The sequence below is a fragment of the Cystobacter fuscus genome, from assembly GCF_044360685.1.
Lineage (GTDB): Bacteria > Myxococcota > Myxococcia > Myxococcales > Myxococcaceae > Cystobacter > Cystobacter fuscus_C.
This window is the reverse complement of record NZ_CP043491.1, coordinates 5,463,161-5,692,555: the sequence shown is the minus strand read 5'-3', so window position 1 is coordinate 5,692,555 and position 229,395 is coordinate 5,463,161. Positions and strand designations below refer to the sequence as shown.

Below are 229,395 nucleotides of genomic sequence, written 5' to 3'. Positions count from 1 at the left end.
TCTGCGTGGGGAAGCCGCCGCTTCCATAGACATAGACGCCATTCTGACCATCCACCCCGGACGCCAGCGCGCTGAGGGGGCCATTCGTCGTGCCCTGCCCGGCGAAGTAGCCGCCCGTCGCGGAGTAACGGCCGCGCGGAGCGAGGTAGGAGGCGACATAGGTGGTATGGGCCGCGATGCTCACGGGCGAGGCGAAGCGCACTGTCTGCCACCCGGTCGCGGTCTCCTGGGTGAACGTCGCGGAGGCGAGCCGCTGCCCGGCGCGGTTCCAGAGGCTCCCGACATGCGTGCCCGCGTTGGCCGCGCTACCCTTGTAGAAGCGGATGCCGGTGACGGCGCCGGGGACGCTGGAGCGGAACTTCACGCCCAGCTCGACGGAAGCCGTGTCCGAATCCTCGAGCGTGCCAGGCGACGCGCTCGTGCCGAAAATACTGATTTCGCTCGCGAGGCCACTCGGGGTGGACCTGGGTTCGTGGACAGCGGGCGTGCCCTGGGTGCAGCCCACGAGGAGGCCTAGCGACAGGAACAGACACAAACGCGACGCGGAATGGTGAAACCGGCTCATCTCTCTTCCTCTGCAACTCGGTTGTGATGTGGGGTCTCCGGAGGGCACACGGAAAAGGCGTGTCATCCGGAGGGTGAAGGCCCTCTTCACGGCATGTGCTAACCATGACACAAGCCGCTCACAATGGAAAACCAGATTATCTCATCAAAACAGAAAAAGCCGTGAGGAGCGCGTCTCGTGCGCCGGTCGCTGAGCCTGCCCTGCGGCGCCGCCTCATAACTCCGCGGGGATTGCCGCACGCGGACGGCGATTGGCGTGGTGAGCTACCTGACGGCATGTTAACTTCTGGAGCGTATCCGAACGCACTCCAAGTGAGAGATCATGAAGAACCCAGGGGTGATCAGCCGCTGGAATGACGACAAGGGTTTCGGCTTCATCCAGCCCACGGCGGGTGGAGACGAAGTCTTCCTGCACATCTCCGCGTTTCGCGGCGACCGGCGTCCGCGGACCGGAGATCAGGTGAGCTTCATCGTGGGCAAGGACACTCAGGGCCGCTTGCGTGCCGAGCAGGCTCACCTGGACAGCCTGACCATCGACGAGCCGAGCGTCCGCCACGAGCCGCGGAGGGAAGGCCAGGCCGTGCGGAATCCGAGGGTGAAGTTCGCGATCTTCCTGGCTCTCTGCACGCTACCGATCCTCGGCAGCCTCCGACTGTGGGTCGCCGGGCTCTCTGTCTGGCCATTGTTGATCTACCCCGTGGCGAGCCTGCTGACCTTCGCTCTCTATTGGGACGACAAACGGAGCGCCACGCGTGGCTCCTGGCGGACGTCGGAGTCGATGCTGCACTTGTTTGAGCTGCTGGGCGGTTGGCCGGGAGCCCTGATCGCCCAACAGAAGTTCCGTCACAAGACCCGGAAGGTCTCGTTTCAGGTGCCGTTCTGGCTCATCGTGCTGGCGCATCAGGCGTTCTGGGTGCTGGTGGCCATCTCGCTGTGGGGTGGCAGGTAGCGAAGCCCTGGAGGCAGCAGCACCCGTGGTGCCGCCTGCTGGAGACGACGACGAGCGTGGAATCCATCGCCAGCCAGGTCGGCTCCTCGGGCGTCACCTCGTGAATGTGGCCCTGGCGCGAATCGGGCTCCTCGCGCATAACTACCCCCCCCAAACCGCCCCGAGCAGGGGCCACGGACAGGTGGGTTCCACATGGTGGAGGCAGTGCGCGTCAACCTTCAGCGCGAGTTCGAGTCCCCGGAGGCGCGGGCCAATCCCATCCCCGTCTACGCGAAGCTGCGCAAGCTGGGGCTGGTCCTCCGCTCGCCTGCCCTCTACGGCGAGAGCTTCGTCCTCCCCCGGTACGAGGAGGTCGTCAGCGTCCTCAAGGATCCACGCTTCGCCAACGATCGTCGCAACGTCCCCGGCGGCACGTCCCTGGACCGTTGGTGGGTGCCGGCCATCCTGCGGATGCTCGTCTCCAGCATGGTGCTCAAGGATCCGCCGGATCACCGCCGCCTGCGCAACCTCGTCCAGAAGGCGTTCACCCCCCTGATGGTCGACAAGATGAACGGGCGGGTGGAGCAGATCACCGAGGAGCTGCTGGACGCCGCCGCCCGGAAGCCGGTCGTGGACCTCATGGAGGAGTTCGCGCTGCCCCTGCCGCTGACCGTCATCTCGGAGATGCTCGGCGTCCCCGAACCCGACCGCCTCAGCTTCCGCAAGCTGATCACCAAGGTCCTGGATCCCGCGGCGATGAGCCCCCTGGCGTTCATCCGCAACTACCCCTACATGCTCCAGCTCAACCGGTTCCTGCGCAGGCTGGTGAAGCTGCGCCGCGACCAGCCGGGGGATGATCTGGTGACGGCGCTGGTGCAGGCCGAGGAGGGCGGGGACCGGCTCGGCGAGGACGAGCTCATCTCCATGGTCTTCCTCCTGCTCTTCGCCGGGCACGAGACGACGGTGAATCTCATCGGCAACGGGATGCTGGCGCTGGTGCAGAACCCCGGCCAGCTCCAGAAGCTGCGCGAGCAGCCCGACCTCATCGACAGCACGATCGAGGAGCTGCTGCGCTTCACCAACCCGGTGGGGCAGGTGGCGCCGCGCTTCGCCAAGGAGGATGTGGAGATCGCGGGCGTGCGGATTCCCCAGAGCAGCACGGTCACCCTGCTCATCGCCTCGGCGAACCTGGACGAGGCGGCGTTCCCGAACGCGGACACGCTGGACATCACCCGCACCCCGAACCGCCACGTGTCCTTCGGGTACGGGATCCACTACTGCCTGGGCGCTCCGCTGGCCCGGCTGGAGGCCCGGGTCGCCATCCCCGCGCTGCTGCGGCGCTTCCCGCGCCTCGACCTGGCGGTGCCGGCGGAGAAGCTGCGCTGGCGTCCCAACATCGGCCTGCGCGGCCTGGAGGCACTGCCCCTCTCCGTATCGCCGGCCGGCTCGGCGGCGGAACGGTCCGCCGCGTAGAAACGGATCAGGCCCAGCGCGCGCCGAGCAGCGTCGCGCTGGGTGGTGGTGCCGTCGCCGAGCCGTCGCGGCCCTACTTCGCGACCTTCCAGACCTGGCTGGAGTTGCGCCAGTAGACGCCCTCTCCATCCACCGCGATGACTTCGGGAATGCTCGCCGGGGGGGACGAAACGGTGGCCAGCACCTGGGAGCCGCCGCCGTTCTTGCACGTCGCCGTCAGGGCCGTGCCATTGAACCAGTAGTAGCGCTCCGCATCGACGGTGATGGACAGATGGGTCGCGGTGCTCGCGAGCTTGGTGACGGCACCACTGCTCTTGGACGCCTTGTAGATGCCACCCTTGCGGTCGGCGAAGTAGAGGTCCGTGTCGTCCAGGGTGAGCGACACGATGCTGCCCGGCAGGGTGATGAACCGCGCGGGCGTCGCCTGGCCCTGCTTCGGGGCCTTCCACACGATGGACTCGTCCTTCGCCACATCGTCGGCCACGATGTACAGGTGGGTGTTGTCCGCGCGCACGCTCCGGCCCGCCGTGTTCGGGATCGGCGCGGTGGCCTGGGTCCAGGTTCCTCCCGTGAGCGGCGTCGACCAGACGGTGTCGTCAAAGAGATTCAACGCGTAGAGATTCGTCGCGTCCACGGCGGCGATGGTGAGGGAGCGGGAGCCGTCGATGCCCGGCACCGGGGTGATGCTTCCGTCGGGCTTGAGCTCATTCAGGTGGCCGAGCCCCGAGTTGTCCGGGTATCTGACGACGGCGTAGGCCGAGCTTCCGTTCGACAGGAACGTGGGCGGGCGCAGGAGATTCTGGGCGAGCAGGACGCGCGAGCCGCCCTGCTTGGAGACCCGGCCGAAGTAGCTGTAGCTGGCCTCGTACGTGATCGCTCCGGCGAAGTACACGTCCTTGCCCACGGGAAGGATGGGCTTGTCGAGACCGCTGGCTTGCGCGAGTTGCACCGGCGTGCAGCTTCCACCGCACAGCGGCGTGCAGCTCGAAGCGGAGTTCGTCGCCAGCTCCAGCCGGTCCTCGCCGCGCGCCGTCGTCGGAATGTCCGAGGTCTCCCCTCCCTCGCTCCCCGCTCCGCATCCGAGCAGACCGGCCGCGAGGAAAAGCGCCGAGACAGAATGAGACAGCCCGCGCGCCGCGAGGGCCTTCGTGCGGAAGCTCCTGAATCCATCCTCATACTTCTTCGTGGCCATGTTTGCGGTCATATCATCTCCTGTTATTACTTGATTTACGGCTATAACCTATTATCTGGCTCCAAGGCTGTCAAGACGATGTTTTGAGGAAAATCAATGACGCAATGTTATTCAGATTGCCTTTCAACGCAGCCAACTTCCCGGTGATCCATGATCCTCATTCGCTCCCCCCTTCTCTCCTGCCTCGTCGTGCTCGGCCTCGTAGCGGCTTGCGGCGATCATTCCACGCCCGTGACGTGCAACGGCGTGGGCATCGAACTGTGCGGCGACTCCTGTGTGAGTACCGTGAGCGACCCGAAGCACTGCGGTGGTTGTGACAAGGCGTGTGCGACCGGCGAGGCTTGTGAGAGCGGCATTTGTGTCGCGACCTGTCAGATCGACGGCAAGCAGGTCACCGCCGGGGAGGTGAATGCGACGAATCCGTGCGAACAGTGCTCGCCGACAATGTCCGCGACCGCGTGGACGCAACGCGCTGACGGGACGTCGTGCAACGCGGGACAGGTCTGCTCGGCCGGCATGTGCACCCCGAAGTGCTTCATCGACGGCGTGTTCTACCCCTCGGGTGCGCCAAACCCGGGGAACGCCTGCGAGACGTGCGTGCCGGAGACGTCGACCACGCGGTGGACGGCTCGGGCGAGCGTTCCGCTACTGGTTGGCGGCAACGACATCGCGGCGCAAGGCTGGACGACAATCTCGCTGACGCAGAACACGCTCACGTACGGCACGGACTACGTTCGCCTCGCGACGTCGACGAGCAGCGGTGCGCGAACGAGCGAGCAGCTGCTCATCATGCGGGCGAACGCGCTCGACAGCACGAAGCCGTTCACCCTCCGCGTGACGATGCAGGTCGAGTCGGTGAACACCCACAACCAGCTCGACAGCGGCGCGGCCATCCTGGGGAGCTTCACGCCCCAGGTCGGACAAGCCGTGGATCGCGCGCAGATGATCTACCTCGACAGCGCGGCGATCGGCTGGGCGGACGACACGCAGTCCGCGGCGTTCCCGGTGACTGACGGCGCGTATCATGTCTACGAACTCTCGGTGGACGCGGCGAAGGTGGCAACGGTGAGCGTCGACGGCGTCGCGAAGCTCAAGCGGAACAACTTCGCGGCGAACGGCACCATCGCCCTCGGCGACCAGACGAACGACCCGAATGTCGACGGAGCCATGCGGATCAAGTCTGTCGAGCGGCTCTGCCCCTAGCTCGAGGTCGTCAACCCACACCGCTCCCGTGCATGGGGCCGACAGTCCCTGGCGGCCCCCTCCACACGCTTTACGGTGCGGAAAGAATGCCGAGGCGGAAGGGGCGCGGGAGGAAGGCCTTCCCGGAACGACGCGACGCGGCATCCCGCAGCTGAACCCACCGTTGCGCTTCACTGGACAAGTCCGGAAGTCATTTAAATAACTGCCTTCATGTAGATTCATGGGAAATCGTGTAAATGGGCACATCCCTGGAGACAGCTGAAATCCCCCTGTCGACTCCGTGGGAAGACACCCATGACCCAACCCTCTCGACGCACACGTCTTGGCGGCACGGCGCTGCGACTGCTGCCCCTGCTTTGTGGCTTGTTCTCGTCCCAGTGGGCCCAGGCCGCCTGGACGCCCAAGACACCACCGCTGACGACGCAGTGGACCTCGCAGGCGACTCCCAGCAACGCCCTGCCGGAATATCCCCGGCCACAGATGGTGCGCGCCGATTGGCAGAACCTCAATGGCGAGTGGCAGTTCGGCAATGCCACCGCGGGCCAGACGCCTCCCTTCGGTCAGAACCTGTCCGAGAGCATTCTCGTTCCCTTCCCCATCGAATCGGCCATCTCCGGCATCAAGCGGCACCAGGACCGGATGTGGTACCGGCGCACCTTCACCGTGCCCTCCACCTGGAGCGGCCGGCGCGTCCAGCTCCACTTCGGCGCCGTGGACTGGGAGGCCACCGTCTACGTCAACCGCCAGCTCGTGGGCTCGCACCAGGGCGGCTTCGACGGCTTCAGCTTCGACATCACCAACTACCTCAACGGGGGCACCAACGAGCTCATCGTTGGTGTCTATGATCCCACCGACGCGGGCGGACAGCCCGTGGGCAAGCAGCGCAACAACCCCAGTGGCATCTTCTACACGGCCGCCTCGGGCATCTGGCAGACGGTGTGGCTCGAGCCCACGCCGTCCGCGAGCATCACCCGCCTGGACATGACGCCGGACGTGGCGGGCTCGGCCCTGCGCCTGACGGTGCGCGGCGCGGGAATCGCCGGCCAGACGATCGAAGCCGTGGCCTTCGATGGCACCACGCAGGTGGGCAGCGCCACCGGCGCCGTGGGCTCGGAGCTCCGCATCCCCGTGCCCAACCCCAAGCTGTGGTCCCCCGACAGCCCCTTCCTCTATGACCTGCGCGTGTCGCTCAAGAGCGGCACCACCGTCGTGGACCAGGTGACGAGCTACTTCGGCATGCGCTCCGTCGGGCTCAAGCTCGTGGGGGGCGTGCTGCGTCCGGTGCTCAACGGCCAGTTCGTCTTCCAGCTCGGCACGTTGGATCAGGGCTACTGGCCGGATGGCATCTACACCGCGCCCACGGACGCGGCGCTCAAGTTCGACATCCAGAAGCACAAGGACCTGGGCTTCAACCTCATCCGCAAGCACATCAAGGTCGAGCCCCAGCGCTGGTTCTACTGGACCGACAAGCTCGGCCTGCTCGTCTGGCAGGACATGCCGCTCATGGCCCTGACCGGACCGTCCACGGCGGCCAAGGCCCAGTTCGAGCGCGAGCTGCGCGAGATGGTGGACGAGCACCGCAGCTCCCCGTCCCTCATCACCTGGGTGGTGCAGAACGAGGGCTGGGGTCAGTACGATCAGGCCCGGCTGGCGGACCTGGTGAAGAGCTGGGATCCCTCGCGGCTCGTGGACAACATGAGCGGCATCAACTGCTGTGGTGCCGTGGACGGTGGCAACGGAGACCTGGCGGACTGGCACGTCTACCAGGGCCCGGGCTCCCCGGTTCCGTCCGCCACGCGCGCGGCGGTGCTGGGTGAGTTCGGCGGCCTGGGCATGCGCATCTCCGGCCACGAGTGGAGCCCCGGCAACGGCTTCGGGTACGGCGAGCTGTACACCACGAGCGCGTCGCTCACCGCGCGCTACCTGGAGCTCATGGCGGGCCAGCGGGCACTGCTCGACAACCCCGGTCTGAGCGCATCCGTCTACACGGAGATCACCGACGTGGAGAACGAGGTGAACGGCCTGTACACCTACGATCGGGCCGTGTTCAAGATGGACTTCAACCAGGTTCGCGCGGCCCATCTGGATCTGATCGCCGCCTCGAAGCTGCTCAACAACAAGGGGCCGCTGCCCGTGGGACAGTTCCGTGCCCTGCAGGTGACGACGCCGGGTTACACCAACCGCTTCGTGCGGCACATCGAGAGCCTGGGCACCACCGAGGTGGTGACCAACACCAGCACCCCCACGCTCAAGCAGGACGCGACCTTCAAGATCGTCGCCGGCCTGGCCGATGCCGCCTGCTACTCGTTCGAGTCGCGCAACTATCCGGGCAGCTACCTGCGCCACTCCAACAGCCGCATCCGCCGGGACGGGCGTGACGGCTCGGCGCTCTTCGATCAGGACGCCACCTTCTGCGCGCGCAACGCGCTGGATGGCTCGGGGAACGTGTCGCTGGAGTCCAAGAACAAGCCCGGCGCCTACATGCGTCACCGCGGGGGCGAGGTCTGGGTGGACGCCCTGGAGAACACCACGGGCTTCCGACAGGACGCGACCTGGGCCATCGCGACGCCGTGGTGGAAGAGCGGCGCGAACGTCCCCACGAACACGTTCCAGTCCTTCCAGGTGACGACGTCGGGCTACACCAACCGCTATCTGCGTCACATCGACAGCCTGGCCAGGACCGAGGTGGTGGACGGAGCCAGCAGCTCGGTGCTCAAGCAGGACGCGACCTTCAAGCTCGTGCCGGGCCTGGCCGAGTCGAGCTGCTACTCGTTCGAGTCACGCAACTTCCCGGGTGAGTACCTGCGGCACATGGGCAGCCGCGTGCGGAGGGATCGCCGCGATGGCTCGGCGATCTTCGACCAGGACGCCACCTTCTGCGCCCAGCCGGGTCTGTCCGGCTCGGGGGTGTCGTTCGAGTCCTTCAACTACCCCGGCCGCTACATCCGCCACTACGCCGCCGAGGTGTGGACGGCCTCGGGCTACGGGAGCACCTGGGATTCGGCCGGCGGCTTCAACGCCGACTCGACCTGGAGCATCGTGGCCCCCTGGGCCCCCTGAGTGACGTTCTCCCGGGGGAGCCCGCGCCTCTCCGCGGGGGCTCCCTCGAGCGGGGTCGAAGCCGGGGCCGGAGGAGAGTCTGCTGGAGTTGAATCACATCTGCGCCGGCCCGGCGTGCGGCTCATGAGGTTCCCATCAGCGCTCCTCACGTCCCGCTCTGCTACCGCATCCTCCCCCAACAGGGCTCCTGGCCTTCCTTTACGTAGGCGATGGGCTTGTCGCATGGAGAAACCACAGGTGCGCAACTGTGCGCAGCAGCGCTTGGTTTCTGGCTCCGGACTCGCAGCTTGGCCAGAAAATGGATCCAACGACGTCGCCGCATCACCCTGTGCGTGGCCCATACAGGGCTGAAACTGGATGGAGCCCAATGCCCACCTGCATTTACTGCAAGGAAAACAAACCTAGCGCAGCCTTCAAAAAGACGGAGCACGTTTTCCCACAGTCATTTGGCAGGTTTCGCGACAACCTGACGCTAAATGACGTTGTCTGCGACGGCTGCAACAAACACTTCGGGGACACCATCGAATTGTACCTCGGCCGCGACACTATCGACGGACTGAACCGGTTCCGGTTCGGATTCCGCGATCCGCAGGATTACAGAACGCTCGGATCGAGAAGCACCCTTACCCATACGATCACATCGGGATTCTTCGCTGGCGCTCGCATCCGCATCACGGGAGTGGATGGCGAACTCTTGCAGCAGCCACTACCCCAAATCGGATTGGCCCAACAGGAGGAGGGTCCCTACAAATGGTATCTGCGCGAGAGCCTGCCCAGCAAAGATGAACTCCGCGCACTCGTCGACGAAGGGTATCGACACATACGCTTCGCAGAAATCAAGGACCCAGAGTCTGTCGTCGCTGACTTAAAGGCGCTCGGAGGCCAGGTTGTAGAGCTGCACGAGTCGAGGCCGGCCGGCTATCGCGGTATCGAGCGTTTCGAGACGCGGACGCGGATGGACACCACATTTCACCGCTGCATCGCCAAGATCGGCTTCAACTATCTCGCCTCTCAGTACGGAGCGGAGACCGCTCGGATGCCGCAGTTCGATGTGGTCCGTCGCTTTATTCGCTACGGAGAGGCGCCACCCAGCCGCAATTGGACTGTCGACGCTCAGCCCATTGTTATCAACAACCCAGGCCATGTCGTGGGCCACACCGTAGCGGTTGCGTGGCACGCCGCGACCGAGACCGTCCTTGCCCAGGTCTCCTTCCATGACCAAGCACGCTACCTGGTGACGCTTTCCGTTGGCGGATTCATCCTCCACCCATTCAAGGGGAGGGGGCACTTCTTCAACTTGTCTTCACTTGAACTCGAACTCCTGACCCCCACTTGGTGAACATGCCGATGCACCCGGCCGTAACATTTCCCCAGCGTTTAGTGCGACGGGGAAGGCCCCCGGTGGGTCCGGGACTGGGGCGCGCACCCAGGTGCTGCCCAACGCCATGGCCGGAGCCTGACGGGCAACATCGCCGCCTCCAGGTCGTGCCAGCCGATCCGCCCCTCACGTTCGCTGTCCCTTGGTTGACTTGGCCGCCCAGCCTCCCTGTAATCCCGCGTGGGGCTCCTCGCGAGCGGAGCCCATACCAGGGAGGCGCTGGGTGCCAAGAGGGGTAGCGCTGCTGACATGTATGTTGCTCGTGGGGTGTAGTAGCGCCTCCCGGAGCGTTCTCCCTGCCACTGGAAAGACAAGGTACTGCGTCTACGTCCCGAGCAGCGACTTTGAGCCGGCAGAACACGGTGGAGCATCTGCCGCCGTGCCTGCGCCGGGTGCGAGTTCGCCGACGGCTCCACTTCCCCCTTCCCCACCACCGCTGAGAGGGCTTCCTGGCGGTGGCGCTGGAGATGGGGTCCCCCGCAGTATGCTCCGCCCGGTGCCGCAAGGCGGCACGACCGCGGCAGGAGCAGGCACTGGCGCTGCGGCAGGAGAAGCTCTGGTCACGGGCGGCGCGGTCGTCGTGGCCGCGGGCAGTGTTCTGCTGCTTTGCTTCACCGTCAAAGCGGTTGTGGACGGGGAGCAGACCCCCATCGACATCGCGGACAGGTTCTACGGCACACACTTCGGTGATGTTTCTGGATGGATTCAAGGCCGGTATCCCCCAAAGGGCGCTGCGCATCCGGCCACCATCGAGATGGAGCTCCTCATTCACCAGTCGCCTGATGGCACGGTGTCAGTAGAGACAAACGCGCCCACGCCCCGACCTGAGTCAGTGTCTTCTCCCCGCGCACCTCCCAGTGGACGGCCAGATGCGGAATCCGCCAGGGAAAGCAAAAAGAAACGCGGCCGTCTCTATGCGACCTACAGGAAGCTCAATGGGGCAACCAACCTCTACTACTCTGGGCGGACCAGCATGGTCGTTGACCTCAGCCTGCCTCTCAGACTCCAGGCACGGTGGGCCATTCAGCTCCGCGACATGAATCATCATGTTGACGAGAACAAAGATCCGAGCGGTGTTTCATTCGATGATGCGCGACTTGATGTATTCGACCTTGGGGCTGCCATCGACTACGGACAGAGGCATGATGACCCAGCCTATTGGCGGATTCGAGGAAGAGAGCAGCAATTGATAGACGTCAGTGGAGGCGCCCAGTCCGACACTGGCAAACCCTATCGAACCGAGAACGTCGTGCGCGCCGTGGCAAAAGACAACCCACGGGGCAAACGTTTTCACGACGCCACCACGATTCGCTGGGGCGAACTTCACCATTACACAGGAGACTAGGGCATGCGGCCAACGCGCAAACCAGGTTCATTCTTGAGAATTCCCCTTCCAGATGGCTCCTTCGGTTATGGAAGAGTTCTTGAATTGCTGTTCGATGCCTTCTACAATTACAGGACCACCGAGCCGGACGCGGACCTGGACAGGATCGCATCCAAGCCCATCCTTTTCAGGATTGCTGTCCGCCAGCCACATCCGAAGTCATGGGAACCCATCGGATGGAGAGAGATTGAAGAGCACCTGACTCAACCCGTTATCCAATTCAGCATGGAAGTGGGACCGCTCCGCCGCTGTACGATTTTCGATAACCTTGGCAATGAGAGAGAGGCTTCCCCAAAAGAATGCATTGGGCTCGAGCCAGACACTGTTTGGGAATCGCACGGTGTCGAAAGACGTCTGCTTGATGCCTTCATGGGACGTCCCAACAGAGTACTAGAGCGCATCAAGAGGGAGTTGGAGCAGTAGAGTGTGCACGAGAAATCCCCCGCCCTTGCGAGACTGAGTGTCGGCGTCCGCGGGCGTGGACCGTGGACACGTTCTCTTGGTACGCGCTAGTAACCCCGCCAACATGACCCTCAAGAAACGGCGGGAGTGGGCCCGAGCCTTCATCGGCGCCAGGCACCACGGGTTCAGCAGGTTGAAGCTCATCCTCTTTTCCATCGCGTGCGCGTGGAAGACAGGGAGCACGGCGCCCTTCGTTGTGGTCTTGCGAGTGGTGCTACGGGTCGAGTCCACTCGAGAGCGGAAGGCGTGGTCGGTGTGGCACATGCCCGCCACGTGGCCTCCGCGTGCGCTGGGGGCTCTCGCCGTGAGCATCGTTCTGTGGGGAGTGCTCGCGCTGCACCCCGAGCCCATCCTCATCGCTCCCCCTCCGGAGTGGCCCATACCCGAGCACACCACCACCGATTGGCTGACGCGTGACGGCGGCGCCATCGCCGTGCCCATGCCCCCGAAGCGCCTGGAGCGGCAGCAGGCCCCTCCGTGCTTGCCACCTCCGGGCGGACAGGTGGAGATCAACGGCGGGTGCTGGTTTGAGATGGTGGGTAGGCCTCCGTGTGGCCAGCTCTACGAGCATGCCGGGAAGTGCTACGTCCCCGTGCGCGAGATACCCAAGCCGCCAACGTCGGTTGACCCATAACTTCCGGGGCTCAATGCCATGGGGAGCAGGGGCCGACGTCTCCTGGAGGGTGAGGACCACGGCGGAGGGCTACACCAACCGCTACCTGCATCATATCGACAGTGTGGACGGCCTCGGGCTACGGGAGCACTTGGGATTCGGCCGGCGGCTTCAACGCCCGACTCGACCTGGAACGTCGTCGCCCCCTGGGCCCCCTGAAGAACCTCTCCCCGAGGGAGCCCTCACCACACCGAGAGGGCTTCCTCAAGCGGGGTCGAAGCCGAGGCCGGAGGAGAGTCTGCTGGAGTTGAATCGCATCTGCACCGGCCAGGCGTGCGGCTCATGAGGTTCCCGTCAGCGCTCCTCACGTCCCGCTCTGCTACCGCATCCTCCCCCCAACAGGGCTCCTGCCCTTCCTATACGTAGGCGATGGGCTTGTCGCATGGGGAAACCACAGGTGCGCAACTGTGCGCAGCAGCGCTTGGTTTCTGGCTCCGGACTCGCCGCTTGGCCAGAATCGACTACGATCAGAGGTATGATGACCCAGCATATTGTCGGATTCGCGGAAGAGAGCAGCAACTGATAGACTTCAGTGGAGGCGCCCGGTCCGACACTGGCAAACCCCATCGAACCGAGAACGTCGTGCGCGCCGTGGCAAAAGACAACCCGCGGGGCAGACGTTTTCACGATGCCGCCACGATTCGCTGGGGCGAACTTCACCGTTACACAGGATACTAGGACATGCGGCCAACGCATAAACCAGGTTCATTCTTGAGGATTCCCCTTCCAGACGGCTCATTCGGCTATGGAAGGGTTCTCGAATTGCATTTCGAAGCCTTCTACAATTACAGGACCACCGAACCGGACGCGGACCTGGATAGGATCGCATCCAAGCCCATCCTTTTCAGGGTTATGGTCCGCTCTCCATACTCGAAGTCATGGGAACTCATCGGATGGAGAGAGATTGAAGAGCACCTGACTCAACCCATTACTCAATTCAGAATGGAAGTGGGACCGCTCCGCCGCTGTACGATTTTCGATAGCATCGGCAATTCGAGAGAGGCGACCCCAAAAGAATGCATTGGGCTCGAGCCAGCCACTGTTTGGGAATCGCACGGTGTCGAAAGACGTCTGCTTGATGCCTTCATGGGACGTCCCAACAGAGTACTAGAGCGCATCAAGAGGGAGCTGGAGCCGTAGAGTGTGCCCTCCGCATACTGAGTGTCGGCGTCACGAGCATGCCGGGAAGTGCTACGTCCCCGTGCGCGAGATACCCAGGCCGCCAACGTCGGTTGACCCGTAACTTCCGGGGCTCACGGGGGCGGAATACTCGTCCGTTCCCGGCTCGCCGGTAACGGAACTCGAAGCTAGACGGCCCTCTCGCTCCCGCGCAGCTTGAACACCTGGTAGCTCGACCCCAACAGGAAGAGGAGCAGCAAGCCGAGCAGGCTCCTCTGCACGAGCGGTGACTCCGGACCCGAGGCCAGGGGTTGGCCGACGGGCAGGCGGGTCAGGGTCTCGTTGACTCCAGGCACCAGCAGAAGCAGGAAGCTCGCGGAGAACGTGAGCGTGCGCACATAGGGGAGGGCTCGCCCGAGTCCTCGAATCTTCCCCGCCACGGCTCCCGCCAGCATCAATCCCAGGGCCAGCAGGCCCAGCGCGTGCCCCGGATTGAAACCGCCCCGGCTCGACAAGCCGAAGGACGTCACGATGGAGGCCACCATGGTGGCCGTGTACAGCTTGCCAATCCGGTTGCGCGGATCGATCTGCCCGTCACGCGCGAACGCGAGCACTCCGAGGACGAGGGGAACGACGCTGATCACGGTATGCACGAGGCCAAGGGTCGACATGGAGGAGCTCATTGCGCTTTCCTTCGAGGACAACGGGGATGAATGGACTTCTACCGACTAGTTGATAGACAGACGGGACAAACGAAAGGAGCAGGCGAGGCGCTGCCCGGAGACTCAGGTCCTGGTTTGGAGGAGGCGAAGCGCCTCGGTCGTCACCGAGCTGAAGACCATCCACTCTCCCGAGGCTCGCGCGGCCAGCATGGCGCCATGGATCGTGGCCATGAAGAGTTCGGCTTCCAGTGCGGCCGTGCGCCCGAAAGCGAGACTGCCCCGGCGCCGGCCTTCCTCCAGGGTCTTGGCCAACCACCCCGCGAGTTCTCGGAAATGGTCCCGGACCTCGGCCCCCACCTCCTCGGGGAGCGTCGGCATCTCGGCGGCGAGCAATGCGCACACACAAAAGGGCGTCGTCTTCTCCCGGATGCAGGTCTCCCAATAGGAGACATACGCCTTCAACTGCCCGAGCGGGTCGGGCACCATCTGGCCAAGGTGGGTGAACGACAGGCGGATGTTCTCGCGGTACCTCACCACCACGTCCCTCGCCAACATCGCCTTGCTCGGAAAATGGTGGTGGATGGTGGGCTTGCTGATCTTCACGACCTCCGCGATGTCCGCGTAGCTGAAGCCGCTGTACCCGCGCTCCATCATGATCGCCTGGGCTGCGTCGAGGATGCGGTCCGCTGTCGTGGCGTTCATGCCGACTATCTACCAACTAGTCGAACGAGGCGCAAGCCGAGACATCCACCCACATGACCGTGAGGAAGGCACCGTCCGAACCCCACTCCGTCGAGCCTTGACGTCCGAGGTCGCTCCCCGGCATCGCCCAGACAAGTCCTCCGCTCACGACGGACGGGGCGGCTACGCTTGCCACCTCACGTGGGGAGGACATCGTGGCGGACATCGCGGACGGCGAGCAGGTCGAGGTGAAGGGGTCGGGGAAGAAGCCGTACATCTTGAAGAACACCGGCGGCGTGTACTCGTGCACCTGCCCGGCCTGGCGCAACCAGTCGGTGGGCATCGAGCGCCGTACCTGCAAACACCTGCGCAAGGTGCGCGGCGATGAGGCCGAGAACACCCGGCTGGGCACCCTCGCCGAGTCGGCCCCCCTTCCCTCCCGGGAAGGCGATTCGGATGCTCCCGGTGTCACCGCCCCTCCCCTGCTGCTCGCGCACCCGTGGGAGAACGACGTCGAGCTGACGGGCTGGTGGATGAGCGAGAAGCTCGATGGGGTGCGCGCGTACTGGGACGGCAAGCAATTCCTGTCACGCCAGGGCAATCCCTTCCTCGCGCCCGAGTGGTTCACCGCGCGGCTGCCCGACTTCCCGCTCGACGGCGAGCTGTTCGGCGGGCAGCGCAAGTTCCAGCACACGGTGAGCGTCGTGCGGCGGCAGGACCGCAGCGACGCGTGGAAGACCCTGGCCTTCGTCATCTTCGACGCGCCGGGCGTGGATGCGCCCTTCGAGGAGCGGCTCGCGCGCTGCCAGCGCTACGTGGAAGACATGGCCCCCCCGTATGCCAGGTGGTTGCCGCACGAGCCGTGCCGGGACGTGGCGCACCTGCGCGCGGAGCTGGCCCGGGTGGAGGCGCTCGGGGGCGAGGGCTTGATGCTCCGCCAGCCGGGCTCGCGCTACGAAGCGGGGCGCTCGCCCACGCTGCTCAAGGTGAAGAGCTTCAAGGACGACGAAGCGCTCGTCGTGGGCCATGTGGCCGGAGCCGGCCGGCACAAGGGCCGGATGGGCGCGCTGGAGGTGGAGCTGCGCGACGGCACCCGGTTCTCCGTCGGCACGGGCTTCTCGGACCAGGAGCGCCGGGAGCCACCGGCGGTGGGAACCCTCATCACCTTCCGCTATCAGGAGCTCACCGACGGCGGCGTGCCCCGCTTCCCCTCGTACGTGGGCGTGCGCGTCGACGCCGAGCCCTTCCCGCCCGCGGCCCGGCGCTGAGTCTCGGGGCGGCTGACAGCCTCGCCTCGGGGGGAGGCGCGCCGGGACTCCGTAGAACGAGCCAGACACTTCGGGTGGCACGATAAAACAGCAAAACCAGCCTATTCATTTTAAACAGGAAAACTGATAGGAGGCACCCAGGAGGAGTTCCCCATGCTCGAAATCCTGTCGTCGGCCGTCCTCGGTCTGCTCCTCTCCCTGGGAGTCATGCCCTCCACTCCCCCGAAGCGCGTGGAGGCGCTCGCGGTCACGACGACCACCATCGCGACCCACAACACCCTGCACGGGAGCGCGAACCTCAAGCCGCTCGCGGACGTCATCGGCTGGCAGGAGGTGGACACCGACGAAGGCCATTCCAAGCTCGGCGCGCTCGAGTACTACGACCACTACCGTCCTGGCGCGAATCGGCTCGACGCCCGCAACTCGATCGCCATCTCGTGGCGCAAGAACAAGTACGAGAAGACGGGAGATGGCTCCCGGCTCACGCACGGCGGGGATGAAGGGGTGACGCCCGCGCGATTCGTGAACTGGGTGGTGCTCAAGAACAAGGACACCGGTGCGAAGCTGGCGTTCATCAACACCCATTACATCTCCGGCGCCTGGAACGGTGAGCACCCCGAGCGCCAGGAGCGCTGGCGGACGCACAACGCCGTGGTGCGCGAGGTCGTCGCGGAACTGCTCTCGCGGGGGCTGCCCGTCGTCCTGGTGGGCGACTTCAACCGCCAGCTCTCGCAGGACATCCCAGGGATGAACCACCTGCGGACGGCGGGGGTCGACGGCGTGCCCATCGACCAGATCTACGTCCGCCAGGGCATCGGCACCGGTCCCGCCGAGCGCCTGGAGAAGTATGGCTCCGACCACTTCGCCTACACCACGACCGTGCAGTACTGACCCGCGGCGCGCCCGCGGCCCGGCGCTGAGGCTCAGGGCCTGTCCGTGGACAGCGCCCCCGCGAGCAGCGATTGCGAGTCCCACGCGGTGCGCTGGGGCGAGGCCGCCCGGGCCCAGGCCTCCTTGTAGCCCGGCGCCACGAACGCCTGGAAATCCGTCGTCGCCACGCGGTAGGTGCGCTCGGGCCGCACGGGCTCGAAGCCCGACCCGGGCGTCGCGGGGTTCACCAGCACCCGCAGATCCTCCACCCGGCCCTGGCGCACCGTGTAGCGCACCCCACTGGACTGACTGTAGGAATCCGAGCCTCGCTTGGACTCGCTCAGCTCCACCCACTCCCGGATCTGGGCCCCCGTCATCCGCGCCGTCACCAGCGTGTTGCGGTACGGGAAGGCCGCGAAGAAGGTCTCCGCCACCACCGGTCCCGAGGGCAGCCCCGCCCGGAAGGTCGAGGCCGTCGCGAAGAAAGCATGCGCCCCCACCGTCCGGCGCCACACCTCGGTGGCCCAGGTGCCCACCTCGGAGGGGCCCGTGGTGACGCCATCGTCTCGCAGCGGCGTCCCCCTTCGGCCCATCTCCACGAAGAGCTCCGGGCGCTCCGCCACGAGCGCCGCTTGCAACCGCGCCACCTCCGCCGCCGTCCGCGGATCCTCCGGCTTCGAGGCATCCATCTTCACCAGGCCCCCCTCCACCCCCACGAGCCGCCCGGCCTGGAAGCGCAGCCGCACCTCGGACAGGTAGGTGAGGTACTGGTAGGGCGACACGAGGTACGTCTCCGTTCCCGGCAACCGCCGCAGCCCTTCCTTCTCGTGCGAGTGCGAGCCGAGGATGAGATCGATTCCCGGCACGGCCCGGGCCAGGGCCATGTCGGCCTCGCGCTGCTGGTGGCCGATGAGGACCACGGCGGCCACGCGCTCCCGGTTGCGCAAGGCGTCCACCACGCCGCGCGCCGTGGCCGTCGCATCCGTCCACCGCGTTCCCACGGGCAGGTGCTCGGGCTTCACCAGATGCTGCATGTCCGGCCCCGCCACGGCGAAGAGCCCCACGCGCACACCCCCCACCTCACGCACCACGTAGGGACGACCGTCCACCTGGAAATAGGGCAGGCCGTTCGCGCCGAGCAGGTTGGCGCTGAGCACCGGGTAGGTGATGGAGGCCCGGCAGCGCGCGAAGGCCTCGGCGCCGTAGTCCAGGTCGTGGTTGCCGAGCGCCATCACATCCACCACCCCGTTGAACCACGGCCACTCCACGCACCCGTACACGTCGCTCCACGTGGGCACGCCCCGGTTCACCATGTCGCCCCCGGAGACCACCAGCGTGTCCGGCCTGGCCCTGGCCGCGCGCAGGTAGGCCATCGCCCGCGCCACCCCGCCCTGCCCCGGCTCGCCTTCCGAGAACATGGGCAGCGCGTGCGAGTGGTAGTCCGCCATCCCCACCAGCGTCACCGTGCGCGTCGTCTGACAGGCGCTCAGCCACAACAGGCTCGTGAGGACGAGGAGGCGCTTCGAGATGGGATGGGTCATGGGATTCATCTTGTTTTTCATGTTTTACTTTATTTGCACACATAGCTTATAACGAGTGGCCCGCCTCGGTGAGCGACTGCTTCCCCCCTCCCTCGCTTTCCCCCGCCCCCACATGAATCCCAAGAAACTATTGGTCTGCCTCGCGGCACTGGCCCTCCTGCCCGAGGCTTCCCATGCCCAGCGTAGGATGGAAAAACTGGACAGGGGCGTCGTCGCCCTCCGTAACAACGCCACCGCCACCTGGGTGAGCTGGCGCGTCCTCGGCCTCGACGCGGCATCCACCACCTACAATCTCTACCGCTCCACCAATGGCGGCGCGGCGGTGAAGGTGAATGCGACGCCGCTGACGGTCAGCAACTACACGGACACCTCGGCACCCTCGGCCAGCGCCTACACCTATTACGTCCGGCCCGTCGTCGGCGGCGTCGAGCAGGCCCCGAGCATCCCCTACACCCTCCCCGCCAACGGCTCGTTTGAGATGGCCTATCGCATCCCCATCCGCGGCCTGCCCAACCACAGCGTCGGCTTTGTCTGGGTCGGAGACCTCGACGGTGATGGCGAGTATGATTTCGTCCTCGACCGGCGGCCCAGCCTCGCCACCGACACCCAGAAGCTCGAGGCCTACACCCGCACCGGCACCCCGCTCTGGGTTATCGATCTCGGCCCCGGCAGCCTCGACCGTGACAACATCGAGCCGGGTCCTTCCGTGGTCGACGTCGGCCATTGGGACGGCGTGACGGTCTACGACCTCGACGGCGACGGCCGCGCCGAGGTCATCCTCCGCTCCGCCGACGGCGTCGTCTTTGGCAACGGCACCACCCTCTCCGGCCTCGGCACCAACGCACAGGCCATCTCCGTCATCAACGGCCTCACCGGCGCCGAGCGCGCCCGCGCCGTCATCCCGAAGGACTACATCGCCGACGGCCCCATGGCCGCCCACCTCGGCATCGGCTACCTCAACGGCACCACACCGAGCATCGTCGCCAAGCTCAAGAACCGCGTCGGTTCCGGCGGCTTCAACCTCATGGTGCTCGCCTACGACTTCGCCGCCAACAACAGCCTGACCCAGAAGTGGAAGTGGCTGCGCACGGGCGCGCTCGCCGACTTCCACCAGTTCCGCATCTTCGACGTGGATCGCAACGGCACCGACGAGGTCTGCGATGGCGGCTACGTGCTCAACGGCGACGGCACCTTGCGCTACAAGGTCGGCCTCGACAACCCCAACGTCGTCCACGGCGACCGATTCCATATCGGGGATCTCAACCCCTCGCGCCCGGGCCTCGAAGGCTTCGCGATCCAGCAGGACAACCCGAACAAGCTGCTCTACCTGGTCTATGACGCCGCCACCGGCGCCACGATCCGCCCCCACTACGGCGAGAATGTCGAGGACACCGCCCGCGGTGTCGTCGCCGACATCGACCCCTCCACTCCCGGCATGGAGTACTGGTCCTTCCACGGCTACCACCGCATCGACACCGGCGCGGTCGTGAACTCCACCACGCCCTACCCGAACTTCCGCATCTGGTGGGACGGCGACGTGCTGAGCGAGACGCTCAACGACGGAAAAGTGGAGAAATGGGATGCCGTGAGCAGTGGGACCAGCCGCCTCTTCACCGTCGGCAGCAGCACCAGTAGCGGCGTCGCTGGCCGCACCGGCGACCGCGGCGCGCCCTTCTTCTACGGCGATATCATCGGCGACTGGCGCGAGGAGATCATCTCCACCAACGCCGACGGCACGCAGCTCATCATCTGCCACACCAAGAGCCCCACCTCCACCCGCCTCTACACCCTGGCGCACAATCCCGCCTACCGCATGGCGATGACGGTCAAGGGCTACATGCAATCCCATCAGCCCGACTACTTCCTGGGCAATGGCATGAGCACGCCCCCCACACCGAACATCAGCTACGTGCCCCTCGTACTCCAAGCCGAGCTCAACACCACCGTCGGCGGTGGCGCCTCCATCACCAACGACCGGGCCGGCTACACGGGCAGCGGGTTCGCCGATTTCAATACCACTGGCGGCTATGTGGAGTGGACCCGTGTCAACGGCGCTGGTGGCGGCGCCACCCCACTCACCCTGAGGTTCCGCTTCGCCAACGGCAGCGGCACCAATCGCACGGGCCAGCTCACCGTCAACGGCGTCAGCCAGTCGATTACCTTCCCCTCCACGGGCGGGTGGACCAACTGGAGCACGCTCGACGTGAACGTTGGCCTCAACGCCGGCGCCACCAACACCGTGCGTCTCCAGTCAAACGGCCAGGGCCTCGCCAACATCGACTCCCTCTCCGTCCCCTGAGCCCGGCAACTCCGGCCCGACGCCATGCGCACCTCCCCGCCACTCCGAGCCCTGCTCGTGCTCGCCGCTCTGGCGATCCCCTTGGCAGGCGGCCTATCGCTCCGGCGTCCAGCCTTGGCTTCCCGGCAGGCCGCTCCGTTTTCGCCGGAGCGGCCTGTTGCGCCCGCTCCGCTTTCGCCGGAGCGGCCTGTTCCGCCACCTGACCACGCCCTTTCCCTGTCGGCGCCCCCACAGCGCCCATCTCAGCCCATCCCTGACTTCGCCACTGTCCTCGCCACCGGTGAACGCGGTGACTACGCCGCCGCCATCCGCCTCGCGGCCACGCTGCCCGAGGATCAACGCGGCCCCGCCCTCGCCACCCTCTTTGGCCGCTGGGCGAGCCAAGACCGAAGCGGCGCGGCCAACGCGGCACTCGCCCTCGCCGACACCCTGGCACGCGACATCGCCTGGAGCGCCGTCGTCCAGCAATGGGCTCCCGCCGACCCCGCATCCCTCGCCGCCTATGCGAGCGACCTGCCTCCGGGAGCGGTGCGCAACATCGCCTTGGAGTCATCTCTCGGCCACTGGCTCGAACGCGACCTCCCCGCCGCGATCGCCTGGGTCGAGGCCCTTCCCTCTTCCCCCGAAGACGATGTCATCGTCGCGCGCATCGCTCAGCATCCCGGCCTCATCGGCCCGCAGCCCGAGCTCGCCATCGCGTGGGCCGAGGCCATCCGAGATCCCATCCTCCGCTCCCGCACCCTCGGCACCGTCGTCCGAGAATGGCGCGACATCGATCCCGCCGCCGCCGAGCACTACGCCCGTACCAGCCCCGAGCTCACGCCTGGCGAACGCGAAGACATCCTCGTCGGCGAACGCTTCACCCCTCACCCCTGAACCACTCCCCCATGCTCCGCCGCCTCGCCCTGGTTCTCTTCGCCTGCACCTGCCTCTCCTCCACCGCGCACGCCCACGATCCTTTTCTCGCCGAGATCGAAACCGAGTCCACCGCCGACACCCTCGTGCTCCGCGTGCTGCTCGCGCGCTCCGTCGCCGCTCATCTCGCCGGCCTCACCCCCAACCCCCGCGTCTATTTCGCGCCCGCTGATTTCGCCGCCCGCCAGGCGAACTTCGACCGCATCGCCAAAGGCCTCTGCCACATCCGCGTCAACGATCGGCCCCTCGAACCCAAGAAGACCGAGGCCGTGCTCTCCCAGGACAAGGAAGAGGTTGTCTTCACCCTCACCTACCCGCGTCCCACCGCGACGAAAGTGCGGCTCGAGTGCGGCTGGCTCTCCCGTCTGCCCCAAGGCTACGCCGCCTCGGCTCCCCTTCGCGCCGGCTCGGAAGCGACCGCCACCGACTCACTCCGATTGACCGCCGCAACCCCCTCTGGCGACCTGCACCTCGGCCCCGCGCCGGCCCCCGCATCCTCCGCTCCATGAAACCTCGCGCTGCCCCCCGGGCACCGGGAGTGCAGCAGGTACCCAGGGGCCCCCCAGAGCGCGGGGCGTTGGGCCAAGGCAGTGGCTGCTGTGGCTGCTACCTGGCTGTCTTCACGAGATGTGTGCACCCTCCTGACCTTCCAGGCCGCTTTCCCTTTTATTTCCGGTAAAAATGGTTTAGTTGGACTTAACCTCCAGATTAGGAGGTCCCGACAACCGAAGGAGGAAGCCTACATGAACTCGCGGCTCTTGAATGGCCTGGTCGCGGCCGTGGTCGTGGCGTCCGCACCCAGTGCACTCGCGCTCAGCCCGACGGAGAAGAACCTGGCGTTCGACTCCTACAACAACGCCTTCTATGTGGCGAACGGCGGCAACGGCTACTACGTGGTCGACACGAACCGGGGCGCGCCGAGCCGGTTCGACTTCTGGCGGGTCTGCGAGCAGATCGAGGCGGCCGAGGATGCCTATGAGCGCACGCGCAACCCGGTCCACCGCGACCTCGTCTTCTCCCTGCTCAACGGGCTGAACAACGTGGTCAGCCGCACCACGGACTTCGCGTCGTGGAACGAGTACAACGACGACGTCATGTGGGCGGTCATCGCCCTGACGCGCGGCTATGAGATCACCGGCCACCGTCCGTTCCTGGATCAGGCGCAATGGCAGTTCAACAAGATCTGGGACCGTGCTTGGGACAGCCAGCTGGGCGGAGGCCTGTGGTGGCGCACGGACAAGAAGACCAAGAACGCGTGCGTGAATGGCCCGGCCGCCATCGCCGCGATGCTGCTCGCGCGCAACACGGTGAACACGGGCTATCGGGCGCAGGCGGATCAGATCTTCAACTGGCTGCGCGCCACGCTGGTCAACCCCTCGACCGGCCAGGTGGCCGATCACATCGAGGCCAACGGCAACAAGGTCTGGTGGGCCTTCACCTACAACCAGGGCACCTTCGCGGGCGCGTCGACGCTGCTCTACCAGGCCACGGGCAACACGAGCTACCGCGATGTGGCCGGGCTGGCGGTGAACTGGACCCGCCGCAACCTCACGGGCCAGCACATCGCCGACATCCTCAATGACGAGTACGACGCCAACGGGGGCCACGGTGACACCGCCGGCTTCAAGGGCATCTTCGTGCGGTGGGCGGGCAAGTGGGCCGGCGCGGCCAATGACGCGTCCATCAAGAGCTGGCTGGTCAACAACTCCAACACGGCCTGGGCGTACCGGAACTCGTCCGGCGTGATGTGGGGCCAGTGGTGGCGGCGCACCCCGGACAACTACGTCACGTCCTGGGAGTCGAGCCCCGGTCTCGCGGTCACGCAGATTCCGTACTGAGGCGCAGCGTGCCCATTGGCTGGTGTATAGAGACGCGCACCGCGAGTGGGATGGCGGTGCGCGGACATGGAGGCATTGAATGGGCTCGAAGCGATTCGGACGAAGGACGATCCTCGGCGCGGGTGTGGGTGCATTGCTGGTGCCGACGATCGTCGAGAAGGCCGTGGCCGCGCCATCGGCTGGCAAGGGAGCGGGAACGACGATGGACGACGGAATCTGGTTGAACGAACCGAAGGTATGGAAGCGGGCCGATGGCGTCCTCGAGGTGACGACGGACAAGTCGACCGACTTCTGGCGTGAGACGCACTATGGCTTCACGCGCGACTCCGGCCATTTCCTGGGTGTTCGCACGGGCGCCAGCTTCACGGCGCAGCTTCGCGTCGAGGCGGCCTATGAGCAGTTGTATGACCAGGCCGGCATCATGGTGCGCGTCGACAACCGGCGCTGGGTCAAGGCGGGCATCGAGATGTCCGATGGCCAGGCGATGCTGAGCAGCGTGCTGACGAATGGCAAGTCGGATTGGGCGACGGGGCCCTATGCACACGACTCCCGCTCGTTCTGGATGCGCGCGACGGTGGCCAAGGGGGTGCTGCGGTTGCAGGTGTCGGCCGATGGCAAGACGTGGCCGTTGGTCCGGCTCGCGCCGTTCCCGGAGGCAGCGTCCTACCAGGTGGGACCGATGTGCTGTACGCCGGAGCGGGCGGGGCTGAGCGTGCGTTTCTCGGAGTTCCGCCTCACGCCTCCGCTCGGCAAGGATCTGCACGACCTGACCTGACGGCCCGGCTCGTGGCCGTCCACGAAGAAAGAAAACCCCGGTCGCCAGAGGGCGCCCGGGGCTTCGAGGCTGTTCCACCCAGGTGATGCATCATCCCCGTACGCGGGGAGGAGGCCTCACTTGCAGCCGAGGAAATCGAGGTGGCCCATGGAGATGGTCTCGATGCCGGTGCGGGTGTCGTTGTCGTCGGTGATGTTCACGCGGTACTTGCTGTAGCTGCCAGGCGTGGTGACCGTGTACTCGCGCCGCTCGAAACCCGGCCAATTGGCCTGCGCGGTGCGGGTATCGACCACGACCCACGCGCCGCCATTCCACCCCTCGAGCGTCCAGTCCCTGGGGGCCCGCGTGGTGATGGAACCATTGGCGTACGTGATGGCGTAGCGGGTGATGGTCCGGGGCGCATCCAGCCACTCGTAGCCAATCCACGCCGGGGTCTGCCCCACCTGGGAAATCCACATGGACGAGCTGTTGCCGTCGAACGCCTGCCACGCCTCGTACGACGAGCTATAGGCCCCCGAACGCGTCACACTGCCGCCAGACGTGGTCGCGCCGCTCAGGACCGGCACCTGGCTGGTGGGCGTCACGCACTCCCCACAATAGAAGAGCTCGAGCCGGCCGATGGAGATGGTCTCGATGCCGGTGCGGGTGTCGTTGTCGTCGGTGATGTTCACGCGGTACTTGCTGTAGCTGCCAGGCGTGGTGACCGTGTACTCGCGCCGCTCGAAACCCAGCCAGTTGGCCTGCGCGGTGCGGGTATCGACCACGACCCACGCGCTGCCATTCCACCCCTCGAGCGTCCAGTCCCTGGGGGCCCGCGTGGTGATGGAACCATTGGCGTACGTGATGGCGTAGCGGGTGATGGTCCGGGGCGCATCCAGCCACTCGTAGCCAATCCACGCCGGGGTCTGCCCCACCTGGGAAATCCACATGGACGAGCTGTTGCCGTCGAACGCCTGCCACGCCTCGTACGACGAGCTATAGGCCCCCGAACGCGTCACACTGCCGCCAGACGTGGTCGCGCCGCTCAGGACCGGCACCTGGCTGGCGCCGCAGTCGAGTTGCTGAGTGCTGGCCTGGAACTCCGCCTCGCCCCCAACGCCATCGCTCTCATTTCCCTGACACCCCAGCGTGGTGAACAGAAGAAGGGCGCTCATCAGACGGATGCTGCGTTCAGACTTCAGAAACTGCATACGGATCACCCTACACGGCGTGTGTGCGCGAAATACACGGTTGATGTTTGATACGGGCCTTCCGTGGAAGACCCACTCTTCGCGGGACGCTGTATAGATTGAAAGCCAAGCCACGCTCCAGTGTGGTCCTTGCACATGGACGCCAAACAGTTGCTCATGTGCGCCACGCGCCAGGAGCAACGGCTCGTCCACCTCAAGTGCGAGTGGGATGTGACTGGCTGTATCCGGCTCACTGCAACCGAAGGGACCCGCAGATGAAGTAGGACAACGCCACCCAGCAGTGGGCGCCTCGTCAGTGCACGGGCTCCAGCACGAGTTCCACGCCCTCGGGCTTTTCGCGGACCACGAAGCCGTTGGCCCGGGCCCGCTGCAATGTGAGCGCATAAAGCGCCGCGCTCTTCGGGTCCTTCTCCGCCTTGTCCTTGAGCTGGGTGAGCCGCTTCCGCCACCACTCCTGTGTATGACCTGCTCGCAATTCGGCCACGTCGGACGGGGCCGTCACCCGTGACGAGGCCAGCGTGGCATCTCCCATGAAAACGGCGGACACGCCCGCCGTCTCTTCGTCCGCGCTCAGTCCGCCCTCGCTCCACTGCTTCACCACCCTCCCCTCCGCGTTCCGCCTCACCCACCACCCCGAGGGCCTCCCCTGGTTGAACGCGCCCTCCACCTCCACCAGCCCCGACTCGAACCACCTCGCGTGCCGGCCGTGCACCACGCCCTTCTGGTACGTCCTCCGGTACCTCGGGTTTCCGTTCGTGTAGTACGTGGTGTTCTCCCCCTCGAGCGTGCCTTTCACGTACCCCATCTCCAGCGCGCGCTGCCCGTCCGGCCAGTACAGCTTCCACTTCCCGTCCGGCAGCCCCTCCGCGTAGGACAGTTCCTCCAGCAACACGCCCTGCTCATTCCACGTGCGGAAGATGCCGTGCCGCTTTCCCTCCCGGTACTCGCCGCGCTCCAGCAGCCGTCCGTTCGGAGCGCGCACGTGCTCCGCCCCCTGCTTGCGTCCATCCGGCGACACGCACGCGCTCACCCGCCGCGCCTCGAAGCTCTCCGTGTGGCTCAGCTCCGTTCCCGGCGCGCAGGTCCTCGCCTCCCTCCGCGAGAACCACACGCCCGAGATCGCCACCACCGTGGCCCCTAGCGCCCCCGCCCACGCCGCCGTGACGAGCGGTCTCCTCGCCCCGCCCATGCGCGCCGCCGAGCCCCATCCCCGTCCCTTTCCACCCGACGCCCCGAGCGCCTCACTGGCGCGCATCAGCACCAGGAGTGCCCGTCCCATGCCGAACAGCACCACGGCGAAGGCCGCCACCGACAGCGCCCGCACCGCCAGCGCCGCCAGGAGGAGGAACTCCCCGGAATCACGCGCCGCTCGAATCCCGAGCACCACCGCGAGCACATGGAGCACCACGGCCACCACCGTCTTCACCCTCAAGTGGAGACGGAGCCCTGACGCCTGGGACTCGGCGGTCAGCTCCAGTTCGCCCAGCACGAGCGGCCCGCCCACCAGGTTCAATCCCGGCAAGAGCGCGAGTGCCACCCACTGCACCGCGTCCTGCTCGAACGGCACGCGGGCACGCCGTGCCAGCTGGTACCCCATGGACAAGGCCAGCGCGAACAGACCCCAGGGCAGCACTGCCAGCACCCACGCGGAGGCCGGAAAGAAGTCCGAGGGTGCCCCGGTGAGCGCGTGCACCCACACGGTCATCGCCAGCAACGAGGGGAAGCGCTCCGGCAGCGCGGCCTGGGCGATCAGCACGACCCCCATCCCCACCAGCCCCAGCACGCCCAGGGCGAACAGTCCCCGGGGCGCGACCCGATGCACCACCGGCTCCTCGTCCTCGACCAGCGCCGCCGGCTTCGCGACAGGAACCGCGGGGGCGGTGGTCTTCCTCACCTCGAGCTTGGGAGGAGGTGGCGGGACGGATGGGTCCTTCCATCCCCCGTCCAGATCCAGCTCCAACCCGGAGCTCCCTTCGTCCTCCACAGCCAGGAGGACACCACAGCGGGAACATCGCCCCTCATAGAGGGAAAGCGGACGATGACAGGAGGGACAGGAAGAAGACGCGGTACTCATGGCAATCCGTGCAGGAGGGGGCGGCTCGGCCCACGGGCCACACAGGACGTCATCCCCCATTCACTGGTAGCCTGCCTGGACCTTCCTTCCATTTCCAGCCTCACGGCTTCATGCGCTTCACACGCCTCTCGCTCCCGGTCTCCGCCATGGTGGCGCTCCTGTTGCTGGCACCCGCGGTGCTCGCCGCGCCTTTCGAGGTGGAGCGCTTCCAGCCCTCGCCCAAACACCCGCTGCTGCTGCTCGCCCCGCGCGAGGCGAACCGCTCCACGCTCACCATCGTCTTCAACGTGGGCGCCGTGGATGACAAGCACGTGAACGGGCTCACGCGCGTCTCCCTGCATGCGCTGCTGCATGCCAACTCGCGCGGCACCTACGAGTCCCTGGTGACCGCCATGTACGGCGCCGCCGCCACGCTCGAGATGCGCACCGGGCTGCACGAGAGCCGCTTCACCCTCACGGCCCCACCCCAGGACTTCGACGCGCTCGCCCGCACACTGCTCACCTCCATTCTCTCCCCCAAGCTCGACCCCCGGCGCTTCGAAGCCACGCTCGAGCGGGCCACGAACGACCCGCAGCCGCTCGACCCGGAGGTGTGGTTGGAGTTGCTGCTCGCGCGCACCCTCATCGAGGACTCCCGCTACAAGGATCCCAACATCGGCTCTCTCTACAACGCCCGGGGCATCCCCCTGGACGCGGTGCGCGAGCACGTGTCCAGGATGCTGGCCCCGTGCAACGCCACCGTCATCGCCACCGGGCGCTTCAACGAGAAGGCACTGCGCAAGCTCGTGTCCGGCTTGCGCGGCGGTGCCGTCCACGAGCACCCACGTCCCAAGCTCAAGCTGCCCTACCAACGCCGCGCGCTCGCCTCGCGCGAGGTGCAGGTCCTCGCCTACCCCATCCACCTCCAGACGCCCCGCGAGGCGGCGGCGGCACGCGTCCTCGCGTCGTTGCTGGAGGAGCGGCTCTTCCAGCAGCTCCGCAACTCCGCGGTGGGCTACAGCTTCTCCTCCACGCCCCTGCTCACCACCCGGCTCGATGTGCTCGCGCTCGTCCTTCCGGCCGCGGAGGGTTCGGGCATCGATCTGAGCCCCTTCCTGCGTGAAGAGATGCAAGCGGTGCTCCAGGGCCAGCTCGAGCCCGGTACCTTCGAACGCCACCAGCAATCCACCCTCGTCCGGCTGCGGCTGGCCGACCGCGACCCGCGCCGGGTGGCCGAGGAGCTCCGGACCGCCCGCCAGCGTCCGGCCTGGTACGGCCCCGAGCTGCCCACGCACATCCAATCCCTCACCCCCGAGGCCCTGCGCGAGGTGGCTTCCGCCTGGCTGAGCGAGGAGTCCTCCATCCAGCTCCACTTCGTCACGGACCTGGAGGGCCGGAAGTGAGCACGAACCCCCTGCGAACCCACGGGGCCTGGGTCCTGCTGGCCCTGGTGCTCGTCTCCTCCGTGGCCCTGGCCCGTGGCCGCAAGGCGGCGGTGGGGGCCCCGTTGCGTCCCACGGTGGAGAAGCTCGCCGATGGGAGCGAGCTGGTGCTCGCGCCGCGGCCCCAGGCAGCCTGGGCCTCGTTGCACTACGTGGTGCGCGCCGGCGCACAGAAGGATCCCGAGGGAAAGGACGGGCTGGCGCACCTGCTCGAGCACGTCATCTTCCACGGCACCTACGACGTGCGGGGCGAGAACTTCCAGCTGGCGGTGAAGGCCGCTGGCGGTGAGCTCAACGGCTTCACCAGTGCCCACTCCACCACCTATGTGCTTCAGGCCCCGGCGGAGTCCTTCCTGCCGCTGGCGGACCAGCTCGTGCGCATCGTCACCAGCCCCAAGCTCGACCCGCGGCAGATGCAGCGCGAGGTGGAGATCATCCGCACCGAGAGCCAGGACTTCGGCCAGGGTCCGGGCTTCCACGAGAACCTCGAGGACTCACTCTTCGCGGGGACGGGCTCGCGCTCCATCCTCGGCACCCAGCAGACGCTCAACGGCATCTCCCGGAAGGACCTGGCGGACTTCTACACGCGGCACTACACCCCGGCCAACACCAGCATCGTCATCACGGGGGGCGTGAAGCGCGAGGAGGTACTCGGGATGCTCGAGCGGGCCGTGCGGCTGCCCCCCTCCCTGCCCGGAGAGTCCCCCCTCACGCCGGTGACACCGCCCCTGCTGCCCATCGAGCAGAGCACGCGCGCCGTCTTCAGCCTCATCGCGTATGGCTACCATGTGGCTCCGAAGGACAAGGGGGCCTGTGCTCGTGTGGCGGCCCTGCTGGAGCTGCGGCTGACGCGCTCGCTGCACGTCGAGGAGCCGGTGACGATGGGCATGCAGGTGCGGTGCATGTCCCTGCGGGGCAACACCTTCCTGATGGCGCTGGCCGCCAGCGAGTCGCTCAACGCCAGCACGCTGCCGGAGCGGATGCAGCTCGCCTTCGAGCGGCTGGGCAGCGAGCCTCCAACGGCCGCGGAGGAGAAGCTGATGGACCGGCACGTGCAGCGGGCATTCGCCCAGCAGGCGGATGATGATCTGCAACGGGGAAGCGAGCTGGCGCGAGAGGTGGCCCAACCCCGCTCGGGCCCTCTCAACCCGGCGCTGCTGCTGTCCCTCCCCAAGCGCCTGCCTCGTAAGGCCGTGCAGGACTTCGCGCGCCGCACCTTCCTCCCCGAGCGCCAGGTGGTGGTGAACTTCTCGCCCTTCTCCGGCTGAGGCCGGACCCCGGCGTCCAAGCCCGCCTCACCGGCAACGCGGCGGCGGCAACGCCCCCCACGTCGCCGTCTCCTCGCTCATCGCTCGCTGTCGAGCCGCGGATGGTCAACCAGTTCGGTCCGATGCTGGCGGCATGTCTCGCGGGGCAAGGCATCGCACAGGTGCTCGAGTTCCACGCGCACGCGTGAGGCGGAGGTGTGAGCGGGGCCACGACGGCACGTGGTCTCGCTCCTTGGTTCCGCCCGAAGTGCCTAACGGTTTTGTCGGGGCGATGTTATGAGCCCCGCATGGATGAGCGCAGTTCAACGCCCGTGGTGACACTGGAGGACGTTGCCCGTCGTGCGGGGGTCTCGCCGAGTACGGTGTCGCGCATTCTCAACGGGACCGCCCGCGTGCGCGAGAGCAAGCGCCGGGCCGTGGAGCGGGCCATCGCGGAGCTCCAATATCAACCCAATGTGATCGCCCGGGGACTGGCTCGCGGCCACACCATGTCGGTGGGGGTGATCACGCCAAACATCGCGAGCCCCTTCTATAACGAGACACTCAAGGGGATCGAGGACAGCCTGGCCAAGGCAGGCTACTCGCCGCTGTTCGTGAGTGGCCATGAGAACGTGGCCAAGGAGGTGGAGCGCATGGCGTTGCTGGCCGCGCGCCGTGTCGAGGGCATCATCTTGCTCAACTCCATGATGGACGACGCGTCCCTGCTCAACGCCTCGCAACGCTTGCCGCTCGTCACCACCGGGCGCCACCTGCAAGGCCCCCGGGTGACCAGCATCCAGCTGAACAACGAGCAGGCCGCCTTCGAGGCCACCTGGTACCTCATCGAACTGGGTCATACCCGTATCGCGCACATCGCCGGGCCGGCGCACAACATCGATGCCCGGGAGCGCCTGGCGGGCTACCGCCGTGCGCTGCTCCAGGCGGGCCTGCCCGTGGACGAGCGGCTCATCGCCTTCGGCCAGTTCCACGAAGCCAGTGGCCTGATGGCGCTCAACCAGTTGCTGGAGACGCGCCAGAGCTTCACCGCCCTGTTCATCGCCAATGATCAGATGGCCTACGGCGCCCGCCTGGCGCTCTACAGCAAGTCCATCCGCGTCCCCGAGGACGTGTCTCTGATTGGCTTCGATGACCTGCCAAGCTCGCTCTACACCACCCCGCCGCTCACCACCGTGCGCCAGCCGGCGTACGACGTGGGCCATGCCGCGGGCGAGGCGATGCTGCGGATGATCAACGGCCAACAGGTCTCCCTGCCGGACCTCCCGCTGAACCTCATCGTGCGCGAGTCCACCACGCGCAGGCGTGGCTGACACACCTCCCCAACCATGACGCAGCATGTCACCGCGGGGCCCACGGCCCCACCCGCCCCTTGAAAGCGCTTGTCACCCGTGGGCGGGCCGCCCGCCGACGAGTGCCAGATGCATGGCTTTACGCGGGGCGTCATCACTGCCTGGCTGGGTCGGAGCCGACTTCACGCGCCTCCCCTGACGCTCTCTGTTCAAACATTCCAGCCAACATGTCCGGAAAAGTTGAAAGCGCTTTCAATAGCGGCCTTTACTTCCTGGATAATTAAGTTTTAATACTCTCTCAGAGAATGCGAGCCCGTCTCGACGTGTGCCGCGTGGGTTTGACACAGCGCGACATCCGAGCCGGAGCCACGGTTCTCCTGGAGGCATCGAAATGATGAAGAACGTAGCGTCTATGGTTTCCACCTGGGCTGCCGTGGCGGGCCTTTGCGCGCTCCTGCCAGGCAGTGCCCATGCCGGGCCGGTCTCCGCGGCGAACACCACCCTCTTCGGCCCGAATGTCTACGTCTTCGACACGAGCATGCCGGCCGCAGACATCCAGGCCAAGGCCACTTCCATCTTCACGCAGATGGAGTCCAACCAGTTCGGCACCGAGCGCTACGCGCTGCTCTTCAAGCCGGGAACGTACAACGTCCTCTTCGACGTGGGCTTCTATACCCACGTGGCGGGCCTCGGGCAGAACCCCGACGACGTGCTCATCAACGGTGGCGTGAACGTTCCGGCCTACTGGATGCCGAACATGAACGCGACCTGCAACTTCTGGCGCGCCTACGAGAACTTCTCGATCAACGCCTCGGCCGCCACCAACAACACGACCACGATCGCCGTGTCCCAGGCCGCCCCCCTGCGCCGCATGCACATCAAGAGCGCGGGCGGACTGTGGCTCTTCCAGGTGGATCCCAGCACGGGCGCCGGGGGTTGGGCCAGCGGCGGCTTCCTGGCCGACTCCGTGGTGGATGGCCAGGTGCTCCCCGGCTCGCAGCAGCAGTGGCTCGCGCGCAACAGCAAGTGGGGCAGCTGGGGCAACGCCGTGTGGAACATGGTCTTCGTGGGCGACGTCAACGCGCCCAGCCAGGCCAACTTCCCGACGGATGCCTACACGACGGTGGACCGCACGCCCATCATCCGTGAGAAGCCCTACCTCTACGTCACCAGCTCCGGCCAGTACGCCGTCTTCGTTCCCGCCCTGCAGACCAATACCCAGGGTCCCAGCTGGGCCGCCGGCTCCACGCCGGGCACGTCCATCTCCATCGATCAGTTCTACATCGCGCAGCCGTCCACGGCGAGCGCCGCCAGCCTCAACTCGGCGCTGAGCGCCGGCAAGCACATCCTCTTCACGCCCGGCATCTACCAGCTCAACGACACGCTGCGGGTCACCAAACCCGACACCATCATCCTCGGCCTGGGTGTCCCCTCCCTCATCCCCACCAGCGGTCAGCCGGCCATCTCCGTGGCCGATGTGGACGGCGTGAAGATCGCGGGGCTCATCATCGATGCCGGCGCCATCAACTCGCCCTCCCTGCTGGAGGTCGGTCCCACGGGCAGCTCGGCCAACCACTCGGCCAACCCCACCTTCCTCTATGACCTGACGGTGCGCACCGCGGGCCCGACGGCGGGCAAGAACGACGTGGGCATCAAGATCAACAGCCACAACGTGGTGGGAGACCAACTGTGGCTGTGGCGCGCGGACCACGGCGAGGGCGCCGCCTGGAACATCAACCCCACCAAGAACGGCCTCGTCGTGAACGGCAACAACGTCACGATGTACGGCCTGTTCAACGAGCACCACAACGAGTACCAGACGCTGTGGAACGGCAACGGTGGCCGGGTCTACTTCTACCAGTCCGAGATTCCCTATGACGTGCCCAACCAGGGCTCGTGGATGAGCAAGAACGGCACGGTGAACGGCTACGCGTCGTACAAGGTCGCCGACACGGTGACGAGCCACGAGGCGTGGGGCGTGGGCGTGTACTCCTACTTCCGCGACGCGGCCGTGAAGTCGGAGAACGCGATCGAGGTGCCCAACGTCACGGGCGTCAAGATCCACCACATGACCACCATCTGGCTCAACGGCATGGCCGGCAGTGAAATCACCCACGTCATCAACGGCCAGGGGGGCCGGGTCTACAGCAACGCCCCCGCGGAGGCGATGCGTCAGACCATCAACGAGTTCGCGGGCACCGGGACGCCGGTGATCGACACCCAGGCGCCCACCGTGCCCGGGAGCCTGACGGCCACCGCCGCCTCGAGCAGCCAGATCAACCTGAGCTGGAGCGCCTCGACGGACAACGTGGGCGTGACCGCCTACGACATCTACCGCAACGGCACGCTCGTGGGCTCCTCGGGCACCACGTCGTACAGCAGCACGGGCCTGGCGGCCTCCACGACCTACTCCTTCACGGTCCGGGCGCGTGATGCGGCGGGCAATACCTCGGCCGCCAGCACCTCCGTCAGCGCCACCACGAAGGCGGCCACGGGAGACACCCAGGCGCCCACCGCGCCCTCGAACCTGGCGGCCACCGCCACCTCGAGCAGCCAGATCAACCTGACCTGGAGTGGCTCGACGGACAACGTGGGGGTGACGGGCTACATCATCTACCGCGGCGGCACTCAGGTGGGCACCACGACCGCCACGTCGTACAGCGACACGGGCCTGACGGCCTCGACGGCCTACAGCTACACCGTCAAGGCGAGGGACGCGGCGGGCAATGTCTCGGCCTCCAGCAACACGGCGAGCGCCACCACGCAGGCGGCGGGCGGCACGGGCGGCACGGGCACCGAGTGGACGTACGGGTGGGACAACAACAGCACCACCCAGGCGACCACGTGGTTCAAGCCCACGGGCTTCACGGCGTCCTATGTCATCGTGCACTACGCCTATACGGGCATCTCGCAGCAGAACGTCACCCTGACGTTCAACAACACCACGGGCCGCTGGGAGCTGCCCGTGACCGGCCTGAGCTCGGGCAAGGTGATCTCCTACTCGTACACCTACAACAAGAACGGCGCGCAGTACGACACGCCGACCTACACCTGGACCAAGCCCTGACGGTCTGAAGCGCTCCTGACACGGACGGCCCACTTCCCCGCGAAATCGCGGTGGGGGTGGGCCGCTTCGTTTCGTAGTATGGCGCAATCCGCTCCCCTTCTTTCCAACCTCCATCCAGGAGTCAGTCATGCACCGTACCGCGATCCTCGCCTTCACCCTCCTCGCGTCCGCCTGCGCCTCGAATCCCACCCGCCCCACCCTCGAGTTCATCCCGGATGCGCCGCCGCTCGGGCCCTTCTCCCGGGCGGTACGCGCGGGCGACCTCCTCTTCCTCTCCGGTCAGATCGGCATCGATTCCTCCGGGCAGCTCGTCTCCGGCGGGATTGAAGCGGAGACGCGGCAGTGCCTGGAGAACATCCGCGCCATCCTCGCCCGCAGTGGGCTCGGCATGGACCGCATTGCCAAGTGCACCGTCTTCCTCACCGACATGAGCGAGTGGAAGGCGATGAACGAGGTCTACGTCACCTTCTTCCCCGGGCCAAAGCCGGCTCGCAGCGCCCTGGGCACGGGCACGAACGGGCTTGCGCTCAACGCGCGCGTGGAGATTGAGTGCATCGCGGCTGCGAAGTGACGCCGAACGTCCTCTCGGTGAGCCCACAGGACGCTCGTCCAGACGCCCAGGCACGCCCCACGACTGAACGTCGCGGCAACACGGCTCGTCAGGAAGCCGGCGGAAGGTGCTTCCGGGCGAACCTCAAGGCGTCCGTGTCCGGATACCGGTGAACGACGTACTGGTAGATGCTCCGGGCGCGCTCGGGCTCCTTCATCCGCTCGGCGTAGACGCGGGCCAGCAGCACCAGCGCGCGGGAGGCCTCGGAGCCGTCTGGCGCGACGTCCGCCGCGGTCTCCAGCGCCTTCACGGCCAGCGCGTACTGCCCCTGGGTCACCGCCGTCTGTCCCACGAACAGGTGGTGGGCGAGCTCGAGCTGCTTGAGGACGCGCGGCTCTTCGAGCCCGGCATAGAGGCTCAGCGCCTTGGCTCCATCCTGGCCCGCCACCGCCTGGAGCAGCGCGGCCAGCGTCTCGGCGGAGGCCGGGGGGAGGCAGATGAATCCACTGTCGTGGGCCCCGCCGCGCTCATCCGCCCCGTGCGCAAGGCAGGGTGGACGAGGATCGGCAGGGTCTGCCCTGACACAGCCCCCAGGAGAGGTACTCCGTGGACAGCGAGCGGCGCACCGTAACGCAATCCCTCGCTTCTGCGTCGGCCCGGCGGGCGGCTCATGGGGTACTCGTCAGCACACCTCTCCTCCTGCTCTGCTCCCGCCCACTACCCTCAACAGGGCTCCTGTCCTTCCTATACGTGCACGGGAGCCTACGTCTCATGAACTCTGGTGGATCCGAGTCAGTTCGCGCATAAAAATGTGAAGCTCACCTGCAGCGCGATCAATCTCTTTATTCAACTTGGAGATGAGATCTTTGAGATCTTCATATCTTCGCCTGTCTTCAAATCCTTCGGGCGAATACGGGTCTTCCATAAACTTGGCATCGAGCGCTGCGAGGTCCTGAAGCAACATATCCCTCTCCTCCCGCATACGCTCTTTCCTCAGCGAGAGTTCTCTGAAGCGCATATAGAGGGCATCGCGAGGCACTTGCCCGTGCAACAGTGGATATCGCCTTACTGGCGCCTTCTGCTCTTGTTTATTCAGTGATTGCGAAGCGGTTGGCCGTCGCATCACGCGTTCCTTCTGTTCTTGCTCGTGCTCCTTAACTTCCTTGACCACCTCCGCCGGAACGGGCTGGCCGAGGTATCTGCCGACGAGTTCAAGGAAGCTCGACAACGTGTACATGTAGAAGCGTTGCTGGGCCTCGCGCCACATCTCCTGCCCGAGTTCGGGGCGAGGGCCGTGTATGCGGCCCTGGAAGGACAGCCACCAGTCTTCCTTCTGGTCTTCGGTGACCAGGATGATGGGGCACTGCTTTTCCTTCGCGCGCTCCAACAGCTTGAACCAGATGAGCGCGTCGCCTCCAGCGAGGTCCTCATCCTTCTTGCTGTCGAAATCCTTGAAGCCAGGAGGAATCTTTTTCTCGGCGCGGGCTTTCGCATCCTTGAGCTTGTTGGTTCGCGCATCCCCGGAGTACGGCTCGCCAATCCGTCCACGAAGGAGGGATGCGAGCTCGATGCTCTCTTCATCATCGAGAGAGACACTCCGGCTGCTGCCCTGGGCCTTCGTGACTTGCTCAGAAAGCTGGTCGAGCCCCTTCGCCAGAGCCTCAGCGTCGAGAAACGGGTGCTCGCGCAGGTCGCGCGACTTCAACTGCTCCTTGAGTTTCGTCAGCCCCTCGAGGAGCGGGGTGCAGCTGTCCACGGGACTGTGTGCCACCTTGAGCTTGTTCCGCTGGTACTCGGCGGCAATCTCATAGGGAAGCCAGAGCCGATCACCTAGCTTCTTGAACGTGTCGAGCATGGCCCTCCTCGTCTTCTTGTTCCGCCGGTGCACGTGGAGCAGGACGCTCGAGTCGAAGACGAACGTGGCCTTCTTCCAGAGGTCGTCGAACTCTTCCTGGGTCGGACGATAGTAGCCGGGAAACAGATCCTTCATGGCTCCACAGTAGGCGGTGTGGAGCGGGTACGTCCACTTGGCAGGTGTGAGCTTGGCGCCGGCGCAAGAGTCAACCCAGGCCGAGTGGTGTTGAGGCTGACGCCACCACGGAGCCAACAGGCCCACTCCTCTAGCGCGCCCCCCATGGAACAGGGTGTGTCCGGCGCTGAGCGCCCCCGCGCATGGGGCATGGCCCTCGTCCCCGGGCCCATGGCTCACTGCCCCGTCATGCGCTCCATTCTCGCTCTCTCGCTGTCGCTCGCGCTCCCATGGCTCGGGGGCTGTACCGCGTCCACCTCGCCCGCCCGGGGGCTTCGTCCGCCCCCGCCCCCGAGCAATGGAAGAGTCCCCTGTACTGGGACCATCCGCTCGTGGGGCGGATCTGAGACGCCCGGGCGGGCCAGTGGCTCACGCCAGAGGCGCTCGACGCGGCACTCGGCGGGGCGCGCTTCGTCCTGCTCGGGGAGAAGCACGACAACGTGGACCACCACCACCTCCAGGCCGAGCGCGTGCGCGCCCTCACCGCCTCCGGCCGCCAGCCCGCGCTCGCCTTCGAGATGCTGGATGCCGGGCAGCAGCCACTCATCGACGAGACGCGCCAGCGCTCGCCGGGAGACCCCGACGCCCTCGCGCGCGCGGTGGACTTGGAGCACAGTGGCTGGCCGGATTGGGCTCTCTACCGACCGCTCTTCGCCGTGGGCCTGGAGCGCGACTTGCCGCGCGTGGGCGCCAACCTGCCGCGTCCCGAGGTGCGGCGGCTGGTGAAGGAAGGTCCCGGAGCCCTGGCGCCGGAGACCCGCGCCCGGCTCGGCCTGGACGCGCCCGTGCCCGAGGCGCAGGAGCGGGAAACGCGCGAGGAGATGCGCGAGTCACACTGTGGCCAGCTGCCCGAGTCCCTGCTCGGACCCATGGCGTTCGCCCAGCGGGCGCGGGACGCACAGATGGCGGATCTGCTGCTGGGCAGCGCCACGGCGGCGGGGGGCATCCTCATCACAGGGGCGGGCCATGTGCGCACGGACCGGGGCGTACCCGCGTACATCCTGCGGCGCGAGCCCGGCACCCACGTGGCGAGTCTCGCCTTCGTGGAAGTGGACCCCGAGGCCCACGAGCCCCACGACTACCCCCTTCCCTACGACTATGTCTGGTTCACCCCGGCGGTGGAGCGCGAGGACCCCTGCGCCCCCCTGAGAGCATCGCCGCAGAAGGCTCTCGGAGGGCTTCTCCTGGGTTCTCAATCCACCCACGTGTGGGCGTCGATCTGAATCGCTGGAAAAGCAGCACTTCATATATTACATCGATAATTCATGAAATACGAAAAAATGACGGATAGACTGGCTCGCAGCACCTGGGGACCACGGCTGCTGTCGTGGTCCTGGCTCGCGTGCCTCGTGTGCCTCACCCTTCTGCCCGGGCGGGCCGGGGCCGTGAGCACGGTCATGACGGCCTGGTCGGGCTCCGACGGCGTCTTCAACACCATCAGCCTGGATGGGAAGACCGTCTACCAGGGCCAGAATCTCGGCGGCGGCAACTACACGGGATTGATGTACTTCAAGCGGCCCGCGGGCGTGAACTTCACCCGCGGCGCCACGCTGTACATGGAAGTCGACTTCAAGGACATCGGCGGCTCGGGCAACTTCGGCACCCAGTACAACGCCGTGGGCAATGACTTCCAATTCGCCGGCTTCGCCGTCGGCAACAGCGTGCTCGGCTCCGGCGCCTACAAGACGGCCGTCTTCCGTCTGGACAACGCGGATCTGCACTACGCCGAGAACGGCGGCACGGACCTGCGCCTCACCCAGCCCGGCCCCGTGCAATTGCATATCGTCCAGGTGCGCGTGAGTGATCAGCCCACCCCGCTCTATCAACAACTGACGGCCTTCCTCGGGCCCTACACCGGGCCCACGTATGCCGGAGGGACGCCGGTGGATGCCACCACGCTCAAGGGCAAGCTCCTGTGCGGCTACCAGGGCTGGTTCCGCACCCCGGGCGACGACGACAACACGGGCTGGCAGCACTACATCCCCGACTGGGGCGGCGTCATGAGCCCCTCGAAGATCGCCGTGGACTACTGGCCCGACATGACCGAGTACACCCCGGCCGAACGCCACGCCGCCACCGGCTTCACCAACCCCGATGGCACTGCCGCCACCCTGTTCAGCGCCAACAACGCCCGCACGGTGCTGCGGCACTTCCAGTGGATGGAGGCCCACGGCATCGACGGCGTGGCCGTGCAGCGCTTCCTCCCCGGCGCGAGCCCGGACCTGCCCACCCTGCGGGTGCTCAGCCACGTGCGCGCCGCCGCCAACCTCACCGGGCGCACCTTCTTCGTCGAGTACGACATGACCGGCACGCCCGAGTCCGAGCTCGTCTCCACCATCACCCGCGACTGGCACTACCTGGTGGACACCCTGAAGCTCACGTCGGACTCGCGCTACCTGCACCACAACGGCCTGCCCGTGGTGGGCATCTTCGGCTTCTTCCGCGACCGCTTCAGCCCCGCCACCGCCCACGCCATCCTCGACATCTTCAAGGGCCCCGGCCCCTACCAGGCCTTCGTGGAAGGCGCCGGCGCCTGGTACTGGAACATCGAGCCCTATCCCGAGGAGTGGAAACAGGTCATCTACCGCATGGGCGCCTGGCAGCCGTGGAACACCGGCAACAGCGGCAGCAATCCAGGAGACGTCCCCAACTCCTCCTACTGGGCCGCGGATCAGGCCGCGCTGGCCGCTCGCGGCGTCATGTACGTGCCGCAGCTCTACCCAGGTAGCAGCGACTTCAACCGCTCGGGCAAGGTCTGGGACCCCAGCGCCGACAACCGGCAATCCGGCGCCTTCCTGTGGAGCCAGGTCGCGCGCGCCGCCTCCATCGGTGCCTCCTCGGTGTTCCTCGGCATGTTCGATGAAATCGACGAGGGCACGCAGATCTTCAAGGTGTCCTCGACGCCTCCCACCCAGGCGCATTTCCGCGACAACCAGGGCCTGCCCTCGGATGCCTACCTGTGCTTCACCGGTCAGGCCACCAAGATGATCCGCGGTGAGATTCCCTATCGCACCACCCCGCCCAACTGCGCCGCCATGACCCAGCCCACCATCCCGGACGCGGTGGCGCCCCTGAACGGCGCCACCCCCGCCGGCTCCCAGGTGACGTACCAGTGGACCCCCGCCCTCGCGCTCGCCCAGGGCGGCTCCCTCGCGCGCTACGAGCTGTGGCTGGATGGGGTCATCACGTCAGTGGGCAGCTCCACCCAGGTGACGCGAAGCACCACCTCCGGCCGCCACGTCTGGCGCGTCCGCGCGGTCAACTCCCTGGGCAACGCGGGCGGCTGGAGCGTGGCACAAACCTTCACCGTGCCCTGACGCGCCCGCGCGGGACGCCGGTCCGGCGTGTGCTCCCGGACCGGCCCACCGCGACGCCCCGCTCACGGCGTGTCAGGAGGGAAGGGCCTTCGTGGTAGAGGCCGTCGCCATGCGTTTTCGAGCGTGCATCGCACTTCTGCTCCATGTCTCCGCCTGCGCGACGTCAGCGCCGAGCCCAAGAGCGCCAGCGGCCCGAGCCCCGGAGCTCGCCAACCTCCAACGAGCGGCGACGCTGCCCTGGACGGACGGGGGGCGGTGCGCCGTTCAGGAGGCTACCGAGCCCTGGCCCGTGTTGGTGGAGAGGTGCTTTCAGGCCCTGGACCATGACCGGCTCGAGTTTCACGACCCCACGGGACGATGCTCGATTGCCTCCGCGGGTGCCGCTGCCGTGGGGCTCGGGGTCTGCGTCCTGGCGGCACCGGAACTCGTCGTGGGAGCGGTGATTGTGACGGGCGTTGTGGTGGTGGGCTTCGCCATCCAAGAAGCGTTGGAGACCTACGCGGAGAAGAAGGGTCGTCCCCAGGTAAGGCCCGCGCCTGAAGCGCGCCCTGTGTCTGAAACGAAGCCCCCTCCGCAAGAACCCTCGCCAAAACAAAGGCCCAAGCCAGAACCAGGGAGCAGCGAGGACTGGCCGCCCCCGTTACCGCCCGAGCTCTCGGAGCGAGAGCGCCGCCCGGAGTGCAAGCCCCTACGGGTGCCGCCCAAGGGTGGAAACAGGCTGCACAACAAGTGTGCTGATGGGATTCCGTTCAACGCCTACCGTGGTGCCAACGCACTTGTCAACGGCAAGGCCTTCGACGCGCTGCAAGTTGTCGCGGGCATGCTTTGGGAGGTGAAGACCGACAATTTCGATACATACCCGATCGAACTTCAAGACATTGTGATTAGAAAGAATGTGCGCGACTTCCTGATCGAGCGCGAGCTTGCGAGGGCGTGCGGATTTGACTTCCGGGTCGGCGTGCGAAGCGCCACTCACAAGACCATGCTGGAAACCGACGAACCGCGACTCATGGGCGTTATCGTCCTCATGGATTGGTGCTGAAATGCCTGCCACGCAAAGAAATCAGATCGGCTTGATCGTCTACGCGCCCGCGCTCTCAGGGGATGATGGCCGCCCTTTGGCTGTTGTTCATGGAATGGAACGCGCGGTCCCTGGCTTGCGCATCGGGTTGATGATTTCCGACGAAGGGCAGCTCATCCCGTTGCCAGATCGCGACGCATTCGTCGCCCGAGAGAGCAGTCGCGGGGAAATGCCGCCGCTGCGCAGCACCGATAACGACTTCCGAGTGAGCGTCACGGGATGGGGAATCCCGGCGGGGCTTTGTCCTGGGGGTCGGGCTCAGTTTGAATTCCATGTGGCGTTGCCTCTGTCCGCGGACGGCATCGCGGCCGCGGCGGCTTTGCTGGAAGCCGTAGCGGAGAATGCACGCGCGTTCTGGGGGCACGCGACGCCGGTCAGCGCGGGGGTGGACATCGCGCGCCAGACGAAGAATCGGCCCGACGACCAGGAGCCGCCTCCGCGTGGGCTCCCGATGATCAAGTCCCCGAGTGCCCTGCGCTCGCCGGAGATTCCGCATCGTCTCGGGTGGCTGAACTACTGGTCGGCTGCTGCCGCACACGCCATCGGCTTCCCGGACCCGGCCCGCGACGCGGAGCTGCTGTCACGTGCACGGCGTACCGAGACGGGAGGGTGGGTGGTGCAGCTCACGGACGCGCCGCTTGACCTGGACAACCCCGCGCACCTGGACACGCTCAAACGGGCCTACGAGCACTTCCCGGAGATCGGTGGGCGCTCCAGCGTGGCACAAACCTTCACCGTGCCCTGACGCGCCCGCGCGGGACGCCGGTCCGGAGCGCGCTCCCGGACCGGCCCGCCCCCTTATAAAGTTCGATGCGCATCGAACGAGCATGGGCCGCAAGGATTTCTGCTGTGCGCCTCACGGCTTCATGCCACGCTTCCTGTCATTCGAGATGCATTGATAACAGGGCAGGATGCGCGCGATGAGACGTGCCTCCTCGCCGATAGGGGGAATGCTGGAGCGTGGCGCAGACCTTCACCGTGCCCTGCGTCGCGCGGGACGCCGGTCCGGAGCGCCCTCCCGGACCGGCCCCACCGCGACGCCCCGCTCACGTACCGCGAGCGTGCAGGCCATGGGCGCGGCCAGCAAACCCCACGAGCCGTACCGACCTCAAGGGGCTGCGCGCCCGCCGATCTCCGGGAAGTGCTCGTAGGTCCGCTTGAGCGCGTCCAGGTGGGCGGGGTTGTCCAGGTCGAGCGGTGCGTCCGTGAGCTGCACCACCCATCCACCCGTCTTGGTACGCCGAGAGAGAGAGAGCAGGTCCGCGTCGCGGGCGGAGTCCGGAAACCCGATGACTCGTGCGGCAGCAGCCGACCAGTAGTTGAGCCAACCCAGACGATGCGGAATCTCAGGCGAGCGCAGGGCACTCGGGGACCTGATCATCGGGAGCCCACGGGGAGGCGGCTCCCGGTCGTCGGGCCGATTCTTCGTCTGGCGTGCGATGTCCACCCCCGCGTTGAACGGTGTCGCGAGCCCCCAGAACGCGTGTGATTCCTCCGCCACGGCCTCTAGCAAAGCCGCCGCGGCCGCGATGCCGTCCACGGACAGAGGCACTGACACATGGAATTCAAACTGTGCCCGACCGCCAGGGGAGATCTCCGCCGGTTTCCCCCACCCCATGACTCTCACTCGGAAGTTGTCATCGATGCTGCGCAGAGTCGGAAATTCCCCGCGTTTGCTCTCACGGGCAACGAGTGCATCGCGATCCTGTAACGGGATGAGTTGCCCCTCGTCAGAAATCATGAGCCCGATGCGCAAGCCAGGGACCGCGCGTTCCATTCCATGAACAACAGCCAATGGACGGCCATCATCGACCGTAAGCGCAGGCGCGTAGACGATCATGAATATCTGATCTTTTTGTGTGGCGGACATTTCAACACCAATCCATGAGGACGATAACGCCCTGGAGTTGCGATTCCTCGAGTTCCAGCATGGCCTTGTGCGTTGCGCTTCGCACACCGACCCGGAAGTCAAATCCGCACGCCCTCGCGAGCGCGCGCTCGATCAAGAAGTCGCGCACGTTCTTTCTAATCACAATGTCTCGAAGTTCGAGCGGGTATGTATCAAAGAGGGTTCCTGCGGAAGGGGCTTCGTTTCAGCCACAGGGCGCGCTTCAGGCACAGGGCGCGCTTCAGGCACAGGGCGCGCTTCAGGCGCGGGCCTTACCTGGGGACGACCCTTCTTCTCCGCATAGGTATCCAACGCTTCTTGGATGGCGAAGCCCACCACCACGACGCCCGTCACAATCACCGCTCCCACGACGAGTTCCGGTGCCGCCAGGACGCAGACCCCGAGCCCCACGGCAGCGGCACCCGCTGAGGCAATCGAGCATCGTCCCGTGGGGTCGTGAAACTCGAGCCGGTCATGGTCCAGGGCCTGAAAGCACCTCTCCACCAGCACAGACCAGGGTTCGGAAGCCTCGCGGACGGCGCACTGCCCCCCATCCGTCCAGGGCAGCGTCGCCGCTCGTTGGAGGTTGGCGAGCCTCAGGTTCCGGGCCGCGGGCGCTCTTGGGCTCGGCGTCGACGTCACGCAGGCGGAGAGAAAGAGCACAAGTGCGAAGCAAGCGCGCAGACGCATGGGCACGTCCTTATCAAGCAAGTACTCGCTACGTGAGCGTGGCACAAACCTTCACCGTGCCCTGACGCGCCCGCGCGGGACGCCGGTCCAGCGTGTGCTCCCGGACCGGCCCACCACGACGCCCCACTCACGGCGTGTAGAGCATCCCCAGCGCCCAGCCCTCGGCGTAGCCGCCTACCACCAGCACCTGCCCCGAGGGCAGCAGCGTCGCCGTGTGGTACGCGCGCTGAGAGCCGATGTCCTCCGAGGCGCTCCACACATTGGTGGCCGGGTCGTACAGGTTGCTCCGCCGCCCGCCCTGCCCGTCATCCCCGCCCACCAGCAGCACCTTGCCCGAGCGCAACAGCGTCGCCGTGGCGCCAGAGCGCGGCGGCAGGGGCAGCCTGCCCGCCGCGCTCCACGTGTCCGTCGCCGGATCATAGAGCCGCGCCGTGTCGACGGGAGAGCCTCCGGCCACCAGCACCTTGCCCGAGGGCAACAACGTCGCCGTGTGCCGCGAGCGCTCCTCGCCCGGAGCCGCCGCCGTGGACCACGTGCCCGTCGCCGGATCGTACAGCTCCGCCGTGGCGGACGGCGCGCCGCCCACCACCAGCACCTGGCCCGAGGGCAGCAGCGTCGCCGTGGGCGTCTGGTGATCCGAGCGCAGGCCTCCCGTCGGCGCCCAGGTGTTCGCCTCCGGGTCGTACAGCGCCGCCAGCACCCCCGCCACCAGCAGCACCTTGCCCGAGGGCAACAGCACCGCCGCAGGAGTCAGGGGCACGGAAATGCCCGTCTCCAGGTCCGCCGCCGCGGACCACGTGCCCGTCACCGGATCGTACAGCTCCGCCGGGCGCAGGGGCTCGCCCGTGGCCGCGCCCCCTACCACCAGCACCTTGCCCGAGCGCAACAGCGTCGCCGTGTGCTCGCGGCGGGGCACGCGCATGCCGCCCGTGACGGACCAGGCGTTCGTCGCCGGATCGTACAGCTCCGCCGTCTCCACCGCGCCCCCCGGAGTGCCGCCGCCCGCGACCAGCACCTTGCCCGAGCGCAACAGCGTCGCCGTGTGCTGGGTGCGGTTCAGGGTCTTGGAGGCCGGCGAGCGCCAGGTGTTCGTCGCCGGATCGTACAGCTCCGCGATGGCCTGATCATTGTCGCCACCCAGCACCAGCACCTCCCCCGAGGGCAGCAACGTCATCGCGGGCCGATAGCGGGTCCGCACCATGGGGCCGGTGGGTGCCCAGGCCCCCGTCGCCGGATCGTACAGCTCCGCTCCCCGCCCCTCGATCAGCACCAACACCTTTCCCGACGGCAGCACCACCGCCGCGATGCCGTCGCGGTGCTCCCCCGCCGCGGACCACGCGCCCGTCGCCGGATCGTAGACCTCCGAAGCCGCCTCGAAAGAAGCCTCCCTCAGGCCCCCCGTCACCCACACCTTGCCCGAGGGCAGCGGCACCGCCACGTGGTTCATCCGGGCCTCCTGCATGGACCCGGCGGAGGACCATGTGTCCGCCGCCGGATCGTACAGCTCCGCCGAGGCGGTATCCCCTCCCACCACCAGCACCTGGCCCGAGGGCAGCAGCGTCGCCGTATGGCTCCCGTGGCTCTTGAGCGGAGGACGCACCGGTCTCCACATGCCCGTCGCCGGCTCATACAGCTCCGCCGTCGCGAGGGCGGAGCCGTTCCAGCCTCCCACCACCAGCACCTGGCCCGAGGGCAACCGCGTCGCCGTGTGCGAGGAGCGCGGCCCGGACATGGCGCCCGTCGGGGTGCTCGTGCCCGTCGTTGGATCGTACAGCTCGGCCGAGGCGGTGCCGCCTCCCGCCACCAGCACCTTGCCCGAGGGCAGCACGGTGGCGGTGTGCCGGACCCGCCACTCGCTCAATGCGCCCGTCAGCCGGGAGACCCCCAGCGACGGCTCGTACACCTCCGTCATCCGCGCATGGGTCGGCGTCGCCACGCCGCCGATCACCAGCACCCCTCCCGAGGGCAGCAGCGTCGCCGAGAAGGACTCCCGGCCCCAGCTCAACCCCGTGATGGCGCTCCACGAGCCGGGCTCGAGCCGCGAGCACTCCGGCAGCCCGGCGAAGGAGAAGGCGCGGGACGTGGACAGCCCCAGCGCGTTGCTCACCGTGGCGGTGATGGACGGCGTCTGCCCGGCGGACACGCACGGGGGCGCCGTCCAGGAGATCTCGCTCGCCGAGGCGCCGTTGACCGGTGTGCCCAGCGTCCCCAGACTCGCCGACCACGAGAAGCCGAGCGCACTGCCCTGGGGATCCCTCGCCTCCACGCGCAGCGTGAGGGTGCCCGCCGGGGTCGCCCGGTCGGCGGAGTTCGTGGCCGACACCACCTCGGGAGGCCGGGGAGGCGGAGGTCCCAGCAGCGGCCGCAGGGTGATGTCCACCCGCGCCGTCTGTCCCGCCACGATCGTGACGTCCGGAGTCTGACCCACGAAGAGCTTCGCGCCCCCCGCGCCAAAGGCCTCCGCATGGAAGGCGCGAGCGTCCCCCGCGGGGATGTCCTCCATCGTCCCGCCCCACCCGCCCTCCACCCGCGCCAGCTCCACGGTGCGTGGCTCCAGGCCTTCCGCCGAGAGCGTGACGGAGACCCGCTCCACTTCCGCCGGGGCCGGCTCCTGCTCGAGATGGGCCACCAACCGGGCCGCGCCCGCCGTGACGGGCGTGTTGGGCACCTCCGGACGGCAACCCGAGACCATCCACACCAGCCCCACTGTCAGCCATGACAACAGGGTCGAACCTTGACGTCGCACGAGACTCCCCCAGGTGAAGACAAGACCGCGCGCCCTCAGGCACGCGGCCGTGCGCACGCTACCCGAGCCGTCACACGCCCGCTCGGAGAACCGGGCGCGCCCTCGAGGCCATCGTCCCCAGGGCCAAGATTCCCGCGAACGAGGAGTGGATCGCCTACGCCCGGTTGCCTGCCCCCCCCGGTGGACGCGGGTGCTGGGCATTCCTAGGTTGACTGAGACGCCGGGCTCCCGAGGGGAACGAATCCACATGGCACGCAAGCCGGTCATGCATCGAGACATCGTGGTCGTCGGGGCCTCGGCGGGAGGGGTCGAGGCGCTCACGAATCTGGTCGCTCAGTTGCCCAAGGACTTCCCCGGGGCCGTGCTCGTGGTGCTGCACCTGTCCGCGGGCTACCGCAGCCTGCTGCCGGAGATCCTCTCGCGCGCGGGCCCCCTGCCCGCCCTGCACCCCAAGCCCGAGGCACCGCTGGAGCCGGGCCGCATCTACGTGGCCCCCACGGATCGCCACCTCCTGGTGGAGCCGGGCCGCGTCCTGGTGAACTCCGGGCCCCGGGAGAACGGCCACCGGCCCGCGGTGGATCCTCTCTTCCGCTCGGCGGCCCGGGCCTACGGGCCGCGAGTCATCGGCGTGGTGCTCACGGGCGCCCTGGACTGTGGCACCTCGGGCCTGATGTCCATCAAGGCGCAAGGCGGTCTGGCGGTCGTCCAGGATCCCGAGGACGCCTATTGCCCGGACATGCCGCGCAACGCATTGGAGTACGTGAAGGTCGATCACAAGGTGAAGCTCGCGGAACTGGGGGCTCTGCTGGTCCGGCTGGTCTCCGCTCCGCTCCCCCCACACGAGGTCCCCAAACCCTCACTCCGCCTGGAAGAGGAGGTCACGGCCATGCGAGAGGTACGTGGTATTCATACGAATCCCCGGGACACGGGAAGTCCCTCGCTCTTCTCCTGTCCGGATTGTGGCGGGGTGCTCTTCGAGATGGATGAGGAGGGGCTGTTGCGCTACCGCTGCCGCGTGGGCCACGGCTTCACCGCCAAGGCCCTGTCGGTAACCCAGCAGACGGCGATGGATGGCGCGCTGTGGGCCGCGCTGCGTGCCCTGGAGGAGAGCGCCGCGTTGTCCCGCCGCATGGCGGCACGCGCACATGAGCGCAACCATAGCCACTCCGCCCGGCGCTACGAGGAGCGCGCGCGGGCCACCGAGGAACAGGCCGAGCTGGTGCGCCAGATGGTGATGCACAACACCGCCCGGCCCCCTCCCGAGGAGCTGCCCGACGAGGAGGAACCCAAGCTGATGGACGTGTGAGCCCCTCAGCGGCGCCGGGACGGCCGCCGCGCTGGCGCGCGCTTCTTGCCGGGGGCGCGGCGCCGCGGGGCTTCGGCTTTCTCCGGGTCGAGGCGGGGAAACGTGAGGGTGAAGACGGCCCCTCCCCCTGGGCGGTTGTCCGCGGTGATGGTGCCGCCCGCCCGGGAGACGACGCCGTAGGCCATGGACAGACCCAGGCCGGTGCCCTTGCTGCCCTTGGTGGTGAAGAAGGGCCGGAAGATGGCGCGCAGGTGCTCCGGAGGGATGCCCGTGCCCTCGTCCGCCACGGTGAGCACCACGTGAGCGGAGCATGCCTGGCCGTGCACGCGGATGGTGCCTCCCCGAGGCATGGCATCCCGCGCGTTGAGCAGCAGGTTGATGATCACGTAGCGCAGGTCCGAGGCCGAGCCATTCACGAGCGGCAGCGACGGCACCTCCACCTCCAGGCGCAGGGACAAGCCCTCCCGGGCCGCGCGGTGCTCGATGTCGCTGCGGGCGATCTCCACCGCCTCGTGCACCACGCGCGCCAGTTGCACCTGCTCGCTCGGCCGCGGCTCCGGGGTCTGCCGCGCGAAGCCCTGGAGGTGCTGCAGGCGCGTGGCGGCATCGCTGACGATGCGCACCAGGGCATCCAGGTTGCCCCGCTGGCGCTCGGCGAACTCCGCGTCGCGCTGGATGAGCTCCAGGCGCAGCCTCATGGCGTTGAGGGTGTTGTTGAGATCATGCACGATCCCCGCGGCCAGCTCCCCGAGCCCCCGCAGGTGCTCCTGCTCGGCGAGCGCCGCGCGGGCCTGGGCCAGCTCCTGCTCGGAGCGTACCTGCTCGGTGATGTCGAGCGCCTGGATGAGCACCCGCACCTGCGCCCCATGGGGAGCCGCGGTGATGAGATCCGTGCGCAGCTCCAGGAACCGCTCACCGTCTTCCAACCGGTAGCGGGAGACATGCGGGCCCGTCTCGCCAAGTGTGAGCCGGGCCTCCGCCAGGGCCACGTCGCGCAGGACGTGCGGAGGCCCCTCGCCCTCCTCGCCGAGCCTGCACCAGCGCCCGGGCGTCTGGGCCAGGGCGAGCCAGCGGCGGTTGGACACATGGAACACGCCCCCGCGCACCAGCGCCAGCCCGCTGGCCGACGTCTCCAGGGCCCAGGTGGAGAGCTTCCAGGTGGAGATGTGATCGGCGTTGCGCGCCTCCAGCCGGTGCACCAGATCCTCGTGCTTGCGCAGCAGGTTCCGGTACTTCTCGAGGAGGGCCTCGGCGGACCGCTCGGGCTGGCGGAGGGGACTCATTTGCGCAGCCGCTCCTTGAGTTCGCGGTTCTCCTGGGCGAGCGCGGCGGCGCGGGTGGTGTCCTCGAAGAGCAGGACGGCGCCGAGCGCGTGGGACTCGTTGTTGAGCGGGGTGACGATCACCGTGGCGGCGCCGCGGCCCCCATGGGGCAACTGGTAGATGACGTCCTCCAGGCGCAGCGAGCGGTTCTCGGCCACGTGGCGGCGGATGCGCTGCAGCAGCGAGCGCTTGAGGGCGGGGACGTGCAGGGTCCAGAGCACCTGCCCCACCGCCTCGCGCTCGGTGAGCCCCAAGAGCCGCTCGGCCGCGAGGTTCCAGGTGGTGATCTTCCCCTGGGGATCGAGCACCAGCACGCCCACGGCGAGGGTGCGGATGATGGTGCGCTGGCAGAAGCCGAGCGCGTCCAGCTCCTCGGTGCGGTGGGCCAGCTCGCGGTTGATGGCATCCATCTCCGCGTTGGCGCTCTGCAGCTCCTCGTTCGTCGTCTCCAGCTCCTCGTTGGTGCTCTGCAGCTCCTCGTTCGTCGTCTGCAGCTCCTCGTTGGCGCTCTGCAGCTCCTCGTTCGTCGTCTCCAACTCCTCGTTGGAGGCGCGCAGCTCCTCGTTGAAGGTCGACAGGCGCAGGTTGACGGTGTTCAGGTCCTCGTTGGCGTGCTTGAGGCTCAGCTCCAGGCCGCGCAGGGAGGAGACGTCGTGTGAGCTGTACACCAGGCCCTGGGCCTCCCCCCGGGCCCCCCGGAAGGGAACCACCACGGTGCGCAGCGCCACCGGCTCCTGGCCGGGAAGCTCCATCGTCCCATCCACCGTCTCGCTCTCGGAGCGGCCCGAGCGCACCCGGATGGCCGGCTCGGCGAACAGCTCCTGCGTCAGGCCGGGCAGGTTCAGGGCGGCCAGCTTGCGGTCGAGCACTTCGGTGTCGTGCCGGTTCCACAGCCGCGCGGCCGCGTGGTTCCAGAGGGTGACGGTGCCGTCCAGGTCCGTGACGATGAGGGGGCAGGGCTGGGAGTTGAGCACCTCGCGCAGATGGCGCTGGATGTCCTTGTCCTGGGGAGCGGGATCCTCGGAGGGCGGCGACGCCTCCTGGGCCATGTCCACCGGGACGGGACGCCGCAGGAGCGCGGGAGGATCCTGCCGGAGATCCTTGCGGTAGATGCGCCGGCTCAAGTCGATGGGCTCGAAGAGCCGGGCGGCGAAGGGGATGAGCTCCGAGCGGCCCAGCACCAGCGCGCCCTGCTGCCGCAGCGCGAAGTGGAAGCGCGACAGCACCCGCTTCTGCAGCTCCGAGTCGAGGTAGATGAAGACGTTGCGGCACAGGATGAGATCGATGCGCGAGACGGGCGCGTCGGACACGAGGTTGTTGACCCCGAAGACGACCGAGCGGCGGATCTCCTTGCGCACGGTGAAGCCCTCGCCGGTGCGCACGAACCAGCGGGCGAGCCGCTCCTTGGAGACGCCTTCCACCTGCTGCGGGGTGTAGATGCCGCGGCGGCCATAGGCGATGGCGGCCTCGTCCACGTCCGTGCCGAACACCTTGAGCTCCGCGCCCGCGGCGCCCGGACCGAGCGCCTCGGCGACGAGGATGGCGATGGAGTACGCCTCCTCGCCGGTGGCGCAGCCGGCGCTCCAGATGCGCAGCTCCTGGTCCGGCCGCCGCCGCTGGAGCAGCTCCTTGAGCACCTTGTCGAGCGCCACCCACACCTCCTTGTCCCGGAAGAAGGTGGTGAGCTTGATGAGCATGGAGGAGACGAGGGTGTTGACCTCGTTGGGGTCTCGCTCGAGCAGCGCCAGGTAGGCGGCGCGGTTGCGGCACCCGGTGGCGGCCACCCGCCGGTCCACGCGCCGTTGCAGTGTGGCGCGCTTGTAGTTGCGGAAGTCGAAGTTGCGTACGTGCCGGACCCTCTCGAGGATCGCTTCGAGTTCACTGTCCCGGGAAGACCTGGAATTCGCCATGATCGAGATGCTGTAGCGTAGTTACTTACAGCCTCTTAAGTACGATGGCATCGGACTGGAAACCAGGGCGAAGGAGAAACATCTCTCGGAGTACAGCCTTCCTGGATGACTCCTGAAGTACTGAACATGGACCCTGTCCTCTGGATCAGGGGCCCTCAGGCGAGGAAGCGCTTCCACCACTGGAGCAGCACGGGTTCGTCACCCGCCTGCGCCGAGCAGGAGAGGAAGCCCGGGTCGAAAGGCTCGAGCCAGGGTTCGAGCACCCGAGCAAGCTCGCGGTACGCGGGGAGCACCTCGTCCTGGAGCAGGTCCCCCGCTTCGGGCCACGGGCCCAGCGTCACGACGGCGCGCCCCTCGCCCCACTCCTGAACGGAGGTGGTGGGGGACGAAAGCCGGGCACGAAGGCCGGCAACCCCACCCAGCTCGCCGAGCATCGGCTGTCCGAAGAAGTTCAGCCAGTGCACTCCATCCACCTGAGAGCCCATGAAGTCATGAATGGTGGCATTGCGCAGATCGAAGCCGGGATGGCGAGCCATCAGCGCACGCAAGTCCGGGGGGCATTCAATACACACGGGCGAGACATCCAGTACGAGTCCGGCATGGCCCGAGGAGAAGGGGAGTCGGGAGGCCATGTCGAGGACCCATTCACGCATGAAACCGGGACCCTGCTCTTCCAGGTACTCCGTTGGCAACGTGACGCGGAGGACACTGACGAAGTTGGGAGGTGTTTCGCGGAAGGGAATGCGAGCACGGTAGTCGAAGCAGTAGCCGCTCTCTCGTGCGCCGTGGAGGATGAAGAAAGGATCTGCCCCATCCTTCTCCGCGGAACGGGCCTTGTGCGAGGGGTAGTCCTCGAAGAACGTGCGCGCCTTCGGTTTCAAGGTGTCCCGAATGAGCGCCCATCCCCTTTCCCCTAGCGGGAAGGCCTGCCACCAGCAGCAGTTGTATTCGGCGAGCGCGCCAGGACAGCCCTGCACCGCGTGCAAGTAGGTGTCGAGCGCGTGGGACACCCCCGGCGTGAGGTCGAAATGATCGTGGGGAAGGAAGAAGACGATGCGAAAGACATCTCTCACGAGGAGACGGTGCTCGACGGTCTCGACCGTTCCCCCTTCGGGAGTCCACGACGACCGGGTGATGGGCCCGGAGATTCTGACTCTGGGGAAAGGCGCACGCATCGGCTCACCGGTTGTACTGCAAACCCCGTTGGGGACTGACGAGCACGGGGGGACACTGACCGTCGAGCCCTTGATAGTGCTTCATTTGCACGTCGACGTATGACGTCCAGGGATTGGCGACCTCGTAGCCACACGGAAACTTGAACTCGTAGATGCACTGAATACGGGTGACATTACGAGTGAAGTGAATGACGAGGTCGGGCTTCAGTGAGCCTTTGCGCCAGTCGGTCAGCATCACCTCCTTGGTGAAGGGATCTTTCCGAAGGCGTGGCTCGACGGAGAAGTTATCGGGGAATCTTTCCGCGAGCCGGGTCTGGATACAGTCGAACGCGGCTGCGTGTTTGCGCTCCCCCAGGTACTGGGCCCAAGAGGTTCCCGGCTTCTCTTTGACGACGGCCTCCTTGTCACATTCGGAGTCCGGCAAGGAGCGGTTCTTGCCAAAGAGCTCCTCGTCCACCTTTGTGTTGGCTTCCTTGACGCACTCCAAGAGTATTTTCTCGACGGCCGCTTTCTCCGCCGCGTCCAGAAACCTGGAGACGGTGATGAAGCCTTGGAGTACCTCCTTGGCTTGATTGACTCTCTCCACCCCCATGCCCAACCTGACCGTCGTCGGCGCGAGCAACTCTCCGGTGCTCGAGTTGACTGGAGCGGCGCATCCAGCGCCACAGGACTGGTTGAATCGAGAGCGCGCGCCGGTCAGATGTGCGGAGGAACAGGAAAGGCAGAAGGGCGCGGCGGACAGAACGGCGAGCAGATGCCAGGCGGGCATACGCGCCCGAGCCCAGGACGAGCCGGGTCGTGGCGAGGACACGGTGTCAGGGCCCGCGGGCCAGGCGCTCGATGTACTCGGCGGGCAGGCCCGCGCTCTTCGCGCCGCGCACCAGCGCCTCGATGAAGCGCGGGCTCACCGGCCCCTCCGTGGACGCGCGCCGGGGCGACGTCACGAACGCCGTGGCCTTCACCTCCTGGCCCTCCACGCGCACGCGCACCTCGCGCTCCACGCACATCCCCGTCACCGCCCCCTCCTTGTGCTGGATGATGGGCCAGTCCTTGCCCCCAATCTCGAACAGCCGCCCGAACACGCTCCGCCCCGCCGCGTCCGTCAGCCCCGCCACCCGCCCTCCCCACCACCGCGAGGGGAAGTCGTAGACCAGGTCCACGTCCAGCGCCTCGGCCAGCCGGCCCTCGGGCAGCTCGAAGAAGCCGTAGCTGTGCTGATCCCTCCACTCCAGGAACGCGGCCCGGTCCAGGATGGTGGAGTAGGCAAAGTACAGCCGGGTGGCCCCGGTGTCCGCCGCGTTGCGCGCCTTCATCACCTGATCGTAATGCGAGTCCATGGGGTACCCCTTCTCCCGACTGGCTACCGGTTCGACTCCTCGCGCAGCGCGCCGAGGATTCCGCCCACGTCCAGCCGCGCCGTCTTGATGAACAGGCGCAGCGCGCGCTCCACGCGCTCGGCCAGCGTGGCCATCTTCTCCAGCCGCGCCAGCCGCTCCGCGGGCACCAGGCCCTGCGCGTCGGCGAGCCGGCGCGCCTCGACGAGGTCCGCGCGGATGCGGGCGATGAAGGACGCCTCGCGCTCCTCCACCACGTGCGACACCATGCGGATGAGATCCGTCTCGGCCGCGTAGCGCCAGGCGCTGTCCTGGGGCGAGCGCACCCGCCGCACCACGCCCCAGCGCTCCAGATCGCGCAGCAGCATGGACACCCCGCCCTTGGACAGCTCCAGCTCGCGCTCCAGCTCGCCCGCGGTGAGGGGCTCGCCGCGCAGGTAGAGCAGCGCCCACACCCGGCCCTGGTTGCGCTTGAAGCCCCAGAACTCGATGACGTTGCCCACCGCGTCCGTGGCGACGGCCTCCCAGGGAGCCAGGTGCCCGGAGACGGGCGGCCCACCGCGGCCCGTCTCGCCACCCGTCCACAGGTAGCCCTTCATGCCGCCCGGCTCCGGGCCTCGGCCTGGGCGGTGATGCCCTCGGAGAGCTGGCGCGCCCAGCGCACCAGCTCCGTGCCCATGCCCTGGTGCGCGTAGGGCCCGAGCGCCTCCAGCGCGGAGGCGATCTCCGCGTTCATCCGCTCGACGGCCAGCGGCACCGCGTCGGTGCGCTCGATGGCGTCGCCGAGGGCGCGCGTGCGCTCGGCGTTGATGGTGGTGAAGGCCCAGGCGTCCTTGAGCTTGCCGCGCAGGGAGCCATCGCGCGCCACGGCCAGGAGGATGGGCAGAGAAGGCGTGCCGGAGAGCATGTCCGCGTAGCGCGGCTTGCCGGGGTCGGTGCCGAGCACGTCGCGGATGTCGTCGGCGATCTGGAAGGCCACGCCGAGCCGGCGGCCGAAGGCGTCGAAGCGCTGGGCGGCCTCGGGCTGGCCGGCGAGCGTGGCGGCGGCATGGCCGCACCAGCCGAAGAGCGAGCCCGTCTTGCCCTCGGCCACGTAGCGCAGCCGCTCGAGCGACAGCTCCAGGTTGCCGCGCGACTCCACCTCGGCGATGGCCGCGCGCGACATCTCCATCACCACCGCGAGCGCGCTCTGGGTGAGGCGCGGGTCCAGGTGGCTCAGGCGGAAGAGCGCGGTGGAGAGGATGAGGTCGCCGCTCATCACCGCGACGATGTTGCCCCAACGCGCGTTCACCGTGGGCCGGGAGCGGCGGAACATGCCGGCGTCCACCACGTCGTCGTGCAGGAGGCTGGAGGAGTGGATCATCTCCGCGGCCACGGCCACGTCGAGCAGCTTCTCGGGGGGAACGCCGAACACGCCGCCGAAGAGGCGCACCAGCAGGGGCCGGGCCCGCTTGCCGCCGGCGCCCAGGCACAGGTGGCGCGCGGCCTCCATCAACGTGTCTCCCTGGGTGTCCGGTCCCGCGTCCCCGTCGTCCAGCATGGTGCCCAGCCGCTGCTCCACGCTCCCCAGAAAGTCCGCCAGCTCACGCGCCAGTTCCATGTACCCCTCTCCTCCGGGGCGTTCATATAGTTCAAGACCGCATGAACCGCACCAGCTTCCTGTGGTCACGGGCGGGTCGGGGGGCCGGTGTGGGGGTGGGAGGAGCACACTCGGCCCTGGAGCAGGCGGGCCCGGGGGGGCTGGTTGGAGTGGGTGGGAGGGGTCGGGTAGAGACAGGCGCGTGCCTCTCGCCGTCCTGCACCGTCACGTCCTGCGCAGTCTGGCCGCCCTCGCCTCCGTGGTGCCGTTCGCCCGGCCCGGCTCCGCACCCCTCGCGAGCGCCCCCTCCACGAGCACCACGGCCCACGTGCCCGCGAGCCTCAAGGGGCGCCGCCGCCTGCGCCGCTCGCTCCGGGCCTCGGTGGCCGAGGGCATCATGGCGGAGGTGGTGACGGCGGGCGCGGGCTCCACGGCGCTCACCGCGTGGGCGCTGGCGCTGGGGCTCGGGCCCTTCCAGGTGGGGATGATGACCGCCCTGCCCTTCTTCGCCCAGTTCGTGCAGTTCCCGGCGGCGTGGTTGACGTCCACCTTCGGCCACCGGCGCATGGCGCTCTCGGTGGTGCTCTTCTCCCGGCTGATGATGCTGGCGCTGTGCGCGCTGCCGTGGCTGCCCCTGTCGCTGGTGGGCCAGCAGCGGCTGCTGCTCTCGGTGGCGGGGCTGTGGGCGGTGCTGGGCGTCATCGGCAACAACGCCTGGGTGGCGTGGATGGGCGAGCTGGTGCCCGAGTCCATCCGCGGGCGCTTCTTCGGCCGGCGCACGGCGCTGTGCACGTTGAGCAACCTCATCGCCTCGCTGGTGGCGGGCGTGGTGATGGACCGGCTGCGGCCGGCGGCGGGCGTGGGTCCGGCGCTGCCCCTCTTGGCGGCGGTGTCGTGCGCGGCGGGCATCGTGTGCACGGTGCTGATGGCGCGGCAGCATGATCCGGCGCCCCCCGGCACCCGGGAGAAGCCGAAGCTGGACTTGCGCGTGGCGCTGGTGCCGCTGCGCGACGAGCGGGCGCGCCGGGTGCTCGTGTACCAGACGTTCTGGAACGCGGCGGTGGGCCTGTCCGCGCCCTTCTACTCCTTCTTCAGTTTGCAGAACCTGAAGATGAGCTTCCTGCTCATGTCCGTGCATCTCGCGGCGGTGGCCGCCGTGCGCATGCTGGCGGCGCCCATGTGGGGCAAGCTGATCGACAGACTGGGGGCGCAGCCCGTGGTGGTGATGTGCTCGCTGACCCTGGGCCTGTTGCCGCTCGTGTGGCTGTTCCCCACGGCCACGTTCCTCTGGCCGCTCATCCTCGACGCGCTGATGGCGGGCGTGCTGTGGGGAGGACACAACCTGGCCATCTTCGCGCTGCCGCTCGCGGTGGCCCCGCGCCAGGGCCGGCCCTTCTACCTGGCGGCGTTCGCCACGGCGGCGGGACTGGCCTACGCGCTGGCCTCGTCCGTGGGGGGAGCGCTGGCGAGCGCGCTGCCCACGGAGTTCACCCTGGGCGGCCACGTGTGGGCCAACCTCCAGGTGCTCTTCGCCCTGTCCGCGGTGGCGCGGCTGTGCGCGGCGCTGCTCGCCCTGCGCATCATCGAGCCGGGGGTGAGGAGCGTGGACTCGCTCGGGGCGCTCTGGGCCCTGGTGCGCCCGGCCCGGCGGCGGGCCCCGGTGGTGGAGCCCCGGGAGGACTCGTCCCTGGCCCCGCTCGGCGAGCCCGTGCGCGTGGAGAGCTGACGCCGTGCTCACCCAGCGAACACGCGGAGGGTGACACTCCGCCTCCCGGCAGGCATTTAATCAGGGGGAATGCGTTCAAGCTGGAGGGCTCTCCTGCTCAAACCGTATGATTCGCCATCTGCATGTAGACCATGTAGCAGGCCGACAGGATCAGGAGACCGCCCATCGTCACGTTGAAGGCACGGATGTGGGACTGCTTCTTGAGCAGCGTCGTCATGCGATCGCCCAGCACGGCCCACGCGGCCAGGGACAGGTAGCAGATCACGAAGTAGATGACGATGAAGGTCACCAGCGTGAGGTGGGTGGTCGGGCTCGAGAACAGCGCGGCGCCCGAGGCACACGCGATCCACGCCTTCGGGTTGAGCCACTGGAGCAGGAACCCCTGCATGAACGTGGGGACGGCCCGCTTCTCGATCGAAATCTCGGGTTCCGAGGTGGCGATCTTGTATCCCACGTAGATGATGAACGCCGAGCCCGCGAGCTCGAGGTACATGAAGAACGTCGGGTAGGCGTTGATCATCTGCTGGAACCAGAACCCAACGAAGATGAGCAGCAGCGTGAAGCCAATCGTGGCGCCCGACACAAAGGGCATCGTATGCCGGACGCCGTTGTTGGCACCCGATGAGACGATGACCATATTGACCGGTCCAGGTGAAATGGACATGGTCAGTGAGAACGCGCCCATCGCGATCATCAAGGCGATCATTCAGTTCTTCCTCTGTTCGCGTGTCCCCCCCGGAGCCGTGCGGCACGAGCGTCGGGTACACGGCGGTTGTTGCGGCATTGGCTCGAAATCTGGTCATGGCGAGGATGACGGACCCGCCGATGGAGCGCTTCTTACCAGATGCGGTGCCGCCCTGGATACGGCGTCACGCCACGTCCTTGGTGAGAACCGGCTCCGCCAGGAAGCACGCCGCGCTGCGATCCTCGAGCACCTTCAGGAGGGGCCGCTGCTCCGCGCACTGCGGCACCGCGTGCGCGCAACGGGGCAGGAAGTTGCAACCCTTGCGGATGCCGGCTGGCTTGTCGAGCTCGTCTCCACTGAGGACCCGGGCCTTCCGGCGGCCGGGCATGCTGCTCTCCACCAGCGTGCGCGTGTAGGGATGGCGCGGAGCACCGATGATCGCATCCACGGTGCCGTACTCCACCAACTGCCCCGCGTACATGACGGCGACGTCGTCGGCGAAGTGCCGCACCACCGCCAGGTCGTGCGTGATGAATAGATAGGTCAGCATCAGCCGCTGCTGCAGCTCGAGCAGCAGGTTGAGGATCTGCGCCTGGATCGACACGTCGAGCGCCGACAGCGGCTCGTCCAGCACCAGAATCTCCGGCTGCGCCACGATGGCGCGTGCGATGCAGACGCGCTGCCGCTGGCCTCCGCTGAGGGCGTGAGGAAACGCCTTCAGGTAATGGCCGTCCAGGCCCACGGCCTGGAGCTGCCGCTCGGCGATCTGCATCATCTCGTCGCGGCTGCAATCGCGCAGGTTGGACAGCGCCGTCGTGACGGTCTGCCAGATGCGCTTGCGCGGATTCATCGACGAGTACGGATCCTGGAACACCATCTGCACGCGGCGGTAGTAGTCCTTCGGCGAGATGCCACCGATGTCCACGAAACCGCCCTCGTGCTGCATCCGGATGCTGCCGTGGGTCGGCTGATCGAGCCGCATCAGCAGCCGGGCCAGGGTGCTCTTGCCACTTCCCGACTCACCCACCACCGCGAGCGTGCGCCCGCGCAGCAGGGGCAGGGACACGTCGTCGAGCGCTTGAATCCGCTCCTGGGTGGAGAACGATTTGCGAACGGTGAAGGATTTCGACACGTGGTCGATCTCGATGATTCGGGGCAACATTCGCACACCCTTAGAAATGGCAGCGGAACGCCGCGCTCGGGAAGTCCTCACGGGGCGTGAGCATCGGCGGTGATTGGCACAGGTCTCGCGCCTGGGAACAGCGCGGCGCGAATCGGCAGCCGCTCATGCTCTGTCCGATCGGCGGGACCACACCCGGAATGGTGACGAGGGGCATCTTGGGCACGGCGCCCTGACGGGCGGGCAACGAATGCAGGAGCCCCCGGGTATAGGGATGGCGGCTGCCACCGCTCAGCACCTCCGTCGGTCCGGTCTCGACGATCTGGCCGGAGTACATCACCTGGATGCGGTCCGCGTACTCCTCGATGACACCGATGTCATGGGAGACGAGGATGACCGCCATGTCGTTGTCGTCGCGGATCTTCAGCAGCAGCTCGAGGATCTGCGCCTGCACGGTCACGTCGAGGCCCGTGGTGGGCTCGTCCGCGATCAACAACGAGGGCCCGCAGGCAATCGCCATCGCGATCATCACGCGCTGGGCCATGCCACCGGAGAGCTCGTGCGGATAGGCGCGGAGCCGCAGCCGGGGAGAGGAGATGCCCACCTGATTGAGCAACTCGACGGAGCGCTCCATCACCCGCTGCGGTCTGCTGTCGGGCTCCGCCTTGCGAACGGCCTCGGCCAGCTGTGTCCCGACACTGAGCGACGGATTGAGCGCGCTCATTGGGTTCTGGAAGATCATCGCCGCCTTGCTGCCCCGGATGACTGGCCACTCCCGCTTCTTCACCTTCAGCAGGTCATGGCCACACAGCTCGAACCGGTCGGCCGTCACGGACGAGCCCGGCGGCAACAGCCCCATGATGGCCAGGTTGGTGATGCTCTTGCCGCAACCCGACTCCCCCACCACGCCGAGGATCTCTCCCCGGTCGAGCTCGAAGGAGATGCCCCGGATCACGGGCGTGACGACGCCAGCGATGGGCAGGCCGATGTTCAGATTCTGGACCGAGAGGATCATCGTCCCGCCCTCGCCTTCGGATCGAGCCGCTGCTGCAACGCATCACCCAGCAGGTTGAATCCCAGCACCGCGGTGAGCAGACAGAAGCCCGGAAGGATGATGAGGTGGGGGTCCGACTCGATGAAGGGCCGCGCGTCGGCCAGCATCACGCCCCACTCGGCGACGGGCGGCTTCGCGCCCAGACCCAGGAAGCCGAGCGCGGCGATCTGGAGGATGGCGTCGCTGAAGCCCAGCGTGGCCTGCGCGATGATCGGCCCCCAGCAATTGGGCAGGACCTCCGACCACAAGATCTTGAGCTGGGAGGCGCCGCCCGTCCGGGCCGCCTGCACGTATTGCTTCTTCATCTCGAGCGCCGCCACCGAACGAACGATGCGGACGAAGCCGGGCACCGACACCACCGTCACCGCGAGCATGGCGGTCAGCAGCCCCGTGCCAAGGACCGCGACCACCACGATGGCGAGCAGGATGCTGGGCAGCGTCATGAGCACGTCATTGACTCGCATGATGACCGCCTCCACCCAACCGCCGTAGACCCCCGCCAGCAACCCGAGCAGGGTACCGATGAGCATCGACACGACGACCACGGCGAGACCGATGCCGACCGAGCTGCGTGCCCCATACACGAGGCGGGAGAGCACATCACGGCCGAGATCGTCCGTGCCCAGCAGCGGTCCGTCTCCTCCGAGCAACCCGGGCGCGGCGCGCAGGTTGTCCGTGAGGCCGTAGGGATCCAGATCGAAGGCCAGCGGGCTCAGATAGCCGACGACCAGGAGCAGGAACACGCACACCAGGCCGAACTGGCCAGACAGGCCGCCGATCTGGAATGGGAGGCGGCGGGAAGACAGCGCGATCATGGTCAGGTACGCATCCTCGGGTTGGCGACGCGATAGAGCAGGTCCACCACCCCATTGGTCAGAATCACCAGGACACCAATCACCAGGATGCTGCCCTGGATGACCGGGTAATCACGCGCATAGACGCTGCTGACGATGTAGCTGCCGATGCCGGGCCAGCCGAAGATGGTCTCGGTCAGGATGGCGCCGGCGATCGCGACGCTCAGGAAGAACAGGCCGATGACGGTGATGATCGGCATGAGCGCGTTGCGCAGCGCATGCAGGCAGATGACCCGGGTCGTCGACAGTCCCTTGGCGTACGCGGTCTGGATGTAGTCCTCGGACAGCACTTCGATCATGCTCGCCCGGGTCATCCGGGCGAACACCGCGACGGGGATCGCGCAGATCGTGAGCGTCGGCAGCAGGAGGTGATGCAGCGCATCGATGAACGCCCGCAGACCGTACTCGGCTCGCGCCGCGGGCAGCAGCGTGTCGATGAGCATGAATCCGGTCACTGGCGAGACATCGAACGCGACGTCCAGCCGGCCCGATACCGGCGCGACATTCAAGCCGACGGAGAAGATCAAGATCATCAGCAGCCCGAGCCAGAAGCTCGGCATCGAGCTGCCAACGAGGGAGCCCGCCGTCAACAGGCGATCGATGAGGCTGCCGCGGTGGATGGCCGCGGTCACCCCCGCTGGGACGCCGATCAGCAGCGCCACCAGGAGCGCCGCCAGGCCCAGCTCGATCGTCGCCGGCCATCGATCCAGCAGCTCGGAGGCCACCTCCCGGCCCGAGACGACCGATGTCCCGAAATCGCCCTGTACCGCGCGAGAGACGAAGACGAGGTACTGCTCGATCAGGGGCTTGTCGAATCCCAGTCGGCTGACCGCCTCCTGGTATTGTTGAGGATCGGCGCCACGCTCGCCGATCATCATCATCACGGGATCACCGGGGGCCACCCGGATCACGAAGAACGCGATCACGGTGATCCCCAGCAAGGTGCTGACAAGTGCCCAGAGTCTGGCCATACCGCGGCGCTCAGCGATCTTTGAGGGTGAGGGTCGAGAAGTAGTCGAGATCGAACGGATTCATCTCGTAGCCCGTCACGCGGCTGCTCAGCGCGCGGTACACCTTCGAGTGAGCGATCGGAATCACCGGCACGTCTTCGCTGAACGTCGCGAGCGCCTTGCCGTAGAGCTGGGTCCGCTCCGCCGTGTCATACGTGGCGCGCGCCTTGGAGATGAGCCCGTTGAAGGGCTCCTTGCAATAGCGCGAGTTGTTCGAGCCGCGCGTCACCGAGTCGCAGCTGAAGAGCGTGTAGAGGAAGTTGTCCGGATCCCCGTTGTCACCCGACCACCCGAGCTGCACCATCTGGTGCTCGCCGCGCTTGACCTTGGCGAGGTAGGTCGCCCAGTCGTAGGTGGCGAGCTCGACCTTGATGCCCACCTTCGCCAGATCCGCCTGCATCATCTCCCCCATCTTGCGTCCGTTGGGATTGTACGGACGGCTGACGGGGAGTGTCCACAGGGTGGTGCTGAAACCCTTGTCGTAACCCGCCTGGGCCAGCAGCGCCTTGGCCTGGGCCGGATCATACGGGTATTTGCGCACCTCCTCCGTGTACGACCACATGGTGGAGGGATACGGGTTGATGGCCGCCTTGGCGTTGCCCAGGTAGATGGCGTCGATGTAGGCCTGCTTGTTGAGCGCGTGGGCGACCGCGCGGCGCACGAGCACGTTGTCGAACGGGGGCTTCTCCACGTTCATCGCCAGGTAGCCGATGTTCAAACCATCCGCCTCGGCCAGCACGAGCTGCTTGTTCTGCTTGATGGCCGGCAGGTCCGCGGGCGTCGGCGACACGGCGATCTGGCACTCCCCCTTCTTGAGCTTCTGCAACCGCACGCTCGCATCCGGCGTGATCGAGAACACCAGGTTGTCGATCTTCGGCTTGCCATTCCAGTACTGGGCGTTGGCGGTGTAACGGATGGTGCTGTCCTTCAGATAGCTCTTGAAGGCGTAGGGGCCGGTGCCGATGGGCTGGATGTCCAGGTTCGCCGGTGTCTTGGCCGCCAGGACCTGCGCGCCATACTCTGCGGACAGGATCGACATGAACGGCATCGCCATGTTCGCCAGGAACGGAGCCTCGGGCCGGGTGAGCACGATGCGCAGCTTGTAGTCATCCACGCGGCTCACCGACGCGATGAGCTTGTCCATGCCCATTCCCTGGAAGTACTGGTACAGCCCCCCTCCCACCCGGTGGAAGGGGTGGTTGGCATCCAGCTGCCGGTTGAACGAGAAGACGGCGTCATCCGCGTTGAAATCGCGTGTGGGCTTGAAGAACGACGTGGTGTGGAACTTCACCCCCCGCCGCAGCGTGAACTCGTAGGTCTTGCGATCGTCGGACACGGTCCAACTCTCGGCCAGCGCGGGCACCACCCGGGTCGTGCCTGGCGCGAAGTCCACCAACCGATCGTAGATGGTCGTCGTGGTCGCGTTGCGGGCCGTCCCGGAGAGCATCTGCTGGGGGTTCAGCGACTCGGGACTGCCCTCGGAGCAATAGACCAACGTGCTGTTATCGGCCAGCGCCTCACGCGCGTAGAACGGGTGGGCCACCATGCACGTCAGCACAACCAGGCGATGAATCTTCAGGTTCACGTCTTGCCTTCCACGAGAAGGGTTGTCTCACTTCGAGGAGGGTGTCGGGAAAGAAGCCAGCACGCGGGCCTCCCTTGGGAGGATGCCTCGCGTGGCACCCCTCTTGCCTTGACCCGACCCCCTACCTGATGCAACGCCCGCCGGAATATCCACCGGTGCGGGCCGCCGCGATCAGGACCACAGACCCAGGCTACCATCCTTCTTCTGGCCGATGAAGGAAGTCTGGGAGATTCGAAACCCGTCGTCGCTGCCCATGATCTCGTGGAAGTTCTGGGTGTTGAAGATGATCAGGTCGCCCACCTGGGGCTTGACCGTGATGCGATCCTCGCGCTCCAGCACCTCGTAGGGGAAGTAGTAATCCCCCGGCTTCTTCATGACCTCGTTCTGCGGGGTATGAATGGTGTCGTGGATGATCAGCTCGCCGCCAGTATTGGACATGCTGTAGTAGATGTTCCACGTCATCTGGCGTGCGATCTCGGTGACCGCCCAGGGCTTGTGGATGTGGCTGGGGGCGTGATCGATGTGGAGCCGCCCGTGACCGCGGAACTGCCGGAACGCGCCCGCGAAGTACGGACCGAAGCCAGGCTCCTCGAAGATGCCGACGTGACGCTTGGCCTTGGTGGCGATCGCCTCGATCACCATCTGCACCGGATTGATGCCCAGGTCCTTGTAGATGCCGTCGATGACCTCCTGCGCCTGAGCCTTCTTGGCGAAGTAGACCGACTTCTCGTCGTTCGCCCACTGGTTGTGGCACAGGCCGATGTGATGGACCGGAATCTCCTTCAGATGGCTGTAGTTCGCATAGTCCTGCTGACGCAGGCGCTCGCTGACCACCGAGCAGACCTCGGGCGAGATGAAACCCTTGACGAGGATCCCGGGGATCTTGAAATCCATGAGGAGGTTGAGGTTCTCCTCGTTCAGCTCGCACAACTCCTGCCGAATCCAATTGCCCATTGATCAATACCTCACCGAGTCTAGAGGGTCTACGATTCCAGCGAATCCCACCGCCTACTCGGAGTAGGCGGCGACCGCGGGCTTGTAACTGATGACGGCGAGCCCGACGATTGAAAGGTACATCATCATGAAAAGCCCGATCAGCAGAGTGTAGTCGTTGCCGAAGCGGTCGAGCAACGCGCCGACCAGGGCGGCCAGCACGCTGGCGAAGAAGCAGCCCAGCGCGAACGAAATGCCGAACACCGAGCCCAGCTGCCCCTTGGGCGCGAAGGCGACGATGCCGCTGTAGCCCAGCATCCAGGTGAATTCGAAGAAGATCACCATCAGCGTGAACAGCGCGGCGCACACCAGGGGATTCATGGAGGCGACGGCACCGACGTACAGCCCCGCCGTCAGCAGCGACAGCAGACCGGCCATCAACTGGATGCGTGTGAAGGGTTGCTCGAACAGGCGGTACTTCTTGAGGGCGAGCGAGAAGGAGGACGAGCCGACGACGACCGCCACGCTGGCCATCACGTAGGAGGCCGACACGGCGGAGGGTCCGAGGCCGAGCTTCTGGATGGGGAAGATCGGCTGCAACGCGCTGTAGGTGCCCTGGAAGAACGTGGCCGTGAGCGGCGGGAGGATCGCGCACAGCAGCAACCGCCGATCACTGTTGAGCGCGTCGCGGTACTCGGCGACGCGGACCTTGAGCGACCTGCGCGGCACGCTGGCGGCCTGGGCCACCTCCTCGACGGTCCGGGTGAGGGAGATCAGCGCTGCGGCGATGACGAAGGAAGCCCCGTCCAGGATGACGACGAGCCGGAGGTCGAGGCGGTTGGCCACGAAGATTCCGAGCACCGCCGCGAGCCCGATGCCCACGTGGTAGCTCGACTGGAGGAACGAGGCGTAGTGCGTGGCCTTGGGCTTCGGGAACAGCACGCGCGCCGCCACGGTCTTGTTGATGCGGTTGACCTGATCGAACAACCCCCGCACGAGCAGCAACAGCGCCACCCCCAGGTAGTTGGTGTCCGTGATGAAGAAGTAGATGGGCACGGTGAGCGCGGCCGAGACGAACTCGAGCAGGAGCCACCGGGCCCGCGGATTCATCCCGTGGTCCCAATCGCTGCGGTAGAGCACCACCAGCAGCGTGGGAAGCCATTGCAGCGAGACGAACAGGGACGTCATCAACCCCGAACCTGTCTTCGCGTAGACAGTCACCGCCAGCACGATGTGCAACAACACCGAGCCGGCGGACGAAATGGTGAAGGCAGCGCTGCTGAGCAGCAGGTTGATTCTGCCCCTGTTGATCTGGATCACGATGCTTCCTCTATGCAATGACCGTCTGGGCTTCGACGAACTCGATGGCACGCGCCGCGTTGCTCTTGGCCTCGTGGCTGTCCTTCCCCGTGCACATCACCTGGAGGATCCAGCTGAAGTTGGAGTCCACGCCCTTGATCTCGTCTCCGGGCTCGTGGTGGAACCAGACCTCCTTGACCCCAGCCCTGCTCTTGATGTCCTCGAACGAAGGCATGCTCCTGATCGTCCCGGTCTTCGGGCTCACGAAGCACTTCCAGGCGGCGCCCTGCTCGAAGCCGTAGAGCGGATCCTTCTTCTCCAGCGTCCCCAGGCAGAGTTCGACGCAATCGCCCACGATGGAGCGTCCGGTGGACAGGTCCAGCATGACCGAGTGACCACTGCCCCCCACGCGGGTGTTCACCTCCACCAGATGGGGACCGTCGCGGGTCACCATCATCTCGACGTGGCTGGCGCCGAAGTCATAGCCGATCGCATCCAGCGCCCGGCACGCCTTGGCCACCACGGCGTCGCGGTGCGCGTTGACGAGCGGGAACGAGGAACCCGTCTCGATGCTGTCCTTGATCACGTCCCGGTCGGCCACGCCGACAACCTGGTGCTTGCCGGGTCCCGTGGTCAGGATCTCGACGCTGACGAGATCTCCGTCCAGGTAGTCCTCGACCACGAAGGCGCGGGAGATCCAGTCCTCGCTGATCTGGCTCAGCGAGGCCGTCACCCGGCTGAACTCCGAGGCGTCGCGGCAGAGCACCGAGCCGATGCTGGAGTGGCCCCGCAGCGGCTTGATGAAGCACGGGTACTTCAGCTGGTCCTTCAGGGCCGCCAGTTGCTCGACAGAGTCGACCCGGGTGCTCTTCACCGTATCGGCTTCCCGCTCCAGCAGGACCTGCCGGAAGCGATGCTTGTCCTGCGCCAGCTCGACGGCCGCCGGATTGCACCCGGAGAGGCCGAGCTCCCGGCAGAGCCGGGCCACGGCATGCGTCCGGATCTCGGCGAACGTGAGCATGGCGTCGATGGTGCCGACCTGCTTTTTCAACGCAGTCCGGACCTCATCGATGTCGTTGGAGTTCTTGACCGTGACGACCTGAGCGGCCAGGTCCAACTTGTAGAGGACAGACGAGGGGAACCACCTGCGGAAGCGGTCGAAGCTGTCGGTGACCAGCACCGCCCGGTATCCCTTTTCCTTGCAATACCGGATGGCATCGAGGCCACTGAAGTTCGTCTCGATGAATACGACCGTCTTCATGTCGTTAGCCCTTCATCGCGGAGAGCCCGTCGGCGCCGCGCAGCTCGGCCACGGCGGAGGGGTGCAGGCTGATCTTGTTTCCCTCGGCCAGGCGGGGGCTCTTGCTGGTCGCCACGTTGATCAAGCGCGCGCACTGATCCCAGAAGCGATTCCAGAAGTAGAGGCCGTCGTCGAAGGACTTGCGGAACTCCTCGCGCTGCGCGTCGGTCTTGCAGAACCGCAGGAAGTTGGCGATCGAGTGGCGGATGTGCTCCGTCTCGTCGGCGCGGTGGATCTTGAAGAAGGGCGTGGCCGAGAGGATGTCTCGCGCGGCCTCGTTGTAGCACAGGCTCTCGTACACGGTCTCGATGTTCTCCTGGGCGATGATCTCGAAGCTCAGGAGCAGGCCGACGATCCCGTACTGGCTCTTGGTGTCGACGAGGATGCGGTCGAGCGCGCCCAGGACATCCTTGACCGAACCGGCGGAGGAGCGGCCCGTCACGTTGATGCCGATCCCGGAGATGGCCTCCAGGAACAGCTTCGAGTGGATCAACGTCTTGTCACGGCCGCCGAGCTCGTCGTAGGCGATCTGGATGAGGTGGTGCTGCCGCTCCGGGTCATCCGTCTGCGCGACGGCCTTGGTGATGAAGACCGGCACGTAGCAGCTGAAGTCGTACCAGGCGTTGGCCATCGTCTCCGCGGCGACGCGCGAGCGCTTGCTCTCCAACGTGGCCTTGATGTTGGCGAACACGTTGAGCTTCTGCGCCTCGTTCATGAAATAGTGGGTCCAGAAGATGACCTCTGGATGGCCATAGTCATACTCATCCTCGGGGATGAGGTAGCGAGGACCGTCCACGATGTTATTCTGCGCGATGGCTGCTTCCTGACTCACGTTTTGCCTCCCAGGAAAACGAACGACGAAATACTGCTGCCAAGGTTTCTGGTCAACGACCGACGCACCTCAACGCAACGGCATGTGACCGTCGGGTGCTGGGCACGATGGTTCACTCGTCCCATGACGCCAGCCCAGAGCACTACTGGAATCACTCTTCCGGGCTGTCTTCTCACATGCTCCACAACTCGTTGCTCGCAATGATGGTCCGTCTATCTTCAGTGAAACGTGCAAGGGCCGACGCGCCCCTGGCAACAACATCCCCATCGCAAGCCATGACCCTGGAGGTCGGTCGGGTAGCACCGACGGCCTTGGTCCTACGAGTGGAGAAAAAACCGTGGCGCCCCCTACCCGCAGTGAAACCCCCGCGACGAGGCGCCGTTATGACGCGGTGCACTGTGACTATTAGTGGCTTCTTAACACTCTGGTGTTTCAAGTGTCAAGCGGGGATCCCGATTTGCGGAAATTGCGGGGCGAGCGGTGATGCCGGGAATCGAAAGCCTCAATACGGCAAGGTAGCCCCCAAGGTCCACCCCCACCCGACACCTTCTTCGGCTCCGCCCTCGCGGCGGCTTCAGACGGAGTCGAGCGCCATCTGGCGCAGCCGCTCGTTGTAGACGGCCGTGGCCTGGGAGAAGTCGCGCACGAGGGAGAGGAAGCTCGTGCGCCGCGCCTCCAGTCCCGGCTCGGGGGGAAGCTGGGGCGCGCCCCGGTCGAACCACAGCAGGCTGCGCAATCCCCCGATCAACTGGTGCGGGGGAAACAAGCGCACCGCGTCCATCCCGAGGATGCGCCGCGCGTTCACCGGGGTGAAGGTGCTCTCGTAGCCGTCCGGGCCCCCGTAGCTCCAGACGCCCACCTCCTCGACGTACGCCAGCGTCTCATCGGGTAGCAGGAACAGGGAGCGGCGCAGGTGCACGCCGCTCGGAGGGCCACAGCGCGGTTGTCCCGAGACCGACAGGCCGGAATCCACCCCGAGCGGGTAGCCCGGCGAGTCCAACCACGCCTCGCGCAGCACCTTGTCCGGATGGGTGCCCATCCGGGCTTCCAGGGCGCGCCGCCGCGCCTCCAGCGCGCCCGTGGGGAGGTTGAGGCGCTCGCGCAGGGGGCCGAGCTGGAAGTGCTTCATGGCCGGGGCGGCCAGGCAGATGAGCCGCTCGAGCAGCAGCGCCTGGCGCACCTCGATCTCCTGGAACAGCTCCATCTCGGACAGGCACTCGTCCGGGGACGGAGCCTCGGAAGCGGACGCCCTGTGGGGATCGACGGTGGGGAGATCCTTGAGGGTGGGCCGCCGGTCGGACAGGTAGATGACGGAAGGCGGTTCGCTGGAGTCCTTCATGGCCATGGCGGGACGAGGTTAGCGCTGGAGCCGACCGCTCGTCAGAGGGGCCCGCTCGGAGTCCGCCCCCTCGCCCGCTGACCTGGACTCCCAGTGCGTCCGCCCGCCCAACCCGCCGCTCGGGAAAGGTTTCCCATGCACCCACGTCTCGCGTTCCTCGCCCGTCCTGGGCCTCGGCACTGCCTCCCTGGCCGCCGAGCCCCCTGCCCTCCAGGCCCTGACCCGGCGGCTCGGGGCTGTCGCCCAGGAGCGACAGCCGCACGGCGAAGCTGCCCACGCCGAGCGCCGCCACACGCGCGGCGCTCCCTCCAACGGAGTGCGTCAGCTCGTGGGCAGATCGAGCTTGTAGCCCGCGCGCTCGAGCATCTGCTTGAACTCGCCCTTGGCCACGGCCTTGATGTAGGCGTCATTCGGCTCGCACAGCTTGCGCTTGACGAGGTCGAACAGCGAGTCGTTGAGCGTGGACATGCCGATGCCGCGCGAGGTCTGCATGATGGACGGAATCTGGAACGTCTTGCCCTCGCGGATGAGGTTGGCCACGGAGCTGGTGCACAGGAGCACCTCCTGCGCGGGCACGCGGCCTCCGCCAATCTTCTTCACGAGCATCTGCGAGATGACGCCCTTGAGGGACTCGGAGAGCATCATGCGGATCTGCTCCTGACGGTCCGCGGGGAACTGGTCGATGATGCGGTCCACCGTCGAGGGCGCCGTGTTGGTGTGCAGGGTGCCGAAGACGAGGTGGCCCGTTTCGGCCGTTTCGATCGCGATGGCGATCGTCTCCAGGTCTCGCATTTCGCCCACGAGCACGATGTCCGGGTCCTCGCGCAGCGCGGCGCGAAGCGCGTTCTTGAAGCCGTGCGTGTGGACGTGGACCTCGCGCTGGTTGACCAGGCACTTCTTGTTCGGGTGGACGAACTCGATCGGGTCCTCGATCGTGATGATGTGATCCTCGCGGTTGCGATTGATGTAGTCGATCATCGCCGCGAGCGTGGTGGACTTGCCCGAGCCGGTGGGGCCGGTGACGAGCACCAGCCCCTTGCTCAGGAAGCACAGATCGAGGATGTGCTTGGACAGGCCCATGTCCTCGGCCGTCATGATCTTCGTGGGGATCTGCCGCATCACCGAGCCGATGCCCTTGCGATCCTCGAAGACGTTGACGCGGAAGCGCGCCCGGTCCGTCTCGTAGGCGAAGTCCGTGTCGCGCGTCTCCTCCCACTGCTTCTTGTTCTTCTCCGGCGCGATGCTCCAGAGCATCGCCTTGAGCCGGTCATGCGACAGCTCGCGGTAGTCCTCCTGGGGCACCATGTCGCCGTCGATGCGCAGCATGGGCACCACCTGGCTGGACATGTGAAGGTCCGAGGCCTTCTTGTCGAGCATGCGGTTGAGCAGGCCGAGCAGCGTCTTGTGCGCGTCCGGATCCGCCTCCACGGGCAGGACCTTGATGTTGGACGGCTCGGGGGCGGCCGGGGCCGGGGCCGGCGTCGGCGCGGGAGCCTTGGCGGCGGGGGCCTTGGCGGCGGCGGCGGGCGGGGGCGAGGTGAAGGCGCCACCAGAGCCCCGGGCGGCCAGGTCCATCATGTCCGCGGGCGAGGCCAGCTCCAGCTTCTCCTCACCGGAGGACGGGGGCAGATCCAGGGCGGCCGGGGCCGAGGGCGCCGCCACGACGGTGTTGGCCGCCGGGGCCGGGGCCTTGTAGGGCACCAGCGCCACCTTCAGGTGGCCCGAGACATTCTGCACCTTCACCTGCACGGCGCCCGCGGGAGCCGAGTACGGGAAGGAGGACACCCCCTCGGGGGGGAAGTTGGCGCGCAGATCCGCGGGGACGATCTCCGAGAGCGCGCCGATGATCTGCTGCGAGTTGAGTCCCGCCTTGACCATGGGCACGTTGCCCGAGGCGGTGCGCAGGGTGATGCCACTGCCGGTCTCCAGCATGATGGCGACAGCGGATTCCTTGTAGAGCTTGTCGATGAAGGCGTCGAACCGGGCCATGGCTACTCAGCGGCGAAGGGTTTCCACATATGCGACGTGTTTCTTGTTGACGAGAACGACCTGCCCCGCCTCTTCGAGGATGGGGAAGAACGGGGGGGCGCTGTTGAGGTAGTCCGTCAGCCGCGAATGGGCCTCGGGCAGCACGTAGGTGATGAGCCCGCGCAGCCGCTGCCCGTCCATCAGCCGCACCTCCACCTCGTGCTCGGTGGGGATGTTGAACGGATCCACGACGTTGGGCTCGTGCTCGGCGGCCACGCGCGCCATGGCGAGGTTCTCGCAGTGCACGAACGTCATGGTCTCCGTCTCCGCGTCGAGCGCGGGGATGAACTGGGAGCCACTGTCGTTGAGGAGATCCGAGAGCCGCTCGCCGCCGGCGCGCGCGGGAGTGGCTTCGGCGAGGAACACGGCGACCTGGCGCGAGGAGCCACCCGGCAGGATGAACTGGGCCGCCACGCGTCGTTTCGGTACGGAGAGGGAATCCAGCATAGGGAGCAGGGGGAATAGACGTGTGTTTTCTAGCACACTCCCGCCCGCGCCCAGCATCCCCGCCCCTCTGCTTGCCCTCTTCACCTCCCCGTCACCCGGCAACCCCCCGCGAGGGGCTCCCCTGCCTCCCCGCCTGGGAGGCAGATTCAGGTTGCCCCCTGGCGCTCCGTCCAATATGACAATGCGAATCATTATCAAGATTCAGGAGAACGACTGATGGAGCCAACCGAACGCGCCGGCCGGCGAGGACCCCTGCCCGTGAAGCTGCGACTGCTCGAGGTACGGCGGGTGACGCAGCTCAACCCCCACATGCGGCGGATCACGCTGGGAGGCCCGGAGCTGGAGGGCTTCCAGAGCCCCGGGGCGGATGACCATGTGAAGCTGTTCTTCGCGGAGCCGGGGCAGCGCATGCCGTCCATGCCAGTGCTGGGCCCCCAGGGGCTGACGATGCCGGAGGGCAAGCCCAAGCCCGCCTCGCGCGACTACACGCCCCGCCGGTATGACGCGGCCCGGGGCGAGCTGGACATCGACTTCGTGCTGCATGGCGCCGGGCCCGCCTCGTCGTGGGCCGCCCAGGCCAGGCCGGGTGACTTCCTCGGCGTGGGAGGCCCCCGCGGCACGTACTTCGTCGCCAACGACTTCGACTGGTACCTGCTCGCCGGAGACTTGAGCGCCCTGCCCGCCATCGGCCGCCGGCTCGAGGAGCTGCCCGCCGGGGCGCGCGCCCTCGTCTTCATCGAGGTGGCCGACGCCTCCGAGGAGCAGCGCTTCGACACGAAGGCCCAGGCGACCATCACCTGGCTGCACCGCAACGGGGCCGAGCCCGGGACGACCAACCTCCTGGAGAAGGCGCTGCGCGAGGTGCAACTGCCCCCGGGAGACGGCTTCACCTGGGTGGCGGGCGAGGCCAACACGCTCAAGCCCATCCGCGAGCACCTGACCCAGGAGCGCGGCCTGCGCAAGGAGTGGGTGAAGGTGACCGGCTACTGGAAGCGTGGAGTAGGCGACCATCACGACTCCAAGGGGTAGGCGCGACAACTCGCCGCAGGGGGAGAGGCGGGCGGCTGGTCCTACAGTGCGAGCGTCATGTGGAAGATCCGACCCGCCCTCGCCGCCCTGGCCTCCCTCCTGCTCCTCCTGCCCCGGGATGGGCTCGCCTGCGCCACCTGTGCCTGTGGCGACCCCACCCTGACGTCCATGGGCACCGAACAGCCCTTCGCCGGGCGCCTGCGTCTGGCCACCCAGGTGCGCGCCTGGAGCCTCGCATCGGGCCAGCCCCGCGTGGACGGCATTGATCTGCGCGAGCTGCGCATGGATCTGTCGGTGGCCTATGCCCCCCTGCCCTGGCTCTTCCTGTCGGTCATGGCGCCCCTGCAGGCCCGGACCGTCCAGGACGTCAGCCTCGCGCGCGAGGGGGGCTGGGGCCTCGGCGACATGGAGGTCGGCGCCCGCTTCTTCCTCTTCCGGGACCGGGACTTCTCCGCCAACCACCTCGTGAGCGTGCTCGCCGGCAGCCGGCTGCCCACCTCCGTCACCCAGACGGCCCGGGGCCTGCCGCTGTCGCTGGATGCCCAGCTCGGCACGGGCTCGTGGGATCCCTTCCTCGGGCTGTCCTACACGGCCTACGCGGGGGACTGGTCCTTCATCGCCAGCGCCACGGGCTATCTCCCCACGCGTGGGCGCGAGGGCTTCCGCGCGGGCGCCTCGGTGCTCTCCACCCTGGCCGCGCAGTTCCAGCCGAGCCCGGCCTGGGCGCTGCGGCTCGCCGTGGATGGCCGCGTCGAGGGCGAGAGCAACCAGGCCGGTGTCCGGGACGAGGTGGGCAGCGGCGCCATCGCGTACGTGTCGCCCGACGTGCTCTTCAGCCCCGTCACGGACGTGGTGGTGCAGCTCGGGGTGCGCGTGCCCGTCTTCAACCAGTTGCGCGGCAACGTCCGGCCCACCCCCATCCTCCAGGCCGCGCTCGTCCACGATCTATGAAAACCTCCTCCCCTCTCCTCCTCGCCCTGCTGGCCCTGTGCGCGTGTGGTTATCGCGAGGAGGGCACCCGGCTGCACCTCGGTCTCGACTTCCGCCCGGCGGGAGACGTGCACGCGCAAGGCACCACGCGCGAGTTCCTCAACGACCGCGGAGACCGCATCCTCCTGAGCCGCGCCCACGTCACGCTCAGCGGCGTGGAGATCTTCCCCTGCCAGCGGAGCACGGCCTGGAAGTGGCTGCGTGCACTCTCCCCCATCGGTACGGCCGAGGCGCACTCGGAAGGCAGCCCCCGGAAGCTGGGCACGCCGTACGTGGTGGGCCTGACGCTCGCGGATGGCGAGGCGCTGGCGCTGGACACCCTACGGCCTCCGCCGGACAGCTACTGCCGCGTCCACCTCGTCTTCGCCCCGGCGGACGCGGATGCCGAGGGCCTGGGCGAGCAGCCCGACATGGAGGGGAAGACATTGGTGCTGGAGGGCACGCGGATTCCCGCCGACGGAGGCCCCGCCGTGCCCTTCCACCTGGAGACGAGCGACGTCATCAACGCCGAGGTGTCGCTGGAGGGGCTCACCCTGTCGCCCGAGTCCCTGGAGGCGAGCCGCACCCTGCACCTGGCCTATGACCGGTGGCTGGATGGGGTGGGTTCCACAGCGGTGGGAAACTCGGCCACGAACCAGATCCTGCGCAACCTGGCCCGCTCCGTCACCGTCCAGCCTTGAGCCCGTCACCACCTCGTGACGAAGCCGAGGGGGACGCCGAGTCACTGGCATCAGTAGACGGGCTCTGGGGTGGAGCCGGGGGGAGTTGCAGGCCGAGCGGGGTCGTTCTACACCCCGGCTCCGCCGGGTGAGGACCTGTTCCCCCACCGTCCCACCCGCAGGTGACCCATGAGTCGCGATCCACAGCTCGCCGTCGTCTACGAGCATCCCGAGTGGTTCAAGCCGTTGTTCGCGGTGCTCGATCGGCGGGGCGTGCCCTACGTGCCGCTCCGCATCGATCAGCATTACTTCGACTTGAGCGAGCGCAAGCCGCCGGCGCCGGTCATCTTGAGCCGCCTGGCGATGAGCTCCTTCCTGCGCCAGGGCGAGCACGCCATCTTCTATACCCAGTCGCTCTACTCGCACTGGGAGCAGGCCGGCGCGCGGATCATCAACGGCAACCCGGCGCTGGCGGTGGACACGTCCAAGGCGCGCCAGCTCTCGCTGATCAACTCCCTGGGCTACGCGACGCCGGCGACGCGCGTGGTGCACCGCCGGGCGGACCTGGTGCGCGCCGCCGAGGGCCTGCGCTTTCCCATCGTGGTCAAGGTCAACATCGGCGGCTCGGGGGCGGGCGTCGTGCGCTACGAGAGTGCCGAGGAGCTGGCCCAGGCCGTCGAGGAGCGCTCCACGCCCGACAGCATCGACAGCGTGCTGCTCGTGCAGGAGTACGTGCCCACGAAGGAGCGCCACATCGTCCGGGCGGAGACGCTCAACGGCCGCTTCCTCTACGCCATCACCGTGACGACCACGGGCGGCACCTTCGACTTGTGCCCCGCGGATGCGTGCATGGTCGGCAAGCCCCAGGTGACGCTCAAGCAGACGACGCTGGATGCCGACACCATCCGCGCGGTGGAGATCATCTCGCGCGCGGCGAACATGGACGTGTGCGGCATCGAGTTCATGATCGACGAGCGCGACGGGGTGCGCCGCTTCTACGACATCAACGGACTGTCCAACTTCGTGGCCAAACCGCTCGAGGTGCTGGGGTGGGATCCGCACGAGCAGTTGGTGGACTATCTCGAGGGTGTCGTCGCCACGGCGCGGCGCGGGGAGGCGGCATGAAATACGGATTCTGGGCTCCCGTCTTCGGCGGCTGGCTGCGCAACGTCCGGGACGAGGGGATGCAGGCGAGCTGGGAGTACATGAGCCGGCTGTGCAGGCGCGCCGAGGAGATCGGCTATGACCTGACGCTCATCGCCGAACTCAACCTCAACGACATCAAGGGCGTGACCGAGCCGGCCATGGACGCCTGGTCCACCGCGGCGGCGCTCGCGGCGGTCACCCGCCGGCTGGAGCTGATGGTGGCGGTGCGGCCGAACTTCCACCACCCGGCGTTGTTCGCCAAGCAGGCGGCCAACATCGATCGCATCTCCGGGGGCCGGCTGGCGCTCAACGTGGTGTCGTCGTGGTGGGCGGACGAGGCGCGGCAGTACGGCCTGCAGTTCGATCAGCACGATGACCGGTACGCCCGCACCACCGAGTGGTTGCAGGTGGTGGACGGGCTGTGGTCGCGCACGCCCTTCAGCTTCGAGGGCCAGCGCTACCAGCTCAAGGACGCCATCTGCGAGCCCAAGCCCCTGTCCAGGCCGCGTCCGTTCTTCTACGCGGGAGGCGAGTCCGAGGCAGCCAAGCAGATGATCGCGCGGCAGTGCGACGCCTACGTCATGCACGGGGACGAGCCGGAGGTGATCGCCGGGAAGATCCAGGACATGCGGGCGCGGCGCGAGCGCGAGGGCCTGCCCCCGATGCGCTTCGGCATGGCGGCCTACGCCATCGTGCGCGACAGCCAGGCGGAGGCGGAGGCCGAGGTGGAGCGCATCACCACGTTGGATCCCCAGGCCGCGGGCTTCGCGAACTTCGAGCAGTGGCTGTCCGGCACGCAGCTCGAGCGGGAGCTGAAGATCAAGGAGTACTCGGTCTCCAACCGCGGGCTGCGGCCGGGCCTGGTGGGCACGCCCCAGCGCGTGCGCGCGCGGATCGCCGAGTTCGAGAAGGCCGGGGTGGATCTGCTGCTGTTGCAGATGAGCCCGCAGCTCGAGGAGATGGAGCGCTTCTCCTCGGCCGTCATCGCGCCGGAGCGCAAGGCGGCGTGAGCGCCACTCGCCTCCTGGGGCCCGCGGGGAGACCGGCGGGGCCCCGGGGGGTCCGTGAACCGGGATGGGGGCCCTGCGCGGGCCGTGCCAGCCGCCGGGGAGTCGGATGAGGTTGGCCCTCGGCGCGTGGGGCGGGTAGAACCCTGCCACTTCATGACTTCCACCCCCTCGGAATCCCCCGCGCCCGTGGCGCCCGATGAGGGCCCAGGGGGCGTGCGTGTGCGGCTCTCGGGCCTGCGGCGTACCTTCCCGGGCGGAGTGCCCGTGATCACGGGCATGGATCTGGACATCGCCGCGGGCGCCTTCGTGGCGCTGGTGGGGCCCTCGGGCTGTGGCAAGTCCACCCTGCTCAAGCTGGTGGCGGGACTGGACCGGCCCGACGCGGGCACCCTCACCTTCTCCCCTCCGCTCGAGCACACGCGGGGCGCGCGCAACCCCATCGCCTACGTCTTCCAGGACGCGCACCTGCTGCCCTGGCGCTCGGTGCTGGACAACGTGGCGCTGCCGCTCGAGTTGACGGGGATGCCAGCCCCCGAGCGCCACGCGGCGGCGCGGGCCCTGCTCACCGAGGTGGGCCTGGGGGACGCCACGGCGCGCTACCCGGCGGAGCTCTCGGGCGGCATGCGCATGCGCGTGTCACTCGCCCGGGCGCTCGTCACCCGCCCCCGGCTGCTGCTGCTCGACGAGCCCTTCGCCGCCCTGGACGAGCTGACGCGCAACCGGCTGGATGATCAGCTCCTCGCGCTGTGGAAGGAGCTGGGGATGACCGTGCTCTTCGTCACCCACTCGCTCTCGGAGGCGGCCTACCTGGCCCAGCGCGCCGTGGTGCTGTCGCGGCGGCCCGCGCGGGTGATGCTGGACCGGCAACTCGATCTGCCCGCGGAGCGCCGCGCCTCCCTGCGCTCCGAGCCCGGCTTCGCCCGGGAGCTGGGCCTGCTCCAGGAAGCCCTCGAGCGAGGAGACTTGGCATGAACGGCGCCTTCACACGGCAGGTGGTGCCGCCCCTGGTGGCGCTCGCGGTGCTGCTGGCGCTGTGGGAGGGGGTGACGCGGGTGTTCGGCATCGCCCCCTGGCTCTTGCCGCCCCCGTCCGCCATCGCCCTCGCGGGGGCGCACGAGGCGTCGGCCCTGTGGAACGCGGCGCTCACCACCGGCCGCGCCGCGCTGATCGGCTTCGGCTTGAGCGCCGGAGTGGGCGTGCTCATCGCCATCCTCCTGGCCTCCTCGCGGCTGTTGGAGCGGGCGCTCTACCCCTACACGCTCTTCCTTCAGACGGTGCCCATCGTGGCCATCGCCCCGCTGCTGGTGCTGTGGTTCGGCCCGGGCACGCGCGCCGTGGCCATCTCCTCCTTCATCGTCTCGCTCTTTCCCGTCATCACCAACACGCTCACCGGGCTGCGCTCGGTGGAGCCGGCGCTGCGCGACCTGTTCCGCCTGTACGGGGCCAGGCGGCTCGCCACGCTGTGGAAGCTGGAGCTGCCGGCGGCGCTGCCGCAACTCTTCACCGGACTGCGCGTCGCCTCGGGGCTGGCCGTCATCGGCGCCATCGTGGGCGAGTTCGTCGCGGGCTTCTCCGAGGAGGGCGCGGGCCTGGGCATCCTGGTGCTGACGGCCTACCGGCAGCTGCGCACGGATCTGCTCTTCGCCTCCGTGCTGGCGGCGGCGGTGTTGGGACTGGCGCTGTTTGGCGCGGTGAACCTGACGGGCTTCCGGCTGCTCAAACGCTGGCATCCCTCGGCCTCGTCGGGGCCGTGAGAAACCCTTGCATTGGAGAGGAAGGCACACGTGAAAGGACGTCTGGCTGGAGTCGTGGGTGGACTGGTGCTGCTCGTGGTGGCCGGAGCGTGCTCGCGCTCGAAGGAGAACGCGCCCCAGGCGGCGGGAGGGGACGCGGGGAGCGCCGCCCCCCAGGTGGCACAGGTGAAGCTGGCCCTCAACTGGGTGGCCGAGCCCGAGTTCGGTGGCTTCTACGCCGCGAGGGACCTGGGGCACTTCAAGCGCCGCGGAATGGACGTGAGCATCCAGGGCGGCGGCGCCGGGGTGCCGGTGATGCAGATGGTGGCGTCGGGCCAGGTGGACTTCGGCATCGCCGGGGCGGATGAAATCCTCACCGCCCGGGCGCGGGGCGTGGATGTGATTCCGCTGTTCGCCGTGTACCAGACGGCGCCGCAAGGCCTCATGACCCATGCGTCGCGCGGGGCCAAGGGCATCAAGGATCTGCTCTCCTCGGGCACGGTGGCGCTGGAGCCGGGCCTGCCCTACGCCGCGTATCTGAAGAAGAAGTATGGCTTCGACAAGGTGAAGGTGGTGCCCTACGACGGCGGCGTGGCGCGCTTCGTGGCGGACAAGGACTTCAGCCAGCAGTGCTTCATCACCTCGGAGCCCATCGCCGCGCGGCGCCAGGGCGCGGAGCCCACCGTGTTCCTGGTGGCCGACGAGGGATTCAATCCCTACATCGCCGTGGTCATCACCCGCCGGGCGCTCTGGAAGGAGCAGCCGGCCCGGGTGAAGGACTTCGTGGAGGCGGTGCGCGAGGGCTGGCGGGCCTACCTGGATGATCCCGCGGCCACCAACGCCGTCATGGGCAAGCTCAACACCTCCATGGACGCGGAGACGTTCGCCGAGGCGTCGCGCGCCCAGAAGCCCCTCATCGAGAACGAGCAGACGCGCGCCAAGGGCCTGGGCACCATGAGCCGCGAGCGGTGGGACACCCTGGCACGGCAGCTCGTGGACCTGGGCCTCATCGACCAGGTGCCCGCCCTGGACGACTTCCTGCTGCCGGAATTCGTCGACATGGGGACGCCCGCCTCCGCCACGCCGTAGCAAAGACAGATGCAATTGATATTTACTGACAATCATTGCCAATAAATATCGACAATAAATATGTCTGTGTTTTCCCAAAACAAAACACAGACATATTTAAATGCAATCACCAGGCCACCAAAAACAAAACAATATATTATATTTTATGTCTGTCTATTCAGGCATAGCCTTACGTCCATTCACATAGTCCGTCTATGTGGGCTAGACCTCCAACGACTTCCCGCCCTGCCCCCGAGGCCCCGTGCGCGTGCTCTTCATTGGCAACAGCTACACCTACAACAACGATCTTCCGGCGATGCTGGGGGGCCTCGTGCGGGCGCTGTCTCCGGGGACGCGGTGGGAGACGGGCGCGGTGCTTCTGGGAGGCGCGACGCTCGAGTCGCACTGGAAGCGGGGCGAGGCGCGGGAGTTGCTGAGCGGGGAAGCCTGGAGCCACGTCGTGCTGCAGGAGCAGAGCCTGCTGGGCCACCTGCGCATCGACGGAGCGCTGCGGATGAACGAGCCCGAGGTGAGTTTCTACCCCTACGCCCGCCTCTTCGCGCGGGAGAGCCTGGCGGTGGGCGCGAGCCCGGTCTTCTACATGACGTGGTCGCGCAAGGCGGACCTGCCCGCCCAGGAGGAGCTCACGCGCGCCTATGCTCACATCGCGCGCGAGGAAGGAGGCGTGCTGGCGCCGGTGGGGGTGGCGTGGGCGCGGGTGCGGCTTGAGCGGCCCGAGCTGGAGCTATACGGGGAGGACGGCCACCACCCGGGACCCGCGGGCACCTACCTGGCGGCCTGCGTGCTCTACGCCTCGCTGTTCCACCAGCCCTGCCTGGGCGCGCCGAGCACCCTGGACGGAGCACCCTGGACGGGCTCGGCCTTCGACACCTCGCGCACCGAGACGTTGGTGGAGCTGCCGGAGGACACCGCGCGCTACCTCCAGCAGGTGGGCTCCGAGGTGGGACTCGCCCCCGCGCTTCCCGAAGGCCCCACCCCCACCGCGTCCCGCCTCGCCTTCCCCCAGCTACCGCGCGGTGCTCCGCTGGACGCCTCGAGGGTGACGGGGACGTGGCGGGGAACGCTCTCGCTCTACCCCACGGAACTGGAGATGGCGCCCGTGCCCCTGTGGCTCTCGGTGGAGTCCCGGGGGACGCGGCTCACCGGGCAGGTGCGCATCCTGTTTCCACGAGACGCCCCCCTCGAGGAAGACGTGACGCTCCAGGTGGAGGGCGAGGAGCTGGCGTTCTCCCTCCACGACGCGAGGATCCTCGGCGCCACGCTGCACTTCCGCGCGGTGGGCACGGAGGGCGGACTGCGCGGGGTGGCCCACGCCCAGGATGCCCAGGGCGGACGCTGGTTCGGCTCCTGGTCCGCGAGCCCCTCCTCCCCGGCCTGAGCCACGAAGGACGCGGCGCTACTTCGGCGGGCGCATGCGCACGAGCCCCTCTTGCGCCACGGAGGCCACCAGGCGGCCATCCCTCGTGAAGATATGCCCATACGACAGGCCGCGCGCGTTGCCGGCCCAGGGACTGACGATGGAGTACAGCAGCCAGTCATTCATCCGCAGGTTGCCGTGGATCCACAGGGCGTGGTCCAGGCTGGCCAGCTGCATCTGGGGTTGCATGTAGCTGGCGCCATGCGGATGGAGCGCGGTGGTGATGAGGTTGAAGTCCGAGGCATAGGCGAGCAGGTAGCGGTGCACCCGCGAGTCGTCGGGTAGCGCGCCGTCGACGCGGAACCACACCTGCTTGGCGGGCTCGAGCACGTGGGGATCGAAGGGATCCAGCTGCGTCACCGGGCGGATCTCGATGGGCTTCTCGCACAGGAGCTTGTCGCGGATCTTCTCGGGGATGAGGTGCGCCTTGCGGCTGAGCAGCTCGCGATCCGTGGGGAAGCCCTCGGGGCCGGGCACGTCGGGCATCTTCGCCTGGTGCTCGAAGCCGGCCTCCTCGCCCTGGAAGGACGCCATCACCGTGAAGATGGGCTCCCCCTTCTGGATGGCCACCACCCGGCGGGTGGTGAAGCTGCCGCCATCGCGCAGCCGATCCACGGTGTAGACCACGGGCATGCTGGCGTCGCCGGGGCGCAGGAAGTAGCCGTGCAGCGAGTGCACGGGGCGGTGCGGGGGCACGGTCTGGCTGGCCGCCGACAACGACTGTCCCAGCACCTGCCCCCCGAACAACTGCCGGAAACCGAGATCCTGGCTCCGTCCTCGAAACAGGTTCTCCTCAATGGGCTCCAGCTTCAGGAGCTCCAGCAGGTCCTCCAGGACGCGACTCATTCCTCTTCCTCACTGCAGGGGCGGAGATGGCGGCGAGGCACCTTGCCGCGCCGCGTAAAGTCCGCACCATGGAGGATGTGGTGCGAGCGCGCCAGAGACATCGCGCGAATCAGGGCTTGGTGAGCGTCGTCTCGACGGGGGCGCACGTCACCGGCCGGGCGGTCATGACGTCGAACGCGCGCGCCGTGTCGGGCCGCTTGTCGGTGACGTCCATGAGCGGGCCGGGGAACGCGATGCGGTAGCGCCCGGGCTGGCTCAGGTCATAGGCCAGGGCCAGATCGAGCCGTCCTTCCACCGTGGCCCCCGGCGCCACCTCCAGGTACTGGTCCGGCGAGGGCGAGGCGCGCTTCTTCATCGGCCCCTGGTAGGCCACCTCGGCGCCGTCGCGGGTGATGTCGAAGTCACGTCCCCCCACGCGCTCGAGCGGCGAGCGCCAGGAGAGCACGTACAGCGGCGCCGCGGTGCGGTTGGTGAGCTGGAAGAGCAGCTCCACCGGCTGGCCCACGGTCGCGCTCGGCGGCACGCTCAACTTGCACTCCAGGGCCGTGGCCATGGCGGGAGTCTCCTTCTGCTCGGGGGCCTGCGTCTCGGGGGGCGTCTGCGCCGAGGGCTGTGCTGGGGCCGAGGGCTGCGCGGGCGCCGCCGGCTCCGGGGGCTTGCCTTCCGCGGACTCGCGGCGAGACGAACAGCCACCACCACTCAGCGCCAGACAGCACAGCGCGACCCAACCCACATGTCCACGCGTCATAAACAGGGTGTTCTCCTCTGGGAGGGGAGCCCGGAATGGGCCCTCCCCTGGCAAAAAAAAACGGGAGCGTCGCCGCTCCCGTCCCTTCCTTCAACTTCTCTCTGCCCGTCCGCCTCAGTTCTGGGCGGGGTTGTTCTCGGCGATGTACTCGTGGCTGTCCGCGTTGTCCAAGGCCTGGGTGGGGCTGGACTTGGCCAGGCTCTTGGCGGCGCTCTGCCCGTAGGCGTGGTCATCCGTGCCGGCCACCACCGTGAAGTGGCTCATCTCGTGCACCAGCGTGCCCGCCTTGGAGTCCGTGCCCGTGTTCGGCGCGCTCCAGAAGGCGCTGCACACGTAGATCTTGTACGGCTGGGACGGGTACACGTAGGCGTAGGCCGAGTCCGTGCAGCCGCAGTCCACCGTGACCGCCGCGGAGGCGAAGGCGCTGGCGATCTTCGTGAAGTGCGAGCGGGCCGTGCCCACGTTGGTGGACGAGTAGGTGCCGAACCACGTGGTGTAGCGCGCGGTGCCCGAGGAGATGCCGTTGAGGTAGCTCGACGTGCTGCTCGCGTACGTCTTGGCGGAGGCGAACGCCGTGGAGATCTGCGAGGCGCGGGTGCTCGAGCAGTTGCTGGCGGTGGTCAGTCCCTGGGCCGTCACGGCCTGGGCCTGCAGCTCCGGCTCGCGCTCCGCACGGCCCTCGATCCACAGGCTCACGAGGTTGGAGTCGAGGTTCGCGGCGCGGGTGAGCCCCACGTTGTGCTGATTCGTGGACTGGGCGGCGAAGCGCACCGAGTACGTGCCGCTCTCGCTCAGGTCATACATGCCCGACAGGGACGCGGTGCCCGACCGGCTCTCGCCGGGGGCCAGGGTGACGAAGTCCTCGGCCTGGGGAGCGCGACGCTTGATGTGGGGGCCGATGTACGCCACCTCCTCGCCGTTGCGGGAGACCTCGAACAGGCCGGCCTTGATGCCCTCGGTGCCGGGCACGAACCAGCGCAAGAGTTGCACCGGCTGGGAGGACACGTTGGTGAAGGTCACCGTCACCGCCACGTCCTCACTGGCGCTCAGGCTGCTGCTCGCCACCGACAGGCTCACCGCGACGTCGCCCAGGGCCTGCTCGCTCAGCTCGGACGAGGTGTCTTCCCCCTCCATCGGCGCGCCACACGCGCCCAGCAGGGACATTCCGACCACTCCGCCGACCAGCCACTTGAAACCACGCACGTTCTGGCTCACGCAGCAATTCCTTTCAAAAGGACCGGTAGCTTGGCTATCCCGGTGCGAGCATGATAACACGATAACCTTGGATTCAGTATAGGTACTGAAGGACGTAGAAATAGTTCTTAATGTGAACCTGGAGCTTTGAAGGCAAAACGAGATCAGCCCGGCACGGGCCGCGACATCGAGGTCATGGCCTGTAGCATTCCGCACGGACTGAAGTGGGGCGGGCCGCCGGGCAAAAAAAAACGGGAGCGTCTCCGCTCCCGTTCCTTCCCTGCTTGACTGGCCGGCGCCTCAGTTCTGGGCGGGGGTGTTCTCGGCGAAGTACTCGTGGTTGTCCGCGTTGTCCAAGGCCCGGGTGGGGCTGGACTTGGCCAGGCTCTTGGCCGCGCTCTGCCCGTAGGCGTGGTCATCCGTGCCCGCCACCACGGTGAAGTGGCTCATCTCGTGCACCAGCGTGCCCGCGCGGGAGTCCGTGCCCGTGTTCGGCGCGCTCCAGAAGGAGCCGCACACGTAGATCTTGTAAGGCTTGTTCGCGTACACGTAGGCGTAGCTCGAGTCCGTGCAGCTGCAGTCCACCGTGACCGCCGCGGAGGCGAAGGCGTTGTTGATGGCCGTGAAATGCGAGCGGGCCGTGCCCACGTTGGTGGACGAGTAGGTGCCGAACCACGTGGTGTAGCGCGTGGTGCCCGAGGAGATGCCGTTGAGGTAGCTCACCGCGCTGCTCGCGTACGTCTTGGCGGAGGCGAACGCCGTGGAGATCTGCGAGGCACGGGTGCTCGAGCAGTTGCTGGCGGTGGTCAGTCCCTGGGCCGTCACGGCCTGGGCCTGCAGCTCCGGCTCGCGCTCCGGGCGGCCCTCGATCCACAGGCTCACGAAGTTGGAGTCCAGGGCGGCGGCGCGGGTGAGCCCCACGTTGTGCTGATTCGTGGACTGGGCGGCGAAGCGCACCGAGTACGTGCCGCTCTGGCTCAAGTCATACACACCCGACAGGGGCGCGGTGCCCGACCGGCTCTCACCGGGGGCCAGGGTGATGAAGTCCTCGGCCTGGGGAGCCCGGCGCTTGACGTGGGGGCCGATGTACTCCACCTCCTCGCCATCGCGAGACACCTCGAACAGGCCGGCCTTGATGCTCTCGGTGCCGGGCACGAACCAGCGCAAGAGTTGCACCGGCTGGGAGGACACGTTGGTGAAGGTCACCGTCACCGCCACGTCCTCGCGAGCGCTCAGGCTCCGGCTCGCCACCGACAGGCTCACCGCGATGTCATTCACCGCCTGCTCGTTCAGCTCGGACGAGGTGTCCCCTGCCTCCATCGGCGCGCCACACGCACCCAGCAGGGACATTCCAACCACGCCCCCCACCAGCCACTTGAAACCACGAACATTCTGGCTCACGCAGTGAACTCCTCTCATTGATGACCGGTAGATGGGCCAACCCGGTGAGAGCATTAATACACCGCATGACTGGCTTTAGTCCAGACGCGGACCCGTGAAAGGCTTCATTCTTGTTTTCTGATACAAAGACAGACAAGAGGGGTGAATCGCTCCCGTCTGTCATGGAAATCCGCGAATGAAACCAAAAATACACCGCATGACTGGCTTTAGTCCAGACGCGGACCCGTGAAAGGCTTCATTCTTGTTTTCTGATACAAAGACAGACAAGAGGGGTGAATCGCTCCCGTCTGTCATGGAAATCCGCGAATGAAACCAAAACGCGATTGCTACGCGAGTGCGCGCACGTCGGGCCGGTCGCGGTGCTGATCGGCCCAGCGGGAGAGCTCGGGAGGCAGACGCCAGCCCAGGGAGAGGATCTGGGCGGCCACGGGGGCGGTGGGCACACGCGTGGGCAGTGAAGCGAGCCAATGCTCCGCGGTGAACAACCACATGTCCGGCGCGGACCAACCTCGCCGGGAGAAGGTGGGACGCGAGAGCGCCGCGGCCCGTTGACCCAGGGTGTCCAACGCGCGCTGCACACGCTCCACGGCCTCGGTGCGGATGGTCTCCCAGGCCTCGGAGGTGCGAAGCGGGTGATAGCGCCCCCCGATGTCCACCAGGGTGTTCATCGCCACGTCCGCGAGCGAGGCCACCTCGAAGGCGGCGAGGGCCTCGTCGGGCTCGGTGGGCCACAGCGGAGGCGTCGAGGGATAGGCCCGGTCCAGGTAATGGGAGATGGCCGTCGAGTCTCCGATGACCCGCCCATCCTCCTCGACCAGCACGGGAACCGTCTTGAGGGGGGAGAGCCGCCGGGACTCCTCGAAGAACTCGGGCTGGGCGCGCACGTCGCGCAGCTCGACGGTCACCCCCTTGGCGGCGAGGGCGAGGCGGGTACGTCGGGAATAAGGTGAGTGGACGATGTGAAAGAGGATTCTCATGGCGCGGGAGTATAGGGTGCCGCGCGCCCCGTTCGACCCCTTTGGGCGGTGGACACGTTCAAGCCGTGAGGCACCGGGGGCCACCCCGCCCCCACCCGTTCACGCCGGCAGGAGCCGCTCGAGCGCCGCGCGCAGGCGCTCGGGAATGGCGACGGCCTTGCGGGTGTGCCGGTCCACGAAGACGTGCACGAAGTAGCCGTGGGCGGAGGCCCGCTCCTCGCCCTGCTTGAAGATGCCAATGCCATACGTCACCGAGCGATTGCCCAGCTTGTCCACGCGCAGCCCCGCCCGGAGCGCATCCGGATAGGCGAGCGGCGCGTGGTAGGAGCACTTGGACTCCACCACCAGGCCGATGACGGGGCTCGCGAGGATGTCCAGCCCTCCCTCGTGGATGAGGTAGTGATTGGCCACCGTGTCGAAGTAGCTGTAGTAGGTGACGTTGTTGATGTGGCCGTAGGCGTCGTTGTCCATCCACCGCGTGGTGATGGGCAGGAAGTAACGGTAGTGATGGGTGGTCTCGGCGTCGGACACGGGCGTGGTCTCCGCGGGGTTACCAGTAGCGCAACGCCTGGCGGAACAGTCCGGAGAGCACGGGCTTGCTCATCTCCCGGGGGGCGTTCTGCAACAGGCGCTGTTGGGGAAAGGCACCTTCGGTGAGGGTGTCGACATCCGCCTCGGTGTACCCCACCCCGCTCAGCCCGTTGGGCATGCCCACCGCGCGCATGAGCTGGAGCACCCGACCCGCGAGCACCTCTCCCGCGTCCGCGGGTGTGGCCCCGCGCACGTCCGCGCCCAGCCATTGCGCGGCTTCCAGGTGCCGCTCGGGACTCACCTCCGCGGTGTAGCGGAACACCGCCGGGGCATTGACGATGACGGCCATGCCGTGCGGCACCAGGGGCTCCTCCTGGGGATAGCCCGAGGGCCGGAAGTCGCGCACCGCTCCCGCCACGGCGTAGGCCATGCCATGGGGCGCGTGGACTCCGGCGTTGCCGAACGCGATGCCCGCCAGCGTGGAGGCCCACATCAACTGCTCGCGCGCCTCGGAATCCTCCGCGTCCGCCACCGCGCGCTCCAGGTACTGCCCCATCAGGCGCAGCGCCTCGCGGCAGCCCAGATCGCTCCAGGGGTTGGCCCCCTGACTCATGGGCCGCAGGCTCGGCCGCGCGGGCGCGGGGCGGCGCACGTAGGGCCGCGCCGTATAGGACTCCAGGGCGTGGGAGAGCACGTCCATCCCACTGGCCGCCGTCACCTCGCCGGGCAGGGTCGCGGTGCAGTCCGGATCGATGAGCGCCTCGGTGGGCCGCAGCCGGGGCGAGGCGATGCCCGTCTTCGCCCCCAGCGACAGCAGATCGAAGATGGTGATGCCGGTGACCTCGCTGCCCGTGCCCGAGGTGGTGGGACAGGCGATGTGCGGCTTGAGCGGACCGGGCACCGCGCGCCCCTCGCCCACGGGCGCGTTGACGTAGGCGAGGAAGTCCGCCGGGTGCGTGGCGTAGAGGTTGGCGCCCTTGCAGGTGTCGATGACGGAGCCCCCGCCCAGGGACACGTAGCCATCCGGCCGCGCCTCGGCGGCGAAGCGCGCCGCCTCCAGGAGGGATTGGTCCGTGGGCTCGACGTGCACGTGGGTGTAGATCACCACGTCCAGGCCCGCCGCCTTGAGCGACTGGAGCACCGTCTGGAAGAACGGCAGCCGGGCGAGCCGCTCGTCCGAGAACAACGCCACGCGCGTCATCCCGAGCGCCCGGGCCCGCTCGCCCACCTCCGCCAGGCAGCCCCGGCCGAAGGTAACGCGCGAGGTGTCCACCGTGAAGGCCGAGTCACAGCCCTCCGCGACCGTCTGATAGTGATGACAGCAGCCCATCTCTCGTCCTCCTGGGGAAGCTCGCGGACTGTAGCGCGAACCAGGGGCCGCTGACGCCCGGAGGAAGGAGTCCTCCGGGCGCCGGACTCACTTCGTGAGGACTTCCCGCCAGAGCAGGCGCTCCTCGCGTCCCGGATCGTTCCGCACCTCGGACTGGAGGTTGAAGATCATCGTGGCGCGCCGCTCCGCGTCATAGGCGGGCCACTCGGGGATGCCCGGGTGCTGGGGATTGCCCGAGCGGGCGAAGGCGATCCACGCGGTGCTCATCTGATCGGCGAGCCCCGCGCGCTCGGGGGCGCGGCCGGTGAGGCTCGGCATCAGCTCCAGGTTGTCGAACACGAAGGGAATCTCCAGGGCATGCGTGGCCTTGAGCCGGCCCTCGAGCACGGGCGTCTCCCAGTTGAACTGGTACACGTAGACCGGGGCCTGCTGGGCGGCCTTGCGCTCGGCGACGAGGAGCGAGGGCGCGCGGAACATGTCGCTGCCCGCGGCCATGAGCACCTCCTTGGCCGAGGCCTCGGGCAATTGCTTGCGGTAGTGATCGAAGAGCGGACCGGCCGCCTCCCCGGCGATCCGGCCCATACCCATGCGCGCCATGCCATCGGTCATGAGCGACGTCTGTCCGTAGAGGAAGAGCGTCATCTCGTCCTTGTTGGTGCCGATGAGCAGCGGCACGCTGGCCGAGATGGCGGGGGCCTCGGGATCGAACGGATGGCCGGGCAGGACCTTCCCATCGGCCACGGGGGTGAAGGGCGAGTTGAAGCTGAACGAGCCCCGGTTCTTCTTGAGCAGCGCGGTCTGGGCGTCCAGCACCTTGTCCACGGGAAGCTCCTGCAGCGCGGCGAAGTCGCCGGGCTTGAGGCCGAGCTCGGCGAGCACCTCCCCGGCCTGCGCGACCGCCGGCTCGGGCGCCAGCCCCTTCAGCATGGCCCCGCTCTGGCTGATGGCGCGGTGGAACAGCCCCTGCGCCGTGGGCATGGCGAGCAGGAGCGTCACCTTCATGCCGCCGCCCGACTCGCCGAAAATGGTGACGTTGCCCGGGTCGCCGCCGAACGAGGCGATGTTGTCGCGCACCCACTGCAGCGCCGCGACGATGTCGAGCATGCCCGCGTTGCCCGAGGAGGCCCACGCCTCGCCGGCCGCGGCGCCCGGGTACAGGTAGCCGAGCACACCCAGCCGGTGGTTGAGCGTGACGACCACGGCGTCGCCCCGCTTGGCCAGCGCGTTCCCGTCATACAGGGCGGCCGAGCCGGAGCCCTCGACGAAGCCCCCGCCGTGCAGCCAGACCATGACCGGGCGCTTGCCACCATCCGCCACGTTGGGCGTCCAGATGTTGAGGCGCAGGCAGTCCTCGCTCATCTCCTTCGTGTCGGGAGTGACGAGCGCCGAGACGACCTCGCGGGCCACGTTCGCGCCAATGGCGCTGCGCTGGGCACAACGCGGGCCGAACGCGAGCGCGTCCTTCACGCCGCTCCACGACTCGGGCCGCGTGGGGGGCATGAAGCGGTTCTTGCCCGAGGTGGGGCCTCCGTAGGCAATGCCCTTGAAGACGCGGATGCCGTCGAGGGTGGCGCCACGCACCTGACCTTGAGCCGTGTCCGCGATCACCGGCCCCTGATCCTGGGCCTCCCGAGCCTTGTTCTCGGAGCGAGGGGTGTGGGCACAGCCGCTCGCCAGGACACACGCGAGCAGGCCCACCAGGGCGGATGAAGCAGACACCACGGACGGACGACCAGAACGCATCGATTGTTCCTCCTGGCGGGGCGCCATAGCAGAAGCACGGGCCCTCCCCCGACGGAGAAATCGGCGCGGACGTGGTCGGGTTGTCCTCTGTTTATCGATCGCCGGAGTCAGTAGGCCCAGAAGCCATTCACGAAGCCGTGGGTGATTTTGTGATTGGCCCAGAAGGCGAGGATCGCCAGGCTCCAGCGCAGCCATGCGGGGCGCGCGGCGAGTGCATCGCCCAGGAGGAAGAGCACCGGGAAGAGCACCGCGCCGAAGCGCAGGGCATTGGCGAACTCGCCTTGCGGCAGCATCACGGCGAACGACAGCACCCCATAGAGGCCGAGCGGCCGGTTCACCCGCGCCAGGGCCACCGAGCCCCCGAGCAACAGGAAGGAGAAGAGGGCGCGTGGAATCTCCCAGCGATCCCAGTCCTGGTGGGGGTTGCCCAACCAGAGCGTCCGCAACGCACCCCACACCGAGTCCACATGGGGCCAGCTCGACTGGGAATGGAGGTGCGCCAGCGGATCTCCCGACGCCCGCCACTCGAAGAGGATCATCCCGCCATACGCCGCGAGCGACAGGAACCCGAGCCCGGCGAAGCGGAGGAAGCGCTGGCGGGCACTCCCCGGAACGCGCTCGGCGAGCAGGAGCGCCGTGACGATCGCCACGAACACCCCCTGGTTGCGCGTCCACACGCACAGGCCCGCGAACACCGCCGCCCGCCAGAAGTGCCCGTCCCAAGCGCAAGCGAAGGCACCGAGCGACAGCAAGAGGAACAGCGCCTCGGTGTGGTGCGAGTGCAGGGCGAAGCTGGCCGGACTGAAGAGGAAGAAGAACCAACCCCAGCGTGTCCTGGGCTCGAGGGGCGAGAGCACCTCCCGCCGTGAGGCCCGCCAGTGCACCCAGGCGACGAACGCCATCAGCAGGCCCGTGGACAGCACGCAGCCCAGCACCTGCGGGGGCACCCCACCCCCCAGTGCCCCGGACACGAACTTCACCATCATCGGGTAGAGCGGCAGGAAGGCCCACAGCGGCGTGGCGTAGCCCCGCGTCACGATGGTGCTGTAGTGCTCCGAATCCCAGTGGTCGAGGCCCGCGAGCAGCGGAAAGCCGCGATGCCACGCCGTCCAAGCCCACAGCCCGAAGTGGTGCACCAGCAGGAGGGCGCACAGCCCCCACACGAACCGGGCCGAGGGCCGCGCTCCGGCCGGTACCTCTGGTGCACTCTGTTCCATGCGCGCCGCACGCTAACGGGAGCCCTCGGAACGGACAACGCGGATGTCACCCGAGGCGGTTTTCCACCCTCCGCTCAGATGCGCAGGCCGAGCTGGATGCCGGGCCAGTACTGCATCGAGCCGCCCTCGCCCAGCGGACGCTCGCGCGCCGTGAACCGCGTCATGTCGCGCCGCTCCTCGGGCGAGAAGGCGAAGTAGACGTTGTACGTGGGCGCGGCGAACACCGCGAGCCGCGGGAAGATCTGGAAACCCACCATCGCCCGGGCCTGGGCCAGCAGGTTGCTCCCCTCGAAGGGCTCGCGGAGCAGGTGCACGCTGCTGCCCACCGCGTCCACGTCCACCCAGAAGCGCGTGCCCAAGGGGATGTGCACGCCCAGCCCCACCCCCAGGCTGTAGCGCTGGAGCCGATCCGTCGGATCGAAGCCCGCCACGAACGTGGAGTACACGTGCCGGCCGCCCAGCTTCACTCCCACGTTGGTGAGCTGGATGTCGCTCGACCACAGCTCCAGGTGGAGCTGCCCCTGCTTCACGAAGGAGAGCAGCCCCACGGGCGCGCCATGCACCTCGTCGGCCACGTTGATGAGCCCCACCTGCGCGCCGCGCACCACCTTGCCCACGTTGACGATTCCCACCTGTGCGCCAGACACGTCCCCGCCCACGTTGACGAGTGAGAGCTGCAACCCCGAGACGCTCCGCGCCTGGTTGACGGCCCCGCTCACCTGGAAGCCCGACATCGTCCCGCCCACCGTGTTCAACAGCCCCGCGATCTGGCCTCCCGTCATGCCCCCGCCCACCGTGTTCACTCCCCCCGTGAGCTGCACGCCTCCCTGCTCCTGGCCCGTGACGTTGAGGAGCGAGGACACCTGCACGCCCCGCATGCTCGCCCCCACCGTGTTCACCCCTGCCGTGAGCTGCGCGCCGCGCTGATCCCGGCCCGTGACGTTGAGGAGCGAGGACGCCTGCACGCCCCGCATGCCCCCGCCCACCACGTTCACTCCCGCCGTGGCCAGCACCCCGTCCGCCTCGTCGCCGTAGGCGTTCGACAACACCGACAGAGACGCGCCGCCCTTCAGCGCCGTGGCGTGGTTCATGAAGCCCAGCGCCCATCCGTTCTCCACCTCCGCGCCCCGCGCGAACCAGTCATTGCTGCTCACCCCTGGCACGATGCCGAAATTGAAGGCCAGACGCCGGCGGCCGGGGACGGCCTGCCCCACCTCGTCCACCGGACCGCCCCGCGACACCGTGGCCTCGCCCAGCACCGAGGAGAAGCTCGCGGACACCAGCTGCGTGCTCCGGCCCTCGGAGAGCACGAAGGCCGCCTCGGACAAACCGCCGTCCAGCTCGCGCCGCACCCGGTAGCGTCCGGGCGCCAGGCCCAGCTCCGTGGAGCGCCCCGCCACCTTCATCACCTCCACGACGAGCCGCCCCGCCTCGTCGCGCACGAAGAGCCGCCCCTCCAACGAGTCGGTCAACACCAGCGCCGCGGAGGTCGCGCGCAGATCGGTCATCACCAGGTCTCCCGTGCCCGCCAGCTCGATGTCGTAGGCCGGGTGCTGGGCGCCGCGCTGGGTGCGCTCGGTGCGCGAGAGCGTCTCGTGGAAGGCGAACTGGTAGGCCTCGTTGAGCGTCACCCGTCCATCCCGCGTCATGTCCGCCGCGCCCCGCAGCCCGGAGATGAGGTGGTGGGTGAAGAAGGAGCCCCCCAGCCTGTCCGACTCCTGGGAGGCCTCGTCCTCGCTGGACGAGGTGAGGATGGCCTGCCCCGTCACCCGGCTGCCGGCATCCACGAGGAAGGCGGGCCGCGGCGAGCCGCCCTTGCGGCGCGCGAAGGCCCCCGAGGCACAGGAGTCCAGCACCGCGATGCGCACGTCCGCGGGCACGCCCTCCAGGGCGCGGCGCAGCTCGCCATACGTCAGGCGCTCGCCCTGGAGCAGCAGCCCCGTCTCGTCCGAGTGCCCCGAGTAATAGAGAAGTACCTCCACCCGGCTCGCCCCCGAGGCCTTGGACGACGCGACCAGGCGCTTCATCCGCTCGAAGCCCTCGAGCAACCCGGACCGGCCCGTCTCCAGCAGCAACACCCGATCCGAGGCAGCCACACCGCCCAACTCCCCCAGCACCTGGGAGAAGGACTGGGCATCGGTGGCGGCGTAGCGCAGACGCGTCCGCTCGGGCCCTCCGTCATTGACGCCCACCAGGAGCGCCAGCCGGCGCACCCCCGTGTTGGCGGGCGCCGCATCGGCCACGGTGGAGACCAACAGCAGGGCCGACCACAACAGGACTGAGATCATTCGGCTCATGGGGAACTCTTTTCGAGGGTGAAGGACACCTGCCGGAAGCGCTCGGCGAGCGGGAGGAGCGCGGTGCGCGCCCCGTCCGACGTGGCGAGCACGCGGGCGGGGGCGAGCACCTCCTCCAAGGAGAAGGGATCGTCCGAGGTGACGAAGAAGAAGCGCTCGAAGGCGGGGGCGTCATCCAGCGCATAGGCCTGGGGCAGCGCGTGCGTCCCCGAGGGCTCGAGTGGCATGGCGTCCAAGCCACTCTCGGGGGCATGGAGGGTGACGGTGCCCCGGCCGTCCACGGAGAAGATGACGCCGAAGCGGGCCCCCGCGGCCACGTAGGAGACCTGCACCACGTCCCCTCGTGCGGCCAGGGCCCCCTGGGCGAGCGCCTCCGGGCCCTGGGCCGCCAGGCGGTGCAGACCGAGCTGCGGCGGCAGACCCTTGGTGCGGGTCTCCTCGGCGCGCTCTCCCTCCAGCTCTCCTGGCCTCGTGCCGGGACGCGCCACCACGAGCAGGAGCACGGCCAGCACGGGCACCAGGGCGAGCGCGGGACGCCACCTGAGCCAGGGGCTCGCCTCGAGTGAGCGAGCCTCGGCCCGCCGGGCGCGGCGTTCCACCTCGCGCGCCACGACGGACGGGGGCAGTTGCTCCAACAGGGCGCGGTTGTCCGCCTCGAGCGCGGCCAGACGGGCCTCGCCCTCGGGCTCCTGGGCCAGACGGGCGCGGGCCGCGGCCAGTTCTTCCGGAGGCAGCTCGCCCAGGGCGATGCGCTCCAACAACCAATCCGGGGTGCGGTGGGGGGAAGTCATGCGGCCTCCAATTCCTGGAGCACGGTCGAGAGGGTCCGGAGGCGCTTGCGCACCCCGGAGACGGACAACCCCACCTCGCGGGCGGTCTCCTCCAGCGTCATCCCATCCACCAGGTGGAGGACGGCGATGTCCCGGCTGGAGGCGGGCACCCGGCCGAAGAGCCAGTCCAGCAGGCCCCTGGCCTCGGCGCGTGCCCCGGTGTCCTCGGCGGAGGCGATACGCAGCACCAGCTCGTCGTGGGCGTCCTCGGGGCGGCGCCGGGCGCCGCGCAGCCGGTTGAGGCACACCCGCGTGGCGATCTGATGGAGCAGGCTCGAGGGAGCGCTGTTCCTCAAGTCCTCCCGATGACGCAGGAGCTGAACGAATACGTCGTGCATGGCATCCACCGCCTTCTCTTCATCGCGCAGGAGGAAGCGGCAGCGCCGGAGCACCTGGGGGCCGTAACGGCGGTAATAAGCCTCGACATCGATGGCCAACGGACTGACGCCTCCCTCTTTCGGCGGCATGGAACACCGCGTCCGGAAGGATCCGTCACTCCCCTTCTTCTTTTTTTTTCGCGGGGGACGCCCTCCCCCCGGCGCGAGGCCACTCCAGGCCCGGGCGGAGCGCCCATGGGCCGAGGGCCTTCACGAAGGGGGGACGTGACGAGGGGCCACGCCGCACGAGGGGCATGGCCTGGGGCTCCCCGCTCACCGGCGCGGGGGACCGGAGCCCTTCACTTCACTTCTCGGCGTTCGAGGACTCGGGCGGGCACTCGCCCTGCGACGAGGACTGATCGGCCGACCCATGGCCGTGCTTGAAGTGCCGCTGGTAGGGCAGCTCGTTCGCGCTCGAGCGAGCAGCCTGTTGCTCATCCGAGCAGTTGGCCAGGGTCGTCCCCTGTCCGTGCTTGAAGTGCTGGTGGTAGGGAAGCGCGTTCGCGCTCGAGCGGGAGGCTTGTTGCGAATGCGAGCAGCCGAACAAGCCCAGGGTGGTGACGGCGGTGCACAGGATGAGCGTCTTCATATGGGACCTCCCTTTTCTCAACAGCCTCCTCGACCTAAAAACGTCCTGTTTTCGGGTCAAACCAATCGATCGGTGTGAGATGGAAGGGAGTATCCACTCCGTGTAGAAGAACTAATCTCGTCGGCGCGCCTACTGCTGCCCCGCCGCGGCCTTCGGGTCCATCCACATGACTTCCCAGTGGTGGCCGTCGAGATCGTAGAAGCTCCAGCCGTACATGAAGCCCTGGTCCTGCGGCTCCATCGCAGGCTTGCCGCCCGCGGCGATCGCGGTCTTCACCAGCTGCTCGACCTCGGCCCGGCTGGAACAGGACAGCGCGAACAGGCCCTCGGTCTGGGTGCTCGTGTCGCAGATCTTGTTCTTCGTGAAGGTCTTGAAGAACGGCTCGGCCAGCAGCATCACGAAGGCCTGCTCGCTGATGATCATGCAGGCGGCCTTCTCGTCGGTGAACTGCGGATTGAACTCGAAGCCGAGCCGGCTGAAGAACTCCATCGAGCGCTTCAGGTCGCGGACGGAGAGGTTGACGAAGATCATCCGGGGGGAGCGGTTCGCGGTCATGGGTGCCTCCAACAAATGGGGTTCGCGGGTGTAGACCCCCGGAGGGCGACAAACTCATCGGTCACCTGGAAGAAAATCGACTGACGCGGCGTGCCATGCCTCCCAGGCGGATGTCGATCCATTGCGTCTGACATTATTTGTCTTTCGCAACCATCATGGGTGCCGGGCAGTCCACGGGGCATTTTCCGGCGAAAAAATCTTCCGTGATTACCCCGGAAGTCCTTTGCACAAAAACCAATCGCCCTAGCATGCCCGTCGCAACCGCTCACCGAGTGGAGACGACCACATGCCAGACGCGCAGTCGAATCGATTGAAGCCCGGAACGGAGCCCGCCAGCCACTTCGACGCCGTCATCGTCGGCGCCGGCTTCTCGGGCCTGTACATGCTCCACCGCTTGCGCCGGCTCGGGCTGTCGGTCCGGGTCTACGAGGCGGGCGGCGACCTGGGCGGCACGTGGTACTGGAACCGCTACCCGGGGGCGCGCTGCGACATCGACAGCATGAACTACTCCTACTCGTTCTCGCACGAGCTCGAGCAGGAATGGAAGTGGACCGAGCGCTACGCCACCCAGCCGGAGATCCTGCGCTACCTCAACCACGTCGCGGACCGGTTCGAGCTGCGCCAGGACATCCAGTTCGAGACGCGGGTGACGACGGCCGTCTTCGACGAGGCGGCGCACCGGTGGGCGATCCAGACGGACGGCGGCGCCCAGGTGTCCGCCAGGTTCTTGATCATGGCGACGGGGTGCCTATCCGCCACGAAGGTGCCTGACTTCAAGGGGCTCGACACCTTCCAGGGCTCCTGGCTCCACACGAGCCGCTGGCCGCACGAGGGGGTGGACTTCACCGGCCAGCGCGTCGGCGTCATCGGCACGGGCTCGTCCGGCATCCAGGTCATTCCCATCATCGCCGAGCAGGCCTCCCACCTCTACGTCTTCCAGCGGACCCCGAGTTTCAGCGTGCCCGCGCGCAACGCGCCCCTGGACCCGGCCTACGTGTCGCAAATGAAGGCGACCTATGCCGAGTACCGGCGCAAGGCCCGCGAGACGCGTGCCGGCGTCATCATGGAGGTCAACCCCAAGTCCGCCCTGGAGGTATCACCCGAGGAGCGCGAGCGTGCGTACCAGGCGCGCTGGGAATACGGCGGCACGTCCTTCCTCGCCACGTTCTCGGACGTGATGGCCAACCGGGACGCGAATGAGACCGCCGCCGAGTTCGTCCGCTCCCGCATTCGAGCCACGGTTCGCGACCCGGCCGTCGCCGAGGCCTTGTGTCCCCGGGGCTATCCCCTGGGGACCAAGCGCATCTGCGTGGACACGAACTATTACGACACCTTCAACCGGGACAACGTCACCCTGGTCGACGTCAGGGCCTCGCCCATCGAGGAGATCACCCCCACGGGACTGCGGACACAGGGCGCGGAGTACGCGCTGGACCGCATCGTGTTCGCCACGGGCTTCGATGCCTTCACGGGCGCCTTGTTCAACATCGACATCCGGGGCCGGGCCAACGCGTCACTGAAACGCAAATGGGCCGACGGACCGCGCTCGTACCTGGGCCTGTCCATCGCCGGCTTTCCGAACCTGTTCACCATCACCGGCCCCGGCAGCCCCTCCGTGTTCGGCAACGCCATCGTCTCCATCGAGCAGCACGTGGAGTGGATCACCGACTGCATCACCTACCTGCGGGAGCACCGCCTCGAGTGCATCGAGGCCACCGCCCAGGCGGAGGACGAGTGGGTCGCGCACGTCAGGGAAGTGGCTGGCCGCACGCTCTACCCCCTGGCCAATTCCTGGTACATCGGGGCGAACATTCCCGGCAAGCCACGCGTCCTGCTGCCCTATGCCGGCGGCGTCGGGGCCTACAGGAAGAAGTGCGAGGCCATCGCGGCCCAGGGCTACGAGGGCTTCACCCTGACGCGAGCAGGAGAAGCGTTTCCCACGCCCCCTCCCCTCCCGTCTTCTCGGATTCCCAGTCAGCAACAAAACCCGCAACTCATGAACTCATGACAATTCGCGTCATCATTGAAATAAAATAACTCCTTGACCACCATGTCATTGGTCCTTAAAACAAACATGCGACCAGGAAGCCAGAGAGCCGGTCCGCCCGGTCGTGGAGCACCCGATCGCAGCGGGGTGCGAGCAGTGGAAGTGTGGTCAATCACGCATCATCCACCAGTCCATTCTCGGAGGTTCAAATGAAGCACTTGATTCGCCAGCTCGCCCAGGATCAGCTGTGGAACCAGTGGGTCGAGGCCAACTCGCCCGCGGAGGCGGTGGACGCCGGTTGCATCTCCGGTCCCGCGAAGGCTGGCTGTATCTCTGGACACGCGAAGGCTGGTTGTATTTCCGGCCCCGCGAAGGCTGGCTGCATCTCCTCCAAGGCGGGCTGCATCAGCTGAGAGGCTTGTCCTGGGTCGCGAGCGCGGCGGGCACATGCTCGTCCTCGTGGATTTCCGCCGCGCTCGCGGCCCTTTCAATGGGTGGGTGCAACGCTTCTGGATGGCCCGTTCGACTGTCTTCCCCAGACTCAACCGATGAACGCCCATAAACAGACTTTCGCCGAGATGATCGATCAGGTCCGGGACATCCCCATCTATCGCCCGTCGATCGAGCAGGGGTACTTCCCGATCCTGGAGAAGCCGGAGATCGCCAGGGGCTTCCCAGGCAACTGGATGACCCCGAGGCTCGCCGAGGCCCTGAAGGAAGGCGCGGCGGAGTTCGTGCTCTCGACGGGAACCAACCACGCGCGGATGCAGATCATCCGCCCGCCCTTCTTCCTGTTGAAATCGTATTACCAGCTCTGGAGCGAGCATCCCGACATCTCGGACACCTGGAAACAGGACTGCCAGCGCGTGTCGATCACCACGGTACTGGCGACCGAGCACGTGGCGCGGCTCAACGCGAGGAAGCGCGGCGCCGAGCCCTCCGCCCTTCCGAGCCTCGAGGAGCGGCGGCTCGATCCGCGCACGCTCTATCTCAACCTGCGGCTCGACCCGGCGCTCTGGGAGCGCGGCGAGGTGGAGCGCATGCTTGAAGAGCTGCGCGTCATCCAGCAGGCGCACCCGCGAGGCTGGTATCACCTCGACTGCGACAGCTACCACCTCGCGCAATTGGTGCGGAAGGCGTTGGACTGGGGCCTGTGGCAGCACTTCCCGAAGCCGGCCAGCATCATTCACGCCTACGAGTACACGCCGAGGAACGTCCAGCGCTTCCTGCAGCGGCACTTCGAGTGCCCGATCATCGACCTGTTTGGCAGCACCGAGCTGGGCTATCTGTATTACAATGATCGTCACGGACGGTACTGGCCCTACCTCGACAAGATGCACCTGGAGCTGATCCCCGTCGAGAAGGGCAGCAGGATCTACAGCATCATCGTCTCCAGCCTGCGCAACCCCTACATGCCGCTCATCCGCTATCGCTCGGGCGATTGCGCCGAGACGAGCGATGGCTCCCCCGATCCACTGCGGATCCGCCGGTTCTGCGGGAGGGAGAAGGAACTGCTGCGGCTCGAGCCTGGGAGGGTGATCTCCCAGGCCGATCTCGACGACTGGATCGCCGACGCCACACCTTCCATCTTCGTCTATCAGCTCCACCTGGAGGCGCCCCGGCGGGCGCGCTTGCTGTACACCACCTTCGACGGCGGGCCCATCGAGCCGGCCGCGGCGCAGGCGCTGCGGCGGGGAATCCTGGAGGCCACCGGGCTCGAGTGCGTTCTCGAGCATCGCGAGCACATCGCGATCGGCAAGTCCGGGAAGTATGCGTGGCTGGTACGGGAGGATGAGATGACTGGACGAGGTGAGCCGTGAAGCCCCATGCCGCCAAGGTGACGCCCGCCGCGCTGAAGGCCCTGCTCGGAGAACCCCTCTACTCCGGCGTGGTCCGGCACTTCGTGCGAACCACCGGCGAGGAGCCCGCGTACGTCGAGCGTCAGCTCCTCGAATGCCTGAGGTACCTGTATCTGCTCTCGCGCTACCCCGAGCGGCTGGTCGGGCTGTTCCTGCCGGTGGAGCAGGCCATCGACGAGGTCTGGCACTATCTGATCCTCCAGACCCGGGAGTACCGGGAGCTGTGCGAGGAGCGGCTCCCGGGACGTTTCTTCATCCACCACCGCAGCCTGCCGTACGAGGACTACCAGCAGGGGCAACCCAACCGGGAGCGGATGCTGGAGGAGGCCTTGCGCTGGCTGCCGCTGTACCGCGAGGAGTTCGGTCCCTTCGACGAGGGGGCCCTGCCGCACTGGACCATGGTGCGCTTCCTCCACCAGAGGATGGGCCTCTCCCTGGAGGAGATCGCGGCGCTCGAGGAGGAGGCTCCGTCCTCGGCGCCACCCGACGCGGAGCGCGCGTGTTGAGCCTTCGCGTTCCGTGGGCCGCGTCCGCTCCGTCCCTCAACACGGGCGTCCTTCTGCTGTGTCAGGTGGTGGGGATCGCCAGCGTGGCCGCGATCCAGTTCGTGGGCGGCCTGGTGGGCAAGGGGCTCGCGATGGACATGCGGATGGCGACCCTGCCGGTGGCCGTGCTGGTGCTGTCCGCGTCCCTGGGCACCTGGCCCGCCAGCCAGCTCATGCGCCGATTCGGACGCAAGCCGTGCTTCATCGCCGCGGCGCTGCTGGGAGCCGGCTGCCTGGTGCTCGCCGCGCACGCGGTGCACCAGATGGATTTCTGGCTGTTCTGCGCGGCCGTCCTGGGCGTGGGCCTGCAAGGCGCCTTCGTCCAGCAGTACCGGTTCGCCATCCTCGAGGGGCAGCAGAGCAGCAGGGCCCCGGGCCTGCTGATCCGGATCCAGCTCGCCAGCGCCGCGGGCATCATTCCCGGTATCTCGCTCTTCAGCCTCCTGGAGGGAAGGACAGCCGACTATGTGCCCTGGGCCCTGCTGACCCTGGCGCTGCTCCAGGTGCTGGGCGCGCTCGCGTTGGTGCTGTACCAGCAGCCCCAGGCCACGCCCGTGGCGGCGGCCTCCACCGCCTCCGACGCACGGGCTCGCGAGTTGTATTGGCCGATGGTGGCCATGGGCGCTGGCGCCTTCCTGGTGATGAGCCTGCTCATGGTGCCCACGCCCCTGCAGATGTGCGGCGTGGAGAAGTACATGATCCGGCAGGCGAGCTGGGTCATCCAACTGCACCTGCTGTGCATGTACCTGCCGTCGCTGTCGATCGGCGCCCTGCTCAAGCGGATGTCGATCGCACGGGTGCAGGGATTGGGGCTGCTGTTCCTGCTCGTGGGCTTCCTGGTGAGCTGGGTCCAGGGATTGGGCGGGCACCTGATCGGGCTGGCGCTGGTCGGGGTGGGCTGGTGCTTCGTGTTCGTGACCGCGACGACCCTGGTGGCGCGCAGCCGCTCGGGCGCCGAGTCCTTCCGCGCCCAGGGCATCAATGATCTATGCGTGTTCGCCGCCAGCGGCCTGGCATCGCTGACGTCCGGGGCCCTGCTGTCGGTGCTGGGGTGGAATGGCCTGGTGCGCCTGGGCCTCGTGCTGGTGCTGGGGTTGATGGCCCTGTCCTGGCAGATCCACCGTCCACGGCCTCACGCCGTGGCCTGATCCACCGCGAGACGCTGCCCCTGGCTGGAGCCGGAGGCGATGCCGGCGTTGACTCGGCCATCCGCTCGGGAGAGAGCGGATGGCTCTTCTTCGACATGAGGCGCATTTGCCCGTGCCCTCAATAAGCCTATGACTGTTCACTCGGCCAGATTAGGGTGGATTTTGTTCTTGGAACTTGGTTCTCGGTTCTGGATGATAGGGCGCGAACACCACCCCAACGAGGAGTAACGGCATGAACCGAGTGCTGTTGTCTGGAGTTTTGTTGTCTGTCTCTTTTGCCCTTCCGGTGGAGGCCTCGGGCGGCAGAGGCATGACGTGGCTCAAGCGGAGTCACTCGTCCACATACGGTGTGGATCACGTGGGGTGCGATAATGGAGTGATATGCAACGCCTACTCTGGTGATACGGCCTGTACCACGGCGCTGCCGGTCCTCTGTATCAAGCGGGACGGCTCACCCACCCCCAGTGGTTTGGCGACGGACTACTACAATGGGTGGGTGGGCGGACACATCGCGACGACTCCGCCAGTCCAGGGCATCACACTGACGAGCCCTACCGTCGCTGATCAGATCTGCGCCGCCAACCTCGGGGTCGGCTGGCGGATGGCCGAGTTCCACGACGGCGGCGGTGGGTGGAACTGGTATGCGTACGGCAACGTGCGTGATGACATGCGCTTCTGGGTCCACATCAATAACCAGCCGGCGAACTGCTGGAATCCGTGAGCCTCACGACTCCTGACACCAGAATGGGGGGCGACGGGAATTGAAGCCGCTCCGCCCTCGGAGTCAGGACCAATGCGACCCGGACACCCATTCGCGGCGAAGAGGGAGTCCGTGGCGCCTGTCTTGAAGAAGGAAGATGCCCCGAGCAGGCGCGGGAAGCGCCGCTCGAGGCTTTCAATCCTGGTAGGACCGTGGAGCGCGCTCAGTAGGAGGTCGCGTGCACCCTCAGGCCCGAGAAGGCGAGGTAGCCCTGGACCGAGATGAACCAGGTGCCCGCCTCCGGGTTGGGGATGCTGCAGGTCTCATCGTTGCCATTGGCGTACGGCCGGCAGGTGAAGCTGCGCTCCGTGGGCTGGGCGCCGTGCTGGACGTAGAGATCGGCATCACCGGTGCCACCCGAGATGTGCACGTTGAACACCTTGAGGCCGGACGGAATGCTCACCCGGTAGTGCTTCCAGGCGCCCTCGCCAACCGACTGGTTGGTCGTGTTGAGGCGGATGGTGGGTGACTTCTTCAGGAAGGAGGAGATCCACGGCTGGAAGTGAGAGACGCGTGCGTACAGGCCGGGATAGGCGGGATCCGCGCACCCTTCGCCCCAGCTCACCACGCCCGCGAGCACCTTGCCGCTGCCCTTGCTCACCACGAGCGGGCCGCCGCTGTCTCCCTGGCACGAGTCGATGCCGCCCACGCCGATGATGCCCGCGCCGAGCTGATCCGCGGTGATGTCCTCCGGGTACGCGGCGTCGGTATCCTCGTGGGAGAGGAGGGGCACGTCCACGGCCTGCAAGGTGTCCGGAGAGGAGCCGTTGTAGGAGAGGTCGCCCCAGCCCGTCACGGTGGAGATGACCCCCGGATCCGTCAGACCCGCCGCCTCATCCTCCGCCGTCGCCAGCGCGATGGGCGCCACCTTGCCGTTGAAGGTGAGCGGCTTGGACAGGTGCAGCAGCGCCACGTCCTTGCCCTTCTTCACGCCCGCGAAGCCCGGGAAGGAGATGACGTCGTCGACGAAGCGAATCTGTCCCTCGCGCTCCATCGTGCTGAGCTTGGAGCTGCCCGCGGCGATGCGGACCGTGCTCGGAGAGGTCACCGCGAAGCCCCCCTCATAGACGCAGTGCTGGGCCGTGAGGATCCAGTGCTCGTTCAGGATGGAGCCACCGCACAAGGGGCCACCCCACGCGTACTGGAAGGAGATCTGCCAGGGATGGGTGGAGATGCTCGTGTCACTACCGCCGACGATCTCCTGGCGATCCGAACCCAGGGATTCCTGGGGGGCCACGGCCTCCTCGGGACCGCAGCCGATGAACAGGGCCGTGCTGGCGGTGCCGAGAAGGAACATCTTCCGGACGACGTGATGTGGGAACATGGGGGCTCTCTTCTTTCGGGGGTGAGCAGCATCCGGGTGGTTGGCCCGGTTCGAAAACGTGCCCCTCGCGGAGCACGCACGAAGGATGGGCGAGAGAAACACCGACCCCACCCCGATCCACCAGCCCTCATGCAACTCTTTCTCTCGCGCGGGAATCCAGAACAGGTAAACGTTTTACCTGAAGCCTGTCAAGCGCCCCCCAAGGGATGATTCCTTCTCATCCTCCTTCCTGATGTCTTGGAATCCAGGTTCTTCATTTCAAAGAAAGCGGTTGCAACGGTATGGATTAATCAGGTTGTTCAGGCATTCTGCTCCCGGGAGAGGACTGACGGCGAGGCGGAGTCCGTGCGCCGATCCGGGAGCAGCACCTGGAGCGCCCGGTCGATGAGGGGCACGAAGCCGATGAACAGGAGGACCCCCAGGACGTTGAAGATCACCTGTGCGTTGGCGATCTGCCGGCCCACGCTGGCTCCCCCCGAAACCCATTGGGCCAGGCTCATGAGCTGGGACACACACAGGATGCCGAGAACGGCGGTGATGAGATTGAAGAGGAAGTGGAACACCCCCGTGCGGATGGCCTGACGGCTGCGCCCGATGGTGGCGATGAGCGTGTCCGCGACCGTGCCGATCTCCGCTCCGAGCATGATCGCGACCCCCGTGGGCAGTGAGATGAGCCCTTGGCTGGCCAGCGTCACGATGATGGCCATGGTCGCCGACGAGGACTGGATGATCAGGGTGAACAGCGCCCCCACGGCCGCGCCCATCAGCGGGTTGGCGCCCAGCTCCCGCATCCACCGCAGGAAGGGCGCGTGGTCCTTGAAGGGCTCCATGGTCTGCTCGATGAGCTCCAGCCCGAAGAACAAGAGCCCCATTCCAAACACCATGCGCCCCACGTGCTTCCACCGCTCGCTCCGGCCGAAGGCGAGCAGCAGCGCCCCCAGCGCGAGGCCCACGGGGGCGTACTTGCTGATCTGGAAGGCGACGAGCTGCGCGCCGAACGTGGTTCCGATGTTCGAGCCCAACACCACGCCCAGGGACTGGATGGCGCTCAAGAGGCCCGCGTCCACCAGGGCGATGACCATGATGATGGTCACCGAGGACGAGTCCAGCACCGTGGTGGCCGCGGCTCCGGTGAGGACGCCAGCGAAGCGGTTGCGGGTGAATCTTCCCAACAGGCGCCTGGCCGGCTCCGTCGCGAGCGCCTTCAACGCCAACGCCAGACGCGAGACGCCATACAGGAAGAGGACGAGCCCCGCGGTCAACCCCATGGCGATCTCCAGGGGCTCGGGCCCCGTGGTGCCTCCCTCCGACGCGGCGGCCCACCCGGCAGCCGGCGCCAGCACCACGAGGGGCAGGAGAAGAATCGCTGTCTTGTGGACAGACCAGGGGAAGAGGGCGCGCAAGGGTATTCCTCCAGCGGGTTCTGACCAGAGATAGGTCCGCCCTTCCCCGCGGGTACGGGATGGGATGTGCCATTTGCGTCAACTTCGTGTCTGCTCGCCCGGCAAGCGTTGGAGCGGGACGCGCCGTGAGAACCCCGTGACACAATAGACATTCATGACATGTGAACCGCCATTGGCGGAGATTTGACGCAATTGGAGCGCGAGGAGTCCGGGGATTGAGGCACCTTGCGCCCCGTCGAACCGGCCCCGACCGGGCTCGACGCCTCTCCCCGAAGCCCGCGTTCCCCGTACCGCTTGGCGGAGAGGCATTGCCTTTGTCCAGAATCAAACCCTCGCAACTGGGAGCATCCGTCATGAACAAGATGAAGTGGGCCATGTCGGCCGCCGTGGTGGTGACGATGTCCGTGGTGGGCTGTGGTGGCGAGTCCATGAGCACCGAGCAGCAGCTCGGCGCGGTGGTGCAGAATCTGGGTCCCAACAACGAGTTCTACGGCTCGGACACCCTGAAGGAGGCCCTGGTGGCCGCCAACGTCCAGTCGGGCGCTGGCCTGACCATCGAGGGCAAGGGCTCGAGCGTGGGTGAGGGATGTGTGCGCAACGGCTCTGGCACCTCCTGTATCGGCCGTCAGCAGACGCTCGCGCCCATGTCGCGCGACTTCAAGGCGGGCACCTGCGCGGGGGGCACCGCCTCCAGCGGCGCGTGCTGCCCTGGCGAGTCCAGCAACGTCGTCGCGCTCGACGCGGTGAACGCTTTCGTCAGCACCTCCACCTACAATGCCCTGGCCGGCAACAGCATCTCCACGGCCAACCTGAAGAAGGCTTTCTGCGGTGACGGCAGCGGCAGCGCCGCCACCTGCGTGAGCAACTGGTCCGCGCTGGGCCGCCCCACCGCCGGCACCATCGCCAAGTACCGCCGTGACGACCTGTCCGGCACGACGGACACCTTCAAGTCCCTGCTCGGCTGCACCACGTTCTGCGCCGACGTGGTCGTCATCAAGGACGAGGCCTCCACCAATCCCTCGCCCTGCACCACCTCCGACAGCGCCACCACCTGCATTGGCAAGCTGACGGCCAACAACGCCAACGCCATCGGCTACGCCGGTGACTCGGCCAGGCGCACCGGCAACGCGGCGCTCAAGGTGGACGGCATCGCCCCCACCGCGGCCAACGTCCGCAAGCTGATCGCCAGCAACACCTCGGGCGTCTACCCGCTCTCGCGCAAGCTCTTCCTCAACGAGAACGTGAACTACGCCAAGGCCACCCAGGAGCAGGCCCTGTATGACTGGGTCTACAGCACCAACACCCAGGACTTCGAGAACCTCCTGGTCCAGCAGGGCTTCATCTCCTGCAGCACCGTCAGCCCGCTCGACTGCGGCGGGGACCTCGGCCGCGGCGCCGGCGTGTGCAAGGGCCTGTGAGCTGAAGCCCCCCCCTGAGCCACCCCACGGCCGGAGGAGCCTCCCGCTCCTCCGGCCGTCACTCATTCGTCAAAGACATACAATCGTGACGAACCCGGTGGTCCTGGAAGATTCCAGCCCGGCGCTCGTCACGATATTTTTTCAAACTCCGCTCCACGTTCTCCGATAAGGCTCGCACGCAGCGTAGGAGGAGATTCCGTCTCATGGTGATGACAAGGAATGGGCTCGTCACGGGCCTCGCTCTCGGTGTGTCCATGTTCGTGGTTGCCACGATGGGAGGCTGCCCGTCCCCGGAGCAGTCCGCTGTCGTCCCGGACGCCGGCCCGGCGGACGGGAACGGGCCTGGCGCGGATGACGCGGGCACCCCTCGCATCACCTGCCTCCCGGCACGTTCGAACGAGCGCATTCCCCTGCGCCGCGCGGCGACGCGCGAGGCCGTCACGGAGACCTTCGACAACCTGAGGGCGCGCGTGGATGCGCAGTGTGGCTCGTGCCACAAGGCCCCCGAGATCCGGGGCGGCTTCCAGTACACCTCGGACCTCGCCAGCCTGAGGGCGACGGCCCCCGCCATGGCCCGCATGGCCACGCAGGGCGCCATGCCACCCCTGCCCTCCTCCGAGCAGCTCAAGCAGGCGGTGGCGCTCGGACAGGCGCTCTCCTCCTGGCTCGCGCAGGGCACCCCGGAGGGCTCCTTCGAGGTGCGGGAGGAGGGCTCGAGCGACGGCGGCGTGGACGTGGCGCGAGGCGTGGGCGAGGCGATGACGGACCTGGGCCACTGCATCCCCGAGAGCGTGCCGCTGGGCGGCGATCCGGAGAAGGATGCCTGGTTCGCCCGTGCCACCGCCCTGCCCCGCTTCCTGTCCGAGACGGACACCGACATCGTGACCTTCGACGCGGAGAAGCTGGCCCGGCGCGGCACCGTCGCCTTCGCGCCCACCTATCCCCTCTTCTCGGACCACGCCAAGAAGCTGCGCCAGGTGCACGTCCCGGCGGGCACGTCCATCCGGTACGACTCCAAGACGAAGCACTTCGAGATCCCCCCCAATACCCGCTTCTACAAGACGTTCTTCAAGCCGGTGAAGGATGCCCAGGGACAGGTGGGCTACCGGAAGATCGAGACGCGGCTCATCGTCGTGCGCCAGCCGTGGCAGGACTCGCTCTTCGGCACGTACATCTGGAACGAGGACGAGACGGTGGCGGAGCTGCATGACTTGCGCTACCGCGATGGCTCGAGCTTCTCCGATCGTGTCATCGTCTACCGCACGGACGAGGCCACCGGAGCCACGCGCAACTACGCCATCCCCGGCCGCCACCGCTGTGTGGACTGTCATACCGGCTCCGAGGGACAGAACTTCGTCCTCGGCTTCACCCCGCTGCAACTCAACCGCCGGCCCGGTGGCGAGGGCGGTGTGGACGCCGAGGCGGACGTGCTCGAGGACGAGCTGTCGCAGGTGGACCGGCTGATCAGCTACGGCGTCCTCACGGGCATCCACTCGAGCGCGGAGCTGCCCAGGCTGGAGACGTCCGGAAGCAAGCGCCCGCGCAACACGCAGGAGTTGGAGCTCCAGGGCTATTTCATCGCCAACTGCGCCCAGTGCCACAACCCGAACGGCTTCGCGGTGATCAGCAACCCGGCGATCGCCTCGCTCGACTTCTCCGCGGGCGGCAGCCTGTTCCAGTTCCCCACCACGCTGAAGGAGAGCAACGGGCTGCGCTCCTACGTCAACCTCGGGGTGACGGACTTCTCCGCCGACCTGCGCAGCCCGACCCCCGCCAGCACGCTCTTCCAGCGCGTGGCCCGCGACACCGACGAGCGCATCATCCACATGCCCGCCAACGTCCCCGGCCAGGACTGCCGCGCGCCGCTGCTGGTGGCGCGCTGGCTCGCCTCGCTGGACTGGCCTCGCGACAGCGGGCTGAGCACGGCGCAGAAGGAAGCCAACCGTCAGGAGCGCCTGCGCCAGGCGGAGCTCGCCGTGAAGGAGACCTGCCAGGATCCCCCCGACGTGCGCTGGGTCTCCGAGGACTTCACCGACAAGGTTCCCTACGAGCCGCGCAACACCCACTGGGAGTCCAGCATCGGCGTCCCGCCGTTCGACTACCTGAAGCGCTACCCCATTACTCAGGCGCACGAGGCGCTCGCCCACCAGCGCATCCCCACCAACTTCTGGACGCCGAAGCCGGGCTGCCGCTTCGACGCCAACGCGCCGCCGCCGGAGTCCATCGAACCGTGGATGAAGGACAAGCTGGGCAACCCCAAGCAGCCGTGGGGCGAGCTCTACTCCACCACGCCCGGAGCCGCGGTGTTCCAGGGCATCTGCGCCAACTGCCACGGCCGCGCGGGTGACGGGCAGAGCGGCGCCGCCAAGACGCTGGTCGCGCTCAACGGGGCGCGCGTGGCCAACCTCGCCAAGGGATTGTTCGGCACCTCCACCACCGGCACACCCCATCTGGCGATGTTCGAGCGGGTGCTCGGGGAGCACGGCGGTGCGCGCTACATGACGTGGATGGCCGCGGGCGGCACCACGGTGACCTTCACTCCGGAATTCATGCAGGCGTGGATCAAATACGGCGAGGTGGACATCGACTTCTCGCCTCGGGAGACGGACTGGGGCAAGTGGGGCGCGAACATGCTCGGCGCGGCCCGCGGCGCCTGCGATCTCGTGCGCGTCGGCAAGTTCGGCACCGGCTCGAGCGAGCCGCCCAGCGGCAACCCGAGCGCCATCGGCGGCTCCACCCTGTGGAAGAAGATCTGCACGCTCGACAATCCGCTGACCCCGGAGATCGAGGCAGGGACGGATTCCGCCGCGGTCTCCGAGTGGCTCCAGCACGCGCAGTTCAACGCGGGGGTCATGGCCTACTTCTACCTGCGCGATGAGCTGTCCAAGGGCCGCATCTACCCGCTGCGCGGCGAGTGCGAAAAGCGATGAGCCACGAGCACGGATGTCTGTCTTCTCATTCTTGTGGGAGAGCACGCGTGAAGAGGAACGTTCTGGGTGTCTGGTTGTTGATGACGGTCCTCGCCCTGTCGGCCGGGACCACCACCGGTTGCGACGACGGCGGCCCGCAGAACCCGCCCGGTGACACGGACGCGGGGGTAACTCCGGTGGATGGCGGAGACCCTCTTCCGGACGGTGGGGACGGTGGAGATGGTGGCACGGACGCGGGCACCGTCGCGCCCAAGGCCTATGTCCGCTTCGTCAATGCCTACCTCGGCCTGAAGAACAACCCCAGCGACAAGGCCGACGCACCGTGGGCGCCGTACAAGATTGATCTCTACGCCGGGGACACGAAGCTGTTCCCGGTGCCGCTGGAGCCAGGGGACGAGGCGGTGACGGCCTACCGTGAGCTCGAGGTGACTCCCGGCCAGAGCGTGCAATTCGTCGTGCGCAACGCGGAGTCGGAACTCTCGGAGGCGCCAGTGGCGGCCTCGGAGGCCATCACCCTTGAGGAGGGCGAGCGGCTCACCCTCGTGGGCACCGGGAACATCGTGTACGCCGGGGCGGACCGCATGGAAAAGCCGCGGCTGCTGGTGCTGAAGGAGTCCTTCGAGCCGGCGGAGGCGGGCATGGTGCGGGTGCGCTACGTGACGGCAGACCGGGTCACGGGAAGCAACCGCAATCGCCGGCTCGCCAACGAAACGGGCGCGACGCCCTACACCACCGCGGTGGAGCCGTACTCGGCCGACACGGCCACGGGTGGCGTCTCCCTCCCGGCGGAGCTCCAGCGGCTGGCGATCATCGGCGCACCCAACTTCACGCCCTCGCAGAGCGGCAAGCTGTTCTTCTCTCCCCCGAGCGGGACGCTGGCGACGGCAAGTGCCTGGTTCGTCATCACCACGGGGGATGACCGGCGCACCTTGCAGGACGAGGGCGCTCCCGCGCTGCTGCTGGTCCCCTCGGGGAAGGACGGGGTCATCCGCCTGAAGCGGGATCCCCTCCTCTACTTCTTCCACGCGGTCAATCCGGCCACGGCCGACGCGGATCCCACCCCGCTCCAGGTCCTCGAGGGCTCGCGCATCATCGCCAACAACCTCCGGTATGGGGCCGCACCGGCCATCGGAGATCTGCCGGTCTCCCCGACGGGAGGGACGCTGCGGGTCACGGCCTCCGACGATAGTGCCGCGACGGTGCTGGCCGATGTCTCGACGGGTCCGCTCGAGGCGGGCCGGCGCTACCTGGCCGTGGTGAGCGGCACGGAGGGCGCACAGGCGCGGCTGACCGTCGTGAAGGAGGAGTTCGCGCCGGACGCGGTGCCCACGCCCGTGGTGCGGCTCATCCAGGCCGCGACCCACGCGCCGACGGCGATCGACTTCGGCCACTTCGCGGCGCAGGCGGACGGTGTCACCCGGGGAGCCTTCACGCCCGTCATCACCAGCGCGGGGTATGGCACGGCCGCTGGGCCCGTCGCGGGAGCTGCCTTCCAGCCCCAGGTGATCACCCCCGAGGCCGGCAGCCCCTACGTCTACTACGGCGTCCGGGCCACCGTGGGCGACACAACCATTGAGCGCTCGGTGAATGGCCGGGTCCTCACCACGCCGAACTTCGTCGTGCTGATGGGTGACTGGAGCAGCTCGTTGCAATTCCGGGCACTCAACGTCCGTACCAACACCTGGTCCGCCACTGCCCCGGAGGGCACATTCAGCGAGCCGTGAGCCCCGGCTCCGCCCGCGAGGAACAGTGACCCGCCTCATGGGCGGAGCGCTCTTCAGGAAAGAGAGGATCCTGGAGAGCGCTCCTATGCCATCAGGGAACGTAGGCGATGTCCCACTGGGCGTTGGCTTGACTGTTCGGACTCGTGCTACCGACGGTAACGGTGCTGGTCACGGCGGCGTTCGGCGAGCAGTTCATGCAGTTGTCCGCGTACTTGCTGTTATCGGCCTGGATGCCCCATTTACCGTTGTTGAGCAGCAAGAGTTTGAACTGGGCGAACGACGAGCTCGAATTAGGGGCGTGCACCGTCAGGAAGTCCCTGGTGGAACCAACGATACAACCACCGCAGCGAGCCACGAATTGGCCGCTGTTCGCCTTGAGCGCGATCTTTCCGTTACCAACGTCCACAACCTCGAAGTCGGTAAAGGGACTGCTGAGCGCTCTAGCGTGAGTGGTGATGGTCAGGGGAAAGCCATTGTTCACGGTCGTCTGGCAGCCGCCGCAGGTCGTGAAGTATGTCCCTTGATCGGACTTGAGGGAAATCTTGGTACCCGCGGGAAAGATAGGCCTGATGGTCCACTGGGCGTAGGGCTCATTGTTGGGATCCGTGGCGTGCACGGTGACCGTGTTGGGCGTGGCGGCATCAGGCGAACAATTATTGCAACGCGTCACATACTTTCCGGTGTCCGCCTTGAGCGCGTATTTGCCGTTGGACAACGTCTCGAGCGTGAACTGGGCATAGGAAGGCGGAGTGGCGTCGCTGACGTGCGCCGTCACGGATTCCGACTGGCTGCCATTCACGATGCAGTTGTTGCAGCGGCTCACGAACTTGCCGTTGTCCGCCTTGAGCGCGATCTTTCCGTTGCCAACGAGCACCAGTTGGAACTGGGCGTAGGGCTCGGCAGCCGTCGTGACGTGGGTGGTGATGGTGTCGGGGAGATCACCGTTCGTGGTCTTCTGACAATTGTTGCATCGCGTGAAATATGTCCCCTGATCCGATTGCAGTGAGATCTTCAACGGCGAAGCATGACTTGCTCCCGGCACCAGCACACACAGCGCCATCAAACACAGTACCCACTGCTTCAGCCCGTCAGTCAGGAAATTCAATGAGGCCTCCATGGTATTTGCCTTGTCGAACAGATGACGTCTCCTCTGTTGCGGGCGCTAACGTAAGTGATGCCTCTCGAAGGGAGCTATAAGCCTTTTACTGAGTTGACAGGTGGGACGATTCATGGCTCGCGTCCCCTGCCGCGCCCTCCCTACCTACGCCAGCCCGCCCCTTTGCACCTGGAGGTTGCCGTAGCAATAGAGTCAGGGTGATTGACGCTCCGACATCAAGGCCGGCGAGCGCGTCGTCGTGCACGGCATGAAGATGAGCAACGGCCAGGTGCACGCGCAATGGGTGAAGTTCGGCAAGCCAAATGATGATGCCCGAGGAGATGGGCCAGCAGCCGGACGTGGTGATGCGGGGACAGGGCTTCGGCTCTGGAGACCGTGCGTTCTCCAGCAGCAGGAGCCGGAGAGGTGCGAGCGTTCTCGTCGGCGGCTGTCTATTGCCCGCCGGCGTGGCGGATGAGGTTGTCGCGAAGCCTGGTGACGGCGCGCTGCAGCGCGGCGAATTCCTCCGGCTCGAGACCGGCCGCCTTGACCAGGGTCTTTTGCAGACCCTTCTCGCGCAGCTGGCGACCCGCCTCGGTCAGGCTGACGATCACCTGGCGCTCATCGGCCGGATCACGCCGACGCTTCAGGTAGCCGAGGGTCTCGAGCTTCTTGAGGATCGGCGTGAGCGTGTTGGATTCCAAGAAGAGCCTGGCGCCCAGGCCGCCGACCGTTTGATCGTCCTCCTCCCACAGGGCGACGATGATGATCCACTGGGTGTAACTCACTCCCAGCTCGTCGAGGATGGGCTTGTAGGCCCGCCCGTACGCCAGGTTGGCCGAGTAGATCGCAAAGCACATGAAGTCCGCCAGCTTCGGGGCCTTCGGGTTCTGGGGCTTGGTCATGTGGGCCTTCGTGTGATGGAGACTGACTACATATAGATCGGACCCGATTGAATCGGAAGGTTGACGAACGCCACGGGCCTGGGCTATCAAATCGGTACCGATTAAATCGGTTCCGACCAACAGGAGCATTCCATGTCCCCCATCGAAAACGTTCTCTACACTGGCAAGACGCATACGACCGGCGGCCGCGACGGCACCGCGCGCAGCTCGGACGGCCGGCTCGACATCAAGCTGTCGCCGCCCGGGTCCGCCGGAGCGGGCACCAACCCGGAGCAGCTGTTCGCCGCCGGCTGGTCCGCCTGCTTCATCGGGGCGCTGGGCCTCGCCGCGCGCGGCATGAACGTGACCCTCCCCGCTGGCGCCGCGGTCGACGCCGAGGTGGATCTCGGCACGACGGCGGGCGCCTTCTTCCTGCAGGCGCGCCTGAAGGTGAGCCTGCCGGGCCTGGAGGCGAACCTCGCCCGATCGCTCATCGAGGCGGCCCACCAGACCTGCCCCTACTCCAAGGCCACGCGCGGCAACATCGCCGTGACGCTCGACCTCGCCTGAGCTCGCGTCCAACCGACCAGAGACAAGCCAGGAGACCGTCCATGACCTTCAAACCCGACGACCTCGCCAATCCAGGCCGGCGCCGCCTGCTCATCGCAGGGGCCTTCGCCGTCGGCGCCTGGAACCAGCTCGCCTGTGCGGCACTCGCCGAGCCCACCCTGCCCGCCCCGTCCGCTCCCTGGGCGCCAATCCAACAGATCGACGCTGGCGACCTCTCCATCGGCTACGCCGACTTCGGCCCGCCCGACGGCCCACCGGTGCTCCTGCTGCACGGATGGCCCTACGACATCCACAGCTTCGTGGACGTCGTCCCGCGGCTGACGGCCGCCGGGCGCCGGGTCATCGTGCCCTATCTCCGCGGCTACGGGACGACACGCTTCCGCTCCGGGGAGGCCGTCCGCAACGGACAGCAGGCGGCCCTCGCCGTCGACGTGATCAACCTCATGGACGCGCTGGGTCTCGCCCAGGCGGTGATCGCCGGCTTCGACTGGGGCGCGCGCACCGCCGACATCGTCGCGGCGCTCTGGCCGGAGCGCTGCACGGCGCTGGTCTCGGTGAGCGGCTACCTGATTGGCAGCCAGCAGGCCAACCAGGAGCCCCTGACGCCGGAGGCGGAGCTTTCCTGGTGGTACCAGTTCTACCTCGCCACCGAGCGTGGCCGCATTGGCTACGAACGCAACCTGCGCGACTTCACCCGGCTCATCTGGCGGACCGCCTCGCCGCAATAGCAATTCAGCGAGGCGACCTTCACCCGCTCGGCCCAGGCCTTCGACAATCCCGACCATGTGGCGATCGTCGTCCATAACTACCGCTGGCGCCTGGGCCTGACGGCCGGCGAGGCGCGCTACGACGCCCTCGAGAGCCGCCTCGCGCAGTTCCCCGTGATCGGCGTGCCGACGATCACGATGGAAGGCGACGCCAACGGCGCGCCCCATCCGCAGCCAGCGGCCTACAGGGCGAGGTTTTCCGGGCCCTACGCCCATCGCCTGATCACCGGTGGGATCGGCCACAACCTGCCGCAGGAGGCGCCCAATGCCTTCGCCCAGGCGGTGCTCGATGTGACCGAGTTGCCCTAGGAGCTTGTCGGAGTATCGCCCCGAAACATGTCCCACATACCAACCGTAGCGGTGCGTTCGACTCGCACTACTCGATATGTAGTGGGTCGTGGGGATATTCCGACAGGCACCTAGGAGCCTGTCGGAGTACTGCCGAAAAACGACTCCTACATACCAACCGTAGCGGTGTGTTTGAGTCGCACTACCCCTCATGTAGTGGGTAGCCGAGGTACTCCGACAGGCTCCTAGGCCGCAAGACGGCGGCGGCCCGTCGCCTTTTCTTGACTGTACGTTCCAGAATTCGTATCCAACGACCATGGCCAGACCCAAGGCGTTCGACACGGAGGAAGCGCTGGACGCCGCGATCGGCGTGTTCCGCGAGCATGGCTTCGAGGGGACCTCGGCCGACATGCTGGTCAAGGCCATGGGGATCGGCCGCCAGAGCCTCTACGACACCTTCGGCGACAAACGGGACCTCTATTGTGCCGCCGTACGGCGCTATTCGGCCCTGGCAGGCGACGCCCACGTCGCGGCCTTGCATAGTCGGCCGCGGGCCATCGAAGGCCTTCGAGCCATGGTGGAGCGCCTGGTCGAGGACGCCAGGCAGGCCTGTCTGGGGGTCGGGTCCATCTGCGAGTTCGGCCGCACGTGGGCCGATCTGGCGAAGATCCACGACGCCGCCGATAGGGCGCTGCGCGGCGCGATCGTCGAACGCGTGCGCGCGGCCCAGGCCGACGGCGACGTCGGCGTCGAGCTGAACCCCGAGGAGGCGGCGGGTTTCCTCATCGCGAGCTTCAGCGCCATCCGCATCGCCGCCCGGAGCGGCGCCGACACCGACCAACTCCGCGGCCTGGGCCGTCTGGCGCTGCGCGCCCTGCGGTGAGCTTCTCTTTTTTTTGCCCGATTCTGGAATGAACATTCAAAATGAGGAGAGAACGATGAAAGCTGTCGTGATGACCCGCCAGGGCGGGCCCGAAGTCCTGGCGTCCGTAGAGCGTCCGGAGCCGGTCGCGGGGCCGGGCGAGGCACTCGTCGAGATCGCCGCGGCGGGCGTGAACTTCATGGACACGGGCGTGCGACGGGGAGTCATCTGGAGCGACAAGCCGGAGCCGAAGGTCCTGGGCATCGAGGGCGCCGGGCGGGTCCTGTCGGTCGGCGATGGCGTTGAGCCGACGTGGGTGGGACGCCGGGTCGCCTGGGTCTACGCGCCCGGCAGCTACGCCGAAAGGGTCGCTATTCCGGTCGATGCGCTCGTGCCGCTGCCCGACGCCATCGACGATCGCACGGCGGCGGCGGTGATGGTGCAGGGTCTGACCGCGAGCCACTTCGCCACCGACTTCCACCCCGTGCAGCCCGGCGAGGTCGCGCTCGTCCATGCCGCCGCCGGCGGCCTTGGCCTGCTCCTCACCCAGATCATCAAGCTGAGAGGCGGCAAGGTCATCGGCCGCGTGTCGCACGCGGACAAGGTCGCCGTCGCGCGCGAGGCGGGTGCCGATCATGTGATCGTCGACGACGAGGGCCGGTTCGCCGACGAAGCGATCCGCCTCTCCGGCGGCGACGGCGTGCACGTGGTCTACGACGGCTCGGGTCCGAAGACCTTCCAGGCCTCCCTGGACTCCTTGCGCCGCAGCGGGACCTTCTGCTGGTACGGGCCGGTGCTCGGCGGGCCTGGGCCCATCGACTTGATGAGCCTGCCCAAGAGCATCAAGCTCGGCTACGCGACCGTCTTCGACCATATCGCGACCCGCGAGCTGCTGCGCAGCCGCGCCGCGCGCCTGTTCGACTGGATCGCCGCTGGCTCGCTGAAGGTCAGGATCGGGAGCGTCCATCCGCTGGCCGAAGCCGCGCGGGCCCATGAGGACATGGAAAGCCGCCGCACGACCGGCAAGCTCCTGCTCATTCCGTAGCCACTGGCAGCAGCAGCGTCGCGCGCAGGCCACCGCCGCTACGGTTGGCGAGCACGAGTTCGCCGTCCAGCGTGGCCGCCAACTGATGAGCGATGGCCAGCCCCAGTCCGGTACCGCCGGTATCGCGGTTGCGCGAACTCTCCAGCCGGTAGAACGGTTGCAGCACCGCCTGCATCTCGTGTTCGGGAATGCCCGGGCCACGGTCGCACACGTCCACGGCCACGCGCCCGTCGTCGAGCTGGCGCACGCCGACCTCGGCGCCGCCGCCGTACTTCACCGCGTTGTCGATCAGGTTCTCGACGATGCGCCGCAATGTCGGTGGTCGCGTGCTCAACGAAGCGCGCGCGCATTCACCCAGCGTGACCGGCTTGCCCGCGTCCTGGTAGTCGCACACCACGCTGTCGAGCAATGCGTGCAGATCCAACCGCACCGCCGGGCCGGTGGCGCCGTGGGTGCTGCGCGCGTAGGCGATGCCCTCGCGCACCAATTGCTGCAACTGCTCCAGGTCGCCGATCAGGCGATCGCGGTCGGCGCCCTCCTCCATCGCTTCCAGGCGCAGCTTCATGCGCGTGATCGGGGTCTGCAAGTCGTGCGAGATCGAGGCCAGGATCTGCAACCGCTCCGCGAGATAGTGGCCGATGCGCGCCTGCATCGCATTGAACGCAATAGCGGCCTTGACCACTTCCACCGGTCCTTCCCGCGGCAGCGGCGGATGCGCGCGTGCCGGGTCCAGCCGCTCGACCGCGTCGGCCAGTTGCACCAGCGGCCGCGTCGCCAGCCGCACCGCCAGCCACGCGCACAGCAGCAGCAGCGCCAGTTGCACCGCCAGCACCACCGGCAGCCAGCGCGCGATCGGCATCACCGAGGGGGTGACCTCGATGGTCAACGGCTGGCCATCGGCCAGGGAGAGCTCCACCTCGAAGCGCTCCGGCGAGGTGGACACCGTGCGCGCCCGCAGGCGGTAGCGATGGTTCAGGCTGCGGTCGATCAGGGCGGTGACCTCACGCGCGCGGTCGCTGGTCAGTGGCACGCCGGGATGCGCCGGGCCAAGCAGGTAGCGGTAGGTGCGCCGCTCCAGGCGCGGCGCCCATCGCACGCGCTCGGCCGGGCTCAGACGTTCGAGCAGGGCCACGCTGACGGCCACGTCCTGGTCCATGTTGGTGAGCATCATCGAACGCGCGGCCACGTAGCGCTCGGAGAACAGCAGCGCGAAGGACAGTGCGTGCGCGAGCAGCAAGCCGGTGAACAGGATCAGGATCAGGCGCGCGCCGAGGGTGCGTGGCAGCAGGCGTCGCCAGCCGGTGCGCGGGGGGGCGTTCATGCGTTCTCGCCGAGCAGGACCACGGGCTGGCAGAACACGTAGCCCTCGCTGCGCACGGTCTTGATGTAGGCCTGCTCGCGCGCGTCGTCGCGCAGGCGCTGGCGCAGGCGGCTGACGAGCAGGTCGATGGAGCGGTCGAACAACTCGGCGTCGCGGCCCCGGGAGAGGTTGAGCAGCTGGTCGCGGCTGAGCACGCGCTGCGGGTGGTCGAGGAACACGCGCAGCAGGCGGAACTCCGCGCCGCTGAGCGGATAGGCGGTGCCGTCTTCGTCGAGCAGATGGCGCGCGGTGGTGTCCAGCCGCCACTGGCCGAAGCCGATCAGCCGGCCGGCCTCGGTGACCCGCAGGTTGGGCGGCAGCATGCGCGCGCGCCGGATCACCGCGTTGATGCGCGCCAGCAGCTCGCGCGCGGAGAACGGCTTGACCACGTAGTCGTCCGCACCCATCTCCAGGCCGACGATGCGATCAGTCTCCTCGTCGCGCGCGGTGAGCATCACCACCGGCACGTTGCGGTGCTTGCCGGCGCGCAGGTTGCGGCACAGGGACAGACCGTCCTCGCCGGGCATCATCACGTCGAGCACGATCAGGTCGACGTCGCTGGTGTCCAGCGCCGCGCGCATCTCGCGGCCGTCGGCGGCGAGCGTGGTGCGCAAGCCGTTGCGCTGCAGGTATTCGCCGACCATGCGGCGGATCTCGCGGTCGTCGTCGACGATGAGGATGTGGTCTGTATGGGCCATGGTGTCGTCCGTGGGAAGAATGGCGGCGGCTGTGCCACGGACGCCGCCATGATAGCGCGCCAGCGTCAGCGCGTGGCCAGCAGGGCCCGGATCCGCGCCTCGGTGCGGTCGTAGTCGCCCTCGCCAAAATGGCGGTACACCACCTGGCCCTCGCCGTCGATCAGGTAGAGCGCGGGCCAGTACTGGTTGCCGTAGGCGTTCCAGATCCGGTAGCCGTTGTCCTGCACCACCGGATGGTGGATGCCCAGGCGCTGCACCGCCGCGCGCACGTTGGCGTCCACGCGTTCGTAGCCGTATTCGGGCGTGTGCACGCCGACCACGACCAGGCCCTGGTCGGCGTAGCGCGCGTGCCATTGCGAGACGTAAGGCGCCACGCGCAGGCAGTTGATGCACGAGTAGGTCCAGAACTCGACCAGCACGACCTTGCCGCGCAGCTGCGACATGCTCAGCGGCGGGCTGTTGATCCACTCGCCGCCGCCACTGAAGTCCGGCGCGGTGGTGAGCGAGGCCGGCCGCGCCTCGTCGGCGCGGGAGGAGGACCAGGCCAGCACGGTGGACACGGTGGCGATGGCGGTGATGAGAACGGCACGGAGGAAGGTAGGCATGTTCACAATCCGGTGGAGATGGAGGGGAGCCACGGCAGCAGTCGCGCGGTGAGCGCGGCATCGAGCTGCCACAACTGGAGCAGGGCCATGGCCACGGCACAGACGCCGAAGCCGCGCCGCACCCAGGCGGTGTGGCGTTGCAGCGGGCGCAGCCGGGCACCGGCCCAGCGACCGCCGTAGATCAGGGCCAGCAGCGGCGTGGCCGCGCCGAGCGCGTACACGCCGAGCAGGGCGCTGGCGCGCGTGGTGGCCTGGGCGCTGGCGGCCAGCGCCAGCACCGAGGCCAGCACCGGCCCGGCGCATGGCGTCCAGGCGATGCCAAGCGAGACTCCGACCAGCAGCGCGCCGCCCGCGCCAGCCGCCCGCGGCTGCCAGGCGAACAGACGCGAGCCGGCCAGCCAGCGCTGCTGCAGCCGTTCGAACGGCGCCGGCCACACACAGGCCAGCCCGGCCAGCAGTAGCACCACGAGCGCGGCCACGCGCACGCCCGCCTCGAACTGGCCCGAGGACGCCGCCAGCGCGCCGATGGCGATGCCGCCAGCGGCGAAGGAGGCGACGAAGCCGACGACGATCAGCAGCGGTTCACGGCGGTCGCCGCCGGCCCCGCGTGCCAGCACGATGGGCAGCATCGGCAGCACGCACGGCGAGAGGATGGTGGCCACGCCGGCCAGCGCGGCCAGGACGAAGGCCCACATCTCAGCCACCCACCTTGGCCGGCGACGGATCGACCGACTTCACCCCGGCGGCCTCGAGGATGACGTCGGCGACCTCGCCTGGATGGGACAGCATCGAGACATGGCTGGCCTGGAGCGAATGCAGCCGCGCGCCGATGCGCTGCGCGGTGGCGGACTGCAACTGCGGGGCGAGCATGCGATCCTCGCGGGTGAGCACGTACCAGTTGGGCTTGTGCTTCCACGCCGCCCGCGCGACCGGCTCGGACAGCGCGCTGGCCTTCAGCGGGCCCTGGGTGCTGTAGATCAGGCGCGCGGTGGCTGGATCGAGGTCCTGCGCGAAGTCCTCGGCCACCGCCTCGGCCGGCAGCCACAGGAAGCCGTCGCGATCCTGCAGTCGCTGCAGCCCCGGCGCCGTCGGGAAATGCTCGCCCTGTTGGGCCGAGTTCTCGCCGGCATCGGGCGCGAACGCGGACACGTACACCAGCGCGACCACCTTGTCGTCGTTGCCGGCCTCGGTGATGACCGTGCCGCCCCAGGAGTGGCCGACCAACACCACCTTGCCCGGCGCGGCGGCGATGGCGCGGCGCGTGGCGGCCACGTCGTCTTGCAGCGAGGTCAGCGGATTCTGCACCGCCAAGGCGGGCACCCCCTTGGCCTCCAGTCGTGGGATGATCTTGTTCCAGCTCGAACCGTCGGCGAAGGCGCCATGTACCAGAATCACCGTGGGCGCGGCTGGATCGGTATGCACCGGACCCGAGCATGCGGCGGCCGGAACCAGGGCGATGGCCATCAGCGCGGCCAGCATCGTCTTGCGAATCATTGAGAGCACTCCTGTGGAAGGAGCACTCATTGCAAGCCACGACTGTATCGCCGCTGTTTCCGCGAGGCCGGCTTCTTGTCACACAAGGTGTCGGCGCGGTGTGGGGCTACGTTTCGACACACAACGCCCGCGCCAACTGGTTGCCCACCGCGCCAGCCGCCGGGCACTTCGTATCGAAGTGTATCGACCGCCGTCCGCGACACAGGCGCTGACAAAAATCCGGCCCACCTGACACGGTGCGGATACCTCGCGCCCTTGAAATAGCCACCATCCAATTCAACGCCGCCATGGCGAGGAGCTGTCCATGTCAACGCAACGTCCCGAAGGAAAGCCTACCATGTCCCATTCCGAATCCCGCAATCGCAAACCCCTCGTCGGCGCGATCGGCGTCGCCCTGGCCGGCGGCGTGCTGCTCAGCACGCAGGCGCTGGCGATGCAACCACTAGCCCTCGGCGCGATGGCCGAGGCCAGCGCCAGCGAAGGCGGGTGTGGCGAAGCCGGATGCGGCGCCAGCCCCACCACCGCAAAGACGGGTACCACCACCAAGACGGACACCACCGCCAAGAAGAGCACCACGGCCAAGAAGGGCACCGCCGCCGCGCCAGCCGCCGAGGGCAAGTGTGGCGAAGGCAAGTGTGGTGAAGGCAAGTGCGGCGATGCCGCCTTCGCCCACACCGACAGCAACCACGATGGCAAGGTCTCGCGCGCGGAGTTCCTCGCCGTGGCCGCCAAGCGCGCGGCCGACTTCGACCGCATCGACAGCGACCACGACGGCTACATCAGCGAGAAGGAGGCGCACGACTTCCTGCGCGCGACCTACGAGGCGAACGGCAAGACCCCGCCGAAGGGCCGCTTCGCCAACATCGTCGACTGACCACCCCCGCGCCGCCGCCTCCGGGCGGCGGCGCCCTTGGCGGAGTAACGAGATGAATCCCACCCTGCACACCTCCTCGGCCGGGCTCGGCCTGCGCCGCGGCATGCTCACCGAGCTGCTCGCCCTGACGCCAGACGCGGTCGATTTCCTGGAATGCGCGCCGGACAACTGGATCGGCGTGGGCGGTTGCTTCGGCAAGGTGCTGGACGAACTGTCCACGCGCTTTCCAATCACCTGCCATGGCCTGTCGCTGTCGCTGGGCGGCACCGACCCGCTGGATCGCCGGCTGCTGGTGCGCACGCGCGAATTCATCGACCGCCACGCGGTCACGCTCTACAGCGAGCACCTGAGCTATTGCGCGGCCGACGGCCAGCTCTACGACCTGCTGCCACTGCCGTTCACCGAGGAAGCCGTGCGCCATGTCGCCGCGCGCATCTCGCAGGTGCAAGACATGCTGGGCCGGCGCATCGCGGTGGAGAACATCTCCTATTACGCGGTGCCCACGCCGGCGATGAGCGAGAGCGAATTCATCAACGCGGTGCTGGCCGAGGCCGACTGCGACCTGCTGCTGGACGTGAACAACGTCTTCGTCAACGCCTGCAACCACGGCTACGACGCCTTCGGATTCCTCGACCAGCTGCCGCCCGATCGCGTGGCCTCGTACCACGTCGCCGGCCACCTCGACCAGGCCGACGGCTTCAAGATCGATACCCACGGCGCCACGGTGAAGGGCCTGGTGTGGACCCTGCTCGACCATGCCTACGCACGCTTCGGTGTGCGCCCGACCCTGCTCGAGCGCGACTTCAATTTCCCACCGATCGCCGAGCTGATGGCCGAGGTGGCACGCATCCGCGACGTGCAGGCCACGCACCAGCCACGACCGGAGCTCGTGCCATGACCACCGCGCTGCGCGCGCTGCAACTGGCCTGGGCGGCATATGTGCGCGATCCCTCGCGACCGCCACCGCCGGGCGTAGACCCGGCACGGCTGGCGCTGTACCGCACGCTGTGCGTGAACGGCGTCGAGTCGCTGCTCACCGGCAGCTTCCCGCGCCTGTGCATGATGTTGGGCGAGGCCGGGTGGCGTCGCGCCATCGAGGACTTCTACCGCCGGCATCGCTGCGATACGCCGCTGTTCCCGCGGGTCGCCGGCGAGTTCGCCGCGTGGCTGGCCGAGTCCGACACGGCGCTACCGCCGTGGGCAGCGGAACTGGCCAACTACGAATGGAGCCGGCATGCGCTGCTGTTCGCCGAGGCCACCGCCGCACCCGCCCCCATGGCCGAGCCGGCTCTGGACGTGCCGCTGGCGCTGTCGCCGCTGGCCCACGTGCGCGGCTATCGCTGGCCAGTGCATATGGAGTCGGCACTGCATCCCGACACCGACGAACCGCCGGCCGCGCCCACCCTGCTGTTGCTGCGGCGCGATGCGGACCATGTGCTGCGCACCGACCGCCTCTCGCCGTTCGCCTATCGCCTGTTGCAGGCCATCGACACCAGAGCCGACAGCGCGCGGGCACATCTCTCCGCGCTGGCACACGAGAGCGGCACGGCCGCGGCCGACATGTTGGCGCACGGGCAGGTGCTGCTCGCCGAGCTGTGGTCCGCGCGCATCGTCGTGACGACCAGTGCTCCCGCCGACGCCGACCCCTTCCACCCCGACCGAATGGACTCCTCGCCATGAACCCGACCCCCTCATCCCACCGCTTCGGCGGCTGGAAATTGTTCCTGATGCTGGCCGCGCTGCTGATGGGTGCCGCGGGCGCCGCCTACCTGCTCGGCCCCGACGCCGTGGAAGGCAGCCGCCGAGCCATCCGCGTCACCGCCCGTACCTCCTTCGTTCTATTCCTGGCCGCGTTCACCGCGTCCTCGTTCGCTTCGCTGTTGCCCGGCCCTTTCACCCAGGCGTTGCTGCGCGAGCGTCGCATCGTCGGCCTGTCGTTCGCGTTCTCGCACCTGCTGCACGCGATCGCGATCTACGCCTTCGGCCAGCTCAACCCCGAGTTCTGGCCCGGCCGCTCCACCCTGACCAACCTGCCCGGCACGATCGGCTATGTATTCATCCTGCTGCTGGCGGTGACCTCGCATCGCGGTCTTGCCCGTCGCATGGGCCCGACCGCCTGGCGACGGCTGCACGTCACCGGCATGTGGGTGATCGCGGCGGTGTTCACCTCTTCGTACTTCAAGCGCGTGCCGATGAACTACTGGTACGCCGTGCCTTCGGCGCTGCTGTTCACCGCGGTGGTGGTGCGGCTGATCGCCAAGCGCACCCAGGCCCTCCGGCGCGGCACGCAGTCTCCCCTGGCTCCGACCGCCGCTTGACGTGTTTGTTCAGACGTGCGCCCCGTGGCGCGCGAAGTAGAACAGGACATCACCATGCCTCCTCTGCATTCCCCTCGAAGTATGTTTTCCATTGCTCAATGTGTATTGGCCATTTCGGCATTCTTCCTTCTTACGGGCGCCAAGGGCCTGGACCAGGGTGGCACGGGAGCGACACTGGCCGCGCCATCGTTTACGGGCCCGCCGGCGGCGGGCAGGATCAATCGTCTGCTCGATCCCGTGAGCGAGTTCACGCTCACCCTCACGGAAGGGACCAATATGGCGGCAGCGCCGTCTCCAGACGCGACGCGGATCGCACTGGCGCTGCAGGGAGCACTCTACGTGGTGCCCTTCTCGGGAGGCGAGGCAAGGCGAATTTCCACCTGGAGCATGGAAGTCACGCACCCGGTATGGTCACCTGACGGCTCGCGCATCGCGTTCCAGAACTACGACACCGAAGGCAATTATCACATCTGGACGATCGCTCCCGATGGATCAAATGCCACTCGCGTCACGAGCGGCCCGTTCGATGATCGCGAGCCGAGTTGGAGCGCCGATGGCTCGCGCCTCGTCTTTTCTTCTGACCGCGGCGGCGACATGCAATACAAGATCTGGAGCATCGGCGTTGCCGACGGCCAGTATCAGCAGCTGACCACGGGAGCGGGAGCCGAAAGCCATCCCGCGCTGAGCCCTGATGGCACGAAGCTGCTGCTCGTCGAGAATGGCGGCGTCATCCTGGTGGACCTCGTCACGGGAGCACGCACCTCTCGCGGGGCCGGCAGCGCGCCCGCGTGGACACCCGATGGAAGCGACGTGATCTCGCAGGGTGGCGGCTATTGGAGCGTGAACGGAATCCCCGTGAATGCCGCCAGCGAGGATCTGTTTCCGTTCCCCGCGCGCTTCCTGCCGGACGGCCGCTTCTTGTACACCGGCGACGGCAAGATCAGGATCCGTGCAACCACGGGTGAGAGTGTCAGCGATGTTCCCTTCAGCGCCCATGTCGCGCTGCGCCGGCCTGTTTTCACGCCGAAGGCGCAACACCGCCTCGACGATCTTGACTGGCGTACCGTGAAGGGCATTTCAGCTCCGATCCTGTCTCCGAACGGGGAGAAGGTCGCCTTCGTCGCGCTCAACGACATCTGGGTGCTGAGCATCAACGGCGACGGCCAGCCGGTCCGGCTGACCGACACGAGGGACTACAAAGCCAGTCCTGGATGGTCGCCCGACGGCAGCTTCGTCTACTTCTCCACGGACAGGGAAAGTGGCGGTGTTCTCGCCGTCGACAAAGTGGAGTTGTCCTCTCGCAAGCGCAGCCGGCTTGCCCTCCTCACCGGCATCTCGATGGCGTATCCCTCGCTTTCGCCCAGCGGCCGGCAGCTCGCCTATTGGACCGGGGGTGGCCGGGTGGAGATCCATGATCTCACGGCACGCACGAGCACAGTCCTCGTGAATCCTTCGCTCGGAACGGGTGTCAGCCGCCCTTCGTGGTCACCCGATGAGCGGCTGCTCGCTGTCTGTGACGCCGAGCGGGTGAACAACCGGTTCAGGGAGGGGTACAACAAGCTCAGGATCATCGACATCAACAACAAGACGGCGGTGTTTCATGCGGTCGGGCCAACGCCCGCGAGCATTTCCGAGCGAAATGAAGCGGGCCCCGTGTGGTCGCCCGATGGACGCAAGATGGCGTTCATCATGGATTCGTTGCTGTATGTCATGCCGGTCAATCCCGATGGCTCGCCGAACGGTCCCGCCGCTCAGTTGACCACGTACGCAGCGGACATGCCCTCGTGGGGACCGGATTCCAATACGCTCCTCTTCATGGCGAGCGGTCACCTGCGCACGATCAACCTCTCGAGCAGGGCCACGCACGATGTCGCGCTCGACATGCGGTACAGGCAGGCCACCCCCGACGGCATCACCATCATCCACGCGGGCAGTCTCTGGGACGGCTTGACCGCGACCCTCCAGTACAACAAGGACATCATCATCGACAAGAATCGCATCGTCGCGATCGAGCCGCACGGAACGAGAGCCCCGGACACCGCGAACAGGTACATCGATGCGTCCGGTTTGACCGTCATGCCGGGGCTCTGGGATTCACATGTCCATCCTCTCGACGTCTTCAACAATCAGGCCTACGGACTCGCCTGGGCCGAGATGCTCGCCTGGGGGGTGACGTCGACGCTTTCCATGGGCGGAGATCTGTATCAGAGCGTCGAGGTCCGCGAGGCGCTGGATGCTGGAGTCCTGGTGGGCCCTCGAGCGTTCATCGCACCGCCGCTCTACGATGGCTCGCGAGTTTTCTACCCGTCCGCCAGAGCCGTGCGCAACGAGCAGGTCGCCGAGCTCGAAATGAGCAGGATGAAGCCCTTCGACGTCGATCTGCTCAAGGCATACGTGCGAGCTCCCATTCCAGTGATGGAGATCGTCGCACGTACGGCCCACGAACTCGGCCTGCCGAGCTTCTCGCACTTCCTCTCTCCGGGAATCCAGACCGGACTGCTGGGCACGTCGCACCTGTCCGCGACCGAGCGGCTGGGCTATTCCTGGTCGGTATCCACTCGCTACCAGGACGTCCGCGAGCTTCGCACCCGCGGACTGTTCAATATGGTCGCCACCACGGGCTCCTCGCAGAACGATCCGGTTGTCCGCGGCGGAGGTCTGGTCACGATGGGGACTGATTTCCCGTTGGCGCCCGCGGGCAGCGGACTGCACACGATCCTGCGGGAGGAGGCCACGACGCTGGGTGCTTTCGAGGTGCTGAAGACCGTGACCATCAACGGTGCGCTCAACGCGCGCGTCGGCAACGAGTTGGGAAGCATCGAGCCCGGCAAGCTCGCCGATCTGATCGCCATCCGCGGCAATCCTCTCGAGAACGTGGCGAACGTTGGGAACATCGTGTACGTGGTCAAGAATGGCCTGGCGACCACGCCAGAGGAGATCAGGGCGCGATTCACCACGACCAGGGCCTTGACGCAGCGAGCGAAGGCGCTCGATGCGTTCGCCAAGGCCTGCAGGAAGGATCCGGAGTGGTGCCATCCGTCAGGCATGGCTGGCCATTGAGCGTCATCGCCTGACGGAACCGCGCACCTCCAGCGAGGGGGGCTACTTCCGCCCTTGCCAGCCATGGGGGAGCTGTCATGGAAGTCAGGGGAGCACCCCCGAGAGCCGCTCCAGGGCCTCCCACACGGCGTTGGGCGGATACGCCCCATACCCCAGCACGAGCGCCGGAGGCATTCGCCGGCGCATCGTGAACCGCGAGAGCGGGAAGACGTCCACGTCGACCCGTGCCGCGGCCCGTGCGACCTCCTGGTCATCCCGTCCACGCTCCAACCAACCCAGGACGTGACTCCCCGCATCGGGCACCTCCACCCTGAGGCGCGCTCCAAACAGACGCCCCACCGCGGAGACCAGGTGGTCACGCCGTTCGAGCGTCGAGGCACGAAGCCGTCTCAGGTGACGCGCGAACCGACCACTCTCGAGGAACTCCGCGAAGGCAAGCTGGGTGAGGTACGGCGAGTGACGATCCACGAGGACTCGCACCGCGGCGAAGGCCTCGACGAGCTGCTCGGGCACGATGACGTATCCAAGACGCAAGCCTGGAAGGAAGACCCGGCTGAAGGTGCCGACATAGAGCACCCGGTGTGACTCATCCAACGCGGCGAGCGCGGCCACGGGGCGGCCCTCGAACCGGTACTCGCTCTCATAATCATCTTCCACGATCCAGCGCCGCCTCTCCCGCGCCCACGCCAAGAGCTCGAGACGCCGCGACAGCGAGAGCCGGACGCCCAGGGGAAATTGGTGCGACGGTGAGACGAACGCCACGGCCGCGTCCGGAGCGCGAGCCCGTCCCATCCCCACGCACAGCCCCTCCTCATCCACGGGGACCGGCACCGCGCGGCCTCCACTGGCCAGGAGCGCGCCTCGGATGCCCGGGAAGCCGGGATCCTCGACCCACGCCGTCGCGCCGGGCTCGATAAGCACGCGGGCACAGAGATCGAAGCCCGCCTGGGAGCCCGCGGTCACGAAGACCTGGTCGACATGGGCGTGTACACCCCGCACGGCACAGACATGCTCGAGGATGGCCTCCCGAAGCCCGCGCGCTCCCTGCGGCTCGCCATAGACGAGCTCCCGCCTCGTCGCGCGCCGGGCGGCACGTGCCACCGCCCGAGCCCAATCCTCCAGTGGAAAGAGATCGAGCGGTGGAAGACCCGCCCGGAAGGGACGGGGGCCTCCGTCATACGACAGCAACGCGCCGCGGCCCGTGTGGAGCAGTTGGCGCGCACGGGAGGAGATCCTCGGAGGTTCTCGTTCCACCCGCCGCGCGGGCGCGTGTTCCGCCACGTTCATGCGCGCCTCGGGAGGAACGTCGACGACCCTCGGCGCACGGCGCTCCTCGAGCTCGATGTACCCCTCGTCGGCGAGCGAGTGGTACGCGGTGACGACGGTGATCCTCGCCACGCGCAGCTCGCTCGCGAGCCGTCTCGCGGAGGGCAGCCTGGCGCCACCGGGAAGCTCGCCGCTGAGGATTCGTGCCCGGAGCTCTCCGACGAGCTGCTTCTGCAGCGGTTCATCCCGCCGCAGCGTCACGAGTGGGTGTGAGACCTCGGCTCGACCGTTTCGCATCTGGCCCCATGCTTCGTGCGGTTTCTGGCCCTATGGATGGGTCCAGGCGGGATGCTATCAGGGTGGCATGCAACACCTACCGGTCCGACACCGTGAATTCCTGACCTCCGCACTGAGTACCTGGCGGGCCAACCCCGGAATCCTGGGGGTCCTGGCGGGTGGCTCGTACCTCGGCCGGAACATGGACGAGTTCTCCGACCTGGACCTCGTCCTCGTCGTCTCGGACGAGCTGCGGGCCACCATCGCGCAGGAGCGCATGGCGATTGCCCGCGCCGCGGGTCCCCTCCTCCAGGGATTCACGGGGGAGCACGTGGGCGAGCCCCGCCTGCTGATCTGCCTCTACGGCCCGCCGCTGCTCCATGTCGATCTGAAGTTCATCTCCGTCTCCGAGCTCGACTCCCGCATCGAGGACCCGGAGGTCCTCTTCGAGCGTGCTGGCATCATCACGGAGCGGCTGGGCTCGACGCGGGCGAGTCCTCTGGGGATGCCGTCGGCGCAGTGGATCGAAGATCGCTTCTGGGTGTGGATCCACTACGGCATCGACAAGCTCCGGCGCGGAGAGCTCTTCGAGTGCCTGGACATGCTGGCGTTCCTGCGGGCCCAAGCCCTGGCGCCGCTGATCCAACGCATCGACGGTGGCGTGTGGCGCGGGGTGCGGAGGCTCGAGGCCTCACGCCATGCCTCGGCGCTCTCGCGGGTCTGTGCGCGCCACGACGCGGAGGAGTGTCGTCGCGCGATGGCCGCCGCGGTCGAGCTCTACACCGTGCTGCGGAATCAGCTCCAGGAGTCGGACAGACCGCGCCACTCACCGGCGGAGCCCGTCGTCCGCGCCTATCTGGGAGCATGGGAGAAATGAGGGAGCTGTTGAGGGGGGCTGGTGTAGTGCACGTCGACAACGCCCACGCCGCTGGACCAGTAGTCGATCGAGGCGCCATCCTTGGCCGGGTCGTTCCCCTTGAAGAGCGGCGGTAGGCCGCGGGGCGGGAGAGCATGACCGAGATTGGAAGTGTTGATGAAGTCCCCGTCATCGATGTTCGTGCGCTCGTGGACGCGTCGTCGGGTGCCGCCGCGCGCCGCGCCGTCGCGGAACGGCTCGGTGCCGCCTGTCGGGAGAACGGCTTTTTCTACGTCGTCGGTCACGGTGTCGACGAGGCCCTCCAGACGCGCCTGGAGGCATTGAGCCGCCACTTCTTCGCGCTGCCCGTGGAAGAGAAGATGGCCATCCGCATGGCTCTTGGTGGGCCGGCCTGGCGGGGCTACTTCCCCGTGGGAGGTGAGCTGACCTCGGGCCGTCCCGACCGCAAGGAGGGCCTCTATCTCGGGACCGAGCTTGGCTCCGACCATCCGCTCGTCCGGGCCGGCACGCCCCTCCATGGCCCCAACCTCTTCCCGAGTGAACCGTCCGGTCTGCGCGAGGCCGTGCTCGAGTACCTGGCCGCGCTCACCCGCCTCGGCCACTCGCTCATGGGCGGCATCGCGCTCAGCCTCGGCCTCGCGGAGGAGTACTTCGCCACGGGGACCATGGCCGAGCCGCTCGTGCTCTTCCGCATCTTCAACTACCCGCCTGGACCTGGCACCGCTGGGGACGGACAGCCCGCCTGGGGCGTCGGGGAACACACGGATTATGGCGTGCTCACCATCCTCAAGCAGGACGAGGCCGGTGGTCTCCAGGTGAAGTCCCGCCTGGGCGGCGAGGTGCGCTGGGTGGACGCACCACCCATCCCCGGCTCGTTCGTCTGCAACATCGGTGACATGCTCGACCGCATGACCCGCGGCGTGTACCGCTCCACGCCGCACCGGGTGCTCAACCGCTCCGGGCGCGACCGCTTGTCGCTGCCCTTCTTCTTCGATCCCGGCTGGACCGCCGAGGTCCGTCCCATCGAGGCCCCGGCCCTTCGTGGCGTCGCCACCGCCGAGGACTCCAGCGAGCGCTGGGACGGGCAGAGCGTCCACGCCTTTCGTGGCACCTACGGCGACTACCTGCTCGGCAAGGTGGGCAAGGTCTTCCCAGACCTCCGCTCCGAGGTTCTCTCGAACTCCGAGTCCTAGCGCGTGCTGGCTTCAGGAGCGCGGATGGAGCGCTCCCTGGCCGGGAACGGCCGCGAGCCGAGCCAACCTACCCGCGCCGGCGGACGGGTAGTCTACGGGCCATGCTCAGCCCCACGCCCCCTGTCCGCCGTGCGACCCACGAAGACATACCCCACCTCGTCCGGACGCTGGTGCGCTCGTTCGATCGGGACCCGATCCTCCGCTGGTTCCTGCGCGAGGACGAGCGGCGTGTGCAGGCTCTGGAGATGTACTTCGAGATCACCCTGCGCGAGTTCACCCTGCCTCATGGAGAAGTATTGACCACCGAGGACCGTGCGGGGACCGCGCTCTGGGTTCCTCCGGACCGGTGGAAACTGGGGCTGAGCGAGCAGCTCTCGGCGTCATCCACCATTGTCCGCTGCGTCGGCCTGGGCAAGGTGGTGCGCACCCTGCGCGGGTTGAGACAGATGGAGAAGCACCATCCATCCCGGCCCCACTACTACCTGGCGTTGCTCGGCGTGGATCCCCAGCACCAGAGGCGAGGATATGCCTCCGCGCTGTTGCGGCCCGTGCTCGAGCGCTGTGACCGGGAAGGCGTGGGGGCCTACCTGGAGAGCACCACTCCGGAGAACACGGCCCGCTACCAGCACTTCGGCTTCAAGGTCGTCTCTCACCTGCCACTGGGTCGCGGTGCGCCCCCCTACCCTGGCATGTGGAGAGAACCCACGGGGGCTCGCCTCCATGAGACAGGGGATGGCGGCTAGCCGAGAAAAGACGAAGGGCCCGGAATCGTCGAGGTGTCCCCCCTGGATTCCGAGCCCCTCACCTGGCGAGGAAGACGGGCCTACTCGAGGTGCTCGCTACGAACGACGAGCTCCTGGCCGGTGGTGGTCTTCGCGTAGAAGACGACCCGGTGGTCTCCCCGGGCCTGCTGCCGGGGGGCGCCGGAGTAGGCCACCCGGGCGTTGGCGATATCCGGATTCACGTAGTACGGCGAACCGAAGCTGGCCACCACCTCGCTGCCGATGGAATCGCCGATCTGGACGACCGGAATCGGGGTGGAGAGGTTCAGCTTGAACGCCGAGCCCGCGGACACATCGGCGCGAACGGTCCAGATGCCCTGTTGGGCGCTGAAGCGCCCCTGGTGGTGCGCGGCATTGGGCGTACCCACGATGCTGACGACGAAGCTGTCGTCGGCGAGGCCCGCCGCGCCGAGCTGCTGGTGGGCCACGCCGATCCGGGAACCCGTGATGTATGAAGCGAAGGAGAAGGGGTTGCCCTGCTGGTCGAACCCCAGCTCGCCGCTGCGGCAGGTCTCGCCGACGTCACACGTCCCATCACCGTTGCCCTGGGCCTCCACCTTCACGCCCGACAACCGCACGAGCTTGCGGGTCGGCCCGCCGATGTCGAGGCTGGCGAACACACCCTCCGCGGACTCCGCCTGCGGCTGGATCGCGCAGGCGCCGTTGCTCTCGCCATAGAAGACGATGATGCGGCCATCCGGGCTGATGCCCGCGGCGTCACCGATGCTCGAGAAGCAAGTGGCGTCGGCGATGCGGGTGGCGGAGGACAAGTCGTTGGGTGCGAGCACCAGGATGCGAGGATCCTCGTCCACCCCCGTGTTGTGGACGTAGACGACGTTGCCCGCGTTGTCCATGGCAATGGCATCCACCCAGGCGAACGTCTGCCGCGTGTAGAAGGGCGCATTCGCGGAGGCATTCCGGGTGGCCACAACGGGGGTATGGCTCGCAACGGAGTTCGCGATGAAGGCCGTCTGGCCCGAGTCGTTCAAGGCGACCGACGGTCCGAGGGGATAGAATCCCGACGAGCCATCCCCATAGGTAATGACCGTCGAGGTATCCGGTCCGGTCCAGACACGAAGGCCCATCCACCCGAGAGTCTCCTCGATGGCGGCCACGTGCCCCGCGGTGTTGATCCGAGGGGATTCGTACACGGTATACGGAGAACCCGTCAGGTTCAGGGGCGTGGAGCCATTGTCGCGGAAGATGCTCTCCCCATCATGGAGCTTGGACGCCACGAACGCGACACGCCCCTGATCATTGATGGAAGGCCCATTGCCGATGACGGGATAGGTGGTGGCCGCATGGACCTGGCCGTTGCCGGTCATACCCACGACCTCGAAGTCGTAGAACGTGCCCTGGACGGTCGTGCCCTGGGCCGTCAACGCCTGGCCGAGGCGGGTGTTCGCCTGGGGCTCGTGCGCGAGCGGCGCTTCCTGGCAGGCACTCATCACCAGTCCCACGGAACAAACAAAAAGCTTCTTCGACATGAAAATGAACCTCTCGGGTGAATTGCGAGCTACGTAGTGCCGCATCGGAGTGACCGCAGAGTGACCGACTACGGGAGGCGCGCAGGGATCCCTCGTCACGGATGGCCACACCCTCACGAGCAGGGCCCGGAATCGTCGAGGTGTCCCTCTGGATTCCGAGCCCTTCACCTGGAGAGGAGGACAGGTCTACTCGAGGTGCTCGCTACGAACGACGAGCTCCTGACCGGTGGTGGTCTTCGCGTAGAAGACGACCCGGTGGTCTCCCCGGGCCTGCTGCCGGGGAGTTCCGGAGTAGGCCACCCGGGCGTTGGCGATATCCGGATGCACGTCGTACGACGACGAACCAAAGCCGGCCACCACCTCGCTGCCAATGGAATCGCCGACCTGGACGACCGGAATCGGGGTGGAGAGGTTCAACTTGAACGCCGAGCCCGCGGACACATCGGCGCGAACGGTCCAGATGCCCTGCTGGGCGCTGAAGCGCCCCTGGTGGTGCGCGGCATTGGGCGTGCCCACGATGGTGACGACGAAGCTGTCCTCGGCGAGGCCCGCCACGCCGAGCTGCTGGTGGGCCACGCCAATCCGCGAGCGCGTGTTGAACGACGCGAAGGAGAAGGGGTTGCCCTGCTGGTCGAACCCCAGCTCTCCGCTCCGGCACGTCTCGCCGGCGTCACACGTCCCGTCGCCGTTGCCCTGGGCCTCCACCTTCACGCCCGACAGCCGCACGAGCTTGCGGGTCGTCCCGCCGATGTCGAGGCTGGCGAACACGCCCTCCGCGGACTCCGCCTGCGGCTGGATCGCGCAGGCACCATTGCTCTCGCCGTAGAAGACGATGATGCGCCCATCCGGGCTGATGCCCGCGGCGTGGCCGATGCTCCAGAAACAAGTGGTGTCAGCGATGACCGTGGTGGAGGACAAGTCGTTGGATGCGAGCACCAGGGCCGGCCCGTTCTCCGTCTCGTGGACGTAGACGACCTTGCCCGCGTTGTCCATGGCAACGGTCTCCGCCCGGGCGAGCATCTCCCTCTGGTAGAAGGGAGCACTCGCCGGAGAGGCATTCCGGGTGACCACGACGGGGACATAGTTCGGAAGGGAGTCCGCAATGAAGGCCGTCTGGTCCGAGTCGTTCAGGGCGACCGACTCATCGATGGGATAGAAGCCCGAGGCTCCATACCCATAAACAATCGTCGTCGCGGTGTCCTGCGCGGTCCAGATGCGCACGCCCATGCCCACGCTGGAGTAATCATTCTCCATGGCAGCCACATGGCCCGCGGTGTTGATCCGGGGGGATGCCCCGAATTGGGTATACGGGGAGCCCGTCGTCTTCAGGGGCGTGGAGCCATTGTCGCGGAAGATGCTGTCTCCATCATGGAGCTTGGTCGCCGCGAACGCGACACGCCCCTGATCATTGATGGAAGGCCCATTGCCGATGACGGGATAGGTGGTGGCCGCATGGACCTGGCCGTTGCCAGACATGCCCACCACCTCGAAGTCGTAGAACGCTCCCTGGACCGTCGTTCCCTGGGCCGTCAACGCCTGGCTGAGACGGGTGTTCGCCTGGGATTCGTGCTCGAGCGGCGCTTCCTGGCAGGCACTCATCGCCAATCCCACGGAGCAGACAAGGAACTTCTTCGACTGATAGGAACTCGACATGAAACACAATCCTCGTTTGAATTGAACTACGTCACTCGGCACCGCTCTCACAAGCAGGTACCTTGACTCGCACCAGCGCCCCAATGCCTCACAACGAGCGTATCCGTAGGCCATGGAAAGCCCCACGTCTGGATGACTCGTCTGACATTCTGTTTTTCAGCAGAGACGGCCTGGTTCCTGAATCTGTCCCTCTAGTGCCACATCCCATTCCGAGCCGCTGTGAAGTGGTTCACACCTTATGTCGATTTGCCACGTTGCCTTGATCACGGGGTGTAAACGACTCTCACGGCTGGAATTGGAATGGAGAAGCCTTGCCTGGACTGAACGCCATCCTGGATGACTCGTCTGGCATTCTGGTTTTCAGCAAGGACGGTCTGGTTGCTGAGTCTGTCCCCTAGTGCCACAACTCATTCCGAGTCGCTGTGAAGTGGTTCACACGTCATGTCGATTTGCCACTTCACCGCTCTTTCTTCGGAATCAGGTGGCACGCATGCATGTGGATGAGATGTATGGCTTCGTCGTTGGGATGGGCACACAAGGCCGGGAAGCAAGTCTCGCCGACGGCACACGTCCCATCCGCGTTGCCCTGGGTTGCACCGAGCTCTTCCACCTTCGCGCCGGACAGCCGCACGCGCTTCCGGGCCGGCGCGCCGATGGCTCGCGCGGGCGCCCTGGCTCTCGCCATGGAGGACGAGGAGGCGCCCATCCGGGCTGATGCCCGCGGCATTGCCAGCGTCCGAAAACGAAGCGCGGAGGAATGGGGGGGGAGAGGGAAAAAACAAAGGGCCCGGAAACTTTCGTTTCCGGGCCCTTCATCTTGGCGAGGAGTACGGGACTTGAACCCGTGGCCTCCGGCGTGACAGGCCGGCGTTCTAACCAACTGAACTAACTCCCCACAACGACTGCCTTCCCCGAGGGGAAGATGAAGACCCTGGAGCCTACGATGAGGTCAGACTCCAGGGTCTTCTATGGTCGGGGCGACAGGATTTGAACCTGCGACCACTTGCACCCCAAGCAAGTGCGCTACCAGGCTGCGCTACGCCCCGTTGTGCTGTCTCCCGCGCGGTGCCTTTTGGCGTCGGCGAGATGGGCTGCCTTATGCCTCTGCCCCATCCTCAGGTCAAGAAAGAGATCGGGCAGCCCTCGAAAAAATCACCCGGCTTTCGCCTTCATTCCGCCCGCGAGACCTTCACGGGCTCCAACCCCTCGAACTCCTCGTCCATGTCCTCCGGATCCAACCCGGCGGCCTCGGCGGCGTCGGCGGCGGCGTCCTCGGCGGCGTCCAGCTCGGAGTGGTTCTCCGGAATCTGCTCGCCGTTGAGCGCCGCCTTGAGCACCGCGCTCGGCCGGAAGGTCAGCACCCGGCGCGCCGAGATCTCGATCTCCTTGCCCGTCTGCGGGTTGCGGCCCACGCGCGCCTTCTTCTGACGCACCTGGAAGTTGCCGAAGCCCGAGATCTTGATCTTGTCCCCCCGCTCGAGCGTTTCCTTGAAGGTGTCGAAGACGAGTTCCACGATCTCCGCCGACTCCTTCTTGGAGAAGCCGACCTTCTCGTAGACGCCCTCGATGATGTCCGCCTTGGTCATGCGCGTGCCTTCGCGTCCCTCTTCCGGAGTGAACCCGGCGGACTGTGACAGTCTTCCCCAACGACTGTCAACCCACCGGTTTCACTCAGGTTTTCCCGTTTCGCGTTCTCAGGCGCGCAGGGCTCCGCCCAGGCGCTGATTGACCTCGGAGATGATGCGCTGGTGGGCGGTGCCCACCTCCGCGTCGGTGAGGGTGCGCTCGGGCGAGCGGTAGCGGATGGCGTACGCCAGGTTCTTGCGGCCCTCGGGGATGGGCTTGCCCGTGTAGACGTCGAAGACGAGCGCGTCCTCCACCAGCGGCCCGCCCACCTCGAGGATGACCCGGCGGACCTCGTCGTTGGGCAGCTCCAGGGGAACCACCACGGCCAGGTCCCGGAGCACGGCCGGGAAGCGCGGCAGGCCTCCCCAGGCGGGCACGAGCCGGGCGGCGGCGTAGAGCGGCACCGCGTCCAGCTCGAAGACGAAGACGTCCCGGGGCAGCTCCAGGGCCTTGGTCACGCGCGGGTGCAGCTCGCCCACATGGCCGAGCACCGTGCCGTCGGCCAGCTCCACCCGGGCGCAGGCGCGCGGGTGATAGGCCGGAGCCTCCGCGGGGACGAAGCGCACGCCGTCCACATGGAGCGCGTGCAGCACGCCCTCCACGGCGCCCTTGGCGTCGTAGAAGTCCGCCTTCGCGTCCTTCTGGGTCCAGGAGCGGCCGCCGCGCAGGCCCCAGCACAGACCCGCCAGCCGGGGCACCTCGCGCGTGGCCGGTTGCTGGCCCTGGCCGCCCGCGGGGTCTCGCAGGTAGGCCCGGCCCATCTCGTACACGAACACGGTGTCCACCTGGTGCCGCACGCTGCGTGAGAGGTTCTCCAGCAGGCCGGGCAACAGGCTCGTGCGCATCACCGAGTGCTCGACACTCAGCGGGTTGAGCAGCGCCACCGGCTGCTCCTTGCCCCCGAGCGCCTCCAGCACGCGCGGCATCACGAAGGAGTAGTTCACCACCTCGCTCAACCCCGCGCCCGAGAGCGCCTGGCGGGCACGGCGCTCGGCCTCGGTGGCGGGCGGCTCGGGGGCCAGCTCGGCGAGGCCGCGCGGCAGCTTCGCGGGGATGTTGTCGTAGCCGTGGACGCGGGCGAGCTCCTCGAGGAGATCCTCCTCCCGCTCCACGTCCACGCGGGCACGGGGCACCTCGAAGGTCGTCTGCCCACTCCCCTCCTCCACCGCCCGGAAGCCCAGGGTGCCGAGGATGCGCCGACAGTCCGCCTCGGCGATGGCCACGCCGAGCACCTTCTCCACCCGGCCATAGCGCAGGGACACCCGGCGGGGCGGCTGGGGCTGGGGGTACACGTCCACGCGGCCCGGAGCCAGCGTGCCACCGGACAGCTCGGCGATGAGCGCCGCGGCGCGGTCCGCCGCCGGGATGACGGCGTCCAGGTCCGCCCCGCGCTCGAAGCGGTGCGAGCCCTCGGTGTGCAGGCCGTGGCGCTTGGAGGTGCGGCGGACGCCCGAGGGCTGGAAGTGGGCGGACTCCAGCACCACGCGGGTGGTGCCCGCGCTCACCTCGCTGTCCGCGCCGCCCATCACCCCGGCCAGGGCCTGGGCCCGGTCGCGGTCACAGATGACCAGATCCTCGGCGTTCAGCGCGCGCTGCTTGCCATCCAGCGTGGTCATCTTCTCGCCGGGCCGCGCGGTGCGGACGATGAGCTCCTGACCCGCCAGCTTGTCCAGGTCGAAGGCGTGCAGGGGCTGGCCGTACTCCAGGAGGACGAAGTTCGTCGCGTCCACCACGTTGCTGATGGGACGCACACCGCACGCCTTGAGCCGATCCTGGAGCCACTGGGGCGAGGGGCCGACCTTCACGTTCTCGATGACGCGGGCCGTGTAGCGCGGGCAGCGCACCGGCTCCTCCACGCGCACCTTGACCTTGCTGGAAGCGGGCTCGCCGGACTCCGCGAGCCGGGGCTCGGGAAGCTTCAGGGGCGCGCCCGTGGCCACGGCCACCTCGCGCGCCACGCCCAGGTGGGACAGGGCATCGGGCCGGTTGGGGGTGACGTTCACCTCCAGCACCACGTCATCCACCCCGAGCGCCTCGGCGATGGGCGTGCCGGGCTTGAGCTCGGGCGGGAGGATGAGCAGGCCGGAGGACTCCTCGGACAGACCCAGCTCCTTGGCCGAGCAGAGCATGCCGAAGCTGTCCACGCCGCGCAGCGGGGCCTGCTTGATCTCCACGCCATTGGGCAGCTTCGTGCCGAGCGTGGCCAGGGGCACCTTGTCCCCGACCTTGAAGTTCTTGGCGCCGCACACCACCTGGAGCGTCTCCGGGCCGCCCAGGTCCACCTTCGTGACGGACAGCTTGTCCGCGTTGGGGTGCTGGACGGACTCCTTGATTTGAGCCACCACGACGCCGCGCAGAGCCTCGCCGAGGCGCTCCAGGCCCTCGATCTCCAGACCCACCGCCGTCAGCTTGCGTGCCAGCTCCTCCACCGCCGCGGGCAGCGCCACATAGTCCTTGAGCCACTTGACCGAGATCTTCATCAGAACTGCTCCAGGAAGCGCGCGTCGTTCTCGAACATCATCCGCAGGTCATCGATGCGGTAGCGCAACATGGCGATGCGCTCCACGCCCATGCCGAACGCATAGCCCGACACCTCGGTGGCGTCGTAGCCGCTGTACTTGAAGACGTTGGGGTGCACCACGCCGCTGCCGAGCACCTCCAGCCAGCCGGTCTGCTTGCACACGCGGCAGCCCTTGCCGCCGCACGAGGTGCAGGAGATGTCCACCTCGGCCGAGGGCTCGGTGAAGGGGAAGAAGGAAGGCCGGAAGCGCGTGCGCGTGTCCGAGCCGAAGAAGGCCTTCACGAAGGCGTCCAGGGTGCCCTTGAGCTCGGCGAAGCTCACGTCCTTGTCCACGAGCAGCCCCTCCACCTGGTGGAACATGGGCGTGTGGGTGATGTCCGAGTCGCGCCGGTAGACGCGGCCGGGCATGACGGCGCGGATGGGCGGCTTGCGGTTGAGCATCAAGCGCACCTGCACCGGAGACGTGTGCGTGCGCAGGAGCACCGGGCTGTCCGCCTTCTTCGCGTGGCCGAGCGAGGCCTCGTCCACGTAGAAGGTGTCCTGCATGTCGCGCGCGGGGTGATCCTTCGGGATGTTGAGCGCCTCGAAGTTGAAGTAGTCCAGCTCGATCTCCGGCCCGTGGGACACCTCGAAGCCCAGCCGCTGGAAGGTGCGGACGATGTCCTCCATCGTCCGGGACACCGGGTGGCGGCTGCCGGGGGTGACGCTCCGCCCGGGCAGCGTCACGTCCAGCTTGGGGCCGCGCAGCTCGCTCTCGAGCGCCGCCTCCTCCACGCGCTGGATGGCCTCGCCGAGCAGCTTCTCGATCTCGGCCTTGACCTGATTGGCCACCTCGCCCAGGGCGCGGCGCTCGTCGGGGGGCAACTTGCCCATGCCGCCGAGCACTCCAGACAACTCGCCCTTCTTGCCGAGGTAGCGGATCCGAAGAGCCTCCACCGCGGTGGGTTCCGAGGCGACGGAGATCTCGCGCCGTGCCGCATCCGCGAGCGACTGCAAGCGGTCTTGCATCGGACTTCGCCTTCCTCCCCGGGCTCATGCCGGGGCAAAAAAAAAGGCCGCCCACAGGGGCAGCCCGGTTCACTTCCAGGAGCGGAGGACGGCCCGGGACTCCCCGGACCGCCACCCCACTGCCGCTTCTTCAGGCCGCCTTCGCGATGTTGGCGACGGCGGCAAAACCGGCGGGATCCGCCACGGCCAGGTCGGCGAGGACCTTGCGATCCAGGGCGATCTTCTTCTTGGCCAGACCGGAGATCAGCCGCGAGTACGACAAGCCCGTGAGGCGGGCGGCCGCGTTGATGCGGACGATCCACAGCGAGCGGAAGTTGCGCTTGCGCTGCGCGCGATCACGGCTGGCGTAATCCAGCGCGCGCTCCACGGCCTGGTTGGCCCGCTTGTAGCAATTCTTGCGGCGGCCGCGGTAGCCCTTGGCCAGCTTCAGAATGCGATTACGACGACGACGGGCCTTGAATCCTTTTTTGACGCGCATGACTCACTCCTACCTTCGAGGTGTTTGAAAACCCCCGGTGCTCTCCACACCGTCAGGGCCCTCTTGCTGCCACTGCGACTGCCACTGCGCTTGCCGACTAGTTGGCCCCGTACGGGAACAGCTCCAGACGCACCTTCTTGGCGTCCATGTCCCGGAGGTGACCCGTGCCCCGGTGCTCGCGCTTGAGCTTCTGGCTCTTGGCGTGGGTGAACAGGTGCTTGCCGAAGGCCTTGGCGAACTTCACCTGGCCGGACTTCTTCACGTGGAAGCGCTTCTTCGCGCCGCTCCGGGTCTTCAACTTGGGCATGATGCCGTTTCCTTCCTTCTCGCTCGACGTCCGTCTGGGGGTGGAGGTCAAGAGACCCTCCACCGGATACATCTATTTCGCGCCGCCGGACTGGGCCGCCGGAGCCACCGCGGCCGCCGCCTGCACCACCGGTGCCTCCACCGCCGGGGTGCCTTCTCCCGGAGCGTCGCCAGGCTTCTTGCCACCCGCCGGGCCGCCCGCCGCGGGCTTGCCCGCCGCCTCGGCCTTCTCCGCCGCCGCCGCCTGCTGCCGGGCCAACTCGCGCGCCCGCTGCGCCACCTTCGGGTTGGGCGCGATGATCATGAACATCTGCCGCCCTTCCATGCGCGGCATCTGCTCCACCACCGCCACGTCCTTCAGGTCCTTGATGACGTCGTCGAGGATGGCCGAGCCCAGCTCCTTGTGCGTGATCTCACGGCCACGGAACATGATCGTGACCTTGGCCTTGTTCCCCTCCTCGAGGAAGCGGCGCACGTTGCGGACCTTGAACTCGTAGTCATGCTCCTCCGTCTTCGGGCGGAGCTTGACTTCCTTCAGATGGACGACGACCTGCTTCTTCTTTGCTTCCGAGGCCCGCTTCTTCTCCTCGTACTTGAACTTGCCGTAGTCCATGATCTTGCAGACCGGCGGCTTGGCCATGGGGTTGACCTCGACGAGGTCCATCCCCTCGGACTGAGCACGATCCAGGGCTGCTTCGATCGATAGGACACCGAGCTGCTCTCCTGCCGGTCCTACAACACGGACCTCGCGAGCGCGAATACGGCGGTTCGTTCTTTGGTCGCGAGCGATGTGACAGTCCTCCAGCTAGTGGGAGTAGGTACCCCCCTCGGAAGGGGGGCAAGATACTTGCCAGCATCCGGGAGTCAAGGGCCCTCGAAGACCCCGGACTCCAGGTAGGACAGGTAGGACATCAGGGCCAGGCCGCTTCCTTCTCCAGCAGGGCCTCGAAGAGCTCCAGCTTCATGCTCTTGAGGTCCTCTCCGCCGTAGCGGCGGGGAGACACCGCGCCCGCCTCCACCTCGTTGTCGCCGATCACCAGGGTGAAGGGGATCTTCTGGACCTGACCCTCGCGGATCTTGGCGTTGAGGGTGATGCCCCGCTCGTCCAGCTCCACCCGGTAGCCCTTGGCGCGCAGCCGGTCGCGCACCTGGCGGGCGTAGTCGAGCTGCCGGTCCGCCACGGTGACGAGCGTGACCTGCACGGGCGCGAGCCACGCCGGGAAGGCCCCCGCGAAGTGCTCGATGAGGATGGCGATGAAGCGCTCGAAGGAGCCGTAGATGGCGCGGTGCAGCACGACCGGCCGGTGCTCGGCGTTGTCCTCGCCCACATAGGTGAGATCGAAGCGCTCGGGCGCCAGGTAGTCGAGCTGGATGGTGCCCAGCTGCCACTTGCGGCCGATGCTGTCGGACACGTCGAAGTCGATCTTCGGGCCGTAGAAGGCGCCATCGCCCGGCTTGAGCTCGTACTGAAGGCCCAGGCTCTCCAGCGCGCTCTTCAGGCCGCCCTCGGCGCGGTCCCACAGCGAATCATCTCCGAGCCGCTTCTCCGGCCGCGTGGACAGCTTCACCGAGTAGCTCAGCCCCACGGCCTTGTAGACGCGATCCAGGATGTTGACGAAGTGCTTCACCTCGTCGGGGATCTGATCCTCGCGGCAGTAGATGTGGGCGTCGTCCTGGGCGAACTGGCGCACGCGCGTGAGACCGCCCAGCGAGCCGGCCGCCTCGTTGCGGTGGAGGATGTCCTGGGTGTGCAGGCGCAGGGGCAGGTCGCGGTAGCTGTGCTTCTTGAAGCCGTAGTACAGGTGGTGGCTGGGGCAGTTCATCGGCTTGAGCGAGAAGTCGTGCTCGCCGCTCTCGCTGTCCAGCACGAGGAACATGTTCTCCTTGTACTTGCCCCAGTGGCCGCTCGTCTCCCACAGGCCCTTGTTGTAGAGCAGCGGGGTCTTGATCTCCACGTAGCCGTTGTCGGTCGTCAGCCGGCGCATGAAGGCCGACAGGACGTTGTAGAGGGTGGTGCCCTTGGGGGTCCAGAAGGCGCCGCCGGGCGAGAACTGGTGGAAGTGGAAGAGATCCAGCTCCTTGCCCAGCTTGCGGTGGTCGCGCTTGCGCGCCTCCTCCAGCCGGTTGAGGTACTCCTGGAGCGCCTTCTTGTCGAAGAAGGCCGTGCCGTAGATGCGCTGGAGCATCGGGTTGCGATGATCGCCGCGCCAGTAGGCACCGCTGGTGGACATGAGCTTGATGACGCCGATCTTCCCGGTGCTCGGCGCGTGGGGCCCGAGGCAGAAGTCCACCCAGTCACCGTGGGTGTAGAGCGTGAGCGTCTTGGCGCCCTTGGCCGCGATGTCCTTGACGATCTCGACCTTGAACTTCTCGCCCTTGCCCTCGAAGAGCTGGATGGCCTCCTCCATGGAGACCTCGCTGCGCACGAAGGGCTGGTTCTGGGCGATCTCCTTGTTGGCCTCCGCCTCGATCTTCTCCAGGTCCTCGGGCGTGAAGGGCCGCTCCCGGAAGAAGTCGTAGTAGAACCCCTCCTCCGTGGACGGGCCGATCGTCACCTGGGTGCCGGGATAGAGCCGCTGCACCACCGCCGCCACCACGTGCGCGGCATCGTGCCGGATGAGATCCAACCCCTCGGGACTCTTGGAGGTGAAGATCTGCAGCTTCGCGTCCGACTCGAGCCGGCGCGACAAGTCCATGTCCTCGCCGTTCACCCGCGCGAAGAGCGCGGCCTTGGCCAGGCCCGCCCCAATGCCCTCACGCACGAAGTCAGCGATGGTCGTGCCCCGCGCCGCCTGCTTCTGGCTGCCATCGGGGAGCGTCACCGTGATTTGATCCGCCATGCGAGACCTCGGAAAAGAGCACGGGCGGCAAGGCTGATCAGCCTGCCGCCCGCGCGTTGAAACCAGTGATTCTTGTGGGTCGTAGTGGGATCGAACCACTGACCCCTACCGTGTCAAGGTAGTGCTCTACCGCTGAGCTAACGACCCGTTTCGCCTCGGGACTCGTCGTCGCGAGGTGGGCGGGGAATTACAGGGGGCGCCCTCGGCTGTCAAGGAAACACCGACACGCGTGCGCGCTCTTCCCGCGGCGACTCCAACAACACCCGGGCCCGGGCCGTCACCGCGTCGAACATGGCCGGGGTGAGCCGCCCCGTCTGGGTGTTCTGCTGGCTGACGTGGTAGCTGCCCAGCAGCACCGGAGCCCCGGGCAGAGCCAGCTCGGCCCCGTGGCCGAAGGCGGGCCGGGGCGAGGGAAGCGCCACCCCCGTGCGCTGCATCCAGGCGAGCGTCACGTTCCAGGCGATGCTCCCCAGCGCCAGGACCACCCGGACGGGCAGCAGGGCCAGCTCCCGGTCGAAGAAGGGCGTGCAGCGCGCCAGTTCCTCCGGCAGGGGCTTGTTGTCCGGGGGCGCGCACCGGCAGGGTGCGGAGATGAAGGCCCCGGTCAGCTCCAGCCCGTCATCGCGGTGGTCGCTCCGAGGCTGATTGGCGAACCCCGCGCGGTGCAGCCCGGCGAACAGGAACTCCCCCGACCGGTCTCCCGTGAAGTACCGGCCCGTCCGGTTGGCGCCATGCGCTGCGGGCGCCAGTCCCACGATGACCATGCCCGCCCGGGGGTCTCCGAACCCCGGCACCGCCCGGCCCCAGTACGTCCAGTCCCGGTAGGCCCGGCGCTTCTCCCGGGCGATCTTCTCCCGCCACTCCACCAGCCGGGGACAGGCCCGGCAGGCGATGATTTCCTCATGAAGGGACCCGAGGCCCGCCAGGTCCCGCTCCACCGCATCGCGCTTCGCCACGACCCTTGCCTAGCTCCCCTCCCCCACGGGCGCCACCACCCCCAGCTCCGTTGCCCGCTCCCGGGCCCGGGACTCAGGGGGTGGGCTTCTCTCCCGTGTAGACGGGCATCTTCTGGTAGCGCTCCACCACCACACTCAGCACCACCTTGAGGATGGCCGTCGTGGGCACCGCGAGCAGGATGCCGGTGAAGCCGAACAGCTCGCCGAACGCCAGGATGGCGATGATGACGGCCATCGAGGACAGGCCCACCTTATCGCCCACCACGCGCGGCGTGATGATGAAGCCCTCGGCCATCTGCCCCACCACGAACGTGCCCACCACGACGGCGAGCTGCCACGCGCCCTGCCACGACAGCATCACCCCCAGCAGCGCCAACACCACGCCCACGCCCGTGCCCAGATACGGCACCATGTTGCCAAAGCCCGCGATGAACCCGATGACGATGGCCATGTCGATGCGCGCGAACCCCAGCCCCACGCTGTAGAGCACCGACAGGATGGCCCCCACCGTCACCTGTCCGCGCACGAAGGCCGACAGCACATCATCCACCTCGCCAAAGCGCTGGCTCACCAGCCGCTCCGCCCGGCGAGGCACCAACCCCCGCACCAGCTCCACCAGGCGGGGGTAGTCCTGCAGGAAGAAGAAGGCCAGCACCGGCACCACCATCAGCCCCAGCAGCGTGGTCACGAAGCGCGCCGTGTTGCCCGCGAAGCTCGCCACCAGCCGCGCCGCGGTGGGCCCCGCGCTCTGCAACAGCTCCGACGCCCGTCCGCCCAGCTCCGTCATGCGCTGCTGGAGCAGGTCCGGCAGGGGATGGCCCAACAAGGACTCCACCTGGGGCACCACCTGGGAGCTCGCCCGCACGAAGAACTCCGGCAGCTTCGCGGCTTCGTCCCGGAAGACGGGCACCAGATAGAGCACCCCTCCGGCCGTCGCCAGCGTGCACGCGGCGAACACCGCGCTCGTCCCCCAGGTCCGATCAATGCCCCGGCGCTCCAGGGCCGCGACGACGGGGTTGAGCACGTAGGCCGTGCCCAGCGCCAACAGCACCGGGACCGCCACGCCTCCGAAGACCGAGAGCAGCGCGAACACCAGCCCCAGCACGCCCACCATCACCGCCGACCAGACGAAGTCCACCCGCCGGGCCTCGGCTTCCGACAACAGGGCCTCGGGCTCGCTCCGCACCACCTGCAGCGCCGGTTCCCTCGGAGCCTCTTCCACCCTGGGTGTCGTCGCGGGCGCCTTCACCGCCTGCGCCTTGCCTCTCTTGTTGCGTCCGATGACCGCACCCCTTCTCTTCATTGTCCCCGCCCTTCCAGGCGAGCCGTGGCCCCGAGGCTACACCGGAAGTGCACCCGGACGGCTCACGGGGACTGCCCACCCCCCGGCGCCTTCTCCCGCAACCGGATGGTCAGCACCGCCCGGGCCCGGCCGGGCTCGTAGTACGTGGTGTAGGGCCAGTGGCCTTCCTTCTTCACGTCGACACGGTGCATGCCCTCGCCCACGTGCAGCCCTCCCTGGGCGTCCCCGAAGTCGGAGCAGAAGCCCTGGGCGACCCCATCCAGATACACGTCCGCGTCCCCGGGCTCGCACCGCAACACCAGGTTGCCTTCACGCGCCCGTCCGCTCCGCAGCATCTCGCGCGCCCGATCCACCGTCGGGGACCGCACCGCCCCGGGACCCGACGCACACCCGAGCCCCAGCCCGCACAACCACACGACCCTCCACCACCCGCCCGCTGCCCGCATTCCGCGCTCCCTCCTATTGAATGAGGATCGCCACCCGGCCCTCGGCCAGCAGCCGCGGCTCGAGCTCCCCCAGCTTCTTCACCGCGTCCGGCCCGAGCTGGAGATCCGAGCCCTCGAGCCGCGCCGCCTCGATGACGAGCGGCTTCGCGCCCACCCTCCCCGTCTTGCGCGCGTCCTCCAGGCGCTGGAAGAACCCCGCCACGCCCGTGCTCTTGCGCGCCTCCGCGTCCAGTGACGCCAGGCCATAGAGCCGCTCGCCCGAGGCCGCGTCGATCAGCCGGGGTGCCAGCATCGGGGTCATCCCCAGCTTGCGCGCATCCACCACCAGCCCCGTGGCCTTGCCCGCCTTGGCCGGGGACTCCTTGCCCCGCTCGGCGGGTTTCGTCTCCGGCTCCGGCGTGACGAGCACCTGGGTGAGCGCCCCCAAGGGCACCTCCACGTCCCACTGCACGCCCCCGTCGGAGTAGTAGCGCTTGCGGACGACCTGCTGGCCACGCAGCACCTCCTCGATCCGGCGGCGCGTCTCCTCCCGGGCCATCTCCTCGCCCACGGTCCGGTCCGAGCGCAGCGGCACACCCTTCGCCAGCTCCAGCAGTTCCGTCAGGGCGTGCTCCTTCGCCGAGCGCTCCGCCCCCAACCTTGCCTGCGCCGGATTGCTGGCCTTCACGTCCGGGGGGCCATTGCCCGTCACCCGGAGCACCTGCCGCTGCCAATCCACGCTCCCACCCGCGGCCAGCACCGTCAACGGCACCCACACCCCGAGCAGGCCCAGGGCCCGCCACCCGCGACTCCACCACGCTGCGCTTCGCATGGCCCGGGATTCAACGGCGTGCTCCCCACCCGGTCAAGGCGGCTCGTCCGGCCGCTCCTCGAAGGAGCATTCGGGGAGCACACGCCGGGCGCGTGGCTCAGTGGCCTCGCGTGCCGCGCGACACGTACTCGTCGATCATCTGCCGGTGCCGCGAGGTGAGCAGCGTGAAACGCACGCCCGAGCGCTCGTGCGGACGCGGGCTGGCCTCCACCCATTCGCGCACCACCTCGCCCTCGGCGTAGATGACTTCCTCGGAGCCGGGGAGCTGGAACTGCAACCCCACCCGCCTGGCGGAATGCTCGGGCTCGATGAGACGTCCCAGACTCACGCCCTCCTGACTGATGTCGCTGGCGTGCACCATGTACGGCACACCCGACATGTACTTGTTCAGGTAGATGTCGAGGGGAACCCGCGCGTTCTTCCGCTTGTCGCTCATCGTCACACCCTTCCGGTGGCACTGCTCCGGGACAACACCGCTACAGGCCGCTTCCTGCCTGCAGCGCACTCCCGCGAGGGTAGGAGCATCCGGACAAGCCGCAAGAAAACGGTCAGCGGGAATACGCGGACGCGCCTATGTTTCACGCCGCTCCTCGAAAGGCGGATTCCCACATGCGATTGGGTGTACTGGCAGCGGCAGTCATCGGTTTCACTGGAATGCAGGCACTGGCGCAGGCTCCGGCTCCGGCCGCGGCTCCGGCCTCCTCGGCTTCGCTCAAGACGGAGGATGACAAGACGGTCTACGCGCTCGGGCTGTCGATCGGCCGGAGCATCAAGATCTTCGACCTGACCCCGGCCGAGATCGAGATCGTCAAGAAGGGCCTGACGGACTCGCTCACCAACGCCAAGCCCGCGGTGGACCTGGAGACGTACGGGCCCAAGCTGCAGGCGCTCGCCAAGGGCCGGCAGGAGAAGGTCGGCCAGAAGTTCCTGGAGGACGCCGCCAAGGAGAAGGGCGCGGTGAAGCTGCCCTCCGGCATCATCTTCAAGGAGCTCAAGGCGGGCTCTGGCGCGAGCCCCAAGGCGACCGACACGGTGAAGGTCAACTACCGCGGCACGCTCACCAACGGCACGGAGTTCGACAGCTCCTACAAGCGCGGCGAGCCGGCCGAGTTCCCCCTCAACGGCGTCATCCCCTGCTGGACCGAGGGCGTGCAGAAGCTGAAGGTGGGCGGTAAGGCGCAGCTCGTGTGCCCCGCCAAGCAGGCCTACGGGGAGCAGGGCTCGCCTCCCACCATCCCGCCCAACGCCACCCTGGTGTTCGAGGTGGAGCTGCTGGGCATCGGCGGTCAGGGCGCCGACGTGCCGCGCGCCACGCCCGAGCCCAAGAAGTAGCCACGGCTCCGCCCTACTTTCGCCAGGCCGACACCGAGGCCCGGGCGAAGTCCACCAAGTCCCTCGGAGGCCGCCCCGTCACCTGCTCGACGGTGGCGGTCGTCCGATCCTCCGCCCCCCGGGCGATGGCGCCATCCATGGACGCCAGCAGCGCGGCGTACTCCCGCGTCAGCCCCAGGCGGCTCCAGCGCTCGGCGAGCGCCTCTTCCGTCAGGTTGACGTGGCGCATGGGCCGGCCCAGCGCGGCACCGATGATGTCCGCCGCTTCCCCGTACGTCAGCGCGCGAGGCCCCGTGATCAGGTGCGCCGTGTTGTGCGCCTTCTCGTCGATGAGCGCCCGGACCCCCACCTCCGCGATGTCGTCGGCGTCGATGAAGGGCACGCGCCCCTCGCCCGTCGCCGAGTACAGCGCCCCTTCATCCCGCAGGGTGGCCTGGTGCTGTCCCTCGGAGAAGTTCTGCATGAACCACGAGGGGCGCAGCACGGTCCACTCCGGCGCGGTCTCGCGCAGCAACCGGTGCACGCCGCCCATGGCCGGTCCGCCCTCCGGCAACGACGAGGCGCTGAGCAACACGAACCGGCGCACCCCCGCCGCGCGTGCCCGCTCGACGAACGCCGACATGCTCGGCAGCGGATCCGTGTCGCCCACCGGCGCGACCAGATAGACGCGCTCCACGCCCTCCAGCGCGCGGGCGTGGCCCTCCGGTTGGTTCCAGTCGAAGCGCACGGCTTCCACTCCCTCGGGCGCGCTTCCCGAGCGGCTGGCCAGACGCACCGGCCAACCCAGCTCCTTCAGCCGCCTCACCACGCGGCCACCCGTCTTGCCCGTACCACCCGTCACGAGAATCCCAGGCTTGCTCATGCTCAGCCCTCCTGGGTGTCCAGGGCGATGGCCATGGCCCGCAGCGCGATCACCGGGTTCCAGTAGTCCCGGTACTTCACGATCCGTCCATCCCGGAACTCGACCACCGAGATGTACTGCTGGTTGTACGGCCTGCCGGTGGCCACGGCGCGCCCCTCGCAGGAGAACTCCGCGACGAGCACCCGCGGATCCTGGGACTGATGGAAGACCGGCTCGCTGAAGCGGTCGAAGTGCAGCATCTCGGGGAACTTCCGCAGGTGCTCGCGGATGGCCGCCTTGCCCTCGAGCCGCTGGGGGAACCCCGGGGGGGCATAGGGGAACTCGATCGAGCCGTCCTCGGCCCACATGTCCACGAAGCCCTCGGCATTCCCGTCGAGCAGGGCCCGGTAGCCCGACACGAACAGCCGGATGTTGGGGTTCTGGAGCGCCTCTTCCTGGTGACTCATCAACATGGTTCTCTCCCCTTCGCGACTTCACGTTGGAACGGCTGCGTTCCGACGTATAAATAGGGCAATGAACGATGGAACGCAAGCGTATCGTCGTAACGTGAAGAACATGAAGGAGAAGCCCATGCGAAGAACGCAGAGGAAGGTCGCCGGAGCGGCGGTGCTCCAGGCCGACGTCACCAGCGCCATCACCCGCGCGCTGTTCCGCGAGCTGGCGAAGACGGGGTATGCCGCGCTGAGCATCGAGGCCGTGGCGAAGCGCGCCGGGGTGGGCAAGGCGGCCATCTACCGGCGCTGGCCCTCGAAGCTGGAGATGGTGTCGGAGCTGCTCGCCGAGGTCGGCACCGATCTGGTCGACATACCGGACACGGGGTCGCTGCGCGGCGACGTCGCGGCCCTCCTCGCGCAGACCCGGGCCCTGCTGCGCCGGCCCTTGATCACGCGCATCCTGCCGGACATGCACGCGGAGATGCGACGCACACCGGCGCTCTCCTCGGCGGTGCGCACGGGAATCCAGCAGGGACGGCGTGCCCGGGCCCAGGAGCTGTTGCGCCGGGCGATGGACCGGGGCGAGCTGTCACCCGACCTCGATGTCGAGCTCGCCCTGGATCTGCTCGGCGCCCCGCTCTACTGGCGCGCCATCGTGACGGGGCAAGGCACCCCGCCGGACTACCTCGAGCGGCTCACCGCCATGACCCTCGGCGGCCTGCACGCGCTCTCCGAGCAGGCCGCCAGCAAGCGCTAGCGGCTCACCCCCCCAAGCGCCTTCTCCGTGGCGTGCAGCAGCGGCTCGGCGCTCACCGGCGCGCCCGTGGCCTTCGTCATCCACACATCGGGAGTCAGGGCGCCCTGACTCGCCATCCGCTCGAACTCCGCGCCCAGCTTGCCGGACTTGCGCAGGTGCTCCTCGATCTGGAAGGCGATGAGGTGCCCCAGCGGATAGTCGGCCAGGTACAGCGGGTAGGAGATCATGTGGCTGTAGATGCCCAGGAGCGGCGTGCCCTGCCCGCCCAGCACGGGCGCGTAGTAGCGGTCCCACGTCTCCTGGGAGATGCGCACCACCGCCTCGCGCAGGCTTGAGGGCGTGGCGTCCGGGTGCTCGTACATCCAATGCCAGACCGCGATGTCCACCAGCGCCACGCCGGCGATCTCCCACGTCTGCCAGAAGTCGTTGAGCACCCGCTCGCGCTCGCTCGCCGCGTCGGGCTTCGCCTGGCCGAGCAGCTCCATGTCCCGTGCCTGGAAGACGAAGGCGAGCGCCTCGGTGAAGGCGTTGTTGGGCACGCCCGCGAGCAGCGTGTGGTCCACGTTGTAGAGCGAGAACACCTGCTCCACGTTGTGCCCCATCTCGTGCACCGCGATGTTGTAGCCCTTGTAGTCCATGCCGCCCGGGCCCACGCGCGTGCGCAGCCGGGGGAAGTCGCCGCGCCGCGCCGCCTGCATCGCGTGGCCCGCGCCGCGCGCCGGATCCACCCGGATGTGCTCGGCGAGGAAGGTGGCCTTCTCCTTGGAGAACCCCAGCCCCTGGAGAAGACGGGGCATGTCCCGGGCATACGCGTCCGCGGTCGGGTAGCGCTTGCGCGTGAGCGCATCCAGTTCCGCCTCGGGGCGCGTCGCGTTCGCCTTGAAGCCGGCGTACCACAGCTCCTGCGGCTCGAGCGCGCGGCCCAGGCGCTGCTCGATGACCTTCGCTACCTGGGGCACCAGGGGCGAGGTGAGCACCTGCTCCAACAGCGCCTTCACCCGGGCCTCGGGCAGCTCGCGTCCCAGCTCGAAGCTCCGGGCGAGCGCCGTGGGCGCCACCGGCACGTAGGGGTCCACCTTGCGCGCCGCGTGGAAGTGCGCCAGCAGCTTCGCGTAGCGCACGTCGTCCTCGCGCGCTCCATCCACCGCCACCGGGCGCTGGGGCGCGTCCGCCTCCACCTCCTCCGCGGGCGCCGCCTTCACCGTGTTGGTGAAGGGATCCCAATCCACGCGCGGATTGTCGATGACCGCCGCGGGAATCGTCTGCGTGACGATGCGGCTCATCACCTGGATGATCATCCGCTGCTTCGCCACGCCGTCCGGGTCCGCGTAGCGCGACTTCAGCTCGTCGCGCAGGTTCCAGTGGCTGATGAGCCGCATGCCCTTGGGAAAGAGCCGGCGGCCCTGGGCGTCCACCAGGTGGTGCATCCAGAGGTTGTACTCGGCGATGTAGAGGTCCGCGGCCGCGCTCGCGCGCGTCGCCTCCTGCCGCACCTCGGCGGGCACGCGGCTGCTGAAGCGGCCCGTGAGCCGCACTTCCGCCCATTGGCGGCGCGTATAGCCCGGGCCCTGCTCCATCCGCTCGGCGAGCGTGGTGAGCGGAAAGTTGAGCAGCGCCACGAAGCCCACCTTCGCGCGGAACAAGTCCTCGGTGACGTGCGCGCTCGGATCATAGGTGGCGAGCAGCGCATCCACCGGAAGCAGTGGCCCCAGGTCCAGATCCGTGGGGCGCCGCAGCTCCCGGCCCACCTCGTTCAGGTGCCCATCGAGCTGCTCCAGCGCCTGCTCCAGATGGGCCAGGGTGGCGTCGAGCGCCGCCTCGTCGGGGATGAAGTACTCGGTGACGAAGGCCTCCAGATCACCATCCTCCTCGCGCCACAGCGTGGCCACCTGCGCCACGCCGCGCTCGATGCGGGCCCGGTGCGCCTCGCCATGGCGGGCGACGAGCCGGGCCACCAGCTCCGGACGCGAGGGGGAGGACTTCATGGACGGGGCCTCCGGGGAAGACGGACGAGAGGAGACGGCGGATGAACCCGAGGCACAACCCAGGCAGGTGAGCAGGGCGGCCACGGACGCGCGGGGGGCGCGGAACCAGGACTTCGAGCGCGAGGACACGCGGAGACTCCGGAAAGAAGAAAAGGGCCCGATCCCATCGGACCGGACCCTTTTATGGAGAACAGCTGAGGAAGTGCTTCAGCGTTACACCGGGCGAACGTTCTGCGCCTGCAGGCCCTTGGGACCGCGGGTCACCTCGAACTCCACCTGCTGGCCCTCGGCCAGGGTGCGGAACCCATCCACCTGGATGGCGGTGTGGTGGCAGAACACGTCCTCGCCACCGCCGTCCTGCGTGATGAATCCAAAGCCCTTCGCATCGTTGAACCACTTCACGGTACCAGTCGCCATTTGCACTCTTCTTCCGTCGACACCCGCGCGGACCTTCGCCGCCAGGTCCCGGCTGGAGAAAGCCCAGCCAAGCGGCAAGCAATGTAAGCCAGTGCTTCAGGCCTGTCTACCGGGTGGTCTGCCTGGACTTACCAACCGCACTGCTGTCCCTTGTTCTGCTCCTGCAGCCAGCGACGCAGCGGAGTGAAGTATTCCAGCATGGCCGAAGCGTCCATGTCGCGCTGACCGGTAAGCGCCGCGAGCGCCTCGGGCCAGGGCTTGCTCGCGCCCAGCTCCAGCATGGCCTGGAGCCGTTTGCCGGCCTCCTTGTTGCCGTAGATGGAGCACTCGTGCAGCGGGCCCTGGTGGCCGGCGGCCTGGCAGAGCGCGCGGTGGAACTGGAATTGGAGGATGCGCGCCAGGAAGTAGCGCGTGTAGGGCACGTTGGCGGGGACGTGGTACTTGGCGCCCGGGTCGAAGTCCTTCTCCGAGCGCTCCACCGGCGCGCGCACGCCCTGGTACTTCTCGCGCAGCGCCCACCAGGACGCGTTGTAGTCCGCCGGCTTCACCCGCCCGGAGAACACCTCCCAGCGCCACTGGTCCACCAGCAGGCCGAAGGGCAGGAAGGCCACCTTCTCCATCGCGTCCTTCATCTGCAGGTTGATGAGGCCCTTCTCTCCCGTGGGCACTTCCTTCAACAGGCCCATCTGTTTGAGATAGCTCGGGGTGATGGACAGGGTGATGGCATCACCGATGGCCTCGTGAAAGCCATCATTGGCGCCCTGCTGAAAGAGCACCGGCAGCTTGTAGTAATACGTGTAGTAGTAGTCGTGCCCCAGCTCGTGGTGGATGGTGACCAGGTCCTCCTCGGTGGGCTTGATGCACATCTTGATGCGCAAGTCGTTGTCGTAGGTGACGTCCCACGCGCTGGCATGGCACACCACCTCGCGATCCCTCGGCTTGGTGAACTGCGAGCGCTGCCAGAACGTCTCCGGCAGGGGCTTGAGGCCCAGCGAGGTGAAGAACCCCTCGCCCAGCTTCACCATGCGGATGGCGTCGTACTTCTGCTTCTTCAGCTCCGCGTCCACGTCCAGGCTGGGCTGGCCCTTGTAGGGCTCCACGAGGCCGTAGATGTTGTTCCACTCCTGCGCCCACATGTTGCCCAACAGGTGCGCGGGAATGGCCTTGCCCGCGGGCACCTTGTCCTCGCCGTACTGTTTGGCCAGACGGGCGCGCACGTAGCAGTGCAGGTCGTCATAGAGCGGCTTGACCTGCCCCCACAGCCGCTGGGCCTCCTGCTCGAAGGCCTCGGGCGGCATGTCGTAGTTCGAGCGCCACAGCGCCCCCGCGTCCTTGAAGCCGATCTCCTGGGCGCCCGCGTTGGACAGCGTCACCAGACGCTCGTAGAGCGGACGCATGGGCTGGGAGATGGTGTGCCAGCCCACCCACGCCTCCAGCAGCGTGTTGTAGTCGCGGTTGGTGGCCATGATGTCGGACAGCTCGCCCAGGTCCTTGCAGGCCCCCTTGCCATCCTTGCCGCAATACTTGCCCTTGCCGTAGAGGCCCTCGAGCTTCGCGGCGATGGACGCCAGCTCCGCGCGCTGCGTCGGCTCGTTCGGCGCGGGCAGCGTGGAGGACAGCCGCAGCAGCCGCAGCACGCGCGCGGACTCCTCATCCACCCCCTTCACGTCCTTGAAGCGCGCGGCCTGCGGGATGGCCTGACTCAGGTAGGCCATCACCTCTTCGTTGACGCTCGCCGCGTTGCGCTCCGTGTCGTCGGTGATGTAGGTGGACTTGATCCAATCGGCCGTGGCCTGCTTCACCCACAAGCGCTTGAGCTCGTCATTCACGCGGGTGGCGAACTGGCGCGCGTCCTCCGCGGTGAGGGACGCCAGGTCGGCCTGCGTGGTGGAGGACTGGGGAGGGACCGTCGCGGGGGTCGCGCCGGGAGTGGCCTCGGAGGAAGCAGCCGTGGAGCCATGGGCCGAGGACGCGCAGCCAGCCGAGGCGGCGAGCGGCATGGCCAGGAGAGCCGCGCGCAGGAACAAGGAACGGAGCGGGGTGGGAGTCATGGGGGGCGAACGCTAGAGGAACGGGATCCGGATGCAACCCTTCTCGGCGTCCGAGCTTCCCGACTCTCCTCCAGGTGACGCCCCCATCTCCGCGCGGGATGCGGTAAGACCGCCGGGATGTCGTCGCCCCTCCGTCTCGTCCACCTCCTGTGGTGGCTCCCCCTCTTCGCGTGCGGCCCGAGTCTTTCCGAGGACGCGGAGTGTGCACCCTATGACTTTCCGCTCGCCCCCGCCCCCGCGAGCACCCAGCACGTGTCCTGCTCCAGCACCCAGTGCGGGGACGGCCTGAACCCGCCCACCAGCGGGCTGCATTGCGCGAGCACCCTGGGCTGCCGGGTGTATGACACCGAGCCCAACCGGTGCATGTGGGTGCACAACCTGGAGCACGGGCACGCCGTCTTCCTCTACAACTGCCCCGAGGGCTGCCCCGAGATCGTCGCCACGCTGACGGAACTGCAGAAGGAGGCCCGCGTGGGAAGCAACGGCGTGGTGCGTGCCATTGTCGCGCCGGACTCGGGCATCCCCACGCGCGTGGCCGCCCTGCTGTGGCGGCGCTCCTGGAGCGCGGACGCGCCGGACCCCGCGGCCCTGCGCTGCCTGCTGCGCCTGCAGGACCAGGGCGCCCCCGAACCCGAGCTGTCCTGCCTTCCATGAGCCCTCCGCATGCCCTCGAGCGGGTGCGCGCCATCGACTGGCTGCGCGGACTCGCCGTGCTGATGATGATCCAATGCCACGCGTTCGTGCTGCTGCGGCCGGACCTGCGCGCGAGCAAGGCGGCGAGGGAGCTGCTCCGGGCGGACGGTGTGGTGGCCCCGGCCTTCCTCTTCTCCGCGGGCTTCGCGCTCGCGCTGCTGCTGGTGCGCAGCACGGCGAGTGGCAAGCGCGTCGAGCGGCTCGGGCGCAACCTGCGGCGTATCCTCCAGGTGCTCGGCGTGGCCACGCTCGTCAACTGGATGTGGTTTCCCGTGTTCCGTGAGCCGCGGTGGCTCTTGCGCCTGGACATCCTGCACTGCGTGGGACTGTCGCTGTTGCTCCTGCTGGGCGTGGGCGCGGGCCTGGCCTCGCGGCCCCGCGTGCTGCGCGGGGTGACCCTGGCCCTGGCGTTCATCACCTTCTTCCTCTCGCCCCTGGGCGAGGACGTGAGCGGGCCCTGGGCCTTCCTGCTCAACAAGTCCACCGGGGCGGTGTTCCCCTTGTTGCCCTGGCTCGGCTTCGCCTGGCTCGGCGCGTACGCGGGGGCTGTCACCGGAGAACAGGGCCGCCCGGGGCTCGTGAGGGCCCTGCTGCTGCTCATCGGGCTCGGGTTGGCTGGCTCGTACGCCGCGCGGCCCCTCAAGGCCCTCTACGCGGACCACCACTTCTACGTCACCAACCCCTCCAACGCGGCCGAGCGCTGGCTATGGGTGTGCATCCCGCTGCTCGTGCTGGTGGCGCTGGAGGCATGGCGGGGCTCGGAGGGAGTCCCCTCGCGACTGCGCCGCTTCGTGGAGTCCTTCGGCTCCTCGTCCCTGTCCGCGTACGTCATCCACCTGGGGCTGCTCTACTTCCACGTCTTCGGCTTCAGCTTCGAGGTGGTGTGGGGCAACCGCTGCGGGTGGGGCGGGTATGCCCTGCTGACGGGGCTGATCATGCTGCTGACGTACGCGCTGTGCCAGGGCCTGGATCGTTTGCGAGACCTCCCACTGCGACGGCTCCTCTCCCGAGCCGCCCCGGAAAGCCGCGGGGAAGAATTCGCGCGACCCCGGTAGATCGAACGCGAGGCTGGTGCGTTCGCAGGGCCCATGTCCACTTCCAAGCCCAACCCCCTGAGCCGTTGGGGAGGCGCCGCCCTCGCCCTGAGCCTCGTTTCCGGATGCAGCACGTCCTCCAACCCCGCCGCGGTCATCCAGGGCAAGGAGGTCGCGCGGAAGCAAGTCCTCGCCGAAAGCCCTCCTCCTCCCCCCTCGCCCGAGCCCCAGCAGGAGTTCGCGGCGGCGCCCGCCCCCGCCGCCAACAAGGCCGAGCGGCGCGAAGTCCTCGCCACACGCTCCCCTCCCCCCGCCAAGCCCCGGATGGATGTCGAGGCGACACCCGCCGAGGTGGAAGCAGACGCGGCCGACAGCGCGGGGAGGATGAGCGGGGCATCCAGCGGCGCGCTCGGCGGGACGGCCATCGTTCCCCAGGCCTCTGTTGCCGCCAAGATGGAGATGAAGCGCCAGGCGCCAGCGGGGAGGATGAAGGCCATCTCAGGGGACAAGGACCTCGCCCCCGAGCCCGTGTCGCCGGGCAACACCTTCGCCGAGCACACGCCCAACGCCTTCACCGAGACCGCCGCGGACAGGCTCTCCACCTTCGCGGTGGACGTGGACACGGCCTCGTACACGGTGGCCCGCCGCTACCTCACCCAGGGCTCGCTGCCCCCGGGCGCGGCGGTGCGGGTGGAGGAGTTCGTCAACTACTTCAAGTACCGCTACGCCCCTCCCGAGGAGGGCGCCTTCCGCGTGCACCTGGAGGGCGCTCCTTCCCCCTTCTCCCAGGGCCGGCACTTCGTGCGCGTGGGCATCCAGGGTAAGGTCGTCTCGCGCTCGCAGCGCAAGCCCGCGCACCTCGTCTTCCTCGTGGACACCAGTGGCTCCATGAGCCAGCCGGACAAGCTGCCCCTGGCCAAGGAGGCGATGAAGATCGCGGTGAAGAACCTCAACGAGAACGACACGGTGGCGCTCGTCACCTACGCGGGGGGCACCCGGGACGTGCTGCCGCCCACCGCGGCGACGGACCTGGAGCGCATCTACAAGGCCATCGACTCGCTGGAGTCCGGGGGCGGCACCGCCATGGGCTCGGGCATGGAGCTGGCCTACAAGCACGCGGTGAAGAAGGCCTCGGGCCGCGTGGTGTCGCGCGTGGTGGTGCTCACGGATGGCGACGCCAACATCGGCCCCAACCTCTCCGCGGACACCATGCTGCGCGGCATCGAGGGCTACGTGAAGGAAGGCGTCACCCTGTCGACCATCGGCTTCGGCATGGGCAACTACCGGGATGACCTGATGGAGAAGCTCGCCGACAAGGGCAACGGCAACTGCTTCTACATCGACAGCCACAAGGAGGCGCGCAAGGTCTTCGAGCAGCAGCTCACCGGCACCCTGGAAGTCATCGCCAAGGACGTGAAGGTGCAGGTGGAGTTCGACCCCAAGGTGGTGCGCCGCTACCGGCTGGTGGGCTACGAGAACCGGAACATCGCCGACCAGGACTTCCGCGAGGACAAGGTGGACGCGGGCGAGATCGGCGCCGGCCACAGCGTCACCGCGCTCTACGAGGTGGAGCTCACCCAACCCCAGGCGTCGCTCGGCACGGTGCGCATCCGCGCGAAGACCCCCACCGGCACCGAGGCCGCCGAGCAGGCCTTCCCCTTCGAGCCGAAGATGATGCGCCCATCGCTCGACGCGGCCTCCGCCGACTTCCGCTTCGCCCTGGCGGTGGCGGCCACCGCGGACGTGCTCCGGGGCAGCGCGAGCGCGAAGGAGTGGAGCCTCGCCACGGTCCAGAAGCTCGCCGAGGGCGCCGCCGAGGGACAGTCCGACCGGGTGGAATTCACCCGGCTCGTCACCCAGGCGCGTGGATTGCTCGGCGCCACGGCCCACGACGCTCGCTGAGCCGCCAGGCGCCCGGAGCGCTCCCTGGAAGGGCAGCCAGGAAGGCTCTCGCCCCCCCGCCGTGCCGCTGCTTCATGGCGGGGGTGAAGCCAAGGTTGTCGCGGGAGGCTTCACCCATGAAAATCGGTCATACGGTCCGGGCATTGCTGACGGGAGTTCCCCATCTCCTCCTCGGAGGCCGCTCGTCGGTCAGGGCGGGAGCCGAGCGGCTCGCGTCCGCCCGGCTCGGGGTGCGCGGACTGCCGGTGATCATCCCCATGGATTCCGTGGCCTTCAACCCGGGCGGGCCCATTCCCAGCCGGTACACCGCGGATGGGGACAGCCTCACGCCACCCTTGTTGTGGCGGGACGTGCCCGAAGCAACGCGCTCGCTCGTCCTCATCGCCGAGGATCCCGACGCGCCCACGCCCCAGCCCTTCGTGCATTGGATCGCCCTGATGCCTCCGGAGGCCCGCAGCCTGGGCATCCTGTTGAGCAAGGAACAGGCGGCGACGGTCGAGACGGGCCGCACGACGCTGCTGCGCACCGGCTGGGTGGGCTGCGCGCCGCCCCGTGGCGACAGCGCGCACCACTACCACTTCCAGCTCTTCGCCCTGGACCGCGAGCTCCATCTCGGCTCGCACCCGGGACGCTCCGTGCTCCTGCGCCAGATGAAGGGCCACGTGCTGGGCTTTGGTGAACTGGTGGGCACCTATCAGCGCGGCGTGCTCCACTGACACCCGGAGCGAACCCCTCCTGTTTTCCGCGAGTGCCGCCCCCACGACGCTGCTATGTGGGAGGTTCATCCAGGGCGCTCGCGACGGAGTCGTCTATGGCGCCCCTCTCCGGGAGAAGACGAGCGTGGGCGAAGCGGTGTCTCGGGCAGGCCTGAACCGGGTTCGGGTCGAGTGGGTCGCCGCCGCCTTCGGGCTGCTGACCGGTGTCACGATGGTCTACGTGCCCTACGAGTTCGGCACGAGCATCTTCCGTCTCATCTATCCGTACATCCGGCTGATGGGCACCTCGTTCATGGTGGGCTCGGCGGCGATGCTCGTCGCCCTGCTCTACCCCACCTGGCCCGCGTGGATCGGTGGTGTCGGACGCGCGTTGTTCATGGGGACGCTCACCCTGTACTGGTGGAAGGCCACGGTGCTGGGAGGAGTCGTGACGGGGGTGATCGTCTACCCCGTGATGGGGGCGTTCCTCCTCGTCGAGAGCCTGCCCCGCTGGCGCACCCAGGGACTGTTCACCGGCTTCCTCCTGACGACCGCGCTGGCCTTCGGCGCGTTCATCCTCGTGGATCCCTCCTGGCTCGGACCGGGCTTCTATCCCGTCTACCGCCCGGTGGCCCGGCCCATGGGCGTGCTCTTCCTCGTGGGGGGAGCCCTGCTGGGCGTGGGGTGGTGGCGCTCGCACACGAGGCTCGAGCGCGGCGCCGTGGGGATGTTGACCCTGCTCTTCGGCCAGCTGGCCTTCGTCGCGGGCTACCGTGGCACCTGGACGGGGATGCAGCTCTACTTCGTCATGACCCTCGGGGGCGCGCTGATGCTCTTCCTGCGCCGGCCCCCCGAGACGTCCAGCGTGGGCTGGCGGCTGTTCCGCGGGGTGGCGCTCGTGTCGGTGTTGCCCATTCTCGCCGTGGGCGCCCTGGCCTCGGTCTTCGCGCAAAGGGCCATCGAGCGCGAGCTGAGGGACAAGGCGCGGCAGGCCGTGGAGACCGAGATCGCCCGGCTGGAGCAGACCGTGACCATGGCGCGCTTCCTGTTGCTCAGCCAGGCGCGGGATCCCGTGCTGCTGGCCATGCTGCGCGCGCGGGACGCGGAAGCATTGCGGTCACGGCTGCGGCTGCTGGAATTCCAGCCCGGTCCCTTCGACGCGGCCTGGGTGCTCGATGGCGCGGGGCGACCGCTGCCCGCGCCCTCGCTGCCGAGCGACGACACGGGAAACAACTTCGCCTTCCGCGACTACTTCCAGGGGGGACAGACCCCGGGCGAGGTCTACCTGTCACGCCCGTTCCGTGGGGTGAATCAGATGCCCATGGTGGCCTTCTCCACGCCCGTGGTGCTCGGCGAGGGCCAGCTGGATGTCCTGGTGGGGGGCATGGCCCTGCCGCGCATGGGACGGGAGCAGGCGTCCGCCTCGCGCGACTACCGCGTGGAGATCTTCGACCGCCGGGGGGGCGAGCTGCTGCGCGCCACGAACCAGGGCGGCGTCCTCTCCCGCGCGCCCGTGATCTCCATCCTCGACGGCGCCGCGCTCACCGGCACCGAGGGCATCACCGAGGCGGTGGATGCCTCGGGCCGCAGGCTGCTCATCGCCCATGCCCAGGTGCCGGGCACGCCGTGGAGCGTGTCGGTGACCGCGCCCCTGCGCCAGGCCTTCGCGGCCGTGACACGGCTGAGCGCCATCGTGGTGCTCATCGCGCTGGCCGCCGGCGCGGTGGCGCTCCTGCTGTCGCGCTGGGTGGGACGGGACGTGGCGCAACGCCTCACGGCGCTCCGGGATGGCTTCGCGGCGCTCGGCACGTTGCGGCTCGACCAGCCCGTTCCCACCCGGGGAGACGATGAGCTGGCACAGCTCACCGAGGGCTTCAACGAGATGGCGGCCCGCATCGAACGCACCCAGAAGGAGCTGCGCGAGGCCATCGACAGCCGGGACCAGTTCATGTCCATGGCGAGCCACGAGCTGCGCACGCCCCTGACCCCGCTCAAGGCCACCATCGAGCTGCTCCTGCGCCAGTGCCGCTCGGGCCAGGAGCTGTCCCCCGAGCGGCTGCACGGCACGCTCGAGCGGCTGCGGCGCCAGGTGGACCGGCTCACCCGGCTCATCGGGGACATGCTGGACGTGTCCCGGCTGCGGTCCGGGCGCTTCTCGTTGCGCCGGGCCCCCATGGACCTGGGCGCCCTGTCGCGCGAGGTCGTCGACCGCATCGCGCACGCGCGCGGCGAGCTCACCGCGCCCATCTCCCTCGAGCTGCCAGACACCCCCCTGGTGGGCGTCTGGGACGAGCAGCGCCTGGATCAAGTCCTCACCAACCTGGTGGAGAACGCGGTGCGCTACTCGCGCCCCGACAAACCCATCCACGTGCGCGTGCGCCTCCTCGACGGCGGCGTGCTCCTGGAGGTCGAGGATCAGGGCATTGGCGTTCCCGCCGAGAACCTGCCCCACCTCTTCGAGCCCTTCTACCGTGCCCAGAACGCCTCCGCGCACCACGCGGGAGGACTGGGACTGGGACTGGCCATCTGCCGGGAGATCGTCGAGCGCCATGGGGGCCGCATCCACGCGGAGAGCCAGGGCCCCGGCCAAGGCACGCGCTTCTCGGTGTTCATTCCCGGCCAGGACGTGACGGCTCAGGTTGCTGGCACGTGACCGTCACCCGTGGCGGTTCGTGTTCTGCTCGAAGGCTGACGTCCTGACGCCCCGACCGGGAGGTCATTCCCCTCCCTTGGGGGTGACCCCGAGGCGGGGTGGCGAGGAGCCGGGCGGAGCGGCCCCCCTTCCCTCCCCGCCTTTTTTGTTCCCTGGTGACGGACGGCGAGCTTGAGGTAGGGTGCGCGCACCCTGAGGAGCGCTGCAACGGGGAGGACTCCCCGCCAGGCTCAGGTTCCCGTAACGGCGCTCGCTGACTCGTGGCTTCCGAGGCCCGGGTGTGGCGAGCAACCCCCCGCCCCATCCGGCCCCCTGCCGCCACGCAGGAGCAACCGCATGAGGGCTGTCGTCGATTTGAACAAGTTCACGGATTACAAGGTCGCGGACATCAAGCTGGCCGAGTGGGGCCGCAAGGAGATCGCGATCGCCGAGACCGAGATGCCCGGCCTCATGGCGATCCGCGACGAGTACGCCAAGCGCCAGCCGCTCAAGGGCGCGCGCATCGCGGGCTCGCTGCACATGACCATCCAGACCGCGGTGCTCATCCAGACGCTGGAGGCACTCGGGGCGGAGGTGCGCTGGGCCTCGTGCAACATCTTCTCCACGCAGGACCACGCCGCGGCCGCCATCGCCGCGGGCGGCACCCCCGTGTTCGCCTTCAAGGGCGAGACGCTGGAGCAGTACTGGGACTACACGCACCGCATCTTCGAGTGGGCCGATGGCGGCTCGCCCAACATGATCCTCGATGATGGCGGCGACGCCACGCTGCTGCTCCACCTGGGCGCCAACGCGGAGACGGATTCCTCGGTGCTGGCCAAGCCGGGCAGCGAGGAGGAGACGATCCTCTTCGCCGCCATCCGCAAGCGCCTGGAGAAGCAGCCGGGCTGGTACTCCAAGACGCTCAAGAACATCCAGGGCGTCACCGAGGAGACCACCACGGGCGTGCACCGGCTCTATCAGATGGCGAAGGAGGGCCGGCTCAAGTTCCCGGCCATCAACGTCAACGACTCGGTGACCAAGTCCAAGTTCGACAACATCTACGGCTGCCGCGAGTCGCTGGTGGACGCCATCAAGCGCGCCACGGACGTGATGATCGCGGGCAAGGTGGCCGTGGTGGCCGGCTATGGCGAGGTGGGCAAGGGCTCGGCGCAGGCGCTGCGCGGCCTGCAGGCCCAGGTGTGGGTCACCGAGATCGATCCCATCTGCGCCCTGCAGGCGGCGATGGAGGGCTACCGCGTGGTCACCATGGACTACGCCGCGGACAAGGCCGACATCTTCGTCACCGCGACGGGCAACTTCCAGGTGCTCACCCACGAGCACATGAAGCGGATGAAGAACAACGCCATCGTCTGCAACATCGGCCACTTCGACAACGAGATCGATGTGGCGAGCCTGCGCCAGTACAAGTGGGACAACATCAAGCCGCAGGTGGATCACGTCATCTTCCCGGACAACAAGCGCATCATCCTGCTGGCCGAGGGCCGGCTGGTGAACCTGGGCTGCGGCACCGGCCACCCCAGCTACGTGATGAGCTCCTCCTTCGCCAACCAGGTGCTGGCGCAGATCGAGATCTTCACCAAGCCGGGCCAGTACAAGCCGGGCGTGTACATGCTGCCGCGGCACCTGGATGAGAAGGTGGCGCGCCTGCAGCTGTCCAAGCTGGGCGCGGAGCTCACCCAGCTCACCCCCGAGCAGGCGAAGTACATCGGCGTGACCCAGGAGGGTCCGTACAAGAGCGACCACTACCGCTACTAGTCGCGGGTGGAGCCTCGGGGGGGCGGAGGCGCGCGGTCCGGCGCCCCGCCCTTCCCCTTGAGGCGCTCTCTCGTGGAAGATTCCCCCCGTGTCCCGCGCTGAACGACTCCTCGAGCTGCTCCAGGTCCTCCGCCGACAGCGGGGTCCGGTGAGCGGCGCGGTACTCGCCGACAAGCTCGGCATCAGCCTGCGCACGCTCTACCGCGACATCGCGAGCCTCCAGGCCCAGGGGGCGGCCATCGAGGGAGAGCCCGGGTTCGGGTACATCCTCCGTCCGGGCTTCATGCTCCCGCCGTTGATGTTCTCGGAGGAGGAGCTCGAGGCGCTCGTGCTCGGCTCGCGGTGGGTGGCGCACCGGGCGGATGACCGGCTTGGGCTCGCCGCTCGGGACGCGCTGGCCAAGATCGCCGCCGTGCTTCCGGAAGACTTGCGGGATGACCTCGAGTCCTCGACGCTGCTCGTGGGTCCGGGTGAGCCGCTCGTGGCCGGAGACCTGGACCTGGGGACCGTGCGGCGGGCCATCCGGGAGGAGCGCAAGCTCGTCATCACGTACCGCGATCTCAAGGAGGCCGAGAGCACGCGGACGATCTGGCCCTTCGCGCTCGGCTTCTTCGACCGCGTGCGCGTCATCGTCGCCTGGTGCGAGCTGCGCCAGGGGTTCCGGCACTTCCGCGCGGATCGGCTCACCACGCTGACGCCTTCACAGACGCGCTATCCGCGCCGGCGCCAGGCGCTGCTGCGCGAGTGGCGGGAGCACACGCGCATCCCTCCCCAGTAGCGCCCGCTCGCTGCTGACAGAATCTGACAGGGGCCTCCTCTATGACGGTTCCCGCCGGACGGGTTCTCCCCGCTCCGGCGAAGACGTTCCCCTTTTCGTCACCCCGGAGAGCCACCATGGCCGAGCCCAACTTCGTCCTTCTCTACGTCGACAGCCCGCCCGTCAGCGCCGCCTTCTACACCGAGCTGCTGGGACGGCCGCCCGTCGAGTCCTCGCCCACCTTCGCCATGTTCGTCCTGTCGTCGGGAGGAAAGCTGGGGCTCTGGTCGAAACACACGGTGGAGCCCGCCGCCACGGTGACGGGCGGCGGCGGTGAGCTGGCCTTCGCGGTCGCCGATGCCGACACCGTCCGTGCGATGCACACCGATTGGCGGGGGCGTGGGCTGACCATCCTCCAGGCGCCGGCCGACATGGACTTCGGCCACACGTTCGTCGCCATCGATCCCGACGGCCACCGCCTCCGGGTCTTCGCTCCGAGCGCGTCATGAGCCGCAATTGGATCGCGGTGGCCTCGGCCGAGCACGTCCTGCGCGGTCGCGAGGCGGGCTTCATGCAGGTCTGTCACGGCAAGGCCGCGCCGCTGCGCCGCCTCCAGCCGGGAGACCGCGTCATCTACTACTCGCCGACCGTCTCGTTCCAGGGCAAGGACAGGCTCCAGGCCTTCACGGCCCTGGGTCTCGTGAAGGCCGGAGAGCCCTATGTCTTCGACATGGGCGGGGGCTTCCGTCCGTTCCGCCAGGACGTGACCTGGCTTCCAGCACGCACCGCGCCAATCCAGCCCCTGCTCGAGTCCCTCGACTTCTCGGCGGGGCGACGCAACTGGGGCTACCAGCTTCGCTTCGGGCTGTTCTCCATCAGCGAGCATGACCTACAGCTCATCGCGCGGGCCATGGGGGTGCGGCTTCAGCCGATGGAGCAAGCCGCCTGAGCACGGGATGTCTCCGGGGCCCGCGTCATCCGCGGGCCCCGCTCCCCAGGCCCGGGAGAACTCGCGAAATCCTCGCGTCCTCTAAAATTGTCTGCCTGGGCCGGATTTCCGAGCGCGTCTGACCGATCGAAAAGATCGCCGCGCGCCTTGAAGCCAGCCATACTGGAGCCGAAGGCACCTTCATCGGCCGCCGGGTCCTCGGGCCCCGAGTGTCCATGAAGCGCCGAAGGGCCGGACGACCTGGGGGGAGGACGCGGATGCAAGCCATTCGACGAGAGGAGCCGGAGCTGGAAGGCACGGTCCACGAGGCGCTCGCGAGAGCCCGGCGAGCCCTGGAGCAGGCGCAGAAGGAGGATGGGCGCTGGTTGGATTTCCGCTTCCGGTTCGTGGTGGGGGACCGGGACGTCATCAGCTCGCAATGGGTCACCGCCTATGTCGGACAGGCATTGGCCCGGGTGGGCGCGGACCCAGCCGTGTTGCGGCGGGCGCGTGACTGGTTGAAGGCGCATGCTCATAAGGAGGGGGGCTGGGGCTTCAGTCTGGCCACCCCCGCCGACGCCGACTCCACCGCCAACGTGGTGCACTTCCTCTCACACACCCGGGGCGAGCCCTCCGACGAGGCGGCGCTCGCCGAGGCCTGCGCGCAGCTCTTGCACTACTGGGACGAGGCCGAGGGGGGCTTCCGCACGTACCGCCCCGCCGAGCGGCCCTCCCTGGACGGTTGGGCCAGCTATCCGGGCAGCAGCTGGTGTGACGTGCACCTGTGCGTCAGCGCCCTGGCCGGACGGGTGCTGCACGCCGTGGGCGCGCCGCGTCACCGGCCCGTGCTCGAGGCCTGTGCCCGCCGGGTGCGGCAACGGCAGTCACCCGAGGGCTTCTGGGACGCCTATTGGTGGCACGGCCGGACGTACACCACCCGCCACGCGGCGGAGCTGCTCCAGCTCGAGGGGGACACGTCCGGGGCGGTGGCCCGCGCGGTGCGCTGGACGCGGGACACCCAGCGGGAGGATGGGGGCTGGGGCAACGGCCTCGGGGGCCCGTCCACGGCGTTCGACACCGCGCTCGCCCTCGCCACGCTGCGGCTCGACCCCGGGCCCTCCGGCGCCGCGCTGCGCTCCGGCCTCCTCTGGCTGGTGCGGACCCAGCGGCCCGAGGGGGACTGGGACAGCGCCCCCCTCATGCGGATGCCCCGTCCCACGGAACACACACCCTGGGAGGATCCCCAGGGCTGCCTCCTGCTGCCCGTGCTCACGGATCGCAACCGGCTCTTCACCACCGCCACCGTGGTGTCGGCCCTGGCGGATTGTCTCGAGGGGCCGCCGCGCGGATGAAGAATCCCATGGCAATCCAATACAGCGCGCCTGTCCCGTCTTCCCCGAACTCCAGACGGGATGATTTCTGACCCAGGGGAGGTCATCAATGACTTTCAAGAAAAGAGAGCCGGGCTCTTTGACATCTCATCCGCCGCTCTTTATTCTTCCAATCACTTTCGGCGGAAGGAACCACTGACCGCCGGAAGCCAACCTGGACAGATACTCGTCCCCCCATCCAGGACCACCATCCCCAGTGAGGAAATGCCATGAGCAACGAGACCCTCTCCGAGCAGCCTGTCAATCTCACCGAGCTGAGCGATGAAGCGCTGGATGACCTCATCTCCGGCGAAGCGCAGGAATTGAGCACCACGCAGGCCTGGCAGTAATCCATACCCGCCACCCTGTCATTCCAACGGACGGGCGCCCCGAACGCGCCCGTCCGTTGTTTCTTTGGACGGCCAGGGTTGTCAGGCATTGAGGGAGGGGGCCCATGAGTGATGCATTGGATGCGTACCTGAGACTCGCCGCGCCGCACCTGTCTCCCGAGCTCGTCTCGCCCGAGGCGTTCGGGAATCTCCAGCGGATTGCCCGGCAGCTCCCGCCCGCCTCGGCCTCCGGCTTCGAGTGCCGGCTGGGTGAGCCCCAGGCGCTGGCGGATCTGGGCGTGAGGTTCCTCGCCGCGGATGGCAGCCGCGCGGTGCTCGCCGGACGGGGAGACCCCGAAGGCCGGTTCGAGCTCTCGCGTTTCACCCACCCCGTCTGGGAGCGCCTGCGGCGCTTCGGCGCGCGCTGGGACGAGCCGGGCTCACGGCTCGCGCGGGAGATTGGCGACATCTTCCTGGAGTTCGACGTCGAGGGGACGCCCGAGCAGATCCCCATCCCCTCCTTCTTCATCGAGTACGAGCGGGGGGCGACGCGCGGCCTGGAGATCATGGAGGAAGCCCTCACCCTGCTGTGGGGCGAGCCCCTGGCCCCCACCGTCCGGGAGCGGGTGATCGCCTGCCTGGAGGCCCTGCCCTCCGGCGGCCAGGTGTCGGCCGTGGGGGCCATGTTCTCGCGCCGCTTCGAGGGGGTGCGGCTGTGCCTGCACGGCCTGTCGCCCGCCACCCTGCCCGGCTATCTCGAGCGCGTTGGCTGGCCGGGAACCCGTGCCGAGTGGGAGCCGCTGCTGTCAGCGGTGGCGCCTCGCGTGGAGCGGATGGCGCTGAGCCTGGATGTGGGCGGCACCGTCCAGCCCCGCCTGGGCGTGGAGTGCCATCTGGCGGAGAGCCTGCACGAAGCGGACACCGCGCGCTGGTCAGCACTGCTCGAGGTGCTCGAGGAGCGGGGCCTGTGCCTGCCCACCAAGCGGCGGGCGCTCGTGGACTGGGTGGGTCATCTCCACCTGCGCTCGCGTCCCGAGGCCCTTCCCACCCACCTGCGCACCCTGTCCGAAGGACTGGGCCCTCACGCACTCCCCGTCTTCCTGCGGCGGATCAACCACGTGAAGCTCGTCTTCCAACCCGGCCGCCCTCCCGAGGCCAAGGCCTACCTCGCGCTCATCCAACGCTGGCTGGGTCAGGATCGGCGGCGGGGGCGCTATGTCTTCGGAGATCTCGACGAAGTCCGCACCTCACTCGCGCAGTGAAGCCCTCGCCTGCTTCCTCCTCCTCCCATCAGACACCCACATCCTCCCCCAAGGTATGGCTCTGCGGAGTGCATGACGGCTAGAGTCTTCCGCCCTGGGCGCGATGGGAGGATCCAGCGGATGACAGCGAGTCAAATCTCCATGGAGGAAGAGTCGGGGTTGGGGACGGAGATGGAGCTGCAACGGCGGCTCTCCATGGCGACGGCCACCGACACCGTGCGGGGATTGTCCTTCCACAACCTGCTGGACGCGGTGCGCCTGGAGCTGGGCGACGAGGCCATGGCGCGCTGCCAGGCGCAGTGCGTGGAGACGAGCTTCAAGAGCTTCTTCACCTATCCCGTCAGCGACTACCTCCGGCTGCAGTACACGGCGGCGTGGATGCTCCAGGAGAAGTACGGCTCGTTCGACAACGCGGTGCGCCGCATGTCCTCGGGGCTCGCGCCCGGCTTCCTCAGCTCGGTGGTGGGCAAGGCCTTCATGCTGCTGACGAAGGAAGGGCCCAGGCAGCTCATCAACAACATGCCGGTGGCCTTCCGGGCGGCGGCGAGCTTCGGGGAGCTGTCCGTGCACTGGACGGGAAGCCGGCGGGGGGTGCTCGTCACCCGGCGCGACTTCCTGCTCTACCTCAGCCACGAGGGCGGGTTGATGGGGCTGTTCCGCACGCTGGGCATCACCACCGCCGAGGTGCGGGGCCGGCAGGTGGGGCCGCTGGACAACGAGGTGGAGTTCTCCTGGGAGTGAGCGCCGGGCTCGCCGCCCCTACCCGGCGAGCAGCGCCGGGGAGGCGTCCGGCTCCGAGCGGGGCCAGGGCTGATCCCCGGCCTCGGGCAGCGTGAGGGTGAGCAGCGTGCCACGGCCCTCGTGGCTCTCGGCGCGCAGCGTGCCGCCCAGGCTCGTGACGATGGCGTGGCTCACCGACAGGCCCAGCCCCGTATGCGGGGCGCGCGCGGAGACGACGGGCTCGAAGATGCGCGAGAGCGCCTCGGGGGGCAGGCCCCGGCCCGTGTCCTGGACTTCCACCACCACCTCGCCTTCCTCGCCCGTGTAGACGGCCACGCGCAGCACGTTGCGCGCGCTGTTCTCCACGTCCATGGCCTGCACGGCGTTGAGCAACAGGTTGAGGAAGAGCTGGCTGAGCCGGGCCTCGTCCGCGTCCACGGGTGGCACCTCGTGGAAGTCGCGCTCCAGCCGCGCCCGGGCCACCAGCTCGCCGCGCACCAGCTTCAGCGCGTTGTCCAGCACCGGCCGCACGTCCACGCGCGCCCGGTGCTCCGGCGGCTTGCGCGAGAGCGTGCGCAGGTCCTGCACGATGTGCTTGAGGCGCAGCGCGCCCTGCACCGTCTCGGACAGCGCCTCCAGCACGTCGTCCAGCGCCTGCCCCGCCTCGCCGCGCAGGCGCGGCGACTGGCCGAGCCGCTCCAGCTCCTCGCGCGCGAAGGAGAGGTTGGCCAGCATGAAGGCCAGCGGGTTGTTCATCTCGTGCCCCACCGCCGCCGCCAGCGAGCCCAGCGCCGAGAGCCGATCCGCCTGGAGCAGCCGGGCCTCCATCTGCTTGCGCAGCGTCACGTCGCGCGCGAACAAGCGCAGGCCGGGCGGATCGCTCAGCTGCAACACCGTGAGCTCCCAGTCACGGCCGCGCAGCTGCACCGTGGGCATGGGCTCGCCCGCGCACGCGCCACGCCAGGCCCACTGCAGCGCGGCCTGTACGATCGGATGGTGCGACTCCTGCTCCAGCAACTCTGGGAAGGCCGAGTACGTGGCCCCATTGGCGTAGCGCAGCTCGCCCTGCGAGCTCAGCTCCAGCAACGGCTCGGGATGCAGCAGCGGAAAGGAGGCCAGGCGGTAGAGGGGATCCTCCAGGGCGCGCATCGCCGAGACGTCGCGCACCAGCAGGCCCAGGTGCGCCCCGGCCGCGCCCTGCTGGGGGACGCAGGGGGTGATTTCCGCCACGTACCAGCGCGACTCCCCCTCCACGTCCAGCTGGTAGTCCAACCGTCCGCCCAGGCCGCGCTCGCGCACCGTGCGGGCCAGGGACAGCAGGGGCTCGCTCGCCTCCTGTCCCAGCAGCTCCGGCAGCGTGCGCCCATCGGCGCCGGTGAGGTCCCGGCCAAACGCCCGGCCCGAGGGAGACCACACCCGGTGGCAGCGCTCCTGCCCGTCCAACTCCGCCACGAGGTACTCGGCGCCGAGCATTGGCCGGCTGGCGGTGGGCGCGCGCTCGGCCTCGGACGGCAGGACGAAGCCCTCCACCCGGAAGGGCCCCATCAACATCTCCAGGCCCGAGCCATCGACGTTCATCCGCGTGAGCACGGCGACGATCGCCTGGGCCTCCGCCTCGGACAGCCGCGGGGTGAGGATGATGCCATCGGCCAGGGTGGGCTCGGTGTAGAGGAACGGAACGAGCCGCGCCTGCTCGTGGCCGACGAAGCCCGCCAGGGTGGCGCGGATGGCGTGCTCATTGGAGTAGCTGGCGAACACGGACGTCACGTCCGCCTCCCCTTGGAGCACCGCCTGGAGCGCCCGGCGGTAGGTGCCCAGGAAGCGCTGCTCCCGGAAGAGCGAGTCCGGGGACAGGCCGCGCTGGGCCAGGAAGCGCACGGGCAGCAGGTGCCCTCCCGTGGAGTGCGGCGCCACCCAGGCGGCGCGCTGGCCCCGGAGCGTCTCGAGCGTGAGCGGCGCGTCCGCGCGGCACACCAGGGCCGCGTGGTAGTGCCAGCTGCCCGAGCGCACCGCGCGCACCACCGCCCGCGCCCGCGGCTCGTAGGCGTCACATTGCTCGGCCGTGGCCCACACCATGTCCACCTGTCCCCGTTGCAGCTCGGCCTCCAGCACCTCGTAGGAGGGCGCCAGCTCCATCACCACGGGACGTCCCAGTTGCTCGGACAAGGTCCGGCCAAAGAGTTCGACACGGACGTGCTCCCGTACCTCCCCGAGCGCGGGGTAGAGAAGGAAGCGGATGGGCCTGAGCGACGGCATCACGTTGTACGGTCCTCCTGAAGGCTCTCCGGTGGAGTCCACGGATACACCCTCCGCGGCCCTCCAGGGTGACCTTCCACGTCGCATCATACTATCACGGGGAATTGCCTCATTTTACACACTTATCTCGTTTATCTTGACTGGTAAATCTGTCAGTATGAGCCTGGAATCCGCTGATTCACGCAGAAGCTGCATGGGCTCAAATGAATTGGGGATGCACCGCGTTACCCAGATGGGTTAGATTAGGCGCCTTGCGTCGGCTCCCGCTCATCCAACTCCTGCTGTGCGCCCTGCTGGCTCTCCAGCAGCCGTCCGTGCTCGTCCAGGCGGGGTTCTGGCAGCGGTGCTCCCAGGGGCTGGAGGTCGAGGATCCCCCCCGTCCGACCCTGGCCGAGAAGGCGGAGCTGCCCGGACTGCGTTCGGGCTGCCAGCCGCGCTGGACGTCCGGGGCGGCGAGACGGTGGAGGCTGGAGCCCCGGCATGAGCCCCGGTCCGAGCGCCGGGTGGCCGCGGTGCCTCCGTCACACGAGACGCATACCGCCGTGGCACGTTGGCGTGCGGCGTTGATGCCGCCCCGCGTTCCGCCGGACGACGAGCAACGCATCAGGGGGTAGGTGCCTCGGGCGCCCATCCCCTCGGTCCGACAGAAGCGTCTCCCCTTCTTCACTTTCCTCAACTCCATGGGGCTCGTGGTCCCCGGGCATTCGGTTGCCCGGGCGCCATGGTGCCGCCGTGTCATCGAGCTCAATTTTTACGCCATGAGTGCAAACTTCCTTTCCCGGCTTCGTCCCCACCTGCCCTCCGTGCGTTCAGGCCTCGGCCTGCGCGAGCTGCTTCCCGAGTGGAAGGCCCTCTTCTCCCCGCGTGATCTCAAGGAAGACGTGCTGGCCGCCTTGCAGGTGGCCAGTGTGGCCGTCCCCCTGTCCCTGGCCATCGGTCTGGCCTCGGGAGTGTCCCCGGAGATCGCCCTGGTGACGGCCATCGTCGCGGGCGTCGTCGGCTCCCTGTTTGGCGGAACGCCCCTGCTGGTGACGGGTCCGACCGCCGCCATGGCGGTGCTCATCGCCTCGGCCGTGCAGCAGTACGGCCTGCGGGGCCTGCTCACCATCGGCCTGGTGGTGGGCGTGCTGCAGGTGATCACCGGCCTGTTGGGGCTCGGCCGCGCCATCCGCCTGGTGCCCACGCCGGTGGTGTCGGGCTTCACCGCCGGCATCGGCGCCATCCTCCTCGTCTGGCAGCTCCCGCGCGCCCTGGGCCTGCCGCCCCCGGACCAGAACCACGTGTTCGACGTCCTGGGGCACCTGGGCCAGTTGATGCATCAGGCCCAGCCCGTCGCGCTCGCCCTCACCGCGCTCACGCTGGCCATCACCCTGAGCCTGCCCCGGGTGGCGCCCAAGCTGCCCTCGCCCCTCATCGCCGTCGCCGTCACCAGCGCCCTCGTCCTGGGCCTGGGCCTGGACGTGCCGACGCTCGGCGCGCTGCCCCACGCGCTGCCCCTGCCCGCCATGCCGAGCATGCCCACGTCGGGCTGGGTCCAGTTGATGAGCACCGCGCTCGTCGTCTACGCCCTGTCCTCCCTGACGGCGGTGACGGCCGGCGGCGTGGTGGCCAGGCTCTCCCCGCGTCCCACGCATGATCCGGATCAGGATCTCGTGGGCCTGGGACTGAGCAACATGGCCGTGTCCCTGCTCGGCGGCATCCCGGCGGCGGGTGCCTACGCGCGCGCCGCGCTCAACGCGAAGGCCGGGGGACGCACCCGGCGCGCCACGCTGCTCCACGCGCTGCTCGTCCTGGGGGCGGTGCTCCTGGTGCTGCCCGTGCTCGCCCACATCCCCATCGTGGCGCTCGTCGGCGTGCTGATGGCCCTGGCGGTGCGCATGCTGCGCCCGAGGGATCTGCTGGGGCTCTGGAAGGTGTCGCGCACGGAGGGGACGGTGTTCATCGTCACCTTCGCGTCCGTCGTGCTCCTGGACTTCATCGTCGGCGTGCAGGCGGGCATCATCGTGGCGCTGGCCATCGCCGTCACGCGGCTGGGCCGGGGCCAGGCGGGAATCGTCCACACCAACTCGGCCGGGCCCTACCGCTTCCTGCTCACCGGCCCCATCACCTTCCTGAGCGCCGGGAAGATCGAGGCCATGCGCAACGAGGCCCACGCGCTGGAGCCCGGGCGCGGCATGGTGTTCGACTTCTCGGACGTGACGACCATGGACGTGTCGGGCGCGGAGCTGATGACGCAGCTGGTGCGCGAGCTGCTGGAGGCCCAGCACCCGCTCGTCATCCAGGGCGCGCTGCCCGAGGTGCAGCGCCTGCTGTTGCGCCAGGCCGGAGACGACTCGCGCTTCGAGGAGCTCTTCGCCCTCACCGAGTCCGACGTGGTGGCCCGCCTCCAGGGCCTCGAGGGCGCGACGCAGACCTCGCCGAGGGATCGGCTGGTGCACGGCGTGGAGCGCTTCCGCCGCGCGCGCCGCCCCCGCTACGGGGAGCTGTTCGGCCGGCTCGCCAAGGGCCAGACGCCGCACACGCTGCTCATCACCTGCGCCGACAGCCGCATCAGCCCGAGCCTCATCACCTCCACGGATCCCGGCGAGCTGTTCATCGTGCGCAACGTGGGCAACCTCGTGCCCGAGAACCACTCGCCCCTGTCCCCCGCGGTGACCAGCGCCATCGAGTACGGGCTGGAGGTGCTGGGCGTGTCGGACGTCATCGTCTGCGGCCACTCGGCCTGCGGCGCCATGAAGGCGCTCTTGAGCAAGGACAAGCCCGAGGGGCTGCCCGGGGTGGTCAACTGGCTGGCCGAGGCCACGCCGGTGCTCGGCAAGCTGCCCCCCAACGCCACCCCCGAGGACGCGGCCAAGGCCAACGCCCTGGTGCAGTTGGACAACGCGCTCACCAACCCCGTGCTGCGCCGCAAGTACGACGCCGGCGAGGTGCGGCTGCACGCCTGGTTCTACGACGTGGGGCACTCGGAGGTGCTGGAGTTCGAGCCGAAGACGGGCGTGTGGGCCCCCCTCGGCCTCCCGGTGCGCGACAACGCGGCCCGCGCCGAGGGTGACGGGAGCCGGCCCGCACAGGCCAACGGCCACGTCTCCGAGGAGGACGCGGCGGCGCCGGGCATCTAGTCCCGGTGGGAAGGGGGCCCGGTCATCCGGGCCCCCGCCCCCGCCCGCTAGAAGGCGCTGAAGGTGGTGATGGTGTAGGTGTCCTTGATGCCGGGCATCGTCTGGATGCGCTCGGTGACGAAGCGGCCGATGTCCTGCGCCTTGTCGAGGTGGAACTTGGCCAGGAGATCGTACCCGCCCGAGGTGGAGTAGACCTCCGCGGCCTCGTCGACCTGGTCGGCGATCATCGCCGCGGTCTTGTACGTCTGCCCCAGCTCACACTTGATCATGACGAAGATGGTGTGCACGGGCGCGCACCCTATCACGCCACGTCGGGAAGCGGTTCCTCCGCCCCACCCTTGCTCCGGCCCAGGCTCGCGAGCCGCCGCATGGAGCTCTTGCCCACCACCACGTCCACCATCTTGCGCGCCCGCGTCCAGACGCTCTCCTGCACGTAGGGGATGCCATGGCGCTCGCACAGCGCGCGCACCTTGGGCTGCACCCGCTGGTACTGGAGCATGGACAGGTCCGGGAAGATGTGGTGCTCGATCTGATAGTTGAGCCACAGGTGGAGGTAGTCGTTGAGATCTCCCCCCGTGCGGTAGTTGGCGCTGCCGAGCACCTGCTGCAGGTAGCGCTCCCCACGCCCCTCCGGGGCCGAGTCGAAGCGGTAGAGATCCTCGCCGGTGTGGTTGGGCCCCACGACGAGGAAGGTGTGCAGGTTGGTGAGCACCTCGGCCATGAGCGAGTTGCCCAGGGCGCTCAGGCCCGCCCAGGCCCCCAGGGGCAGGAAGAGCGCGGGCAGCACGACGAAGTTCCACGCGGCATAGGGCGCGTAGCCCGAGCGCAGCACCTCCCGCCACTCCTCGCGCGTGAGCGGACCGTCCGGCCGGCGCTTGCGCCGCAGCGAGGCGAGCGTCTCCGGGGCGTAGTAGCTCGCCCGCCAGGTGATGGCGAGCAGCGCGAGCTGCGTGTAGCGCAGCGCGAGTGGGATGTCGCTCCGGCGCAGGGAGCCCTCGGCGTTGCGCTCGAGCAGATCCGGATCCGCGTCCTCGCCGGTGTGCGAGTGGTGGAGCACGTTGTGCTCGAAGACCCAGGCCTCGGGCAGCATCCAGTCGAACCAGTCGACGAAGCGGCGCGCGCCCTTGGCGAAGCCCTTGCTGGTGCGCTCCACGGGAGTGCCCGGCACACGGTCATAGCCGCGGTGGCCCACGTGGTGCATGAGCAGCCAGCGCGTGGAGCGGCCGAGGCTCAGCGCCACCGCGCTCAGGGGATTGGGCCCAAGCCAGCACGTGGCCAGCCCCACCGCCGTGGCCGTCCGGCCCCAGCGCTCGATGCGCCGCAGGTGGGTGAGATCCTCCTCGCCCACGCTGGCGTCGATCTCCGCGCGCAGCGCGCGCACGTCACGCAGGAAGGCCTCGACGTCCACGGACGAGGGATCGAAGCCGGAAGCGGCGGGGGACGACATGCGCGAACCTCGATGACTCGGACGGGGGCAGGGAGCGGGCCCCTGTCCGAGATCATCGGGCCACGCGGGACTCAGGTACTGGCTACGGGAGGCGACTGGGTCGCCATGATACTGAGATCAATGGCGATCACCGCCAACAATCCCACACACGGCAGGAGCAGGACGATGGTGCCGAAGGTGAGGAACAGGAACGAGCCGATGAAGCTTCCCAGGATGAAGGCCACGGCGAGGCCGAGCTGGAGCCGGGCCCGCTCGAATTGAGGGGCGACGGGCAGCTCGAACAGGCGAAGCAGGAAGCCACGGGCCCCTTCCTTCCGGCCTCCGTCCAGCACCCACACCGCCATGCGCACGATCTGGATGCCCAGATCCGTGAGCACACCGGTCAGGTGCGTGGGGCGCACCACCGCGCCGGACACGCGCGTGGTGAGGGCGTTCTGCAAGCCCATGCTGAAGGCCAGGCCGTGCGTGAGCAGCGCCTCGTGGGTCTCCGGGCGATGATGGCCCCAGAACGCCACGAAGCCGAGCGTGGTGATTTCCACGGCGAGCGCGGGAATGTACTGCCCCCGGGCGCGATGGCGCGACGTCTCCAGCAGCGCCTCCGAGGCGATGGCTCCCAGGATGAAGGCCATGACGAGCTGTCCGGCGCCGATGGCGTTGTCCAACCGTCCAGCGGCGAACGACTCACCGAACCAGGACACATTACCCGTCATGTGACTGATGCGAACCCCGAAGGCGAAGAAGCCGATGGCGTTGACTCCACCAGCGACCCCCGCCAGCAACAGGGCCAGCGTGAAGTAACCAAAACGTCCACGAGATTTGATTCCACTGAAAGGCATAGAACGGGCGGTAACCTGAGGGATGGAAACAGTGGGCGGCCCGGCCCAACAATGGCCGGACGCGTCAATATTCCCATAAGTTCAATTAACTTTCAAGGTTTCCGAACAATTCTAACAATACCCACTCTTCGAGAGTACGCCAGACTCCCACCCGTCTCATGGGAGTGTTTGCTCACGGGGGTGCGTCAGCTCATGGGGCGCTGGAGGGACTGAAGCAATTCCAGTGCCTCGGTAACGGCTTGCCAGACTTGCATCGCCTTGAGGCTGTCCTCACCACTCTGCAGTGTCCGCTTGGCAACGCGTTCCAGGGGCGCCAGGGCATTCTCCACCAGGGAGAGCTGCCGCCCCAAGTCCGGTGACAGAGATGTCACGGAGTTCACAGCCGCGCGATGCAGGGCCTGTGCCGGTGGGGAAATCACCGCCGCGGGCACCGGGCGCTCCGCCATGGTCTTCACCGCCAGTGTCAGCTGTTCCATGACCGGACCCAGGTCCACCGCCGGCGCGGGTGCCACGGAGCGCTCGGCGAGCGCCCGGAGGACCTTGGCCAGGTGTTGCAGATAGGGGGTGAGATCCGTCCCCGGGGGCACCTGCACCACGGGCGCGGGAGACTCCTTGCGCACCAGCTCCAGCATCGCCTCGCGCAGGGCCTCCAGCCGCGGCGCCATCTCCGCCACGGGGTTGACTCCCGAGGCGCCACGTGTGCTCTCGGCCGCGCGCACCACCGCGTCGCGCACCGAGCCGAGCTGCTCCTCGATGGCGCCGAGCTGACCCGTCACGCGCGCCACCGGATCATCCTCCTTGCCGCCCATGCGCTTGACGCGCGCGAAGCCCTGCTTGATCTCCTCCCAGCGCGCCGCCTGCTCCGGCGACAGCCGCCCGCGCAGCTCGCGCAGCTTGAGCAGGTTCTGCTCGGCCGCGGTGGTGAGCGTCTGCGATTCGCCCTGGTAGTGATCGTCGAGGAGCCGCTCCAGCTCCTCGTCCGTCATGGCGGCCACCACCTTCTCGGTGACCTTGCCCATGTTGCGGTAGGAGCCCTGCAACTTGAAGGGAGGCTCGGTGCGGAAGCGCTCGTCCTGCGCCGCCGAGGCGATGTATTGCAGGTTCACCTCGAGCATCACCTTCTGCACGCGGAAGAGCCGCTGGAAGATGGCGACGATCTCCTGCAACTCCGCGGCGGCATAGCCATAGGACAGCTCGCCCGTGGGCACATCCTCGCCCCGGGCCATGCGGATGAGCTTGTGGATGTCCGCCGGATCCCGCGTGGCCAGCGGCGCCAGGGCCGCGTTGGAGGTGAGCGCGTTCTCGATGTAGCTCAGCGCGAACAGATCCTGCTTGCCATCGAGGATGTCACCCAGGTTGTAGGTGTCCGCGCGGTTGGCGAGCATGTCTGGGATGCGGAAGCGATCGCCCGTCTCCGTATAGGGATTGCCCGCCATCACCACGCAGAACTTCTTGCCGCGCAGGTCATAGGTGCGCGTCTGGCCATTCCACACGCCCTCCACGCGGCGCTGGCCGTCGCACAGGGAGATGAACTTCTGGAGGAACTCGGGATCCGTGTGCTGGATGTCGTCGAGGTAGAGCATCACGTTGTTGCCCATCTCGAAGGACAGGTTGATGCGCTCCACCTCCTGGCGGGCCGTGGCGTTGGGGGCCTCGGCCGGATCCAACGACTTCACCGAGTGCCCGAGCGCCGGGCCATTCACCTTCACGAAGGTGAGCCCGAGGCGGCTGGCCACGTACTCCATCAGCGTCGTCTTGCCGTAGCCCGGAGGCGACATGAGCAGCAGCATGCCCATGCGATCCGTGCGCTTGTTCTCCCCCGCCGCGCCGAGCTGCTTGGCGAGGTTGGCGCCGATGAGCGGCAGGTACACCTCGTCGATGAGCCGGTTGCGCACGAAGGAGCTGAGCACCTTGGGGGTGAACTCGTCCAGGCGCAGACGGCGGCGCTCACGCTCCAACAGGTCGCGCAGGAGCCCCCGGTAGGAGTGGTACGCCGGCACGCGCACCTGGCGGAAGGCGCTCAGGCGGGCGAGGAACTCATCCAGCCGCAGCGCCAGCTTGCGCTCGTGCACGCGCGGGTGCTGGCCGAGCAGTCCCGTCACCTCGGCGGAGGTGAGGGCCCCGGCCACCTCCCGGTCCAGCTTGCGATCGGTGAGCAACAGCACCGCGGCCTCCACCGCCACGTGGGCCGCCGTGCCCGGTCCGCCCTCGCGCCGCGCGAGGTACGCATCCACCCAGGCGCGCACCACGCGCAGCCGCTCGGGGAGGCTCTTCTCCAGCCCGCGCAGGTCATCCTCGAACGCCGAGCGCGTGCCCGCGCGATCCAGGTGCGAGAGCAACGCGTCCTTGACGGCCACCGCCTCGCCACTGGTGGTGAAGCGGGGCCGCTCCCCGCCCAGCTCCTCCACGAGGTAGCGCCCGGCGAGCCGCGCCTCCGACGGGCCGGGCGTCACGCCCACCGCCGTGAGGAAGGCGCCGATGCGCTCGCCGGCCTCATCGCCGAGCACCAGCAATTCCGCGCCCTCGCCGAAGGCCACGCGCAGGCGATGCAGGCTGCGCGCCCGGCGATGCAGGAGCGCCTTCTCCTCGTTCTCCCCGCCCAGGGCCCAGTACAGGGCGGCCCAGGCGCGCGGCGTGGGGGCGAAGCGCAACAGCCCCGCGCCCGTGTACATGGGCAGCAGCTTCTCGAGGATGGCCACCGCGTCCGCGTCGTGGATGCCCCGCTCGTAGCCCTCGTCGTACTTGTCCGCCGAGTACGCGCGCACCTTCTCCAGCAGCTCTCCCGGATCCAGCGCCGCCTGCCGCAGCGCCGCGAGGCTCACGCCTCCCCTGCCCTCCTCCGCGTCCAGCAACACCTGCGCGGCGAGGTACTCGGCGCGGTACACCTCGGGCGTCTCGGACACGAGGTGCTGCTCCCACAGCTCGCGGTACTTCGCCAGCTCGGGATCCTCCAGCTTCTGGGCATAGTCCGTGCCCGTCAGTTGCAGGTAGAGCGCGCCGTCACGCGGCACCAGCGTCAGGTCCAACGTCTGGGTATTGACGTTGAAGCGGTGCTTGCCGAACTTGATGACGGGAGCGCCCGAGCCCTCCTCGTACAAGTCATTGCGGTCGCGCAGCGCGCGCAGGGCGTCCTGGCGCGCCGTCTTCACGCGGCTGAGCACCTCGTCCGCGCGCACGCTGTCCTGCAACTCCAGGAGCTGCTGGGCGAGCTGCCGCAGCTTGAGCACCATGGAGTCCGAGGCGAAGTAGGCGTTGAGCTCGTCCTCGGCCTTGAAGGACTTCGCCCGGCGGTTGACGCCGACGAGGATGCGCTCGGCGGCGCCGAAGAGGTTCTGCGCGCGGCGCTGGCGCTCGTCCACCAGGGCCTGCTTCTTCTGCCCGAAGGCCTCCAGCAATTCCTCGCGCTTCTGGGTGAGCTGGCCGAGGAACTCGTCGAACTCGCCGAAGCGCCCTTCCATCTCCTCCAGTTGCACGGTGAGGCGCGAGAGGCCCTCGTCGCACTTCTCCGGCGAGTCCGCCACGCTCAGCGCGCTCTCCACCGCCTGGCCGAGCAGCTTGAACTGGGCGCCGAACTCGGCCCGCTTCTCGCGGCCCACCAGCTCCTTGCGCCTGGCGCCTAGGCCCGCGCGCACGCGGTTGAGGCGGCTGAACAGCTCGGAGATGCCCTCCAGGATGCGCGCGCGCGCGAGCGGATCTCCCACCTGGAGCCCGCCCACCGTCTCGCTGAGCACCTCCAGTCCCTTGCCCACCTGCTCGATGTCCTCGCCGAGCGGGGCCAGCTCCATCGTGGTGCGCACGGGCTCCAGCCGGGCCAGCAGATCATCCAGGCGCGTGGCGAGGGGCCGCAGCGCCTCGTCGCCCTGGAGGAAGCCCACGGCGTCGGCGCTGACCCGGTCCGTCTCGGAGATGACCTGCTGCTCGAGTGTCTCCAGCCGGGCCACGTCGATGTAGCGCACCTCCTTGAGGGTGATGAGGTGGCCGCGCTGCTTGCGCAGGTCCGACAGCGCCTTCATGAAGCCCTCGGCGTTCTGCAGCTCCTCGGGGCGCACGCGCAGCAGCATCTGCTCCTGGGCCGCGAGGGCCTCGGCGATGGCGTCCTCGGCGCGCTTGCGCAGGGCGAGCACCTTCTCGAACTCGTCGATGATGAGCTCGGAGGTGCGGCGCAGGGACTCACTCCCCTCCTTGAGCCGCGTCTCCTCGTGCCCGAGCCAGTAGAAGGCATCGAGCATGCGCGAGGCGGCGGCGGCCAGGTCCTCGTAGGTGCGGCGCGAGGGCTTGTCCGAGCGGGCGAGCCGCACGAGCGTCAGCGCATCGGAGATGCCGCGCACGAGCTCCGCGTTGCCCACCTTGCCGAGGTAGCCGGGCGCGGGCGGCGTCTTCGCGGCGTGCTCGGCGGAGACGAAGGGCGTCTGCCACACCTGCATGGGGTGCACGCGCGTGGGCTCGTTGGTCGTCGCGCGGAAGACGACCATGCGCCCGTCCGCGAAGAGGCTGAAGCCGTGGCACTGCAACGGGTTCTGCACCTCCTTGCGCACGAGGTTGTACGGGAAGAGCACGTAGGAGCCGTCATCGCCGCGGAAGAAGACGTAGAGCACGTCCTCGCCGTTGGGCGAGCGGATGGCGCGCTTGAAGCGCAGGCCCTCGCCAATGCCCTCGAAGACCTTGTAGTCGCCCGTCTGGAGGTAGTAGCCGCCGGGGAAGACGATGCCCTGGTCCTCGGGAAGGCGGACACACGCCTGGCCCACGGCGTCGATGCGCACCACGTGCTGGGTGCGGGTGTTGAAGACGAGGTAGCGGTGCTTCTGCTCGCGGAAGGGCAGCACGCGCAGGAGGATGAGGCCCCCCACCTTCGCGTAGGCGAACTCGGCGTCGTCCAGCGACTGGTCCGGATCGTCCACGGGCTCGCGGTAGATGCCCTGCCCGTCCGCGGTGTTGTTCTCCACCTTGATGGTGAGATCGCCCTTCACCGTCTCCACGAACACCTGATCCAGGACGTTGACGTGGGGGTGCTGGCCGAACACGTAGTTGTCCCGCGTGGCCACCGTCCATTCGAAGTCATGGGCCGGGGGGAAGACGTGGTCGCGATCGCCCTGGTTGTCCAGGTAGGTGGCGTTGCCCTCCACGTCGAGCGAGAAGCGGAAGACCTTGATGTCGCGCTCGGACTGGCCCGTCTGGAAGATGGCCAGGAGCCGCGACTCGTTGCGGCGCAGTTGGATGAGCCGCGCGTCCTTGTAGTACTTGTAGAGCTCGCCGAAGTCCTTGACGAAGCGCGGATCCACCAGGAAGCCGCCGGCCTCGGTGGGGGGCACCTCGGAGAAGTCGAAGCCCTCGGCGGTCTTCTCGAACTTGTGCAGCGAGAAGACGTCCGCCACGGACGTGCCCTTCTTCAGGCCGATGAAGACGTTGTAGCCGAAGAGCAGGTACTTGCCGACGCCGACGATGTCGCGCGCCACGCAGTTGTTCTCGGTGCGCACGCGCTCGTTGCCGATGACGGTGAGCTCGGTGCCACCGAAGAGCTTCTTGCGCCGCTCGTTGAGATCCGAGGCCTGGGTGCCAAGCGTCTCCGCCTGGGTGAGCAGGCGCGCGCGGATGACCTCGTAGCTGCCGCCCTCCAGCGTGGCCTCGCCAGCGGGGGTGGGGCTTTGTGTTGCCATCGTCAGTTCACCGGGAAAAGCGGAGGAAGGGTGCGTCGAACCGCGGACGCCGCGCCCCGGGAACACGGGGGGCGCGGCGCCAGGTCATGCTCGGATGAGGCGGGCCTCGTCTCAGCCCTGGGTCCGCTCGGGAGCGGAGGCCCGGGGCGCGGGCTCGGACTCGACGAGCGACTTGAGGTTGGAGGCGGCGGCGGCGGTGGGCGCGGGCGCCATGCGGTGCAGCAGCGCGGCCATGGCCAGGTTCTGCGCGTCGCTGGTGAGGCCCGGCTTGGAGAGGATGTCCTTCAAGTCGGCGGACAGATCCTTCTGGCCGTTGAGGTAGCCGGCGAAGGCCTGCTTGAGCGTCTCGCTCTGATCGAGCGCGCCGTCCACGGACTGGCCCACGGAGATGGCCTTGATGAAGCGCTCGAAGAACTGACCGTCGCCACCGACGATGTTGATCTTCGCATGGCCCATCGTCTCGGCGAGCACCTTGGCCTGGTGCTCGGCGATGTCCTTGCGCACGTGGATGGAGGCGAGCTCCACGTCGCGCTCCTTCTGCAGGCGCAGGCGGAACTCCTCGTGCTCGCGCGTGGCGCCCTGGAGCAGCTTCATGGACTCGGCCTTCTCGGCGAGGCCGCGCGCCTCGGCGAGCAGCTTCTCCTCGATGGCCTTCGCCTCGGCGAGCAGCTTCTCGCGGGTGGCGATCGCCTCGGCCTCGCCGCGCTTCTGGATGGCATGGGCCTCGGCCTCGCCGATGCTCGCGCGCGCCAGTCCCTTCTCCTTCTCACCCGCCGCCTCGGCGACGAGCTTCTCGCGGGCGATGTTGGCCTCGGCCAGGCCCTGCTTCTCGATGACGGACGCCTGCACCAGGCCCTGCTTCTCGATGACGGCCGTCTCCGCCTCCTTCACGCGCACCGCGGCCAGGCCCTGCTTCTCCTGGGCGAGCGCGTCCGCCTCCTTCACGCGCGCGGCGGCGAGCCCCAGCGCGGCCTCCTCGGCCTGGATGCCCTCGGACAGGCGCATCTTCGCCTTGGCCGTCAAATCCGAGGCCTGCAGCTCGGCCTCGGCCAGGGTGAGCTTCTCCTTGGCGGTGAACTTGGACACCTCGTTGCTGGCCTCGGCGGCCTTGATGTCCTTGACGAGCTTCTCCTGGGCCTGGGCCTCGGCGGTGATGAGCAGCGCGTCCTTCTTGCGCGTGGCCTCGGCCTTCACGCGCAGGTCCTTGATGCGCTCCTCTTCCTCGGCCACCGTCTTCTCCACGGCGATGCGCGCGCGCACCACGTCGGCGATGGCCTTCTTCTCCGCCTCGAGCTGCTTCTCCTTGCCGATGCGCGACAGCTCCACCTCGCGCTCGCGGTTGATGGCCTCCAGGGCGCGGTCCTTCTCCACGCGCTCGGCCTCCACGCCCACCACGCGCTCGCGGTTCTTCTGGGCCACTTCCACCTGGCGCTGCTTGTTCTGATCGTTGATCTGGACTTCTTCCTCGGCCTTGATGCGCGCGAGCTGCTGCTTGGCGTACTCCTCGCTCTTCACGCGCTCGGCCTCGGCCGTCTCACGCGCCTGGATGGACTCGATCTCGCGCTTCTGCTTGGCGGCGGCCTCGGTGCGCTGGCGCTCCAGGGCGAAGATGGCCTCGTCGGCCTCCACGTTGCGCTTGGTGATGGCCATGCGCTCGCTCTGGCGGAACTCGTTGGTGTGGACGTTCTGCACGCTGGTCAGCTCGGTGATCTTCCGGATGCCCTGGGCGTCGAGGATGTTGTGCTTGTCGAGCATGTCCACGGGCGTCTGCTCGAGGAAGTCGATGGCGCAGTCCTCGAGCATGTAGCCGCTCAGATCCTTGCCGATGACGTGGACGACCTGATCCTTGATGGCCTCGCGGTGCGTGTAGAGCTCCTCGAAGTCGAAGCTCTTGCCCACCGTCTTGAGGGCCTCGGAGAACTTGGCCTCGAAGAGGTGCTCGAGCGTCTGCTCGTCACTGGCGCGCGCGCAGCCGATGGACTGGGCCACCTTGAGCACGTCCTCGCGCGTCTTGTTCACCCGGACGAAGAAGGTGACCTTGATGTCCGCGCGGATGTTGTCCTTGCAGATGAGGCCCTCCTTGCCGCGGCGGTCGATCTCCACCGTCTTCAGGGAGATGTCCATCACCTCGGCCCGGTTGATGATGGGCCACACGATGGAACCGGTGAAGGTGACGACGGGCTCGCCCTTGAAGGGGTTGATGATGAGCGCGCGGCCCTGGTCCACCTGCCGGTAGAACCTGGAGACGACGAACGCGGAGCAGAAGAGGAAGAAGAGTCCTCCCGCGATTCCGGAGGCGACGATTGGCAGTTCCATGTCGGTGCTTTTCCCGAACGAAGTAGACCGGGGGACTTCTGGAAGACGCGGCCGGCTCCCCCTGAAACGACTCCGGCGCGGTACGAAGAAAGAAAGAAAAGAACGGGCGGACTACCGGGTGCGGACCTTGTCCCGGGCCATGGCCGAGGCGGTGAGCGGATCCTTCAGGTGCTCGATTTCCTGGGGCAGCAGCCAGTCCACGGGCTCCACCTCGTAGGCGTCCCGGGTGGCGTCATAGGCGAGGATGAGTGCCTTCTCCCCGCGTTTGAGTTCATTCGTCTTGTCACACACGATGTTGAGGATGAGGCCGGCCCCGCCATCCTCGACGGTGGCGTGGCCGAAGCGGCCATCCACCCGGCCACTGGCGACGACGCACACCCGGCCCATCAACTCCGCGCGGCGCGGGGCCTGCTGCACGGCGAAGAGCGGACGCAGGGGCCGCACGGCGAGCCCCGCGAGCACCACCCCCACCCCGAGGCACAGCGTGGCCAGGCCCCCCGTGACGAGCACCCCCGGAAGCGCGCCGAGCAGCGCCTGGAGCGGACGGCCCACGGCCAGCGACAGCAGCCAGGAGAGGAAGACGACGAAGCTCACCGACACCGTGGTCGGCACCCCACCGAACCCGAGCACATCCAGGAAGGAGCCATGGGCGTGGCCCTCCAGGGCCGCCTTCGCTCCGCCCTCCATCGCTCCCTTGGCTCCTCCCTCGAGGGCACCGCCCATATGCCCGTCCAACACGTCGACGCCCACGGCGCCCACGATGACGGTCAGCCAGTAGCCGACCACCACGCCCAGGGGGATGGTGAACAGGACGGTGGGGAAGGCCAGGATGGCGGCCAGGAAGTCGGTCATCTCATCCAGTGATGAAAGAGGTAGCGGGAGTTTATTCCAGGACACGAGCCCCACGAACACCCCCCGGGTCGATTTTCCGCCTGCCCGCCCTCCTGCCGAGGGAAGGAGGGGTGCATTGACGCGACGCTACCGGCTGCACAGCCATAAAGGAGGCCGCGTGCACGGCACGTGACCGGGGAGCCGTGACGCGGACATGACGCACATCGAGCGATTGCAGCAGGTGGGAATCCACCGGGTGGGCACGCCCCAGCGAGGATTCCATTACCGGACGGCGGACGGCAAGCGCGTGCCCGCGAAGGAAGTCGAGCGCATCGAGGCGCTGAAGCTGCCTCCGGCATGGAAGGACGTGCACATCAGCCCCTCGGGGACGGCGCGGCTGCAGGCCATGGGCAAGGACAGCGCGGGCCGGTGGCAGTACCGCTACCACGAGTCCTTCACCCGGCGGCAGGAGGCGCGCAAGTTCGAGCGCATCGTGGACTTCGCCCGGGCGCTGCCGAAGCTGCGGCGGCGCGTGTCACAGGACCTGCGCAAGCGGGGACTGGGGCGGGATCGGGTGATGGCGTGCCTGTTGCGGATATTGGGCACGTGCTTCATCCGGCCCGGCAGCCAGCAGTACGCCGAGGAGAACAACAGCTACGGGCTGGCCACGCTGCGCGCCCGGCACGTGAAGCTCAAGGGCGACACGATCATCTTCGACTTCCCGGGCAAGAGCGGCCAGCACCAGCACCGCGAGCTGAAGGATCGCCAGGTGGCGCGGGTGGTGCGCGAGTGCATGAAGGTGCCGGGGAGGGATCTCTTCAAGTTCGTGCTGGACGACGGCGCGGTGGTGGACGTGCGGCGGCGCCACATCAACGAGTACATCCGCGAGGTGATGGGCGAGCGCTACAGCGCGAAGGACTTCCGCACCTGGGCGGGCACGCTCATCTGCGCCTGCGCGCTGGCGCGGGCCAAGGAGCGGGTGGCCCGGGATGCGGGCGCACGGGGAGTGAAGAAGTCCATGGTGGCGGCGGTGAAGGAGGCCTCCGAGCACCTGGGCAATACCCCGGCGGTGGCCCGCGCCTCGTACATCTACCCCTCGGTGCTGGCCATGTTCGAGAAGGGGCACGTGGTGGAGCGCTACTTCGAGTCGGTGGAGGAGCTGGCCCAGCACGACAAGCCCGGGCTGCACGGGGCGGAAAAAGCGCTCCTGGAGATGTTGGGGGGCTGCCAGCGGCCCGCCGTGTAGACTGGGCCCCATGGACGACACTCCCTCGGTGCTCGATGTGGAGCAGATCTCGCGCTTGCGCGAGCTGGGACAGGAAGACGCGGGTGAGATGTTGCGGGGGATGTTCCAACGCTACCTCGAGAGCATCCCGCCCCAGCTCACGCGCATGCGCGAGGCGCTCGCCGCGGGCAACACGGCGGTACTGGTGAGCGAGGCGCACGGGCTCGCGGGCAGCAGCGCCGTGTATGCCCTGCCCCGGCTGCGGCACTGCTGCCTGGCGTTGGAGACGCACGCCCGGGAGCAGCGGCTGGACGAGGCCGGCGCCCTGCTGGACGCGGTGCAGCGGGCCTTCGAGGAGGCCGCTCCGCTCGTGATGGCCGAGCTGTCCTCGCCCTGAGCGGCCGCGCACGGCGGCGTGCGACCAGCGGCATGACGGCTCCTTTCAGCGGCTCAGGCCGCCTCGTCGGCGGACGGTTCATCCTCGCCCTCGCCCACCATCACCCAGGGCGGGAAGGGATCCTCGAGCTGGCTCCAGGCCGTCGGGCCCAGGGCGAGCTCCTCGTCGGTGAGCAGGCACTCCTCCAGCGCCCCGCGCAGCAGCGTCTGATCCACCTGGCGGGTGATGAAGACGAGCTCCTGGCGCCGGTCGCCCCAGGGCGCCCGCATGTGCTGCTCGAGCTCGGCGCGCACCTCGGGCTCCTCGGGCCACTCCTCCCGGGGCACGGCGTCCCACCACAGCCCCGCGGGTTCGAAGGAGCAGGCCCCTCCCGCCTGGGCCCATACGCCCGTCACCTCCATGCGCGTGGCCAGCCAGAAGAAGCCCTTGGAGCGCAGCAGACCCTTCCAGCTCCCGTGGATGAACTCCCACAGCCGCCCGGGGTGGAAGGGACGGTGGGCGCGGAAGACGAAGCTCTCGATGCCATACGCCTCCGTCTCGGGAACGGCCTCGCCGCGCAGCGTCCGCAGCCAGCCGGGGGCGCGCTGGGCCTTCTCCAGGTCGAAGAGCCCCGTCTCCAGCACGTCGGACAGGGAGACCCGGCCCTGCTGGGCCCGCACGAGCCGCGCGCCCGGATTGAGCTGACGCAGGATGGACTCCAACACCCCCACCTGCTCGGGCGACACCAGGTCCGTCTTGTTGAGCACCAGCACGTCCGCGAACTCCACCTGCTCCACCAGCAGGTCCACCACCGTGCGCTCGTCCTCCTCGCCCGCGGCGAGCCCCCGCGCCCGCAGCTCCTCGGTGTCTTCCCAGTCCTTCAGGAAGTTGAAGGCGTCCACCACCGTCACCAGGGTGTCCAACCGGGCCACGTCCCCCAGGCAGCGGCCCTGCTCGTCCGCGAAGGTGAACGTCTCCGCCACCGGCATGGGCTCGGAGATGCCGGTGGACTCGATGAGCAGGTGATCGAAGCGGCCCTCTCGCGCGAGCCGGCCCACCTCCACCAGCAGATCCTCGCGCAGCGTGCAGCAGATGCAGCCGTTGCTCATCTCCACCAGCTTCTCGTCCACGCGCGACAGCGAGGCCCCGCCCTTCACCAGCCGGGCGTCGATGTTCACCTCGCTCATGTCGTTGACGATGACGGCGACGCGGCGGCCCTCCCGGTTGTTGAGCACGTGGTTGAGCAGCGTCGTCTTCCCCGCTCCCAGGAAGCCCGAGAGCACCGTGACGGGCAGGCGTCCGTCCCTCATGGCCCGCCCTCCCCGTCCGCCACGTGCGCGCGCGGGTCTTCCTTCTTCCTGGTCCGATGGCCTCTGTGCATGGTGGCGCTCCTTTTATCGCCACTCATCTGCATGTGCAACCGAGTTGCATATGACACCCCGGAGTCGATGGGCCGCTGGCCCCGCGGGCGCACGAGGCCGTGGCTTCGCGGCGGCGAGCACCGGGCGTCCGGTGCGGCTTTCTCGCGCGGTGAGAGGACAGGGGTACGCCTTGAGCTTGGAAAGCCTGGACATTAAGGTTCAAAAAGGTAGGGAGCGGTGAGAAGTCCGCGCCCGAGATCCGACAAGGAGACTTCCGATGGATGTCAAACGCCCCTCCCCCAAGCACCCCGCGCACCAGAGCACTCGGAACGGGCAGTCCGATCCGGTTCAGCGGGGCGGTTCATCTCAACGGACGAGGCATCCCGCGGCCCCGAACGACTCGAGCACCGCCTCGGGTGCCCACAACGAGCCGCCTTCGACCTTCAGTCGCCCCACCCACAACACCGGGCCCACGCTCCACCCCAGGCAACCGCACCACGTCCACACGGCCGGCCCGCAGGCGGCATCATTCTATGGCAGGGCCCAGCCGTCGCCCTATCACGAGCAGATCGTCAACAACGCGTCTCTAAAGATCAGCGAACAGCCGCACAAGTTCCGCCTCGAGTACAACGAGCAGGAATTGAGCCAGCTCACCAGCCACGGCCACAAGCTGGGCATCCCGCCTCGGGACGTCGAGAACCTCATCTACGTGGGCTCCCGCAATGACAAGCGCATCAGCGCCCGCGAATTGCAGGCGCAGATGACGGAACACGCCCATGTGATGGAGCGCGGCTATCCTCATCTCTTCCATGACAAGGCGCAGTTCCGCCAGTTCAGCAATGACCTGATCCGGGGCGTGCGGGATGCGGGCTTTCCCCACCGCAATGTGGAGATCCAGGGCTCGTCGCTGCGCACGCCCAATGCCGGAGACATCGATATCGCGGTCATGGCGAACAAGGAGCAATTCGCCGCGGCGTTGATGAGGAATTACGACAAGAAGATGACGTTCAACGGCCAGAAGATCTCCCTGGAGGGCAAGGATTTCAGGTACATGAAGGACCTCGCCAAGGACATCATGAGCACCCCGGGATACAACTCCAAGGCGAAGACCTTCGCGAACGCCATCCTCACGGGCATCATGCACTCGTCGTCGTCCAGCAACAAGGAATTGAGGGACCTGGCGAAGACCCTGAGTGCGAACTACAAGGAACCCGTATCGCCCAAGGACCCGACGGGCCAGAAGGTCGAATCCATCTCCCTCGTGCTCGAGGGAGGCAAGTTCGACATCTCCCCGAGCATGACCGTGAAGTACCGGGGATGAGCAGCCTTCCCGAGTGGAACGCGAGCTGGCATACGCCTTGAACACGGGATGCCAGACCATTAAACTCGACAAGGATGAGGGCGACGCGCGGTCCGCGCCCACGAGCTGGCAAGGAGTCTTTCCATGAAGGTCAATACCCCTCCCTCGACGCCCCGGTCACTCCCGAGCTCCCGGACCACCGAGTCCACGCCGTTGCAGCGGAGCCAGTCGGCTCCCGAGCTGACCTCCACCCAGAGCCCTCCGAGCACCCCGCGCGCCCCCAGCCCGCCGCCTTCCAGCTTCAGTCAGGCCACCAAGAGCTCCGGGCCGACGCTCCAACCCAAGGGCCCCCCGATCAAGCCCGGCGAGGCCCAGACGAAGGTCACGACGGGGTTCTATGGCAAGTCCAAGTCGGCACCTTCGTCACCGACGACGACCACGGCGGCCGCGTCATCCACGTCGGGTGCGTCCAAGTCACCTGCCCATCAGCAGATCGTCGACGCCGCGAAACAGAAGATCGGCGAGCAGCCGGACAAGTTCCAACTCAAGTACAACGATCAGGAACTGAGTCAGCTCACGAGCCTCGGCCACGAACTGGGCATCCCGCCCCAGGACGTCACGAACATGATCTACGCGGGCTCCCGCGAGGCCAAGCGCATCGACGCGAACGAGATGCAGGCGCAGATGAAGGAGCACGCCCAGGTGATGAAGCGCGGCTATCCTCATCTCTTCCATGACAAGGCGCAGTTCGACAATTTCAGCAAGGACCTGATCTCGACCTTGAACCAGCATAAATTCCCGAGCGGCAACGTGAAGATCCAGGGTTCGTCGCTGCGCACGCCCAATGCCGGAGACATCGATGTCGCGGTCATGGCGAACAAGGAGCAATTCGCCGGTTTGTTGACGAAGAACTACGACAACAAGATCACGCAGAACGGCCAGCCCATCTCCTTGAAGGACAAGTCCTTCGAGGAGATGCAATCACTCGCCCACGACATCATGAACAACCCGGGGTACAACTCCAGGGCGAGGACCTTCGCGAACGCCGTCAACACGGGCATCATGCACTCGTCGTCGTCCAGCAACAAGGAACTGAGCAAGCTGGCGAAGACATTGAGTGCGAACTACAAGGAACCCGTATCGCCCAAGGACCCGACGGGCCAGAAGATCGAATCCATCTCCGTCGTGCTCGAGGGAGGCAAGTTCGACATCTCCCCGAGCATGTCCGTGAAGGCCTGAGGATAATCAACCATGAACAGGATCGTCATTACCGGCGTCATTGGCTCCGCAGACCCCGAGGTCGTCTCACGCGTGCTGGCCGCCTGGCTGAAGCAGGACAAGCTGAACGTCCGCCAGCGGCTCCAGGGCGCCGAAATCAGGTACGAGAACGGCCCCTGGGAGCTCTTCTGCTACAACAACTCGGAGCTGCCGGAGTTCCTGCTGGAAGGCACCCTGGCGGGAACCCTCAAGGAGGCCCAGGCCTCCCTGAAGCAGCTCAAGCAACTGTGCCAGCAACAAAAGCTGAGCAGCCAGCTGGAGTACGTCGAGGAGAACGAGGACGGAGAAGAGATCAGCGAGCAGTTCTCCGTTTAATGAGAGGACCTGGGGCGGAGCCGTCAGCACCGCCCCTGGCCCTCCTGATGGCCGGCGTGGGTTCGCGTGGGCCTCCCAGCCGCGCGCCGGTCTTCTGGGCGAGGACCGCCTCGAACGCGGCCTGGAGTTCGGCGAGGACCGAGCGCTGAGGCACCGGCGCGCCGAGATGCACCGCCCGGAGCTCCTCCATGAAGGCTTCCCACAAGGCCGGGCCGCCCTGCTCCAGCAGTCGAGCACGGATCGACAACTCCTCGGAAGCGGGCGTATGCCGCACGCCCCAGGCGGCCATCTGGGCGAGCAGCGGTACGAGCTGAATGGCGGGCTCGGTGAGGCTGTAGATCGCCTTCTGCCGGTGCGTGGGATCGTCACGCTTCGACAGCAGGCCGGCCTCGAGCAGGCGCTTGAGGCGGTCCGCCAGGATGTTGGAGGCAATGCCTTCCTCGGATTGGTTCAGCAACTCGCGATAGTGGCGCCGGTTGCCGAACATGACGTCTCGAATGACGATCAGGCTCCAACGATCGCCGAGTACTTCCAACGTCAGATTGATTGGACAGCCCGAGCGTGGCGCGCCTTCCATCGAGTGAACTCCCGCGACTGCTTGCAAAATAGGAGCAGGTTGTCTAGAACGCAACCGGTTGCGAAATGCAAGCAGTCTGCCAGCCCTGTCCGAGGAGCCCGCGATGACCCTGAAGCTCTACGCGCACCCGTTCTCGTCGTACTGCCAGAAGGTGTTGATCGCGCTCTACGAGAACGCCCTGCCCTTCGAGCTGCGCAGGGTCGACGACCCCGAGGTGATGGCCGAGCTCTCGGCGCTCTGGCCGCTCAAGCGCTTCCCCGCGCTGGTGGACGAGGGCCGCACGGTGCTGGAGTCGAGCATCATCATCGAGCACCTGCAGCTGCACCACCCGGGACCGGTCCGGCTGATTCCCGAGGACGCGCGCGAGGCCCTGGAGGTGCGGACGATGGACCGCTTCTTCGACAACTACGTGTCCACGCCGCAGGGGCGGATCGTCTTCAACCAGATCCGTCCCGAGGCGGATCGCGACCCCTACGGGGTGAGGGAGGCGCGGGCGATGCTCGAGGCGGCGTATGGCTGGCTCGACGGAGTGATGGCGAAGCGCGAATGGGCGGCGGGCACGCGCTTCAGCCTCGCGGACTGCTCCGCCGCACCCGCCCTGTTCTACGCGGACTGGACGCATGAGATCGACGCGCGGTTCGCCAACGTCCGGGCGTATCGCCAGCGGCTGCTGGCGCGGCCGTCATACGCGCGCGCCGTGGATGAAGCGCGGCCCTATCGCCCCCACTTTCCGCTCGGCGCGCCGGATCGCGACTGAGGGCCGCGGGCAAGGCCGCGGGAGCTAGGCCCGCTTCGAAGCCTTCTGGGCGGGTTGCCGCGCCGCCTTCAAGGCCAGGTTCGTCTGCCGCACCTTGACGAGAAGCGACAGGAGCGTCTCGGCCTCTTGATTCGTCAGATCCGCCATCGAGTCATTGAGGTTGTCGCGGGCGATCACGAGGCCCTTGGTCGCCACGAGGCGTCCTCTCTTCGTCAGCTTGAGCGTGTAGGCCCTGCGGTCCCAGACGTCGCGCTCTCTCGTGATGAAGCCGAGCGCCTCCAGCTTGTCGAGCAGACGCGTCATCGCACCGGAGTCATAGTCGATCTTGGAGCAGAGGATGGACGCGGACGCGGGCTCGGGCTCGGAGTCGCACTGCAGAATCGCCACGAGCACACGCCACTGCGCGAAACTCACCGAGAGTGCATCCTTGAGACGCGCGTCCAGGTCCTCGTTGATGAGCTTGGCGAGCTCGTTGAGCAGATAGCCGACGCTTCGGTCGATGCTGTAGTTCTTCTCGTTGTAGTACGGCATCTAGGTTCCTCCCTGGTGGCGGCTCACTCGAGCTGAAGTCCGCAGTCGCTGCACGCGCCCTCGACCAGCGGGGCGGCCGTGCCACACGCGGGGCACGGCAGCTCGCCGTCCTCCGGTATCTCCTGGGGGGCCTGGCCCTCGGAAAGCAGCCCCTCTCGCTGGAGGCTGTCCGTCCAACGTTGCTGGAGCAGGCCGGCGACCCGGGGCACGTCCTCGGGGCGCACGAGCACCTGGAATTTCGGGGAACAACTCGGCTTGCCACACGCCTCGCGGTGGACGAGGGCCGGCACGCCCTCGGCCAGGCAGGCGTCCACCAGCCTCCGGGCGTCCGCGAGCTGCATCTCCGCGCACGGCACCACTTCCGCGTCCGCCAGGGCCGTCTCTGCTTGGTGAGGAGTCATCGGCCGCAGTGAAGCGCAGCCGGAAGCACCCGTCCATGCCCTCCCACCTGTCCATCCCGGACGCCACAACAGCGTCCGCCATGCCGGTGAGCAGGCAGGCTTTCAGCAGTCTCGGGCCCTACGGGAGAGGTCCCTGGGCCGAGCGGACTCGTGGAGTCAGGTTTTCCGAAGAGCACGGCGGAGAAGGAGCCTCACAGTTGGCGTCCCCGGGAGCCGTGCCGAAGTTAGGCCCAGGGACGCCTCACGCGACTCACGCAAGACGGGAGCGAGACCATGGACGCCATCGAACTGTTGACGCAGCAGCACCGCGAGGTCGAGGAACTGTTCGAGAAGTTCGAGAAGGCTGGTGAAGGCAAGGAGGAGTTGCTGATGGACCTGTTCGTGCGCATCGCGGACAACCTCGCGGCGCACGCCCTCATCGAGGAGAAGCTCTTCTATCCCAGCGTCTACGTCGGGCCCACGGCGGACCAGCTCCAGGAGGCGGTGGAGGAGCACCTGTCGGCCAAGCGTGTCATCGCGGATCTGCTCGACATGGACCCCTCCGACGCGCAGTTCAAGGCGAAGGTGAAGGTGCTCAAGGATCTGGTCGAGCATCACGTCGAGGAGGAAGAGAAGGAGCTCTTCAAGAACGTGAAGAAGTTGCTGACCAAGCAGGAGCTGGCCGTCATGGGCGAGCAGCTCGAGGCCATGTTCTCCGAGGTCATCCAGACCCAGCCGCGCATGCGGGTCCCCCGCGAGATCGACGAGGCGGCGCCACTGACCTGAGGCTCTGGGGCGGTCGTCATACCGGGGGCCACTCTCCTGCGAGTGCGCCCCCGGCGGACGACATCGCCGTGAGGCCGTCGAGACACGCGCCGAGGAAGCTGACGGCGAAGGACCTCGGCCCAAGCGTCAGAAGTACTCCGGGTGCTCGGCCGCCAGCATTTCTTCCATCGCGTGGACGTCCTTCAACAGCCCATGGCCCGGGGCGATCCTCCGCGCCGCCTCCCAACACCGCCAGGCCCGAGACATCTCGTAGTCACTCACGTAGAGGTCCCCCAGGTCCTTGTAGGCCCCGGTGAGGAACGGGTTGACCTCGAGCGCCTGGAGCAGCAACTCGCGCGCCTGCGCGCCCTCGCCGAGCCCGCGGTGGAGCGCTGCCAGGAAGGTGTTGACGACGTGGGCCCGCTGTCCCGCTGCCTTCCGAAGCGCCTGGAGACTGGCAAGCGCGGCACGGGCTTCCTCCTCGCTGCCAGGCCGTCCCAGCGCTTCCCGCAGTTGTCGCACGTGAGGATCGGGTTCGTCGCGCAGGACACTGCCCAGCTCTGGCAACGACGTTCCGGTTTGCAGGTTCAGCTCCAGCAGGGTGAGCACGCATTCGAGGATGCGGCCACCCTCGGCGGATTGCTTCGCCTCCGCCATCCGCCGTGCCTCCACCTCCTGGCTGTCAGGTACGGCGCCGAGCATCACGCGCTCGAGAACGCCGCCCGGCAGGGTTTGACCGGCATCCACCACCCGGCGATAGCCCTCGAGTGCGATGTCGCCCTCGGGCACGACGGCGACGTCCACGAGCCGCAGCGTGACATCGCTCCCAGGTTGTCCGAACGGTGCCAGAGCCTGGTATCGGAGCTCGCGCGGGATGCGGCGGGCCGAGGCGAGTTGTTCGAGGATGAGCGGGTGGCCCCTGTAGCGGTAGCGCATGAACTGAGCGAACCGCCGGCTGATGTCGGGCGCTGCTTCAGTCCCCTCCTCCGCGTACGAGAGCAGGCGCCGCCCAGCAGCGGTGGCGTACACGGTGCGTCCCTGGTCCGATTCGACTGAAATGTCGCCGGGCTTCGGCCCGAAGACGGACCGCAAGAGTCCGCGGAGCCCGTTCTTTCGAGGGGCCTTCGGCTCGGAGAGGGACCGCCCCCGCGCCTTGTCGAGCACCGCGAGCTGGTGCTCCGCCATGAGGGGCTCGAAGTCCGCGCTGTCAGCACCTCCTGCCTCGAGCACGGACCGGATGTGCTCGCGGTTGGGCAACTCGAAGTGCCGGAGGCACACGTCCGAGTACAGCGACTCGTCCACGTACGTCCGCGCGCCCTCGTCGAGGGTGAGGCGACGGCGACGCGCGAAATCCAGGATGACCTCGGTCCCCGTCTCCTCGCGATAGCCCACCCATTCACGCCGCAGCCGGACTTCGAGCCCGTAGGTCCGCTCAGGAACGGACGGTGCGTCCTCGGACCCGGTCTTTCCGCCGGACTCATTGACTTCCATCTTCAGATCGAGACCCATGACCCCCTCGCCAGCAGTTCGCGGAGACCCGCTCGCGCAGTGTAATGCTTCGGGAGCACGACCCGCGCCGGCGTGTGCCCAAGAGGGCCACACGGCCTCTCCACCCTCTCATGGCTTCGTGGCCCGCTTCTCCGAAACCACCTCCTCGCCGCGCAGCAGCAGCGCGGCCTCGGCCTTCGGCAGGATGCGCAACTGGAACCGCCGCTGGTACCCGTCGTCGCGGGAGAAGGCGCCCCGGTCCGTCACCAGCAGGAGCGCCGTGGGCACCACGTAGCGTGCCGAGTTGTTGCCGTAGTAGTGCACCGCTACCTGGTACGTGCCTCGCGCGGCCTTGCGCGCGTGGTACAGCTCGGGCCCCAGTCCGTCCGTGGTGTCCCAGAAGAGCTCGCCTCCCAGCCGCGTCTTCTTCCGCCGGTAGGAGCACCGCTCTCCGTCCGGTTCCACCACCCACAGGTCGATGTCCGTCCCATCCGAGTTCCAGTGCAGGGTGAGCTGGTAGTCGATGGGCCTGGGCTCCGCGAGCGTCGCCAGCTCGCGCCGCCGGGCTTCCAGGGCCTCCACCTCCACCCCCGAGAGCCGGGCCTGTTTCGTCAGCGCCAGCAGCAGCCGGCCATAGTGGTACGCCGCGACTCTCCGGGTCTCCTCCTCGTGCCGGGCCCAGCCTCGTGCCAGGACGATCTCCCAGTCGCGCGCGGCCTCCGCGGGCCGCCCCGCCGCGTCCAGCGCCAGGGCCTCCTCCAGGTAGGCCTGCGGCTCGAAGGGCCGGTTGAGCCGCACGTGCTCGAAGAGCTCCGTGGCGGCCGTGTATTGCCCGAGCGCCAGCAGCCCGTAGCCCACCAGCCGCAGGGCCTCGGGATCCTTCGGCCGCAGCTCCACAGGGGACGAGAGGGCCCGCACCGCGCCCCAGGTGTCTCCCGCGAAGGCCCGCTGGCGCGCCACCTCCTCGTACACCAGCACGTCGTCCTTGTTGGCCCGCCGCGCCCGCCGGTACTCCAGCTCCGCCTGGAGCCGCTCCTCGCCTCCCGCGTAGGGCTCGTCCCGCAGGGGTTGGGCCTTCAGCCGCGAGCCGAGCTCCGCCTGCTTCGCCCCCAGCACCCGGAGCACCGCGCGGCCCGAGTCCGGCACGTCCCGCAGCGACAGCCCCTCCAGCTCCTCGCGCGCCTGGTCCTGCTCGCTCCGCCGCAGTGCCTCCAGCTCGGAGAGGTCCACCTGCTCGTCGCGCACCGCGTAGCGCACGTAATCCCCCTCGGACTCCAGCACCAGCATGGAGGCACGCGCGTTGGCCAGCCGGTAGTGCTGACTGAGCGCCACCACCATTCGGTCCACCCGGGGGTCCTCCAGGGCCACCAGCCGGGCCACCCAGCCCTCCGCCCAGGCCCTCGGCGCGAAGGCACTGTCCCGGTCGCGCGGCAGCGGCACCCGCATCGTCCGCTCCCCGCCGTCCGAGCGCACCACCACCGCGAGCTCCGCCGCGCCCTCGTCCACGAGCCGCCCGGCCACGAGCAACTCCTGCCCCGGGAAGACGAGGTGCGGCCGGCCCGCCACCACCAGGTCCTTCACCGCCGAGCCCCGCACCTCCACCCGCGCCAGCACCGTCGAGGCCGCCCGGTGCGCCCGAGCCACCGCTGGCACCTCCGAGCCGGAGAGCACGTTCACCACCCGCCCGCCCCCTGCCCGGGCCAGCGCGTCGAAGAGGTCCGTGTTCACCGCCGACTCGCCGAAGCGGTAGCTCACCCACCGCAGCGTCTCCGAGGAGGGGTGCTGCGAGATGAGCGCGTCCACCTGCCCCCGTCCCCAGGTGACATTGCCATCCGAGAGCAGGAAGGCCGTCACCCGCCCGCCGCCCTCCGCCGGCTTCAGCCAGTCGCGGCCCGCCCGGTCCAGCTCGCCCAACATCCCATCCACATGCGAGGCGCCCTCGAGGAAGACGCGCTCCAGTTCGCCGAACGTCTCCCGGCGTGCCTCGGGCGTGTTGCGCCGGAAGCCCGGGCCGTGCAGCCAGCGCGGGCGCACGTCGAAGAGAAGCACCGCGTACTCGGTGAGGCTCGTGTCCCGCTCCAGCAGCGCGCGCAGCAGGGCGCCCTGCAGGGCCCACGCGTTGCCGTCCTCGGCCGACAGGGAGGTGTCCACCACCAGCACCGCTCTCCCGGTGGACGCGCTTCCCTCCCCCACGATGAAGCCCGAGGGCATGCGCACCCGGGCGAAGAAGGCCTGGCCGGGGAGCCCCGCGGGGTCCGAGCCCACCAGCACGTCCGCGTCCCGGCTCAACGGCGCGACGGCCACCTGCAGCGCTCCGTCCCCCGTCAATCGCGGCCAGTCCCACACCCGCCAGGGCCCGAGGTCTCCCGGCTGGCCCGCGGCGGGCAGCACCGTCATCGCCCGCGCGTACCTCGGGTCCACGTGGACGCGCGCCGACACCTGGAGCGTCTGGCCCGCCTCGGGCGGCAGGGGCCACGTGTAGCGCAGGTGCTGGCCATCGAAGAGCAACGTCTGCTCGTAGGCGAGCACCACGCGCTTGAGGGACTTCGGCGGCAGGGGAAAGACGCGGGCGCTGAAGGTGGAAGCCCCCGCCCACTCGAGCAGCGCCGGGTCCACGTTGTGCCGCACGACGTCCTCGTACACCTCGCGAGCGCGCTTGTGCTCGACGACCCGGGCCTCCTGCGGCTGGCCCCACGCGTGCGCCGCGTCCCGGGGACTCGGCGGGGCCGCGGCCACCAGCTCCTCCGCCCTGCCCGAGTCCCCCAGGGGCGGCAACAGCTCCGGGGACTGGAAGAGCGAGGGCGAGTCCACCGCCACCGCGCCCGAGTACAGCGCGAAGCCCGCCACCGTCGCCCCGCCCGGCAGCGGATAATAGAAGGTGCCCTCCAGCGCGCGGGGGGTGTCGTTCTCGAAGAGGTAGTCCACCACCGTACGCGCGCGGGCCCCCTGGATGTACGTCACCACGCGCACCGCTCGGGCCGTGAGGGGCTGGTAGCGGCCCTGCTCGTCGCGCACCAACACCTTGGCCATGCGCGGCGCGGACTCCACCTTGGGCAGCACTGTCCGGGGCGCCCGGGGCTCTCCGGGCTTCTTCGGTGCGGAGGATTCCTCCTCCTTCGCCCCCTCTTCAGCGGCTTCCCACTCGGAGGCAGGCGCGGGCATCAGCGGCGCTTCGGAATCCGCGAGGGCGCCTTCCGCCACCACTCCACCCAGCACGCCCCCCACCACCCCTCCGACGACGCCCCCCACCACGCCGCCCTCGCGGCCTCTCTGGAGTCTCTCGTCTCGCTCATTCCACCGCTTCACCAGCGCCTCGGGAATGGGCTTCGGGTCGGCGACGGCGTCACGCAGCGCCGCGAGGTCCACCTTTCCCGTATCGGCGACCCCCGGAGCGGTGGTGGGCGAGACGAGGCCTGCGTCGGCGAAGGCGGCGGGGACGTTCGCGGGCACCGGGAGCGGGGACACGTCGGCCGTGAGGGGCTCGGCTTCCGGAAGAGGCTCGGGCTCCGCAACGGGCTCGGGTGCCTCGGCCACGGGAGCGGGCGGGGCCGCGTCCTCGGGCGTGGGCGGAGCCGAGGCGCCACGCAGACAGCCCACGGAGGCGAGTGTCGCCCACAGCAGACAGGAACGGAGAGCGCGCGGAAGGGACATGGGAGGGGAAGTCAATCACTTCCCGCCCGGCCCGGGTGTCATGGTTGCGTCATGAGTGGGGGCTATCGCGTCTCGCTCAACCAGCGGCGCACCTCGTCGAGGTACTCGCGCGGCAAGGCGTGCCCGCTGTCGAAGTCCTTGCGCGCCTTGCGCTTGGACGGCGCGGCCTCGAACAGCGCCTGGCTGTTCTCCGCCGTGGAGAACGGGTCACGTGTCGCGGTCAGCAGCAGCCAGGACTGATGAATCCCGCCCATCCGGTTCACGGGCGCGGCGTCGCCCAGCACGGGGTCGACGTGCGGCGGCACCATCGTCACCAGATGCGTGACGCGTGGCTCGTGCGAGGCCAGCAGGAGCCCCACCTGGGCGCCCATGCTGTAACCCGCGACGAGCACCCGCAGTGGCTTGCCCCTGGCCAGCACCCGCGCGAGGAGCGCCCGCGCATCGCGCACGGTGTCCACGATCATCGCCTGATAGGGTGCGGTGTCCCCGCCGTGCGCCCGCTTCGCGAGCTCGCCGGGCCGCACGTCGGGAGTCGCCCGTGCCCCGTGCCGCCTCGCGTCCATGAGGTAGACCCGGTAGCCGGAGCGCAACAGGTACTCCGTCAGCGCCCCGCCATACGTGGGCGCGGCATCGGACAGCCAGTCCTCCTTGTTTCGGGTGAGGCCGTGCAGGAGGACGGCCACGGGCGGATTCGCGGCGTCCCCTTCCGGTTCCAGCACCTGGACGGCAATCCGTTCCCCATCCTCCGCCTGGACCTCCATCGGCACGGCGGGGCGGGCGGCATGGGCCACGGAGGTGGACAGGCAGCAGAGACCCAGCAAAAGCAAGCGCGTCATCGCGGTACTCCTCCTCGAAAGAGGGCACCCACACTGCCCACGCACGGGTCAACCCCGCGTCAATCACGCGTTGACACTCGTTTGACACGGCCGCAGGTATCCTCCGCGTTCGCGTCCGGAACAGGAGTCCGGCGCTCCCTCCATGCGCGTGCTCATCGTCGAGGACAATCGTGACCTCCAGGCCAACATCGCCCGGTTCCTGGAGCCGGACTTCCTCCTGGACTTCGCGGCCACCGGCCCCCAGGGGCTCGCGCTCGCGCTGGCCAACGCCTACGACGTCATCGTGCTCGACCTGATGCTGCCCGGCATGAGCGGCATCCAGGTGTGCGAGCGTTACCGGCAGCTCGCACCCCGGCTCGTTCCCATCCTCATGCTGACGGCCCGGGACACGCTCGAGGACAAGCAAGAGGGTTTCCAGGCGGGCGCGGATGACTACCTCGTCAAGCCGTTCTCGCTCCGGGAGTTGCGCTGGCGCCTGGAAGCGCTGGCTCGCCGGCCCGTTCCCCCGAGCGGGCGGCGGCTGACCCTGGGAGGACTCGCCCTGGAGCCCGAGAGCGGACAGCTGCGCTGGGGCGAGCGCACCGTCCGGCTCCATCGCACCGAGGCCCTCATCCTGCGGCTCCTGATGGAGGCCGCGCCCGAAGCGGTCTCCACGGAGGCGCTGGCGGAGCGGCTCTGGGGGGAGGACGCGCCGGACTCGAGCGCGCTCCGCACCCACGTCTACGCCCTGCGCAAGGCGCTCGCCGGGCTGGGAATCGACCATGCCATCACCACCCGGCGAAACGAGGGGTACAGCCTGGATGCGCACAAGTGCCAGACCGGTCCGTGACCTCCTGCTGCGCTCCATGTGGCTGTCCGCGGCGTTCGCGCTGGTGCTCATGGGCGCGTTCTTCACGCTCTTCAGCTATGACCTCGAGGACGTCATCTTCAACCGGCTCGTCGCCGCCGAGGCGGACCGGCCCGAGCCGGGGCATCTGCCGGGCATCACCACGTATTCCGGCCAGGCCTCGCTGCCGCCCTGGCTGAGAGAGCGGCTGGAGCAGAAGACGTCCCAGGGCGAATACGAGATCCCCACCGAGGGCCACGGACACTTCCACGTCGCGGTGCGCCCTGGCGCGGCGAACGGGACCCCCCGGTATGTCGCGCTCGACGTGTCCGCACTGACGAGCACGACGTCCCAGCTCCGGCGGAGGACCGGCCTGCTCCTCACCAGCGCGCTGCTGGCGCTGCTGGCCGCCGCGCTGCTCGGCCACGTCGTGGCCCGCCGCCTCGGCCGGCCGCTGGAGCAACTCGTGGAACGGCTGCGGGAAGAGGATGGAGCACTGCCCGAGGACGATGGCGGAGTGGCCGAGGTGCGCGCGCTGCTCGAGGCGCTGCGAACGCGGGACGCTCGTATCCAGGAGTTGCTGGAGCGTGAGCGGCGGTTCAACCGCGACGCGAGCCACGAGTTGCGCACGCCCCTGGCCGTGGCCCAGGGGGCGGTGGAGATCCTCGAGCTCGACCCACCCCGGGACGCGGAGACGTTCCACCGCCTTCGCCAGGCCGTGAACCAGATGGGCCTGCTGACGGAGGGCATCCTCTGGTTGGCGCGGGAGCGCCGCTCCGAGGAGCGCTGCGAGCTGCTCCGTGTCTCACGTGAGCTGGTCGCGCTGTACGCGCACCTGCGCCAGAGCGACCGCGTCGAGCTCTCCATCGAGTCCGCGGGAGAAGTCCTGGCCCCCCTCCCAGCGCCCGTGGCCCGGGTGATGCTGGGCAACCTCCTCAAGAACGCCCTCGCCTACACGAGCGAGGGGCGCATCGTCATCGGCATCGAGCCCACGGCGTGGACCCTCTCCGACACCGGCGTTGGCTTCGGCTCGGTCGAGCCGGGGCAGGAGGGCTTTGGCATCGGACTCTCCCTGGTGGAGCGGCTCGCCCGACGGTTCTCGTGGACAATCGCCATCGACACCTCGCGGCCCCATGGCACGCGGGTGCGGCTGACCTGGGAACGGTAGAGTCCTGCTTCCAATGCGCCACCGACGGTCGAGCACTCGCAAAGGAAGCTTCTGCCCATGCATCTGAACGAATACACGGCGTACGACGGACTGGGACTGGCGGAACTCGTGCGCCGCAAGGAAGTCACGCCCGGTGAGCTCGTCCGCACAGCGCTCGCGGCCATCGAGTGCGTGAACCCGAGAATCAACGCCGTCATCGGCACGCTGGAAGAGGAGGCGCGGGCCACGCTGGAGCACGGCGTGCCGGAAGGTCCCTTCACCGGGGTGCCCTTCCTCATCAAGGATGCCGTCCTCCACGCGGCCAACGTCCCCTGCGAGATGGGGAGCCGGCTGGCCGTGGGCGCGGTCATGCCCCACGACTCCGAGCTGATGGCCCGGTTCCGCGAAGCGGGCCTCGTCACCGTGGGGAGGACCAACACGCCGGAGATGGCCTTCAACGTCACCACCGAGCCGCTTCTCCGGGGGCCCACCCGCAACCCGTGGAATCCGGAGCACAGCGTGGGCGGTTCGAGCGGGGGCGCGGCGGCGGCCGTCCTGGCGGGCATCGTCCCGCTCGCGCACGCCAATGACGGCGGCGGCTCCATCCGCATCCCGGCTTCGTTCTGCGGCGTGTTCGGCCTCAAGCCGACGCGGGGCCGCACCCCCATCGGGCCCGACGCGGCGGACGGGTTGAACGGGCTCGGAATCGAGCACGTCGTCTCCCGCTCGGTGCGCGACAGCGCGGCCATGCTGGACGCCACGCGGGGCCCGGACGTGGGCGAGCCGTATCAGATCCAGGCCCCCGAGCGGCCCTACCTGGCGGAGCTGGCGCGCCCACCGGGCACCCTCCGCATCGCCTTCTCCCGGACACTCGCGGCCGGTGTGCCCGTCAGCCCCGAGTGCATCGCCGCGGTGGAGGACGCGGCGAAACTCTGCCTGGAGCTGGGGCACGAGGTCGTCGAGGCCTCGCCCCAGTACGACCCCGCGAAGCTCGACGAGGCCAATGTGGCGATCTGGAGCTCCAACCTCGCGCTCTGGGTGGAGGGGCTGGCCGCCGCGACGGGACGCTCGCCGGAGGAGACCCTGGAGGCGACCGTCTGGGCGACGGCGCGGCATGGCCGGGCCCTCAAGGCGGTGGAGCTGCAACGCGCGCTCTTGGAGTTGAACCAGATCTCGCGCTCGGTGGGTCGCTTCTTCACCCGCCATGACGTGCTGCTGACCCCGACGGTGGCCGTGCCCCCCTTCAAACTGGGCGTGATGGACGCGAACGCCCGGATGACGGCCGAGGAGTGGGTGAAGCGGATCTTCACGGCGTGCCCGTTCACCGCGCTGTTCAACGCCACTGGCCAGCCGGCCATGTCGGTGCCGCTGTACTGGAGCGCGGGCCTGCCGATCGGGGTCCAGTTCGCCGGCCGTTGGGGAGATGAGGCCACGCTGTTCCGCCTGGCGGCGCAGCTCGAACGCGCCCGCCCATGGGCCGGTCGCCGGCCGTTGATCCACGCCGCCGCGCCCGTCCGTGAGGCATCTCCTTGAAGATCGAACTCGTCACCCTGGAGGTCCCGTTCCTCCACCTGGAGAACCCGGCGGCCCGGGAGTCCTTCATGGACATGCAGCGAGTCCGCGCCGCTGCTTATAGGGCGGACTTCGGCGACCACTACATGCCCTTCGACACGAGCGACTTCGTTGCCCGCCATCATCTCTTCTATGTCCAGACGGAGTCGGGGCGAGAGCCGGTGGCGGCCTTCAAGCAGGTCGCGCTCGCCACGTGTGATGCCCATGGGCTCGAGCTGCCCGCGCTGGGCATCTTCAGGGGCCGGAGCCCGGAGCACGTGGAGGCGCTTTCCGAGCTCATCCTCGAGCACCGCCGCTCGGGCCGTCACCTCCTCTACGGGGGAAGCTGGGGAGTGCGCGGGGAGTACCGCCGCAACCGCAAGCTCTTCGCCGGGTTGAGCGAGCTGGTGGCCGCGCTCATCGCGGACGATGCCCTGCGAGCAGCCCCCGCCACCGCGATTGGCATTGGCCTGGAGCCCAAGACGATGCGCTTCTGGGCGCGCATGGGCTATGAGCCCCTGCTCCACCGGGGTCAGTCTCTTCCCAAGGTGGCGTACTCGGAGCCCGGGGAGGAGATCGTGCTCATCTCCCTCACCGAGCCCTCGCCCTGGGCGCTGGAATGTCGGGAACGCCAGCGCCAGGTGCTCGAGGATCGCCGCTCCTTTCCACCGCGGGCCCCCAGCACCGGTGCGGATGGTGTCCCCGCGGAAGGTGTCAAAGAACCCGTTTCGGCACCGCGAGTCGTTTGACACCTTGTCTGGGTGATTCCAGGAACGACTGTTTGGGGCCCGTGTACGCTGCCCTCCCCCGTCCTTCTCCTCGAGTTCTCGCATGCAACGCCTCCAGTGGATCCAACGCCTCCAGGCCATCGCCCAAACGGGCCTCACCTATGCCAGGGACCCGTACGACCTGGAGCGCTACCGCGAGCTGCGCGCACTGGCGGTGGAGATGCTCGCGGCGGAGGGGGGCGTGCCGGAGGAGCCGTTGCGACTGGTGTTCGCCGCGGAGGACGGCTACCCCACGCCCAAGGTGGACGTGCGGGCGGTGGTGTTCCGCGAGGGCAAGGTGCTCCTCACCAAGGAGCGCGCGGACGGGCGATGGACGCTGCCCGGCGGCTGGGCGGACGTGGGCAGCAGCCCCAGCGAGATGGCCGCGCGGGAGACGCTCGAGGAGACCGGCTACCTGGTGCGCCCGGTGAAGCTGCTCGCGGTGCTCGACAAGGCGAAGCACGCGCACCCGCCGCAGCCCTCGTACGTGTACAAGCTCTTCATCCACTGCGAGTTGGAGGGCGGCGCCCCCCGGGAGACGCTGGAGACGGAGGGCTGTGACTACTTCGCACGGGATGCGCTCCCACCGCTCTCGCTCGACCGGGTGACGGAGCCGCAATTGCTGCGGATGTTCGCGCACCTGGATGACCCCGAGCGGCCCACGGACTTCGACTGACGGCGGCCGAGGTGTCTCCGGGTTTGACACCTTGTCCGGCTACAGCGCGCTCGCGATGTTCTGCCGCACCTGCACCACGTTGGCCAGCTTCTCTCCCGGTCCGCTGGCGCCGTCGCTCAACGTGGCGTTGTCCGTGATGTAGAGAGAAGCGATCTTCGACCGGTCGAACAGCATGCAGCAGGTCGACCCGCCGAACGCGAAGTGGCCGATCTCGTCTCCTCGCCGCACCGAGTCGCCTTCCTGAACCCTCGCCACGCACGAGGACACCTCCGTCAGCCCCACGAAGATCATGGCGATCACCCCGATGGCCGGATTTTCGGGCTCGATGAAGACGATCGTCCGGGTGTTGACGTGGCTCAGGAAGGGGAACGACGCCGCGTAGTCCTGGTTCGGGGCCGGCTGCGCGAAGAAGTATCCCGGGACCGTCCGCACCTTCCTGATCCTGCCCGTCACGGGCGAGTGCCACCGGTGGTAGTTGAAGGGCATCAGGACGATCTGCACCGCCAGCCCGTCGACGAAAGGCCGCAGCAGGGGGCTGTCGGCGTTCTCGGCGAGGAGGTCCGTGAGGTAGTACTGCTCGCCCTTGAGCTCGAATGCGGCCTCGCGCTGTACCTGCTTGGAGATCGTCCAGACCTGTCCGTCCACGGGGCTGATCACCACCTTCCCCGTGGGATCGGGCGCCAGGGGGCGGCTGGCGTCGAAGTCCTTGAACTGGCGAATGAAGAACTCGTTCCAGGACTTGAATCCGCCGTGCGGCTGGGCAGGGTCGTAGACGTAGTCGTTCAGGCTCAGGTACTGGCTGGCTTCCGCGCTGAGCCAGTTCCCGTAGGAGTCGTTCAGGTAGGCGAGAGAGGCGGGCGTCTCCAGGTTGGCGTGATACGCCTTCAGGATCTCGGCGAAATAGGGCCGGACCGCCTCGTTGGTGAAGAAGGCCCAGCCGTAGCTGTTCTCCATGAAGGGCTGCAGGACCGTGTAGAACGGCAGCGCGGCCATGAAGTTCGAATCGTATCTCGGAAGGCTGTTGAGCGCGTTGTCGAGCTGTTGGAAGAAATCCGCCGGCGTCTTGATGTTGATCGGGTTCTTCTGGTTGGCCTCATCCAGCATGCTCCCGATGTAGATGCGGAGGAACTCGTTCTCCGGGCGTTTCACATACTCGGCCAGCGCCTGCACGGAGGGAGCGAGCCCTTCGTAACGCTTGCGAGGGCGCTCCGCGAATAGCCGGTTGGACTCCGCGGCCCTCAATGCCGACTGGGCGGGCGATACCTTGGAGAGGAGTTCGAAATAAGAGACTCGCTTCATGGAAGAGCACCTTTCATGAGAAGAGATGGGGATGGATGTCCGTTCACCGAGGCCCCCTCTTTGGTGTCTGGATGGAAGCCAGGTCACCACCCGCGCCGCTTTAGCACTGTGACACACTTCACTCCAGGAGAAAAGATACCCTGATGAATTCACACCGAGTGCAGACGACGGTGGGCCAGGCTGGACCTCGCGGTATGTCCCCATCCTCTTGCTGGCCCTGGGCGGAACAGGAGCAACGCTGTCTCGCGCCAGGCCGGATAACCGCCTCGGCGAGGCTTCGGCGAAGGACAGTGACAGCTCTCACATCCAAAGCGTGAGACGGATCACATCCAAACTCCTGAACCTTGGGCAGAGTCAAGAACATCAAGGCCGCACAAACCAGGCCCTGATGCGAAGCAACAAGACAAAGGAAAAGACAATGTCCTCCCAGTTCTCCGTGCCGTTCTCCAGCAGTCCTCAAACGCTCGTCACCCAGGTCCAGCAGATGGTCCAGGAAGCCGGTGGCTCCTTCTCTGGCAACGACTCCTCTGGCAACTACACCGTCCCCACTCCGCTCGGCAAGATCGCCGGCTCGTACGACATCACCGGGCAGACGGCCTCCCTCAACATCACCCAGAAGCCGCTCCTGCTCTCCATGGACATGATCCAGAAATTCGTGACCAGCAAGCTGTCGTAACCCAGAACCACACCGCGCCGACGAAGGTGTCAAAGAACTCGTTTCCGCACCGCATCCCCTACGAGCTGTTTGACACCTTGTCCCGGCCGATGCCCGTCTCGGCATCGACCTCGGCGAACTGGACGCGCCCGTCAGCGCGCGAGCGCCGCGTCGATGCTCTGCGTGAAGACGTTCAGCGGCCGTGCCCCGGCGATGGTCTGGCCGTTGACGAAAAAGGTGGGAGTGGCGCCGATCTTGCGACGCTTGCTCTCCACCAGTTCCATGTCCACGTAGTTGCTCCAGGTGCTCGAGTCCAGCGCGCGCCGGAAGCGCTCCACGTCCAGGTTCAGCTTGCCGGCAAGCGCCTCCAGCGCGGCCCGGTCCAGCGCGTCTTGCTGGGCGAAGAGCGCATCGTGGAACTCCCAGAATCTACCCTGCTCATGCGCGGCCATCGAGGCGATGGCCGCCAGCCGCGCGTTCGGGTGGGCGGGCAGCGGATTCTGCCGGAAGACGATGCGCACCTGCTCCCCATACTTCTCGCGCAGGGCCTTGAGCGTGTCGGCCCCGCGAGCACAGAACGAGCACTCGAAATCCGACCACACTTCCACCGTCACCCGCGCGTCCGCGCGTCCCGCCGAGGGGGCATCCAGGCGCGGCGTGGCGGCGAGCGCCTGCTTCTCCACGGTCTCCGCGCGAGGACGGCCCTCCTTACAGTCATCGGGGAGAGTCGAGGAAGGAGGCGTGCTGGCGGCGGCCTGCATGGACATCCCCAGCAGCACGACGACAGCCGCGCCAGCGGACATGAACGACTTCATGGTGAACCTCTTGAGCGCAATGGGAGTCACCGCTCCAGGGAAGGAGCCGGCGGCGCGGCTTCATTCTCGCCGCACCCCCAGGAGTGACACGAGGCGCGCGCGGGTTTCAGCGATTCGTCCGGACGCCAGGCGATAAGCTTGCTGACGGCCTGAGCCGGGCCACCCGCCAACTCTCGAGGACCCTCGATGACCTTGCCGTCCGTCTTTCCGACCCTCGTGCTCGACGTACCGGGCAGGCCCTCCTGTATCGATGTCGCGGCCATGGCCGGCGCCGCCTTCCTCCGGATGCCCGTCGTGCATCGCATCCTGCTCGAGAACATCGTGCGCACCCAGTCGCCGGAGGACACGAGGACCGCGCTCGCGCACTTCGCGGCCTGGCAGGAGCATGGGCGCAGCGACGAGGAGATCCGCTTTCTTCCGAACCGCATTCTGATGCATGACACGACTTGCGGTCCCGCGCTGACGGACATCGCCGCGATGCGCGACGTGGTGGCGAGCAAAGGCGTTGATCCCGCTCGCCTCAACCCGGTGCTGCCAGTCGCGACCTCGACCGACCACTCGGTGGCGGTGGACTTCTTCGGCCGCGAGGACGCGCTCGAGCTCAACATGGCGCGCGAGATGGAGCGCAATGCCGAGCGCTACCGCTTCATGAAATGGGCGTCGCGCAACGTCACCGGCTTTCGCGTCTTTCCGCCGGGCTCCGGCATCATGCACACCATCAACATGGAGCGGCTCGCCACCGTCACGGCGACCGCGCCCGGCCGGGACGGAAGCCTCACCTGCTTTCCCGACGCGCTGGTCGGCACCGACAGCCACACGCCGATGGTCAATGCGATGGGCGTGCTCGCCTGGGGCGTGGGGGGTCTCGAGGCCGAAGGCGTGATGTTCGGCGTGCCCGTCTCCATCCGCCTGCCCGACGTGATTGGCGTACGACTGACGGGCCGCCTGCCCGATGGCGTGTTCGCGACCGACCTCGCGCTCCATGTCACCCACGGGCTTCGCGAGATGAAGGTCGCGGGCGAGTTCGTCGAGTACTTCGGCCCCGGCGTGTCGACGCTGACCGTGGGCCAGCGGTCGGTCGTCGCCAACATGGCGCCCGAGTATGGCGCGACCACGGGGTTCTTCCCCGCCGACGAGCACACGCTCGACTATCTGCGCCTGACCGGCCGCTCCAACGAGCAGATCGCCTTGGTCGCCGCGCAGACCCGGGCGCAAGGGCTGTGGTTCGAGCCCGATGCGCGGCCACGCTACACCCGGCTGCTCGAGGTCGACCTCGGCCAGCTTCGGCCGTCGCTCGCCGGGCCCAAGCGACCGCAGGACCTGCTCACGACCGCCGATGTGCCGGCCGTGCTGGCGCCGGCGCTGGCGGAGGTGCGCGAGGGTCCGCTGCCGCCCGATGCGCTCGCGATCGCGGCGATCACCTCCTGCACCAACACGACCGATCCCGGGTTGCTCGTCGCGGCGGGCCTGGTCGCGCGCAAGGCCCGCGCGCTCGGCCTTCGGACACCGCCCTGGGTCAAGACGTCGATGACGCCGGGCTCACCCGCGACCGCGCGCCGGCTCGCACGGGTCGGCCTGCTCGAGGATCTCGAGGCGCTCGGCTTCGGCGTGGCGGGCTATGGCTGTGCCACCTGCATTGGCAATTCGGGACCGCTTTCGGAGCCGGTTGCCGAGGCCATTGAGCAGCAGGGACTGAAGCCGATCGCCGTCCTTTCGGGCAACCGCAACTTCCCGGGCCGCGTCCACACGCAGGTGGACAACGCGCTGCTCGCGTCGCCGCCGCTGGTGGTCGCCTATGCGCTGGCGGGGCGTGCCGCCATGGACATCGCGCACGATCCGATCTCCACCGACGCGAGCGGCCAGCCGGTGACGCTGCACCAGTTGTGGCCCAGCGCCGCCGAGGTAGAGCAGTTGACCCGAGAAGCCTGGGAGCCGGGCGATATGGACCCGGCGTATGGCGCGGCGGAGGCGTCGCGCGTCTGGCAGCAGCTTCCGGCACCGGAGACCCCGCTGTTCCCCTGGGATCCGGCCTCCACCTATCTGCGACCACCGCCGTTCGTCGCCTTCGCCGAGCCGCGCGGCGATGCCGGAGCCCTCTCGATGCACCCGATCATGGTCGTCGGCGACGACATCACCACCGACCACATCTCACCCGCCGGCGCGATCCCGGTGAACAGCGACGCCGGGCGGTGGCTCATCGAGCAAGGCGAGGACCCGGCCGACCTCAACGTCTATTCGTCGCGTCGCGGCAACTGGGAGGTGATGCTGCGAGGGCTGTTCACCAACCGCCACGTCGTCAACCACCTGGGCGACGGACTGAGAGCCGGCATGAGTGTCTTCGTCGCCACGGGCGAGCGGCTCCCGGTCTGGCGGGTCGCCGCGCGCTACCGTGAGCGGGGCCAGCCGGTCTGCATCATCGCTGGCGAACGCTATGGCACGGGCTCGTCGCGCGACTGGGCCGCCAAGGGCGTGCAACTGCTCGGCGCCAAGGTGCTGTTCGCCAACAGCCTCGAGCGGATCCACCGGTCCAACCTGATCGGCATGGGCGTGCTGCCGCTCCGCCTCCCCGAGGGATGGCGCCCGGAGACGCTCGGCCTTCGCCCCGGTGATGTGCTGGAGGTCCACTGGGCACCAGACACCTGGGCACCACGCCTGGAGATCGCGACGACGCTGCGGCGCGCCGACGGGCGAATCGAGCGCGGCACGGCCCAGGCGTTCATCGAGACGAAGGCCGAGGCCGACCTGCTGCGTGCTGGCGGGATGATCGCCAACATCCTCGCCCGGTCAGTGTGAGCCCCGCGCGGGCCGGCTCCTCATCCCGCCGAGGGCGAGCCCAGGTCGACCTCGAGCACTTCCATCTTGCGCATGAGGGAGTGCGGCCCGAACGAGGGCTGCTTCACGAGCCGCAGCTCCGGGAACCGGCGCACCAGGGTTCCCATGGAGATCTGCGCCATGAGCCGAGCCAGGTTCGCCCCGAGGCAGTAGTGCGCTCCGTGTCCGAACGCGATGCTCGCGTTCGCGTTGCGCTGGATGTCGAAGACCCCGGCCTTGTCGAACGCGCGTTCGTCGCGCAGCGCGCTGCCGACCAGGACCACCAGCATCTGCCCCTTCTTGATGGGCATTCCCCCCAGCTCCATGTCTTCCAGGGCGTAGCGGGCGGGCCCCATCTTCACGAAGTTGTCGAAGCGCAGCACCTCCTCGACCAGGTTCTTGATCAGCTCGGGCCGGGTCTTCACCTCGGCGAACACACCGGGGTGCTGCAACAGGTTGTACACGCAGAAGGAGAACAGATGGACGGTGGTTTCGAAGCCGCCCACGATGAGCGAGGACACCAGCGCGAGCAGCTCCTGCTTGTTGAGCGTGTCCCCCTGCTCCTCCGTCTGGATGAGCGTCGTCAGGATGTCGTCTTCCCGCGGGTTGCGGCGCCGGTCCTCGATCGTCTCCGTCACCAGGACAATCCCCTCGCGGATCTGCTGGCGCAGGGGCGCCAGCTCCTCGGGCGCGAGCGCACCGGCGAAGACGCTCTTGGCCACCGCGTTGGTGAAGTCATGGAACAGCTGCTCACGCCCCGTGGGGATCTTCAGCATGGAGCCGATGACCCGCGCCGGGATGCGCTCCGAGAACTCATGGACCATGTTCACCCGGCCCTTCGCCGCCACGGAGGCGAGGAGCTCATCGACGATGGTCTGGATCTCCGGACGCAGCCGCTCGGTGGCGCGCGGGGTGAACGCCGGGCTGACGAGCCTGCGCACACGGGCATGGTTCTGCTCGCCCAGGGCGAACAGCCCATTCTTGTTCAGCTCCTCCATCTCCGGAACGATCACGTCGGAGCCCAGCACCGAGGCGAACTCCCAATCGTCCCGGTTGGGTGAGAAATGCTTGTCATCACGGAGCACGGTGAGGCCGTCCTCATACCGGCTGACGACCCAGCAGCGCCCCTGATCCCAGTAGAAGATCGGCGCCTCCGCCCGCAGCTTCTCGAGCGCGGGAAAGGGATTCGCATCGTACCCGGGCGCGTAGGGATTGAACTGCACCGTGGACCGGTTCTCACTCGGATTCGTCTGGTCGGCGGACATCGATGAACTCCTTGTCGAAGGTTGAGGGGCGGGCCTGCCCCGATGCTGTTGGACCTCGGGGAATCAGCGCCCCAAGCGCTGTCCGGCACGCACCACGGACGTCGGGTAGAACGTGCCTCGCCAGAAGACGCCCCCGCGCATGAGCGCCAGCACGGCCGAGCGGATCGAGACCCAAGCGGTCGGCAGGACGCCCAGGAAGGCCAGGGGCGCGGTCCACCGGGAAAAGCCCGCCCAGACACTGAAAGCCCAGGTCATCACGGCGCCCATCGCCCAGGTCCCCGCCCCCAGGAGCACGAGCGCCGGGCGTCCCGAGAACACTCCCGCGAGGAACCCGCACTCGAGCACCACCAGGAGCAGGTTGCTCACGATGAGCGGGGTCAAGGGAAAGGACGCACCGCTCTTCTCCATGGCGTGGGTGAAGGCGCCAAGAGAGGGGTAGAACTCGAGGCTCACGCCGTTGCGGCCGTTGAGCACGGCCTGCTTCGCGCCGGAGCGCTTGAGCATCGTTCCGAACATGACGTCGTCGGCGATCTCCATCTTCAGCCACTCCAGCCCGGGGGTGCGCTCCAGGGCCGAGCGGCGCACGAGGTTGAAGGCTCCAATTCCCATGCTGGCGGACGAGCGCGGATCGGACACCTCCCACATCCGGCTTCTCACGCACACGAGCCGGAACAGGGAGACGAGCGTCATCTGGAGCGCGAATCCGGAGCAGGTGATCTCGGGCAACACGGTGACATGGCCGAGCCCCTCTTGCTCCGCGTAGGCGATGATCTTCTCCAGGGCGCCCGGGGCCAGGTGGACATCCGCGTCGCTGAAGAGGACCCACTCGCCGCTCGCGCGTTCCAGCCCCCGCTGCAGGGCATGGACCTTCCCGAGCCAGCCCTCCGGCAGGTGCTCGACGTGCACCACCTGGAGCCGGGGCTCAGCCCGGGCGAACTGGTCGGCGATGGCGCCCGTCGCGTCCGTCGAGCGGTCATCCACCAGCACCAGCTCGAGTTCCGGATAGGTGTTCCCCAGCTTGGAGCGCATGGCGGACTCCAACGTGCGCTCCTCATCGCGCGCGGGCATGACCAGTGACACCCGGGGCCAGCGCACGGGTGGCGGCGCATTCAACCGCTCGATCCGGGGCATGGCACGCATGGCCCGGCTCAGCAGAACGACAATGGTGAGCGAATAGAGGGTACTGGCCGCAGTGAGGAGGAGGAGGAGGAAGAACATGGTTTCTTCTGGAGGTGGTTTTCTTTGAGCCTGCCCCAGAACGGACAGGGAGTAATGCATGATCGTAACGCTTGCACTCCGGCCGCGACCGGCTTATCCGGCGGCGGCAAACCAGGCGAAACCGAGGAAAACGAGATGAGTCTCCGCAACTATGACAATATCAGCCCCACGGCCAAGCTGGTCGCCGAGATGCGGCGCCATTCCGACATTCCCTTCGCCGAGGAAATCGCCACGCGCATGGGTTCCGCGGAGCTGGTGCGGGCGATGCTGGACGGAGAGGCCCCCGCTCCCGAGCTGCTGAGCTGGATGGCACCGACGATCGAGGCCCGCTACAAGAGCCTGGAGACGGCCCTCAAGGCTTCTGGCATCAAGCAGGTCGTGGAACTGGGGAGCGGCTTCGCGTTCCGCGGTGACGCCATGAACCGCACCACACCCCTGCGCTATATCGAAACAGACCTTCCCGAGATGCACGAAACCCGGCTGCACCTGCGCAACGAATTGCGGCGGGACGGCGTGCTTCCGGCCCAGGAGCACGTGGTCTTCGCGCCCTTGAACGCGGTGGCTCCCGGCGATGGCGACGTCCTGGAGCAGCACCTCGTCCCGGGCGAACCGGTGGCGGTGATTCACGAGGGGCTGTTCCAATACTTCACCCGGGACGAGAAAAGGGCGGCGGCCCTGCGGATCGCCGGGCTCCTGAAGCGCCACGGCGGAGTCTGGCTGACCCCGGACTTCGAGCTGAGCGACGACGGCTCCCGGGAGCGCTGGACCCATCCCCACTTCGCGCGAATCTTCTCGTTGATCGCCCGTTCCACCCAGAGCAACCTGCGCGACGCGGGCTTCTCCCGCGTGGACGAGGTGAAGGACTTCTTCTCGAAGCTGGGCTTCCGCGTCACGCCCCGTGCGCAGATCGACGGCACCTTCGCGCTCTCCTCCGCGGACCGCGTCGGCACGACCCCGGCGCAACTCGACATCCTTCGCCGGAGCCGCATCCTCTGGGAGCTGCGTCTGGACTGACATCGAGCGGCTCAAGAGCGCGGAGGAGCGCCCGGCAGGCGCTCCTCGATGATGCGGACGGCGGTGGCGGTGCCATCTTCCCGCCGCATCAGCTCTCCCAGCCTGCTCGCCCGGGCGCGCACCGCGCCGTCCTGGATGTGGCGCAGCGCCTGGGTGAGCCGCTCCGCGGTGAGCTGCTTGAACGGCATGCTGTAGCCGACACCGAGCGCCGTCACCCGGTTTCCCCAGAAGGGCTGATCATTGCAGATCGAGCAGATGACCGTGGGCAACCCGGCACGCAGCGTGGCCGCGGTGGTTCCCGCGCCGCCGTGGTGGACGGTCGCGCTGCAGCGCGCGAACAGCCAATCATGGTCCACGGAGCGCGTGATGAAGATGCTCTCGGGCACGCGGAGCGCCGCGATCTCCTCCGCGCTCCAGCTCGCGCCAATGGCGAAGCGGACGCCCAGCGTGTTCGCGACCTCGACGGCCAGACGCAGCATCCCGGCCTTGTCCATCAGGGGCAGCCGCCAGTAACCCAGGTAGATGGGCGGTGGCCCCTCGTCCAGCCAGCGGATGAGCTCCGGCGACGGGACGCCGCCCGCGTTGACGCGGACGTCCGGGGGCATCATCCAGGGACCGGTGATGACATTCGCGGCGCTCCAATCGGACGGACGCGGGACGAGATGACTGCTGTAGCAATGCAGGATCGGCGTTCCGGCGCGCCATAGCTTCTCCCGCATCGAGATGGCCGTTGGCGGCAGCCCGAGCTCCGCACGCCAGCCATTGATGAGGCGCTTCTGCCCCTGCCAGTAGAACGTCTCGAGAAGAGAGTGTGTGAGCCGGTTCATCGCGCGCAGCGGCAGCTGGCGCGCGGAGAGGAACGGGCTGGGGAACTCCGACGTCGGCAGCATCGGCATGGTGTACCCGGGGATCAAGGGCACCCCGAGCTTCTCCGCGATGCAGGCGGCACTGTCCTCGATCACCAGGTTCGCGACGATGGCGTCGGCGCCCTCGCAAGCAGCCAGGAGCTCGCGGTGCATCCGAGGCTTGAGCCTGCTGTCGATCCCCACCCCTTCCCCGGCCAGCATCCGCATGAACCTGGCCGTGTTGTCGGAGCCGGCCATCCACCGGATGCCCTCCTCCGACTGGAACCACTCCTCGTAATCCGCCGAGACGGGGACATACCGGACGCCGCCGTGCGCGACCATGTCGGCGAAGCCACGGGACGTGGCGACACACACCTCGTGACCGCGGCGCTGCAAGGCGACCGCCAGGGCGATGAAGGGCTGCACGTCCCCACGCGTCCCCAATACCAACACGCTGATCTTCATCGCTCGTTCCTTTCAGCGCCCGTGAAGCGCGAGGGCGGGGCTCGCGCGGCCGGTCAGGGACTCACGGTCGTCCGGGTGATCGCTTGCGCCAGATCGATGCTCGCGCCCAGGTGCAGGTCCTGGATGAAGCCCCGGCCCGCGATGGGTTGGGTGTGCTCGGACCTGGTGGAGTAACGAACACACTCGGCATGTGAATAGACGCAGCCGTGGATCATGAGCTCGAGGCAGTGGACGTACCGATCCATATGGGCACGATCGGCGGCACCGAGCCCGAGGGTCTCGTAGAGGGCGGGCATCCCGGCCTTGACGTCGAGGAACAGCTGGACCTTCTCGTCGACCAGGGCCGCGGTGCGCTGCAGGGCCTGGGCGGTGGTGAGGTTCTCCGAGCGCTCCATGGCGAGGATCACGTTGACTTCCTGCTGGTGCCGGTCCTTGGGCAGGGAGAAGACATCGTTCTGCAGGATGACGATGTCGATGACGCACTGGCGCATGTCCTGGATCTGGGCGGTGCCAAAGAGCGCCTCGGGCACCTCGAACCCCTCCGCGACCTCGATGAGATCGATCACGGCGTCCATGCTGATGTCGAGGCGGCGGATCTCGAACGCGGTCCGCGTGTCGATCTGGCCGAGGCGGTTGCGGTAGGTGGTCATCCGCAGCACCCCGATGAAGAACCACTTCAGGTCATCGCGGAAGCGGGCCATCCAGGCCGGGGACATCTTCTGGGAGAGCCGCTGGAGGATGTCCGTGATGCCCCGCGCGCAGGCGTCTTCCCTCGGGGTGGCGGACGTGTCGTAGAGAACGCCAATCATGTTCTCGGTGATTCGAGCCACCCGCTCCGGCTGGTTGCCGAGGGGGCCGGCGAACTGGTCATCATAGAGGAAGCCCCAGGTCATCCAGTCCGTGGCCAGGTCCAGGTTGGCACCGCGCGCGGTGGGCAGACAGTGACCGGTGAGCCGTCCCCAGTTCCACGCCTCCAGATACCGGAGCGCGGTGTCTGTGGTGGCCAGGCCCATCTGGCGGGCCCAGGCGATGCTGTGACGTTGGGCCTGTTCGATGTCGGGGCTGAGGTCGCGAGGGAACGGGAAGTTGAATTCGATCGCGGCACGCTGGGTATCAATCATCAGTGGCCCTCCTGCGGGGCGGGTGTGGCGGAACGAGGGACGGCGGTCATCAAGACCTGGTTGGGCCGCAAGACCGAGCGGGGGACCTCCCAGACGCGGTGGCCGGGCACCGGAACGAGCCGCCACCGGGCGGCGATGGTGGCGACGGCGATCACCATCTCGGTGCGGGCGAAGTAGTCACCAATGCACTTGTGCTTCCCGTCACCGAAGGGGATGAAGGCGTGACGAGGCGTCTTCTGCATCCGTTCCGGCAGCCACCGGTCGGGGTCGAAACGCAACGGCTCGGGGTAGAGGCCTGGGTGGCGGTGGACCATCATCGGGCTGACGATGACCTCGGCCCCGGCCGGCAGACGGGTGCCCGCCAGTTCCACGTCACGGGTGGCGCGCCTCATCAGCAGCCAGGCGATCGGGTAGCGGCGCAGCGTCTCGGTCACCACGTTCTGGATGTACGGCAGCCGGGGCAGGTCCTCCACGGTGACGGGCCTGCCACCCAGCACGGCGTCCACCTCGGCGTGGATCCGCGCTTCCACCTCGGGGAGGCGTCCCACTTCGTGGAAGAGCCAGGTCAACGCGGTCGCCGTGGTCTCGGACCCGGCGACGAACAGGCCGGCGATCTCCATCCGGAGCTGCTCATCGCTCATGCCCTTGCCGGTCTCGTCATCCTGTGCCGCCAACAACGCGGACAGCAGATCTCCCTGATCGCGGCCATCCTCGCGCCGCGAGTCGATGAACGTATTGATGATCTCGTCGAACCGGGCTTTCTTGCGCACGAAGGCCCGGTTGACTGGCATTGGCAGCCGCTCGAAGAAACGGCCAGGCAGCACGGTGTGCAGCCCCACCCACGCGTTGGCGGCGTCGATGTAATCGCCGATCTCGGCGGCGATGCTCTCCTCGGTGTTCGCGCCGAACAGCGTCCGGGTGACGGCATTGAGCGTCAGGCGATGCATCTCCTGGCGCAACGGGATGCGGACCCCTGGCGACCACCCGGCGATCTGCGCTTCGGCTTGCCGATGGATGATCTCCATGTAGCCGTGGATGCGCGACCGCTGGAACCCCGGCTGCAAGAGTTTTCGTTGCTGCCGGTGGAAGGTTCCGTTGGAGACGATGAGCCCCTTGCCAATGGCGGCCGTCGCCTTGTCGAAGACGCGCCCTCTCTCGAAGCTGTCGGCGTGAGTGACCAGCACCTGATGGATGCACTCGGGAGAGGTGACCACATACAAGGGCGACGAGCCGATCCGGAGCTGGACGATGTCACCGAACGCACGCAACGACTGCAGATAAGCGATAGGCAGGCGCAGCAGCCGGAGCGCATGACCCAGCAGCGGCAACCCTCCTGGCACCTCTGGGGCAATGGCAGTGGACAGAGGGGTCACGGTGTCCATGGGGGGGAACACTCCTCGCTGGGTGATACCCAAGAGCGGCAACGGCCCGCGTCGGGTGAGCGGAAACTCGGTGAGGAAAGCCTGGGGGAAGGCCAGGTTGTCCTAACGGATTCTGATCTAGCAGGCAACGCTAGTTTTCTCCCGATTGCTGAGAAAACCGATTGAAACGATTTGATGAGCCAGACGAGGAGCGCCCCGCCGACGTGATCGCGCCCGGGGCGGGCATGGAAGCACCGTGCGCGATCGGCCATACTTCGCCGCCTGCCCGAAACCCATGCGTCTCCGGTCGTCCTTCATCACCCTCCTGCTCGCACTGGCCGCTTCGCTGCACCCCTGCGACGCCGCGGCCACGTCCCTCGACCCCTACGCCTACAGCCAGTTCTCGGCAAACGACGGCGCGCCCGCCGACATCTGGACGCTGGAGCAGGCGCCCACGGGCTACCTCTGGCTCGGCACCGGCATGGGCCTCTATCGCTTCGATGGTGTCCGCTTCGACCGCTATCCGCTGCGGGAGGGGCAGCGGCTCCCCTCCTCCAACATCAACGCGCTCAAGGTGCTGCCCAACGGCGACATCTGGCTGGGTTTCTTCGCCGGAGGCGCGGCGCGACTGCGTGATGGCCGCGCCACCGTTTTCGGCCCCCGCGAGGGGATGCCGCCCGGCCGTGTGCTGAGGTTCGCCTTCACCCCGGACGGTGCGCTCTGGGCCGCCGCCGCGAGCGGATTGGCGAGGTATGAGGCGGGGCAATGGCGTGCCGTGGGCCAGGAATGGGGCTACGACGACGGCGCCGCGGAATACGTCTACGTCGATCGGCGTGGCGTGCTGTGGGTCTGCACGCCACGCCGGCTGCTCTTCCTCCGTCCGGGGGAGCGTCGGTTCCAGGACACGGGAGAAACGATCTCCCGAAGTGCCGTGCTCGCGGAGGGCCCCGACGGCCGGCTCTGGCTGAGCGAGGATCTCCAGGGGACGCGTCCTCTGCCGGATCATGCCCGGTCCGTCCCGCCGGGCACCGCGCCAGCATCCTCAGCGGCTCCGCCAGCGTCCGACACGTCCTCGTCACCTTCCACCGCGGGCGAGCCTGTCTTCGCACGGGCCAAGCAGATGCTGTTCGCCCGCGACGGCAGCCTCTGGCTCACCGTCTGGGGTGCCGGCATCTGGCGGCTGCCCTCCCCGGCCCGCATTCCGACCGGGCGTGGCCTGCGCCCCTCGGATCCGCTGGAGAAGTTCGAGCAGCCCGATGGACTGGCCTCCCCGGTGGTGGTGCCGGTGCTCGAGGACACCGAGGGCACCGTGTGGGTGGGCACGAACGCCGGGCTGGCGAGTTTCCGCAAGAAGCGCTTGCAGGACATCGCCGAGCTGGCGTCCGCGTCTCAAGGGGGCTTCACGCTCGCGGTTCTGGATACCCGGGTGCTGGTGGGCAACCAGCAGACCTCGCTGGTGGTGGACCCTCCCACCCCAGCTCGCGCCTACGGCGGTCCGGTGCCGAACCGCACGGCCAGCTACGCCGCCGATGGCGCGCTGTGGTGGTTCAAGGGACAGGAGGTGTTTCGGTACGCGGGCGACACGCTGCGGAAGTTCGAGCTGCCCGCCGACACCGTTGATTCGCATGTGGTGGCCTTCCTCCCGAACGGCGAGGACGGCATGTGGCTGTCCATCGTCGGTCATGGGCTCTTCGTCGCGACCCCCGAGGGCATCCGGCCCGAAAGGCGGTTCGGCGACAGCCCCGCCCCCAACGCCATGGCGCTCGGTTCCGGCGACGTGGTCTGGCTGGCGTTCGAGGACGAAGTGGTCCGGTGGTCCGGCGGCCACCCGACCCGGTACGGCGCGGGCGATGGGCTGGCAATCGGCCGCGCCACCACGATCCACGCGACGGACAAGAACCTGTTGGTCGCTGGCGAAAGCGGGGTCGCGCGTTTCGACGGCCAGCGCTTCGCGACGATTCTGGAAAGCCGGAACCCCGTCTTTGGTCTCATCACCGGCATCGTCGAGTCCCTGAACGGGGACCTGTGGATGAATGGCGGGCGGGGCGTGGTCCAGGTGAAGGCCGGCGACATCGAAAGGATGTTCTCGCGGACCGGCGGTGCGCTGGACTACCGCCTGCTCGACTGGCGCGACGGGCTGCCCGGCATCGCCATGCAGGCGGGCCCGGTCCCCACGGCGGTGAGGGATCAGCGCGGCCGGTTGTGGTTCGCGACCAACCGCGGCGTCGCGTGGCTGGACCCGACCGCGTTGCTCAGGAACGAGCATCCCCCCCGGACCGAGATCCAAAGCGTGCGGGCCGGCGACCGGACCTATCTCGCCGGGGACGACCTGCATCTGCCGGAAGGCACCCACAGCGTGACGCTGCGCTACACCGCGGTCACGCTCGCGGCGGCGGACCGGGCACGCTTCCGCTACCGGATGGAGGGCGTGGACGGCGAGTGGCACGACGGCGGCTCGCTGCGCGAGGCGACCTACGCCAATCTCACCCACGGCCGCCATCGGTTCCACGTTGTCTCCTCCAACGGTGACGACGTGTGGGACGAAACCGGCGCCACGCTGGACTTCACCATCGAGCCCACCCTGGTCCAGACGAAGGCGTTCGCCGTGGCCTGCGTGGTCGCCTTGTTGGCCCTCGTCTGGGGCGCGTACCGGATGCGAGCGCGCGCCATCGAGAACCAGGTCCAGTTGCGACTGGAAGAGCGCCACCGCGAACGGGAGCGGATTGCCCGGGAGCTGCACGACACGCTGCTCCAGGGCGTGCAAGGCCTGGTGCTTCAGTTCGACAGCGTGGCCAAGCGCATCGTCGATCCCGAACTCAACGAAAGGATGGAGCGCGCGATCGTGAAGGCCGAGGGCCTGATCGCCGCCGCGCGCGACCGGGTCTCCGATCTGCGCGCGACTGACGGGCCGCTCGGCACGGCGCTCGATTGTGCGGCGCGGGAAGTGGCGGACGGAAAGCTCCTCGTCCACGTCTCCGTCACCGGCGACGAAAGGCCGCTGCGCGCCGCCGCCCGCGACGAGCTGCTCATGCTCGCCCGGGAGGCGGTGGCCAACGCGGTACGCCACGCGAAGGCCCGGTCCATCGCCGTGTCCCTGACCTATGACGAGCACCGCGTGCGCCTGTGCGTGAAGGATGACGGCACGGGCCTGGACCCCAGCTATGCCAACCAGCACGGCAAGCCGGGCCGCTACGGCATCAAGGGCATGTTCGAGCGCGTCAGGCGCCTGGGTGGAGCGCTGCGGATCTTCAGTGCGCCGGAGGGTGGCACGGAGGTGGAAGTGCGGATCCACGCGGCCTCCGCCTACGCGGAAGCTTCATCCGGCCCTCCCTCCGGGCTGTTGCACCGGTGGATGAAACGGCTCAAGGCCGCCAGTCCTGAATGACCCACCCGCCGGGCAACACCCCACCACCGCGGCCGTGCGCTTCAGCCGCGGAGAATAAGGAAGGAGGAACAGCCTGTTGCTGCGTTGAACGGTGACGGAGTGGACGAGGAGGGAACCGGTGCTGAACGAAACCAAGACAACGGCTTCGCAAGACGTGGGTCGCTGGATTCTGGGCACATTCATGACAGGGGCTGGCACGGGCCACCTCACCTTCGAGCGGGCGCCTTTTCAGGCGCAAGTGCCCGACTGGGTGCCGATGGACAAGGACACCGTGGTCCTGCTCTCGGGGGTGGTCGAGATTGGACTCGGGCTGTCCTTGATCCTCAGTACACGGCACAAGGTCCCCATGGGACTGGGCCTGGCGGCATTCTACGCGCTGATCTTTCCCGGCAATCTGCACCAGTACGCCAAGCGCATTTCCGCGTTCGGTCTGGATACGGATACCAAGCGGTTTCTACGGCTGTTCTTCCAGCCCGTGTTGATGGGGTGGGCGCTGTGGTCCACCGGTGCCTGGAAGGCGTTGCGGCAAAGGTCATGAGGCCGCTCCCGGGGCGGCAGCGAGCAGGCAGGTCAGCGCTGGCTGGCCGGCAAGCAGCGCCGCCTCGGCTTTCCGCCCGACCCTCGCGGGCGCTCACGCCGCCTTGCTGTGCTCGCGAGGCGTGGTGCGGGCTCGCAAGGTGCGGCGCCGCCCCTGGCGCAACACCTCCAGGCGGACCTCCGGCCCGGTGGCGAGCGCCAGCAGGCGCTGGACGTCGTCCACGTTCGTGACGGGCCACTCATCGATGCCCAGCAGCAGATCGTCCACCTCGAGCCCCGCGCCGGCCGCGGGCGTGCCCTGGCCCACCTTCAGGATGCGCACCGCGCGAAGCTGCCCCGCCTCCTGGGCTCTCTGGGCCGGCAGGGTGATGGCCGTGGCGGCGATGCCGAGGAAGCGCCGTTCCACCTTGCCACGTTGGATGAGCAGGCTGGCCACCCAGGCCGCCGTGGTGGCGCTCACCGCGAAGCCGATGCCTTGCGCGTACGGCAGCACCAGCGTGTTGATGCCCACCACCTGTCCGCGCATGTTGAGCAAGGGCCCTCCCGAGTTGCCCGGGTTGATGGCCGCGTCCGTCTGCAACAGGCCCTCGAGGATCACCCCGTCCGGCAGCGGCAGGGTGCGGTTGATGGCGCTCACCACGCCCATCGACACCGACTGCTCCAGGCGGAAGGGGTTGCCGATGGCCATCACCACCTGCCCCACGCGCACGTCGTGGGGATCCGCCAGCGGCAGCGTGGGGAACTTCGCGCCATCCTCGGCGCGCACCACCGCCAGGTCCGTGGGGGCGTCCGCGCCCACGAGCTCGGCGCGCACCTCGCGGCCATCGTGCAGCTCCAGCGCGAGCCGGCCCCGGCTGCGCACCACGTGCCGGTTGGTGAGGACGTAGCCATCCGGTGTCAGGAAGAGGCCCGTGCCGTGGCCCTGCGCGTGCTGCACCGCCACCACCGCGGGCATCGCCTTGGCGACGAGCGACTCGAGCTCGTCGGAGAACTGTTGGAGCAACTTCATGGCGTCACTCTCCCTTCACGAACGCTTGCCGAGCGAGACGGGCACCTCGCGCACCTCGCCCGCGCGCAGGACCCTCGCCTGCACCTGGGTGCCCACCTTCTCGTCGCCGAGGTAGCCGAGCAGCTCCTCGATGCTGTGCAACGGCTGGCCTCCGAGGCTCACCAGCACGTCCCCCATCATCAGCCCGGCCTTGTCGGCGGGGCCCCCGGGCTCGACGGAGAGGAAGATGAGCCCGTTCTCTCCACCCGCGCGCTCCCAGAGGCCCTGGGGCAGCCGCACGGGGTGCGCTCCCACGCCGAGGTAGCCCCGGCGGATGCCTCCGTGCTGCCTCAACGCCTGGGCGACCCGGCCGAGCGTCTCTCCGGGAAGGACGACCGCCGCCGTGCGCGACAGGGCCGCCGTCGGCATGCCGAGCAGGCGCCCCCGGGTGTCCACCAGCGCCCCCCCGGAGAAGCCGGGAGGCAGGTCCGCGTCCGTCTCCAGGTAGCGGTCGACGCGGCCTCCCGCGTAGGTGCGCCAGCTCTCGCCGAACGCGCTGACGATGCCCAGCGTCGCGCGCGCGGTGCGGCCGGGACGGCCCAGGGCGAGCACCAGGTGACCCACCTTGAGGCCCTCGAGCGGCACGGGCGCCAGCGGCGTGAGTCCCGAGGCGTCCGCCTTGAGCAGGGCGAGATCCGTGGACGGATCCCTCCCGACGAGCTCGGCCGGAACGGTACGGCCATCGGCGAGGCCCACGGTAATGGAGCCCTCCTGCTCGAGGGCATGGTGGGTGGTGAGGATGTGTCCCTCCGCGTCCCAGACGATGCCGGTGGCACCGGGGCGGCGGCGGGCCTCGACCCGGACGAGGCCGGGGGCGATGCGCTCGACGATGGAGGCGAGGGACTCGGAGAAGGCGCTGAGCTCGGCGGACATGGAGGGAGATTCCTTTCGCTTGAAAGCTAAAGGCCTCGCCCGCGCGGCACATCGGCGAGATGGATGGGCCGCGACCTGCCCGAATGGGTAGTCCCCCTCCCCTTCCGGTCAGATCGTCACGAGCCCCAGGCGCGCTGCCCGGACGACGGCCTCCGTTCGCCGCTGCACGCCCAGCTTGGCGAGCACCGCGTTCACATGGAACTTCGCGGTGTGCTCGCTGATGTCGAGCCGTTCGGCGATGGCCTTGTTGGACAGGCCCTCGGCGAGCAGCGCGAGCACCTCGCGCTCGCGGGGTGTCAGGCCCTCGGGCGTCGAGGTGGGCGCCGAGCCGCGCGGTGTGGCTCGCAGCGCGGCGAGGGCCGGGTCGAACACGGTGAGTCCTCGCGCCACGGCTCGGAGCGCGGCGAGCAGCGCGGCGGGAGCCACGTCCCGGAAGAGCAACCCCCGGGCCCCCGCGGAGAGCGCGCCTTCTCCCGCGGCCTCATCGGGCACGAGCGCGAGCACGGGCGCCCCCAGCTCCGGAGCCTCGAGCCGCCCTCCGGGCCCGGCCGGGTGCAGGCCCACGTCCCACAGCACGACGTCGGGAGCGGCCTCGGAACTCGAGGACTCCACCTCCGCCAGGGGACCGGACGCCGTGACCACGACGTCACTCCCCTGCTCCGAGAGGGCCCGGGAGAGCGCACCCCGGGCGAGCGGGTCCTCGGCGACCAGGGTGAGGCGGACGGGTGTGGCGTCGGAGTCCCGCACGGTTCTTCTGCCTAACGGGCACCCGCGCGCTTTGCCCGGCCTGGTCCACGGCGCGGGTCCACCGTGTCCGGCCCGGTGACACGTGAAAGCAAGGAAACTCCCTCTAAATGGGGATACCGGGATGACCCCTGACCCGCTAGTTTGATTCGGGTTCCTGGTCGTGATGCAGGGCATGTCCCGACTGCGACAGGAACCCGGCCACTCCTTCATCTTCATTTCCCCCGAGTTCAATGAAAATCAAAAACATTGGAATGACTGTTGGCATCGCCCTGCTCTCGCTGTCCTCGGTGGCGCGAGCCGAAGAGATCTTCCACAACACTGGCACCGTCTCTGGCTGGAACTCCATCAACAAGGAGCACAAGGGCTCTGTGACCGAGGTGACGAATGTCACCTATTCGGGACCGACCGCCATCAAGGTGACGCAGATCTACGATCCCTCGTACAGCGGCCGCTACCATTCGGAGGTCGTGAAGAACAACGTGTATCGTCGCGGCGACACCGGCTTCTACGGCTTCGCGTTCCGCCTGCAGCAGGACTGGCAGTTCCAACCCCAGTCGTACAACCTCGCCCAGTTCATCGCGGATTTCTCCAATACCGGCTGCGATGACTACATGCCGTCCAGCATGATCTGGCTCTCGGGCAATCAACTCTTCACGCGCGTCAAGCAGGGCTCGGTCTGCTCTCAGAAGACCGTCACGTTCGGCAACCTCGCCACCGTCACCGCCGGGGTGTGGCACAAGGTCGTCATCCAGGCGAAGTGGGCGAGCGACGGCACGGGCTTCTACAAGCTCTGGTTCGATGGCCAGAAGGTCCTCGAGCAGTACAATCTGAGCACCACTGTGTCCGACGACCGGTACTTCCAGTTCCGCGTCGGCCTCTACGCGAACGGCTGGCACGACAACGGGTACATGCAGGGCAGCCAGGGGACTCGCAGCATCTGGTTCGACGAGATTGGCGCGGGCACGACCTTCGCCGACGCCGACCCCGATCAGTGAGGAGTCCCCCGGAGTAGACCTTGGGGCTGGCGATGCCATGTGCCAATGTCCAGGGCCATGAGCATTGCCAGCACACCCGAGCCGCCCTACGTGGCGGTCATCTTCACCTCCGTGCGCACTCCGATCGACGAGGGCTACGCGGTGACTTCCGAGGAGATGGTCTCCATGGCCGCGGCGCAGCCAGGCTTCCTGGGCATGGAGAGCGCCCGTGGCGCGGATGGGCTGGGCATCACCGTTTCGTACTGGCGGGACATGGAGTCGGTGCGCGCGTGGAAGACCGTGGCCGAACACCGCACGGCCCAACGGCTTGGCCGTGAGCGGTGGTACCGCGCGTACCGGACCCGCATCAGCTCGGTGGAGCGGGAGTACGGATTCTCGCTGTAGGCGCTCTCGAGAGGTGTCTCGAGATCAGAACGGAGGGAGGCTCTCCAGGTCGATGCGCTCGCCCGTGCGCGGATGGACGAAGGTCAGCGCCTCGGCGTGGAGCATCAGCCGTGTGTCTTGACCGGCTCCGTACAGGGAGTCTCCGACGATGGAGGCACTGAGCCCGAGCGGATGCGCTGCGTGGACTCGAAGCTGGTGGGAATGCCGGGTGCCAGGCAGGAACGAGACCCGGGTTCGTGTACCGGTTCGCTGTGTGACGCGCCACCCGGTCACCGCGCGCTTGCCGTGGGCGGGGTCGACGACCTGGCGGAATGTCTCTCCGCCTTCAGACCGGAGCGGCAGCTCGATGATGCCACTCTCGCCCGCCACGGTTCCTTCGAGCCAGGCGACATGACGGAGGTCCGCCTCATGGCGTGCGAAGAGCCGGTGGAGCGCCGCCAGGACCTCCAGGTCCTTCGCCACGAGCAGCAGCCCGGAGACTTCCGTGTCGAGCGCGTGCACGACGCGCGGCTTCAGCGCATCCGGGCAGCTCCGCTGGAGCCTGACGAGCACCGAGTCACGCAGCGGGGCATGGCGGCTGGGAAGCGAAGGAAGTCCAGCGGGCTTGTCCACGACGACGAGCCACCGGTCCTCGAACACGACTCGTGGTTCCGCCCGTGGCGCGCGGGCCGGAGGAGGCTCCACCGGCAACCCTTCGAGCATGTAGGGCAGCACCCTTCCACATTTGCTCTGACAGGCCGGGTAGTACCCACCCGCGTGCCGCTCTCCCGTAGGCGGCGGAGCGCCCCACCAGAACTCCGCGAGCGCCAGGGGCCTCAGCCCGTGCTGGTAGGCCCAAGCGAACAGCTTGGGCGCGGCGCAGTCTCCGGCACCACCGGGTGCTGGCTCGGGAGCGAACAGTGACGCCAAGGACTGGCGCTCTCCGCGCGCATTCGGAAGGACATACGTGCCAGTGAGCTGCCGCCAGAGCTGCCGTGAGCGCTCCGCGCGCTGGTAGCCGACGTCGGCCCGGCGCTCATCGGATGCGAGCAGTCCGGCATGCAGCAGCTCCAGCTCGCGCAACTCGGCCTGGCCCGCGGGCCAGAACGTGTCGAGCGCACCCGGGTCGAACAGGGGCGGCGCGAAGCCCGGGACGTGCCAGCGTCCTCCGAGCATGCCGGAGAACCCACGGAGGTAGCCGATGCGGCCGTCCTCCGTCGCGACCACCAGCACCCCGAACATCTTGCCGCCGCCCGGTGCCTCCAGCACCCGAGGGTCGACCCCCGCCAGCAGGTCGCCGCGACACAGGTGCGCCTGCAGCTCCTCGGCGGCGCGCCGCGCCAGGGGATGGGGAGGACCGGACTCGAACGGGCTCGCCAGTCGTACCGGCACCTCGTCCGGAGTAGGACGCGGCTCGAAGTACGTCACGACCTCCTGTGGGGGCGACTGTCTCACGGAGCCTCCCTCTACCAGCTCAGCACCGCTCTGCACCACGGACGGTGTCACTCACGGAAGGCGTCTCACTCCCACGGAAGGTGTCAAAGAACTCGTTTCGGCGCCGCATCCCTACGAGTCGTCTGACACCAGTCGTGAGAGTTGGAGGTGCTCTCCATCAGCTCGACTTGCCCCGGGCACTGTTGAACATCCAGTTGATGCCGAACTCGTCGCTCAGCGCGCCGAACAGTTCACCCCAGGGGGCGTCGACGAGGGGCTGGACGACCTTGCCGTTCGTCGCCAGCGCGTCGAAGCAGCGCCTGGCCTGCTCCGGATCGTCGAACTGGAGAGCGACGTTCACGCTCCCTCCCTGGGGTGGTGCCGACTCGGTGGGGCCGTCGCTCATCATCAGGAGCGCGTCGCCCACGCGCAGCGCCGCATGCATGACCCGGCTCTTCAGCGCCGTGGGACAGCTCGGATTACCGTCTCCGAAGCGCTGCAGCGCCTCGATCTTCGCGCCCAGGGCACTCTGGTAGAAGGCGATCGCCTGCTCGGCCCTGCCGTTGAGGATGAAGTACGGGGTGGCTGTTTTGATCGTCATGGCGGCTCCTTGTCAGTCGAGAAAACGGCTCCCTTTGGGAGCCTCGACCCAATAGACGGCGGAACCCGCCCGAAATCATCGGTCACCCCGTCAATTTCGTCCGCCGCGGATGGTATCCGGCGGATGGTGTCAAAGAACTCGTTTCGGCGCCGCAGCCATGAGCAAGAAGCGTTCCAGCAGCGGCTGGAGGCAGGCGAAGGCTGGTCGCCTGAAAGGAGCTCTGTAAAGCTCGCGGAATGGAGAGCACGATGAACAGGTATCTGCCGAGAGGACTCCTGGCGGGTTTCCTCTTGTGCACGAGCAGCGCCGTGAACGCCGAGAGCCCTGCCCGGGCCTTCGTCCGGCTCGACGAGGCAACCACCGGGCGTGTCGAGCAGGCCGTGGAACTGCGGATACAACGCTCCGCCGATGGCGAGCAGGGCTACTCCGTGAAGCTCTCCGGCAAGTGGCGGGAGGGGGCTTGTCGGAGCTGGGATTCGTCTGGACTGAGCGCGCTGCTCGTCGACTTCGACTTCGATGGCCACGCCGATCTGTGGGTGACGGGCTTCACCGACGGCCAGGGACGAGTCCGCTGCTCGGACGTCTGGTTGTACAAGCCTCCGCTGAAGCGCTACGAGCGGCACTCCGAGTTGTCGAGCCTCCAGAATCTGGAGATCGACCCAGGCGCGAAGCAACTGGAGGCCGGCATGTGGAACTGCGGTTGTGCCGGAATGTGCTTCTTCCATGAGACCTACGGGTGGACCGCAGGCGCACTCTCGAAGCTGTCGCGCCGGGAGCAGGACTGTGGGTCAGAGGGCATCGTGTATCGCGAGTTCTCGCTGGACGCTGGAGCCATGAAGCGCACCCGTGAAGTCAAAGGCGAGCCGGGTTCCGAGGAATACGACCGCCGTCAACAGGGAACCCTGAAGTTCCTCGACTGGGGGAGCGTCAAGCAGCTCCGCCGGTGGGAGGCGTCCCGAGCAGCCACGACGAAGCCCGGCGGCCCTGGCTCCGGTTCGCGTCCGTAGGGGCGCGACTCGAAGTGGGCGGAGGGCCGCTTCACCTCGTCGCTCGCGCTCGTGGCCCTCAGAGCCGGAACACGTCCGCGAGCACGCCGTCCGGCCCGTAGCGGCGCTGCGGCGAGGGCGTATCGTAGACGACGAGCACGGAGTCGTTCGGCGCGAACCAGGAGAACACGGCCACCCCCTCGGCGTTGTCGTCCCTGCTCCCGTTCTTCAGGTCGAAGAGGGGCTCCAGCACCCCCTGCTCCTGCACGTGGAGGGTGTCTCCCGAGAGCAGCAGGCCCTTGTGTAGCCGGAACAGCCGGATGGGACCATCCACCGGCATGGTGGGCCCCGCGAGGATGAGCAGATCCTCTCCATGGCGGCACAGCTCGCGGATGCCCAGACCATCCAGGTCCAGGAAGTGTTTCTGGTAGGCGCCGCCCTTCTTCGTCCGCCGGGGCGCGAGCAGGCCATGGCCCACCTCCTCCACCTCCATTTGCAGCAGGACGGCGTAGCCTCGCAGCACGGGGCCCCGGAGCCCGAGGAAGACCTGGTCCCCGTGGACGGCGAGCCCCTCGATGTCCAGCCCATTGTCCTTGCTGGGGATGGCGAGGGCCCCATCCGGATCGTCCGGCGAGGCCGGCGCGAGGAAGGGCCCCAGATGGGCGTCCTGGCGCAGCAGCTCCACCAGCACGTTCACCCCCGAGTCCTGCCGGCCCTCCGCGCGCATGAGCTTCGCCGGGCGGGCCGAGCCCGACGCCTTCTCCGGCAGCGGCACCCGGGCGAGCAGGAAGCGCCAGGGCTCGTGCTCCACGGTGGCCAGCCGCTCCAGGTCCTTCACCATCGCCTTGCCCTTGGGTTTCTTCCGCTTCGCGCTGTGCGAGCCCACGAACCACAGCTGTCCGTCCTGGAAGTCCAGCGCCTCGAGGTCCACTTCCTCGCGGACCTCCTCTCCGAGCAGATCCGCCATGGGGAAGTGCCGGTGCTCTCCGAAGACACGCGGGCTCACCGGGGCGAAGCGCTCGAGCGAGTGGTGCTCGTCCGAGGCCACCCAGAGCCCGCCATCCGCGGA

194 protein-coding genes, 3 tRNA genes, 2 pseudogenes and 1 riboswitch (2 of these 200 only partly in view) are annotated in these 229,395 nt (G+C 67.9%); of the genes and pseudogenes, 94 read left to right on the top strand and 105 right to left on the bottom strand.

The annotated features are described in order from the left end of the window. On the bottom strand, positions 1 to 565 hold the 5' end (the start) of the coding sequence (locus tag F0U63_RS23345) for a DUF4082 domain-containing protein (protein ID WP_395848119.1). Its footprint begins 1,580 nt before the window's first position; 565 of the gene's 2,145 nt are visible here — the first part of the coding sequence; the start codon lies at positions 563 to 565; its stop codon lies beyond the left edge, outside the window. Between the two features lie 321 nt (positions 566 to 886). On the opposite strand from F0U63_RS23345, the gene F0U63_RS23340 reads away from it, so the two are divergent. After that, positions 887 to 1,513, top strand: a complete 627-nt coding sequence (locus F0U63_RS23340) for a DUF1294 domain-containing protein (protein WP_395848118.1) — start codon at positions 887 to 889, stop codon at positions 1,511 to 1,513. 192 nt (positions 1,514 to 1,705) lie between these two features. Then, a complete protein-coding gene (locus F0U63_RS23335) occupies positions 1,706 to 2,965 on the top strand; it encodes a cytochrome P450 (protein ID WP_395848117.1) in 1,260 nt (419 codons plus the stop codon). A 73-nt stretch (positions 2,966 to 3,038) separates the two neighbouring features. Here the strand turns inward: F0U63_RS23335 and F0U63_RS23330 are convergent, their stop codons facing one another. Then, on the bottom strand, positions 3,039 to 4,169 hold the full coding sequence (locus F0U63_RS23330; protein ID WP_395848116.1) for a hypothetical protein: 1,131 nt from the start codon (positions 4,167 to 4,169) through the stop codon (positions 3,039 to 3,041). Between the two features lie 138 nt (positions 4,170 to 4,307). Here F0U63_RS23330 and F0U63_RS23325 point away from each other — a divergent pair, with 138 nt between their 5' ends. The 7 genes from F0U63_RS23325 (at position 4,308) to F0U63_RS23295 (ending at position 13,457) form a co-directional block, all read left to right on the top strand. Then, entirely contained in the window at positions 4,308 to 5,360 is a 1,053-nt protein-coding gene (locus F0U63_RS23325) for a hypothetical protein (RefSeq protein ID WP_395848115.1), read from the top strand. Positions 5,361 to 5,654: 294 nt separating this feature from the next. Beyond that, positions 5,655 to 8,420, top strand: a complete 2,766-nt coding sequence (locus tag F0U63_RS23320; RefSeq protein WP_395848114.1) for an AbfB domain-containing protein — start codon at positions 5,655 to 5,657, stop codon at positions 8,418 to 8,420. A 367-nt stretch (positions 8,421 to 8,787) separates the two neighbouring features. Continuing rightward, positions 8,788 to 9,759, top strand: a complete 972-nt coding sequence (locus tag F0U63_RS23315; protein ID WP_395848113.1) for an HNH endonuclease — start codon at positions 8,788 to 8,790, stop codon at positions 9,757 to 9,759. Positions 9,760 to 10,282: 523 nt separating this feature from the next. Further along, complete coding sequence (locus F0U63_RS23310; protein WP_395848112.1) at positions 10,283 to 11,143, top strand: hypothetical protein; 861 nt, start codon at positions 10,283 to 10,285, stop codon at positions 11,141 to 11,143. 3 nt (positions 11,144 to 11,146) lie between these two features. Then, on the top strand, positions 11,147 to 11,605 hold the full coding sequence (locus F0U63_RS23305; RefSeq protein ID WP_395848111.1) for an Imm26 family immunity protein: 459 nt from the start codon (positions 11,147 to 11,149) through the stop codon (positions 11,603 to 11,605). A gap of 343 nt (positions 11,606 to 11,948) precedes the next feature. Continuing rightward, the gene (locus tag F0U63_RS23300; RefSeq protein ID WP_395848110.1) at positions 11,949 to 12,278 is read left to right on the top strand and encodes a hypothetical protein; all 330 of its coding nucleotides are present in this window, start codon (positions 11,949 to 11,951) and stop codon (positions 12,276 to 12,278) included. Positions 12,279 to 12,998: 720 nt separating this feature from the next. After that, positions 12,999 to 13,457 (top strand): immunity 26/phosphotriesterase HocA family protein, encoded by a 459-nt coding sequence (locus tag F0U63_RS23295; protein WP_395848109.1) that lies wholly within the window; start codon positions 12,999 to 13,001, stop codon positions 13,455 to 13,457. Between the two features lie 167 nt (positions 13,458 to 13,624). On the opposite strand, the gene F0U63_RS23290 is transcribed toward F0U63_RS23295, so the two are convergent. Together F0U63_RS23290 and F0U63_RS23285 are read right to left on the bottom strand one after the other, a co-directional pair. Continuing rightward, positions 13,625 to 14,107, bottom strand: coding sequence for a hypothetical protein (locus F0U63_RS23290; protein WP_395848108.1), 483 nt, complete (start codon positions 14,105 to 14,107; stop codon positions 13,625 to 13,627). A gap of 114 nt (positions 14,108 to 14,221) precedes the next feature. Then, positions 14,222 to 14,800, bottom strand: a complete 579-nt coding sequence (locus F0U63_RS23285) for a TetR/AcrR family transcriptional regulator (protein WP_395848107.1) — start codon at positions 14,798 to 14,800, stop codon at positions 14,222 to 14,224. A gap of 194 nt (positions 14,801 to 14,994) precedes the next feature. Here F0U63_RS23285 and F0U63_RS23280 point away from each other — a divergent pair, with 194 nt between their 5' ends. Both F0U63_RS23280 and F0U63_RS23275 read left to right on the top strand, forming a co-directional pair. Continuing rightward, the gene (locus F0U63_RS23280) at positions 14,995 to 16,047 is read left to right on the top strand and encodes a DNA ligase (protein WP_395848106.1); all 1,053 of its coding nucleotides are present in this window, start codon (positions 14,995 to 14,997) and stop codon (positions 16,045 to 16,047) included. A gap of 153 nt (positions 16,048 to 16,200) precedes the next feature. Continuing rightward, the gene (locus F0U63_RS23275; protein ID WP_395848105.1) at positions 16,201 to 16,938 is read left to right on the top strand and encodes an endonuclease/exonuclease/phosphatase family protein; all 738 of its coding nucleotides are present in this window, start codon (positions 16,201 to 16,203) and stop codon (positions 16,936 to 16,938) included. Positions 16,939 to 16,970: 32 nt separating this feature from the next. On the opposite strand, the gene F0U63_RS23270 is transcribed toward F0U63_RS23275, so the two are convergent. After that, positions 16,971 to 18,458, bottom strand: a complete 1,488-nt coding sequence (locus F0U63_RS23270) for a bifunctional metallophosphatase/5'-nucleotidase (RefSeq protein WP_395848104.1) — start codon at positions 18,456 to 18,458, stop codon at positions 16,971 to 16,973. Between the two features lie 112 nt (positions 18,459 to 18,570). Between F0U63_RS23270 and F0U63_RS23265 the strand changes: the two genes are divergently transcribed. From F0U63_RS23265 to F0U63_RS23245, 5 genes are all read left to right on the top strand, one after another. Continuing rightward, positions 18,571 to 20,757, top strand: a complete 2,187-nt coding sequence (locus F0U63_RS23265) for a carbohydrate-binding protein (RefSeq protein WP_395848103.1) — start codon at positions 18,571 to 18,573, stop codon at positions 20,755 to 20,757. A gap of 114 nt (positions 20,758 to 20,871) precedes the next feature. After that, positions 20,872 to 21,633 (top strand): hypothetical protein, encoded by a 762-nt coding sequence (locus tag F0U63_RS23260; RefSeq protein WP_395848102.1) that lies wholly within the window; start codon positions 20,872 to 20,874, stop codon positions 21,631 to 21,633. Between the two features lie 11 nt (positions 21,634 to 21,644). Further along, a complete protein-coding gene (locus tag F0U63_RS23255; RefSeq protein WP_395848101.1) occupies positions 21,645 to 22,181 on the top strand; it encodes a hypothetical protein in 537 nt (178 codons plus the stop codon). Positions 22,182 to 22,415: 234 nt separating this feature from the next. Next, entirely contained in the window at positions 22,416 to 23,510 is a 1,095-nt protein-coding gene (locus F0U63_RS23250; protein ID WP_395848100.1) for a glycoside hydrolase family 76 protein, read from the top strand. A 79-nt stretch (positions 23,511 to 23,589) separates the two neighbouring features. Then, on the top strand, positions 23,590 to 24,285 hold the full coding sequence (locus tag F0U63_RS23245) for a DUF1349 domain-containing protein (protein ID WP_395848099.1): 696 nt from the start codon (positions 23,590 to 23,592) through the stop codon (positions 24,283 to 24,285). Positions 24,286 to 24,401: 116 nt separating this feature from the next. On the opposite strand, the gene F0U63_RS23240 is transcribed toward F0U63_RS23245, so the two are convergent. Both F0U63_RS23240 and F0U63_RS23235 read right to left on the bottom strand, forming a co-directional pair. Further along, complete coding sequence (locus F0U63_RS23240; protein WP_395848098.1) at positions 24,402 to 25,439, bottom strand: discoidin domain-containing protein; 1,038 nt, start codon at positions 25,437 to 25,439, stop codon at positions 24,402 to 24,404. Positions 25,440 to 25,767: 328 nt separating this feature from the next. Then, a complete protein-coding gene (locus F0U63_RS23235; protein ID WP_395848097.1) occupies positions 25,768 to 27,435 on the bottom strand; it encodes a toxin-antitoxin system YwqK family antitoxin in 1,668 nt (555 codons plus the stop codon). 224 nt (positions 27,436 to 27,659) lie between these two features. Between F0U63_RS23235 and F0U63_RS23230 the strand changes: the two genes are divergently transcribed. From F0U63_RS23230 to F0U63_RS23210, 5 genes are all read left to right on the top strand, one after another. Further along, positions 27,660 to 28,931 carry a M16 family metallopeptidase gene (locus tag F0U63_RS23230; protein WP_395848096.1) on the top strand — a complete coding sequence of 424 codons (1,272 nt, stop codon included), beginning with the start codon at positions 27,660 to 27,662 and terminating at the stop codon, positions 28,929 to 28,931. After that, positions 28,928 to 30,238, top strand: a complete 1,311-nt coding sequence (locus F0U63_RS23225) for a M16 family metallopeptidase (protein ID WP_395848095.1) — start codon at positions 28,928 to 28,930, stop codon at positions 30,236 to 30,238. The genes F0U63_RS23230 and F0U63_RS23225 overlap by 4 nt, the downstream gene beginning before the upstream one ends. Positions 30,239 to 30,525: 287 nt before the next feature. Further along, complete coding sequence (locus F0U63_RS23220) at positions 30,526 to 31,545, top strand: LacI family DNA-binding transcriptional regulator (protein WP_395848094.1); 1,020 nt, start codon at positions 30,526 to 30,528, stop codon at positions 31,543 to 31,545. 391 nt (positions 31,546 to 31,936) lie between these two features. Next, positions 31,937 to 34,591, top strand: a complete 2,655-nt coding sequence (locus F0U63_RS23215) for a fibronectin type III domain-containing protein (RefSeq protein ID WP_395848093.1) — start codon at positions 31,937 to 31,939, stop codon at positions 34,589 to 34,591. A 127-nt stretch (positions 34,592 to 34,718) separates the two neighbouring features. Beyond that, positions 34,719 to 35,162 (top strand): RidA family protein, encoded by a 444-nt coding sequence (locus F0U63_RS23210; protein WP_395848092.1) that lies wholly within the window; start codon positions 34,719 to 34,721, stop codon positions 35,160 to 35,162. An 88-nt stretch (positions 35,163 to 35,250) separates the two neighbouring features. Here the strand turns inward: F0U63_RS23210 and F0U63_RS23205 are convergent, their stop codons facing one another. Continuing rightward, the gene (locus tag F0U63_RS23205) at positions 35,251 to 35,589 is read right to left on the bottom strand and encodes a tol-pal system YbgF family protein (RefSeq protein ID WP_395848091.1); all 339 of its coding nucleotides are present in this window, start codon (positions 35,587 to 35,589) and stop codon (positions 35,251 to 35,253) included. Between the two features lie 321 nt (positions 35,590 to 35,910). Beyond that, positions 35,911 to 37,131, bottom strand: a complete 1,221-nt coding sequence (locus F0U63_RS23200; protein ID WP_395848090.1) for a PIN-like domain-containing protein — start codon at positions 37,129 to 37,131, stop codon at positions 35,911 to 35,913. 479 nt (positions 37,132 to 37,610) lie between these two features. Here F0U63_RS23200 and F0U63_RS23195 point away from each other — a divergent pair, with 479 nt between their 5' ends. From F0U63_RS23195 to F0U63_RS23180, 4 genes are all read left to right on the top strand, one after another. After that, the gene (locus F0U63_RS23195; protein ID WP_395848089.1) at positions 37,611 to 38,393 is read left to right on the top strand and encodes a ChaN family lipoprotein; all 783 of its coding nucleotides are present in this window, start codon (positions 37,611 to 37,613) and stop codon (positions 38,391 to 38,393) included. A 42-nt stretch (positions 38,394 to 38,435) separates the two neighbouring features. After that, positions 38,436 to 40,487 carry a glycoside hydrolase family 71/99-like protein gene (locus F0U63_RS23190; protein WP_395848088.1) on the top strand — a complete coding sequence of 684 codons (2,052 nt, stop codon included), beginning with the start codon at positions 38,436 to 38,438 and terminating at the stop codon, positions 40,485 to 40,487. 109 nt (positions 40,488 to 40,596) lie between these two features. After that, a complete protein-coding gene (locus tag F0U63_RS23185; protein ID WP_395848087.1) occupies positions 40,597 to 41,529 on the top strand; it encodes a DUF6310 domain-containing protein in 933 nt (310 codons plus the stop codon). Between the two features lies 1 nt (position 41,530). Continuing rightward, positions 41,531 to 42,313, top strand: a complete 783-nt coding sequence (locus tag F0U63_RS23180; protein WP_395848086.1) for a DUF5953 family protein — start codon at positions 41,531 to 41,533, stop codon at positions 42,311 to 42,313. A gap of 363 nt (positions 42,314 to 42,676) precedes the next feature. On the opposite strand, the gene F0U63_RS23175 is transcribed toward F0U63_RS23180, so the two are convergent. The 3 genes from F0U63_RS23175 to F0U63_RS23165 form a co-directional block, all read right to left on the bottom strand. Further along, positions 42,677 to 43,438 carry a DUF5953 family protein gene (locus tag F0U63_RS23175; protein ID WP_395848085.1) on the bottom strand — a complete coding sequence of 254 codons (762 nt, stop codon included), beginning with the start codon at positions 43,436 to 43,438 and terminating at the stop codon, positions 42,677 to 42,679. Position 43,439: 1 nt separating this feature from the next. Further along, entirely contained in the window at positions 43,440 to 43,586 is a 147-nt protein-coding gene (locus F0U63_RS23170; protein ID WP_395848084.1) for a DUF6310 domain-containing protein, read from the bottom strand. A 687-nt stretch (positions 43,587 to 44,273) separates the two neighbouring features. Then, positions 44,274 to 46,892, bottom strand: coding sequence for a kelch repeat-containing protein (locus F0U63_RS23165; protein ID WP_395848083.1), 2,619 nt, complete (start codon positions 46,890 to 46,892; stop codon positions 44,274 to 44,276). Between the two features lie 247 nt (positions 46,893 to 47,139). On the opposite strand from F0U63_RS23165, the gene F0U63_RS23160 reads away from it, so the two are divergent. Next, positions 47,140 to 48,198, top strand: a complete 1,059-nt coding sequence (locus F0U63_RS23160) for a chemotaxis protein CheB (protein ID WP_395848082.1) — start codon at positions 47,140 to 47,142, stop codon at positions 48,196 to 48,198. Between the two features lie 5 nt (positions 48,199 to 48,203). Here F0U63_RS23160 and F0U63_RS23155 read toward each other — a convergent pair whose 3' ends face one another. The 7 genes from F0U63_RS23155 to F0U63_RS23125 form a co-directional block, all read right to left on the bottom strand. Next, on the bottom strand, positions 48,204 to 49,481 hold the full coding sequence (locus F0U63_RS23155) for a sensor histidine kinase (RefSeq protein WP_395848081.1): 1,278 nt from the start codon (positions 49,479 to 49,481) through the stop codon (positions 48,204 to 48,206). Then, positions 49,478 to 51,430, bottom strand: coding sequence for a CheR family methyltransferase (locus F0U63_RS23150; RefSeq protein ID WP_395848080.1), 1,953 nt, complete (start codon positions 51,428 to 51,430; stop codon positions 49,478 to 49,480). The genes F0U63_RS23155 and F0U63_RS23150 overlap by 4 nt, the downstream gene beginning before the upstream one ends. A 155-nt stretch (positions 51,431 to 51,585) precedes the next feature. Next, the gene (locus tag F0U63_RS23145) at positions 51,586 to 52,503 is read right to left on the bottom strand and encodes a type VI immunity family protein (protein WP_395848079.1); all 918 of its coding nucleotides are present in this window, start codon (positions 52,501 to 52,503) and stop codon (positions 51,586 to 51,588) included. A gap of 106 nt (positions 52,504 to 52,609) precedes the next feature. After that, positions 52,610 to 53,374: a hypothetical protein gene (locus F0U63_RS23140; RefSeq protein WP_395848078.1), complete on the bottom strand. Its 765-nt coding sequence runs from the start codon at positions 53,372 to 53,374 to the stop codon at positions 52,610 to 52,612. A 46-nt stretch (positions 53,375 to 53,420) separates the two neighbouring features. Further along, entirely contained in the window at positions 53,421 to 53,942 is a 522-nt protein-coding gene (locus tag F0U63_RS23135) for a gamma-glutamylcyclotransferase (RefSeq protein ID WP_395848077.1), read from the bottom strand. Between the two features lie 23 nt (positions 53,943 to 53,965). Further along, on the bottom strand, positions 53,966 to 54,538 hold the full coding sequence (locus tag F0U63_RS23130; RefSeq protein WP_395848076.1) for a GbsR/MarR family transcriptional regulator: 573 nt from the start codon (positions 54,536 to 54,538) through the stop codon (positions 53,966 to 53,968). Next, positions 54,535 to 55,539, bottom strand: coding sequence for a polyprenyl synthetase family protein (locus tag F0U63_RS23125; protein ID WP_395848075.1), 1,005 nt, complete (start codon positions 55,537 to 55,539; stop codon positions 54,535 to 54,537). The genes F0U63_RS23130 and F0U63_RS23125 overlap by 4 nt, the downstream gene beginning before the upstream one ends. Before the next feature lie 181 nt (positions 55,540 to 55,720). Between F0U63_RS23125 and F0U63_RS23120 the strand changes: the two genes are divergently transcribed. Further along, a complete protein-coding gene (locus tag F0U63_RS23120; RefSeq protein WP_395848074.1) occupies positions 55,721 to 57,244 on the top strand; it encodes an MFS transporter in 1,524 nt (507 codons plus the stop codon). Between the two features lie 97 nt (positions 57,245 to 57,341). On the opposite strand, the gene F0U63_RS23115 is transcribed toward F0U63_RS23120, so the two are convergent. The 13 genes from F0U63_RS23115 to F0U63_RS23055 all read right to left on the bottom strand — a co-directional run bounded on the left by F0U63_RS23115 (position 57,342) and on the right by F0U63_RS23055 (position 71,697). Next, positions 57,342 to 57,950 (bottom strand): LysE family translocator, encoded by a 609-nt coding sequence (locus F0U63_RS23115; protein WP_395848073.1) that lies wholly within the window; start codon positions 57,948 to 57,950, stop codon positions 57,342 to 57,344. 163 nt (positions 57,951 to 58,113) lie between these two features. Next, positions 58,114 to 59,091 carry an oligopeptide/dipeptide ABC transporter ATP-binding protein gene (locus F0U63_RS23110; protein WP_395848072.1) on the bottom strand — a complete coding sequence of 326 codons (978 nt, stop codon included), beginning with the start codon at positions 59,089 to 59,091 and terminating at the stop codon, positions 58,114 to 58,116. Between the two features lie 10 nt (positions 59,092 to 59,101). Then, entirely contained in the window at positions 59,102 to 60,064 is a 963-nt protein-coding gene (locus F0U63_RS23105; protein WP_395848071.1) for an ABC transporter ATP-binding protein, read from the bottom strand. Continuing rightward, positions 60,061 to 60,918, bottom strand: coding sequence for an ABC transporter permease (locus F0U63_RS23100; RefSeq protein WP_395848070.1), 858 nt, complete (start codon positions 60,916 to 60,918; stop codon positions 60,061 to 60,063). The genes F0U63_RS23105 and F0U63_RS23100 overlap by 4 nt, the downstream gene beginning before the upstream one ends. A gap of 2 nt (positions 60,919 to 60,920) precedes the next feature. Then, positions 60,921 to 61,928 carry an ABC transporter permease gene (locus F0U63_RS23095; RefSeq protein WP_395848069.1) on the bottom strand — a complete coding sequence of 336 codons (1,008 nt, stop codon included), beginning with the start codon at positions 61,926 to 61,928 and terminating at the stop codon, positions 60,921 to 60,923. Positions 61,929 to 61,938: 10 nt separating this feature from the next. Next, the gene (locus F0U63_RS23090; protein ID WP_395848068.1) at positions 61,939 to 63,552 is read right to left on the bottom strand and encodes an ABC transporter substrate-binding protein; all 1,614 of its coding nucleotides are present in this window, start codon (positions 63,550 to 63,552) and stop codon (positions 61,939 to 61,941) included. Positions 63,553 to 63,723: 171 nt separating this feature from the next. Next, positions 63,724 to 64,506 carry a hypothetical protein gene (locus tag F0U63_RS23085; RefSeq protein WP_395848067.1) on the bottom strand — a complete coding sequence of 261 codons (783 nt, stop codon included), beginning with the start codon at positions 64,504 to 64,506 and terminating at the stop codon, positions 63,724 to 63,726. Between the two features lie 54 nt (positions 64,507 to 64,560). After that, positions 64,561 to 65,805: an MFS transporter gene (locus F0U63_RS23080; protein WP_395848066.1), complete on the bottom strand. Its 1,245-nt coding sequence runs from the start codon at positions 65,803 to 65,805 to the stop codon at positions 64,561 to 64,563. Positions 65,806 to 65,815: 10 nt separating this feature from the next. Further along, complete coding sequence (locus F0U63_RS23075; RefSeq protein ID WP_395848065.1) at positions 65,816 to 67,045, bottom strand: ATP-grasp domain-containing protein; 1,230 nt, start codon at positions 67,043 to 67,045, stop codon at positions 65,816 to 65,818. 4 nt (positions 67,046 to 67,049) lie between these two features. Continuing rightward, a complete protein-coding gene (locus tag F0U63_RS23070; RefSeq protein WP_395848064.1) occupies positions 67,050 to 67,916 on the bottom strand; it encodes an iron-containing redox enzyme family protein in 867 nt (288 codons plus the stop codon). A gap of 574 nt (positions 67,917 to 68,490) precedes the next feature. Further along, complete coding sequence (locus tag F0U63_RS23065) at positions 68,491 to 69,261, bottom strand: hypothetical protein (protein ID WP_395848063.1); 771 nt, start codon at positions 69,259 to 69,261, stop codon at positions 68,491 to 68,493. A gap of 315 nt (positions 69,262 to 69,576) precedes the next feature. Continuing rightward, a complete protein-coding gene (locus F0U63_RS23060) occupies positions 69,577 to 71,244 on the bottom strand; it encodes a type IV pilus twitching motility protein PilT (protein WP_395848062.1) in 1,668 nt (555 codons plus the stop codon). A 6-nt stretch (positions 71,245 to 71,250) separates the two neighbouring features. Further along, positions 71,251 to 71,697 carry a hypothetical protein gene (locus tag F0U63_RS23055; RefSeq protein ID WP_002620767.1) on the bottom strand — a complete coding sequence of 149 codons (447 nt, stop codon included), beginning with the start codon at positions 71,695 to 71,697 and terminating at the stop codon, positions 71,251 to 71,253. Positions 71,698 to 71,946: 249 nt separating this feature from the next. Between F0U63_RS23055 and F0U63_RS23050 the strand changes: the two genes are divergently transcribed. The 9 genes from F0U63_RS23050 (at position 71,947) to F0U63_RS23010 (ending at position 80,764) form a co-directional block, all read left to right on the top strand. After that, the gene (locus tag F0U63_RS23050; RefSeq protein WP_395848061.1) at positions 71,947 to 72,759 is read left to right on the top strand and encodes a siderophore-interacting protein; all 813 of its coding nucleotides are present in this window, start codon (positions 71,947 to 71,949) and stop codon (positions 72,757 to 72,759) included. Between the two features lie 57 nt (positions 72,760 to 72,816). Then, complete coding sequence (locus tag F0U63_RS23045; RefSeq protein ID WP_395848060.1) at positions 72,817 to 73,710, top strand: transporter; 894 nt, start codon at positions 72,817 to 72,819, stop codon at positions 73,708 to 73,710. Continuing rightward, positions 73,707 to 74,429 carry a hypothetical protein gene (locus F0U63_RS23040; RefSeq protein ID WP_395848059.1) on the top strand — a complete coding sequence of 241 codons (723 nt, stop codon included), beginning with the start codon at positions 73,707 to 73,709 and terminating at the stop codon, positions 74,427 to 74,429. The genes F0U63_RS23045 and F0U63_RS23040 overlap by 4 nt, the downstream gene beginning before the upstream one ends. 168 nt (positions 74,430 to 74,597) lie before the next feature. After that, positions 74,598 to 75,533: a RimK family alpha-L-glutamate ligase gene (locus F0U63_RS23035; RefSeq protein ID WP_395848058.1), complete on the top strand. Its 936-nt coding sequence runs from the start codon at positions 74,598 to 74,600 to the stop codon at positions 75,531 to 75,533. Next, positions 75,530 to 76,564 (top strand): LLM class flavin-dependent oxidoreductase, encoded by a 1,035-nt coding sequence (locus F0U63_RS23030; RefSeq protein WP_395848057.1) that lies wholly within the window; start codon positions 75,530 to 75,532, stop codon positions 76,562 to 76,564. Before F0U63_RS23035 ends, F0U63_RS23030 begins: the two co-directional genes overlap by 4 nt. A 153-nt stretch (positions 76,565 to 76,717) precedes the next feature. Further along, entirely contained in the window at positions 76,718 to 77,536 is an 819-nt protein-coding gene (locus tag F0U63_RS23025) for an ABC transporter ATP-binding protein (protein WP_395848056.1), read from the top strand. Next, positions 77,533 to 78,318 (top strand): ABC transporter permease, encoded by a 786-nt coding sequence (locus F0U63_RS23020; protein ID WP_395848055.1) that lies wholly within the window; start codon positions 77,533 to 77,535, stop codon positions 78,316 to 78,318. The genes F0U63_RS23025 and F0U63_RS23020 overlap by 4 nt, the downstream gene beginning before the upstream one ends. Before the next feature lie 30 nt (positions 78,319 to 78,348). Further along, a complete protein-coding gene (locus tag F0U63_RS23015) occupies positions 78,349 to 79,386 on the top strand; it encodes an ABC transporter substrate-binding protein (protein ID WP_395848054.1) in 1,038 nt (345 codons plus the stop codon). A 241-nt stretch (positions 79,387 to 79,627) separates the two neighbouring features. Then, positions 79,628 to 80,764 (top strand): SGNH/GDSL hydrolase family protein, encoded by a 1,137-nt coding sequence (locus tag F0U63_RS23010; protein WP_395848053.1) that lies wholly within the window; start codon positions 79,628 to 79,630, stop codon positions 80,762 to 80,764. Between the two features lie 18 nt (positions 80,765 to 80,782). Here F0U63_RS23010 and tesB read toward each other — a convergent pair whose 3' ends face one another. The 14 genes from tesB to F0U63_RS22940 form a co-directional block, all read right to left on the bottom strand. Continuing rightward, positions 80,783 to 81,649 carry an acyl-CoA thioesterase II gene (gene tesB / locus F0U63_RS23005; RefSeq protein WP_395848052.1) on the bottom strand — a complete coding sequence of 289 codons (867 nt, stop codon included), beginning with the start codon at positions 81,647 to 81,649 and terminating at the stop codon, positions 80,783 to 80,785. A 109-nt stretch (positions 81,650 to 81,758) separates the two neighbouring features. Further along, complete coding sequence (locus F0U63_RS23000; protein WP_395848051.1) at positions 81,759 to 82,397, bottom strand: protease; 639 nt, start codon at positions 82,395 to 82,397, stop codon at positions 81,759 to 81,761. A gap of 114 nt (positions 82,398 to 82,511) precedes the next feature. Next, positions 82,512 to 83,612, bottom strand: coding sequence for a M35 family metallo-endopeptidase (locus F0U63_RS22995; RefSeq protein WP_395848050.1), 1,101 nt, complete (start codon positions 83,610 to 83,612; stop codon positions 82,512 to 82,514). A 279-nt stretch (positions 83,613 to 83,891) separates the two neighbouring features. Next, positions 83,892 to 84,992, bottom strand: coding sequence for a M35 family metallo-endopeptidase (locus tag F0U63_RS22990; RefSeq protein ID WP_395848049.1), 1,101 nt, complete (start codon positions 84,990 to 84,992; stop codon positions 83,892 to 83,894). Between the two features lie 326 nt (positions 84,993 to 85,318). Further along, positions 85,319 to 85,969 carry a glutathione S-transferase family protein gene (locus tag F0U63_RS22985; protein ID WP_395848048.1) on the bottom strand — a complete coding sequence of 217 codons (651 nt, stop codon included), beginning with the start codon at positions 85,967 to 85,969 and terminating at the stop codon, positions 85,319 to 85,321. Positions 85,970 to 86,068: 99 nt separating this feature from the next. Further along, positions 86,069 to 86,500, bottom strand: coding sequence for an acyl-CoA thioesterase (locus tag F0U63_RS22980; RefSeq protein ID WP_395848047.1), 432 nt, complete (start codon positions 86,498 to 86,500; stop codon positions 86,069 to 86,071). A gap of 19 nt (positions 86,501 to 86,519) precedes the next feature. Then, positions 86,520 to 87,830 (bottom strand): hydroxyacid-oxoacid transhydrogenase, encoded by a 1,311-nt coding sequence (locus F0U63_RS22975; protein WP_395848046.1) that lies wholly within the window; start codon positions 87,828 to 87,830, stop codon positions 86,520 to 86,522. 87 nt (positions 87,831 to 87,917) lie between these two features. Next, on the bottom strand, positions 87,918 to 89,573 hold the full coding sequence (locus F0U63_RS22970) for a carboxylesterase/lipase family protein (RefSeq protein ID WP_395848045.1): 1,656 nt from the start codon (positions 89,571 to 89,573) through the stop codon (positions 87,918 to 87,920). A 107-nt stretch (positions 89,574 to 89,680) separates the two neighbouring features. Then, positions 89,681 to 90,790, bottom strand: coding sequence for a mannosyltransferase family protein (locus F0U63_RS22965; RefSeq protein WP_395848044.1), 1,110 nt, complete (start codon positions 90,788 to 90,790; stop codon positions 89,681 to 89,683). Positions 90,791 to 90,864: 74 nt separating this feature from the next. Then, positions 90,865 to 93,087, bottom strand: coding sequence for a caspase domain-containing protein (locus F0U63_RS22960; RefSeq protein ID WP_395848043.1), 2,223 nt, complete (start codon positions 93,085 to 93,087; stop codon positions 90,865 to 90,867). Further along, entirely contained in the window at positions 93,084 to 93,878 is a 795-nt protein-coding gene (locus tag F0U63_RS22955; RefSeq protein WP_395848042.1) for an ActD-like protein, read from the bottom strand. Before F0U63_RS22955 ends, F0U63_RS22960 begins: the two co-directional genes overlap by 4 nt. After that, positions 93,875 to 94,354 carry an RNA polymerase sigma factor gene (locus F0U63_RS22950; protein WP_395848410.1) on the bottom strand — a complete coding sequence of 160 codons (480 nt, stop codon included), beginning with the start codon at positions 94,352 to 94,354 and terminating at the stop codon, positions 93,875 to 93,877. Before F0U63_RS22950 ends, F0U63_RS22955 begins: the two co-directional genes overlap by 4 nt. A gap of 244 nt (positions 94,355 to 94,598) precedes the next feature. Beyond that, positions 94,599 to 94,883: a hypothetical protein gene (locus F0U63_RS22945; RefSeq protein WP_395848041.1), complete on the bottom strand. Its 285-nt coding sequence runs from the start codon at positions 94,881 to 94,883 to the stop codon at positions 94,599 to 94,601. 129 nt (positions 94,884 to 95,012) lie between these two features. Then, a complete protein-coding gene (locus F0U63_RS22940; protein WP_395848040.1) occupies positions 95,013 to 95,438 on the bottom strand; it encodes a VOC family protein in 426 nt (141 codons plus the stop codon). Positions 95,439 to 95,724: 286 nt separating this feature from the next. Between F0U63_RS22940 and F0U63_RS22935 the strand changes: the two genes are divergently transcribed. The 6 genes from F0U63_RS22935 (at position 95,725) to F0U63_RS22910 (ending at position 101,698) form a co-directional block, all read left to right on the top strand. After that, positions 95,725 to 97,446, top strand: coding sequence for a flavin-containing monooxygenase (locus tag F0U63_RS22935; RefSeq protein WP_395848039.1), 1,722 nt, complete (start codon positions 95,725 to 95,727; stop codon positions 97,444 to 97,446). 188 nt (positions 97,447 to 97,634) lie between these two features. After that, positions 97,635 to 97,838, top strand: coding sequence for a hypothetical protein (locus tag F0U63_RS22930; RefSeq protein WP_043434293.1), 204 nt, complete (start codon positions 97,635 to 97,637; stop codon positions 97,836 to 97,838). Between the two features lie 135 nt (positions 97,839 to 97,973). Then, complete coding sequence (locus F0U63_RS22925; protein WP_395848038.1) at positions 97,974 to 99,245, top strand: hypothetical protein; 1,272 nt, start codon at positions 97,974 to 97,976, stop codon at positions 99,243 to 99,245. Then, positions 99,242 to 99,790, top strand: coding sequence for a glycine-rich domain-containing protein (locus F0U63_RS22920; RefSeq protein WP_395848037.1), 549 nt, complete (start codon positions 99,242 to 99,244; stop codon positions 99,788 to 99,790). The genes F0U63_RS22925 and F0U63_RS22920 overlap by 4 nt, the downstream gene beginning before the upstream one ends. After that, entirely contained in the window at positions 99,784 to 100,977 is a 1,194-nt protein-coding gene (locus tag F0U63_RS22915; protein ID WP_395848036.1) for an MFS transporter, read from the top strand. Before F0U63_RS22920 ends, F0U63_RS22915 begins: the two co-directional genes overlap by 7 nt. 232 nt (positions 100,978 to 101,209) lie before the next feature. Then, the gene (locus F0U63_RS22910) at positions 101,210 to 101,698 is read left to right on the top strand and encodes a flagellar hook-length control protein (RefSeq protein WP_395848034.1); all 489 of its coding nucleotides are present in this window, start codon (positions 101,210 to 101,212) and stop codon (positions 101,696 to 101,698) included. A 202-nt stretch (positions 101,699 to 101,900) separates the two neighbouring features. Here the strand turns inward: F0U63_RS22910 and F0U63_RS22905 are convergent, their stop codons facing one another. Both F0U63_RS22905 and F0U63_RS22900 read right to left on the bottom strand, forming a co-directional pair. Then, on the bottom strand, positions 101,901 to 103,061 hold the full coding sequence (locus F0U63_RS22905; RefSeq protein WP_395848033.1) for a DUF1986 domain-containing protein: 1,161 nt from the start codon (positions 103,059 to 103,061) through the stop codon (positions 101,901 to 101,903). Positions 103,062 to 103,360: 299 nt separating this feature from the next. Further along, positions 103,361 to 104,464 carry a Na/Pi cotransporter family protein gene (locus F0U63_RS22900; protein WP_395848032.1) on the bottom strand — a complete coding sequence of 368 codons (1,104 nt, stop codon included), beginning with the start codon at positions 104,462 to 104,464 and terminating at the stop codon, positions 103,361 to 103,363. A gap of 353 nt (positions 104,465 to 104,817) precedes the next feature. Between F0U63_RS22900 and F0U63_RS22895 the strand changes: the two genes are divergently transcribed. From F0U63_RS22895 to F0U63_RS22885, 3 genes are all read left to right on the top strand, one after another. After that, positions 104,818 to 105,882: a cell envelope biogenesis protein OmpA gene (locus F0U63_RS22895; protein WP_395848031.1), complete on the top strand. Its 1,065-nt coding sequence runs from the start codon at positions 104,818 to 104,820 to the stop codon at positions 105,880 to 105,882. A gap of 203 nt (positions 105,883 to 106,085) precedes the next feature. Further along, entirely contained in the window at positions 106,086 to 108,812 is a 2,727-nt protein-coding gene (locus F0U63_RS22890; protein ID WP_395848030.1) for a hypothetical protein, read from the top strand. A gap of 47 nt (positions 108,813 to 108,859) precedes the next feature. Next, a complete protein-coding gene (locus tag F0U63_RS22885; protein WP_395848029.1) occupies positions 108,860 to 110,536 on the top strand; it encodes a DUF4397 domain-containing protein in 1,677 nt (558 codons plus the stop codon). A 91-nt stretch (positions 110,537 to 110,627) separates the two neighbouring features. Here the strand turns inward: F0U63_RS22885 and F0U63_RS22880 are convergent, their stop codons facing one another. Both F0U63_RS22880 and F0U63_RS22875 read right to left on the bottom strand, forming a co-directional pair. Then, positions 110,628 to 111,653, bottom strand: coding sequence for a fascin domain-containing protein (locus tag F0U63_RS22880; RefSeq protein WP_395848028.1), 1,026 nt, complete (start codon positions 111,651 to 111,653; stop codon positions 110,628 to 110,630). A gap of 431 nt (positions 111,654 to 112,084) precedes the next feature. Next, the gene (locus F0U63_RS22875; protein ID WP_395848027.1) at positions 112,085 to 112,537 is read right to left on the bottom strand and encodes a MarR family winged helix-turn-helix transcriptional regulator; all 453 of its coding nucleotides are present in this window, start codon (positions 112,535 to 112,537) and stop codon (positions 112,085 to 112,087) included. Positions 112,538 to 112,669: 132 nt separating this feature from the next. Here F0U63_RS22875 and F0U63_RS22870 point away from each other — a divergent pair, with 132 nt between their 5' ends. The 5 genes from F0U63_RS22870 (at position 112,670) to F0U63_RS22850 (ending at position 116,048) form a co-directional block, all read left to right on the top strand. Beyond that, complete coding sequence (locus F0U63_RS22870) at positions 112,670 to 113,086, top strand: organic hydroperoxide resistance protein (RefSeq protein WP_395848026.1); 417 nt, start codon at positions 112,670 to 112,672, stop codon at positions 113,084 to 113,086. 41 nt (positions 113,087 to 113,127) lie between these two features. Continuing rightward, positions 113,128 to 113,814, top strand: a complete 687-nt coding sequence (locus F0U63_RS22865; protein ID WP_395848025.1) for an alpha/beta fold hydrolase — start codon at positions 113,128 to 113,130, stop codon at positions 113,812 to 113,814. Positions 113,815 to 113,871: 57 nt separating this feature from the next. Further along, a complete protein-coding gene (locus F0U63_RS22860) occupies positions 113,872 to 114,162 on the top strand; it encodes a hypothetical protein (protein WP_395848024.1) in 291 nt (96 codons plus the stop codon). Between the two features lie 295 nt (positions 114,163 to 114,457). After that, positions 114,458 to 115,024: a TetR/AcrR family transcriptional regulator gene (locus F0U63_RS22855; protein WP_395848023.1), complete on the top strand. Its 567-nt coding sequence runs from the start codon at positions 114,458 to 114,460 to the stop codon at positions 115,022 to 115,024. A 55-nt stretch (positions 115,025 to 115,079) separates the two neighbouring features. Further along, positions 115,080 to 116,048, top strand: coding sequence for a quinone oxidoreductase family protein (locus F0U63_RS22850; protein ID WP_395848022.1), 969 nt, complete (start codon positions 115,080 to 115,082; stop codon positions 116,046 to 116,048). Here the strand turns inward: F0U63_RS22850 and F0U63_RS22845 are convergent. The 5 genes from F0U63_RS22845 to F0U63_RS22825 form a co-directional block, all read right to left on the bottom strand. Further along, complete coding sequence (locus F0U63_RS22845) at positions 116,038 to 117,369, bottom strand: sensor histidine kinase (RefSeq protein ID WP_395848021.1); 1,332 nt, start codon at positions 117,367 to 117,369, stop codon at positions 116,038 to 116,040. The two genes, F0U63_RS22850 and F0U63_RS22845, sit on opposite strands and share 11 nt — an antisense overlap. Continuing rightward, on the bottom strand, positions 117,366 to 118,106 hold the full coding sequence (locus tag F0U63_RS22840) for a response regulator (RefSeq protein ID WP_395848020.1): 741 nt from the start codon (positions 118,104 to 118,106) through the stop codon (positions 117,366 to 117,368). Before F0U63_RS22840 ends, F0U63_RS22845 begins: the two co-directional genes overlap by 4 nt. 65 nt (positions 118,107 to 118,171) lie before the next feature. After that, the gene (locus F0U63_RS22835) at positions 118,172 to 118,711 is read right to left on the bottom strand and encodes a thioredoxin family protein (protein ID WP_395848019.1); all 540 of its coding nucleotides are present in this window, start codon (positions 118,709 to 118,711) and stop codon (positions 118,172 to 118,174) included. Positions 118,712 to 118,713: 2 nt separating this feature from the next. Then, positions 118,714 to 119,406 carry a cytochrome c biogenesis CcdA family protein gene (locus tag F0U63_RS22830; RefSeq protein ID WP_395848018.1) on the bottom strand — a complete coding sequence of 231 codons (693 nt, stop codon included), beginning with the start codon at positions 119,404 to 119,406 and terminating at the stop codon, positions 118,714 to 118,716. Between the two features lies 1 nt (position 119,407). Next, a complete protein-coding gene (locus tag F0U63_RS22825; RefSeq protein WP_395848017.1) occupies positions 119,408 to 120,205 on the bottom strand; it encodes an alpha/beta fold hydrolase in 798 nt (265 codons plus the stop codon). 337 nt (positions 120,206 to 120,542) lie between these two features. Here F0U63_RS22825 and F0U63_RS22820 point away from each other — a divergent pair, with 337 nt between their 5' ends. The 5 genes from F0U63_RS22820 to F0U63_RS22800 are packed head-to-tail and all read left to right on the top strand — an operon-like array spanning position 120,543 to position 126,457. Continuing rightward, positions 120,543 to 121,079: an EF-hand domain-containing protein gene (locus F0U63_RS22820; RefSeq protein ID WP_395848016.1), complete on the top strand. Its 537-nt coding sequence runs from the start codon at positions 120,543 to 120,545 to the stop codon at positions 121,077 to 121,079. A 52-nt stretch (positions 121,080 to 121,131) separates the two neighbouring features. Beyond that, positions 121,132 to 121,977, top strand: coding sequence for a DUF692 domain-containing protein (locus F0U63_RS22815; protein ID WP_395848015.1), 846 nt, complete (start codon positions 121,132 to 121,134; stop codon positions 121,975 to 121,977). Further along, on the top strand, positions 121,974 to 122,759 hold the full coding sequence (locus tag F0U63_RS22810) for a DUF2063 domain-containing protein (protein WP_395848014.1): 786 nt from the start codon (positions 121,974 to 121,976) through the stop codon (positions 122,757 to 122,759). The genes F0U63_RS22815 and F0U63_RS22810 overlap by 4 nt, the downstream gene beginning before the upstream one ends. Continuing rightward, positions 122,756 to 123,397: a ferric reductase-like transmembrane domain-containing protein gene (locus F0U63_RS22805; protein WP_395848013.1), complete on the top strand. Its 642-nt coding sequence runs from the start codon at positions 122,756 to 122,758 to the stop codon at positions 123,395 to 123,397. Before F0U63_RS22810 ends, F0U63_RS22805 begins: the two co-directional genes overlap by 4 nt. A 24-nt stretch (positions 123,398 to 123,421) precedes the next feature. Beyond that, positions 123,422 to 126,457, top strand: a complete 3,036-nt coding sequence (locus F0U63_RS22800; protein ID WP_395848012.1) for an amidohydrolase family protein — start codon at positions 123,422 to 123,424, stop codon at positions 126,455 to 126,457. Positions 126,458 to 126,541: 84 nt separating this feature from the next. Here the strand turns inward: F0U63_RS22800 and F0U63_RS22795 are convergent, their stop codons facing one another. Beyond that, positions 126,542 to 128,020, bottom strand: coding sequence for a PLP-dependent aminotransferase family protein (locus F0U63_RS22795; RefSeq protein ID WP_395848011.1), 1,479 nt, complete (start codon positions 128,018 to 128,020; stop codon positions 126,542 to 126,544). Positions 128,021 to 128,201: 181 nt separating this feature from the next. Between F0U63_RS22795 and F0U63_RS22790 the strand changes: the two genes are divergently transcribed. The 3 genes from F0U63_RS22790 (at position 128,202) to F0U63_RS22780 (ending at position 130,812) form a co-directional block, all read left to right on the top strand. Then, positions 128,202 to 128,876, top strand: coding sequence for a hypothetical protein (locus F0U63_RS22790; RefSeq protein ID WP_395848010.1), 675 nt, complete (start codon positions 128,202 to 128,204; stop codon positions 128,874 to 128,876). 134 nt (positions 128,877 to 129,010) lie between these two features. Beyond that, positions 129,011 to 130,069 carry an isopenicillin N synthase family dioxygenase gene (locus F0U63_RS22785; RefSeq protein ID WP_395848009.1) on the top strand — a complete coding sequence of 353 codons (1,059 nt, stop codon included), beginning with the start codon at positions 129,011 to 129,013 and terminating at the stop codon, positions 130,067 to 130,069. A gap of 101 nt (positions 130,070 to 130,170) precedes the next feature. Continuing rightward, complete coding sequence (locus tag F0U63_RS22780) at positions 130,171 to 130,812, top strand: GNAT family N-acetyltransferase (protein ID WP_395848008.1); 642 nt, start codon at positions 130,171 to 130,173, stop codon at positions 130,810 to 130,812. A gap of 80 nt (positions 130,813 to 130,892) precedes the next feature. On the opposite strand, the gene F0U63_RS22775 is transcribed toward F0U63_RS22780, so the two are convergent. The 17 genes and pseudogenes from F0U63_RS22775 to F0U63_RS22695 form a co-directional block, all read right to left on the bottom strand. Beyond that, positions 130,893 to 132,338, bottom strand: a complete 1,446-nt coding sequence (locus tag F0U63_RS22775; protein ID WP_395848007.1) for a hypothetical protein — start codon at positions 132,336 to 132,338, stop codon at positions 130,893 to 130,895. A 186-nt stretch (positions 132,339 to 132,524) separates the two neighbouring features. Continuing rightward, positions 132,525 to 133,991, bottom strand: coding sequence for a hypothetical protein (locus F0U63_RS22770; protein WP_395848006.1), 1,467 nt, complete (start codon positions 133,989 to 133,991; stop codon positions 132,525 to 132,527). Positions 133,992 to 134,809: 818 nt separating this feature from the next. Continuing rightward, a tRNA-Asp gene (locus tag F0U63_RS22765) sits at positions 134,810 to 134,886 on the bottom strand. Between the two features lie 74 nt (positions 134,887 to 134,960). After that, a tRNA-Pro gene (locus tag F0U63_RS22760) sits at positions 134,961 to 135,037 on the bottom strand. Positions 135,038 to 135,304: 267 nt separating this feature from the next. After that, positions 135,305 to 135,577 (bottom strand): annotated as a pseudogene (locus F0U63_RS22755) (integration host factor subunit alpha); the annotation flags it as partial. Between the two features lie 108 nt (positions 135,578 to 135,685). Then, on the bottom strand, positions 135,686 to 138,097 hold the full coding sequence (gene pheT, locus F0U63_RS22750) for a phenylalanine--tRNA ligase subunit beta (protein WP_395848005.1): 2,412 nt from the start codon (positions 138,095 to 138,097) through the stop codon (positions 135,686 to 135,688). After that, positions 138,097 to 139,146: a phenylalanine--tRNA ligase subunit alpha gene (gene pheS / locus F0U63_RS22745; RefSeq protein ID WP_395848004.1), complete on the bottom strand. Its 1,050-nt coding sequence runs from the start codon at positions 139,144 to 139,146 to the stop codon at positions 138,097 to 138,099. Before pheS ends, pheT begins: the two co-directional genes overlap by 1 nt. A gap of 130 nt (positions 139,147 to 139,276) precedes the next feature. Continuing rightward, positions 139,277 to 139,624 carry a 50S ribosomal protein L20 gene (gene rplT, locus F0U63_RS22740; RefSeq protein WP_395848003.1) on the bottom strand — a complete coding sequence of 116 codons (348 nt, stop codon included), beginning with the start codon at positions 139,622 to 139,624 and terminating at the stop codon, positions 139,277 to 139,279. 97 nt (positions 139,625 to 139,721) lie between these two features. Next, entirely contained in the window at positions 139,722 to 139,931 is a 210-nt protein-coding gene (gene rpmI, locus F0U63_RS22735) for a 50S ribosomal protein L35 (RefSeq protein WP_395848002.1), read from the bottom strand. A gap of 276 nt (positions 139,932 to 140,207) precedes the next feature. Continuing rightward, a pseudogene (gene infC / locus F0U63_RS22730) lies at positions 140,208 to 140,720 on the bottom strand (translation initiation factor IF-3); the annotation flags it as partial. Positions 140,721 to 140,841: 121 nt separating this feature from the next. Further along, positions 140,842 to 142,770 (bottom strand): threonine--tRNA ligase, encoded by a 1,929-nt coding sequence (thrS, locus tag F0U63_RS22725; protein WP_395848001.1) that lies wholly within the window; start codon positions 142,768 to 142,770, stop codon positions 140,842 to 140,844. Positions 142,771 to 142,845: 75 nt separating this feature from the next. Further along, positions 142,846 to 142,917 (bottom strand) — tRNA-Val (locus F0U63_RS22720). A 62-nt stretch (positions 142,918 to 142,979) separates the two neighbouring features. Then, positions 142,980 to 143,696 (bottom strand): uracil-DNA glycosylase, encoded by a 717-nt coding sequence (locus F0U63_RS22715; RefSeq protein ID WP_395848409.1) that lies wholly within the window; start codon positions 143,694 to 143,696, stop codon positions 142,980 to 142,982. 103 nt (positions 143,697 to 143,799) lie between these two features. Next, complete coding sequence (locus F0U63_RS22710) at positions 143,800 to 145,029, bottom strand: AI-2E family transporter (RefSeq protein WP_395848000.1); 1,230 nt, start codon at positions 145,027 to 145,029, stop codon at positions 143,800 to 143,802. Positions 145,030 to 145,091: 62 nt separating this feature from the next. Further along, on the bottom strand, positions 145,092 to 145,475 hold the full coding sequence (locus tag F0U63_RS22705; protein WP_395847999.1) for a hypothetical protein: 384 nt from the start codon (positions 145,473 to 145,475) through the stop codon (positions 145,092 to 145,094). 13 nt (positions 145,476 to 145,488) lie between these two features. Next, positions 145,489 to 146,286: a hypothetical protein gene (locus F0U63_RS22700; protein WP_395847998.1), complete on the bottom strand. Its 798-nt coding sequence runs from the start codon at positions 146,284 to 146,286 to the stop codon at positions 145,489 to 145,491. A gap of 97 nt (positions 146,287 to 146,383) precedes the next feature. Further along, positions 146,384 to 146,722, bottom strand: coding sequence for a PilZ domain-containing protein (locus F0U63_RS22695; RefSeq protein ID WP_395847997.1), 339 nt, complete (start codon positions 146,720 to 146,722; stop codon positions 146,384 to 146,386). Between the two features lie 173 nt (positions 146,723 to 146,895). Between F0U63_RS22695 and F0U63_RS22690 the strand changes: the two genes are divergently transcribed. Further along, the gene (locus F0U63_RS22690) at positions 146,896 to 147,618 is read left to right on the top strand and encodes an FKBP-type peptidyl-prolyl cis-trans isomerase (RefSeq protein ID WP_395847996.1); all 723 of its coding nucleotides are present in this window, start codon (positions 146,896 to 146,898) and stop codon (positions 147,616 to 147,618) included. Positions 147,619 to 147,631: 13 nt separating this feature from the next. Here F0U63_RS22690 and F0U63_RS22685 read toward each other — a convergent pair whose 3' ends face one another. Continuing rightward, positions 147,632 to 148,480, bottom strand: a complete 849-nt coding sequence (locus F0U63_RS22685; protein WP_395847995.1) for an ergot alkaloid biosynthesis protein — start codon at positions 148,478 to 148,480, stop codon at positions 147,632 to 147,634. 2 nt (positions 148,481 to 148,482) lie between these two features. After that, positions 148,483 to 148,932: a nuclear transport factor 2 family protein gene (locus tag F0U63_RS22680; RefSeq protein ID WP_395847994.1), complete on the bottom strand. Its 450-nt coding sequence runs from the start codon at positions 148,930 to 148,932 to the stop codon at positions 148,483 to 148,485. Between the two features lie 118 nt (positions 148,933 to 149,050). Between F0U63_RS22680 and F0U63_RS22675 the strand changes: the two genes are divergently transcribed. Next, positions 149,051 to 149,671 carry a TetR/AcrR family transcriptional regulator gene (locus F0U63_RS22675; protein WP_395847993.1) on the top strand — a complete coding sequence of 207 codons (621 nt, stop codon included), beginning with the start codon at positions 149,051 to 149,053 and terminating at the stop codon, positions 149,669 to 149,671. On the opposite strand, the gene F0U63_RS22670 is transcribed toward F0U63_RS22675, so the two are convergent. The 3 genes from F0U63_RS22670 to F0U63_RS22660 form a co-directional block, all read right to left on the bottom strand. Beyond that, positions 149,668 to 151,656 (bottom strand): hypothetical protein, encoded by a 1,989-nt coding sequence (locus F0U63_RS22670; protein ID WP_395848408.1) that lies wholly within the window; start codon positions 151,654 to 151,656, stop codon positions 149,668 to 149,670. The genes F0U63_RS22675 and F0U63_RS22670 overlap by 4 nt on opposite strands. A 213-nt stretch (positions 151,657 to 151,869) precedes the next feature. Then, positions 151,870 to 152,073, bottom strand: coding sequence for a cold-shock protein (locus tag F0U63_RS22665; RefSeq protein ID WP_002620680.1), 204 nt, complete (start codon positions 152,071 to 152,073; stop codon positions 151,870 to 151,872). Positions 152,074 to 152,201: 128 nt separating this feature from the next. Beyond that, positions 152,202 to 154,124: a M2 family metallopeptidase gene (locus tag F0U63_RS22660; RefSeq protein WP_395847992.1), complete on the bottom strand. Its 1,923-nt coding sequence runs from the start codon at positions 154,122 to 154,124 to the stop codon at positions 152,202 to 152,204. 117 nt (positions 154,125 to 154,241) lie between these two features. Here F0U63_RS22660 and F0U63_RS22655 point away from each other — a divergent pair, with 117 nt between their 5' ends. The 12 genes from F0U63_RS22655 to F0U63_RS22600 all read left to right on the top strand — a co-directional run bounded on the left by F0U63_RS22655 (position 154,242) and on the right by F0U63_RS22600 (position 168,243). Further along, positions 154,242 to 154,778 (top strand): DUF3105 domain-containing protein, encoded by a 537-nt coding sequence (locus tag F0U63_RS22655; protein WP_395847991.1) that lies wholly within the window; start codon positions 154,242 to 154,244, stop codon positions 154,776 to 154,778. After that, a complete protein-coding gene (locus F0U63_RS22650; protein WP_395847990.1) occupies positions 154,775 to 155,872 on the top strand; it encodes a heparan-alpha-glucosaminide N-acetyltransferase domain-containing protein in 1,098 nt (365 codons plus the stop codon). The genes F0U63_RS22655 and F0U63_RS22650 overlap by 4 nt, the downstream gene beginning before the upstream one ends. A 33-nt stretch (positions 155,873 to 155,905) precedes the next feature. Next, on the top strand, positions 155,906 to 157,753 hold the full coding sequence (locus F0U63_RS22645) for a von Willebrand factor type A domain-containing protein (protein WP_395847989.1): 1,848 nt from the start codon (positions 155,906 to 155,908) through the stop codon (positions 157,751 to 157,753). A 116-nt stretch (positions 157,754 to 157,869) separates the two neighbouring features. Continuing rightward, the gene (locus tag F0U63_RS22640) at positions 157,870 to 158,469 is read left to right on the top strand and encodes a YbhB/YbcL family Raf kinase inhibitor-like protein (RefSeq protein WP_395847988.1); all 600 of its coding nucleotides are present in this window, start codon (positions 157,870 to 157,872) and stop codon (positions 158,467 to 158,469) included. A gap of 124 nt (positions 158,470 to 158,593) precedes the next feature. After that, positions 158,594 to 161,101 (top strand): ATP-binding protein, encoded by a 2,508-nt coding sequence (locus F0U63_RS22635; RefSeq protein WP_395847987.1) that lies wholly within the window; start codon positions 158,594 to 158,596, stop codon positions 161,099 to 161,101. 188 nt (positions 161,102 to 161,289) lie between these two features. Then, positions 161,290 to 161,360, top strand: a riboswitch (S-adenosyl-L-homocysteine riboswitch). Between the two features lie 77 nt (positions 161,361 to 161,437). Further along, positions 161,438 to 162,856 carry an adenosylhomocysteinase gene (gene ahcY, locus F0U63_RS22630; protein WP_395847986.1) on the top strand — a complete coding sequence of 473 codons (1,419 nt, stop codon included), beginning with the start codon at positions 161,438 to 161,440 and terminating at the stop codon, positions 162,854 to 162,856. A gap of 88 nt (positions 162,857 to 162,944) precedes the next feature. Beyond that, the gene (locus F0U63_RS22625; protein ID WP_395847985.1) at positions 162,945 to 163,634 is read left to right on the top strand and encodes a helix-turn-helix transcriptional regulator; all 690 of its coding nucleotides are present in this window, start codon (positions 162,945 to 162,947) and stop codon (positions 163,632 to 163,634) included. Between the two features lie 116 nt (positions 163,635 to 163,750). Continuing rightward, positions 163,751 to 164,122 carry a VOC family protein gene (locus tag F0U63_RS22620; RefSeq protein ID WP_395847984.1) on the top strand — a complete coding sequence of 124 codons (372 nt, stop codon included), beginning with the start codon at positions 163,751 to 163,753 and terminating at the stop codon, positions 164,120 to 164,122. Further along, a complete protein-coding gene (locus tag F0U63_RS22615) occupies positions 164,119 to 164,562 on the top strand; it encodes an EVE domain-containing protein (RefSeq protein WP_395847983.1) in 444 nt (147 codons plus the stop codon). Before F0U63_RS22620 ends, F0U63_RS22615 begins: the two co-directional genes overlap by 4 nt. Before the next feature lie 257 nt (positions 164,563 to 164,819). Then, complete coding sequence (locus tag F0U63_RS22610) at positions 164,820 to 165,893, top strand: prenyltransferase/squalene oxidase repeat-containing protein (protein WP_395847982.1); 1,074 nt, start codon at positions 164,820 to 164,822, stop codon at positions 165,891 to 165,893. Between the two features lie 472 nt (positions 165,894 to 166,365). Beyond that, on the top strand, positions 166,366 to 167,502 hold the full coding sequence (locus F0U63_RS22605) for a hypothetical protein (protein WP_395847981.1): 1,137 nt from the start codon (positions 166,366 to 166,368) through the stop codon (positions 167,500 to 167,502). Positions 167,503 to 167,622: 120 nt separating this feature from the next. Beyond that, positions 167,623 to 168,243 carry a TIGR02265 family protein gene (locus tag F0U63_RS22600; protein ID WP_395847980.1) on the top strand — a complete coding sequence of 207 codons (621 nt, stop codon included), beginning with the start codon at positions 167,623 to 167,625 and terminating at the stop codon, positions 168,241 to 168,243. 18 nt (positions 168,244 to 168,261) lie between these two features. Here F0U63_RS22600 and F0U63_RS22595 read toward each other — a convergent pair whose 3' ends face one another. Next, entirely contained in the window at positions 168,262 to 170,478 is a 2,217-nt protein-coding gene (locus F0U63_RS22595; protein ID WP_395848407.1) for a PhnD/SsuA/transferrin family substrate-binding protein, read from the bottom strand. A 251-nt stretch (positions 170,479 to 170,729) separates the two neighbouring features. On the opposite strand from F0U63_RS22595, the gene F0U63_RS22590 reads away from it, so the two are divergent. Beyond that, a complete protein-coding gene (locus F0U63_RS22590) occupies positions 170,730 to 171,092 on the top strand; it encodes a hypothetical protein (RefSeq protein ID WP_395847979.1) in 363 nt (120 codons plus the stop codon). Between the two features lie 144 nt (positions 171,093 to 171,236). Further along, positions 171,237 to 173,597 (top strand): SulP family inorganic anion transporter, encoded by a 2,361-nt coding sequence (locus F0U63_RS22585; protein ID WP_395847978.1) that lies wholly within the window; start codon positions 171,237 to 171,239, stop codon positions 173,595 to 173,597. A 47-nt stretch (positions 173,598 to 173,644) separates the two neighbouring features. Here F0U63_RS22585 and F0U63_RS22580 read toward each other — a convergent pair whose 3' ends face one another. From F0U63_RS22580 to F0U63_RS22555, 6 genes are all read right to left on the bottom strand, one after another. Then, positions 173,645 to 173,884, bottom strand: coding sequence for an Lrp/AsnC family transcriptional regulator (locus F0U63_RS22580; protein WP_002620661.1), 240 nt, complete (start codon positions 173,882 to 173,884; stop codon positions 173,645 to 173,647). Positions 173,885 to 173,898: 14 nt separating this feature from the next. Next, the gene (locus tag F0U63_RS22575; RefSeq protein ID WP_395847977.1) at positions 173,899 to 175,044 is read right to left on the bottom strand and encodes a fatty acid desaturase family protein; all 1,146 of its coding nucleotides are present in this window, start codon (positions 175,042 to 175,044) and stop codon (positions 173,899 to 173,901) included. Between the two features lie 71 nt (positions 175,045 to 175,115). Beyond that, the gene (locus tag F0U63_RS22570) at positions 175,116 to 175,880 is read right to left on the bottom strand and encodes a YoaK family protein (RefSeq protein ID WP_395847976.1); all 765 of its coding nucleotides are present in this window, start codon (positions 175,878 to 175,880) and stop codon (positions 175,116 to 175,118) included. A 185-nt stretch (positions 175,881 to 176,065) separates the two neighbouring features. Beyond that, positions 176,066 to 181,534 carry a DNA repair ATPase gene (locus tag F0U63_RS22565; RefSeq protein WP_395847975.1) on the bottom strand — a complete coding sequence of 1,823 codons (5,469 nt, stop codon included), beginning with the start codon at positions 181,532 to 181,534 and terminating at the stop codon, positions 176,066 to 176,068. 111 nt (positions 181,535 to 181,645) lie between these two features. After that, complete coding sequence (locus tag F0U63_RS22560; protein ID WP_395847974.1) at positions 181,646 to 183,850, bottom strand: hypothetical protein; 2,205 nt, start codon at positions 183,848 to 183,850, stop codon at positions 181,646 to 181,648. A gap of 111 nt (positions 183,851 to 183,961) precedes the next feature. Then, complete coding sequence (locus F0U63_RS22555; RefSeq protein WP_395847973.1) at positions 183,962 to 184,702, bottom strand: hypothetical protein; 741 nt, start codon at positions 184,700 to 184,702, stop codon at positions 183,962 to 183,964. Positions 184,703 to 184,895: 193 nt separating this feature from the next. Here F0U63_RS22555 and F0U63_RS22550 point away from each other — a divergent pair, with 193 nt between their 5' ends. Continuing rightward, on the top strand, positions 184,896 to 185,927 hold the full coding sequence (locus tag F0U63_RS22550; protein WP_395847972.1) for a DNA topoisomerase IB: 1,032 nt from the start codon (positions 184,896 to 184,898) through the stop codon (positions 185,925 to 185,927). A 10-nt stretch (positions 185,928 to 185,937) separates the two neighbouring features. Further along, positions 185,938 to 186,303, top strand: coding sequence for an Hpt domain-containing protein (locus F0U63_RS22545; RefSeq protein ID WP_395847971.1), 366 nt, complete (start codon positions 185,938 to 185,940; stop codon positions 186,301 to 186,303). A gap of 53 nt (positions 186,304 to 186,356) precedes the next feature. Here F0U63_RS22545 and zigA read toward each other — a convergent pair whose 3' ends face one another. Next, on the bottom strand, positions 186,357 to 187,592 hold the full coding sequence (zigA, locus tag F0U63_RS22540) for a zinc metallochaperone GTPase ZigA (RefSeq protein WP_395847970.1): 1,236 nt from the start codon (positions 187,590 to 187,592) through the stop codon (positions 186,357 to 186,359). Positions 187,593 to 187,920: 328 nt separating this feature from the next. Here zigA and F0U63_RS22535 point away from each other — a divergent pair, with 328 nt between their 5' ends. The 3 genes from F0U63_RS22535 (at position 187,921) to F0U63_RS22525 (ending at position 190,536) form a co-directional block, all read left to right on the top strand. After that, complete coding sequence (locus F0U63_RS22535; RefSeq protein ID WP_395847969.1) at positions 187,921 to 188,964, top strand: hypothetical protein; 1,044 nt, start codon at positions 187,921 to 187,923, stop codon at positions 188,962 to 188,964. A gap of 123 nt (positions 188,965 to 189,087) precedes the next feature. Beyond that, positions 189,088 to 190,182: a hypothetical protein gene (locus tag F0U63_RS22530; protein WP_395847968.1), complete on the top strand. Its 1,095-nt coding sequence runs from the start codon at positions 189,088 to 189,090 to the stop codon at positions 190,180 to 190,182. 12 nt (positions 190,183 to 190,194) lie between these two features. After that, positions 190,195 to 190,536, top strand: a complete 342-nt coding sequence (locus F0U63_RS22525) for a hypothetical protein (protein WP_395847967.1) — start codon at positions 190,195 to 190,197, stop codon at positions 190,534 to 190,536. Here the strand turns inward: F0U63_RS22525 and F0U63_RS22520 are convergent. Then, complete coding sequence (locus F0U63_RS22520; RefSeq protein ID WP_395847966.1) at positions 190,514 to 191,113, bottom strand: winged helix-turn-helix transcriptional regulator; 600 nt, start codon at positions 191,111 to 191,113, stop codon at positions 190,514 to 190,516. The genes F0U63_RS22525 and F0U63_RS22520 overlap by 23 nt on opposite strands. Positions 191,114 to 191,216: 103 nt before the next feature. On the opposite strand from F0U63_RS22520, the gene F0U63_RS22515 reads away from it, so the two are divergent. After that, positions 191,217 to 191,870, top strand: a complete 654-nt coding sequence (locus tag F0U63_RS22515; RefSeq protein WP_395847965.1) for a glutathione S-transferase family protein — start codon at positions 191,217 to 191,219, stop codon at positions 191,868 to 191,870. A gap of 24 nt (positions 191,871 to 191,894) precedes the next feature. Here the strand turns inward: F0U63_RS22515 and F0U63_RS22510 are convergent, their stop codons facing one another. Further along, on the bottom strand, positions 191,895 to 192,401 hold the full coding sequence (locus tag F0U63_RS22510) for a MarR family winged helix-turn-helix transcriptional regulator (protein WP_395847964.1): 507 nt from the start codon (positions 192,399 to 192,401) through the stop codon (positions 191,895 to 191,897). Between the two features lie 23 nt (positions 192,402 to 192,424). After that, positions 192,425 to 192,802 carry a hypothetical protein gene (locus F0U63_RS22505; RefSeq protein WP_395847963.1) on the bottom strand — a complete coding sequence of 126 codons (378 nt, stop codon included), beginning with the start codon at positions 192,800 to 192,802 and terminating at the stop codon, positions 192,425 to 192,427. Between the two features lie 273 nt (positions 192,803 to 193,075). On the opposite strand from F0U63_RS22505, the gene F0U63_RS22500 reads away from it, so the two are divergent. Next, positions 193,076 to 193,567 carry a hemerythrin domain-containing protein gene (locus tag F0U63_RS22500; protein ID WP_395847962.1) on the top strand — a complete coding sequence of 164 codons (492 nt, stop codon included), beginning with the start codon at positions 193,076 to 193,078 and terminating at the stop codon, positions 193,565 to 193,567. Positions 193,568 to 193,693: 126 nt separating this feature from the next. Here the strand turns inward: F0U63_RS22500 and F0U63_RS22495 are convergent, their stop codons facing one another. From F0U63_RS22495 to F0U63_RS22485, 3 genes are all read right to left on the bottom strand, one after another. Then, the gene (locus F0U63_RS22495; protein WP_395847961.1) at positions 193,694 to 195,055 is read right to left on the bottom strand and encodes a tetratricopeptide repeat protein; all 1,362 of its coding nucleotides are present in this window, start codon (positions 195,053 to 195,055) and stop codon (positions 193,694 to 193,696) included. 108 nt (positions 195,056 to 195,163) lie between these two features. Then, positions 195,164 to 198,685 carry a DUF2135 domain-containing protein gene (locus F0U63_RS22490; RefSeq protein ID WP_395847960.1) on the bottom strand — a complete coding sequence of 1,174 codons (3,522 nt, stop codon included), beginning with the start codon at positions 198,683 to 198,685 and terminating at the stop codon, positions 195,164 to 195,166. A 62-nt stretch (positions 198,686 to 198,747) separates the two neighbouring features. Beyond that, complete coding sequence (locus tag F0U63_RS22485) at positions 198,748 to 199,521, bottom strand: alpha/beta hydrolase (RefSeq protein WP_395847959.1); 774 nt, start codon at positions 199,519 to 199,521, stop codon at positions 198,748 to 198,750. Between the two features lie 142 nt (positions 199,522 to 199,663). Between F0U63_RS22485 and F0U63_RS22480 the strand changes: the two genes are divergently transcribed. The 5 genes from F0U63_RS22480 to F0U63_RS22460 all read left to right on the top strand — a co-directional run bounded on the left by F0U63_RS22480 (position 199,664) and on the right by F0U63_RS22460 (position 204,488). Further along, the gene (locus tag F0U63_RS22480) at positions 199,664 to 200,350 is read left to right on the top strand and encodes a response regulator transcription factor (RefSeq protein ID WP_395847958.1); all 687 of its coding nucleotides are present in this window, start codon (positions 199,664 to 199,666) and stop codon (positions 200,348 to 200,350) included. Continuing rightward, positions 200,322 to 201,515: a sensor histidine kinase gene (locus F0U63_RS22475; protein ID WP_395847957.1), complete on the top strand. Its 1,194-nt coding sequence runs from the start codon at positions 200,322 to 200,324 to the stop codon at positions 201,513 to 201,515. The genes F0U63_RS22480 and F0U63_RS22475 overlap by 29 nt, the downstream gene beginning before the upstream one ends. 57 nt (positions 201,516 to 201,572) lie before the next feature. Then, positions 201,573 to 203,027 carry an amidase gene (locus tag F0U63_RS22470; protein ID WP_395847956.1) on the top strand — a complete coding sequence of 485 codons (1,455 nt, stop codon included), beginning with the start codon at positions 201,573 to 201,575 and terminating at the stop codon, positions 203,025 to 203,027. Next, positions 203,024 to 203,794, top strand: coding sequence for a hypothetical protein (locus F0U63_RS22465; protein ID WP_395847955.1), 771 nt, complete (start codon positions 203,024 to 203,026; stop codon positions 203,792 to 203,794). Before F0U63_RS22470 ends, F0U63_RS22465 begins: the two co-directional genes overlap by 4 nt. An 82-nt stretch (positions 203,795 to 203,876) precedes the next feature. Continuing rightward, positions 203,877 to 204,488 carry an NUDIX hydrolase gene (locus F0U63_RS22460; RefSeq protein WP_395847954.1) on the top strand — a complete coding sequence of 204 codons (612 nt, stop codon included), beginning with the start codon at positions 203,877 to 203,879 and terminating at the stop codon, positions 204,486 to 204,488. A 39-nt stretch (positions 204,489 to 204,527) separates the two neighbouring features. Here F0U63_RS22460 and F0U63_RS22455 read toward each other — a convergent pair whose 3' ends face one another. Continuing rightward, complete coding sequence (locus F0U63_RS22455) at positions 204,528 to 205,787, bottom strand: phophatidylserine decarboxylase associated domain-containing protein (RefSeq protein ID WP_395847953.1); 1,260 nt, start codon at positions 205,785 to 205,787, stop codon at positions 204,528 to 204,530. 418 nt (positions 205,788 to 206,205) lie between these two features. Between F0U63_RS22455 and F0U63_RS22450 the strand changes: the two genes are divergently transcribed. After that, positions 206,206 to 206,463, top strand: a complete 258-nt coding sequence (locus F0U63_RS22450; protein WP_395847952.1) for a hypothetical protein — start codon at positions 206,206 to 206,208, stop codon at positions 206,461 to 206,463. A gap of 131 nt (positions 206,464 to 206,594) precedes the next feature. Here F0U63_RS22450 and F0U63_RS22445 read toward each other — a convergent pair whose 3' ends face one another. Next, a complete protein-coding gene (locus F0U63_RS22445) occupies positions 206,595 to 207,257 on the bottom strand; it encodes a DsbA family protein (RefSeq protein ID WP_395847951.1) in 663 nt (220 codons plus the stop codon). 186 nt (positions 207,258 to 207,443) lie between these two features. Here F0U63_RS22445 and acnA point away from each other — a divergent pair, with 186 nt between their 5' ends. Then, entirely contained in the window at positions 207,444 to 210,050 is a 2,607-nt protein-coding gene (gene acnA, locus F0U63_RS22440) for an aconitate hydratase AcnA (protein ID WP_395847950.1), read from the top strand. Between the two features lie 20 nt (positions 210,051 to 210,070). On the opposite strand, the gene F0U63_RS22435 is transcribed toward acnA, so the two are convergent. Together F0U63_RS22435 and F0U63_RS22430 are read right to left on the bottom strand one after the other, a co-directional pair. Continuing rightward, positions 210,071 to 211,333 (bottom strand): cytochrome P450, encoded by a 1,263-nt coding sequence (locus F0U63_RS22435; RefSeq protein WP_395847949.1) that lies wholly within the window; start codon positions 211,331 to 211,333, stop codon positions 210,071 to 210,073. A gap of 63 nt (positions 211,334 to 211,396) precedes the next feature. After that, on the bottom strand, positions 211,397 to 212,551 hold the full coding sequence (locus F0U63_RS22430; protein ID WP_395847948.1) for a glycosyltransferase: 1,155 nt from the start codon (positions 212,549 to 212,551) through the stop codon (positions 211,397 to 211,399). 135 nt (positions 212,552 to 212,686) lie between these two features. On the opposite strand from F0U63_RS22430, the gene F0U63_RS22425 reads away from it, so the two are divergent. Further along, positions 212,687 to 213,565, top strand: a complete 879-nt coding sequence (locus F0U63_RS22425; protein ID WP_395847947.1) for a class I SAM-dependent methyltransferase — start codon at positions 212,687 to 212,689, stop codon at positions 213,563 to 213,565. 11 nt (positions 213,566 to 213,576) lie between these two features. Here the strand turns inward: F0U63_RS22425 and F0U63_RS22420 are convergent, their stop codons facing one another. From F0U63_RS22420 to F0U63_RS22410, 3 genes are read right to left on the bottom strand one after another with little or no spacing between them, the layout of a single operon-like run. Beyond that, positions 213,577 to 214,875 (bottom strand): glycosyltransferase, encoded by a 1,299-nt coding sequence (locus tag F0U63_RS22420; RefSeq protein ID WP_395847946.1) that lies wholly within the window; start codon positions 214,873 to 214,875, stop codon positions 213,577 to 213,579. 53 nt (positions 214,876 to 214,928) lie between these two features. Then, positions 214,929 to 215,996, bottom strand: coding sequence for a terpene synthase (locus F0U63_RS22415; RefSeq protein ID WP_395847945.1), 1,068 nt, complete (start codon positions 215,994 to 215,996; stop codon positions 214,929 to 214,931). Beyond that, positions 215,996 to 217,378 carry a cytochrome P450 gene (locus tag F0U63_RS22410; RefSeq protein WP_395847944.1) on the bottom strand — a complete coding sequence of 461 codons (1,383 nt, stop codon included), beginning with the start codon at positions 217,376 to 217,378 and terminating at the stop codon, positions 215,996 to 215,998. Before F0U63_RS22410 ends, F0U63_RS22415 begins: the two co-directional genes overlap by 1 nt. 235 nt (positions 217,379 to 217,613) lie before the next feature. On the opposite strand from F0U63_RS22410, the gene F0U63_RS22405 reads away from it, so the two are divergent. Further along, positions 217,614 to 220,742 carry a triple tyrosine motif-containing protein gene (locus F0U63_RS22405; RefSeq protein ID WP_395847943.1) on the top strand — a complete coding sequence of 1,043 codons (3,129 nt, stop codon included), beginning with the start codon at positions 217,614 to 217,616 and terminating at the stop codon, positions 220,740 to 220,742. A 118-nt stretch (positions 220,743 to 220,860) separates the two neighbouring features. Then, complete coding sequence (locus tag F0U63_RS22400; protein ID WP_395847942.1) at positions 220,861 to 221,280, top strand: hypothetical protein; 420 nt, start codon at positions 220,861 to 220,863, stop codon at positions 221,278 to 221,280. A 93-nt stretch (positions 221,281 to 221,373) separates the two neighbouring features. On the opposite strand, the gene F0U63_RS22395 is transcribed toward F0U63_RS22400, so the two are convergent. The 3 genes from F0U63_RS22395 to F0U63_RS22385 all read right to left on the bottom strand — a co-directional run bounded on the left by F0U63_RS22395 (position 221,374) and on the right by F0U63_RS22385 (position 223,947). Further along, a complete protein-coding gene (locus F0U63_RS22395; RefSeq protein WP_395847941.1) occupies positions 221,374 to 222,288 on the bottom strand; it encodes a S1C family serine protease in 915 nt (304 codons plus the stop codon). 15 nt (positions 222,289 to 222,303) lie between these two features. Further along, positions 222,304 to 223,200 carry a S1C family serine protease gene (locus F0U63_RS22390; protein ID WP_395847940.1) on the bottom strand — a complete coding sequence of 299 codons (897 nt, stop codon included), beginning with the start codon at positions 223,198 to 223,200 and terminating at the stop codon, positions 222,304 to 222,306. 108 nt (positions 223,201 to 223,308) lie between these two features. Further along, positions 223,309 to 223,947 carry a LuxR C-terminal-related transcriptional regulator gene (locus F0U63_RS22385; RefSeq protein ID WP_395847939.1) on the bottom strand — a complete coding sequence of 213 codons (639 nt, stop codon included), beginning with the start codon at positions 223,945 to 223,947 and terminating at the stop codon, positions 223,309 to 223,311. Between the two features lie 251 nt (positions 223,948 to 224,198). On the opposite strand from F0U63_RS22385, the gene F0U63_RS22380 reads away from it, so the two are divergent. Together F0U63_RS22380 and F0U63_RS22375 are read left to right on the top strand one after the other, a co-directional pair. Beyond that, the gene (locus F0U63_RS22380) at positions 224,199 to 224,942 is read left to right on the top strand and encodes a polysaccharide lyase (protein WP_395847938.1); all 744 of its coding nucleotides are present in this window, start codon (positions 224,199 to 224,201) and stop codon (positions 224,940 to 224,942) included. Between the two features lie 57 nt (positions 224,943 to 224,999). Continuing rightward, a complete protein-coding gene (locus F0U63_RS22375) occupies positions 225,000 to 225,326 on the top strand; it encodes an antibiotic biosynthesis monooxygenase family protein (protein WP_395847937.1) in 327 nt (108 codons plus the stop codon). Between the two features lie 24 nt (positions 225,327 to 225,350). Here F0U63_RS22375 and F0U63_RS22370 read toward each other — a convergent pair whose 3' ends face one another. Together F0U63_RS22370 and F0U63_RS22365 are read right to left on the bottom strand one after the other, a co-directional pair. Further along, positions 225,351 to 226,760, bottom strand: a complete 1,410-nt coding sequence (locus F0U63_RS22370) for an RluA family pseudouridine synthase (protein WP_395847936.1) — start codon at positions 226,758 to 226,760, stop codon at positions 225,351 to 225,353. A 157-nt stretch (positions 226,761 to 226,917) separates the two neighbouring features. Then, a complete protein-coding gene (locus tag F0U63_RS22365; protein WP_395847935.1) occupies positions 226,918 to 227,340 on the bottom strand; it encodes a VOC family protein in 423 nt (140 codons plus the stop codon). Between the two features lie 248 nt (positions 227,341 to 227,588). Between F0U63_RS22365 and F0U63_RS22360 the strand changes: the two genes are divergently transcribed. Beyond that, on the top strand, positions 227,589 to 228,347 hold the full coding sequence (locus F0U63_RS22360; protein WP_395847934.1) for an XAC2610-related protein: 759 nt from the start codon (positions 227,589 to 227,591) through the stop codon (positions 228,345 to 228,347). 58 nt (positions 228,348 to 228,405) lie between these two features. On the opposite strand, the gene F0U63_RS22355 is transcribed toward F0U63_RS22360, so the two are convergent. Beyond that, positions 228,406 to 229,395, bottom strand: the 3' portion of a protein-coding gene (locus F0U63_RS22355; RefSeq protein ID WP_395847933.1) for a DUF3616 domain-containing protein. It continues 90 nt past the right edge of the window; 990 of the gene's 1,080 nt are visible here — the last part of the coding sequence; its start codon lies off the right edge, out of view; the stop codon is at positions 228,406 to 228,408.

What these genes read in the sequence shown, in the direction of transcription:
- F0U63_RS23340 (WP_395848118.1), top strand. Translation starts at nt 887, where the DNA reads ATGAAGAACCCAGGGGTGATCAGCCGCTGGAATGACGACAAGGGTTTC.
- F0U63_RS23335 (WP_395848117.1), top strand. Translation starts at nt 1,706, where the DNA reads ATGGTGGAGGCAGTGCGCGTCAACCTTCAGCGCGAGTTCGAGTCCCCG.
- F0U63_RS23330 (WP_395848116.1), bottom strand. Translation starts at nt 4,169, where the DNA reads ATGACCGCAAACATGGCCACGAAGAAGTATGAGGATGGATTCAGGAGC.
- F0U63_RS23325 (WP_395848115.1), top strand. Translation starts at nt 4,308, where the DNA reads ATGATCCTCATTCGCTCCCCCCTTCTCTCCTGCCTCGTCGTGCTCGGC.
- F0U63_RS23320 (WP_395848114.1), top strand. Translation starts at nt 5,655, where the DNA reads ATGACCCAACCCTCTCGACGCACACGTCTTGGCGGCACGGCGCTGCGA.
- F0U63_RS23315 (WP_395848113.1), top strand. Translation starts at nt 8,788, where the DNA reads ATGCCCACCTGCATTTACTGCAAGGAAAACAAACCTAGCGCAGCCTTC.
- F0U63_RS23310 (WP_395848112.1), top strand. Translation starts at nt 10,283, where the DNA reads ATGCTCCGCCCGGTGCCGCAAGGCGGCACGACCGCGGCAGGAGCAGGC.
- F0U63_RS23305 (WP_395848111.1), top strand. Translation starts at nt 11,147, where the DNA reads ATGCGGCCAACGCGCAAACCAGGTTCATTCTTGAGAATTCCCCTTCCA.
- F0U63_RS23295 (WP_395848109.1), top strand. Translation starts at nt 12,999, where the DNA reads ATGCGGCCAACGCATAAACCAGGTTCATTCTTGAGGATTCCCCTTCCA.
- F0U63_RS23290 (WP_395848108.1), bottom strand. Translation starts at nt 14,107, where the DNA reads ATGTCGACCCTTGGCCTCGTGCATACCGTGATCAGCGTCGTTCCCCTC.
- F0U63_RS23285 (WP_395848107.1), bottom strand. Translation starts at nt 14,800, where the DNA reads ATGAACGCCACGACAGCGGACCGCATCCTCGACGCAGCCCAGGCGATC.
- F0U63_RS23275 (WP_395848105.1), top strand. Translation starts at nt 16,201, where the DNA reads ATGCTCGAAATCCTGTCGTCGGCCGTCCTCGGTCTGCTCCTCTCCCTG.
- F0U63_RS23270 (WP_395848104.1), bottom strand. Translation starts at nt 18,458, where the DNA reads ATGACCCATCCCATCTCGAAGCGCCTCCTCGTCCTCACGAGCCTGTTG.
- F0U63_RS23265 (WP_395848103.1), top strand. Translation starts at nt 18,571, where the DNA reads ATGAATCCCAAGAAACTATTGGTCTGCCTCGCGGCACTGGCCCTCCTG.
- F0U63_RS23255 (WP_395848101.1), top strand. Translation starts at nt 21,645, where the DNA reads ATGCTCCGCCGCCTCGCCCTGGTTCTCTTCGCCTGCACCTGCCTCTCC.
- F0U63_RS23250 (WP_395848100.1), top strand. Translation starts at nt 22,416, where the DNA reads ATGAACTCGCGGCTCTTGAATGGCCTGGTCGCGGCCGTGGTCGTGGCG.
- F0U63_RS23245 (WP_395848099.1), top strand. Translation starts at nt 23,590, where the DNA reads ATGGGCTCGAAGCGATTCGGACGAAGGACGATCCTCGGCGCGGGTGTG.
- F0U63_RS23240 (WP_395848098.1), bottom strand. Translation starts at nt 25,439, where the DNA reads ATGAGCGCCCTTCTTCTGTTCACCACGCTGGGGTGTCAGGGAAATGAG.
- F0U63_RS23230 (WP_395848096.1), top strand. Translation starts at nt 27,660, where the DNA reads ATGCGCTTCACACGCCTCTCGCTCCCGGTCTCCGCCATGGTGGCGCTC.
- F0U63_RS23220 (WP_395848094.1), top strand. Translation starts at nt 30,526, where the DNA reads ATGGATGAGCGCAGTTCAACGCCCGTGGTGACACTGGAGGACGTTGCC.
- F0U63_RS23215 (WP_395848093.1), top strand. Translation starts at nt 31,937, where the DNA reads ATGGTTTCCACCTGGGCTGCCGTGGCGGGCCTTTGCGCGCTCCTGCCA.
- F0U63_RS23210 (WP_395848092.1), top strand. Translation starts at nt 34,719, where the DNA reads ATGCACCGTACCGCGATCCTCGCCTTCACCCTCCTCGCGTCCGCCTGC.
- F0U63_RS23200 (WP_395848090.1), bottom strand. Translation starts at nt 37,131, where the DNA reads ATGAAGGATCTGTTTCCCGGCTACTATCGTCCGACCCAGGAAGAGTTC.
- F0U63_RS23190 (WP_395848088.1), top strand. Translation starts at nt 38,436, where the DNA reads ATGAAATACGAAAAAATGACGGATAGACTGGCTCGCAGCACCTGGGGA.
- F0U63_RS23185 (WP_395848087.1), top strand. Translation starts at nt 40,597, where the DNA reads ATGCGTTTTCGAGCGTGCATCGCACTTCTGCTCCATGTCTCCGCCTGC.
- F0U63_RS23180 (WP_395848086.1), top strand. Translation starts at nt 41,531, where the DNA reads ATGCCTGCCACGCAAAGAAATCAGATCGGCTTGATCGTCTACGCGCCC.
- F0U63_RS23175 (WP_395848085.1), bottom strand. Translation starts at nt 43,438, where the DNA reads ATGTCCGCCACACAAAAAGATCAGATATTCATGATCGTCTACGCGCCT.
- F0U63_RS23160 (WP_395848082.1), top strand. Translation starts at nt 47,140, where the DNA reads ATGGCACGCAAGCCGGTCATGCATCGAGACATCGTGGTCGTCGGGGCC.
- F0U63_RS23155 (WP_395848081.1), bottom strand. Translation starts at nt 49,481, where the DNA reads ATGAGTCCCCTCCGCCAGCCCGAGCGGTCCGCCGAGGCCCTCCTCGAG.
- F0U63_RS23150 (WP_395848080.1), bottom strand. Translation starts at nt 51,430, where the DNA reads ATGGCGAATTCCAGGTCTTCCCGGGACAGTGAACTCGAAGCGATCCTC.
- F0U63_RS23140 (WP_395848078.1), bottom strand. Translation starts at nt 53,374, where the DNA reads ATGCCCGCCTGGCATCTGCTCGCCGTTCTGTCCGCCGCGCCCTTCTGC.
- F0U63_RS23135 (WP_395848077.1), bottom strand. Translation starts at nt 53,942, where the DNA reads ATGGACTCGCATTACGATCAGGTGATGAAGGCGCGCAACGCGGCGGAC.
- F0U63_RS23130 (WP_395848076.1), bottom strand. Translation starts at nt 54,538, where the DNA reads ATGAAGGGCTACCTGTGGACGGGTGGCGAGACGGGCCGCGGTGGGCCG.
- F0U63_RS23125 (WP_395848075.1), bottom strand. Translation starts at nt 55,539, where the DNA reads ATGGAACTGGCGCGTGAGCTGGCGGACTTTCTGGGGAGCGTGGAGCAG.
- F0U63_RS23115 (WP_395848073.1), bottom strand. Translation starts at nt 57,950, where the DNA reads ATGATCGCCTTGATGATCGCGATGGGCGCGTTCTCACTGACCATGTCC.
- F0U63_RS23110 (WP_395848072.1), bottom strand. Translation starts at nt 59,091, where the DNA reads ATGTTGCCCCGAATCATCGAGATCGACCACGTGTCGAAATCCTTCACC.
- F0U63_RS23105 (WP_395848071.1), bottom strand. Translation starts at nt 60,064, where the DNA reads ATGATCCTCTCGGTCCAGAATCTGAACATCGGCCTGCCCATCGCTGGC.
- F0U63_RS23100 (WP_395848070.1), bottom strand. Translation starts at nt 60,918, where the DNA reads ATGATCGCGCTGTCTTCCCGCCGCCTCCCATTCCAGATCGGCGGCCTG.
- F0U63_RS23095 (WP_395848069.1), bottom strand. Translation starts at nt 61,928, where the DNA reads ATGGCCAGACTCTGGGCACTTGTCAGCACCTTGCTGGGGATCACCGTG.
- F0U63_RS23085 (WP_395848067.1), bottom strand. Translation starts at nt 64,506, where the DNA reads ATGGGCAATTGGATTCGGCAGGAGTTGTGCGAGCTGAACGAGGAGAAC.
- F0U63_RS23075 (WP_395848065.1), bottom strand. Translation starts at nt 67,045, where the DNA reads ATGAAGACGGTCGTATTCATCGAGACGAACTTCAGTGGCCTCGATGCC.
- F0U63_RS23065 (WP_395848063.1), bottom strand. Translation starts at nt 69,261, where the DNA reads ATGGCCATGAAGGACTCCAGCGAACCGCCTTCCGTCATCTACCTGTCC.
- F0U63_RS23060 (WP_395848062.1), bottom strand. Translation starts at nt 71,244, where the DNA reads ATGGCCCGGTTCGACGCCTTCATCGACAAGCTCTACAAGGAATCCGCT.
- F0U63_RS23050 (WP_395848061.1), top strand. Translation starts at nt 71,947, where the DNA reads ATGGAGCCAACCGAACGCGCCGGCCGGCGAGGACCCCTGCCCGTGAAG.
- F0U63_RS23045 (WP_395848060.1), top strand. Translation starts at nt 72,817, where the DNA reads ATGTGGAAGATCCGACCCGCCCTCGCCGCCCTGGCCTCCCTCCTGCTC.
- F0U63_RS23040 (WP_395848059.1), top strand. Translation starts at nt 73,707, where the DNA reads ATGAAAACCTCCTCCCCTCTCCTCCTCGCCCTGCTGGCCCTGTGCGCG.
- F0U63_RS23035 (WP_395848058.1), top strand. Translation starts at nt 74,598, where the DNA reads ATGAGTCGCGATCCACAGCTCGCCGTCGTCTACGAGCATCCCGAGTGG.
- F0U63_RS23030 (WP_395848057.1), top strand. Translation starts at nt 75,530, where the DNA reads ATGAAATACGGATTCTGGGCTCCCGTCTTCGGCGGCTGGCTGCGCAAC.
- F0U63_RS23025 (WP_395848056.1), top strand. Translation starts at nt 76,718, where the DNA reads ATGACTTCCACCCCCTCGGAATCCCCCGCGCCCGTGGCGCCCGATGAG.
- F0U63_RS23020 (WP_395848055.1), top strand. Translation starts at nt 77,533, where the DNA reads ATGAACGGCGCCTTCACACGGCAGGTGGTGCCGCCCCTGGTGGCGCTC.
- tesB (WP_395848052.1), bottom strand. Translation starts at nt 81,649, where the DNA reads ATGAGTCGCGTCCTGGAGGACCTGCTGGAGCTCCTGAAGCTGGAGCCC.
- F0U63_RS23000 (WP_395848051.1), bottom strand. Translation starts at nt 82,397, where the DNA reads ATGACGCGTGGACATGTGGGTTGGGTCGCGCTGTGCTGTCTGGCGCTG.
- F0U63_RS22985 (WP_395848048.1), bottom strand. Translation starts at nt 85,969, where the DNA reads ATGAGAATCCTCTTTCACATCGTCCACTCACCTTATTCCCGACGTACC.
- F0U63_RS22975 (WP_395848046.1), bottom strand. Translation starts at nt 87,830, where the DNA reads ATGGGCTGCTGTCATCACTATCAGACGGTCGCGGAGGGCTGTGACTCG.
- F0U63_RS22970 (WP_395848045.1), bottom strand. Translation starts at nt 89,573, where the DNA reads ATGCGTTCTGGTCGTCCGTCCGTGGTGTCTGCTTCATCCGCCCTGGTG.
- F0U63_RS22965 (WP_395848044.1), bottom strand. Translation starts at nt 90,790, where the DNA reads ATGGAACAGAGTGCACCAGAGGTACCGGCCGGAGCGCGGCCCTCGGCC.
- F0U63_RS22960 (WP_395848043.1), bottom strand. Translation starts at nt 93,087, where the DNA reads ATGAGCCGAATGATCTCAGTCCTGTTGTGGTCGGCCCTGCTGTTGGTC.
- F0U63_RS22955 (WP_395848042.1), bottom strand. Translation starts at nt 93,878, where the DNA reads ATGACTTCCCCCCACCGCACCCCGGATTGGTTGTTGGAGCGCATCGCC.
- F0U63_RS22945 (WP_395848041.1), bottom strand. Translation starts at nt 94,883, where the DNA reads ATGAAGACGCTCATCCTGTGCACCGCCGTCACCACCCTGGGCTTGTTC.
- F0U63_RS22940 (WP_395848040.1), bottom strand. Translation starts at nt 95,438, where the DNA reads ATGACCGCGAACCGCTCCCCCCGGATGATCTTCGTCAACCTCTCCGTC.
- F0U63_RS22935 (WP_395848039.1), top strand. Translation starts at nt 95,725, where the DNA reads ATGCCAGACGCGCAGTCGAATCGATTGAAGCCCGGAACGGAGCCCGCC.
- F0U63_RS22930 (WP_043434293.1), top strand. Translation starts at nt 97,635, where the DNA reads ATGAAGCACTTGATTCGCCAGCTCGCCCAGGATCAGCTGTGGAACCAG.
- F0U63_RS22925 (WP_395848038.1), top strand. Translation starts at nt 97,974, where the DNA reads ATGAACGCCCATAAACAGACTTTCGCCGAGATGATCGATCAGGTCCGG.
- F0U63_RS22910 (WP_395848034.1), top strand. Translation starts at nt 101,210, where the DNA reads ATGAACCGAGTGCTGTTGTCTGGAGTTTTGTTGTCTGTCTCTTTTGCC.
- F0U63_RS22905 (WP_395848033.1), bottom strand. Translation starts at nt 103,061, where the DNA reads ATGTTCCCACATCACGTCGTCCGGAAGATGTTCCTTCTCGGCACCGCC.
- F0U63_RS22895 (WP_395848031.1), top strand. Translation starts at nt 104,818, where the DNA reads ATGAACAAGATGAAGTGGGCCATGTCGGCCGCCGTGGTGGTGACGATG.
- F0U63_RS22890 (WP_395848030.1), top strand. Translation starts at nt 106,086, where the DNA reads ATGGTGATGACAAGGAATGGGCTCGTCACGGGCCTCGCTCTCGGTGTG.
- F0U63_RS22880 (WP_395848028.1), bottom strand. Translation starts at nt 111,653, where the DNA reads ATGGAGGCCTCATTGAATTTCCTGACTGACGGGCTGAAGCAGTGGGTA.
- F0U63_RS22875 (WP_395848027.1), bottom strand. Translation starts at nt 112,537, where the DNA reads ATGACCAAGCCCCAGAACCCGAAGGCCCCGAAGCTGGCGGACTTCATG.
- F0U63_RS22870 (WP_395848026.1), top strand. Translation starts at nt 112,670, where the DNA reads ATGTCCCCCATCGAAAACGTTCTCTACACTGGCAAGACGCATACGACC.
- F0U63_RS22865 (WP_395848025.1), top strand. Translation starts at nt 113,128, where the DNA reads ATGACCTTCAAACCCGACGACCTCGCCAATCCAGGCCGGCGCCGCCTG.
- F0U63_RS22855 (WP_395848023.1), top strand. Translation starts at nt 114,458, where the DNA reads ATGGCCAGACCCAAGGCGTTCGACACGGAGGAAGCGCTGGACGCCGCG.
- F0U63_RS22850 (WP_395848022.1), top strand. Translation starts at nt 115,080, where the DNA reads ATGAAAGCTGTCGTGATGACCCGCCAGGGCGGGCCCGAAGTCCTGGCG.
- F0U63_RS22845 (WP_395848021.1), bottom strand. Translation starts at nt 117,369, where the DNA reads ATGAACGCCCCCCCGCGCACCGGCTGGCGACGCCTGCTGCCACGCACC.
- F0U63_RS22840 (WP_395848020.1), bottom strand. Translation starts at nt 118,106, where the DNA reads ATGGCCCATACAGACCACATCCTCATCGTCGACGACGACCGCGAGATC.
- F0U63_RS22835 (WP_395848019.1), bottom strand. Translation starts at nt 118,711, where the DNA reads ATGCCTACCTTCCTCCGTGCCGTTCTCATCACCGCCATCGCCACCGTG.
- F0U63_RS22830 (WP_395848018.1), bottom strand. Translation starts at nt 119,406, where the DNA reads ATGTGGGCCTTCGTCCTGGCCGCGCTGGCCGGCGTGGCCACCATCCTC.
- F0U63_RS22825 (WP_395848017.1), bottom strand. Translation starts at nt 120,205, where the DNA reads ATGATTCGCAAGACGATGCTGGCCGCGCTGATGGCCATCGCCCTGGTT.
- F0U63_RS22820 (WP_395848016.1), top strand. Translation starts at nt 120,543, where the DNA reads ATGTCCCATTCCGAATCCCGCAATCGCAAACCCCTCGTCGGCGCGATC.
- F0U63_RS22815 (WP_395848015.1), top strand. Translation starts at nt 121,132, where the DNA reads ATGAATCCCACCCTGCACACCTCCTCGGCCGGGCTCGGCCTGCGCCGC.
- F0U63_RS22810 (WP_395848014.1), top strand. Translation starts at nt 121,974, where the DNA reads ATGACCACCGCGCTGCGCGCGCTGCAACTGGCCTGGGCGGCATATGTG.
- F0U63_RS22805 (WP_395848013.1), top strand. Translation starts at nt 122,756, where the DNA reads ATGAACCCGACCCCCTCATCCCACCGCTTCGGCGGCTGGAAATTGTTC.
- F0U63_RS22795 (WP_395848011.1), bottom strand. Translation starts at nt 128,020, where the DNA reads ATGCGAAACGGTCGAGCCGAGGTCTCACACCCACTCGTGACGCTGCGG.
- F0U63_RS22790 (WP_395848010.1), top strand. Translation starts at nt 128,202, where the DNA reads ATGGACGAGTTCTCCGACCTGGACCTCGTCCTCGTCGTCTCGGACGAG.
- F0U63_RS22785 (WP_395848009.1), top strand. Translation starts at nt 129,011, where the DNA reads ATGACCGAGATTGGAAGTGTTGATGAAGTCCCCGTCATCGATGTTCGT.
- F0U63_RS22780 (WP_395848008.1), top strand. Translation starts at nt 130,171, where the DNA reads ATGCTCAGCCCCACGCCCCCTGTCCGCCGTGCGACCCACGAAGACATA.
- F0U63_RS22775 (WP_395848007.1), bottom strand. Translation starts at nt 132,338, where the DNA reads ATGTCGAAGAAGCTTTTTGTTTGTTCCGTGGGACTGGTGATGAGTGCC.
- F0U63_RS22770 (WP_395848006.1), bottom strand. Translation starts at nt 133,991, where the DNA reads ATGTCGAGTTCCTATCAGTCGAAGAAGTTCCTTGTCTGCTCCGTGGGA.
- pheT (WP_395848005.1), bottom strand. Translation starts at nt 138,097, where the DNA reads ATGAAGATCTCGGTCAAGTGGCTCAAGGACTATGTGGCGCTGCCCGCG.
- pheS (WP_395848004.1), bottom strand. Translation starts at nt 139,146, where the DNA reads ATGCAAGACCGCTTGCAGTCGCTCGCGGATGCGGCACGGCGCGAGATC.
- rplT (WP_395848003.1), bottom strand. Translation starts at nt 139,624, where the DNA reads ATGCGCGTCAAAAAAGGATTCAAGGCCCGTCGTCGTCGTAATCGCATT.
- rpmI (WP_395848002.1), bottom strand. Translation starts at nt 139,931, where the DNA reads ATGCCCAAGTTGAAGACCCGGAGCGGCGCGAAGAAGCGCTTCCACGTG.
- thrS (WP_395848001.1), bottom strand. Translation starts at nt 142,770, where the DNA reads ATGGCGGATCAAATCACGGTGACGCTCCCCGATGGCAGCCAGAAGCAG.
- F0U63_RS22710 (WP_395848000.1), bottom strand. Translation starts at nt 145,029, where the DNA reads ATGAAGAGAAGGGGTGCGGTCATCGGACGCAACAAGAGAGGCAAGGCG.
- F0U63_RS22705 (WP_395847999.1), bottom strand. Translation starts at nt 145,475, where the DNA reads ATGCGGGCAGCGGGCGGGTGGTGGAGGGTCGTGTGGTTGTGCGGGCTG.
- F0U63_RS22700 (WP_395847998.1), bottom strand. Translation starts at nt 146,286, where the DNA reads ATGCGAAGCGCAGCGTGGTGGAGTCGCGGGTGGCGGGCCCTGGGCCTG.
- F0U63_RS22695 (WP_395847997.1), bottom strand. Translation starts at nt 146,722, where the DNA reads ATGAGCGACAAGCGGAAGAACGCGCGGGTTCCCCTCGACATCTACCTG.
- F0U63_RS22690 (WP_395847996.1), top strand. Translation starts at nt 146,896, where the DNA reads ATGCGATTGGGTGTACTGGCAGCGGCAGTCATCGGTTTCACTGGAATG.
- F0U63_RS22685 (WP_395847995.1), bottom strand. Translation starts at nt 148,480, where the DNA reads ATGAGCAAGCCTGGGATTCTCGTGACGGGTGGTACGGGCAAGACGGGT.
- F0U63_RS22680 (WP_395847994.1), bottom strand. Translation starts at nt 148,932, where the DNA reads ATGTTGATGAGTCACCAGGAAGAGGCGCTCCAGAACCCCAACATCCGG.
- F0U63_RS22675 (WP_395847993.1), top strand. Translation starts at nt 149,051, where the DNA reads ATGCGAAGAACGCAGAGGAAGGTCGCCGGAGCGGCGGTGCTCCAGGCC.
- F0U63_RS22670 (WP_395848408.1), bottom strand. Translation starts at nt 151,656, where the DNA reads ATGAAGTCCTCCCCCTCGCGTCCGGAGCTGGTGGCCCGGCTCGTCGCC.
- F0U63_RS22665 (WP_002620680.1), bottom strand. Translation starts at nt 152,073, where the DNA reads ATGGCGACTGGTACCGTGAAGTGGTTCAACGATGCGAAGGGCTTTGGA.
- F0U63_RS22660 (WP_395847992.1), bottom strand. Translation starts at nt 154,124, where the DNA reads ATGACTCCCACCCCGCTCCGTTCCTTGTTCCTGCGCGCGGCTCTCCTG.
- F0U63_RS22655 (WP_395847991.1), top strand. Translation starts at nt 154,242, where the DNA reads ATGTCGTCGCCCCTCCGTCTCGTCCACCTCCTGTGGTGGCTCCCCCTC.
- F0U63_RS22650 (WP_395847990.1), top strand. Translation starts at nt 154,775, where the DNA reads ATGAGCCCTCCGCATGCCCTCGAGCGGGTGCGCGCCATCGACTGGCTG.
- F0U63_RS22645 (WP_395847989.1), top strand. Translation starts at nt 155,906, where the DNA reads ATGTCCACTTCCAAGCCCAACCCCCTGAGCCGTTGGGGAGGCGCCGCC.
- F0U63_RS22640 (WP_395847988.1), top strand. Translation starts at nt 157,870, where the DNA reads ATGAAAATCGGTCATACGGTCCGGGCATTGCTGACGGGAGTTCCCCAT.
- ahcY (WP_395847986.1), top strand. Translation starts at nt 161,438, where the DNA reads ATGAGGGCTGTCGTCGATTTGAACAAGTTCACGGATTACAAGGTCGCG.
- F0U63_RS22620 (WP_395847984.1), top strand. Translation starts at nt 163,751, where the DNA reads ATGGCCGAGCCCAACTTCGTCCTTCTCTACGTCGACAGCCCGCCCGTC.
- F0U63_RS22615 (WP_395847983.1), top strand. Translation starts at nt 164,119, where the DNA reads ATGAGCCGCAATTGGATCGCGGTGGCCTCGGCCGAGCACGTCCTGCGC.
- F0U63_RS22610 (WP_395847982.1), top strand. Translation starts at nt 164,820, where the DNA reads ATGCAAGCCATTCGACGAGAGGAGCCGGAGCTGGAAGGCACGGTCCAC.
- F0U63_RS22605 (WP_395847981.1), top strand. Translation starts at nt 166,366, where the DNA reads ATGAGTGATGCATTGGATGCGTACCTGAGACTCGCCGCGCCGCACCTG.
- F0U63_RS22600 (WP_395847980.1), top strand. Translation starts at nt 167,623, where the DNA reads ATGACAGCGAGTCAAATCTCCATGGAGGAAGAGTCGGGGTTGGGGACG.
- F0U63_RS22595 (WP_395848407.1), bottom strand. Translation starts at nt 170,478, where the DNA reads ATGCCGTCGCTCAGGCCCATCCGCTTCCTTCTCTACCCCGCGCTCGGG.
- F0U63_RS22585 (WP_395847978.1), top strand. Translation starts at nt 171,237, where the DNA reads ATGAGTGCAAACTTCCTTTCCCGGCTTCGTCCCCACCTGCCCTCCGTG.
- F0U63_RS22575 (WP_395847977.1), bottom strand. Translation starts at nt 175,044, where the DNA reads ATGTCGTCCCCCGCCGCTTCCGGCTTCGATCCCTCGTCCGTGGACGTC.
- F0U63_RS22570 (WP_395847976.1), bottom strand. Translation starts at nt 175,880, where the DNA reads ATGCCTTTCAGTGGAATCAAATCTCGTGGACGTTTTGGTTACTTCACG.
- F0U63_RS22565 (WP_395847975.1), bottom strand. Translation starts at nt 181,534, where the DNA reads ATGGCAACACAAAGCCCCACCCCCGCTGGCGAGGCCACGCTGGAGGGC.
- F0U63_RS22560 (WP_395847974.1), bottom strand. Translation starts at nt 183,850, where the DNA reads ATGGAACTGCCAATCGTCGCCTCCGGAATCGCGGGAGGACTCTTCTTC.
- F0U63_RS22555 (WP_395847973.1), bottom strand. Translation starts at nt 184,702, where the DNA reads ATGACCGACTTCCTGGCCGCCATCCTGGCCTTCCCCACCGTCCTGTTC.
- F0U63_RS22550 (WP_395847972.1), top strand. Translation starts at nt 184,896, where the DNA reads ATGACGCACATCGAGCGATTGCAGCAGGTGGGAATCCACCGGGTGGGC.
- F0U63_RS22545 (WP_395847971.1), top strand. Translation starts at nt 185,938, where the DNA reads ATGGACGACACTCCCTCGGTGCTCGATGTGGAGCAGATCTCGCGCTTG.
- zigA (WP_395847970.1), bottom strand. Translation starts at nt 187,592, where the DNA reads ATGAGGGACGGACGCCTGCCCGTCACGGTGCTCTCGGGCTTCCTGGGA.
- F0U63_RS22535 (WP_395847969.1), top strand. Translation starts at nt 187,921, where the DNA reads ATGGATGTCAAACGCCCCTCCCCCAAGCACCCCGCGCACCAGAGCACT.
- F0U63_RS22530 (WP_395847968.1), top strand. Translation starts at nt 189,088, where the DNA reads ATGAAGGTCAATACCCCTCCCTCGACGCCCCGGTCACTCCCGAGCTCC.
- F0U63_RS22525 (WP_395847967.1), top strand. Translation starts at nt 190,195, where the DNA reads ATGAACAGGATCGTCATTACCGGCGTCATTGGCTCCGCAGACCCCGAG.
- F0U63_RS22520 (WP_395847966.1), bottom strand. Translation starts at nt 191,113, where the DNA reads ATGGAAGGCGCGCCACGCTCGGGCTGTCCAATCAATCTGACGTTGGAA.
- F0U63_RS22515 (WP_395847965.1), top strand. Translation starts at nt 191,217, where the DNA reads ATGACCCTGAAGCTCTACGCGCACCCGTTCTCGTCGTACTGCCAGAAG.
- F0U63_RS22510 (WP_395847964.1), bottom strand. Translation starts at nt 192,401, where the DNA reads ATGCCGTACTACAACGAGAAGAACTACAGCATCGACCGAAGCGTCGGC.
- F0U63_RS22505 (WP_395847963.1), bottom strand. Translation starts at nt 192,802, where the DNA reads ATGACTCCTCACCAAGCAGAGACGGCCCTGGCGGACGCGGAAGTGGTG.
- F0U63_RS22500 (WP_395847962.1), top strand. Translation starts at nt 193,076, where the DNA reads ATGGACGCCATCGAACTGTTGACGCAGCAGCACCGCGAGGTCGAGGAA.
- F0U63_RS22495 (WP_395847961.1), bottom strand. Translation starts at nt 195,055, where the DNA reads ATGGGTCTCGATCTGAAGATGGAAGTCAATGAGTCCGGCGGAAAGACC.
- F0U63_RS22490 (WP_395847960.1), bottom strand. Translation starts at nt 198,685, where the DNA reads ATGTCCCTTCCGCGCGCTCTCCGTTCCTGTCTGCTGTGGGCGACACTC.
- F0U63_RS22485 (WP_395847959.1), bottom strand. Translation starts at nt 199,521, where the DNA reads ATGACGCGCTTGCTTTTGCTGGGTCTCTGCTGCCTGTCCACCTCCGTG.
- F0U63_RS22480 (WP_395847958.1), top strand. Translation starts at nt 199,664, where the DNA reads ATGCGCGTGCTCATCGTCGAGGACAATCGTGACCTCCAGGCCAACATC.
- F0U63_RS22475 (WP_395847957.1), top strand. Translation starts at nt 200,322, where the DNA reads ATGCGCACAAGTGCCAGACCGGTCCGTGACCTCCTGCTGCGCTCCATG.
- F0U63_RS22470 (WP_395847956.1), top strand. Translation starts at nt 201,573, where the DNA reads ATGCATCTGAACGAATACACGGCGTACGACGGACTGGGACTGGCGGAA.
- F0U63_RS22460 (WP_395847954.1), top strand. Translation starts at nt 203,877, where the DNA reads ATGCAACGCCTCCAGTGGATCCAACGCCTCCAGGCCATCGCCCAAACG.
- F0U63_RS22455 (WP_395847953.1), bottom strand. Translation starts at nt 205,787, where the DNA reads ATGAAGCGAGTCTCTTATTTCGAACTCCTCTCCAAGGTATCGCCCGCC.
- F0U63_RS22450 (WP_395847952.1), top strand. Translation starts at nt 206,206, where the DNA reads ATGTCCTCCCAGTTCTCCGTGCCGTTCTCCAGCAGTCCTCAAACGCTC.
- F0U63_RS22445 (WP_395847951.1), bottom strand. Translation starts at nt 207,257, where the DNA reads ATGAAGTCGTTCATGTCCGCTGGCGCGGCTGTCGTCGTGCTGCTGGGG.
- acnA (WP_395847950.1), top strand. Translation starts at nt 207,444, where the DNA reads ATGACCTTGCCGTCCGTCTTTCCGACCCTCGTGCTCGACGTACCGGGC.
- F0U63_RS22435 (WP_395847949.1), bottom strand. Translation starts at nt 211,333, where the DNA reads ATGTCCGCCGACCAGACGAATCCGAGTGAGAACCGGTCCACGGTGCAG.
- F0U63_RS22430 (WP_395847948.1), bottom strand. Translation starts at nt 212,551, where the DNA reads ATGTTCTTCCTCCTCCTCCTCCTCACTGCGGCCAGTACCCTCTATTCG.
- F0U63_RS22425 (WP_395847947.1), top strand. Translation starts at nt 212,687, where the DNA reads ATGAGTCTCCGCAACTATGACAATATCAGCCCCACGGCCAAGCTGGTC.
- F0U63_RS22420 (WP_395847946.1), bottom strand. Translation starts at nt 214,875, where the DNA reads ATGAAGATCAGCGTGTTGGTATTGGGGACGCGTGGGGACGTGCAGCCC.
- F0U63_RS22415 (WP_395847945.1), bottom strand. Translation starts at nt 215,996, where the DNA reads ATGATTGATACCCAGCGTGCCGCGATCGAATTCAACTTCCCGTTCCCT.
- F0U63_RS22410 (WP_395847944.1), bottom strand. Translation starts at nt 217,378, where the DNA reads ATGGACACCGTGACCCCTCTGTCCACTGCCATTGCCCCAGAGGTGCCA.
- F0U63_RS22395 (WP_395847941.1), bottom strand. Translation starts at nt 222,288, where the DNA reads ATGAAGTTGCTCCAACAGTTCTCCGACGAGCTCGAGTCGCTCGTCGCC.
- F0U63_RS22390 (WP_395847940.1), bottom strand. Translation starts at nt 223,200, where the DNA reads ATGTCCGCCGAGCTCAGCGCCTTCTCCGAGTCCCTCGCCTCCATCGTC.
- F0U63_RS22380 (WP_395847938.1), top strand. Translation starts at nt 224,199, where the DNA reads ATGACTGTTGGCATCGCCCTGCTCTCGCTGTCCTCGGTGGCGCGAGCC.
- F0U63_RS22375 (WP_395847937.1), top strand. Translation starts at nt 225,000, where the DNA reads ATGAGCATTGCCAGCACACCCGAGCCGCCCTACGTGGCGGTCATCTTC.
- F0U63_RS22365 (WP_395847935.1), bottom strand. Translation starts at nt 227,340, where the DNA reads ATGACGATCAAAACAGCCACCCCGTACTTCATCCTCAACGGCAGGGCC.
- F0U63_RS22360 (WP_395847934.1), top strand. Translation starts at nt 227,589, where the DNA reads ATGAACAGGTATCTGCCGAGAGGACTCCTGGCGGGTTTCCTCTTGTGC.